A 228,709-nucleotide genomic window follows, 5' to 3' on the forward strand; every position below is an offset into this window, starting at 1 on the left:
CCGCTACCCGTGAGCCGGCCGTGCACGAACTGTCGATCGCGACCGCGATCATCGAGCGGGCCGACGAGCTGGCCCGGGCGGACGGGACGGACGCCGTCTCGAAGGTGACCGTCCGGGTCGGCGAGCTGGCGGGCGTCGTCCCCGACGCCCTCGGTTTCGCCTTCGAGGTGGCCCGTGACGGCACCGCCCTCGCGGGGGCCCACCTCGTGGTCGAGCAGATCCCCGCGCAGGCCTGGTGCGGCCCGTGCGCCGAGGAGTTCCCGGTGGGCATGCCCCCGTTCTTCTGGTGCCCGCGCTGCGACCAGCCCTCCAGCGACCTGCGCAGCGGCCGTGAGCTGGAGATCGCCGGGATCGAACCGGTACCGGCGTAGACAGGCCGGTACCGGCATGGACAGGGAAGGGCCCCGCCGATACGTCGGCGGGGCCCTTCGCCCTCCTCCGGCCGGCAGATGCGCGGCAGGTCAGCAGATGCGCGGCAGCTGCTCCCCGAGCGGCAGATCCACCACCCGTGTCCCGCCGAGCCCGGTGGCGACCACCACCATCCCGGGATGCTCGGCGACGCACTCGCCGATCAGCGTGGCCCCGGCACCCTGCGGATGGGCCCGCATCGCAGCCAGGACCTCCTCCGCCTGCGACGGGGGCACGAAGGCGACGAGCCGCCCCTCGTTGGCGACGTACAGCGGGTCGAGCCCGAGGAACCCGCAGGCGTTCGCCACCGCGTCCGGCACCGGGATGGCCCGCTCCCGCAACCGGACACCGGTCCCGGAGGCACGGGCGATCTCGTTGAGGGACGCGGCCAGGCCACCCCTGGTGGGGTCGCGCAGCACATGGATGTCCGGAGTGACGGCCAGCATGGCCGCCACCAGATCCGCCAGCGGCGCGGTGTCGCTGGCGATCTCCACCCCGAACTCCAGCCCTTCCCGCACGCTCATGATCGCCACGCCGTGCAGCCCGATCGGACCGCTGACGACGACCACGTCGCCGGGCCGTGCACGCTGGGGCCGGATGTCCACCCCGTCGGGCACGAGCCCCACCCCGGCGGTGGTGACGTACACCCCGTCGCCGTGCCCGGACTCCACCACCTTGGTGTCACCCGTGGCGATCGTGACGCCGGCGGTCTCGGCGGCCGCCCCCATCGCGCGCGCGATCCGCTCGACGACCGTCAGCTCCACGCCCTCCTCCAGGACGAAGGCCGCGGACAGGTAGGCGGGTTTCGCGCCGCTCATCGCGAGGTCGTTGACGGTGCCGTTGACCGCGAGGTCGCCGAGGCAGCCGCCGGGGAAGAACAGCGGCCGGACCACGTAGGAGTCGGTGGAGAAGGCCAGCCGCGCGCCGCCCAGTTCGAGGACGGCGGAGTCGGCGAGACCGGACAGGGTGGCGTTGCCGTAGGCAGGGGTGAAGATCTGCTCCATCAGCTCCGCCGACAGCGCGCCCCCTCCGCCGTGGCCCATGACCACCACCCCCTGGTCGCGCAGCGGTGCGGGGCAGGTCCAGTTGGCCGGGTCGACCACGTCGGCGAGTCGCTCAGGCAAGGGGAGCCACCTCCTGCGGTGCGGCGGTGCCGGCCTGCGGCGCCGCGGTGTTCATCCGGCGGTAGAGGTAGTAGGCCGCGCAGGCGCCCTCGCTGGAGACCATGGTGGCGCCGAGCGGGGTGCGCGGGGTGCAGGTGGTGCCGAACGCGGCGCACTCGGTCGGCTTGATCAGGCCCTGGAGTACTTCGCCGGCACGGCACTCGGCGGGCTCCTCGGTACGGATCCCGCTGACGTCGAAGCGCTGCTCGGCGTCGTACGCGCGGAAGGCGTCGGTCAGCCGCCAGCCGCTGGTGGGAATCCGCCCGATGCCCCGCCAGGACCGGTCGGTGACCTCGAAGACCTCCTCGATCATGCGCACCGCGGCCGGGTTGCCCTCCTCGCGCACGGCACGCGGGTAGGCGTTCTCGACCCGGTGCTCACCGCGCTCCAGCTGGCGGACCGCCCGGCGGATGCCCTCCAGGATGTCCAGCGGCTCGAAGCCGGTCACCACCATCGGCACGCGGAACCGCTCGGCCAGCTCCGGGTACTCGGCCATCCCCATCACGCTGCACACGTGCCCGGCGGCCAGGAAGCCCTGCACCCGGCACTCGGGCGCCGTCATGATCGCCTCGATGGCCGGAGGCACCCGCACATGCGACACCAGCAGGCTGAAGTTGGACAGGCCCAGCCGGCGCGCCTGGTGCACGGCCATCGCGTTGGCCGGGGCGGTGGTCTCGAAGCCGATCGCGAAGAACACCACCTCCCGGTCCGGGTTGCGGCGGGCCAGCTCCAGGGCGTCGAGCGGCGAGTACACCACCCGCACGTCGCCGCCCTCGCCCTTGACCCGGAACAGGTCGCGGTCGGTGCCCGGCACCCGGAGCATGTCGCCGAAGGAGCAGAAGATCACCCCGGGCCGTGAGGCGATCTCCAGTGCCTTGTCGATGACCTCAAGCGGCGTGACACAGACCGGACAGCCGGGACCGTGGATCAACTCCACCTGTTCGGGCAGCAGTTGGTCGATGCCGTGCCGGATGATCGAGTGGGTCTGCCCGCCGCACACCTCCATCAGGGCCCAGGGCCGGGTGGCGGTGGCGCGGATCTCGTCCAGCAGGCGTCGCGCCAGCTGGGGGTCGTTGAACTCGTCGATGTATTTCACCGGGCCTCACTCCCGCCGTCCTGGGGCTCCGTCACCGCGGCGCCGCCCGCCTCCTTGGCCGCCTGTTCCCAGGCGTCCCCGAACTCCTCCTCCAGCAGCCCCAGTTCCTCGAACAGCTTCAGGGAGGCCAGGGCCGACTCCTCGTCCAGACGCTGGAGCGCGAAACCGACGTGCACGATGACGTACTCACCCACCTTGACGTCGGACACGTACTCCAGGCACGCCTGTTTCTGCACGCCGCCGAAGTCGATCAGCCCGGTGAGCGGGTCGGCACTGTCGTCGATGGCCACGACCTTGCCGGGCACTGCCAAACACATGGGTCACTCCTCCTGTCGTAGGTGCGCCGCGACCACCAGCTGGCCTAGGGCCAGCCCGCCGTCGTTGGGCGGGACTTCGCCGTGCCGGAGCACCGCGAAGCCGTCTTCGGTCAGCAGCCGCGCGCACTCCTCCTCCAGCAGCGCGTTGGCGAACACCCCGCCGCTGAGGGCGACGCAGGTCAGGCCGGTGTCCTGACGCGCCCGCCGGCAGATCTCCGCCACGGCCCGCGCCACCGCACGGTGGAAACGGGCCGCGAGCACGGCGGCCGGGGTGCCGCGCCGCAGATCGGCGACCAGTGCACTCAGCACGGGCGCCGGGTCGAGCCCGCGGGCGAAGGTGTACGCCGACGTGTCGGCGCCCCATGCCGACGTGGCCGCCGCCTCCAGCTCCAGCGCGGCCTGCGCCTCGTACCCCGCGCGATGGCACACGCCCACGAGCGACGACACGGCGTCGAAGAGGCGGCCCATGCTGGAGGTCGCCACACAGGCCAGGCCGCCGGTCAACTGCTTTTCGAGAACGGACAGTTCGTCCGGCAGGCAGGCGGTCACACAGGGCAGGTCCGTGTCCCACGGCAGTCCCGCCGCCCACAGCCGGGCCAGGGCGAGACGGCACGGGTTGGCCACGCCCGCGTCGCCGCCGGGCAGCGGGGCGGGGGACAGGTGGGCGTAGCGCCGGAAGCCGCCGTAACCGGCGAGGAGGATCTCGCCGCCCCAGACGGTGCCGTCGGTTCCGTAGCCCGTGCCGTCGAAGGCGACGCCGATCACGGGGGTGGTGCCGTCGAGGCCGTGCTCGGCCATCGCGGAGGCGATGTGCGCGTGGTGGTGCTGGACCAGCACGGGGGCGTGCCCGGCCAGTCGGGCGGCCCACCGCGTCGAGTGGTACCCGGGGTGCCGGTCGGCGGCGACCAGCTCGGGGCTCACGCCGGTCAGCCCCCGCAGGTGCGTGTCCGCCCGGCGGGCCGCCTCCAGGGTGGCCAGGTCGCCCATGTCGCCGATGTGCGGGCCGAACCAGGCCTGATCGCCCTCGCCGAGGCACAGTGCGTTCTTCAGGTCGCCGCCCACGGCGAGGGCGGGCCGCACCGGGACCGGCAGCCGCAGCGGGCGGGGCACATACCCCCGGGACCGGCGCAGCACCTGCTCGGTGCCGTCGGGCCGCACCCGCAGCAGGGAGTCGTCGCAGGGCGAGGCGATGGGCCGGTCGTGGGCGAGCCAGGCGTCGGCCAGCCCGGCAAGCCGGGTGAGCGCCTCGTCGTCGTCCGTGACGATCGGTTCCCCGGATCGGTTGCCGCTCGTCATGACCAGCACACGCGGGCCGGGCGGGTCACCGGGCAGGCCGAACAGCAGGGTGTGCACGGGCGTGTAGGGGAGCAGCACGCCGAGGTGCGGGCTGCCGGGGCAGACGCCGGGTGCGAGGCCGTTCGCCTCCGCGCGCCGGCGCAGCAGGACGATGGGGCGCCGCGAGCTGGTGAGGGCAGCCCGTGCGGACGCGGGGAGCTCGGCGATCCGCCGTACTTCGTCGAGGTCGGCGCACATCACCGCGAACGGCTTGCCCCCGCGTGCCTTGCGGGCGCGCAGGGTGTCGACTGCGCGTGCGTCGGTGGCGTCGCAGGCCAGGTGGTAGCCGCCGAGGCCTTTGACGGCGACGATCCGTCCGGCGGCCAGCAGCGCCCGCGCCGACGCCAGGGCCTCGGCATCCCGGGCCGGCCGGACCCCGCTCCCGCACGCCCGCACCAGGCGCAGCCGAGGACCGCAGTCCGGGCAGGCCACGGGCTGGGCGTGGAAGCGGCGGTCCAGGGGGTCGCCGTACTCCCGGGCGCACTCGCCGCACATCGGGAAGGCGGTCATGGTCGTGGCCACCCGGTCGTACGGCATGCCGGTGGCGATGGTGAAGCGGGGGCCGCAGTGCGTGCAGGTGACGAACGGGTGCCGGTGCCGGCGGTCGGCCGGATCGCCCAGCTCCCGCAGGCAGTCCGGGCAGGTCGCCGTGTCGGGCGGGAGCAGGGTGCTGCCGGGGGAACGGTCGGTGGAGCGGATGCCGAAGGCGTCGTCGGCGCCGGTGGCGGGCAGGTCCTCGACCCCGACGCCGGTGACGGTGGCCAGCGGCGGAGGCTCCTTGGCCAGCCGGTCGCAGAAGTCGGCGACCCCGTCCGGCGGCCCCTCCACCTCGATGAGGACACCGCCGGCCGTGTTGCTCACGAAGCCCGCGAGCCCGAGGTCGGTGGCGAGGCGGTGCACGAAGGGGCGGAAGCCCACGCCCTGCACGGTGCCGCGCACGGTGACACGCCGGCGCACCGCCCGGGTGGCGGGCGCTGTCACGAGACGAGGCCGGCTTCGGCGCCCTCGTGCGTGTGGGTGTGCGGGCGGGGCGCCAGGGGAGGCCGGTGGACGGGGGCCCCGTCCCGGACGGCGAGGACCCGTTCCAGGAGTGCGTCGACGCCGGCGCCGGTACGGGCGCAGGACCGCACCACCTCCACCCCCGGGTTGACCCGCTGGACGTTCGCCTCGAAGGCCGACTCGTCGAACCCGGCCGGCTCGGCCAGATCCGTCTTGGTCAGCACCACCAGATGGGCGGACCCGAAGGCCGTGGGGTACTTCAGCGGCTTGTCCTCGCCCTCCGTCACCGCCATGAGCACGATCCGCAGGCTCTCGCCGAGGTCGTAGGACGCGGGGCAGACGAGGTTGCCGACGTTCTCCACGAACAGCAGCGACGTGCCCTCGGGCAGCCAGCTCTCCACGTGGCCGCGCAGCTGCCGCGCCTCCAGGTGGCACAGCCCGTCCGTCAGCAGTTGTTTCACCGGGGCTCCCGACCGGGCCAGCCGGTCGGCGTCGTTCTCGGTGGCCAGGTCGGCCGTGAGCGCGGCCACCGGCAGGCTCCGCTCCACGGCCCTGGCCAGCATCCGCCCGAGCAGTTCCGTCTTGCCGCTGCCGGGGCTGGACAGCAGGTTGACCACGCTCACCGCGCGCCGGGCCAACTCCTCACGCAGGTCCGCGGCCAGACCGTCGTTCTTCGCCAGGACGGCCTGAGTGACCTCGTCCACGGAATCGCACATGGGCGCCGCTCCTCGCGGGTCGGTAGGGAAATCGTTCCGCTACCGATCCTCCGCGCCGCCGCTCACCGTGCCCGGCAGCCCGGCCGACGACAGGGCTGCGGATTCGTCCGGGCGGCTCAACGGGGGCGTGGCCGCCGGGTCGGCGAGGAGCACCGGCACCATGGTGTGCAGCGCCGCGACGGCCCGCCCGACCGCCTCGCGCACCGTCGCGCTGATGCCCGGGGCGATGTCCTCGTCGGCGGGCGCCCGCAGCTCCGGCTCGCAGGCCAGGACCAGGACGCGGGGGAGCGGCTCGTCGCCCAGGTGGGCGGCCAGGGCGAGGACCTTCGCCGGATCCATGCCGTGTGCCTCGGGCGGGGCGCCCGCCGTGGAGCCGTCGGGCAGGTCCGGCTCGATCAGCGACAGCGCGCCCGGCTCATGCCCCCGCACGGCCGCGTCGACCAGGACGGCCGTGTCGTAGCCGTCGAGCAGCTCGTACGCCAGGTCCATGCCGCGGATGCCGAAGTCCCGCACCCGCACCTGTGGCGGCAGCGGGTGCTGGTCCAGGGCGCGGATCACCTCGGGGCCGAAGGCGTCGTCCGCGAGGAAGATGTTGCCGACCCCCGCCACGAGCAGCCGCGCGCTCATCGCGCGTCTCCGGTGGCCAGCGGCCGGGCGGAGCCGTTCGGGAGCTTGCGGACGAAGGCGGAGCGCAGCGCGTGGTAGGGCGCCTCGGGGTCGAAGAAGACGGCGCGCATACGGGCGAGTTCGGAGCGCCGGTATTCGGCGAGGGGCCGCTGGAGCTCGTCCGCGTGACGGGACGTGGCCTTGGCGGTGATCCGGCGCGGGAGATCCGGATCGGCGGCCAGGTCGGCGGCCAGGCGCTCGACCTCGGTGCCGAACTCCCGCGCAGCGACCGGCACCAGACGGTCCACCAGCCCGATCCGCTCGGCCGTCGCGGCGCTCACCGGCAGCGCCTCGGTCGTCAGCCGCTCGGCCGTCTCGGCGCCCACCCGGCGGGGCAGCGAGTACGTCCAGTACTCCGACCCGTACAGGCCCATGTTCCGGTAGTGCGGGTTGAGGACGCTGCCCGTGCGGCACCAGACCTCGTCGGCGGCCAGGGCGAGCATGACGCCGCCGGCCGCCGCGTTGCCGCCGAGGGCCGCCACCACCAGCCGGTCGGTGGTGCGCAGCACCGCCTCGACCACGTCGTCCATGGCGTTCAGGTTGGACCAGGACTCGCCCGCCGGGTCGCTCGACGCCTCGATGACGTTGAGGTGGATGCCGTTGGAGAAGAAGTCGCGGGCGCCGCCGAGCACCAGCACCGAGGTGGGGCGGGTCAGGGCGTAACGCCAGGCGGCGAGCAGCCTGCGGCAGTGGGTGGTGCTCATGGCCCCGCCGGGGAACGAGAAGCTCAGGAAGCCGATGTGACCGCGCTGCCGGTAGCGGATGTCGGTCCAGGTGGTGCGGCCCGGGGGCAGTTCGAGCGGGGCGGCGATCTCGGGCAGCCAGTACGGGCGGTCGTTCGAACCCGGCATGCCCGGGCCGCTGCCGGGCGGGGCCGGGAAACCGGAGAGCACCGAGGCGGCCGGGCGGCGGAACGGTGCAGGGTCGCCGGAGCTCTTGCGGGGGCGCAGCTCCGGGATCCACACCGCGCCGTCCCGGGTGGCCCGGCAGACCGCGCCGGCCCGGGTCGCGAGCAGTTCCCCGGGCTCCCCGCGCAGCCGGTCCTCGGGGTGCCCGCCGTGCAGGAACACCTCCCGGTCGCAGATCTCGTCCCGGACGCCCGGCTGTGAGTCGGCCCCGCGGAGCTTGCGCAGCACCGTCGCCGTGCTGTCGTTCTCCCAGTCGATCCGCCGCTGCTCCTGGCGGAAGAAGTCCCGCCACACGACGTGGATCCCGGGTTCGCTCTGCGGGCGCGGTTTGTACGACCCGTCGGCGTAGCGCCGCACGGCCAGCAGCACGGCGGCCGTGGCGGCGTCCGCCACCTCGTTGCGGTACATGTCGCTCTTGCCCGCCGGGGGCAACGGGAAGGTGCCGTCCGCCCACACGTCACCCGCGTCCATGGCCGCCTCGGCCTGGAGCACCGTCACGCCCCACTCGGACGCCTCCTCGGCGATCGCCCAGTCCAGCGACGACGGGCCCCGGTCACCGGGTGGCCCCGGGTGCACGACCAGGCAGGTGTGCTCCTGCCACACGTCCTCCGGCAGGGCCGACTTCAGCATCGGGGCGACGATCAGCTCCGGGCACACCTCGCGTACGGCGGCCCGGACGGCGTCGGGGCCGTGCGAGGCGAGCACGACGTCCACGTGGTGCCCCTCGTCCGACAGTTCGGCGAACACACGCTGGGACAGGCTGTTGAACGCAGTGGCGACGAGCAAGATGTCCATGACATCGCATGGTCGTCCGTCGAGGGAGGGCCGTGAAGGACCACGGCGGCGTTTCGCGGTCCTCAACCGCTTCCGGCCGAACGAGTACGTTCTGCGGTGATCACCCGGCGCAGCGGGACTCCGGTCCCCCTTGCCCGGGCCGCACGCCTGGCGCACGCTGTTCGTATGGGTACGCAAGACGGCCCTACGCTCATCAACTCCGTCCAGCGGGCCATGCGGCTGCTGGAGGCGGTGAGCGCGCACGGGAACGGCGCGCCGGCCAAGCAGCTGGCGCGCGAGACGGGCCTGCCCCTGGCGACCGCCTATCACCTGCTGCGGACCCTGGTGCACGACGGGTACGTGCGGAAGCTGGACGACGGCGGGTTCGTCCTCGGCGACAAACTCCAGACCCTGCAGTCCACGGGACGTGCGCAGGCGCTGCTCAGCCGCGTCCGGCCCACCCTCGCCGCGCTGCGGGACGAGCTCGCGACCGCCGCCTACCTCACCTTCTACGAGGACGGCGAGATCCGGGTCGCCGAGATCGTCGACGGCCCCGGCACCCCCCGCGTCGATCTCTGGGTGGGCTTCGAGGACGCGGGGCACGCCACCGCACTGGGCAAGGCCGTACTGCGGGAACTGGACGAGGAGGCCCGCCAGGACTACCTCTCCCGTCACGACCTCGCCGACCTCACCCCGCGGACGATCACCAGCCTGCCGGAACTGCTCCGGCGGCTGGAGACCCCGCCCCTGGCCCCGGCCGTCACGGACCTGGAGGAGTACGCCGTCGGCACGGTCTGCGTCGCCGTCCCGGTCTACAGCGGGGACACGCTCGGCTCCCTGGGTGTCTCGCTGCCGTCGAACCGGCTCTCCCGGCTGCCGGAGATCCGCGAGCGGCTGCTCCCGACCGCGAGCCGCGTGACCAGGAGCCTCTCGTTCACTATCTGAAAATCCGCTTCTTGCCGGTGACCCCGCTCACCCCGTTCTCTGGATAAAGCAGACATTTCAGGGACGTGCCCCGGCACAGGTGAGGACTGATACACCAACATGAGCCAAGCCCGAGACCATGGCGTCGACCACCGGCCGGCAGGGCCGTTCGGCAACCGAGCGGCCGGTTCCAGGGCTTCGGCCCGCAGGCGCGCCATCACGCAGCTCGCCGCCGGAACACCCCTCCTGCCCGTCCTGGTCGTCGCCCTCGTCGTGTCCGTCGACCTCGTCGGCGGAGCGGGGATGATCTGGCTGCCCCTGCTGGCGGCCGGGCCCGCCCTGGCGGCCACGACCAACGGGCCGCGCGGGGTTGTCTGCATCGGCTTCCTCGCCGCGGCGCTCGGTGTGACACTCGGGCTCCGGGACGGAGTGCCGTTCCGGGAACTGTCCGCCGTGCTGTCTGCCCTGGCCGCCGTCACCCTCGCGAGCGGCCTGGCCAGCACCCTGCGCGGGCGCCGGGAACGGGTGCTCGCCGCCGTCCGCTCGGTCGCCGAGACCGCCCAGCACGCACTGCTCAGGCCCGTGCCGTCGACCGTCGGGCCGTTCCAGGCGGCCGTCCGCTACAGCGCGGCGGCGGCCGAGGCCCGTATCGGCGGGGACCTGTATGCGCTGATACCCACCCCGCACGGGGTGCGGCTGATCGTCGGCGACGTGCGGGGCAAGGGGCTGCCCGCCGTCGGGACCGCTGCCCTGGTGCTCGGTGTCTTCCGCGAGGCCGCCCACGACGAAGCCGACCTCCTCGCCGTGGTCGACAGGATCGAGCGGAGCCTCGCCCGCAACCTCGGACACGACGACTTCGTCACCGCCGTGGTCGCCGGATACCCGCGGGCAGGGCATCTGGAGGTGGTGAACTGCGGGCACGCGCCCCCGCTGCTGGTGCGCGCCTCCGGCAGCATCACCGCGGTGGAGCCCACCCACCCGGCCCCGCCCCTCGGACTGCGCGCCCTCACCGGCCACACCCCCGGGCTCCAGGCGCTCCCCTTCGACGACGGCGACCAACTGCTGCTCTACACCGACGGGGTCACCGAAGCCCGCGACGGCGGCCGCGCCTTCTACCCCCTCACCGAGGGCCTGAAGCGCCATGTCTCCCACGAGCCGGCCCACACCGTCGGCGCGCTCCACGACGAACTGCTGGCACACGTGGGCGGGCGGCTGCACGACGACGCGGCCCTGCTCCTCATCCGCAAGCCGACCGCACGCCCCGCCGAGGCGGAGGCCCCCGGGGCGAGCGATCTCGGCCCGGCCGCTCCCGACCCGGTGCGCGAGGCGAGGTGCTGCTCATGAGAGCCGCGGCGGCCGGGCCGGGTCACGCCTCGCGCAGGTCCTTGACCCGGCGGAGTTTGCCGAGGGAGCGCTCCAGGGTCTCGGGTTCGACGATCGTCACGTCGGCGGTGATGCCGATGCCGTCCTTGACGGCCTTCGCGATCGTCCCGGCCGCGGCCTCGCGCTGCTCGGGGCCGGTGCCGGGACGGGTCTCGACACGGACGGTCATGTGGTCCAGGCGGCCGCGCCGGGTCAGCTGGATCTGGAAGTGCGGGGCGACGCCGGGCGTGCGCAGCACGATCTCCTCGATCTGGCTGGGGAAGACGTTCACGCCGCGCAGGATGATCATGTCGTCGCAGCGGCCGGTGATCTTCTGGATGCGGCGGAACGCGGGCCGGGCCGTGCCGGGCAGCACCCGGGTCAGATCACGGGTGCGGTAGCGGACGACCGGCAGGGCCTCCTTGGTCAGGGACGTGAAGACCAGCTCGCCCTCCTCGCCCTCGGGCAGCACCTCGCCCGTGATCGGGTCGACGACCTCGGGGTAGAAGTGGTCCTCCCACACGTGCAGCCCGTCCTTGGTCTCCACGCACTCCTGGGCCACACCGGGGCCGATCACCTCGGAGAGGCCGTATATGTCGACGGCGTGGATGTCCGTCCGCTCCTCGATCTCGCGGCGCATCTCCTCCGTCCACGGCTCGGCCCCGAAGACGCCCACCCGCAGACTGCTGTCGCGCGGGTCGAGGCCCTGACGCTCGAACTCGTCGAGCAGCGTGAGCATGTAGGAGGGGGTGACCATGATGATCTCGGGCCGGAAGTCCTGGATGATCTGCACCTGGCGCGCGGTCATGCCCCCGGAGGCCGGGATCACCAGACAGCCGGCGCGCTCCGCGCCGTAGTGCGCGCCGAGGCCGCCGGTGAACAGCCCGTACCCGTAGGAGATGTGCACCTTGTGCCCCGGGCGGCCGCCGGCGGCGCGGATCGAGCGGGCGACGAGGTCCGCCCACATCGACAGGTCGTTCTCCGTGTAGCCGACCACCGTGGGGCGGCCGGTGGTGCCGCTGGAGGCGTGTACGCGCCGCACCTGGTCCATGGGGACGGCGAACATCCCGAACGGGTAGGTGTCCCTCAGATCGGCCTTCGTGGTGAAGGGGAAGCGGGACAGGTCCTCCAGCGAGTGGCAGTCGTCGGGGGAGACCCCGGCCGCGTCGAACTTCTTCCGGTACGCCTCCACGTTCTCGTAGGCGTGCCGCAGGCTGCGGCACAGACGGTCGAGCTGGAGTTCCCGCAACTGCTCGCGCGTCAGGCGTTCACCGTCGTCGAGCAGGTCGTGGGGGAGGGGCTCGCCGCGTCGCTGCCCCGTCGGCTCCGGAGCCCGGGAGGCCGTCGTCTCACTGGTCATTCGCACTCCTCGGGCCTCGTGCCGGCGATGCTGCGGCTGCGGCCCCGGAACTCCGCGATCACCTCGTCGCCCCGCCGGACGCTCACGTCGTAGAGGCCGCTGCGCCCGTACCGGGTGCGCTCCTCGGCGCGCGCGACCAGCTCGTCGCCCTGGTGCGCCGGGGCCACGAAGGTGATGTCCGCGCCCGCCGCGACCGTCACCGGGCCGTGGCTGTTGCAGGCGCAGGCGAAGGCGCTGTCGGCGAGCAGGAAGACGTAGCCGCCGTGGGCGATCCCGTGCCCGTTCACCATCGCCGGAGTCACGGTCATCCGCAGCACGGCGGTCCCTTCGCCCTGCTCCAGGAGCTCGATCCCGAGCCCGCGGGAGGCCTCGTCCGCGGCGAACATCGCCTCCGCGGGTGGCGTCGCATCAGCGGTATGGGTCACTTCTCGCACCACCTCATAGCCCGACCGAACATTCGGTTAGCCTCGGTGTCGCCATGTAATCCAGCCGCCCGGACGCGTGTCAAGGGTCCAGGACTTGCCCGGGGGTCTTACCAAGGCGCTCCGGCTTGTCCTACCATGGACCGAACGAATGGTCGGTTGGGAAGTGGGACGGATGGATACGACACGCTCCAGCCCCGCGGGGACGGACGGCGCCGAGCCGGTTCTCCAGCAGCACTTCGACGCGACGATCGCGCGGGACCAGCGGATCGAGCCGCGCGACTGGATGCCGGAGGGCTACCGGAAGACACTGATCCGGCAGATCGCGCAGCACGCGCACTCGGAGATCATCGGCATGCAGCCGGAGGGCGAGTGGATCACCCGCGCGCCGTCGCTGCGCCGCAAGGCCATTCTGTTCGCGAAGGTCCAGGACGAGGCCGGGCACGGGCTGTACCTGTACTCGGCGGCGGAGACGCTGGGCGCCGACCGCGCGGATCTGACCGGGCGCCTGATCGAGGGCCGCCAGAAGTACTCGTCGATCTTCAACTACCCGACGCTGAGCTTCGCGGATGTCGGGGTGATCGGCTGGTTCGTGGACGGCGCCGCGATCTGCAACCAGGTGCCGCTGTGCCGCTCGTCCTACGGGCCCTACGCGCGCGCCATGGTGCGGATCTGCAAGGAGGAGTCGTTCCACCAGCGGCAGGGCTACGAGCTGCTGATGGCGATGATGCGGGGCACCGCCGCCCAGCGCGAGATGGTGCAGGACGCGGTGGACCGCTGGTGGTGGCCGTCGCTGATGATGTTCGGCCCGCCCGACGAGGCCTCGCCCAACTCCGCGCAGTCCATGGCCTGGAAGATCAAGCGGCACAGCAACGACGAGCTGCGTCAGCGTTTCGTCGACATGACCGTCCCGCAGGCCGACAAGCTCGGCGTGACGCTCCCGGACCCGGAGCTCCGCTGGAACGAGGAGCGGGGCCGCCACGACTTCGGCACGCCCGACTGGGACGAGCTGATGCGGGTCATCAAGGGCGACGGCCCGTGCAACGACCAGCGGATGGAACGGCGCCGCACGGCCCATGAGGAGGGCGCCTGGGTGCGCGAGGCGGCCACCGCCCACGCCGCCAAGCAGGCCGCCCGCGAGCGGAAGGGAGCGGTGGCATGACCGCCGACAAGCAGGACTGGCCGCTGTACGAGGTGTTCGTACGCGGCAAGCGCGGGCTGAACCACGTCCACGTGGGATCGCTGCACGCCGCCGACGACCGCATGGCGCTCACCCACGCCCGCGACCTGTACACCCGGCGCAACGAGGGCGTCTCGATCTGGGTCGTGCGCTCGGAGCACATCGCCGCCTCCACCCGCGACGAGAAGGACCCCTTCTTCGAGCCCAGCGCCGACAAGGTCTACCGGCACCCGACCTTCTACGACATCCCCGAAGACGTCCCGCACATCTGAAGGAGAGGGCATGAGCGACGACCACGTCTACATGACCCTCGCCGAGGGACACGAGGACGACACCCGCTGGGCCTACGGCACCGGCTTCGAGGACCCCCTGCACGGCGTCGACACCACGGTGCCCGGCGGAGTGGACGCCGGTGAACTGGCCGCCCTGTGCGTCACCCTGGCCGACGACGCCCTGGTCTCGGCGCAGCGGCTGGCCGAGTGGACCACCCGCGCCCCCGAACTGGAGGAGGAGGTGGCGCTGGCCAACATCGGGCTCGACCTGCTCGGCCAGGCCCGCCTGCTCTACTCCCGCGCGGGCCAGGTCGACGGCACCGGCCGCGACGAGGACGCCTTCGCCTACTTCCGCGACGCCGGCGACTTCCGCAACGTACGCCTGGCCGAACTCCCCAACGGCGACTTCGCGTTCTCGATGGTGCGGCTGCTGGTGTTCGCCAGCTGGCGCCTCGCGCACTTCGAGCGGCTCACCGCACACCGCGACCCGGTGCTCGCGGCGATCGCCGCCAAGGGCGTGAAGGAACTGACGTACCACCGCCAGTACGCGGCCGAGTGGGCCGTGCGTCTCGGCGACGGCACGGAGGAGTCGCACCGCCGGATGCGCAGGGCGCAGGAGCAGGTGGCGCCCTACCTGGGCGAGCTGTTCACGGCGTTCGACGTCCGGGACGAGGTCGTCGCCGTGCTGCGCCAGGTCACCGAGGCGGCCGGACTGCCCATGCCCGTCTACCGCCCGCTGCCCGGCTCGGGCCGCACCGGGGACCACACCGAGCATCTCGCCCCGCTGCTGGCCGAGTTGCAGGCAGTGGCCCGCGCGCACCCGGAGGCGACATGGTGACGACAGCCCTGGACGCGCGGCGGGCCCGGCACATCGCCGAGCAGGTGCCCGACCCCGAACTGCCCATGCTCACCCTGGCCGACCTCGGAGTGCTGCGCGAGGTGTCGCTGAGCCCGGACGGCACGGTGGTCGCGAGCCTGACCCCCACCTACTCGGGCTGCCCGGCCATGGCGGAGATGCGCGCCGGCGTGGCAGCCCGGCTGCGGGACGCCGGGTACGCGCACGTGGAGATCCGCACGGTCCTCGACCCGCCCTGGAGCAGCGACTGGATCACGGCGGCCGGCCGCCGCAAGCTCGCCGAGCACGGCATCGCCCCGCCCGGGGCCGTGCCTGCGCGAGCGGCCGGTCCGGTCCCGCTCGTGCTGTCGCCTTCCCGCCGCTCGGTGCCCTGTCCTCGCTGCGGCCATCCCGACACCGAGGAGACCTCCCGCTTCGGCGCCACGTCCTGCAAGTCCCTGTGGCGCTGCCTCGCCTGCCGCGAGCCGTTCGAGTACGTCAAGGAGATCTGATGGAGGACCTGATGGAGCCGGCCCCCGCCCCGGCGGCCCGCCCGCGTGCCCGCCGACGTCCGGTCTTCCACCCCCTGCGGGTCGCGGCCGTGCAGCCGCTGTGCGAGGACGCGGCGGCCGTGAGCTTCGACATCCCGGCCGAGCTGGCCGAGGAGTTCACCTTCGCGCCCGGCCAGTCGCTCACCCTGCGCCGCGACATCGACGGACGCGACGAGCGCCGCTCGTACTCGATCTGCGCTCCCGCCGGCACGGCGCCGCGCATCGGCGTCCGCGTGGTGCCGGGCGGCCTGTTCTCCTCCTGGCTGGTGAACGACGTACGCCCCGGGGACACCGTCGAGGTGATGGCACCCACCGGTGCCTTCACCCCCGACCTCACCTCCCACGGCCACCACGTCCTGATCGCGGCCGGCTCCGGCATCACGCCCATGGTCTCCATCGCCGAGTCCGTCCTGGCCGCCGACTCCCGTTCACAGGTCACCCTCCTCTACGGGAACCGCCGTACCGGCACGGTGATGTTCGCCGACGAACTCGCCGACCTGAAGGACCTCTACCCGACGCGGTTCCAGCTCTCCCACGTCCTCTCCCGCGAGCCCCGCGAGGCCGAGGTGCTCTCCGGCCGCCTCGACGCCGAGCGGCTCTCCGCACTCGTCGACGCGCTGGTCGACGTGGAGTCCGCCGACCACTGGTGGCTGTGCGGCCCGCACGGCATGGTCCGCGCCGCCCAGCAGGTCCTCACCGGCCTCGGCGTGCCCGCCGACCGCGTCCACCAGGAGCTCTTCTACGCCGACGACGAGCCCGTACGCGAGGTCCACCACGCCGAGACAGGCCCCTCAGGCCCGGTCAGCCAGGTCACCGTCACCCTCGACGGCCGGTCGACCACCTCCGCTCTGCCCCGGGAGCGGTCCATCCTCGAAGGCGCCCAGCAGACCCGCCCCGACCTGCCCTTCGCCTGCAAGGGCGGTGTCTGCGGCACCTGCCGCGCCCTGGTCACCGACGGCAAGGCCGACATGCGCCGCAACTTCGCCCTCGAACCGTCCGAGGTCGACGCGGGCTACGTCCTCACCTGCCAGTCGTTCCCGGTGTCCGAGGCACTGACGGTGGACTTCGACACCTGAGCCCGATCCCCCGACCGGTGCGTCGGCCTGCGGCCCCAGGCTGGGGCCGGCGCTTCGACCCAGCGGCTGGTCGCTCGTCGACAGGTGCCTGTCACTCGTTCTTGGAACGGGACGCGCAGAGCGTTACAGGGGGTGCGTTCCCCGGTCGGCGCGCAGGACCCGCAACGCCGTGAGGGCCACGTGGAGTTCGGTGCGGCGGTCGCCGGATTCGAGGTCGGTGTCGAGGAGGCGTTCGATGGTGCGCAGACGCTGGTACATGGTCTCCCTGGACAGGCCGCCGCGACGGGCAGCCGTGGTCTTGTTGCCGGCGGCGTCGAGGTAGTGCCCCAGGGTCGTCAGCAGGTCGGTGCCGTGCCGGGTGTCGTGGTCGATGAGCCGGCCCAGCCGGCGTTCCGTGTAGTCCTGGATCCGGGTGTCCTCACGCAGCGCGTACAGCAGCCGGCGCAGGTCGATGTCCGGCAGCTCGTGGAAGGAACGGTCCGCGGGCAGGGCCTGGCCGGGCGGGGTGGCCTCTATGACCCGGGCCGCCTCCCGGAAGGAGCGTGCGGTGTCGGCGAGATCCGCGACCTCCGAACCGATGCCGACGATCGCCTCCGGGGCCAGCGTCAGCGCGGTGCGGCTCAGCCGTTCGGCCACGGGCCGCCAGGGCTGGGCAGGGCGCAGGGCCAGCAGGACGCCGAGGCGGCCGGGGGAGAGTTCGCCGACCAGGGCCGGGACGCCGGCCGACCTCAGCTCCCGGTGCAGCCGGGTCTCCGGCTCGGTGCCCTCCCCGCCGGGGCCCAGGTCCACGAGGATCGCCAGGAAGACACCGGCCTCCGTGGGCAGGCCCAGCGCGGCGCAGCGGGCGCGGACGTCCTCGGCGGAGTGGTGGCGCTGCTCCGCCAGCTCCCGCAGGGCGTTGCGGTGTGCCGTGTGCTCCCACGGCGTGGAGTGGATGAGCCGGGCCACGGTCAGGGCCATCGCCGTGCGCTCCAGGACGGTGATGTGCTCCGGCCCGAAGGCCGGCCCGTCGGCGGGCAGCATGGCCAGACGCCCCCAGCGTTCACCCTGGTAGGAGACGGGCGCGGTGAGCCAGCCCTCCGGGCCGCCCACCTCGGTGTGGTCGCCGGGCGCGGCCGCCCGGGAGCGCCGCTCCCAGTCCGCGAGTGCCTCCTCCACCGTGCTCCCCGAGGGCTCGCAGATCAGCGCCTGGTGCACCAGGTTCTCCAGCACGACCGTCCGGCCGCTCATCTCCGCCGCCGCGCGCACCACGTCCTCCGGCCCCGCCCCGCGCAACGTCAGGGCCGTGAACGCCTCGTGGATCCGCTGGGTACGCCGCATCGCGTCGGCCTGGCTGCCGAGGATCAGCGCGTGCACGACCTGGGTGACCTCCAGGAAGTTGACGTCCCGGGCGAGCGTGACCAGCGGCAGACCGCGGGCCCGGCAGGCCTGCACGAGGGCGTCGGGCGGCCGGTGGTAGCGCCGTACGAGTTCGATGACCAGGGCGGCCGCCCCCACCTCGGTCAGTTCGTCGACGTACCGGCGGACACCCGCCGCGTCCTCGGGCAGCGGCATGCCCGTGGTGAGGACCAGCTCGCCGCCCTTGAGGAAGGAGGCCGGGTCCGTCAGCTCGGTGATGTGCACCCAGCGCACCGGCCGGTCCAGCTGGGCCAGTCCCGTGACGACCTGGGGCTGTCCGGCGGCCAGGACCGGCAGGGCGAGGACGTCGGCGAGGGTCGGTGCGCGACCGGTCGGCCCCGGTGCCCGGTCGGTCGTCGGGTGATGATCGTCCACGGTGCCTCCCTGCCTGCCCGGTCACTCTGACAAGCGGCACTGACCTGCGCAAGAGCTGTCAACGGGAGAGGCAAGCGGGACCCGAGGGGTTCGGCGGTTGACACAACGTCCGAACAACGGGTTCCGGCTGGACAGATCACGCGTTGTCGCGTTTCGCGGCGGCTTGGATGCTCGGAAACCGGAGCTGAGCCAACCACCAGACCTCGACGTACGGCCGGGAGACAACATGACCGCACTGTCGCCGCACCTTCGCCAGGCCACGCCCGTCGTGGCGGCCCGGGGCGAGGGCGTCCACCTCTACGGTGAGGACGGCCGTCGCTACCTCGACTTCACCGCCGGCATCGGCGTCACCAGCACCGGGCACTGCCACCCCAAGGTCGTGGCGGCGGCGCAGGAGCAGGTGGGCACGCTGATCCACGGCCAGTACACGACCGTCATGCACCAGCCGCTGCGCCGCCTCGTCGACAAGCTGGGCGAGGTGCTGCCGGCCGGCCTGGACAGCCTGTTCTTCACCAACTCCGGCAGCGAGGCCGTCGAGGCGGCGCTGCGGCTGGCCCGCCAGGCCACCGGCCGGCCCAACGTCATCGTCTGCCACGGCGGCTTCCACGGCCGTACGGTCGCCGCCGCCTCCATGACGACCTCCGGCATCCGCTTCCGGTCCGGGTTCTCGCCGCTGATGAGCGGCGTGGTCGTCACCCCGTTCCCGACGGCCTTCCGGTACGGCTGGGACGAGGAGACCGCCACCCGCTTCGCCCTGAAGGAACTCGACTACACCCTCCAGACGATCTCGTCGCCCGCCGACACGGCCGCGATCATCGTCGAGCCGGTCCTCGGCGAGGGCGGCTACGTCCCCGCGAACCGCGCCTTCATGGAAGGCCTGCGGGAGCGGGCGGACCGGCACGGCTTCCTGCTGATCCTCGACGAGGTGCAGACCGGCGTCGGCCGCACCGGGCGCTTCTGGGGCCACGACCACTTCGGCGTCACCCCCGACATCCTCGTCACCGCCAAGGGCCTGGCCAGCGGCTTCCCCCTCTCCGGGATCGCCGCCTCCGAGGAACTGATGACGAAGGCCTGGCCCGGCTCGCAGGGCGGCACGTACGGGGCCAACGCCGTCGCCTGCGCCGCCGCGTGCGCGACGCTGGACGTCGTACGCGACGAGAAGCTCGTCGAGAACGCCGAGGCGATGGGCAAGCGGCTCCGCCAGGGCCTGGAGGCCGTGGCCGACCGGACCCCGGGGATCGGCGACGTCCGCGGCCTCGGCCTCATGCTCGCCACCGAGTTCGTCACCGAGGACGGCAGCCCCGACCCGGAGACCGCCGCCCGCGTCCAGCGTGCCGCCATCGACGAGGGGCTGCTCCTGCTGCTGTGCGGCGCCTGGAACCAGGTCGTCCGCATGATCCCGGCGCTCGTGATCGACGAGACGGGCGTCGACGAGGGCCTCCAGGCCTGGGCGAACGCGGTCGAGGCCGGCACGTCGGGAGCGTCGGGCCGATGACCACCGCCACCCGCGACCTGGCGGGTCTCACGGCCCGGCTCGCCGAGCTGGCGCCCGGTCTGCGGGTGGAGACCGGCCCTGGGGCCACCGGCCCGTACGCCTACGACGCCTCCAACTACCGTGTGCCGCCGCGGGCGGTGGCCTTCCCGCGCACCGCCGACGACGTGGTCGCGGTGCTGCGGGCCTGCCGTGAGGCGGGTGTGCCGGTCACCGCCCGGGGCGGCGGCACGAGCATGGCGGGCAATGCCGTCGGGCCGGGTGTGGTCCTGGACTTCTCCCGGTACATGAACCGGATCCTGGACATCGACGCCCAGGCGCGCACGGCGCGGGTGGAGGCGGGGGTGGTGCTGGACGCGCTGCGCTCCGCGACCGCGTTGCACGGGCTGGATTTCGGCCCGGATCCGTCCTCGCACAGCCGGTGCACGCTGGGCGGGATGATCGGCAACGACGCGTGCGGGAACCGGTCGGTGCGTGACGGGCGGACCAGCGGGCATGTCGTGGCGCTGGAGATCGTGACGGCCGACGGCGTGCGGGCCGTCGCCGACCACGCCGGGCTGCACGCGCTGGACCCGGCCGACGCCGGTGCCGTCGCCCGGCTGGAAGCCGACCTCAAGCGTCTGGTCGGTGAGCACCTGGCGTTGATCCGGACCGAGTTGGGGCGCATCCCGCGTCAGGTATCGGGTTATCAGTTGCAGCATCTGTTGCCGGAGAACGGCTTCGATCTGGCCCGTGCTCTGGTGGGCACCGAAGGTACCTGTGCGGTCGTCACCGCCGCGACGGTCCGCCTGGTGGCGACCGCACAGGCATCCACCCTCCTCACGCTCGGCTACGGCGATGTGGTCGAGGCGGCCGAGGACGTGCCTCAGATCCTGCGCTTCGCGCCCAGCGCGGTGGAGGGCATGGACGAGGCGATCGTCGCGACCATGCGCGCCCGCCGCGGCCCCGACTCCGTCACCGGCCTGCCCGAGGGCCGGGCGTGGCTGTACGTCGAGCTCGAAGGCGACGACCGGGCCACCGTGAACGCCCGGGCCGAAGAGTTGCTCGATGCGCTCAAGGTCCTGGGACGGCTGACCGGTGGCCGGGTCGTGGAGAGCCCGGCCGAGCGGCGCTCGCTGTGGCGGGTGCGTGAGGACGGGGCCGGACTGGCGGCCCGGCTCGTCGACGGCGGGGAGTCCTGGCCCGGCTGGGAGGACGCGGCCGTCGCCCCGGCGGACTTGGCCGCCTACCTGCGCGGCTTCCGCAAGCTGCTCGCCGCGCACGAGCTGACCGGTGTGCTGTACGGGCACTTCGGCGCCGGATGCGTCCATGTACGGATCGACTTCGACATGGCCACGGACGCAGGCCGGACGGTCATGCGCCGGTTCCTGTCGGAGGCCGCCGCGTTGGTCGTCGAGCACGGCGGCACGCTGTCGGGTGAGCACGGTGATGGACGTGCCCGCAGCGAACTGCTGACGGTCATGTACAGCCACCGCATGATCGCCGCGTTCGCCGCCTTCAAGAAGACATTCGACCCCGAAGGGCTGCTCAACCCCGGTGTCATCATCGACCCGGCTCCGCTGGACACCGACCTCGCCCTGCGCGAACTACCGCTCGTGGAAACGACCTTCGGCTTCCCGCACGACGAGGACGGCTTCGCCGGTGCCGTGCGCCGCTGTGTCGGTGTCGGCCGCTGCCGCAGCGACTCCGGCGGTGTCATGTGTCCGAGCTATCGGGCCACGGGTGAGGAGAACGACTCCACCCGCGGCCGGGCCCGCATGCTCCAGGAGATGGTCCGCGGCGAGGCCGTCACCGACGGCTGGCGCTCCACCGAGGTCCGCGACGCGCTGGATCTGTGCCTGTCCTGCAAGGCCTGCTCCAGCGACTGCCCGGTCGGCGTCGACATGGCCACCTACAAGGCGGAGTTCCTCCACCAGCACTACAAGGGCCGCCTGCGGCCCCGCTCCCACTACTCCCTCGGCTGGCTGCCCAAGACCTCCGCCCTGGCCGGGTACGCGGCCCGCCCGATCAACCTGCTGCTGCGCGGACCGTTCGGCAAGCTCCTGGCCCGCCTGGGCGGCGTCACCACCAAGCGCAGAATCCCCGCCTTCGCCTCCCGCCGCGCCCTGCGCAAGACCCTTCGCGCCGCGAAGACCACCGAACCGGCCAAGGCCGTCCTCTTCGTCGACAGCTTCACCCGCGCCTTCCGCCCACAGGTCGCGGGAGCGGCGAGCCGCGTGCTCGCCGACGCCGGCATCCCCTGCACACCGCGGGACGGCCTGTGCTGCGGACTGACCTGGGTCAGCACCGGCCAGCTGTCCGTGGCCAGAAGAATCATGGCCCGCACGGTCGCAGCCCTGGACGACGGCGACGACCGGCCCGTCATCGTGGCCGAACCCAGCTGCGCCGCCGCCCTCAAACGCGACGTACCCGAGCTCCTCGGCACCGAGGCGGCCCGGCGCGTCGCCGACCGCGTCCACACGTTCACCGGGGCGCTGACCGACCTCGCCGACCAGGGCTGGACCCCGCCGCCGCTGCCCGGGAACGTCGTGCTCCAGACCCACTGCCACGAGTACGCCACCTTCAAGGGCCGCCGCCCCGCCGACCTCCTGCGCCGCCTCGGCGTCCGGAAGGTCGACGAGGCCGAGGGCTGCTGCGGACTCGCCGGCAACTTCGGCTTCGAAGCCCAGCACTACGACACCTCCATGGCAGTGGCCGACCTGGCCCTCGGACCCCGCCTCGACCAACTCGACGGACGACCCGTCATCGCCGACGGCTTCAGCTGCGCCACCCAGATCGACCACCTCGCCGGCGACCGGGACGTCCGCGCCCTGCACCTCGCCGAACTCCTCGACCCCGCCGCCGATCAACCAGGAGAGACGACATGACCGAGGTCCTGACTCAGCTGTTCATCGGCGGTGCCTGGGTGGACGCCGCGGACGGTGCCACCATGCCCGTCGACGACCCCGCCACCGGCGAGATCCTCTGCCACGTCGCCGACGCCGGCCCGAAGGACGCCCGGCTCGCCGAGGAGGCGGCCGTCCAGGCCCAGCAGGACTGGGCCCGCACCGCGCCCCGGGCGCGCAGCGAGATCCTGCGCCGCGCCTACGAGCTCATCCTGGAGCGCACCGACGAGCTCGCCCACCTGATGACGTCCGAGATGGGCAAGCCGCTGACCGAGGCCAGGGGAGAGGTGGCGTATGCCGCGGAGTTCTTCCGCTGGTTCTCCGAGGAGGCCGTCCGCATCGACGGCGGCTGCGGCACCCTGCCCGACGGCCGCAACCGCATGCTGCTCTCCCGCCGCCCGGTCGGCCCCTGCCTGCTGATCACGCCGTGGAACTTCCCGCTGGCCATGGGCACCCGCAAGATCGGCCCGGCGATCGCGGCGGGCTGCACGATGATCCTCAAGCCCGCCCCGCAGACCCCCCTGTCCAGCCTCGCGCTGGCCGGGATCCTCAAGGAGGCGGGCCTGCCGGACGGTGTGCTGAACGTCGTCACCACCTCCCGCGCCGGTGAGGTGTGCGAGCCGCTGCTGCGCGGCGGCCGGATCCGCAAACTGTCCTTCACCGGCTCCACCGCCGTCGGCCGGCTGCTGCTCGCGCAGTGCGCCGACACCGTCGTACGCACCTCGATGGAGCTGGGCGGGAACGCGCCCTTCATCGTCTTCGACGACGCCGACCTGGACGTGGCCGTGGACGGGGCGATGGTCGCCAAGATGAGGAACATGGGCGAGGCCTGCACGGCGGCGAACCGCTTCTTCGTGCACCGGTCGGTGGCGGACGAGTTCGGCCGGCGGCTCGCCGAGCGGATGGGCGCCCTCGTGGTGGGCCCCGGCACCCGCAGCGGCGTCGACGTCGGCCCGCTGATCGACACCACCGGACGCGCCAAGGTGGCGGAGCTGGTGGCCGACGCGGTGGAACGCGGCGCCCAGGTGCTCGTCGGCGGCCGCACGCCGGAAGGGCCCGGCAACTTCTACCCGCCGACCGTGCTGGCCGGCGTCGACCCCGGCAGCCGTCTGATGGACACGGAGATCTTCGGCCCGGTCGCCGCGATCCTCACCTTCGACGACGAGGACGAGGTCCTGCGCCGCGCCAACGACACGCCCTGGGGCCTCGTCGGCTACGTCTTCACCCGGGGACTGGACCGCGGCCTGCGCGTCAGCGAGGGCCTGGAGGTGGGCATGGTCGGCCTGAACACCGGCCTCGTCTCCAACCCGGCGGCTCCGTTCGGCGGGGTCAAGCAGTCCGGGCTCGGGCGGGAAGGCGGCCGGGTCGGGATCGACGAGTTCCTGGAGTACCAGTACGTGGCGGTGCCCGTGCGATGACGACGTCCCGGCCCCGCTGACGGGGAGTGACCGATGGGGAATGAAGACATGAATCAGTCTTCATGTGTTCCTGTATGGTGAATGGCCACGCGCCCCCGCCAGAAGGACCCCCTGATGACTTCCACGCTCACGCCTCAGCCGGTCGAACGGGCGAAGCCCGCACGCGCCGGGGCGGTGGCCCGGCGGCGTACCCGCGTCCTCGCGCTCCCCGAGGCGCGCTGGGCCGCCGCGGCCACCGCCTTCTTCCTGCTCGCGCTGCCCTTGCAGTTGACCGGCGCCCCCGCCTGGACGTGGGGAGCGCTGTACGCCCTGTCGTACGTCACGGGCGGCTGGGAGCCGGGGTGGGAGGGGCTCAAGGCGCTGAAGGACCGCACCCTCGACGTCGACCTGCTGATGGTCGTCGCCGCGCTGGGCGCGGCCGCGATCGGGCAGGTCATGGACGGCGCCCTGCTCATCGTCATCTTCGCCACCTCGGGCGCGCTGGAGGCCCTGGCCACGGCCCGCACCGCCGACTCCGTCCGGGGCCTGCTCGACCTGGCCCCCGCCACGGCCACCCGGCTGGGCCCCGACGGTGCTGAACAGGCCGTATCCGTCGAGGAGCTGACGGTCGGCGACACCGTTCTCGTACGCCCCGGGGAGCGCGTCGGCGCCGACGGCCGGGTGCTGGACGGGGCGAGCGAGGTGGACCAGGCGACCATCACCGGCGAGCCGCTGCCGGTGCCGAAGGAGCGGGGCGACGAGGTCTTCGCGGGCACCCTCAACGGCACCGGCGCACTGCGCATCCGGGTCGAGCGCGACGCGTCCGACTCGGTGATCGCCCGGATCGTCCGCATGGTGCAGGAGGCGTCCGAGACGAAGGCGCCCACGCAGCTGTTCATCGAGAAGGTCGAACAGCGCTACTCGCTGGGCATGGTGGCCGCGACCCTGGCCGTCTTCCTGGTGCCGCTCGCCTTCGGCGCGCAGCTCACCGACGCCCTGCTGCGCGCCATGACGTTCATGATCGTGGCCTCCCCGTGCGCGGTCGTGCTGGCCACCATGCCGCCCCTGCTGTCGGCCATCGCCAACGCCGGACGGCACGGCGTTCTCGTGAAGTCGGCCGTGGTGATGGAACGGCTCGGCCAGGTGGACGCGGTCGCCCTGGACAAGACCGGCACCCTCACCGAGGGCAGCCCGCGTGTCACCGACATCCTGCCGCTGCCCGGATCCGGCCTGGACGAAGGCGAGTTGCTGACGCTGGCGGCCGCCGCCGAGCGGCCCAGTGAGCACCCGCTGGCCCGGGCGGTGGTGGACGCGGCCCACGAGCGCGGCCTGGACCTGCCCGATGCGGAGGACTTCACCTCGGCGCCCGGCGTGGGAGTCACCGCCGTCATCGGCGGCCGTACGGTCGCGGTGGGCGCCCCGGCCCGGCTGCTGGACGACGCCGTCGGCACGGCCGCGGAACTGGAGGAGTCCGGCCGGACCGCCGTCCTGGTCGTCGTCGACGGCACCCCGGCCGGACTGCTCGGCATCGCCGACCGGCTGCGCCCGGACGCCGCCGCCACGGTCGCCTCCCTCGCCCGGCTCACCGGCACCGCACCGGTGCTCCTCACCGGCGACAACGCCGGCGCCGCCGCACACCTCGGCGCCGAGGCCGGCATCGACGACGTGCGCGCCGGGCTGCTCCCGCAGGACAAACTGGCCGCCGTCCAGGAGATGGAGAGCGCCGGCCGCAAGGTGCTGGTCCTCGGGGACGGCGTCAACGACGCGCCCGCCCTGGCCGCCGCGCACACCGGGATCGCCATGGGCCGGGCCGGCTCCGACCTGGCCCTGGAGACCGCGGACGCCGTCATCGTGCGCGACGAACTCGCCGCGGTCCCCGCCACCGTCGCCCTGTCCCGCCGCGCCCGCAGGCTGGTCGTGCAGAACCTCGTGATCGCCGGGGTGTTCATCGCCGGACTCGTCGTCTGGGACCTGGCCGGTGACCTGCCGCTGCCGCTGGGCGTCGCGGGCCACGAGGGCTCCACGGTCCTGGTCGGCCTGAACGGGCTGCGACTGCTGAGGGAGGGTGCCTGGCAGCGGGCCGCCGCCGAGGGGAACGGCTGAGCGACGTCCGTCAGCCGGCCGGTGGGGGGCCGCTGCTGGCCCGCACCACCAGGTCCACGGGTACGAGGGTGTCGACGCGGGGCAGCTCGCCCGGGCCGTCGATCCGGTCGAGGAGAAGCCGCAGCGAACGGGTGCCGATCTCCGCGAAGTCGGTGCGGACGGTGGTCAGCGGCGGCAGGAAGTGAGCGGCCTCGGGGATGTCGTCGTAGCCGGTGACGCTGACCTCCCCGGGGACGGACCGCCCGGACTCGTGCAGGGCGTGCAGCAAGCCGAGCGCCATCTGGTCGTTGGAGGCGAACACCGCCGTCACCTCCGGACGCCGGGCCAGCCGACGGCCCAGGTCGTAGCCGGAGTCGGCGCTCCAGTCCCCGACGAGCGGGGCCGGAACGGCGACTTCGGCGGCCCGGAGCGTCGACTCCCAGCTCGCCAGCCGGTGATCGGCGGAGGTCCAGCCGGTCGGGCCCGCGATGTGCCAGACGGTGGCGTGCCCGAGGCCTAGGAGGTGCTCGGTGGCCTTGCGGGCGCCGGTGCGCGAATCGCCGGTGACCAGGGGGGTGGCGTCGTCGAGCGCGTTCTCCAGCACCACCAGGGGAGTGCCCAGCCCGGTCGTCTCCGCCAGGGCCTTGCCCACCCACAGCTGGGGCGCGATCGCGATCACACCGTCCGCTCCCTCGGCCGACAGCCGGTCCACGGCCTCGACGACGGTGTCGTGGTCGGCCGTGTCCAGGGCGATGGAGCTGACGAGGTAACCGGCCTCCTGGGCGGCCGTGTTGATCGCCGTCAGAATCGAGGCGGGCCCGTACCGGGCGGCGTCGAAGGAGATGACCCCGAGCATCCGGGTCCTGCCACTGGCCAGGGACCGCGCACTGCGGCTGGGCCGGTAGCCGAGCGTGCGCATGGCCACCAGAACCGCCTCACGGGTCTCGGGGCGGACGGCCGGATGGTCGTTGAGCACCCGCGACACGGTCTGCTTGGAGACCCCGGCCATCCGGGCCACGTCGGCCATCACCGGCCGCGCCCCCGCGAAGTTGCGCCTGCTGCGGCCCTTGGGAGCAGGACCGTCGGGGGCCCTCGGTGTCATGGCGGCTGAATCCTCGAATGTCGGTACGGCGGCCCTGAATCCGCCCGGCAGGAGCACAGCATAGGCCGGGCGGCGGCCCGGAAGGTCCTCAGCCGGCCCGGACCGTCCAGCGGCGCGTGACCACCCACTCGGCGTCCAGCACCTGAGCCTCCCGCCAGGTGTCACCCGGCTGCCCCGGCACGTACACGGGCGCGTCCGGGGCCAGCGGGAGAATCTTCAGCCGCAGCCCGTCGGTGAGCAGCGCCCCGACCGGAAGCCGGTCCAGCCCGATGTCCCAGACCCGGCCCGAGTAGAACTGGTCGGCGACCAGCACGTCTCCCACGTAGGCCCGTGCCAGGTCCCCCGTCCAGCGCAGCCGCAGCAGCACACCCGAGGGGTCCCGCAGCAGGTCCTCCGGTACGTCGACCCGGTACTCGGCGGCCGCCGCCTCCACGTCCTTCTCGGACGGCACACTCGCCCGGCCCCGCACGCCGGTCACCGGCTCCGGAGCCGGGCCGCCCGGCCTGACGGGCGTGACGGTCGCCGCGGTGTCCGCGAGGGGCCCGGCCTCGATCGTGAAGCGCGAGAACACACCGTCCGCCGACTCCCGGACGTGGGCTCCCGCCACCACCGGGGCGGCATCCGGTGCGGGCAGCACCGCGAACGACGGCTCGGCGGCAGGACTGTGCAGCCGCACCTCGCGACGCCGCTCGTCGAAGACGACGCCGTCCCCGCACAGCACCAGCCGCTCGGCACCCCATGCCGGGCCCCGGTAGACGGTACGGGCCGTCGCCGCGTCCAGGACCAGCAGCCCCACGCGCGAACCGTCGGCCGCCTCCACCTCGACCAGGGCGTCGGTGCCGGGCCGTACCCCGCTGACCAGGAGGCGGTCGGCGAGCGGCGTGATCTCCCCGGACGGCGCGGCGACCGACGTCACCGTGTCCGCGTCCAGGGCGAGTTCGGGCGCGATGCCGTCGGTCGCGGCCAGCACCAGGACCGTGCGACCGTCCGCCTCGACGGTGCACACGGGCTGGGCCGTGGCCCACTCCAGCCGCAGCCCGGCCACGTCCAGCCGGAGCGGCCAGCAGAAGTACGCGCCGGAGGGGACCGTGACGGGAGTGCTCGGCAGCGTCAGCGGGGGCGCGAGAGGGAAGTCGATCGTGAAGGCCGTGTCCGGGTGGTCCGGCAGCGGCTCGTGCGGCTGATGGTTGGTCACGAACAGGAAGCCCGAGGCGCCGTCGGTCCGCAAGGCCCAGCGCAGCGTGTCCCGGTCGTGCTGCCCGGCCGGCGACCGCTCGGGCAGCACGGACCCCATGGGTGCGATCCGGTGCCCGAAGCCGGCCAGCAGCAGGTGCTGGAGGCGCAGTTCGTGGTACGAGGGCCGCACCTGTCCGTACTCGCCGAGCGGGGCCTGGAAGTCGTAGGTCAGGATGGGCAGGTCATTGGGGTAGCCGGTGGCGTGCGACTCCTGCAGGGAGGTCAGCTCGCCGGCCGGGTTCGTGCCCCCGTGGAACATGTAGTAGCCCTGCCACACCGACCCGCAGCCGATCTTCGTGAGCCCGAGGGCACCGACATCGGCGGCCTCCACCCGGGGCCGCCGGTGGTAGGCCACCGCCATGCCGCCGCCCAACTCGCAGGTGGCCCAGGGAAATCGGTCGGTCGGCGTGGTGGCGTCCGGCACGCCGGTGGGCCGCAGGTCGGCGCCGATGCCCTCGTCGTCGCGCTCGTGGGTGAAGAAGAAGTGCTTGCGGCAGGTGTCGGGCCAGCCGCCGTCCGCCTCCGTCCAGAACGCCTCGGAATAGCCGCCGTACAGCGGCAGCAGGTCCTCGCCCGGGAGCCGCACCCCGCCCCAGGCGGTCGACGTCCACAACGGCGCGCTCAGCCCGGCCTCCTGGGCCACGCGCTTGAGCGTGCGGAGGTGGCCGGGCCGGTCGTAGAGCTCGTTCTCGATCTGGATGGCGACGACCGGGCCGTCGTGCGCCCGGTCCAGGCCGCTGAGTTGTTCCGCGACGGCCGTGAACCAGGTGCGTACGGGTTCCAGATAGGCGGGGTCGTCGGTACGTGGTGCGCGGGTCCGGGCCAGGAGCCAGTCGGGCAGGCCACCGTTGCGCACCTCCGCGTGCGACCAGGGGCCGATGCGGGGGATGAAGTCCAGGCCGTGGCGGGCGCACAGCTCGGCGAAGCGCCTGAGGTCGCGGTCACCGTCGAAGCGGACCCGGCCCGCGGCCTCCTCGTGGTGGATCCAGATGACGTAGGAGGCGACGGCGGTCACCCCGCCCGCCTTCATCTTCAGCAGCTCCTCCTCCCACTCCCCGTTCGGGTAGCGGGAGTAGTGGAACTCGCCGGAGACCGGGAACCAGGGGCGGTCGCCCCGGGTGAGCCAGCGGCTGGTGACCTCGATCGGGTCGGGCACGCCGGGCGGGTCCGTGAAGGGCAGATGGCCGGTCAGCGGGGGAGCGGCGGGCGGCGGAACGCGCAGGAGATGCATCACCAGGTGTTCTCCGGGCCGAGGTCGGGGGTGTCGGTGAGCAGCGCGCGGGTGGCGGTGCTGCCGTGCAGCTCCAGCAGGACGAGTTCGTTGGAGCCCGGACGCAGCACCGGCGCGGGAACGTACAGCGTGCGCTGCGGGCCGCGGTTCCAGTAGCGGCCCAGGTGGAAGCCGTTGACCCAGGCCTGGCCCTTCGACCAGCCGGGCAGGGAGAGGAAGGCGTCCGCGGGGATGGTGACGTCGAAGGTGCCGCGGTGGAAGCCCGGCACGGTGATCGCCGCCTCGCCGGCCGGAGCGAACGGCACGGTGTCCAGGTCGTCCAGCGGCAGCGGGCGGCAGTCCCAGCCCGTCAGGTCCGTGCCGCTGAAGGAGACGGGCCCGAGCAGTCCCTTGGGCGCGCCGATACGGGGGCCGTAGTTGACGCCGCCCATGTTCTCCACCAGGACCTCCAGCGTCGCGCCGGGACGCGGCACGCGCACGGGCAGCGACTCGTCGTGGCGTTCGCTCTCCAGTACGCCGACGGGCGCGCCGTCGACGAAGACCTGGGCACGGTCGCCGACGCCGCGGGCGAAGTGCAGCAGGACCTCGCCGGCGGCCGGGAGGGCCGTGCGGTAGAGCGCGTAGCCGGTGCGCTGCCCGAGCTCGTCCATGGTCACGGGCACGTCGGCGTGCACGGGTGCGGCGAGCGAGCCGGCGAGCGGCAGGAGGTCTGACCGTTCGCTCAACTCCACGGACGTGAGCGGGAGTTTGGGGCTGGGCACCGGGGCGGGCTCGTCGGGCACGTCGGCATGGCGGGCGATGACCTCGCGGAACGCGTGGTACTTCGGGCCCGGGTCGCCGCACTCGGTGAGGGCGGCGTCGTAGTCGTAGGACGTGACGGTGGGCGTGTAGGCGTGTTTGTGGTTGGCGCCGTTGGCGAAGCCGAAGTTGGTTCCGCCGTGGAACATGTAGATGTTGACGGACGCCCCGGCGGACAGCAGCCGGTCCAGGTCGGCGGCGGCGTCGGCCGCGTCCCGCACATGGTGGGGGCCGCCCCAGTGGTCGAACCAGCCGATCCAGAACTCGGCGCAGAACAGCGGGCCTTCGGGCCGGTGCTCGCGCAGTCGTCCCAGCGACTGCTCGACGCGGCTGCCGAACGTGCCGGTGGTCAGGACGCCCGGCAGGCTTCCGGTGGCCAGATGCCCGGGGTCGGCCTGGTCGCAGGTGAACAGCAGCTCCTCGACGCCGCGGGAGCGGAACGCGTCGGCGAGGTGCTTCAGATAGGCGCTGTCGTCGCCGTAGGCCCCGTACTCGTTCTCCACCTGTACGGCGACGACGGGACCGCCCGCGGCCGCCATGTGCGGCCCGAGCGCGGGCAGCAGCAGGTCGAGGTAGCGGTCGACGGCCCCGGTGAAGCGGGGGTCGCTGGTGCGCAGCCGGATGTCCGGGTCGGAGGTCAGCCAGTCGGGCAGGCCGCCGCCGTCCCACTCGGCGCAGATGAACGGCCCCGGGCGCAGCAGCACCCGCAGCCCTTCGTCCTGGGCGAGCCGGAGGAACCGGGGCAGGTCGAGGAAGCCGTCGAGGACGAGGGGGCCCTCGGGGTCGGGCTGGTGGTGGTTCCACGGGATGTACGTCTCCACCGTGTTGAGGCCCATCAGCCGCGCCTTGCGCAGCCGGTCGGACCACAGACCGGGATGGACGCGGAAGTAGTGCAGCGCGCCGGAGATGATCCGGAACGGCTCGCCGTGCAGCAGGAATCCGTCGGACGTCGTCGTCAGGGCGGGCATACGGAAGCTTCCCTTCGGGAGGATGTGGGGAGCGGAGTCAGCGGGAGCGGGTGCCGCGGATCAGCCAGAGCGTGGCGGCCAGGCAGAGCGCCGAGACGCCGCACAGCAGGAGCGGTACGGCGCGGATGCCTGACCACTCGATGGCCTTGCCCAGCGCCGGTCCCGCGGCAACACCTCCGACCATCGAGGCCGCGATGACCAGGGCACCGGCCCGGCGGGCCTGCGGGGCCGCACGGTTCAGCCAGGGCAGGCCGGTGGGGAAGATCGGCGCGATGAACAGACCGACACCTGCGTACGCGTAGGGCGCGAGAGCCGGGACGGTCGCGGCCAGCAGACACACCGTCATGCCCGCGCACGAGACGGTGATGATGGCCTGGGCGGAGAAGCGCAGCGCGAGCGGGGCGACCAGGAAGCGGCCGACGGTCATCATCAGCCAGTACACGGAGGTGGCGGTGGCGGCGACCCCCGCGCCGTAACCGACGGTCTCCAGGTGCGTGGGCTCCCAGCCGCCGACACCGGCCTCGACGCCGACGTGCAGCACGTAGAGGACGACGAAGACGGCGAGCACGGAGCCGAGGCTCCGGCCGAGGACGGCTCCGCCGCCGGCCCGTTCCCCGGCCGGGACGGGCACGTGGCTCTGTACGCCCCTCAGACACAGCAGCAACGGCAGGTTGGCCAGGGCGAAGACGAGGAAGACGGCCGGGTAGTGCTCGGAGCCGACCGCGCCGATCACGGCGGGACCGAGGATGGCGCCGATGCCGAAGTGGGCGTTGAGGATGTTCAGCATCGCGGTCGAACGGTGGCCGAACCCCACGGCGAACAGCTGGTTGAGGCCGTAGTCGATGCCGCCGAAGCCGAACCCGGCGAGGAGAGCCGCCGCCAGGGCGGTGGGCCAGTCGGGCGCCAGGGCGAAGCCGGCCGCGCCGACGGCCATCAGCAGGTACGAGCTGCCGAGGATCCGCCGGTTGCCGACCCGCCCGTAGAGCCGGTCGAACAGCAGCACCCCGGCCACACCACCGACGAAGTGAGCGCTCAGCCCCAGCCCGGCGGCGGACGGCGACAGCCCGAACTCCGCTCGGAGGGCCGGGATCGCGGGCCCGTACAGGGCCTGCAACGCCCCGATGAGCACGAAGCCGGCACAGGAGGCCACGACGGCGGCCCTGCTGAAAACGGGGCGGGGCGGTGCGGGGCAGAGACGGACAACGCGCTCTTCGATCACGCGGACTCCGGGAGACGGGCCACCGTGTGGGTGGGTGGAGGGCACAGTCGCGTACGTCTGGATCAGATGGGTGATGTTACCGGTAACATGCCGCTCGTCAACCTCCCTCGGCGGCCCGGCCGTTCCCCCGCCCCCACAAGATCTCCTCCGAGCCCCCGCGAACCCCGGAGATCCACCAGGATTGCCCCGTTCCCGTTCGGGTACGCGACCAGGACCGTGCCCGGGGCGGATCTTGCCCCGGGTGGGCCGCACGACCGCCGCTACCAGGGAATGTGCCATGGAGACACCCGCAAACGACCCCACGCCCACGCCCGCACAGCGGGCTCTGGACGTCCTCGCCGAGAACACCGAGGACACGGCGGCTCTGGACGCGCTCGCCAACAGCGACGTGCTCATCCCCGTGCCCGACGACGCAGGCGACGCCGACGCCGCCAATCCCTCGGCGGTGGCGCTGCCGGTGCTGGAGCAGCCCGGCGGCGAACCGGTGGTGCCCGTGTTCACCTCGGAGGTGGAGATGGCCGGGCTGCTGCCGTTCGTCTCCCGTTACCGCCTGGTGCCCTTGGGCGCCCTCGCCGCACAGTGGCCGGCCGACGACCTGTCGCTGACCATCGACGGCAGCTCGGAGCACCGCCTGACACTGACCTCGGAGGGAGTCCGCACCCTGCTGGCCCGCTAGGGCCTGTCGTTTGGATCATGCCGGCGTCGCGGGGCCCTAGTGGGGCGACCGACCCGATCCGGGCCTGGGTGGCTCTCCGCCCAGCGTCCGGGCCAGGGCTGCCCGCTGCAGCGGCAGCACCTCGGCGTGCAGCTCACGACCCCTGGACGTCAGGGCGACCCACACGCCCCGCCGGTCCTCCGCGCACACGGACCGCGTCACCAGCCCGTCCTTCTCCAGCCGGGCGATCAGCCGCGACAGCGCGCTCTGGCTGAGATGGACCCGCCCCACGAGGTTCTGCACCCGGCACTGCTCGCCCTCCTCGGGCGCGGCGGTCGCGAGCAGGTCCAGGACCTCGAAATCGGACGCGCCGAGACCGTGCGGATGCAGGGCCCGGTCGATCTCGCACATGGTGCGCGCGTGCGCCGACAGGATGTCCCGCCACCGGTCCTCGAGCTGCCCATCCGCCGTTTTCGCCACCATATGGGAACGGTAACACCGGTGCAGGGTTCAATGACCGTGCATGCAGTACGGGCTCGCTGCCCGGCTCCGGAGCCCTACGTCGACTCCCGCTTCACCAGCTCCGTCGGCAGGATCACCGCCGCCGGATCCTCGCCCCCGATCTGCGCGAGCAGCACCCGCACCATCTCGTTGCTGATGCGGTCCCAGGGCTGCCGGATGGTCGTCAGCTCGGGGCTGGAGGCCACGGCGGCCGGTGAGTCGTCGAAGCCGCCGACCGCCACGTCCTGCGGCACCCGCCGCCCCGCCCGGTGCAGGGCCGCGAGCGCGCCCTGCGCCATGAGGTCGGAAGCCACGAACACCGCGTCGATGTCCGGGGCCTGCGCCAGCAGCCGCTCGGCGCCCGCCTCGCCGCCCGCCCGGCTGTAGTCGCCGGAGACGACCAGCCGCTCGTCGAACTCCAGGCCCGCCTCCGCGAGCACCTCCTTGTAGCCGGCGAGGCGCTCGACACCGCCGGGTGTGTCCAGCGGACCGGTCACCGTGCCCACCCTGCGCCGCCCGAGCGACAGAAGGTGGCGCACCATGTCGCGGGCCCCGTCACGGTCGTCGGCGGCCACGTAACTCACCTTGGAAGCCACCCCGATCGGCTTCCCGCACGCGACCAGTGGCACCCCCGCCTCGCGCAGCTGCTCGGCGACGGGATCACCGGAGTGGCTGGAGACCAGCAGCACCCCGTCGACGTGCCCGGCGGTGATGTACCGCGTGATGCGCCGCCGTTCGTCCTCGGTGCCCGCCAGCATCAGCAGCAGCGGGACGTCGTGCTTGGCGAGCGCCTGGGTGCAGCCGCGCAGCAGCACGTTGAAGTTGGGGTCCTCGAAGAACCGCTCCTGCGGCTCCGTGAGCAGGAAACCGATCGAGTCGGACCGCCCGGTGATCAGGGAGCGGGCGTGCCGGTTGACCACGTAACCCGTCCTGCGGATGGCCGCGTTGACCGCCTCCTGGGCGGCCGGACTGACGTAGTGTCCGCCGTTGAGGACGCGCGAGACGGTGCCGCGCGAGACCCCCGCCTCGCGCGCCACGTCGTGGATCGTGGGCGGCCTGCGCCTGCCTCCCGCAGCGTTCATGGTCATGACTTTACGGCTCCGGAGAGCAGATCCAGGCTCCAGAACCGCTGGATGACCAGGAAGAGGGCGACCAGCGGGAGCACCGCCAGGAGTGCGCCCGTGATCACCAGGGTGTACAGCGCCGGGGTGTTGGCGCCCTGCTCCAGCAACGTGAACAGGCCGAGCGTGATCGGGAACTTCTCGTCGTCGCTGAGCATGATGTACGGCAGCAGGAAGTTGTTCCAGATCGCCACGAACTGGAACAGGAACACCGTCACCATGCCTGGGATCATCATCGGCAGCGCGATGCGCGTGAAGATCCGCCACTCGCTCGCCCCGTCCATCCGTCCCGCCTCGATCACGTCGGCGGGCACCGCGGCGGCGGCGTAGATCCGCGCGAGGTAGACGCCGTACGGGAAGAGGATCTGCGGCAGCAGGACGGACAGGTACGAGTCCGTGAGATCGGCCTTCGCCAGCAGCAGGTACTGCGGGATGGCCAGGATCACCGGCGGCATCAGCACACCCGCGAGCAGTACGTTGAAGATCGTCTCGCGGCCCCGGAAGCGGTAGGTCGCGAGCGCGTAGCCGCTGATCGCCGACACGCACGTCGACAGCAGGGCGCCGAACCCGGCGTACAGGGCGGAGTTGCCCATCCACTTCCAGTAGACGCCGTCGCGGTAGGCGCTGAGGTCCCGGACGTTGTCGGCGAAACCCGTGCCGGGCAGGAACGTGAACGTGGAGAACAGCTCACGCCCGGACTTGGTCGCCGCGATGACCACCCAGGCCACCGGCAGCAGACAGTAGACCGCTCCCAGCAGCAGCGTGACCGTGGGGATCAGGGCGATCCTGCGGCGCAGCGGCGGGCGGCCCTGGGCGGTGCCGGGGGTGCTGCCGGCCATCGGCTCGGCCTGGGGGACGGCGAGGGAGCTCATCGAGCGGCCTCCTGCTTCTGACGACGGTTCGCGGCTCGCAGGAAGCCGAAGGAGAGGAGGAGGGTGGCGAAGGCGATGATCACGGCCTGTGCCGCGGCGCCGTAGATGTCACCCTCGCCGAAGGCGTCCCGGTACACCTTCATCAGCGGACTCCACGTCGTGGACACGGAGTTGGTGAGCGGCTTGAGGGTGGTCGGCTCGTTGAACACCTGGAGCGTCGCGATGATCGAGAAGAAGAAGGTCAGCACCAGCGAGGGCGCCACCATCGGGATCTTGATCCGCAGCGCGATCTGCAGCGGAGTGGCGCCGTCCAGCTTCGCCGCCTCGTACACCTCCGCCGGGATCGCCTTGAGCGAGGTGTAGATGACGATCATGTTGAAGCCGGTGCCGCCCCACACCGCGATGTTCGACAGGGCCAGGTACAGCGGCCCGCCGTCCAGCAGGTCCGGCTGCGGCATCCCCAGCCTGTCGAGTACGAAGTAGAAGGGGCTGACGTCCGGCAGGTAGAGGAAGCCCCACAGCAGGGCCGCCACCACGCCGGGGATGGCGTACGGCAGGAAGATCGCGAGCCGGGTGACGGGTGCGAGGCGCACCTTCTCCGAGTCGAGCATCAGCGCGAACAGCAGGGCCAGGCCGAGCATGACGGGCACGACGATGCACCCGTAGCCGAGGACGCGCAGGGTGCCGTGCAGCAGTTCGCTGTCGGAGAGGGCGTCGGTGTAGTTCTCCAGACCGGCCCAGACCTCCGTGCGGGCGCCGGAGCCGAGACCCAGGCCCGAGACCTTCACCTTGCGGAAGCTGAGCCAGAGCGCATAGCCGATGGGCAGCGCGAAGAACAGCGCGAACAGGAGCGTCGCGGGGAGAAGGAAAAAATAGGGGGCGCTTCGCGCTCGTCTGAGGGTGGTGGTGGGAGACGGGTGGGCGTACGGGGCGCCCTTCACCCCGTACGACCGCCGGCGTGCCGTGCTTTTCACGGAGCGACCTCGAAGCCCTGCTTCTTCATGTCGGTGACGGTGTCGGCCTGCATCTCGTCCAGCGCGGCGCCGAAGTCCGACTTGTTCTTGGCCGCGGCGCCGAAGGCGTCCTTGAAGGTGGTGTAGGCGACGTTGACGTTCGGGCCCCAGGCCGAGGGTGCGGTGGTCTCCGCGATGTCGGCGGCCTTGGTGTAGAAGTCGGCCTGGTTCGAGAAGTAGGCCGGCGGCTTGAGGAAGGCGCCACTGGTCTGGGCGTTGGTGGCGGCCGGGTAGATGCCGCTCTCCTTGGCCAGCGCGTTCAGGGCCTTGCTGTCGGTGTTCAGCCAGGCGGCGAACTTCGCGGCGGCCGCCTGGTGCTTGGAGTCGGTGGTGACGGCGGTGGAGGAGCCGCCCCAGCTGCCGGTGCGGTTCTCGCTCGCGGACCACTGGGGGAGGGGGGCCATGGCCCACTTGCCCTTGGTGTCGGGCGCGGCCGTGGTCAGTGTGCCCGGTGCCCACACGGCACTGACCCAGGCGATCTGCTGCCCGGTGTTGAGCGCCTTGTTCCAGGACGGGGTGTACATCGGCTGGTTGTCGATGGCGCCCTCCTTCACCAGGCCGCCCCAGAACTTCGCGACCTTCTGCGTCGCCGCGTCGTTGAGGGAGACCTTCCACTGGTCGCCGGAGGTCGTCCACCACTGGGCGCCGGCCTGCTGGGCGAGGCCCGCGAAGAGACCGGAGTCGTTGGCGGAGAAGGTGGTGAGGTCCTTGCCGGGAGCCGCCTTCTTCAGCTTGCGGGCGGTCTCGGCGAACTCGTCCCAGGTCGTCGGCACCGTCAGGCCGTACTCCTCGAACAGGTCCTCGCGGTAGTAGAACATCATCGGGCCGATGTCCTGCGGGACCGCGTAGACCGCGTCCGTGCCCAGCGTCGTCTGCTGCCAGACGCCGTCGGCGAAGCTGCCCTTCGCCTCTCCCACGTTCTTCGAGATGTCCGCGAGCGCGTCATTGCTGACCAGGGTGGGCAGCGCCTGGTACTCCGCCTGCACCAGGTCGGGCGCCTTGCCCGCCTTGTGCGCGGTGAGGATCTTGGTGACCAGCGTGTCACCGGACGCCTGCTTCTTCACCGTGACCGTGATCTGGTCCTTCTTGCCCGGCCCCTTGTTCCACAGGTCCACGACCTTGTCCATGCCGGGCGTCCAGGTCCAGTACGTCAGCGAGGCCGGACCCGACTCGGTCTCGCTGTCCGCGGATTCCGAGCCGCAGGCGGCAAGGGTGGTGGCGCCGAGGGCTATGGCGACGGCGGTTCTCACGAGGCGGCTGCGCTTCGCGTACGGCATGGATCTCTCCCCTGACCTGGGGCCCTCGCCTGCTGCGAGGACCTGCCATGCTTCTGTGAGCGTTCACAGTAGAGAAACATCCCGGACACTTGTCAATGGTTGTTGCTGTGCGGTTATGTGGGGCTGCGCACCGCGTCGGTGTGTGTGCACGTTCCCAATTTGTCGATCGACCGGGAGACCATCCATGCCGGAGACCACCCCCAGGGGCCTCACCAGGCTCGCCTTCGGCGGGGACTACAACCCCGAGCAGTGGCCGGAAAGCGTCTGGCAGGAGGACGTCCGGCTGATGCGGGAGGCCGGCGTCACCATGGTGAGCGTCGGGATCTTCTCCTGGGCGCTGCTGGAGCCCTCACCCGGCCGTCACGACTTCGGCTGGCTGGACCGGCTCCTGGACCTGCTGCACGAGCACGGCATCCGCGTCGACCTCGGCACCCCCACCGTCGTACCGCCCGTCTGGTTCTACCGGGCCCACCCCGAAGCGCTGCCCGTGACCGCCGAGGGCGTGCGCTACGAGTTCGGCTCCCGCGCGGCCATCTGCCACAGCAACGCCGACTACCGCGCGGCCGCCGCGTCCATCACCACCCGGCTCGCCGAGCGCTACGGCGACCACCCCGCGCTGGCGATGTGGCACGTCCACAACGAGTACGGCGTCCCCGTCTCCGCCTGTTACTGCGAGTCCTGCGCCGCCCACTTCCGCCGCTGGCTGGCGGCCACGTACGGCACGGTCGACGCGGTCAACGAGGCCTGGGGCACGGCCTTCTGGGGCCAGCGCTACGCCTGCCTCGACGACATCAACCCGCCCCGGCTCACCCCCGCGGCCGTCAACCCGAGCCAGGCGCTGGACTACAAGCGGTTCGCCGACGCCACCATGCGCGAGAACTTCCGTATGGAGCGGGACATCCTGCACCGCCTCTCGCCGGGCGTCCCGGTCACTACCAACTTCATGACGGCGCTGAGCCAGTGCGACTCCGTCGACTACTGGGCATGGGGCCGCGAGGTCGACCTCGTCACCAACGACCACTACCTGATCACCGACGGCCGCCGCACCCACGTCAACCTGGCCATGGCCGCCGACCTCACCCGGTCCGTCGCCGGCGGCGCCCCCTGGCTGCTGCTGGAGCACTCCACCTCGGGCGTCAACTGGCAGCCCCGCAACCCCGCGAAGGCCCCCGGCCAGATGGCCCGCAACTCCCTCGCCCATGTCGCGCGCGGTTCCGAGGGCGCCCTGTTCTTCCAGTGGCGCCAGTCCCGGCGCGGCGCCGAGAAGTTCCACTCGGCGATGGTCCCGCACGGCGGCACCGACACCCGTGTGTGGCGCGAGGTCGTCGAACTGGGCGCTTCCATCAAGGCGTTGAGCGAGATCCGCGGTACCCGCACCGAGGCCGACGTGGCCGTGCTGTGGGACTGGCACTCCTGGTGGGCGCAGAACCTCGACTGGCGCCCCAGCGTCGACCACGAGGCCCGCGAGCGCGCCGACGCCTTCTACGAGGCCCTCTACGACCGTCACCTCACCGTCGACTTCGCCCACCCGGAAGCCGACTTGTCGAGCTATCCCCTTGTCGTCGTGCCGGCCCTGTACCTGATGACGGAGGCGGCGGGGCGCAATCTGACGGCGTACGTCGAGAACGGCGGCACGCTGGTCGTCTCGTACTTCTCCGGCATCGTCGACGAGCACGACGCCGTCCACGAGGGCGCCTACCCGGGGGCCCTGCGGGACGTCCTCGGTCTCACCGTCGAGGAGTTCTCACCGCTGCTGCCCGGCGAACGGGTGCGTGTCACCGGCCCCGACGGAACCGAGCTGGACGCCGACGTGTGGACGGAGTTCGTGGTGCCGCGCGGCGCCGAGACCGTCCTGGCCTACGCCGACGGCCTCACGGCCGGTCTGCCCGCCGTCACCCGGCACCGCCTCGGCGAGGGCACCGCCTGGTACGTCTCCACCCGGCTCGGCGCCGACGGCCTCGACACGCTGCTCGGCCGTGCGGGCGAGGACGCGGGGCTCGCCCCGCGCGCCGATCTGCCCCGGGACGTCGAAGTGGTCCGCCGCACCGGCGCGTCGGGCACCTACCTGTTCGCCCTCAACCACACCGGCTCGGACGCCAAGGTGCCGCTGGAGGTCCCCGGCACCGAGCTGCTGACCGGAGACCGTGCCGTCGGCCGCCTGGCGGTCCCGGCCGGAGCCGTCCGGGTCGTCCGGCTCGACGGCTGAACCGACTCCCTCCGCCCGCGCGAGCCACGAGCCGCGGGCGGAGGGACCCTCACCTGCCTCCGGACGAGAGGCACTCCCCAACCCCCACGTCGAAGGGACGACGGACGATGATGTTCCATCCCAGACGCACCCTCAGGGCCCTGCTGCTCCCGCTGGCCGCAGGACTCGCCCTCACCGCCCTGCCCGCCACCTCCGCCCACGCCGCGAGCACACTGACCAACGGCGGCTTCGAAGCCGACGGCGCGGGCGCCGCGACCCCGAGCGGCTGGTCCGAGTACGGCGACACCGGCGCCTCCTTCGCCGAGTCCGGCGGCCACGGCGGCAGCCACCGCCTCAGCCACTGGTCCTCGTCGGCCTACAAGGTGGAGACCTACCAGTACCTGTCCGGACTCACCAACGGGAACTACAAGCTCACCGCCTGGGTGCGCTCCGGCGGCGGGCAGAAGTCCTCGTACCTGGCGCTGAAGAACTGCGGCGGCGCCGAGCAGCGCACCGACCTGCCGGTCTCGGCCAGTGGGTGGATCAGGATCGTCGTGCCGGTCCAGGTGACCGGCAACCAGTGCACGATCAGCGTCAACAGTGACGCGAACGCGGGCAACTGGATCAATGTCGACGACCTGACCTTCACGTCGGGAACGTCCGGTACGTCGATCAAGGGTGCCGACATCTCGTCGCTGGCCAAGAGCGAGGCCAAGGGCGGCGTCTACCGGAACAGTTCGGGCACCGCCGGCGACCCCCTGGCCGTCCTCAAGTCGAACGGCATGAACTACGCGCGCCTCAAGGTCTGGGTGAACCCGGCCGACGGCTACAACAACAAGGCCCGCGTCCTGGCCACGGCCAAGCGCGTCAAGGCGCAGGGCATGAAGCTGCTGGTCGACTTCCACTACTCGGACTTCTGGGCCGACCCGGGACGCCAGGACAAGCCCGCCGCCTGGGCCGGACACTCGTACGGTCAACTGAAGACGGACGTGTACAACCACACGTACGACGTGCTGAACGCCCTGAAGGCGCAGGGCACCGCCGCCGACATGGTCCAGGTCGGCAACGAGATCAACGGCGGCATGCTGTGGAACGAGGGATCCACGTCCAACTGGACGCAGCTGGCCGGCCTGCTCAACTCCGGCTACGACGCGGTCAAGGCGGTCAGCTCCTCGACCACCGTGGCCCTGCACCTCGCCGAGGGCGGTGACCTGGAGGGCACCCGCTGGTGGTTCGACAGCGCACGCTCGAACGGCGTGAAGTTCGACGCGATCGGCCTGTCCTTCTACGGCTACTGGCACGGCACCCTGGCCGACTTCCAGGCGACCCTCGACGACGCGGCCTCCCGCTACGGCAAGCCGGTCTTCGTCGCCGAGACCGCCTACCCGTTCCGCCTGGACAGCGAGGACGCCCACGAGAACATCATCAACACCGGCGACGAGCTGGTCTCCGGCTACCCGGCGAGCTTGGCCGGCCAGACGCGGTGGATGAACGACATGATGAGCATCGTGGAGGCCGTCCCGAACGGCCGCGGACTCGGCGCCTTCTACTGGGAGGCGACCTGGACCGCGGTCGCCGGCAACGGCTGGGACCCGATCGACGCGGCCTCCGGCAACGCCTGGGAGAACCAGGCCCTGTTCGGCTACGACGACCGGGCGCTCTCGTCGATGTCCTGGTTCCGGCACCGCTGATCCCACGGCGAGGGGGCCCCGGCTTCCCGGGGCCTCTTCTCCACGTCGCCCGCCTGTCCGAACTCCGCTCTGTGATACCGCAGTTCGGTATCGGTCAACGATGCCGAAGCCCGGGACGCCGAGGCGTCGACTGCGAGACAGTGGGAACACGCGGTGAGAGGGCGAACCGCGAGGCAGGGGCACGACATGCTGAGGACACCCACGGACGAGACCCGGCTCCGCATCCTGGCCTGGCTGCGGGACCCCGGTCCCGCGGCGGACGGTGTCACCGCGGACGCCGTCGCCGAGCGGTTCTCGATACCGCGCCCGGTCGCCGTCACCCATCTCCGGCTGCTCGAGGCCACCGGCATGCTGCGCACCAGCAGGTCCGCGGGCCGCGTGCGCTACCACCGCGACGACATGCGGATCGCCGAGGTCGCCCGGATGTTTGAGAAGGGCTGGTAGGCGACCCGGTACGGCGGTATCGCCCCCGATGGTGAAGGACACGCGCGCAATGGACCGTCCCACGGAACTCGTCCCCTGCCACTACGTCGCGGTGGGCCCCGGCCCCGAGGACGTGGTCGCCGACCCGCGCGGCCGCGTCCTCACCGGCGTCGCGGACGGCCGCATCCTGCGGCTCGACGCCCTCGCCGACCCGGTCGAGGCCCGCGTCGAGGTGATCGCCGAGACCGGCGGCAGGCCGCTCGGGCTCGAACTCCTCCCGGACGGCGACCTGTTGGTGTGCGACGCCGAACGCGGACTGCTGCGCGTCGACACCGGCGACGGCACGGTCCGGATCCTCGCCGACTCGGTGGCGGGGGAGCCGCTGCGCTTCTGCAGCAACGCCGTGTCCCTCTCCGACGGCAGCGTCTACTTCACCGTCTCCAGCCGCCGGTACCCCCTGGAGCACTGGATCGGCGACATCGTCGAACACACCGGGACCGGACGGCTGCTGCGGCTCGCCCCCGGCGGCGACACGCCCGAGGTGGTGCTGGACGGCCTGCAGTTCGCCAACGGGGTCGCCGTCGGCGCGGACGAGTCCTTCCTCGTCATCGCGGAGACCGGCGGATACCGGCTCCTGCGCCACTGGCTCACCGGGCCGAAGGCCGGACGGAGCGAGCCGTTCGCCGAGAACCTGCCGGGCATGCCCGACAACCTCTGGCGCGGCGCACCCGACGGACCGATCTGGGTCGCGCTCGCCGGACCCCGCGTCCCGGCCCTCGACCTGCTCCACCGCGGCGCGCCCGGCGTCCGCGCCGCCGCCGCGCGCATGGCCGTACGCGCCCCGTTCCGCCCCACCGGCACGGTCGCCCTCCAGGCCTTCGACGACGAGGGCCGTGTCGTCCACCACCTCGCCCGCCGCCGCTCCGGCTACCGCATGGCCACCAGCGTCTGCGAAGCGGGCGGGCGCCTGGTCCTGGGCAGCGTCTGGGAACGGGGCGTGGCGGTCTGCGAGCCACCTGCCCCGAAGTGACGTCACCGCCCGCCTCGGAGTGACCCCACCCCGCCCCGGGGTTAACCTGAACTCCGGCCGCGACCCCTCGCGGCGCGGCGGTGGGGCCCGCCGTACCCGAACCGCGGCAGCGACGCCGCCAACGGTCCCTACTTGCGACGGCACGCGCCCGTAACGCCCCGGGCTCCCGGCGAGTAGGAGACACACCCCCATGACATCCCCTGAGAGCCTCCGCGTCCCGGCCGCCACCCCCCGGCGGCCTTCCTGGCGCTCCCAGGCGCCCGTCGTCGCGGTCGTGGCCCTGGGCGGGGGAGCGGGGGCGGCCGCCCGCTACGCCGCCTCCCTCTGGTGGCCCGCGCCCGCGGGCGGCTTCCCCTGGACGACCTTCTGGGTCAACATCGCCGGCTGCGCCGTGATCGGCGTGTTCATGGTGGTCATCACCGAGATCCGGATCGCCCACCCCCTCGTCCGCCCCTTCTTCGGCACCGGCGTCCTCGGCGGGTTCACCACCTTCTCGACGTACGCCGTCGACATCCGGAATCTCATCGACGGCGGCCATGCCGGAACCGGTCTGGCCTACCTCGCCGCGACCCCGCTCGCGGCGCTCACAGCGGTGTGGCTCGCGGCCGGGGCGACCCGCCGTGTCCTGCGAGGGAGGCAACGATGACGAGGCTGACCGGCAGAGCCCTGCGCCTGACCGTCTTCATCGGCGAGAGCGACACCTGGCACCACAAGCCCCTCTACTCGGAGATCGTCCACCGGGCCCACGCGGCGGGCCTCGCGGGTGCCAGCGTCTTCCGCGGCATCGAGGGCTTCGGCGGCTCCTCCCTGATCCACACCTCGCGGCTGCTGTCCCTGAGCGAGGACCTGCCGATCGCCGTGGTGATCGTCGACACCGAGTCACGCGTCCGCGCGTTCCTGCCGCAGCTCGACGAACTGGTCACCGAGGGGCTGGTGACGCTCGACGACTGCGAGGTCATGCGGTACACGAGCCGCGAGGACGCCCCGGGCGGAACCGATGGGAAGGGTAAGAAGTCGTTGTGAACTGGCTGCTGGTCGTCGGAGGCGCGATGGTCGGCGCCCCGCTGCGCTACCTCACCGACCGGGCGGTCCAGGCGCGGCACGACTCGGTCTTCCCCTGGGGCACCTTCACGGTGAACGTCACCGGCTCCCTGATCCTCGGCCTGCTCGCCGGAGCCGCCACACACCTTCAGCTGCTGCTCGGCACCGGTCTGTGCGGGGCCCTGACGACGTACTCGACGTTCTCCTACGAGACCCTGCGCCTGGCCGAGACCGGGGCTCGCCGCCAGGCCGCCGTCAACGTGGCGGCGACCGTGGTGGCCGGTCTCGGGGCGGCGTTCGCGGGGGCGGCGCTCGCGCGCATGTGAGGCGCGTCCGCGAGGGGTGCGGGCGGGGCGTGTACGTGAGAGTCGTCCTTGCCCGCGTGAGGTAGGACTGTCCCCTCCGCGCCCCGCCTCCCACGACCAGAACTGGATCCCATGAGCGTCATCAGCGTCGGTCAGGCCGTCGTCCTCGGAGCCGTCGAGGGGGTGACCGAGTTCCTGCCCGTCTCCTCCACCGGCCATCTGAAGATCGTCGAGGGGCTCATGGGCATTCCCGTCGACGACGGCGCCGTGGTCGGGTTCTCGGCCGTCATCCAGGTCGGCGCGATCGCCGCGGTGCTCGTGTACTTCTTCAAGGACATCGTGCGGATCGTCTCGGCCTGGGGGAGGGGTCTGCGTGACCGCGAGGAGCGCTACCACCACGACTACAAGTTCGCCTGGTGGGTCATCTGCGCCACCGTCCCGATCGTCGTCGTCGGACTCGCCGCCAAGCCGCTCATCGAGGGGCCGCTCGCCTCGCTGTGGGTGGTGGCCGGCTCGCTGATCGTCGGCAGCGGGGTCATGTGGGCGGCGGACCAGATGGGCCGGCACAAGCGCGGCGAGGACGACACCTCCTTCAAGGACGCGATGCTGGTCGGCAGCTCCCAGATCCTCGCCCTGCTCTTCCCCGGCTTCTCCCGCTCCGGTGCCACCATGTCCACGGCCCTGATCCTCGACCTGGACCGCGTGGCCGCCACCCGGCTCTCCTTCTTCCTCGGCATCCCCGCCCTGACCGGCGCCGGCCTCTACGAGCTCAAGGACGCCCTGGGCACCGGGGTGGGCGTGGCGCCGCTCGCCGTCGGCACGGCCGTGTCGTTCGTCGTGGCCTACGCCTCCATCGCCTGGCTGCTGAAGTTCGTCGCCAAGCACTCCTTCAACGCCTTCGTGATCTACCGGATCGTCGTGGGAGTGCTGCTGTTCGGCCTGCTGGGAGCGGGTGTGCTCAGTAGCTGAGCGTCCACGGCGGCCCGGGGGCGGAAGCTGGAACGTGGGCTTCCCACCCCCTGAAGGTCCGCCGCGGACCCCTTGACAGGGGCCTCCCGGGCCCCGCAGGATCACTCCCGTGAACCTGTCAGACAGCCGGACAGCCGGACAGCCCGTGCGGCGCGTCAGTGCCATGGAAGCGGTACTGGCCTACCTGCGCGACGCCATCGAACGGGGCGAGTACGCCATCGGCGACAAGCTCCCCTCCGAGGCGGAGCTGTGCCGCACCCTCGAGGTCTCCCGGCCGGTGCTGCGCGAGGCGCTGCGGGCGCTGCAGACCATGGGTCTGACCGTGTCCAGGACCGGCAAGGGCACGTTCGTCGTGGCCAGCACCGTCGAGGACCCCACCTTCGGCGACTACGCCGCCAGCGACCTGCTGGAGGTGCGCCGCCACGTCGAGATCCCGGTCGCCGGGTACGCGGCCCGGCGCCGCACCCCGGAGAACCTCGACCACCTGGCCCACCTCCTGGACCGTATGGAACGGGAGACGGACACCACCGCCTGGGTCGCGATGGACACGCTGTTCCACCTCGCCGTGGCCGAGGCCGCCCAGAACCCGGTCTTCCGCCGGGTCATCGAGGAGATCCGGGACGCACTGGCCCGCCAGTCGGCCTTCCTCAACGAGCTGGGCGGCCGCCGCGAGCAGTCCAACCGCGAGCACCGGGCGATCGTCGAGGCGCTGATCGACGGTTCCGAGAACGACGCGGTGGAGGCCATGGCCCACCACCTCGACCGCGTCGAGACCACCCTCACCGACATCGTGCGTTCCCCGCGCACGGACTCGGACCTCCCCACGGAAGGCGAACCCCAGGCGTGAGCGAGCAGTCCCTGCACGACGGCGTGCAGAAACGTTCCGGCCATGTCGACGCCGGCGACGAGGGCTACAGCAAGTCCCTCAAGTCCCGGCACGTCAACATGATCGCCATCGGCGGAGCCATCGGCACCGGCCTCTTCCTCGGTGCCGGCGGCCGCCTCGCCGACGCCGGCCCCTCCCTCTTCATCGCCTACGCGGTCTGCGGCCTCTTCGCCTTCCTCGTCGTACGCGCCCTCGGCGAGCTCGTGCTGTACCGGCCCTCCTCCGGCGCCTTCGTGTCCTACGCGCGTGAGTTCATGGGGGAGAAGGGCGCCTACACCGCCGGCTGGATGTACTTCCTCAACTGGGCGACCACCGGCATCGCCGACATCACCGCCGTCGCCACCTACACCCACTACTGGGGCATGTTCTCCGACGTCCCGCAGTGGGTCATCGCGCTGATCGCGCTGGCCGTGGTGCTCACCGTGAACCTCATCTCGGTGAAGATCTTCGGCGAACTGGAGTTCTGGTTCGCGATCGTCAAGGTCGGCGCGCTGGTCGTCTTCATGTGCATCGGCATCTTCCTGCTGGTCACCCAGCACCCCGTCGACGGTCACAGCCCCGGCCCGTCCCTGATAGGCGACAGCGGCGGCGTCTTCCCGCACGGCCTGCTGCCCATGCTGCTGATCATCCAGGGCGTCGTCTTCGCCTACGCCTCCGTCGAGCTGGTCGGTGTCGCCGCCGGTGAGACCGAGAACCCCGAGAAGATCATGCCCAAGGCGATCAACTCGATCATGTGGCGGGTCGGCGTGTTCTACGTCGGCTCGGTCGTCCTGCTGTCGATGCTGCTGCCCTGGAACAAGTACACCGCCGGCGAGAGCCCCTTCGTGACGGTGCTGTCCAACATCGGCGTCCCGGCGGCGGGCGGCGTGATGAACCTCGTCGTCCTCACGGCCGCGATGTCCTCCCTCAACTCCGGCCTGTACTCCACCGGCCGCATCCTGCGCTCCATGGCCATGTCCGGATCCGCCCCGAAGTTCACCTCGGTGATGAGCCGCAGCCAGGTCCCCTACGGCGGCATCCTGCTCACCAGCGGCATCTGTGTGCTGGGCGTCGGCCTCAACTTCGTCGTGCCCGCCGAGGCGTTCGAGATCGTGCTGAACTTCGCAGCGATCGGCATCCTCGCCACCTGGGGCATGATCATGATCTGTCACCTCCTCTTCTGGCAGAAGACCCAGAAGGGCGAGCTGACCCGCCCGGGCTACCGTCTCCCGGGCTCTCCCTGGACCGAGATCGTGACGCTGGCCTTCCTCGCCTCCGTCCTGGTCCTCATGTACGCCGACGGCGGCGCGGGACGCACCACCGTGCTGTGCCTGCCGCTGATCGTCGGGGTCCTGGTCGCCGGATGGTTCGGCATCCGCGGCCGTGTCGCGCGCAAGTCCACCACCGGAGCCGACGCGTGAGGAACGCGCCGCTCCACGAGAAACAGGCAGTGATGTTCAGCAGTTCTCTCGCGGACGCACCCCTTGTCCGTGAACCCGTCCACGCCCCCGTCGCCCACCTCATCCGCGGCGGAATCGTCGAAGGCATCCACTACGGCTCCGTCGTCGTCCTCGACGCCGACGGAGAGGTCCGGCTCCAGATCGGAGACATCGAGGCCGCCTTCTATCCGCGCTCCGCGATCAAGCCCGTCCAGGCCGTGGCCATGGCCCGGGCGGGACTGCCGCTCGACGGCGAACTGCTGTCGCTGACGGCGGCCAGCCACTCCGGCGAGGAACGCCACCTCGCCGGGGCCCGGCGCATCCTCGAACTCGCCGGGCTCACCGAGGACCACCTGCGCAACGTCCCGGACCTGCCGTTCGACCCGGTCGTCCGGGACGCCTGGGTGCGCGAGGGCCGGATGCCCTCACGGCTGGCCCAGAACTGCTCCGGCAAGCACGCGGCCATGCTCTACACCTGCACCCTCAACGGCTGGCCCCTGGAGAACTACCTCGACCCCGGCCACCCGCTCCAGCAGGCCGTCGCCGAGATCGTCGAGGACCTCACCGGGCAGCGCATCGCCGGGGTCACCGTCGACGGCTGCGGCGCGCCCCTGTACTCCATCTCCCTGCACGGCCTCGCCCGGGCCACCGCCCGGATCGCCGGCGCCGCGCCGGGTACGCCCGAGGCGCGGGTGGCCGACGCCATGCGCGAGCACGCCGAGATGGCCTCCGGCTCCGGCCGGGACGTCGCCGCGCTGATGCGGGCCGTACCCGGGCTGCTCACCAAGGACGGCTTCGAGGGCGTACAGGTCGCCGCGCTGCCCGACGGGCGGGCCGTCGCCGTGAAGATCGCCGACGGTGCGAACCGGGCGCGGGTGCCGGTGGCTGCCGCCGCGTTGGCCTGGGCCGGTGTCGACCCGGAGCTGCTCACCGAGTTCCAGGGAGAGGCGCTGCTCGGAGGCGGTCGGGAGGTCGGGCGGGTGCGGCCCGTCCGCTCGCTGGAGCCGGTCGCCGGGGCGGCCCGCGCCTGACGCCGTGCCGGATCTCCCCGCCGGCGGCTGCGGGCCGCATGTGGCTGGTCGCGCAGTTCCCCGCGCCCCTTTCAGGGGCCCCACCCACCCTGTACCTCAGAGAAGAGGACCCTCACCGTCATGACCGCCGCCACCCGCTCCGAGCACGACCTGCTCGGCGACCGTGACGTTCCCGCCGATGCGTACTGGGGTGTGCACACCCTGCGGGCCACGGAGAACTTCCCCATCACGGGCATGCCCATCTCCGCCTACCCGCACCTGATCGACGCCCTCGCCGCCGTCAAGGAGGCCGCCGCCCTCGCCAACGAGGAACTCGGCCTGCTGGATCCGAAGAAGGCCGCCGCCATCGTCGAGGCCTGCCGTGAGATCCGCGACGGCAAGCTGCACGACCAGTTCGTCGTCGACGTCGTCCAGGGCGGCGCCGGCACCTCCACCAACATGAACGCCAACGAGGTCGTGGCGAACCGGGCGCTGGAACTGCTGGGCCACGCCAAGGGCGAGTACCGGTTCCTGCACCCGAACGAGGACGTCAACCTCGGCCAGTCCACCAACGACGTCTACCCGACCGCCGTCAAGATCGCGACGGTGTTCGCGGTGCGCGGGCTGCTCGACGCGATGTCCGTCCTTCAGGACACGTTCGCCCACAAGGCCGTCGAGTTCCGCGACGTGCTCAAGATGGGCCGTACGCAGTTGCAGGACGCGGTACCCATGACGCTGGGTCAGGAGTTCTCCGCGTACGCCGTCATGCTGGACGAGGACCGGTCCCGTCTCGCCGAGGCCGTCCAGCTGATCCACGAGATCAATCTCGGCGCCACCGCGATCGGCACCGGCCTCAACGCCCCCGCCGGATACGCCGAGGCGGCTCGCCGCCACCTCGCGGCCATCACCGGACTGCCCCTGGTGACGGCGGCCAACCTGGTCGAGGCGACCCAGGACTGCGGCGCCTTCGTGCAGATGTCCGGCGTGCTCAAGCGCATCGCGGTCAAGCTGTCCAAGAGCTGCAACGACCTGCGGCTGCTGTCCTCGGGCCCGCGCGCCGGGCTCGGCGAGATCAACTTGCCGCCCGTGCAGGCCGGTTCGTCCATCATGCCCGGCAAGGTCAACCCGGTGATACCCGAGGTCGTCAACCAGGTCGCCTTCGAGGTCATCGGCAACGACGTCACCATCACCATGGCAGCCGAGGCCGGACAGCTCCAGCTCAACGCGTTCGAGCCGATCATCCTGCACTCCCTGTCGGAGTCCATCACGCATCTGCAGAGCGCGTGCGTGACCCTGGCCGAGCGCTGCGTGTCCGGCATCACCGCCAACACCGAGGCGCTGCGCACGAGCGTCGAGAACTCCATCGGCCTGGTCACCGCCCTCAACCCGCACATCGGCTACACGGCCGCCACCGACATCGCCAAGGAGGCCCTCGCCACCGGCCGGGGCGTCGCCGAACTCGTCCTGGAGAAGGGCCTGCTCCCCGCCGAGACACTCGCCGGCCTGCTGCGCCCCGAGGTCCTGGCGGGCAGCGGCCGGGCCCCGGCCTGACCTGTGAGAGCGCACCGGGACCGGCAGAGGGACAATGGTGATCATGACATCGTCGACGACCTTCCAGCCGGTCCTGGAGCGCATCGCCGAGGAGGTCGAGCGGACCCCCGGCCGCGGCCGGCCCGCCGACTACATCCCGGCGCTCGCCGCCTGCGACCCGCGGCGCTTCGGCATGGCCGTCGCCGACCTCGACGGCACGGTGTACGGGGTGGGGGACTGGCGGCAGCCCTTCTCCGCGCAGTCCCTCACCAAGGTCTTCACCCTCGCCCTCGACCTGTCCCGTGAGGGCGACGCCCTGTGGGAGCACGTGGGCCGCGAGCCCTCCGGCAACCCCTTCAACTCCCTCGTCCAGCTGGAGTACGAGAACGGCATCCCGCGCAACCCGTTCATCAACGCCGGCGCCCTCGTCGTCACCGACCGGCTGCACACCCGCACCGGCGACGCCTCGGGCGAACTGCTGGCGTTCCTGCGGGCGGAGAGCGGCAACCCGGAGCTGACCTTCGACAAGGAGGTCGCCGCGTCCGAGTCCGCCCACGGCGACCGCAACGCCGCGCTCGGCCACTTCATGGCGTCGTACGGCAACATCGACAACCCCGTTCCGACGCTCCTGGAGCAGTACTTCCGCCAGTGCTCGATCGCCGCGTCCTGCGCCGACCTCGCCCTCGCCACGAGCTTCCTCGCCCGGCACGGCATCCGCGCCGACGGCACCCGCCTGCTCAGCCGCAGCCAGGCCAAGCAGATCAACGCGATCATGCTGACCTGTGGCACGTACGACGCGGCGGGCGACTTCGCGTACCGCGTGGGCCTGCCCGGCAAGAGCGGTGTGGGCGGCGGCATCATCGCGGTCGTGCCCGGCCGTTGCACCCTGTGCGTGTGGAGCCCGGGCCTGGACGAGCGGGGCAACTCGGTGGCCGGCGTGGCGGCGCTCGACCGGTTCACGACCCTGACGGGTCTGTCCGTGTTCTGACCGGCGGCGCGCCCGGGACCCTCCTCTCCAGGCCGTTGACCTTCGCGTATGCGGAGCCGGTGGGCAGGGGATCACGTCCGTTCGTCGGTGCGCTCATGGTGGTGGGACCGTCACCGTGACGGAATCCCATCGGCCGCTGATCACCGGCCGGTCACACGCAGGCCGCTCCCCGGAGAGGGAGGCGTCCCCTGGCGGTCATGCGCCGTTGACACGCTGCCCGAGTGTTGGCCATGGCTTTCCCCGTCGATCTCCGCCGCTGCCAGATACTCGGTCTGGCCGGTACCGCCTGCCTGGCGCTGGGCGGTGAGACGGCCGGCGCCCTGCCCGTGGGGGACCTGCTCCACCCGGCCTCCGCCCGCGCCGCCCTCGGCCTGGTCGGCGTGTACTTCGGCGTCGTCCTGCTGATCGCGGCCTGGGCGCTGCTGGGCCGGCTGGTCCGCGGGCCGCGACCACCCGCTCCCCGCGCCCTGCTGCTCGTCCTCGCCGCCTGGGCGGCGCCGCTGCTGCTCGCCCCGCCGCTGTTCAGCCGGGACGTCTACAGCTACCTCGCCCAGGGGGCGATGGTCGAGGCGCACATGGACGTCTACGCGCACGGGCCGTCCCGGCTCGGCGGTCCGCTCGCCGACGAGGTCGCCCCGCTCTGGCGGCACACCGGCGCCCCGTACGGCCCGGTGTTCCTCGCCGTCGCGGCGGCCCTGTCGGGTCTGACCCGCGGCGAACTGCCCGCCGGACTGTTCGGGATGCGGCTCGTCGCCCTCGCCGGAGTGGCCCTGATGGCGGCCGCGCTGCCCCGCCTCGCCCGCCACAGCGGCACCGACCCGTCCGCCGCGCTGTGGCTGGGCGCCCTCAACCCGCTCGTCCTGCTGCACCTGGTCGCGGGCGCCCACAACGACGCCGTCATGCTCGGCCTGCTCGGCGTCGGCCTGGTGGCCGCGCTCGGCCGGTGGCCCGTCCTAGGAGCCGTCCTCGTCACCCTCGCCGCCCTGGTCAAGGCGCCCGCCGTGCTCGGTCTTGCCGCCGTCGTCGTCCTCCAGGTCCGCGCGGGCCGCAGTACGGCGAAGGCCCTCGTGACGACCACCGTCGCGGCCGCGGGCACCACCGTCGCCGCGACGGCCGCGGCCGGCACCGGATACGGCTGGGTCGGCGCCCTGAACACGCCCGTCTCACCCCAGAACTGGGCCCTGACCACCCTCCTCGGCCGCGCCACCCAGGCCCTGCTGGAGCACCTGGGCAGCGATCTCGCCCCGCTGGCGATCCCCGCCTGGCACGCGCTGGGCATCGTGACCGCCGTGGTCGCGATCGTGCTGATCTGGCTGCGGCTGCGCCTGCGACCGGTGTACGCGCTCGGCCTGTCCCTGGCGGCGGTGGCCGCGCTCGGCCCGGCGATCCGCCCCTGGTACGCCCTGTGGGGCCTGTTCCTCATCGCCGCCGCCGCACCCCGTACGTCCCTGCGCCCGCGCATGGCGGCGGTGACCGGCGTTCTCGCGCTGTGCGTCCTGCCCAGCGGCGGCCCGGCGGACACGGGGCAACTCGTCCTGGCCGTCTGCGGCGGCGCCCTCGCGGTCGTCGTCCTGTGGCAGGCCCACCAGGCGGAACTCGCCCCGGCGCTGGGACGCGCCGCATGACCCCGGCCCTGCCGCGCACCGACCGCGGCCGGTTGCTGCTGGTGTTCGCCCTCGCCACGCTGGTGACGGTCTTCACCGCGACCGTGCCGCTGCTGCGCGACTGGTTCGACCTGCGCGTCTACTACGGCAGCATCGACACCTGGGTCCACCACGGCGGCCGCATCTACGACTACCGGGTGCCCGGCACGACGTACGGCTTCACCTATCCGCCGTTCGCCGCCGTCGCCATGGCGCCGATGGCCCTGCTGGGCCTGCACACCGCGATCGTCGCCGCCCTGCTGCTCAACCTGGCCGCCCTGGCCGTGGTCCTGCGCCTGCTCGCCGGGCCGGACTGGCGGCGTCACGGCTGGTTCGGCTGGGCCTTGCTCGCCTGCCTGCTCACCTTGTTCGAACCGCTTCGCGACACCTTCAGCTTCGGCCAGGTGAACCTGTTGCTGCTGGCGCTCGTCCTCACCGACGCGACGCTGCTCGCCACCGGACGCGGACGCCTGGCGGGTGTCGGTATCGGGCTGGCGGCCGCCGTCAAACTCACCCCCGCGCTGTTCATCGGACTGCTGCTGGTGGCCCGACGGTGGCGCGCGGCGGCGGTCGCGACGGCCGTCGCCCTCGGGGCCACAGCCCTGGCGGCCGGGGTGGATCCGGACGCCTCGCGCTTCTACTGGACCGAGGCGCTGTGGGACACCGACCGCGTGGGGCACCTCGACTACGTCTCGAACCAGTCGGTGCAGGGCGTCCTGGCCCGGCTCGGCGAAGAGGACCGGGCGGTGTGGGCGGTGGTGGTCCTGCTGATCCTCGGCGTGTGGGCGGTGCGGACGCGCCGGGCGGCCGTCGCGGGGGACTGGACGGCGGCGTTCGCCCTGACCGGCCTCGCCGCCTGTCTCGTCAGCCCGATCACATGGGTGCACCATCTGGTGTGGCTGCTGCCGTCCTTCGCCGTGCTGGTCCGCGCGGGGCGCCCCCGGGCCGCGGGCGCCCTGTACACGGTGCTGTGCACGAGCGTGGTGTGGCTGTGGTTCGACGACGCGTCCGGTGTCGACGGGTTCCTGGGCAGCAACACCTACGCCTGGATCACCCTGGGCCTGCTGCTGTGGCTGCCGGTGGGTCAGCTCCGTCCGGGTCTGCGGACCGGAATCCGCAGCACCAGCACCACGACCGCCGCGCCCGTGCCGGCGGCACCCGCGATCAGCCCCGCCTCCGTCCAGACGGACCCGTGCTCCTCCGGCACGGCCGCCGCGACCGCGGGCGGTGTCGTCGTCACCGGCCGCGCGGGTGTGGGCGGCGCGCCGAGCGAGCCCACCGCCTCGACCTTCCCGGCCGACCTGAAGCCCCAGTCGAGCAGCGAGCGCGCCTCCTCGTACACGGCGGACCCGCCGCCCTCCTGAGGGTTCATCACCGTCACGACCAGGGTGCGCCCGTCCCGCCGCGCCGCCGCGACGAGCGTGCTTCCGGCCTTGCTGGTGTAGCCGTTCTTGATCCCGATCAGCCCCCGGTACGGCTTCACGCCCTTGGTGCCGCTGAGCAGCCGGTTGGTGTTGAGGATCGGGTACGACCAGGTGCCGCCACCGGGGAACCTGGCCTCGACCGTGGCGCAGTACCGGGCGAAGTCGGGGTTGCGCAGCCCCACCCGGCCGAACACCGCCAGGTCGTAGGCCGACGACACCTGGCCCGGTGCGTCGTAGCCGTCGGGTGAGACCACGCGGGTGTCGAGGGCGCCGAGGGCCCGGGCCTTGGCCTGCATCCGCTGGGCCGTGACCCGCCAGCCGCCGTTGAGCTCGGCCAGGACGTGCACGGCGTCGTTGCCCGAGTTGAGGAAGACCCCGCGCCACAGGTCGGCGATCCGGTACGTACGGCCCTCGGCGACCCCGACGAGGCTGCTGCCTGCACCGATGCCGTGGAGCTCGCGCTCGCGGACCGTGTGCCGGATGCCCGCCGGCAGTCCGGGCAGCACGGTGAGGGCGAACAGGGTCTTCAGAGTGCTGGCCGGGGGCAGCTTGCGGTGCGCGTTGTGGGCGGCCAGCACCTCGCCGGTGCGGGCGTCGGCCACCACCCAGGACAGCGCGGAGACCTCCGGGACGCGAGGCACCCCGGCGCGCGGGCGGACCTGGGTGCCGGGACGGTAGAGCAGCGAGGGGTGCGGTGCCGCGGCCCCCGGCCCGCCCGGCGGAGTGGGCTCCGCCCCGCCGGGGTCGGCCGCCGCCGCGGGCGTCAGCGCCAGGAGCCCCGCACAGCAGAGCGCACCGGCCGACACGGCCACCCGGGAAGAGAATCCGTTGATCATATGATCAACGTAGGAACGGACATGCTCCGCACGGCGGCGACGGGGCCGCACTCCGCGCGCTTGCACCCGGATGGATGATCCCCTGTGCGTCAGCCCTGGGGCAGGGTCGGCTGGACGCGCCGCAGGAACGTCGCGTTGTCCGGCGTCTCGCGCATCCGCTCCAGGAGGGTCTCCAGGCCGCCCTGCCCGTCTCGGCCCTGCAGCACGCGCCGCAGACCCTGGACGGCAGCCAACTCGGCCGGGTTCAGCAGGAGTTCCTCGCGGCGGGTGCCCGACGGAGTGATGTCGACGGCCGGGAACACACGGCGGGAGGCCGGGTCCCGGCTCAGCCGGAGCTCCATGTTGCCGGTGCTCTTCAGCTCCTCGAAGTAGAAGCCGTCGGCCCGGGAACCGGTCTCCACCAGGGCGGTCGCGAGGATCGTGAGGGAACCGCCCTCCTCGGCCGAGCGGGCGGCACCGAAGAACCGCTTGGGGCCGGTCAGCGCGGACGCGTCGACGCCCCCGGTGAGGATGCGGCCACCGGAAGCGGCCGCGTTGTTGTGCGCCCGGCACAACCGGGTCAGCGAGTCGAGCAGGACCACGACGTCCTCGCCGGCCTCGACGCGCCGCTTGGCCCGCTCGAGCACGAGGTCGGCGAGCGCGATGTGCTGCTTGGCGCTGCGGTCGAAGGTCGAGGCGTACACCTCGCCTCGCACGCAGCGCTGCATGTCGGTGACCTCCTCGGGTCGCTCGTCGAGCAGCAGCATCATCAGCCGGGACTCGGGGTGGTTGCCGGTGACGGCGGCGGCGAGCTGCTGGAGGAGGACGGTCTTGCCGGTCTTGGGCGGGGCCACGATGAGCCCGCGCTGGCCCTTGCCGACCGGTGCGATCAGGTCGACGACGCGTCCGGCCAGTCCGGCGGCCGGGTGCTCGAGCCGCAGCCGCTCGTGCGGATGCAGCGGCGTCAGGTCCCGGAAGTGGCGCCGGTCGCGCGGGTGCCCGGGCGTACGGCCGTCGATCCGTACGACGTCGGAGAGGCCGTGCCGGTCGCCGCGCACGCCCTCGACGAGGTCGCCCTTGCGCAGGCCGTACCGGCGGATCAGCGCGGGGGAGACCGCGGCGTCGGCCGGCGAGGGCAGGCAGTTCTCGGCGCGCAGGTACCCCTTCCCGCTCGCGTCGATGTCGAGGACACCGGACGTGGTCCGGGCCGGGGACTGCTGCTGGACGGGTCGGTTTTCGAGTGTGGTGGTCATGGTGGTGTGTGTCCTTTCACGGACGGCAGGCATGGGACATGCGAAGGGAAGGGGAGAGAGCCGCGAAGGGAGGGCCTGTGGCACGCCTCCGGGCGGCGGGGGAACAGCACCTCGGATACGACGGAACTCGTCGTGGTGCTGGAAATGAAGGAGAGAGAGGAAACTGGCACCGGCGCCCGCAAAGAGGGGCGTGCACGAGTGCTGCTCGCACTGTACCACCGATGGCGGTGAATGGGGGACGGGCGCTACCTCAGCGAGTGGCCAGCAGCCCGTACAGCAGCGGGATCCGCGGCTCGGGCAGCCGCCACCAGCCGGACTCCGTACGGACCATCTGCGGCCAGCGCGGCCAGGGAAGTTCGTCGCCCTCCCGCAGCCGCCGCACGGCGAGTCCCGCATCCGTCAACGCGTTGACGACCTCGCCCATTCCGTGCATCCACTCGTAACTGTCCGTGGCGCCATCGACGGCAGGTCCGTCCGTGTAGGTGTGGGTCCCGTTGCGGTGCACCGGGCCGGCGCCGCCCAGGTAGTCGTGGCGCAGGAGCAGCTCGGGTCCCTCACCCGGAGCGGGCTTCGGCCCGAGCGAGTTGAGCAGGGGATGGAACTCGACGACGTACAACCGGCCGCCGGGACGCAGGAGTCGGCCGACGATCTCCGCCCACCGGTCCAGGTCGGGGAGGTAGCACAGGGCGCCCTTGCCGGTGTAGACGACGTCGAACCGCCGCCCGTCCAGGGCCTCGACGGCGTCGTACACGTTCGCCCGCACGTACGTCACGTCCGCGCCGGCCCGCGTCGCGATGTCCTGGGCAGCCGCCACGGACGCAGCCGAGAAGTCCAGGCCGACGGCCCGGGCGCCGCGCCGCGCGAAGGCGATCGTCTCCGTGCCGAGATGACACTGGAGATGCAGCACGTCACGCCCGGCCAGTTCGCCGAGGTCCTCCCACTCGAAGGGGGCGAACCAGCGCTCGGGGTCGAGGTCCTGGTCGAGACCGTAGAAGCGGCTGGCGAGATGGACGGGCGTGCGGGCGTCCCAGTTCGCCTGGTTGGCCCGCATCAGCCGGTCGTGCTCGGCGGACGTCATGAGGACATCCAACCGTGAACCGGCCGCGGGCGCCGGGAGAACGCGCGAAAGGGATCTCCGGACTCGTCGCTCAGACCGAGCGGGCCCGCGCCTCCTCGGCGATCCGCTCGAACTGCTCGCCCATGGCCGCCGCGAGAGCCTGGGAACCCGACAACGGGCGCACCATCACCGTGAATTCGTCGATGAGCCCGTCGTCGTCGACGTGGATGAAGTCGCAGCCGTTGATCTCCCGGTCACCCACGCGCGCGGTGAAGACCAGGGCGTGGTCGCGGCCGTTCACGTCGTTGATCTCGCGCACGTAGCGGAAGTCCTGGAAGACCCCGGAGACGGCGCGCAGGATCGCCGCCGTGATCGCCTTCCCGGCGTACGGCTTGAACACGACCGGGCTGGTGAAGGCGACGTCCGGCGCCAGCAGCGCCTCGGCGGCGTCGAGGTCGAGCTTCTCGACCGCCTCACGGAATGCACGCATCGAACCCGCCTTAGTCAATTTGTTGAGTAGGTGCGGAGTAGATTAGTCAACCGTTGATACGGTGTCCACATGTCTCTCAAGTACGCCGTTCTGGCGGCGCTCCTGGAGGGCGAGGCCTCGGGGTACGAGCTGTCGAAGGTGCTCGACGTGTCGCTGGCCAACTTCTGGGCCTCGACCCCGCAGCAGCTCTACCGGGAACTGGAGCGCCTCGCGCAGGACGGGCTGATCGAGGCCAGGGTGGTGCGCCAGGAACGGCGTCCCGACAAGCGCATGTTCACGTTGACCGAGGCCGGCCGCCAGGACCTGCACACCTTCGCCGCCACGCCGCCCCGGCGGCCCACCGCCATCCGCGACGAACTCCTCATCAAGATCCAGGCCATGGACGGCGCGGACCCGGACGCGACCCGTGCGCTGGTCGAGGAGCGCGAGGCGTGGGCCCGTGGCAAGCTCGCCCGCTACCGGCGCGTGCGCGAGCGACTCCTGGCCGGCCGCGGCGAGGAGGAGTACCTCCGGGAGGCCGACCGGGTCGGCCCGTACCTCACCCTGATGGGAGGCATCGCCTTCGAGGAGGAGAACGTCCGCTGGTGCGAGCGCGTACTGACCGTCCTGAAACAGCGGGCTCCCCTAGGCTGAGCCGATGTTCAGCCCCGAAGGCCCCAGTCTGCGCGAGCTCGCCGTCCAGGCGTTGTCGTCCGTCGAGCGCGGCTACGACCTCCTCGCGCCGAAGTTCGACCACACGCCGTTCCGGACACCCGACGCGGTCCTCGACGCCGTCGGCTCGGCACTGCGGCGGGTGGGACCCTTCGACGCCGGACTCGACCTGTGCTGCGGCACCGGAGCCGGTGTCCGGGTGCTGACGGGAGTGTGCCGGGAGCGGGTCACCGGCGTCGACTTCAGCGCGGGCATGCTCGACGTCGCGCGGGAGCAGCCCGGGCCGAAGGGCCCGCCGGTTTCCTGGGTCCGGGCCGACGCCCGCGCCCTGCCCTTCGCGCCCGCCTTCGACCTGGTGGTGAGCTTCGGGGCCTTCGGGCACTTCCTGCCCCGCGAACTGCCCGGGCTCTTCGCGCAGGTCCGGTCCGTGCTGCGGCCGGGCGGCTGCTTCGCGTTCCCGCTGGTCGCCCCGCCCCGCCCGGGCTCGCTCGGCTACTGGATGCTGCTCGGCTTCGACACCGTGATGCGGGTGCGCAACGCGCTCTGGCGGCCTCCGTTCGTCATGTACTACCGCACGTTCCGCCTCGGGGACGTACAGCGCGAACTCGCGGAGGCCGGCTTCCGGGTGGAGCTGCACCCGCTCCCGGAGTTCGGGCGGCGACCGGACGGCAGTCCCCGGGTGCGGCTCGTCGTGGCCCGGCTGCCGGGCTAGTGCCCCGGCAGGCAACGTTGGCTGCCGGGGGCACTGGTCAGCCGCGCAGGAAGTTCAGCAGATCGTCGTTGAACGCCTTCTCGAAGTCGCCGACCAGGCCGTGCGGGGCGCCCGGATACACCTTCAGCGTCGCGTCCTTGACGAGCTGGGCGGTCCGGTGGGCCGAGGCGGCGATCGGCACGATCTGGTCGTCGTCCCCGTGCGCGACGAGCGTCGGCACGTCGATGCGCCGCAGGTCCTCCGTGAAGTCGGTCTCCGAGAACTGTGCGACGCAGTCGTAGGCGCCCTTCAGCCCGGCCTGCATGCTCCACATCCAAAAGGCCCGCCGCATGCCCTCCGACACGGCGGCGCCGGGCCGGTTGAAGCCGTAGAAGCTCTCGCTCAGCTCCCAGTAGAACCGCGAGCGGTCCGCCGCGACGCCGGCGCGGATCCCGTCGAAGACGTCCTTGGGCGTGCCCTCCGGATTGGCCTCCGTCCGCAGCATCAGCGGCGGCACCGCACCCAGCAGCACGGCCTTCGCGACCCGTGCGGTCCCGTGCCGTCCGATGTAGCGGGCCACCTCGCCGCCGCCGGTCGAATGGCCCACCAGGACCGCGTTGTCGAGGTCCAGCGCCTCGATCAGCTCGGCCAGGTCGTCGGCGTACCGGTCCATGTGGTTGCCCTGCCACGGCTGGCCCGAGCGGCCGTGGCCGCGGCGGTCGTGTGCGATCGCCCGGAAACCGTGCTCGGCGACCAGCCGGGCCTGCCCGTCCCACGCGTCCGCGTTGAGGGGCCAGCCGTGGCTGAACACCACGGGCTGCCCTTCGCCCCAGTCCTTGTAGTAGAGCTCGGTTCCGTCGGAGGTCGTGAACGTGGTCATGGGGATCCTCTCGGGGGTTGCCTGGGGGAGCCGTGCCGTGTCTCGATGATCTCCGTCATCTCCGGGAACCCGCGCCAGCAGTCCGCCGGACGAGTGACCGACGGCCGTCGGTCCGCGCCTGCGGACGCTCCGCGGCGGCGGGCGGCACATCCCGGCTCGGCAGAGTGAACTCGTAGACTAGTGCGTCCTGTTGGGCGTCCACCACGAGATCGGTGATCTCCAGCGGGCGCGCGTACTGGTCGTGCACCCGCCGGGTGACCCGCACCGACGGCGTGCTCGCGAGAGGGGTGATGGCGTCGCGGTGGTGCAGGGTCAGACCCGCCCGGCGCATCCAGTCGTAAACCCGCCGCAACTGCGCGGCGGCGGTGCCGTCGGCGCGGTCACGGTAGCGGGCCAGCTCCTTCACCTCCGTCAGTGCCACGGCGGAGAACGAGGTCACGGCAGTCCGCAGGCCCTTGCCCTCAGCGGTCGCGTACCGGTAGCGGTGGATCAGGGTCGGGCGGCCGGGGGCCAGCCCCAGGGCCTCGGCGTGGTCGGCCGGGGGCGCCTCCCAGGTGACGGTGGCGCGGGCGACGCCGCCCGGGGTCGCGGCCCGGGCGCCGACCGGGAAGGTGAGCGATGCCGGGGTCTCGACCGGCAGGCCGGGCAGGGTGGCGTGGCTGCCCCGCCGGTCGGTGGCGACGAGACCGTCGCGGCGCAACAGCTCCAGCGCCTGCCGCACGGTCTCCCGGCTGACGCCGAAGTGCCCGGCCAACCGCCGTTCCCCCGGCAGCCGTTCACCGGGCGGGATCGTGCCGTCGCGCAGCTCGCCGAGCAACTCCGTCGCGATCCGCCGGTACAGGGGCTCGCCCTCGGCCGGCGGGTGGTCGTGCGGGGTGGTGCGGGCCATGCCGCCCCTCCTGTGGGTGACGTTCGGTAGCCGTACGGGCTCGGTGCGCCACCAGATCTAGCATTGGTCTAAACCAGTTGGGAAGGGCGGCCGGGCGGTTCGGCCGAAACCGGCCCGCCCGCGCCCGCCCTCACAGCGCGCTGTACAGGGCGTCGATCAGGGCCATCTTCCGCGGGTCGTTGGCGATGCGGGGCCCCATCCGGTTCATCACATAGCCCAGGGACACCCCCGCCTCCGGGTCGGCGAGCCCGCAGGAGCCGCCGAAGCCGTCGTGTCCGAAAGCGCGCGGGTCGGGTCCGTACGAGCCGTCGGGTCCGCTGAGCCAGAGTCCGAGCCCCACCTCCGTCTCGTGCTCGAACCCGGCGCCGAGCACCAGGTCCCGGCAGCTGCCCTGCCCCTCGCGCACCCGCTCGGCCGACTCGGGGGACAGCAGACGGTGGCCCCCGAAGGAGCCGCGGCCCGCGAAGACGCCGTACAGCGCGGCGACGGCACGTGCGGTGCCGTGCCCGTTCGCCGCGGGGATCTCGGCGGCCCGCCACCCGGGGGTGTTGGCCCCGGCGGCGGACACCGCTGGGTTGGTCAGCGCGGCGATGGCCGCGGGCGCCAACTGGGCGAAGACGGCTGCCTGTTCACTGGTAGCCGTGATCGCCGGCTGGACCAGCTCGGCCGCCCGGGCGAAGTCCTGCACCGGCAGGCCGATACGGAAGTCGATGCCGAGCGGTCCCGTCACCTCCCGCGCCAGGAAGGCCCCCGGCCGCAGCCCCGACACCCGCCGTACGACCTCGCCGACCAGATGGCCGTAGGTCAGCGCGTGATAGCCGGACCGGGTGCCCGGCTCCCACCAGGGTTCGGTCGCCGCGAGCCGTTGCGTGGTCAGCTCCCAGTCGCAGAGCTGCTCCAGCGAGTGCGGCTCACGCAGACCGGCCAGTCCGGCGCGATGGGACAGCAGGTGCCGGACGAGGACCTTCTCCTTGCCCGCGGCGGCGAACTCGGGCCAGTACAGGGCCACCGGTGCGTCCAGGTCCAGCAGACCCCGGTCGGCCAGGATGTGCGCGCACAGGGCCACCGGCCCCTTGGTCGTGGACCACACGTTGACCAGCGTGTCCCGCTCCCAGGGCCGGGAACGTGCCGCGTCCGCCCAGCCGCCCCACAGGTCCACCACGGTCCTGCCGCCGACGGTGACGGCCACCGCGGCGCCCAGTTCCCCCCGCTCCCGGAAGTTCTCCTCGAACGCCGCGCGTATCGCCGTGAATCGCGTGTCGCAGTGACCGTGCACCTGTGTCTCGTTCTCGGACATGAGCCCCTCCGCCGACCGTCCCGGGCCCGGGACACCGCGTCGCGGCCCGGGCGCGATGAACGTACCGACTGGTCGGACCGGGTGGAAGTCCGACGGAGGGGAACGGCCGGATCAGATGTACGAGCGCATCCAGCGCAGCTTGGCCGCCTGCTGGAAGGGGCCGCCGCCCTCGTGGTCGTTGAAGTCGTAGACCTCGATGGTCTTGTCCTCGTGGCTCCAGGCGTTGAAGGCCGCGAAGACGGTCGAGGGCGGGCAGGTCTGGTCCTCCAGGGCGGCCGAGAAGAGCGCGGGGGCCCGGCCGCGGGCGGCGAAGTGGACGCCGTCGAAGTAGGACACCGTGCGCAGCGCGTCCTCGGTGCGGCCGCGGTGGGTCTTGAGGAACAGGCCGATCTCCCGGTACGGGTGCCGGTCCGTGATCGTCGCCGCGCGCGGGAAGTCGCACAGGAAGGGCACGTCCGGCGCGATGCCGGCCAGGTCCGGGACCAGGCCGCCGACCGCGATCGTGATGCCGCCGCCCTGGCTGGAGCCGACGGCCACCGTGCGCGCCGGGTCGGTGAGGGGGTGCGAGCGGGCCGCCTCGACGGCACGCACCGCGTCCGTGTAGACCCGGCGGTAGTAGTAGTTCTCCGGGGCGTCGATGCCGCGGGTCATGAAACCGGGGTACGCGGGCGCACCGCCCACCGGGTCCGCCGTGCCGCCGCCCCCGCCCCAGGCGCTGCCCTGCCCGCGGGTGTCCATCACGAAGTGCGCCCGGCCCGAGGACGCCCACAGCAGGTGCTCGTGGGGGAGTCCGCGCCCGCCGCCGTAGCCGATGAACTCCACGACCAGCGGCAGCGGTCCGTCCGCCCCGGCCGGGAGCGTCAGCCAGCCCTTGACCGGGTGACCGCCGAAACCGGCGAACGTCACGTCGAGCACCTGCACGGTGGACAGGCCCGTGTCGACCGGTTCGAAGCGGGCGTCCAGGTCGTGGAGGCGCGCCTCCTGCAGGGTCTTGGACCAGAACGCGTCGAAGTCCTCGGGCTCGGTGGCCGCGCTGCGGTACTCGCGGAGTTCGTCGAGAGGAAGGTCGAACAGGGCCATGCAGGACCGCCTTGGGTGAGAAGCGACTACGGGGGCAGTGCGGATGATCACACTACGTGGGTGATCGGAGGACTGGCCAGGCCTTTGTTCTCGTCCGGCTCCGGGCCGCAGTCCGCTCGGGGCGTGTGACGCGCTGGTCACGGGCGTGAGAGCGCGATCGGGGTGCCGGCCCCGGGGAGCGTGTCACGCGCAGGTGATCGGGTCACCTGGGGTTCATCGTGGTGTGGTCCTCCCGGTGCCGCCGCCGTGTCTCACGCGCGGCGGTGCGTCCACTCCGGTTCCGCGCGGGCCCACGCCCGGTCCCACTCGGCCATCCGCCGGCGCAGCGCCACCCGGCGTACGAGGGAGTGGCCGAAGAGCACCACGAGCACCGCACCGCCCGCGGCGCAGGTACCGACCGTGAGGGTGTGCTGCCAGACCGCCGACTCGTCCACCGGCGGCGTCACACTCCGCCCCTGGTCGTCGAACCACACGTCCACGGCCTCGCCCTGCCGGGTGTCCGCGGGGACCCGTGCCGTCGCGGTGCGCGTGCCCACGCCCGGCTCCGTCCAGCGCACGGTCGCCCGGTACGCGTGCTGCCCGCCGGCCTGCACCGACGGCAGCGAGTCGCGTTTGCCGACCACCTCGGCCCGGACGCGATGCCGCTCGGCCCGCTGCTCCATCGACACCGACCGCGCCTCGCCATGGGCCCATCGGGCGGCGGCCGCCCCGGCCAGGGGAGCGCCCACGAGGACGAGGACGGCGACCACCAGCAGCGTCCACGCCTCGACGACATCCGACCGGCGCCGCAGCGGACTGCGCCGCCAACGCCAGCCGCGCACCCGGGTTCGCATGTCCACCTCCTCGCCGTCACCGCGGCCGAGGGCCGGAGCGGCCCGCGGTGCACCGCCGCTCCCTCGCATCACGCCACGCGTGCTCGCATGCGAGGCCCTCACGGACGGGTACCCCCTCCGGCACCCCTCGATCGCTCCGGAGCTGTACGCACAGCAGGAGCGGCCCGCCGAAACCTCCGGCTGGGTGCCCGGCGCGGCCGCGGCGAAACCGAGGTCAGCCGAAACGCTCGATGCGGATCCGGTCCACCGGCTGACCGGCGGTCACCAGCAGCCGGGAAGCGTGCTCGGCAAAGGAGTTGGAGCCGCACACATAGGCCTCCCACCCACCGGAAGGCTGCTCGGCGAGGAGCGGCGCCACATGTGCGGCCGCCATACGTCCGACCGCCACACCCTCCGGCGCGCTCCGGGTGAAGACGGGTGTGGTCTCCGCACCCAACTCGCGGGCGTAGATCAGCTCCTCGGGGCTGCGCGCGGACACCACCATCCGCAGCGGCACGGTCAGGTTCCGCGCCCGGTGGTGCCGGACCATCGACATCAGCGGTACGACGCCGGAGCCGGCGCCGACGAGCAGCGCGGGCCGGTCGCCCGGCCAGGCGAAGAAGCCGCTCACCGGGCCCCGCACCTCGACCCGGTCGCCGGGCCTGGCGACCGTGTGGAACCAGCCCGAGACCTCGCCGCCCTCGACGTGATCCAGGGTCAGCTCGACCTGCCCGGAGTCGTCCGGCGCGGACGCGATCGAGTAGTGCCGCTGGGCCGCGTAGCCGTCCTCGGCGGTCAGCCGCACCATCAGGTGCTGGCCGGGCAGATGCCCCGGCCAGCCGGGCACGGCGAGCCGGAAGGTGGCGACGCGCGGGGTTTCACGGCGGATCTCGGTCACCGTGGCGGTCTGCCACTCGGACGCGGCCTGCTCGCTCACGGCGATGCGGCCGGGCACGGCGAACCGCGTGGGGGGCACGAAGGTCTCAGTCACCGGAGTACCTCTGCTCCTCCCACGGGTTGCCCCGCTCGTGATAGCCGTTGCGCTCCCAGAAGCCCGGCTCGTCGTGGTCGAGGATCCGCAGTCCCGCGATCCACTTGGCGCTCTTCCAGAAGTACAGGTGCGGCACGAGCAGTCGCGCCGGGCCGCCGTGCTCGGGGGCGAGGGGCTTTCCGTCGTACTCCCAGGCGATCCAGGCGCGCCCGCCGGTCAGGTCGGCGAGCGGGAGGTTGGCGGTGTAGCCGGTGTGCGAGTAGGCGACGGCATGGGTGGCCGACTCATGGGGGCGGACCACGTCCAGGAACGCGTCCAGGGACACACCGGCGAACCGCACCCCGAACTTCGACCAGCTCGTCACGCAGTGGATGGCGCCCTCGTACGCCGACCGCGGCATCCGGTGCGCCTCCTCCCAGTCCCAGGTGCGGGGCCCGGCCACCAGCCCGTCGACGCGGAAGGTCCAGTCGGCGGGCGCCAGCTCGGGAGTGACCTCGGCGGACAGGACGGGCCAGTCGTCGCCCGCGTCGTACTGGCCGGGCGGCAGACCGGGGTCGTCGACGCGTGGGCGTCCGGTGAAGCCTCGGGTGATGTGCATGCGGGGGTGCCTCCGGGCCGGGCCGACGGTGCCCCGCCGGACCGGATGATCAGTCATTGCGCATTCAACCGTACGTGCTGTGCGGCCTGGTCCTGCCGACCGGGGCCGGGCCAGGCGTTGTAGCGCTCCAGGTACTCGGCGAACCGCGTCAGGTCCTCCGCCGGCCAGTGCGCCAGGCGCTCCCGGAAGGCCGCCCGGCGGCTCTCGGTGACCTGGGCCAGGATGCGCCGCCCGGCCTGCGTCAGATGCAGCACCTGGACGCGCTGGTCCGCCGCGTCGGGGCGGCGCTCGATGAGGCCGTTGCGCTCCAGGGCGGCCACCTGGCGGCTCACGGTGGACTTGTCCAGGGCGTAGTGGGCGGCCAGGTCGGTCGCCCGGCACCCGCCGCTCTCCTCCAGATGTCCCAGCAGCGTGTACGACACCAGCGACAGCTCGGGGTGCATCCGGCCCGCCGCGGCCCGGGCGCGGCGGGCGAAGACCGTCATCTCCCGCTGGATGGTCTCCACGGCGTCGGCGGTGTGCACGGGGCCTCCCTCACCACGGTGCTGCTCGGCTCCCTCCATGGTTGCATAGCCCAACCACTGGACCCGAGGGCGTCACGATCGCCGTACCGGGCGGCGGGCCCGTCGGGTAGGGTTGCCGTCCGGCCGGGGAGGGACCCGGTCGCCGGAAGCCGAGGAGGTGAGACCCATTACCGCTGTGTCAGTTCGGGTGCTCTCCTCTCGATGTCGCGCGGATCGCCGGTCGTAGGCGATCGCCGGAGCGCCCTTCGGTTTCCCGAAAGGCTCTGGGCTTCCATGCCGTCTGTGTCTTCCGTCCCCCCTTCCACGCCGTCGTCCCGTGACGTGGTCGTCTCCGCCCTGCGCACCGCGGGGTGCGTCTTCGCCGAGGACGAGGCCGCGCTGATCCTCGCCACCGCGCGCACCCCGGCCGAGACCGCCGCCATGGTCGAGCGCCGCGTCGCGGGCCTGCCCCTCGAACTCGTCGTCGGCTGGGCCGAGTTCCGCGGCCTGCGCATCGCCGTCGCCCCGGGCGTCTTCGTACCCCGCCGGCGCACCGAGTTCCTGGTGGAGCAGGCCCTGGAGCGGGCGCCCCGGGCCACCGTCGTGGTGGACCTGTGCTGCGGCTCGGGTGCCGTGGGAGCGGCGCTGGCGGCCGGACTCGGCCGCGTCGAACTGCACGCCGCCGACATCGACCCGGCCGCCGTGCGGTGCGCCCGCGGCAACATCGCCGCCGCCGGCGGCCGGGTCCACCAGGGTGATCTGTTCGAGGCGCTGCCCGCCGCGCTGCGCGGCCGCGTCGGCATCCTCGCGGCCAACGTGCCGTACGTGCCGAGCGACGAGATCGGCCTGCTGCCCCAGGAGGCCCGTGACCACGAGCCGCTGGTCGCCCTCGACGGCGGCACGGACGGCCTGGACGTCCTGCGCCGGGTCGCGGCCGAGGCGCCCCGCTGGCTCGCCCCCGGCGGCTGCGTCCTGGTGGAGACGAGCCGGCACCAGGCCCCGGCCGCCGTCGACGCCTTCGAACGCAGCGGCCTGGTGACACAGCTGGCCGTGTCGGAGGAGCGGTACGCCCACGTGGTGATCGGCGTCGGACCCTGAGGGCCTGTCGTTTGGATCATGCCGGCGTCGCGGGGCGTGGCACGCGCATCTGCCGCGTTGTCGTCGGTTGTCGACTCCCCCACGCTCGGCTGCGCTCGCGCGGGAGGGACCCCCATCGCGTCGCCGCCCTCCTCCGCCTTGCAGCTGCACGCACCACGCCCCGCTCGGGTCGGCCGAGAAGTGCGGTGCCTCCCAGCCGACCTGATCCGAACGACAGGCCCTGGGAGCTCCCCAGGCCCTCAGTCCGGCACCGTCGCCCGCGCGATGAGCAGCGCCACGTCGTCGAAGTTGTCCGGCTCGTGCAGCGTGCGCAGCAGCAGGTCGCAGACGTCCTCCAGCGGCCGGTCGGGTCCTTCGAGCAGCGACAGCAGCGTGTCGAGCCGTTCGTCGAGCGGGTCGCGCCGGGTCTCCACGAGGCCGTCGGTGTAGAACACCAGCCGGTCGCCGGGCTCGAGGTCGACGGTGATGGTGGAGAAGGCGACACCGCCCACGCCGAGCGGCACCCCGGTCGGCAGGTCGAGCAGCTCCGGTGGCCGGCCGGACCGGAGGCGCACCGGCGGCAGATGCCCGGCGTTGGCGATCCGGCACTGCCGCAGATGCGGGTCGTGAACGGCGTAGACACAGGTGGCGATGGCCTGTTCGAGGCCCGCGGTGATCTTGTCGAGGTGCTCCAGGAGCACGTTCGGATCGAGGTCGAGGGAGGCGAGGGTGTTGGTCGCCGTACGCAGCCGCCCCATGGCCGCCGCCGCGGGGATGCCGCTGCCCATCACATCGCCCACGACGAGCGCCGTCTTGCCGCCGTCCAGCGGGATCACGTCGAACCAGTCGCCGCCGACCTCGCTCGTGGCGCCGGCCGGCTGGTAGCGGGAGGCGACCTCCAGCCCGCCCGTCACCGGAGGGTGGCTGGGCAGCAGGCTGCGCTGGAGGGTGAGCGCGGTCTCGCGGGCGCTCTGGTACCAGCGGGCGTTGTCGATCTGCACGGCGGCCCGGGCGGCCAGCTCGCGCGCCAGTATCAGGTCGTCCTCGCCGAACGGCAGCGGATTGCGGGTGCGCTTGAGGTCCAGGGCGCCCAGCACCTCGCCGCGCGCGATCAGCGGTACCGCCAGATAGGAGTGCACCCCGGCCCGGCCCAGCAGCTCGGCCGCCTCCGGAGAGCGGGCGATGTGCGCCAGGTCCTCGTCCTTGACCTCCGGCAGCATCACCGGGCTCGCCGTGCGCACGCACTGGGTGACGAGCCGGTCGGACGCGTACCGGGCGACCTGCCCGGGAGGGTCGGCCGCCTCCAGCGCCTCGGCGGAGTCGTACCCCTGGACCGCCAGCGCGCGGATCACGGCCGGCTCGGCGGGGCCCAGGCTGGTGCGCCGGCCCTGCACCACCGCGTCCAGCAGATCGACCGCCGCGATGTCGGCGAGCTCCGGCACGGCCACGTCGGCCAGCTCACGGGCCGTGCGGTCCAGGTCCAGCGTGGTGCCGATCCGGCCCGAGGCGTCGGCGATCAGGGCCAGCCGCCGCCGTGCGGCCTCGGCCTCGATGGCCGCCCGGTACTGCTCGGTGACGTCGACGATCGAAACGGCCACGCCCAGCACGGTCCCGAAGGCGTTCTCCAGCCGGTACAGCGAGATCGACCAGGCGTGGTCCTGGTGCGGATCGGCCGGGGTACGGCCGATCGTGGACTGGTCGACGACCGGCCGGCCGGTGTCCAGGACCCGGCGCGCCGCGGCCTCCAGGGCGTCGACGTCCATCCGCGGCACCACCTCGCGGACCGTGCGGCCCAGGTGCTCCTCGGCCGGTACGCCGTTGATCTCCTCCAGTGCCTCGTTGACCGAGACGTACCGCAGGTCGGTGTCCAGCACGGCCAGCCCGATCGGGGACTGCGCGATCATCCGCGTCGACAGCGCCACGTCCCGCTCCAGCCGGTGCACCGTCGTCTGGTCGGCGCACAGCCCCAGCGCGTAGACGTCGCCCTGGTCGTCCAGCAGCCGCATGTTGCGGAACTCCACGAGCCGCGTGCTGCCGTCCTTGCGGCGGATGGGGAAGGCCCCCGCCCAGCTCTGCCCGGTGCCCATGACGTCGGCGAACAGCTTGACCACGAGGTCGACGTGCTGCTCGTGGACCATGATCCGGGCGGCGTACTCCCCGAGCGCCTCCCGCGCCTCGTACCCGAACAGTTCCTCGGCCTGCGGGCTCCACAGCACGATGCGGCCCTCCGCGTCCAGGACCACCGAGGCCACGCGCAGGACGTCGAGAAGCCCGCTGGGGCGCGCCGACCCGCGCACCGGAACGTCGCCCTCGGACTCGGGAGACCCGGCTGCACTCATCCCACGCCCCGCCTTCGCCGTCCTCGCGGCACGCCGTCGTGTGCCGACACCCCATGTTCTACCGCGCGGAGCCGTTTCCCGAAGGCCCCTTCCGTCACCTTCCACCATCGCCCAACACGGCGCGGGCCGCCCGCAGACCCGTCACCGGGAGAAGGGCACGGCCGGTAGTGCTCGCCGGAAGGTGGTGCTTTGCTGGGGTAGGGGCGGATACGGCATCCGGTGGCCTCGAGAGGAGCGATCACGATGGCGATGAACGAGGAGCGACCGCACCCCCACTCCGTCTCGGTGGAGATCAGCGGGTGCAGCAAGCAGGACGCCCGGATCGTGTTCGACGCACTGTGCGACTGCTTCGAGTCCGACCGGTGCGCCGACGACGTGCCCGAAGAACTGCACGCCACCCGCCCGACCGTATGGCTCGGCACCTACGACGTCGCCGACGAGCACGAGGGCGCCCGGCCGGTCCACCTGTCGTCCTCCGTCGACGCCGACCTGCACGGCGGCTACTGGGCGATCGAACGGCTGCGCACGACCCTGGACTCGCTGTTCGACGTGCATGAGCTGAGCACGGTCTCCGGCGACCAGGAGAAGGAACTGCACGTGCGTCTGGAGAGCCGGTGACCGCCCCTCACCCCGTCAGCAGGTCGAGGACGGCCCGCCGGTAGACGGCGTGCACCACGGGCAGGTCCGCCAGGTGCACGAGTTCGTCCACGCCGTGCAGCCCCTCGTACGGCAGGCCGAAGCCGGCCGTGGCCGGGATGCCCTCGGCCGCCAGGAGATTGCCGATGTTCGACGGGCCCGCCGTCTTGGCCCGCACCCGCAGCCCCTGCCCGGCCGCGGCGCCCAGCAGTGCGGCGGCCGGCTGCTCGTCGTGTGCCAGCCGGTAGGGCGGCCAGGACGCCACCGCCGTGACCTCGGTCGGCCGCGGGGCGGGCAGTGCCGCGTCCAGCCCGTTCACCGCCGCCCGGACCAGGTCCTCGGCGGCGCGGGCACCGAAGCCCGGCGTGGTGCGCACGTCCACGCCGATCTCGCACCGGTCCGGGACGACGGAGAAGCCCTCACCGCCGTGGCAGTACGTCACCGTCAGCTTCGGCGGCAGCGGGAACTCCCCGCTCGCCCTGGGCAGCGGGCCCGCGTCCAGCAGCCGTACGAGATGCGCCGCCCGCGACACTGCACCGACCACCGCCCGGCGCGACCCGGAGTGCCCTGACGTCCCGTGCACGGCGATCCTGGCCCGCCACAGCCCGCGGCCGCCGACCACGACCTCGTCGAGACCCGGGTAGCCGATCAGCACCCCGGCCGGGCGGACCGCGTCCGGGTCGGCGAGATACGCCCGGGCGCCCCCGAAGCCGCCCGTGTGCTCATCGGCGTCGAGCAGCACCGCGAGCCCGCCGCGCAGCTCGCCCGCCCGGCCGTGCAGCTCGGCCGCGATGTGGCAGAACAGGGCGGCGGCGAGCTTGGAGTCGGCCGCGCCCCGGCCCCGGAGCCGGCCGTCGACGACATCCCCGGCGGCGGGCGGGAAGGACCAGGCCGACTCGTCGCCGTACGGCGCGGTGTCCACGCAGGCGTCCAGCGCCCACCAGGGCCCGGGCCGGCCGCCGGCGATCTCCACCAGCAGCGCGACCGGGCGACGGGCGTCGTCGTGCAGCCGTCGGAACGGCAGCCCGCGGCCGGTGAGCCAGTCCTCCAGAACCGCCAGGACGGGCCGGTGGTCGTCGAGGCCGGCCCGGCTCGGGCAGCGGATCAGTTCGCTCGCGAGGTCCACCACGGCGGACAGCGGCCCAAGGTCCCTGGTCATGGCCCTACTGTGCCCTCCATCACCTTGTGCAACTAGTTGCATAAACCGTCGGTAGTCCTCTACAACTACAGGCACGACACCGCGCACGGAGGGCCCGATGAGCCGTTACCCGCACCTGCTGACCCCCCTCGACCTGGGCTTCACGACCCTGCCCAACCGGGTCCTCATGGGCTCCATGCACGTCGGCCTGGAGGAGGCCGAGGGCGGCTTCGCGCGCATGGCCGCCTTCTACGCGGCCCGCGCCCGCGGGGGAGTCGGCCTGATCGTCACCGGCGGCATCGCCCCCAACGACGAGGGGCGGCCCTACGAGGGCGGCGCCAAGCTCACCACCGAGGCGGAGGCCGAGCAGCACCGGGTCATCACCGACGCCGTGCACCGCGAGGGCGGTCGGATCGCGATGCAGATCCTGCACTTCGGCCGGTACGCCTACCACAAGGACCTGGTCGCGCCGAGCCCCGTCCAGGCGCCGATCAGCCCCTTCCCGCCCCGCGAGCTCAGCGAAGCCGACATCGAGCGGACCATCGAGGACTACGTCCGCGCCGCCCGCCTCGCCCGGCAGGCCGGCTACGACGGCGTCGAGATCATGGGCTCCGAGGGCTACCTCATCAACGAGTTCATCGCGCAGCAGACCAACCACCGCACCGACGGATGGGGCGGCTCGTACGAGAACCGCACGCGCTTCCCGCTGGAGATCGTGCGCCGGGTGCGCGAGGCTGTCGGCGAGGACTTCATCGTCATCTACCGGCTGTCCATGCTCGACCTCGTCCCGGGCGGCTCGACGCTCGACGAGGTCATCACCCTCGCCAAGGCCGTCGAGGCCGCCGGGGCGACGATCATCAACACCGGCATCGGCTGGCACGAGGCCCGCATCCCCACCATCGCGACCTCCGTGCCGCGCGGCGCGTACACCTGGGTGACCAAGCGGCTCATGGGCGAGGTGTCCGTCCCGCTCGTCACCACCAACCGCATCAACACCCCCGAACTCGCCGAGGAACTGCTCGCCGAGGGCGCCGCCGACATGGTGTCGATGGCCCGCCCGATGCTCGCCGACCCCGACTTCGTCACCAAGGCCGCCGCCGGCCGGTCCGAGGCGATCAACACCTGCATCGGCTGCAACCAGGCCTGCCTGGACCACACCTTCAGCGGCCTGATCACCTCTTGCCTGGTCAACCCACGCGCCTGTCACGAGACCGAGCTCGTGCTCTCCCCGACCCGGCTGCGCAAGCGCGTCGCGGTCGTCGGCGCCGGCCCGGCCGGACTCGCCTGCGCGGTCTCCGCCGCCGAACGCGGGCACGACGTGACGCTGTTCGACGCGGCGAGCGAGATCGGCGGCCAGCTCAACGTCGCCCGCAAGGTCCCCGGCAAGCAGGAGTTCGACGAGACGCTGCGCTACTTCCGCACCCAGCTCGACTGGCACGGCGTCGACATCCGGCTGAACACGCCCGTCACCGTCGCGGACGTCGACGGCTACGACGAGGTCGTCGTCGCCACCGGCGTCACCCCGCGCACCCCCGAGATCCCCGGTGTCGACCACCCGAGCGTCGTCGGCTACCTCGACGTCCTGCGCGACGGCGCCCCCGTCGGCGACCGGGTCGCGATCCTCGGCGCGGGCGGCATCGGCTTCGACGTCGCCGAGTTCCTCACCGACGGCGGCGACAAGGCCCACGAGGACCCGGAGACGTACTTCCGGCAGTGGGGCGTCGACATGGACTACCGCGGCCCCGGCGGCCTCGCCGCGCCCGAGCGGCCCGCCCCGCCGCGCACCGTCCACCTGCTCCAGCGCAAGGCGTCCAAGGTCGGCGCCGGCCTCGGCAAGACCACCGGCTGGATCCACCGCACCGAGCTCAAGCACCGCGGCGTCACCATGGTCCCGGGCGTGAGCTACGACCGCATCGACGACGCCGGACTGCACATCACCGTCGGCGAGGAGAGCACGGTCCTGGAGGTCGACACGATCGTGCTGTGCACGGGCCAGGAGCCGCGCCGCGGCCTGTACGAGGAACTGCTCGCCGCCGGGTGCAGCGCGCACCTCATCGGCGGTGCCGACGTGGCCGCCGAACTGGACGCCAAGCGCGCCATCAAGCAGGGCACCGAGCTCGCGGCCGCCCTGTAGTGCGGTGACGCGTCCCTAGGATGAGGCCATGTCACTCCCGCACGCGATCCTCACCGCCCTGCTCGAGAAGCCGTCGGCGGGCCTGGATCTCACCCGCCGGTTCGACCGGTCGATCGGCTACTTCTGGTCGGCGACGCACCAGCAGATCTATCGCGAGCTCGGGAAACTGGAGGCCGACGGCCTCATCAGGGCGCTGCCGTCCGAGCAGCCGGCCCGCGGCCAGAAGAAGAGCTACGAGGTGCTGCCCGCGGGCCGCGCCGAACTGGCCCGCTGGACCTCCGCCTCCCAGGACCCCAAGCCGCACCGCGACGCGCTGCTGCTGCGGCTCAGGGCGGCCGCCGTGGTCGGCACGGCGGGCCTGGAGGCCGATCTGCGACGCCATCTGGAGCTGCACGAACGGCAGCTGGCGGAGTACGAGGAGATCGAGAAGCGCGACTTCCCGCCCGGCCGGGACGGCACCGAGGACCGGCTGCGCCATCTCGTGCTGCAGGCCGGCATCGACCTGGAGACCTTCTGGACCCAGTGGCTCAGGCGCGCCCTGGCGGACGTCGCCGAACTCCCCGACGGCGGGCCGGCCGGGCCGGCCTGACCGGGGTGTCGAGGCGACCAGGAGAGCCCGAGGGGGACGACCGCGCGTCCGACGCGATCACGACATGACGGCGGCCCGCCCGACCGGAGCGCTTCGGGAGAGCGGGCCGCCGTCCGTACCGGGTCAGAGCCGGTACGGCCTGTTGCGCCGGCGCAGGTACCAGGCGGTCGCGAGGACGCCGGATCCGACCAGCGTGCCGCCCGCCACCAGCGTGACGGTTCCGTAGTCCGTCGAGCTGCCGCCGACCCCGCCCATCACGCCGCGGGACGGCGACACCGAGGGGGACGCGGACCGCGAGGGGGAGGCGGAGGGGGAGGGGGCCGTGGAGACCACGACGGACTGAGTGCCCGCGGTGGTGCCGTCCGAGCAGACGACGATGACCGTGTAGGTGCCCGGGGAGACGCTCGACCAGGCCGCGGACTGGTTGGTGGACGTCCCGGACAGCGTCACCTGACGGCCCTGGGCGAAGCTGCCCTGGCTGCTGGTGAGGAGCGAGGCGGTGCCCCAACTGCCGTTGATCTGGGTGCACGAGCTGGTCGTGACCGAAACCGTGGACCCCGTGGTGCTCACGGAGATACCCGGGCCCGCGGCGGCGGGCACCGCGGCCAGGGCGAGGGGCAGCGCGGCGGCGACTGCCACAGTCAGGCCGGAGCGGAGAACTGGCGATGAGTTGCGCATGTGGACTGCCCTCCGGCGGCACGGTTGGCGGTACATCCCTTGCGCCGCCGAGGGTCGGGGAACGCCCGTGCTGCCTCAGGGTCAGCCAAAGCGCCCCCGGCCCCGGCCGCACTCCGAGCGCCCCCGTGCAGGTGACGGCGTCCTCCTCCCGGCCGATGCCGCGGAGTTCGTCAGCGCCCCGTGCCCGTCGTCACCGCCCGCTCCGCAGAGAACCCTCCCCAGGTGCCGTCCGGCAGCATCGCCCGGACGCGGACCCGGTGGGTGACACCGGCTTTCCGACCCACGTAGAAGCTGTACGCGGCCCGCCCGCGCGGGGTGCGGCCTCCGAAAACGAGGGACGTGGCGGGTCGGCCGTCCAGATGGATCTGGTACTCGGTGACCTCACCGTCCACGCGGGGCGGCACCCAGCTCAGGTCGACGTGATACGCCCCGTGCTCGCGGTGGCTCGTCGCCCGGAAGCGCGTGGGGGCGGTGGCGCGGCCGTCGTCCGTGCCCGGGGTGGTGAGGCGGACGGTGGGACTGGCGGGGGAGACGTTGCCGGCCGCGTCCCGGGCCCGGACGGTGAAGGCGTAGTCCGTGCCGGGCCGCAGCCCCGTGAGCACGGTGGCCGTCTGGCCCCCGCCCACGCTGTGGATCTTAGTGCCTTGCTGGTGGATGTCGTACGACACCACGTCCCGGTCGTCCGTCGAGGCGGACCAGGACAGCTGGACCGCCCGGCTTCCGGCCGCCCGCCCGCCGGGCGCCGACGGGCGGGTCGGTGCGGAGCGGTCGTCCGCCACGGCCGCGGGGGTCTTCGCCCGGACCTGGCGGCTCGGCGGCCCGAGCCGCCCGCCGCTGTCCCGCGCCCGTACGGAGAAGGCGTACAGCGTCGCGGGCCGGAGCCTGGTGACATCCACCATGTGCTGCGAACCCGGCACCTCCTTGACCTTCGTGGTGCCGCGATACACCTCGTAGACATCGACCCGGGCGGTCGCGTTCCACATGACGTGCACGCTGGTCGCGCTGCCCGCAGCGGCGGTGACACCCGTGGGCGCGCCGGGCCCACCTCCGACGTCCCCTTCCTCCGCTCCGGCCCAGCCGCAGGAGGCGACCAGGACGAGAGTCCCGCAGAGGGCCAGGTGGCGGCGGAGGGATGGGGGAGCGAAACGGCGTGGCACGACACTGCCTCCCGGGGGTGGCACACGGGAATGGTCCGGACCAATATGACGCTGTTGGCGCGATCACATCAAGAGGGCGGTGGTCGAGCACCGGATGTCACTTCCGGAAAACGGCGTCACCCCCCGCGGCGCGTGACCACCCGGGAGAGTTACGTATGCTGAAGACTCCACGGCCGAACTCCTGGTGGACACAGTGGAGTTCGGGCCTGTCGCGCGGACCGCTGTCGTCGCAGATCCCGCGCCGGCGCGGGTGGCCGGGCTGCCTGAGTCTTACGCGGACTCAGGCCCCCGGCCCCTGTCGGAGGTTGGGGACGTGCACCGTCCGGCCCCCCAATGGTGGCCGAGTGATCGCCTCGGGGCCAGATTGGGCTGAGTGCCCGTCAGGTCCCCCACGAGAGGCTCCCGTATCGTGCGTGTCCAGTCGCTCACCCTGGCCGCGGCCAGCGCCGCCCTGCTCGTCCCGACGACACCCCCCGCCGCCCGGCTCCACCCCGCGGTGTGGCGCGAGAGCACCGTGAGCGCCGCCGACCTGCTCGCCCAGGTGCGGGACTGCACTCCCGTCTCCCGTGGCCGCTACCGCAGCGACAACGGCGCACCCGCGAACATCCCGGTCTGCGGCACCCGCGACGCCGTGTTCTGGAAGGCCGACATGGACATCGACTGCGACGGCCTCCCGGGACCCCGCTGCAACCGCGGCACCGACCCGTACTTCGCCGCGAGCACGGCCTACGTCCAGTCCGACGGCCGCCCGTTGAGCGCCGAACGCCTGCCCTTCATCGTCGTACCCGCGCCTAGCGGCCTCTGGGACTACCGGGACCACGGCATCGGCGGCGGTTCGGTGGTGGCCGTCGTGTACCGCGACCGGGTGCAGTACGCGGTCGTCGGCGACACGGGCCCGCAGGGCATCATCGGGGAGGCGTCCTACGCGACCGCCAAGGCCCTCGGTATCCGCGCCGATCCGCACGGCGGCGGTGCGCCCTCCGGCGTCACCTACATCGTCTTCAAGAACACCAAGGTGTCGCCCATCGAGGACCACGCGGCGGCCGTGGCAGAGGGGGAGCGGGTGGCGAGGCGGTTCGCCGACGGGAGCCGGGCCGACGGAAGCTGAGCGGCTGACGGCGCGTCACGGACACGGCTGCGGCCGGGCACACCGCCTTTCCGGCGTGCCCGGCCGCAGCCGTCGCTCACACCTTCCGGTAGGTGTACGCCTCCGTGGCGGCCGCCTCCACCGCTGCCAGGTCCGCCCCGGTGGACGCCGTGACGACCGCGGCCACGGCTCCCTCCACGAAGGGGGCGTCCACCAGGCGCGTCCGCTCCGGGAGTTCGTCGCCCTCCGCGAGCAGCGCCTTCACCGTGAGCACCGCGCTGCCCAGGTCGGTCAGGACGGCCACTCCCGCTCCGCGGTCGACGGACGCGGCCGCGGCGGCGATCAGTTCGGAGCTCGTACCGAGCCCGCCGCCCTCGGTACCGCCCGCCGGAGCGACGGGCACCACCGGGCCACCGCCCGCGAGCCCCTTCGCCAGCTCCGCGACCGACGCGGCCACCGCCGCGCTGTGCGACACCAGCACGATTCCCACCAGCTGCTCGTCACTCACCGGCGGCCTCCGCGAGTGCGGCGATCAGCAGCGCGGAAGACGTGGCGCCCGGGTCCTGGTGCCCGATGCTGCGCTCGCCCACATAGCTCGCCCGGCCCTTGCGGGCCTGAAGGGGCGTCGTCGCCACCGCGCCCTCCTCGGCGGCGGTCCGGGCCGCCGCGAACGAGCCACCGAGCGCGTCCACCGCGGGCACCAGTGCGTCGATCATGGTCGCGTCGCCCGGGGCGGCACCGCCGAGCGTCATGACCGCGTCCACCCCGGTCCGCAGCGCCTCGGTCAGCTGCTCCGCACTGACCTCGCCGGCGTCGCCGAGCGCTTTGCCGGTACGGCGCAGCAGCGTCCCGTACAGCGGCCCCGAGGCGCCGCCGACCGTCGAGATCAGCTGGCGTCCGGCCAGCGTCAGGACCCCACCGGGCGTGTCGGGGGCCTCCTTCTCCAGGACGGCCACGACGGCCGTGAAACCGCGGTGGAGGTTGCTGCCGTGATCGGCGTCCCCGATGGGGGAGTCGAGAGCGGTGAGCCGTTCCGCCTCGCGGTCCACGGACGCGGCGGTCGCCGTCATCCAACGGCGGAAGAAATCGGCGTCGAGCACTGGATCTCCTTGCCTGGTAGGTACGTGGTGATCCTCTACCCTCTGCGTGTCACACGCCCCAGCGCAGGCCCGGGGTCTTCACCGGCGCGTCGTACAGCCGCAGCAGCTCCTCGTCGACCTGGCACAGGGTGAGCGAGGCGCCCGCCATGTCCAGCGAGGTGACGTAGTTGCCCACGAGGACGCGGGCCACGGGGACGCCGCGCTGGGCGAGCACCCGGTGCACCTCGGCGTTGAAGCCGTACAGCTCGAGGAGGGGCGTCGCGCCCATGCCGTTGACGAGGACCAGCACCGGATTGCGCGGCTGGAGGTCCTCCACCACCGCCTCGACGGCGGCCTCGGCGATCTCGCCGGAGGTCATCATGGAACGCCGCTCCCGGCCGGGCTCGCCGTGGATGCCGATGCCCAACTCCAGCTCGCCGGGCGGCAGATCGAAGGTGGGGCTGCCCTTGGCCGGCGTGCTGCAGGCGCTCAGCGCGATCCCGAAACTCCGCGAGCTCTCGTTCACCTGGCGGGCGATGGACTCCACCCGCTCCAGAGGCATGCCCTCGGCAGCGGCGGCGCCCGCGATCTTCTCCACGAACAGGGTCGCGCCCGTACCGCGCCGCCCCGCGGTGTACAGGCTGTCGGTCACCGCCACGTCATCGTTGACCAGCACCTTCGCGACCTGGATGCCCTCGTCCTCGGCCATCTCGGCGGCCATGTCGAAGTTGAGCACGTCACCGGTGTAGTTCTTCACGATGAACAGCACGCCGGCGCCGCTGTCCACGGCGGCGGCCGCGCGCAGCATCTGGTCGGGTACGGGGGAGGTGAACACCTCTCCGGGACAGGCCGCCGACAGCATGCCGGGACCTACGAAACCGCCGTGCAACGGCTCGTGCCCGGAGCCTCCGCCCGAGACCAGCCCCACCTGCCCGGAGACGGGAGCGTCCCGCCGCACGATCACCCGGTTCTCCACGTCCACGGTCAGCTCCGGGTGGGCAGCCGCCAGGCCGCGCAGCGCATCTGCGACCACGGTCTCCGGGACGTTGATCAGCATCTTCACGGGAACCTCCAGGTGAGACTTGTCAATGTGCCTCTGGCCTTCATTTTTGCAGTTCAGAATGTGCCAGGCCAGTTCTCGACCTTGGCGGTCGGCAGCGTCGCGGTCGCGTCCTACCGGCTGACGAGCAGCGGTCCTTGAGCGGCGCCGGCGAAGCCGCCGCGCGTCAAGAGCCCGCGCGCCGAGGGCTGGAAGGATTGCGCCGAGCGCGCCCCGTCGCCCACCTGCAAGAGTTCCCGGAGGACCGGCGATGACCAGCCCCACCGCCCCGGCGGAGGCGACCGGCGGCCCGGCCCGGCCCGCCGAGCGAGCGGCCGGAACCTCATGACCCCACCGGGTCCGACAACGGCGTGGCCGGGGAAAGCGCGGGAGGCGGGCCGTCCGGCTCGTGGCCGGCGTGAGTTCGGTGCCGGCGCTGGCCGCCTGCAGCCCGGGCGGCTTCGACGACGGGGGTTCCGGGGACCGTGAGGCCAGGTACCAGCGCGTCATCGAAGACCCCCACCCGCGCCCGGCCGACGTCATCGAGGCGGCCGGCGCACCGACGGCGGTGGTGCGCGCGGACGACGGCTCGCTGCTGTTGACCTTCGACGCCGGCAACGTCGAGGACGACGAGGGGCCGGCCGCCTCCGCCTGGCGCATCGTGGACCGCCACGGCCGTACGGTCGCCGAGCACGCGGAACACGCAGCCGCGGAGGCGGTGCGCGCCGCGTTCAGGGGGGTGCCGGGGGCTTCGTGCGGGTGCCGTCCGGGGGGAGCGCGGAGGGAACGTACGCCCTCGACGTGCGTGGCGGGCGGCACACGGTCGACATCACCGAGACCCCGTTGCGCTCCCGCCCCGGCGACATCCTGCTCGCCGCACCGGAGCCGGCCCTCGTGTACCGCCCCGCCACACGCACCGTGGCTCCCCCGGCCGGAGTGCCGGACAACGCCGTCCGCCTCGCCGTCGACGAGGGGGGGGCACGGCCTGGAGCCTGGCCCAGTCGCTGACCGAGACCCCCGACCCCGGCGACGTTCACCTCGTTCACCGTCGTCGGCACGACGTTCTACGGCATCGCCGACGCGACGACGGCGACGTATGACCGGGTGGAGGGCGAGGGCCTGTGGATCTCTCGCGACGGCTGCCGCGAGTGGCGGCGCCACGGGCAACGCGGGTCTCGCAGCCGCGCCGAGGCGACCGGCCCCGGTGAGCCCTCGGCGTGACCCCCGCCGGGTCAGCCGCGGCGTACCAGCATGCTCAGCGAGTTGGCCAGCACGATGGCCCCGATGCCCGCCCACTCGGTCCGGCCCAGGTGCTGGCCGAGGCCCAGCAGGCCCACCACGGCGGCGAGAACGGGGTTGACGCTCATGAACAGCCCGAAGGCCTGGGCCGGCACGGTGCGCAGCGTGAACAGGTCCGCCAGGTACGGCACGGCGGAGGACAGGACGCCCGCGGCGACGGCACAGCCGATGGCCTCCGCGGTAGGCGGCTGACGGACGACCAGGACGACACCGACCGGCAGGAACATCAGGGCGGACAGCCCCGCCGCTGCCGCCGAGCCCTGAGCGCCCGGGATGCGGCGTCCGACGGTGCGGTTGAGCAGGATGTACGACGCCCAGCACACGGCGGCCAGCAGACCCAGCCCCATTCCCACGTAGTCGGTGGACGGTTGAGGCCGCATCAGGACGACGACCCCTGCCGCCGCCGTCACCGCACAGCACGCGTCCACGCGGCGACGCGCGGCGGCCAGGGCGATGGTGAGGGGGCCGAGGAACTCGAGCGTCACCGCAAGGCCCAGACCGATGCGGTCGATGGCGCTGTACAGGGACAGGTTCATCGTCCCGAACACGACGGCCAGCGACAGCACCGGCCACCACTGCCGCCAGGTGAAGGACCGCAGCCGGGGCCGGCTCACCGACCACAGCACGACGGCGGCGACGTACTGGCGGACCGCGACGACACCGACCGGCCCGATGACGGGGAAGGCGAGGGAGCCGAGCGCGGCGCCGGTCTGGTTGGACAGACCGCTGCCCACCATCGTGGCCACCCCGGCGAGACGGCGCCGGCTGTCCTCAACGCCCGGGAGCGTCGCCGGGGGCACGGGATCTGCGGGACGCCCGGAGGGGGCGGCGGGTACGGAAGCGGCTCGCATGCGCTGATCGTGCTTCGGGGCGGTCCTTGCGCAAAATGCGTTCGGGGACGGATCTATACGATGCAGTCATGGATGTGGAGCTCCGGCAGCTGCGCTGCCTCGTCGCGATCGTCGACGAGGGCACCTTCACCGACGCCGCCATCGCGCTCGGCGTCTCCCAGGCAGCGGTCTCCCGCACCCTCGCCTCGCTCGAACGGGCCCTGGGCGTGAGGTTGTTGCGCCGTACCTCCCGAGAGGTCACCCCGACCACGGCCGGGCTGCGGGTCGTGGCCCAGGCCCGGAGGGTGCTCGGGGAGGTGGACGATCTGGTCCGGGAGGCCACCTCGGGCCACTCCGTCCTGCGCATCGGCTACGCCTGGTCGGCTCTCGGCCGCCACACCTCCGCCTTCCAGCGCCGCTGGGCGAAGGACCGTCCGGCGACGGAACTGCACCTGGTCCGCGTCAACTCGGCCACCGCCGGTCTGGCCGAGGGCGCGTGCGACCTGGCCGTGGTGCGCAGACCCTTGGAGGACCGGCGGCTCGACTCGGCCATCGTGGGACTGGAGCGGCGTATGGTCGCCCTGGCCGCGGACGATTCCCTGGCCGGACGCCGCTCGGTACGGCTCGCCGACCTGAGCGGCCGCACCCTGCTGATCGACCGCCGGACCGGAACCACCACCCCCGACCTGTGGCCGCCCGACGCCCGCCCGGCGACCGAGGAGACGCACGACGTCGACGACTGGCTCACGGTCATCGCCACCGGCCGCTGCGTCGGCATGACCGCGGAGTCCACCGCCCACCAGTACCGGCGCCCCGGCATCGTCTACCGCCCCGTACGCGACGCCGAACCCATCGCCGTGCGCCTCGCCTGGTGGCACGACGAGCCCCATCCCGCCACCCAGCCGACGATCGAACTCCTCACCGCCCTCTACCGCAACGATTAATCGGCTTGTCGCATCAAAGCGGCCCGCTCTAGGGTGACTTCACTTCGACGAGACGCTCCCCAGAAGCACGCCGCAGAGCGGAAGCGTCCCACCTCCTGAGGTGACGAAGGGGCGGCAGCAGTCTTTGTCGACCCCTCTTACGGAGGCTTCTTCCATGAACGTCGGTATCGGTCTGCCCATCGGCGACCCCACCACCCTGCTCGACTGGGCCCGGCGCGCCGACTCCGGGCCCTTCAGCACCCTCGGCCTGCTCGACCGGCTCGTCTACGACAACCCCGAGCCCCTGGTCGCGCTCGCCGTCCTCGCGGGCGCCACCTCCCGCATCCGCGTCCAGACCGAGGTGCTGCTCGCCCCGCTGCGCGACACCGCCCTCCTCGCCAAGCAGGCCGCGACCCTGGACCGGATGACGGCCGGCCGTCTCGTCCTCGGCCTGGGCATCGGAGGCCGGGACGACGACCACCAGGTCACGGGCATCGACATGCGCACCCGAGGGCGGCGCCTCGACGAGCAGATGGCGGTCATGCGGCGCCTGTGGTCGGGCGATCCGTACGGCGACGGCGTCGGGCCGATCGGCCCCCGCCCGGCCCGGCCCGGAGGCCCCGAGGTGCTCTTCGGCGGCTTCAAGCCCGCCGCGATCGAACGCGTCGCGCGCTGGGGCGACGGGTTCCTCGCCGCCGCCCCGCTCTCCTGGGCGGGAGGCCTGTTCGACACCGCCCGCAGGTTCTGGAAGGAGTACGGCCGCGACGGCGCACCCCGCATCGTCGCGCAGGCCAACGTCGCACTCGGCCCGGACGACGTGATCCACGACGCCCGGGCCAGAATGCACGCGTACTACGCCTTCACCGGCATGCCCGACCGGATGACCGCCGGCCTGCTCACCACCCCCGCCGCGATCCGTGACACGATCACCGGCTTCACCGACCTCGGCGCCGACGAGGTGATGCTCTACTGCTACGGCCTCGACCCGACCCAGGTGGACCGTCTCGCCGACGTCGTGTGACGGCTCGTTCCGGCGGCGCGTGGCCCCCCGTCGAGGCGGCGTACTGCCGACGGCGCCGGCCCAGGCCCGCCGAGCCGGCCTCTCAGCGGGGGAGCACACCGGCCAGTGCGCTCACCCCGGCGGCACAGGCCAGGACGGCGCAGGCACCGGCCGCGTGGCGGCGGAGCAGGGCGCGCCGGAGGTCGGCGTAGCGGGTCTCGTACTCCTGCCGCAGCTCCTCGGCTCGTCGCACGGTGCCGAGCATCAGCTGCCGGGTGACATCGAGACGCCGGCGGACGTAGTGGCCGGTGAGTTCCTCGGCTTGGGCGGTGGTCAGCCACGCCATCCGCGCGCAGAGGTCCTCCGCCTCGCGCCGGGCCTGCTCGCGTTCGGCATGGGCGAGCAGGTAGCCCTCGGTCTCGTCGGCCAGGACACTGCGCGGCTCGCCGGCGGGCGCCTCGTGCCTGCCGCGTTTCACGGCCGCTCACCCTTGTGCCCGTCGGCGTCCAGCACGTCGCGCCGCCCGGTGTTCGCCGCCTCGTCCGCATGATCGTGCCGTGCATGGTGAACGCCTGGCTGTACTGCTCGCTGGAGACGATCTGCAGCCCCGGCCGCGTGAAAGGTGGTCGTCGGCCAGGAGACGACCACCTTCCCTCGGCCGCGGCGCTCCACCGCGGGTACGGGGGCAACCGGTTCGGTGTGTGTCGCCATCAGTCCCTCTATCGGCAGCAACGGTGCACGGACGGTCATCCGGCCCGCAGGAACCTATTCCGTCCGGTTCATCACCCCTGTCTGCCGTCGGGTGTCCCTGGGCCGGATGGCGGAATGATCCATTCGACCGGGCGGCGGGATCCGGCCCGAGGGGGAACACCGCGCCGGTTGTCTTTACCGGCGTAAGCGGTTTCTTCCTCTGTGTCATGTTTTGTTACGACGCGAGCGCGGCACTCGGTAACCCACGAGCGTGCCCCCTGAGAGGTGACCATCGCTGCGTGAGGTGCGCCTGACGCGCGCCGGAATCCGGCCCGGCCGCCGGGCGGAACAGAGGGTGGTCGATGACGACGATCGGCGTGGAAGAGGAGTACCTGCTGCTCGACCCGGTCACGGGCCTGCCGGTACCTCAGGCGGACAAAGTGCGCGCCGCGGCGGGCATGGGGCATCTGGTGACCGACCAGGAGGTGCAGTACGAGCTGCTCCAGGCGCAGGTCGAGGTGGCCACCCCGGTCTGCGAAACCCTGGAGGAGGTCGGAGGCCATCTGCTGCGTCTGCGGCACGCCGTCGGCGTGGCCGCCGAGGAGTACGGCTGCCGGATCGGGGTGTGCGGGACACCGCCACTGCGGCACGGCCACCCCATCGCCGTCACCGACCAGGCCCGCTACCGGGCCATGGTCACCCAGGCGCCGCAGCTGGTGGCGGAGCAGTTGGTCAACGGCACGCACGTGCACGTCGCCGTGCCGGACCGGGAGGCGGGCGTGCAGGTTCTGAACCGGATCCGCTCCCGGCTTCCGACGCTGACCGCCATGGCGGCGAATTCCCCGCTCTGGGACGGTCACGACACGGGCTTCGCGAGCTGGCGCACGGTGATCTTCAGCAGGTGGCCGGTCAGCGGCATGCCCCCGCACTTCCGGGACGCCGCGGACTACGACCGTCGCGTGGAACGGCTGCTGGATTCCGGTCTGATCTCCGACACCGGTCAGCTCTACTGGCAGGCCCGCCTGTCGGCCACGTACCCCACCATCGAAGTGCGGTGCCCGGACGTCCAACTGCGCGCTGATGAGGCGGTCATGCTCGCCGCGATCATCCGGGCCCTCGTGGAGACCGCCCTGGCGGAAGCGGCCGCCGACGCGCCCCTGCCCGACTACGCTCCGGAACTGCTCCAGGCCGCCATGTGGCACGCGGCCCGGCACGGCCTGGGCGACACCCTGATCGACGCCGACGGCACACCGCACCGCGCCGGTGACGTGCTCTACGAGTTCCTGCGGCACGTCGCCCCCGCCCTCGACGCGTCCGGCGACTCCCGGCAGGTCATGTCCCTGGTCCACCGGCTGCTGCAGGAAGGGACGGGCGCGGACCGGCAGCGCGCCGCCCTCGCCCACGGTGGTCTCCGCGCGGTCACCGAACTGGTCAGTGCCCAGAGCACGATGCCGTGACGCCGCGGCGAACGGGTCACGTTCCCGCCCGGGGGCCGGTGAGGTCTCCGGCGTGGCCGTTCGCCGGCTCGTAGGCGGTGATGACGTAACGGGCCTCGTCGTCGACGGCGTTCTCCTCCCAGTCCAGGACGATCCGCACCGGGTGCCCGTCGGCCGCGTACGCCGCCTCGGCCGTGTCCGCGTCGTCCCGTCGCGCCTGCTCCAGTTCCGCGAGGAGTTCGCCGAGCGTGGGCACGGCGTCGGGGGAGCTCTCGACCGAGCGGCGCCCCATGGCGTCGAGACCCACCGCCTTCACCACGGCGCCGTCGCGGACCGATATCCGGAAGGTGCCGAGCAGGCTCCGCTCTCCCTCGCTCGACCTGAGCGTGTAGGCGTAGGAGGCGGGCTCCGGCCAGGCGTCCCGAACGCGACCCGGTGCGGTCTGCGCCTCGGGGGACGTCGACGTCCCGGTGCCGCAGGCGGCGACCGTGCAGACGAGCCCTCCGATCAGCACGGCACCGGAGACGGCTCGGGCAGTACGGGCTACGGCGGTCATGGCGGCGATCCCTTCGACGACGGCTACCGCTATGACGCCGACCGCCCGGGGAACGTTCGGCGGGACACCGGGCCTACGACTGCCGCCGGCGCACCATCTCGTTGATCCAGACGGGCGCGAACGGCGACGTGCAGCCCGGGGACGTCGGGTAGTCCTTGAGCACCTCCAGGCGCTCACCGATGCCGATCGCCCGGGCGCGGAGCTCCGGATGCTCGATGCCGATCTGGGCCAGGCAGTGGTTCATCGCCCACTGCAGACGGGCCGGGGCGTCCTTCATCTCCGCCTCGATGACGTCGAGCAGTCCCGCGAGGTCCAGGCCCTCGGGCTTCTTCGCCACGCGTTCCGTGGTCAGCGCCCAGCCGGCACTCGCGACGACGGGATCCGGATCGGCGGTCCAGGCCAGGCGCAGCTCTTCGTGGTGCGGGTTCTTCTTCACCACGTAGTTCACGAGCCAGTCGTGGACCTTGGGGGCGCGCGCCTGGCGCAGCATGACGTCCAGTTCGTCCCGATCGAACGCCTTCGGGCGGCAGATCAGCAGCGCCAGCAGTCTCGCCGCCGTGTCGTCCGTCTCCCAGAGCCGGCGGGCGAGGTCCTGCTGCGTCTTCAGCCGCTTCGCGAGCGCGCGCAGCTTGCCGAGGTTCACCCCGTGATCGTCACCGTGCCGCTCGTTCACCGCGCGTGCCTTCGGGTCCTCGAGCGCGGCCAGCTCGGCCATCACCTCGGCGACCGTCGTCCCGGTTTGCGTCGTCTCGGCCACCTCGGCCTCCTGTCCTGCTCGTGGGGGATTCACCCTACGGCGGAGCGGGCGACCTGTCGTCGCGTGGTCAGACGGGAAGGACGAAGGGAGGGTGCGCACCATTGAGGAAGTAGTCCCCGACGTCCCGGAGCCGGTGGCCGACGGGCTCGTACAGGGTGTGGGTGCGGGCGTTGCGCCAGAACCGGTCGAAGCCCAGCCGTGCGGAGGCGGAGCGGGCGCCGATGATGTCGAGGGCGCGGGCGGTGGACTCCTGGGCGGCCTTGGACGCGGCGGCTTCGGCCATGGCCACGAGGACGGAGATCTCCGCGTACTCCTCGTAGGTGAGGTCCTCGCCGCAGGTCAGTCCGTCCTGCACGGCCTGGCGCGCCTGGCCGGCGAGGGCGGACGCCGCGCGGGTGAGCACGGTGAGCTCCCCGTACGCCGTCAGCACCTGCGGGTCCTGGGGGGAGCCGACCGGCCAGTCCGGGTGCCAGTGCGAATGGCCGGTCCTGCTGTACTCACGGGCCTCGGCGAGCACGCCCTCCGCCATGCCGAGCCGGAGCTGTACCGACAGGAGACGGCCGACCGGTGACACCAGGCCCGTCAGGGGCGACAGGACGTCCTCGTCCGCCGACAGGGAACCCAGCAGATCGCGGGCGGCGACCGGCACGGCGTCGAACTCCACGCTGCCGCCGGCCGCCAGCCGCTGGCCGAAGGGATCGGCGTCACCGTCGACGACCACGCCCGCGAGGGCGGGATCGACCACGAGCGCGAGGGGTTCGCCGGTGTCGGACCGCACCGCCCGTACGGCGAGGCGGTCGGCGACCAGAACGCCGGCGGCGTAGCTCTGCCGGCCGTTCAGCACATATCCCCGCGTGTCCTTGGTGAGCGTCAGGGCGGGTTCCTGGCGGGCCAGGCCACCGCCCCAGCACCACTGCTCCGCCGCGGAACGCCGCTCCAGCCGGGCGGCGAGGGCGGGTTCGGCGAAGAACCGCGCGCTCCAGGACGTGAAGTAGTGACAGCCGAGGAGCTGGCCTATGGCGGCGTCGGCCGCTGCTATCTCCCGGACCACCGCGTACGCCTCGGTCCAGTCCGCGCCGCCGCCCCCGAGTTCCGCGGGGACGAGGAGTGTCAGCAGCCCCGACTCGCGCAGCCGGGACACCTCGTCGAAGGGGGGCTTGCCCGCCTGGTCCCTGGCCACCGCGTCCGTGGCCAGGTCCTCCGCCGTCTCGCGGGCCACGCGCAGCCAGTGCGCACGGCCGGGCCCGGGCTGGTCGAACTCCACGGCGGGACCGGACGGCGCCGGGGCAACGCCCATCGCAGGGATCTCCTCAAGTTCGCGTGCAGAGCGGGGTGTTGAGCCTCACGGGCGTGAAAGATGTGTGGGCCATGCGCATCATCCTGCGCAGGAGCGCAAGGCCCCGTCAATACTTTCCTAGTAATTCGATAGGGAACGTAGGGAATGGCGGTACGCAGCCAGCCGGGCCCTCAGTCGCTGCACGGGTGTGGGCGGCAGCGCCCGGGCGGCGCCCCTCGCGTAGTGCCGCTCCACATAGAACTGCCCCACACCGAGCACGGTGGTGACGGCGATGTACCAGAGCGTGGCGACCAGCAGCAGCGGAATGACCTGGTACGTCTGGTTGTAGACCAACTGCACCGAGTACAGCAGGTCGTGCACGGCCAGCACGCTGACGATGCTCGTGCCCTTCAGGGTGCCGATCAGCATGTTGCCGGCGGTCGGCACGATGGAGCGCATCGCCTGCGGCACGACGATTCTGCGCAGGGCGCGCGCCCTGCCGATGCCGAGAGCCTGCGCGGCCTCCGTCTGCCCGGCGTCCACCGAGAGGATGCCGCCGCGCACCACCTCGGCGGCGTAGGCGGCCTCGTGCAGGGTCAGGCCGATGACGGCTGTCAGAGCGGGGCCGAGCAGGTTCACCGTTTTGACGGTGACGAACTGCGGGCCGAACGGGACGCCGAGGCCGAGCGTCGGGTAGAGGGCGCCGATGTTGAACCAGAGCAGCAGCTGCACCAGCAGGGGAGTGGACCGGAAGACCCACACATAGCCCCAACTCAGCGTGCTCAGAACGGGGTTGGCGGACAGCCGCATCACTGCCAGCGGGATGCCGAGCAGAAAGCCGAGCACCATCACCACGCCGGTCAGCCAGAGGGTGAGCAGCAGCCCGTCGAGCACGGCGGCACTGGTGAAGTATCCGCCGACCACGTCCCACTGGAAGGCCTGGTTGCGGACGACGGAGTCGACCAGCAGCGCGAAGAGCGACAGGGCGACGGCAGCGGCCAGCAGGCGGCCGAGGTGCCGGCGCGGCACGATCCGCGGCAGATCGTCGTCGGCCCCCGGGCCGGGGACCCGGCCGGAGGTCTTCGGATCCACCGGAGACAGGGCGGGGGCGGAGTCGGTGAGGTCGGACGGCGAGACCATCAGAAGGCTCTCCAGGGGAGGGAGGCACGGGAACGGGACCGGAGCCCGGCTTCGGCGTCATCACGCTCGCCGCGTCCCTCAACGCGGTGCGCTCGATCGTATGGGCCCGACGCACACAGGTGTCAACCACACACATCAACCGCGCTCCGGCGGATCCCAACTCCCGTCCGCCATCCGGGCCGTGGTTGACGAGACGCGAGTCGTCCTGCTCAAGTAGTCGCATGAATGCCGAGCAGCGCCTGGTCACCCGTGGCCACATCGACTTCGGTCGGGTGTGGTCCGCGGCGTGTTGCGCCTGACGCGGCAGCGGGCCGTCTGACCGGCCCTTCCCTCCCTCGGTGCCCCCGTCGCGGGCCGAGTCTCTCTTCTGACACGCGCTGCCGCCGCTCCACCCTGCCCAGGGCCCAGGCCCCGGCGCCATCACCCCGGTTCATCACCCCGTTCACCACGCCCTGACGCGCCGTCGCACCCCGACCGTGCCGAGGGCTGCCCCGCCGTGCCCCGGTGCCACCCCGGCACGGCGCCGGACGACTTGAGGAAAGGCCAGAGACCCATGCCCGTGGAGTTCCTCGGCATCGCCGCCACCCATGACGGATCCGAAACCACGCCGCGCTCCGGCGCCGCCTTCGACAAGGACTACACGCTCCGGCTCGCCCGGGCCCACGAGGAGCACGGCTGGGACCGGGTCCTGTTCGCCTACGGCTCCGGATCACCCGACCCGGCACCGGCCGCCGCGTACATCGCGAGCAGGCTGGACCGGCTCCAGATCCTCCTCGCCCACCGGCCCAACGTGTCGTACCCGACCTTCGCCGCGAAGACCTTCGCCACCCTCGACCAGATCAGCGAGGGCCGTCTGACCGTGCACTTCATCACCGGCGGCAACGACCGGGAACAGGGCCGCGAGGGCGACACCCTCACCAAGGACGAGCGCTACGCCCGCACCCGCGAGTACATCCGGATCGTCAAGAAGATCTGGACCACGCACGAGCCCTTCGACCACGAGGGCGAGCACTACCGCTTCCACGACTTCGTCAGCGACGTCTTCCCGGTCCAGCAGCCGCGCCCGAACGTGTCGTTCGGCGGCTCCTCGCCCGCCGCGTACGCCGCCGGCGGTGCCGAGGCCGACATCTACTGCCTGTGGGGAGAGCCGCTGGAGAAGACCGCCGAGCAGATCGAGAACGTGAAGGCCGCCGCGAAGGCCGCGGGCCGCACCGACGTGCCGCGCATCCAGGTGGCGTTCCGCCCGATCATCGCCCCGACCGAGGAACTGGCCTGGGAGAAGGCCCACCGCACGGTCGGCGCGATCAAGGCCCGCAGGGAGCGCGGCGAGGCGATCACCAGGCGCCACAGCAACCGGGCCCAGCCCCAGAACACCGGTTCCCAGCGGCTGATCGCCATCGCCGAGGCGGGGGAGCGCTACGACCGCGCCCTGTGGACCCCGACCGCCGCCGCGACCGGCGGCGCGGGCAACTCCAACTCCCTGGTCGGCACCCCGGAGACGGTCGCCCAAGCCCTCCTGGACTACTACGACCTCGGCGTGGACATCCTCTCCGCCCGCGGCTACGACCTGCTGGGCGACGCCATCGACTTCGGCCGGCACGTCATCCCGATCGTCCGCGAGGAGGTCGCCAAGCGCGACGCCGAGCGCGCGGCCCGCGACCCGCAGCCCCTCGCGACGGTGAACGGATGACCTCCGCACCGGAGTTGACGGTCATCCAGGTACTCGTCTCCGACCCCCGGGTCGAGCCGCTGCTGCGCGAACTCGGCGACGAGTACTCCCGACGCTACGGCAGGGACGCGCACGCCGAGATCTCCCGCTACCCCGACGAGGAGTTCACCGCACCGCACGGCGGTCTGCTCCTGCTGCTGCTGGAACGCGGCGAGCCCGTCGCCGGAGGCGCCTTCCGCCGGTACGACCCGACCACGGCCGAGCTGAAACGGATCTGGACCCACTCCGCCCACCGCCGCCGCGGCCTCGCCCGGCGGGTCGTCGCCGAGCTGGAGCGCGAGGCCGCGGGCCGGGGCTACCGGCGCGTGTACCTCACCACGGGCCCACGCCAGCCGGAAGCCCGAGGCCTGTACCTGGCCACCGGCTACACACCGCTGTTCGACACCGGAGCCGACCCGGAGACCATCGGCCCGCTGCCGTTCGAGAAACACCTCGGAGAGGCCCTCAAGCAGTGAACGCAACCCGTCTGCGCAGCGCCGCCGCCCTCGTGCTGCTGCCCGCCCTGGCCCTCACCGCCTGCGGCTCCGGTGCCACCGGCGCCACACCGGCGGGTGCCCAGGCATCCCCCGCCCCGACCGACGACCCGGTCGCCGCCGTGCGCACCGTGGACTCCGTCGCCGCCCTGCTGCCCGCCGACGTCCGTACGTCGGGCACGCTGCGGATCGGCAGCTCCGTCGGGTTCCCGCCCGGGGCCTACTACCCGAACGGGCCCGGCAAGCCGCCCGCGGGCCAGGACATCGACATCGCCGACGCCGTGGCCAAGGTCCTCGGTGTGAAGCTCGACCGGCAGGACGCCTCCTTCGAGTCGATCCTGCCCGCCCTCGGCAGCGGCAAGTACGACGTCGGCACCGGCAACTTCGGTGTCACCACCCAGCGTCTGAAGACCGTCGACTTCGTCACCTACATCAACGACGGCCAGGGCTTCGCCGTGAAGAAGGGCTCCACCACGCTCAAGGAGAAGGTCACCGACCTGACCCAGTTGTGCGGGCTGACCATCGGCACCGGCGCCGGAACCACCTTCGAGACGACCCTCACCGCGCAGAAGGGCATCTGCGCCAAGGCCGGCAAGAAGCCCTACGAGGTGAAGGTCTACTCGGAGAACGCGGCGACGCTCACCGCGCTCCAGCAGGGCCGCATCGACGTGATCATGTCGACCATCAACGGCCTGCGCCACCAGGCGGCCCAGCCCGCCGCGCAGACCAGGTTCCTCGGCGAGTACCACCGGCTCGACGTCGGCTTCGCCTTCCGCAAGGGCTCCCCGCTCACCAAGGCGTTCCGGGCCGCCGTCGACGAGCTGATCAAGGACGGCACGTACGCCCGGATCCTCGCCAAGTGGGGCACCAGCGCCTCCGCGATCGACACGTCGCGGATCAACCCGCCCGAGCACAGGTGACCCGATGAGCAGCCACACCATCGCAGAACCGGCCGCACGACCGGTCGAGGACTCCGCCGAACCGAAGGTCGTACCCACCCGCCACTACGCCCGCTGGGCCGCCGGCGCCGCCGTGGTCGTCCTGGTCGCCCAGTTCGCCCACGGCCTGGTCACCAACCCCGTCTGGGAGTGGAGCGTCTTCCGGGACTACGTCCTCTCCGAGACGATCGTCCAGGCGGTGTGGGTGACCCTCCAGCTCACCGCCTACGCCACCGTCCTCGGCTTCCTCCTGGGCACGGTGCTCGCCTTCATGCGGCTGTCACGCAGCCCGGTGCTCTCGACCGTCGCCTGGACCTACATCTGGATCTTCCGGTCCATCCCGATGATCGTCCAGCTGGTGTTCTGGTTCAACCTCAGCGCCCTGTACAAGGAGTTGGGCGTCGGCATCCCCTTCGGGCCGGTGTTCTGGTCCGTCGACAGCAACACCCTCATCGGCACCATCGGCGCCGCCGTCATCGGACTGACGCTGCACCAGGCCGCCTACGCCGCCGAGATCGTCCGCGGCGGTGTCATCGCCGTCGACCAGGGACAGCTGGAAGCGGCGGCGGCACTGGGCATCCCCCGGCTCCGGCAGATCCGCCGGATCGTCCTCCCGCAGGCCATGCGCGCCATCCTGCCCACCGCCGGAAACGAGATCATCGGCCTGCTCAAGGGCACCTCGGTGGTCTACGTGATGTCCATCGGCGAGCTGCTCTACCAGGTGCAGGTGATCTACGGCCGCAACGGCCGGGTGATCCCGCTGCTGCTCGTCGCCACCGCCTGGTACGTCGTGCTGACCTCGCTGCTGTCGGTCGCCCAGTACTACGTGGAGCGCCGCTACGCCCGCGGCGCCGACCGCACCCCGCCGCCCACCCCGCTCCAGCGCGCGCGCCGGTTCGTCACCAAGGAGAGCGTATGAGTGCCGTCATGGTCGAAGTCCGCGGCGTCCACAAGAGTTTCGGGGCGCTGGAGGTGCTGCGCGGCGTCGACCTGCAGGTCAGGGCCGGCGAGGTCACCGTCGTCCTCGGACCGTCGGGCTCCGGGAAGTCCACGCTGCTGCGCACGATCAACCACCTGGAGAAGGTCAGCCGTGGCTGGGTCAGCATCGACGGTGAACTCATCGGCTACCGCCGGTCGGGGAACAAGCTGCACGAGCTGAAGGAGAAGGAGGTTCTGAAGCAGCGCACCGACATCGGGTTCGTCTTCCAGAACTTCAACCTCTTCCCGCACCTGACCGTCCTGCAGAACCTCGTCGAGGCCCCGGTCTCCGCACTGCGCCGCCCGCGCAAGGAGGCCGAGGAGACCGCCCGCCGGCTCCTCGACCGGGTCGGCCTCGCCGACAAGGCCGACACCTATCCGCGGCAGCTGTCCGGAGGCCAGCAGCAGCGCGTCGCCATCGCCCGGGCACTCGCCCTCGAACCCAAGGTGCTGCTCTTCGACGAACCCACCTCGGCGCTCGACCCCGAACTGGTCGGCGAGGTCCTCGACGTCATCAAGGACCTGGCCCGCACCGGCACCACCATGATCGTCGTGACCCACGAGATCGGCTTCGCCCGCGAGGTCGCCGACACCGTGGTGTTCATGGACGCCGGAGTCGTCGTGGAGCAGGGCCCGCCCTCGGCCGTCCTCGACGCACCGCGGCACGAACGCACCCGTGCCTTCCTCTCCAAGGTCCTCTGACCGCCCGCCCGTCACCCCTCCAAGGAGCACCACCGTGGCCATCACCCTCGCCCCCCGCCGTACCACCGCCGCAGCTGCGCTCGGGATCGCCGCCGCTCTCGTCCTCGCCGGCTGCGCCAATCCCACCGACGGCGGCACGACCGAGGTCGCGGCCACGCCCGGCAAGAAGACGAAGATCAACATCAGCCCCGCCCAGAACCGCGTCACCACCGGCAAGGTCGACTCCATAGCCGCCGAGGTCCCCGAGAGGATCCGCAAGAGAGGCACCCTCGAGATCGTCGACTCCTCCGGGTCCGCGGCACCCCTGACCTTCCACGCCACCGACAACACCACCGTCATCGGCGTCGAGCCCGACATCGCCCACCTGGTCGCCGACGTCCTCGGCCTGAAGCCGCACCTCAACCCGGTCTCCTGGGAGAACATCTTCGTCGGCCTGGACAGCGGCAAGTACGACGTCGGCTTCAGCAACATCACCGTCACCGAGGAACGCAAGGAGAAGTACGACTTCGCCACCTACCGCGAGGACAACCTGGCCTTCGAGGCGAAGAAGGGCAGCGGCCTGACGATCGACGGCCCCGAGGACGTGGCGGGCCGGACCGTCGCCGTCGGCAGCGGCACCAACCAGGAGAAGCTGCTGGTGGAGTGGTCCGAGGAGAACGAGAAGGCCGGCCGCGAGCCGGTGGACATCAAGTACTACCAGAGCGACAGCGACACCTACCTCGCCCTCCAGTCCGGCCGGATCGACCTCTACCTCGGCCCCAACCCGACCGCCGCCTACCACGCGGCCACCACCGGCAGGACCGAGGTCGTCGGCACGTACTCCGGCGCGGGCGCCCGCCTCCAGGGCCTCATCGCGGCCACCACGAAGAAGGACAACGGCCTGGCGAAGCCGCTCGCAGCCGCGCTCGACCACGTCATCGAGAACGGGACGTACGCGAAGGTCCTGAAGCGCTGGGGCCTGTCCGGCGAGGCCGTGCGGAAGTCGGAGATCAACCCGCCCGGGCTGCCGAAGAACGGCAGCTAGCCGTCGCCCCCGAACCCCTTTTGCCGCCCGCACGCTGAGGAGCACCGATCATGTCCGGCATTCCCCTCGGAGTCCTCGACCTCGTCCCGGTCCCGTCCGGCGCCACCGCCGCCGACGCCCTGCGCAACACCCTCGACCTCGCGCGGCAGACCGAACGATTCGGCTACAGCCGTTACTGGTTCGCCGAGCACCACCTCAACCCGGGCGTCGCCGGGACGTCCCCCGCCGTCGTGCTGGCCCTGACCGCCTCCGCGACCTCCACGATCCGGATCGGCTCGGGCGCCGTACAACTCGGCCACCGCACCGCCCTGTCCACCGTCGAGGAGTTCGGCCTCATCGACGCCCTGCACTCCGGGCGTCTCGACCTGGGCCTCGGCCGCTCCGGAGGACGCCCTCCGGGGCAGGCGGCGGAGCCGCGGCCGACCACGACGCCCGTCGTCGACGGCCGCACCCCGAACGGCCTGAAGATCCCGCCCCGGTTCTCCCCCGACCACCTGCGCGCTTCACCACGGCTCCGGCTCCAGCAGCAGCTGTTGCAGCAGCCGGGCGCCCGGCACCAGGACTACGGCGAGCAGATCGGCGACATCCTCGCCCTGCTGCGCGGCGACTACCGCTCGGCGGACGGCCACGAAGCCCACGCCGTGCCCGGCGAGGGCGCCGACGTCCAGGTGTGGATCCTCGGCAGCAGCGGCGGGGAGAGCGCCGACGTCGCAGGCCGCAACGGCCTGCGCTTCACCGCCAACTACCACGTCAGCCCCGCCACCGTCCTGGAGGCGGCCGAGGGCTACCGGGCCGCGTTCCAGCCGTCCGACCACCTCGACAAGCCCTATGTCAGCGTCTCCGCCGACGTCGTCGTCGCCGAGGACGACGCGACCGCCCGCGAACTGGCCACCGGCTACGGCCCGTGGGTCCGCAGCATCCGCACCGCCGAGGGCGCGATCCCCTTCCCCACCCCCGAGCAGGCCCGCGCCCACCCCTGGACCGAGCAGGACCGGGCCCTGGTCGCCGACCGGGTCGACACCCAGTTCGTCGGCTCGCCGGGGCGTGTCGCGGACCAGCTCGAGCAACTGCAGGAGGCCACCGGCGCCGACGAGCTGATCATCACGACCATCACGCACCGCCACGCCGACCGGGTGCGCTCGTACCGGCTCCTGGCGCAGGAGTGGCAACGCCGGTGATCCAGAGGGACAGCACGCCGCACCGGGCCGTGCGGGGTCCTCCCCGCGCCCCGCCCGGTGACACGGGGCAGCACGTCCGAGCCGCGCCGACGCCGGATGCGGTCACGATCCGACCGCATCCCGTGCGACCGTGAGCGCGCAAGCCGCCCGGACACCTGGACCCACGGGTCGGCACACGACTCGAAGGCCGAGGTGCTGCGATGACCGTTCTCGACGCCCGGGCGCTCAACCGCGCCACCCTCGCCCGGCAGTTGCTCCTCGACCGCGCCGACCTGCCGGTCCTCGACGCCGTCACGCACCTGTGCGGTCTCCAGGCGCAGGAACCGCAGGAGCCGTTCGCCGGGCTCTGGTCGCGGCTGCGGGCGTTCGACCCGGCGGAGCTGTCGGACCTGCTGACCGGGCGGCGTGTCGTGCGCACCCACCTCATGCGCCGCACCGTCCACCTCGTCACCGCCGACGACGTCGTGGCCTGGCGCGCCCGCCACGACGGCATGCTGCGCCAGCGCGTCCTCGGGGTCTACCGGCGCGAACTCGACGGGGTCGATCCCGACGAACTCGCCGCGGCGGGCCGGAAGGTCATGGCCGACGGCGAACCCCGCTCCATGTCCGACGTCGCGCGAGCCGTCGCCGACCGCTGGCCCGCGGCCGGGCCACGGCCCCTGGGGGAAATGCTGGTCGCCGCCCTCCTCCCGACGGTGCAACTCCCCCCGCGCGGCATGTGGCGCACGAAAGCGGGCGTGCGCTACGCGCTGATCTCCTCCTGGCTGGGACGCGAGATCGACCCACCCGCCCCGGACGGCTCCGACCCTGTGGGCCGGCAGCTGGTACGGCGCTACCTGGCCGCCTTCGGCCCCGCCGCCTCCGCCGACCTGCGCGCCTGGTGCGGTCTCGCCGGACTGCCCGCCGCCGTCTCCGCCCTGCGCGGAGAACTGGTCGCCTTCCGAGACGAACGCGGCCGCGAGCTGCTCGACCTCCCCGACGCGCCCCGCCCCGACCCCGACACCCCGGCGCCCGTGCGGTTCCTGCCGGCGTTCGACAACGCGATCCTCGGCTACCACGACCGCGGCCGGATCATCGACGACGCGCACCGCAATCTGTCCGTCGCCGGCGAACGCGTCGTCCTGGTGGACGGCAGGGTCGCCGCGACCTGGACCGTCGAGGCGGACACCGTGCACGTCACCCCGCTGCGCCGCTTCTCCCGGGCCGACCTCACCACGGTCGCCGAGGAGGGGCGCGCGATGGCCTCCTTCCTCTCCGGCGACGAGAGCGACCGGGTACGGATCGCGGCGTCTCCCGGCTGAACCGCACCCCGGCGCCCTCGGGGCGAGCCGCCCGGCATTGATCGGCGAGCTTCGGCCGCTGTCAGGCGCACACTGGAAGGGTGCTGCCGGTGCTCACGAGGGGGTGTCGGCCCATGGAAGCGTCAGAGCGTACGACCGTGCGGTGGTGGCGGTGGCGACGCAACGCGCTCAAACGGCGCGTCGACGTCGTCGAAGCCTGGGTCGTGCTCGCCGGCTGGGTGCTCGCCCTGCTGGTCGGACTGGTCGCGGCGCTGATGGCGGCGGGCACGGTCGAGCGGGCCGTCGAACGGCAGCGGGCCGAGAGCCGCCAGGTCCCCGCGGTGCTCGTCAAGGACGCGCCCGGCCCGTCACCGGCCCGCGAGGCCAGTGACCACCGGGTGTGGGGCAAGGTGCGGTGGACCGCGCCCGACGGCTCGACCCACCGGGAGGAAGCCCGGGTACCGCCCGGAGCGCCCGCCGAGAGCACCATCTCCGTGTGGGTGAACCGGAGCGGTGACCTCACGACCCCACCGGTGTCCAGTGGCGAGGCCTGGCTGCACACCGCCATGGGCGGCGCGCTCGCAGGCGCCTTCGCGGGCTGCGCGGTGCTGGGAGCCACGTGGCTGATCCACCTGGCCCTCGACCGGCGGCGCATCGCCCAGTGGGGCGCGGAGTGGGAGCGGATCGACACGCGGAGGGGCTGGAAGACGGGCTGAACGCGACCGCGTCCTGACCGCCGTCGGGCCCGCTGACCGCCCGCTGGACCTGAGCAGCCGCCGACCGGACACCTGCGCCGGGGGACGGCCACAGCGGGGCCGGAACCGTACCCGTCCCGCGTGGCTACCGGGACGGCTGCGGGAAGACGGATGCGGACGGGGGAGGCGTGGCGGTGGGCAGCCGCGCGGTCGCGCCCTCGACCTGCCGTACCGTGCTCTCGCCGGGCCGGTGGCCCGTTCCCGCGCCGGTGGACAGCTGGGACCAGGCGCCCAGGGCCAGGGCGACGGCGGCCGCGGTGGCGACGACCCGTCCCGCGCGCCGGACCTTGGCCCGGCGGTCCAGGTCACCCCATGCCACGCGGACCCACAGGTCCTCCGGCTGCCACAGGTCACCGACGGCGTGCGGGGGTTGAAGCCGCCGTCCCGCCGCCCGCTCCTCGGCGGAGGGTTCCCTGGGAGCGGAGACGCGTATGGCGGACTCGCTGTCGGTGAGGAACCTCAGCCACACCTCGTCGGGGAACGGGGGAACGCCGGACGGTTCGTGGGGAGTTCCCCGCCCGTCCGGCTCTTCGGTGGTCACGTCCCGTCGTCCCCTCTCCGACCGTCGGTCTGATCACTGCACGGCGCAAGATCAGTATGCCGCCCGGGGCCCGCAGTCGCCCCGTCCGGGCCCGTACCGCGCGTCCGAGACCGACTTGGAACGTGCCGTACGGCGGGAGCGCCCGACCGCGCTCCCGCCTCGGGTCAGACCGCGGCCGGCAGGACGTGGTCGCCGACCTTGTCGGTGCTCAGGCACAGCGAGCAGACGACCGCGTCGTGCGTGCGGCAGGCCGCCACGTCCGGCCGCTCGAACTGCTGCCGGCACACATGGCACTCGTAGGTGACCGCACTGGGGTTGCCGTCCTCGTCGAAGAGCGGCTCGGTGATGCCGTCGTCCGTGCGGCGCAGGTAGTACCTGCCCTTGGTGACCACGGCCATCAGCGGCGTGAGGACGAAGGCGATGACGGCCGCGGCGACGGGGGAGTACGGCTGGAGCGTGTCGCCGAGGCCGTTGAAGTACATGGCGATGGACAGCCCCGAGGCGGCGACGAAGGCGACGACCCCGACCGGGTTGACGGCGTAGAGCATGCCGCGGCGGAACTCGGGGGCGTGCGGGGACAGCTTCAGCACGTACTTGTTGATGCCGATGTCGGTGGCCACGGTGACCACCCAGGCGATCGCGCAGTTCGAGTAGAAGCCCAGGATGCTGTTGAGGAAGCTGAACATGTCGGCCTCCATCAGGACGAGTGCGAAGCCCAGGTTGACCAGGACGAAGACCATCCGGCCCGGGTAGCGCTTCGTGACCCGGGTGAAGGAGTTGGTCCAGGCGAGGGAGCCGGAGTACGCGTTCGTCACGTTGATCTTGATCTGGCTGATGACGACCAGGGCCACGGCCAGGGGCAGGACGAGCCAGGACGGCATCATCGCGTCGAAGGCGTGCTTGAACTGCTGGATCGGCTCGGGTGCGGCGGTGGGGCCGACCTCGGCGATGATGTAGACCGCGAGGAACACCCCGATGGCCTGCTTCAGCGCGCCGAGCACCACCCAGCCCGGGCCGGCCATGACCACGGCGGTCCACCAACTGCGCTTGTTCGCCTCGGTCTTGGGCGGCATGAAGCGCAGGTAGTCGATCTGCTCGCCGATCTGCGCGATCAGCGACAGGCACACGCCCGCCCCGAGCAGCACGGAGGCGGTGTTGATGCCGCCGTCCCCGTCGGTGCCCGCGTAGGCGAGGAAGCGGTCGACGGTGCCCGGGTCGGTGGCGACCAGGTAGACCAGCGGGCCGACCATCAGCAGCAGCCAGATCGGGGTGGTCCACACCTGGAGCTTGCTCAGCGCCGTCATGCCGTAGATCACCAGGGGGATCACCATCAGCGTGGAGACCAAGTAGCCCAGCCAGAGCGGCAGTCCGAGGCCCAGCTTGAGGCCCTGGGCCATGATCGAGCCTTCGAGGGCGAAGAAGATGAAGGTGAAGCTGGCGAAGATGACGCTGGTGAGGACCGAGCCGAAGTAGCCGAAGCCGGAGCCGCGGGTGATCAGGTCCAGGTCGATGTTGTAGCGGGCTCCGTAGTAGGCCAGCGGGAAGCCGGTGACGAAGATGACGACGGCGGCGACGGCGATCGCGAGCAGCGCGTTGCCGGTGCCGTGGGCCAGGCCGATGCCGGCCCCGATGGAGAAGTCGGCCATGTAGGCGATGCCGCCGAGCGCGGTCGTCGCCACGACCATCGGGGTCCAGCGCCGGTAACTGCGCGGCGCGAAGCGGAGCGTGTAGTCCTCGAGGGTCTCCTTGACGGCCTGGTCCGTGCCCGGCGCTGCCTGCTGTGCGGAATCCGGCTCGGCTACGACGGCCAGTCGTGGCTCGGTGCTCATGCCGCGCCTCCTTGTAGCGGGTTGGGGGCTCACAAGGCAGGCACGGTAGGCAGCGGTCGTTACCCCTAAATACTTCCTGCGTGAAGGGAACGTTTCGGAGCCGACTCCCCGGGTGTCACACCGGTTTACGGCACCCCCAGCTCGAACAGCACGTATCCCGCATACGACCCGGAAGCCAGCGCGGCCGTGCCGAGCACCGCCACCAGGGACGGCCAGCTGAGCCGGCGCATCGCGACAGCGAGCGGGACGAACAGCGGGAAGAGCGGGAGCAGATAGCGCGAGACATTGCCGAAGTACTGCTGGGTGGTCATCACCATGAGGTAGGAGAGGACGGTGTAGACGACGAGCACGGCAGGCGGTCGCAGCCGCACCAGCAGCACGGTCAGCACCGGCACCATCAGCACCACGCAGACGCCGATGACGTCCTCGAAGGGCATCGCGAAGAGATAGTCGAAGTGACCGACCGGGATGGACGTCAGCACGTTGAACGTGTGGACTCCCCAGTCGAACTTGTGGGCCCAGGCGCCGTCCTGGAGCTTGGAGTAGCCGTTGATGTCGCCCATGCGGTAGTTGACCCAGGCGAGGTAGCCGAACAGGCCCAGCGGCGCGATCGCCACGGCGGCGAGCGGGCGGCGGACGCCCGGGCGCGGGCCGTCCGGGTGCCAGGCCTTCCGGCGTCGGCGCAGGGTCAGTACCGCGGCGACGGCGAGGGCGGCGACGAGCGCGACGGCGGTGGGCCGGCAGAGCCCGGCCGCGCAGGTCAGCAGGCCGGCCGTGAGCCAGCGGCGGGTCATGACGGCGTGACAGGCCCACGCGGCGAGGGCCGTGTAGAGGGATTCCGAGTAGCCCGACCACTCCGTGCCCGAGCCGGGCCAGACCGCCCACAGACCGGCCGCCACCAGTCCGGCCCGGGGTCCGCCCAGGCGGGTCGTCACGGCGTGGATGCCGAGCGCGGCGGCGAACGAGGCGATGACGGAGACCGTCATGCCGGCGCCGTACAGGCCGAGTCCGGTGCACTCCGAGACCAGCCGCATCAGCGTCGGGTACAGCGGGAAGAACGCCGCCGAGTTGCCCTCCAGCGTGATCAGCCCCGTCGCTCCCGGGACCGGCTGCAGGGCGGGGTCGTACCCGTGCTCGGCGATCTGCTGGTACCACCAGCCGTCCCAGCTGGCCAGGACGTCCCAGGCGTGCTCGCCGCCGCCGAAGCGCGGGTTCTTCTTCCGGAAGTCGCCCGCGGAGTCCAGCAGGTACATGAACACGGCGAACCCGGCCAGCTTCAGCACGCCGTACGTCAGCAGCACGGGCCCGTACCGCGCCGCTGCGGCGCGCAGCCGCGGACGCAACTCCCGGGAGCCACGCGGGATTTCGGGGCGGTCGAAACCGGAGGAGGGGCGACGCAGCTGGAGGGTGCTCATCGGGCGGAGGGTCCTGTCGTGCGGCGGGCCGGGAACACCCAGGCCCGGAAGAGGAGGAAGCGCAGCAGCGTCGCGGCCAGGTTGGCGCCGATCAGCGTCACCAGCTCCACCCGGGGGCCGGCCCCGGGCGCGGTGTGGTGGAGGACGGCCAGCGAACCGCTGGTCAGGGCCAGCCCGACCAGGAAGGCGGCGAGGCCCTTGAGGTGATGGCGCAGCGCGCCGCCACGGCCCCGCACCCCGAAGGTGAGCCGCCGGTTGGCCGCCGTGTTGGCGAGCGCGCTGGCGAGCAGGGCGAGCGCGTTGGCGGCCTGAGCTCCCGTCGCCGGTCTCAGCGCGGTGTACAGCAGCAGGTAGCACAGGGTGCTGGCGGCACCGACGGCGGCGAAACGCACCACCTGCCGGGCCAGACCCGCTGGGAGTTCCCCGGCGAGGTCGCCGCCGCTGCGGCGCAGCGCGGTCAGCGGCAGCCTGCCGCAGGCCAGGGCCCGGCCGAGCCTGGCCATGCCCCGCAGATCGGCCACCGCCGTGGAGAGGAGGTGGACCCGGCTGTCCGGGTCGTCCACCCAGTCCACCGGCACCTCGTGGATCCGCAGCCCCGCGCGCTCGGCGATGACCAGCAACTCGGTGTCGAAGAACCACTCGCGGTCCTCCACCAGCGGCAGCAGCCGCTCGGCGACGTCCCGCCGCACCGCCTTGAACCCGCACTGCGCGTCGGAGAAGCCCACGGAGAGCGTGCCGCGCAGCAGCCCGTTGTAGCAGCGGGAGATGATCTCCCGTTTCGGTCCGCGCACCACCCGCGAGCCACGGGCCAGCCGGGTGCCGATGGCGATGTCCGAGTGGCCCGAGATCAGCGGCGCGACCAGTGGCAGCAGCGCGGCGAGGTCGGTGGACAGGTCCACGTCCAGATACGCCAGCACCGGGGCGCGGGAGCGTGACCACGCGGTGTGCAGCGCACGGCCCCGGCCCTTCTCGGCCAGCCGGATGAAGTCCGTGCCGGGCAGTTCCGCGGCCAGCCGTGCGGCGATCCGCGGGGTCCCGTCGGTGCTGGCGTTGTCGGCGATGGTGATGCGGAAGGCGTAGGGGAAGGTCTCGCCGAGGTGCGCGTGCAGGCGCCGGACGCAGGGCTCCAGGTCGTTCTCCTCGTTGTACACGGGAACGACCACGTCGAGGACGGGGTCCGGGTGGTGCGCGGGCAGGGGCGCCCGGCGCGGCAACGCGGACGGCTCGGGTATCGGGCGGTCGATCAGGGCCGGCCGCCGTACGGTCTTCATGGCTGTCTCACGGTCTCTTTCTGGCGCGGGCATGCCCGAGCGCCGGATTCGGGCATGCCGAAGGCGCCCGGGGCGGGTGGTGCGAAGAGAGGTTCGGGGCGCGCGCCCCTGACAGGAAGGGCCGCTCAGGCGGCTACTCGGGATACACCGATGCGGAGGGTTCCTCGGAGTCCGGCGCGGACGGAGGGGCCGTCGTCGGAGTCGGGGAAGGCGGAGGCGCGGGCGGCGTCGAGCCGGTCCTGCTCTCCGAGGCCGTGGCCGTCGGCGTGGGCTCGGTCGGCTCGCTCGTCGTCCCGGACGGTGTGATGCCGCCGGTCGTGGTCGCGGGCAGGGACGTCTCGGGCTGCTGGGTCGGCGTCGGGCTCGTCGCCGACGGCTCGGTCGTCGGTGTGCTGTCCGGCGAGGCCGTCGGGCTGGTCGCCGGCTGCGGCCGGTGATCTGCGGGCTGGGACCGGGTGAGCATGCTGGGCAGCAGGGCCAGCCCGACACTGAGCCCGGCCACCGCCACGGCGGAGCCGCCCGCCTTCCACAGCAACCGCGACCGGCGGCGGGCCCGGATGCCCGCGTGCAGCCGCTGCCGGTGCGCGGGCTCGTAAGGGGTGTGCTGCCGGGTGTCGCGCATCAGCCGCGACAGGTCCCGCTCGAAGTCGTCCATCGGTTCTCCTTTCACCCCACGGGCCTGACGGCGTCGGACAGGATCTGGCGGAGCCGTGCGACTCCGCGGGACGCATGGGACCGGGCGGTGCCCACCGGGCAGCCCAGGGCCTGGGCGACCTGGGCCTCGGGCAGGTCCTCGTAGTAGCGCAGCACCACCGCGGCCCGCTGCTTCGGCGACAGCAGGGCCAGCGCCGCCTCCAGCCGCGAGCGTTCCGCGACGGTGGACGACATGTCGCCGGGGTCGGCCCGGTCGGGCAACTGCTCCACCGGGCGCTCCCCCCACCAGCGCCGCCGCGCCGAGCGTGCCGCCAGCCGCACCAGCACCGTGCGGACGTATGCCTCCGGAGCCTGCTCGGCGACCTTCGGCCAGGCGAACCACAACTTGACCAAGGCCTCCTGCACCAGATCCTCGGCACGCTGCCGGTCGCCCCCCGTGAGCAGACGCGCGACATGGAGCAGCGCCGACCAACGGGCGGCCGCGAACTCGTCGAAGCCGTCCGCCCGAACCTGCTCCATCCTCACCGTCCTGCGTCTCAGTGGCCCCCTACACCTCTCAAAAGACGCTGGCCCCCACGGCACGATGCACTCGAAACCTGTGATCCACCTCACCCCCGTAGGGCCGGCCCCGGGCATGGAAAAGGGCCCGTGCACCAGCACGGGCCCTTCTGCCAGGGATGCGCGGCTGCCCCGAGCCGCCGGCCCCGGGGGTCAGCTGCCGCCCGGGCCGCCGCTGCCGAACGAACCGCTGCCGCCCTCGTTCCAGCGCGGGCGCTCCTGCGACGCGCTCGTCCGGTCGCTGATGTTGCCGTGGCCCTTCAGCTGGTGCGGGGTCAGGCGTTCCTCGCTCCGGGGGACCTCCTCGGGCTCCCGGCGCTCACTGGTCTCGCGGACCGGGCCCCCGTCCGGCAGCCGCGGCTGCTCGTCCGGGCGCGGTGTGGGCAGCTCCCTGCGCTTGACACGAACGCCGAGGACGAAGGCCCCCAGCAGCAGGGCCACGACCACCACACCCGCCACGACCAGCCCGATGCCGACGGCGCCACTGCCCGCGGCCATCTCCATCCATGCGCTATTCATGGCACGCGGGTACCCCTGGTCCATTCCGTGAACCTGCTGGACACAGGCGACCGCCGCATCGGACGGAACCCTTGGGAACACCGGGTTTGACCGGCATCGAGCGGGGCTACCCGCGCTGTGTGACTTCGACGACATCCCAGCAGGAGCTGTTCCGGTTCCTGGAGGACCGCTTCGCCTGTGCGCAGGCGTGCACCGAGTGCGCGCGGGCCTGCGCGCTGCGCGCGAGCCTCGTGGATCCCGACGGCACCGAGAACCAGGAACTCGTACGGCGCAAGGGCATCATGTGCGCGGAGGTCTGCGACGCGACCTGCCGTGTGCTGTCCGAGCAGAACCAGGTGGACGAGTCCAGCATCCGGATCCAGGTGGAGTGGTGCCGGACCGTGTGCCTGGAGGCCGCCCACGTCTTCGACCGGCAACCGGGAGCGGAGGACTCGGCGGCGGCATGCCGTGCATGCGCACGGGCCTGCACGGACTTCCTCGCCACGCTGAACTGACAACCCCGACAGCACTGACAACCCCGACCACGCTGAACCGACAACGCCATTCCCTATTTCTGGAACACGTTCTACGGTGTGCGCCGACAGGACCGGCCTTGGGAGCCTGGAGGCGCCGTGCACCTCGAATACACGCCCGAGCAGCAGCGGCTGCGCACCGAACTGCGGTCCTACTTCGCCGAACTGGTCCCGGACCACGTGTACGCCCGGCACGGCGACCCGGCCGTCCAGAAGCGGTTCTACCGCCAGACCATCCGGCGGCTCGGCACGGACGGCTGGCTCGGTGTCGGCTGGCCGAAGGAGTACGGCGGGCGCGGCCTGACGGCCATGGAGCAGTTCATCTTCTTCGACGAGGCCGCCCAGGCCGGCGTCCCGCTGCCGCTCATGGCGCTCAACACCGTCGGGCCCACGATCATGCAGTACGGCACCGACGAGCAGAAGGCGTACTTCCTGCCGAAGATCCTCGCCGGCGAGATCGACTTCGCCATCGGCTACAGCGAGCCCGGCGCGGGCACCGACCTCGCGTCCCTGCGCACCAGGGCGGTACGGGAGGGCGACGATTACGTAGTCGACGGCCAGAAGATCTGGACGACCAACGGCGACACGGCCGACTGGGTCTGGCTGGCGGTCCGCACCGACCCGGACGCCCCGCCGCACAAGGGCATCACCATGCTCCTGGTGCCGACCTCCGCCCCCGGCTACTCCTGCACCCTGATCAACACCCTCGCCTCGCACGACACCACCGCGAGCTACTACGAGAACGTGCGCGTCCCCGTCTCCCGGCGGGTCGGCGCCGAGAACCAGGGCTGGCGGCTGATCACCAACCAGCTCAACCACGAACGCGTGACCCTGGCCGCCCACGGCACCATGGCGATCCGCGCCCTGCACGACGTGCGGCGCTGGGCGACGGAGACCAAACTCGCCGACGGCCGCCGCGTCGCGGACCTGCCCTGGGTGCGCCGCCTCCTGGCCCGCACCCACGCCCGGCTGGACGCGCTCAAACTGCTCAACTGGCAGATGGTCGGCGCGGTCCAGGACGGCACCCTCACCCCGCAGGACGCCTCCGCCGTCAAGGTCTACGGCTCAGAGGCCCGACGCGAGGCCTACGCCTGGCTCATGGAGATCGTCGCGGCCCCCGGCGCCCTGAAGGAGGGCTCGGCCGGCGCGGTCCTGCACGGCGAACTGGAACGCGGCTACCGCTCGGCGGTGATCTTCACCTTCGGCGGCGGCAACAATGAGGTCCAACGGGAGATCATCTCGTGGATCGGGCTGGGGATGCCGAGGGTGCGGCGCTGACGGGCTGTGACGAGGATTTTTAGTTGGCACAAAAGAGGGGTAGTTGGCACCAAGATCACCAGCCTGTCAGAGGTGTTGACGCATCACCTCTATGCATGTGGCTCGGGCCGCGTTCGATCGGTCCCGGGGGTACGGGATTCGGAGGTTCATGCCGCTGTCGGTGGTGATCGGTGGGTGCTGCCAGGCGAGGCTCATCTGCGCGCCGGCTTCCGCTCGCGCCGTGGCCACGAGGGTCGCGTAGGGGCCCGCGACGGTTGGGGCCTCGATCTGGAGCCACGCTTGGTGGAAGGCCATTCGCGCCAGCAGACTGCTGACCTCGTCGGTGAGCTGCTGTCGTACGGCGGACGAGGACTCGGCGCGGCGCCGTATGCGGTACGGCATTTCCAGGTACTCCTCGACCGCCGTCAGCGCCTCGGCGAAGGTCTTGGCCCGGCGTTCCCTTCGCACGGCCCGCTGGTTGAGGGCGTAGGTCAGGAAGGCGCCGAAGAGGGCGATGCAAGGGACGATCAGTGCTGCTGTCTCCGCCCAGGTCCATTCGTCGCCCGTCGCCTGTCCCGCCGCGAAGACCTCCACACATCACTCCCCGGCATGCCGTGAGGCGCATCCTCCACCAACCACCGGCCGCCGTGCTCACCGCCGGTGAGCCGCCAGTAGTGTTCGAGGAACAAGTGTGTGCGGATTATCTCGATGAGGTCCAGAAGGCCCTTGGCGCTGGTCCAGCGTCGCTCTTGAGGGTCGAGCGGGTGCCAGAGGCAGAGTGCGCCGTCGTGGGAATAGCGGTGCTTCGACGGAGCTCCCGGTTTGGCGTGCACCCGCGGGAAGTCCCGGGGATCTTGGCCGTAGGTCGCATAAGGCGGGTCCTCGTAGAAGCGCACCTTGACGCTGACCGGGGCGGGTTCACCTATGACGTCGAGTCCGGACAGTTCGTACGTCAAGGAGCCCCGATGGTACGTGTGACGGAGAGCGGAGCCGAATCGTCGGCGGGCGTCTCGTTCGAGCGGGGCCCACCAGGCAGGCTGGACCCCGTACCAGACCGGCACGGCGTCAGATTCCCCAGGCGCGGGTCGGAGTGACGAGTCCGACGGCGAGGCCCAGACCAGTGGCGGCCGTCCCGCCCGCGCCTACGGCCATGGGGAGACGAGCGGCCTCTTCCTCCGTGGGGTCCGCGTCCGGGATGAGGTCCGGGAGGACCTGATGCAGGGCGTGCTGAGCGCTGAGTGGGCGTCCGTCCCTCTCATGCTCGATCGCGAGGTCGATGTAGTCGCGGGCAGCGCACAGCCGCTTGTGTACCTCGCGGCGCGGCATGTTCAGAGGAATGGCGCCGGCCACACCGGCCGGGTCTGGCGTCGGTCCCTTGTCGATCTCGTCCGCCGCGTAGGTGAAGAAGATCTGGAGTGCGTCGATGAGTGGCATCGGCTGGTCGAGGCACCCTAGCGCAAGCGCCTTGATGTTCCAGGAGCACATGGGCTTGCTGTGCTTCGCGTTCCAGTGCTTGAGCAGCCGGACTGTACGAGCGAACGCGACCTTCGTGCCGGCAATCGCTTCGAGCACCATCCGGGTGTGGGTGACCGGGTCGGTACGGTCCCACTGGTCCGCGATTTTCGTGTTCGGGATGTACAGCCCGCAGCCGGAAGGATGCGGGATCGCGGTCATGATGTCCGCCGTGAAGTCTGGTTGTCCGTACGTCACCGGGTCGCCGAAGCGCACGAGGACGGCGCGGCGCCGGCCGGCGACCTCGATGGTGAGTTTCGGGAACTCGTCGTCGAGATCCTCGTGCACCACATGGCGCACTTTCTCCATCAGGGACAGGGCGCTCTTCTTGCCCGGGCCGTACGGCTTGGCGTCCGTCTTGCTGAGCACGACGCCCAGGTCGACGTCGGTGAGGGGCGTGTTGGCGTCGCCGTGTGCGACGCTCCCGTTGAAATACGTGGTCGAGCCGGGGAACGCCCGGCGCGCAGACGCAGCCAGGAGTCGGCGGCGGCGCCTCGCCTCGTCGACTTCCTCGGCGGTTACCTGGATCTTGCGGCGTCCTTCGTCGAGAAGTGACGCCAGGGAGTTGTTACTAGCCATCGGTACCTCCGGTATGCGGCTGGCGGAAGACGCGAGTTGCGACTCACGCCCCTGTACTTGGCGTGCTACCTCTCGCGCCGGACGCCCTTGAACGGCCGGCCGCCTGTCTTGCCGTCCGTGAACCTGCCGTTCTCGCCCCGTTTCGTCCATGTGTGTGTGCGTGGATTCCAGACCTGGCTCCGCTGGGAGACGCTGCCGCGACGGAAGCCTTTGCCGGTGTTCGTGGCCATGCCTCAACCACCCTTCGTGTCGGATCATCCGTTCGCTTGCGAGATCGGCATTGATGCCGATCTCGCAATTTGGAGGGTAAGGGGTGCGCTTCGACTTTCGCAAGCGTTTCCTGATATGCAAGGATGAGCTCGAAGGGAGGAGATCGTGAGCGAGCGGAACGCTGCAGGACGGTTTGACGCGGTCGCGTTTCACACGGCCCTGGATCGGACGCGTCAGGACCGCGGGCTTCTCTGGAAGGACGTGGCTCAGCAGGCTGGCGTGAGCGCTTCGACGTTGACGCGGTTGGCGCAGGGGCGACGACCCGATGTCGACGGGCTCGCGGCCCTCGTCACGTGGGCGAATCTTAGCGCGGATGACTTTGTCCGCCGGACCGACGAGCCGCGCAGCACAGACACTCTGACAAAGGTGGCTACGCACCTGCGGGGCGACCGAAATCTCACGCCCGAGGCCGCAGAGGCCCTCGAAGCTCTGATTACCGTTGCCTACAAGCAGTTGGTGTCTGATCGGCCGGAGTAGGGGAGCTCCCTATGGCGTTGCGTCATGGCTTCAAGGCTGAAGCCAACCGCCTGGCAGTGCAGATGCGCAGAGAGTTGGGGCTCGGTCCCGCCTCACCGCTCGCGCCTTCGCGGCTTGCCAAGCATTTGATGATCCCTGTCCGGATGTTCAGCTCGGCCATAGCGGATGACCCTCGCATTGAGCGACTTCTCACTACCGAACGGGAAGCCGTGAGTGCTCTCACCGTGCACGCTGGTTCCCGGCGACAGATCTGGGTGAACGACTCGCACGACATGGGGCGGCAGAACAGCTCGGCCAGCCATGAGGTCGCCCATGCCCTCCTGATGCACCCACCCGGCCCGGCGCTCGATGTGCGCGGCTGCAGGCACTGGGACGGGGACATCGAAGAAGAAGCGGATTGGCTGGCCGGAAGCCTATTGATCACGAATGAAGCTGCGTGGTCGATCGCCAGAAGCGCGCTCAGTCCTGAGGCAGCGATGTTCCGGTTCGGGGTCAGCAGGCGGATGCTGACGTGGCGCATGAACATGAGCGGCGCGAGCGCTCGGCGTGATCGGTCCGCGAGTTGAATTGGTGCCTGGCTGTGCCGATGAGCGCGCCAACCCGCCATGACCTGGGTTACTGAAGCGGGCATCACCGGCCATGACTCAGCCGAACTGGGACTCGCCGACCCCGCCACAGTGGGATCGTTCTCGACCGGACGATGAGGTTTCCCTGGAAACCGGGGCGGCGGGCCTTTCGGTGGCGGCCGACGGAACCGGCCCCGCATGCTCAACCCCCGCTGTGATCGCAATGCCTGCAGCTACTCGAGTTCCGCGGCGCGGAGTAACCGCTCTGAGCAGGATATTTCGCAGTGTGTATGCGGCAAGGTCGCCTTCGAGCCGCTGCCGACCGTCTGGTGATAGCTGACGAGCCAATTCGGCGGAGGGGAAGCCTGCTCCTACGGCGATGGGGACAGTGGAGCCGGCCCCGCGGTGCGTGGGCTCCTCAACCCGGTCCGCCCAGCATGATCTTCCACACCCGGGTCGCGACCTGCAGATTGAGGCGGTCCTCCACGCTCGTGAGGTCATGGCCGCTGATCTCACGGATGCGCTGGAGCCGGTAGCGCAGCGTGCTGCGGTGGATCGCCAGGGATTCGGCGGTCTCGGCGTAGTTGCCACCGCAGTCGAAGTACCGGGACAGGGTCTCCACGAGAGCCGTACGGTGCCGGCCGTCGTAGTCGACGAGGGGTCCGAGCCATTCCCGAACGAACGCCTCCAGCTCTTGGTATTCGTTTCCAGGCCCCAGGATGCGATAGAGGCCCAGATCGTCGAAGAACGTCGTGCCGTATCGCCTTCGGGACCGGCGGCGTACCTCCAGGGCGCGCAGTGCTTCCTGGTAGCGGCCGGGGATACCGTCCGGGGTGTCGCAGCGGGCGCTCACCCCGATCGTCCCGTCCGGTGTTCCGGTCTCCCGGGCGAGCGTCTCGTACAAGGCGTGGTCGTGGGGGCTGCCCTCGGCGACCAGGACCACGTGGTCGGAACGCCGAGTCACCAGCGACGGCATGCCCACGGCCGAAGCCGCCCGGCCCACGGTCCGCGCGAAAGCGTCGTCCGCGGCCTGGTTCCTCCACTGCACGACGACCACGTACTGGATGCGGTGCAGGTCGTGTCCGAACGCCTCGGACCGGGCGTAGGCGCTCGCCTCGTCCGTGCCCCCCAGGAGATCGTCGACCAGTTCGCGGCGCAGTCGCAGCTCGACCTCCGCCAGACGGCGCAGGTGCGACAGTTCCACGGCGAGTGACGTGGCGGCGTGCTCCAGCGCGAACACGGTGTAATCGTCGGCGTCGTCCTCGGGATCGACCAGGGCCAGTACTCCGAGGACCTCACCCCGGGGGCGTACCAGGGAGATCAGCCGGTCGTTGATGCGCACGGATCCGCCTCTCCGGGCGACCCCCTGGAGCATCTCCTCATGGCGTGCGGGGTCCGGTTCCGGATAGGGGTCGGGCCGGCCGGGACCGGTCCAGGACCGCAGTCGTCCGAAGCGGTCCTCCACCAGCACGGGAAATCCGGTGAGCTCATGCAGTGTGCTGGTGATGGCCTCCTCGCCGCCGCCCGAGTCCGCGACCTCGGCGAGGGCCTCGTGCACGGCCCGCTGATATCCCAGCTCGACCACGAGGGAGACCAGCCGCCGCTGGAAGGCTGCCCGTTCCCGTCGCAGTCGGTGTAGCTCCAGGGCGTCTTCCCGCTGGCGGCGGTGCGCGACGGCGACCGACAGGGCCGCGGCGGTGAGGCGTACGAGTGTGGCGAGCAGGAAGTGCTGGGCCTCGGTAGGCCGCGAGCGAGACGTCACCACAAGGTAGCCATGCAGCCCACCGGGTCCCTGCAGGGCCAAGGCCCTGCCCCTGGACCGGCCGGGAACGGTTACGGGGACGTCCCGCCCTGTCAGCTCTCGCACCGCCCGGTCCACGGCTGACGCATGACCCGGCCCGACCTGCGGGCTGGGGACCATACGGCCGTGCACCCTGAGGTAGCCGGCCTCGGCTCTGTACGGGCCGACAGCCGACACGTGGTTCATGGCCAGGCGCACGATCTCGCTTTCGTCCCGAGCGTCGAACAGAGCGCGAGAGACTGCCGGCCACTTGTGGGATGCCAGGGTGGAAAGGGGCGGGCGAGACCCGCGCCGCGAGATCGTGGGGTGCTGTCCCAGACGGCCCGGCGGAAGGCCGCCTTCCCGGTCCGGGCGGCGTCGGTACACGCTCCGGCCCCTGGAGCCGGCCATGGGATTACTCCCTTCCCTGAGCCCCCAGAGAGGTGACAGCGCCTCTTCCTGCACCTTCCCCGACCAAGGTACCCGAGATGTCCGGCGTGTCCGCTCTCGTGCTCGCGGGGGGACGGGCTCCGTTGTTCTTTGACCTGCCGGGTGCAGGCGCAGAGCTGCTCGGTTCGCGAGTCTGGGGGCGTGCCGGGGCCGCCGTGCACACGGGCAGGAAGGACTGGGCGATGAGCGAGCAGCCTCGTAGGCCCGTTGCCACGTACGAGACGTACCAGGAAGCCGAACGTGCCGTCGACCACCTCTCGGACCAGGGGTTTCCCGTACAGCGGGTGGCCATCATCGGACAGGACGTCAGGCTCGTCGAGGAGGTCGTCGGCCGTATGGACTACGGCAGGGCCGCCCTGCACGGAGCGGCGAGCGGGGCCCTTCCCGGAGCGCTGATCGGCTGGCTCTTCGGCCTGGTCGACTGGGTGGACCCGCTCGTATCCGCCCTGCTCGTCGCCCTCTACGGCCTGATTTTCGGAGCGATCGTGGGCACGCTGTTCGGCCTGCTGCTGTACGCCCTGCAGGGCGGCCGACGGGACTTCGCCTCCGTCCGCTCGATGCAGCCCAGCCGGTACGACGTCGTCGTGGACGAAGCGGTCGCCGACGAGGCGGTACGGCTGCTCGGCGGGTTGCGGACCGCCGGTGCCGGTGGACGTCCCGCCCCTACCTGAACGATCGGATCCGCAGTGCCGGCGCTTGCCGCCGCACGGGAGGAGTTCCTCATGGCCAAGGCAGTGGGCATCGACCTGGGCACCACGAACTCGGTGATCGCCGTGTGGGAGGGCGGCGAAGCTTCCGTCGTGCCCAACACCGAGGGCAACCGTACGACGCCGTCCGTGGTGGCCTTCACCGACACCGGGGAACGGCTGGTGGGCCAACTGGCCCGGCGCCAGGCGATCCTCAATCCCAAGGGCACCATCTACTCGGCCAAGCGGTTCATCGGCCGGCACTTCGACGAGATCCCGGACGAGGCCAGAGCGGTGGCGTACGACGTCGTCGAGGGCCCGGGCGGCGTCGCCCGCTTCAAGGTGCGCGACAAGCTCTACGCGCCCGAGGAGATCAGCGCCCAAGTACTGCGCAAACTCGCCGACGACGCCTCCAAGCAGCTCGGGGAACGGGTCACGGAGGCGGTCATCACCGTGCCCGCCTACTTCAACGACGCCCAGCGCACCGCCACCAAGGACGCCGGGCGGATCGCGGGACTGGAGGTGCTGCGGATCATCAACGAGCCGACCGCGGCCGCCCTCGCGTACGGCATGGACAAGAAGCAGCACGAGACGGTGCTGGTCTTCGACCTCGGCGGCGGCACGTTCGATGTGAGCATCCTCGACGTGGGCGACGGCGTGGTGGAGGTGCGTTCCACGGCGGGCGACAGCCACCTGGGCGGTGACGACTTCGACCGGCGCCTGGTGGATTACCTCGCGGACGACTTCCAGAAGGAGAACGGCATCGATCTGCGCAAGGATCCGCAGGCCCTGCAACGCCTGTTCGAAGCGGCGGAGAAGGCCAAGACCGAGCTGAGCTCGGTGACGCAGACACAGGTCAGCCTGCCGTTCATCACGGCCGATGCCTCGGGGCCCAAGCACCTCACCGACTCGGTCATGCGGTCCACGTTCGAGCAGATCACCAGCGACCTGGTAGAGCGGTGCCTGGGGCCGGTCCAACAGGCCATGGCCGACGCCAAGGTGGGCGAGAGTGACATCGACGAGGTCATCCTCGTCGGGGGTTCCACCCGTATCCCCGCCGTCCAGGCCCTCGTGCGCCGGCTGACCGGCGGCAAGGAACCCAACATGAGCGTCAACCCCGACGAGGTCGTGGCCCTGGGTGCCGCGATTCAGGCCGGGGTGCTCAAGGGCGAGGTCAAGGACGTCCTGCTGCTCGATGTCACGCCCCTGTCGCTGGGTGTCGAGACACGCGGCGGCGTGATGACGAAGATCATCGAGCGGAACACCACCATCCCCGTGCGCCGCACCGAGACCTTCTCCACCGCCGAGGACAACCAGCCCGCCGTCGACATCGTCGTCCTGCAGGGCGAGCGCGAACGGGCCGCCGACAACCGGGTGCTCGGCCGCTTCCAGCTCACCGACATACGCCCGGCGCCGCGCGGCGAAGCGCAGATCGAGGTCACCTTCGACATCGACGCCAACGGCATTCTCAACGTCAAGGCCCGAGACCGGGACACCGGCAAGGAACAGGGCATCACCATCACCGAGAGCTCCAACCTCGACCGTGGCGAAGTCGAACGCATGGTCCAGGAGGCCGAGCGCAACCAGGGCCAGGACAAGGCCCTGCGCGAGGCCGTCGACGCCCGCAACGAGCTCGACGCCGTCGCCTATCAGGTCGACAAGCGCCTCGCCGAGCTGGGCGACGCCGCACCCGCGCACGAGAAGGCACGCGCCGAGATGCTGGTGTCGGATGCCCGGGCGGCGGTCAAGGAGGAGGCAGGTGTGGAGCGGGTGCGGCCCCTGACCTCGGAACTCCAGCAGGTGCTGTCAGGGCTGTCGGCGCATCAGGGCGGCGCCACCACGGGCGGTCCCGACCGGGACACCACTGGGGACGGTGCGACCGGCGGCGGCCCGAGCGGCGGTGGCGGTGACGACGACGTCATCGATGCCGAGTTCGACAAGGACTGAGGAACCGCCATGCCGATCCACCCCAGGGAATCCGACCCGGCCGTGCCGGACCCGGCCGACCCGGCTCCGGAGGGCACCGTGCGCCCTCCCCGAGGGGATCTTCCGCCCTCGGGCCCGCAGACCGGGCCGGGGCCTGACACGGACGAAGATCCCGGCCCCGACGCGGCGGGCGGCCCCGCACCGTCCGAGGACGAGCACACGGCCGAGCTCAAGGAACTCGAGGACCGCTGGCGGCGCGCGCTCGCCGACCTCGACAACCTCCGCAAGCGCCACGCAAGGGAACTGGAACGGGAGCGGACGTCCGAGCGGTCCCGCACGGCCGCAGCCTTCCTGCCCGTCCTGGACAACCTCGAACTCGCCCTGACCCATGCCGGATCCGACCCCGGCGCGATCGTCGAGGGCGTCCGGGCCGTTCGCGACCAAGCGGTGAACGTCCTCGAACTGCTCGGCTACCCGCGGCACGCGGAGACCGGCGTCGCCTTCGACCCGGCCCGGCACGAGGTCGTCGGCGTCGTCCAGGACCCCGACGCCCCACCGGGCACGGTCGTCGAGGTGCTCCGCCCGGGCTACGGGGACGGTGAACGCCAGCTCAGGCCCGCCGCCGTGACTGTCGCGAAGCGGGAGTGACCGGTCATGGCACGGGACTTCTACGAAGCGCTGGGCGTGTCACGGACCGCGAGCCAGGACGAGATCCAGCAGGCATACCGCAAACTCGCCCGCAAGTACCACCCCGACGTCAACAAGGACCCGGGCGCGGAGGAACGCTTCAAGGACCTCAATGAGGCGTACAGCGTCCTGTCGGACCCCAAGACACGGGCCCGTTACGACCGCTTCGGCGAGGACTTCCGGAAGGTCCCCGAGGACTGGGAGGAGCGGGTCGGTGCCGGCGCGGGGCCCGGCGGCGGCTTCCGTGCTCGGAGGACCGCGGGCGCGGGCGGCCCCCATGTCCGGTACACCGGCTTCGGCGACGACTTCGCAGCGGAGGGCGTCGACATCGAGGACCTGCTCGGCTCGCTCTTCGGAGCCGGCGGCGCCCCCGGCGGTGTACCGGGAGCCGACCAGGAGGCCGAGCTGCCGCTCACCATCGAGGAGGCCTACAGGGGCGGCCGCCGCACCGTCACGCTCGCCGGCCCCACCGGGCAGCCGCGGCGGTACGAGGTCGACGTACCGCCCGGCGTCACCGACGGGCAGCGCATCCGTCTGGCAGGCGAGGGCGGCCGGGGCAGTGGTGACGCCGCCGCGGGCGACCTGTACCTGCGGGTGCGTATCCAGCCCCACCCCCGGTTCCGGCTGGACGGCCGTGACGTCCACGTACAGGTCCCCGTCACCCCCTGGGAGGCGGCCCTGGGTGCGACTGTGCCGGTGCCCACCCCCGGCGGCGGCACGGCCAAGGTCACGGTGCCCGCGGGCTCCTCCAGCGGCCGGCGACTGCGGCTGCGCGGCGAGGGCATGCCGAACCCGCGCGGCGCGAACGGCGACCTGTACGCCGAACTCCGTGTCATGGTGCCGCCCGTCCTCGGCGACCGGGAGCGCGAGCTGTTCGAGGAGCTCGCCGCCACCTCTGCGTACGACCCCAGGAGGACCTGATGAGCGACCGACCCTCATGGGCGGCGACCGGCGGTCGGACCGCCCGGGCCGACGCGGGCGGGCGTCCCGTACGGACGAGCGCCGGCTCCACGGCGGTGCGGTACGCGCTCGTCCCCGTGCCCAGGCTTTCCCTGGACACCGTGGCCCGCCGCTCGGGCCTCCACCCCGACCTGGTCCGCCGGTTCGTCGCCCTCGGCCTGGTCGACGCCGAACGCGACGCCGCGGGGCACCTCGTGTTCGACCCCGCGGCCCCGGCGATCCTCGCCCGCGTCCAGCGGCTGCGCTCCGGACTCTGCCTCAACTATGCATCCATCGGTCTGGTGCTCGACCTGCTCGACCGCATCAGCCTGCTCGAAGCCGCACTGCGCGACCGCGGCAGGAGGAGTGACTCACCCCCATGGACATGAACCGTCTCACCCAGAAGTCACAGGAAGCCCTCCAGGAGGCGCAGACCGCCGCCGTCCGCATGGGCCAGACCGAGGTCGACGGTGAGCATCTGCTGCTCGCGCTCCTCGACCAGGAGGACGGCCTGATCCCGCGGCTGCTGCAACAGGCGGGCAGGGAGCCCGAAGGGCTCCGTGCGGCTGTGCGTGAGGAGCTTTCCCGCCGGCCCAAGGTGACCGGCCCGGGCGCGGCGCCGGGCCAGGTGTTCGTCACCCAGCGCCTGTCCCGGCTGCTGGACGCGGCCGAGCGGGAGGCCAAACGCCTCAAGGACGAGTACGTGTCCGTGGAGCACCTCTTGCTGGCCCTGGCCGAGGAGGGCTCGTCCACCGCCGCCGGACGGCTGCTCAAGGAGCACGGCATCACCCGCGACTCGTTCCTGAGCGCGCTGACCCAGGTCCGTGGCAACCAGCGCGTGACCTCGGCAAACCCCGAAGTGGCCTACGAGGCGCTGGAGAAGTACGGCCGCGACCTGGTCGCCGAGGCCAGGGACGGCAAACTCGACCCGGTCATCGGCCGGGACGCCGAGATCCGCCGCGTCACTCAGATCCTCAGCCGCAAGTCCAAGAACAACCCGGTCCTCATCGGCGATCCCGGCGTCGGCAAGACCGCCATCGTCGAGGGCCTCGCCCAGCGCATCGTCCGCGGCGATGTACCCGAAGGACTGCGCGACAAGACCGTGTTCGCACTCGACATGGGCTCCCTGGTGGCCGGGGCAAAGTACCGGGGCGAGTTCGAGGAACGCCTCAAGGCCGTGCTGTCCGAGGTGAAGGCAGCCCAGGGGCACATCCTGCTCTTCGTCGACGAACTCCACACCGTCGTAGGCGCGGGCGCCGCCGAAGGAGCCATGGACGCGGGCAACATGCTCAAGCCGATGCTCGCCCGCGGCGAACTCCACATGATCGGTGCCACCACCCTCGACGAGTACCGCAAGCACATCGAAAAGGACGCCGCCCTCGAACGCCGCTTCCAGCAGGTCCTGGTCGAGGAGCCGAGCGTGGAGGACACCATCTCCATCCTGCGCGGACTGCGCGAACGCCTGGAAATCTTCCACGGCGTGAAGATCCAGGACACCGCGCTGGTATCCGCGGCCACCCTCAGCCACCGCTACATCACCGATCGGTTCCTGCCCGACAAGGCCATCGACCTCGTCGACGAAGCGTGCGCCCGGCTGCGTACCGAGATCGACTCGATGCCCGCCGAACTCGACGAGATCACCCGCCGCGTCACCCGCCTGGAGATCGAGGAGGCCGCCCTCTCCAAGGAGACCGACCCCGCGAGCAAATCCCGCCTGGAGGAGCTGCGCAAGGAACTGGCCGACCTGCGCGGCGAGGCCGACGCCAAACACGCCCAGTGGGAGGCCGAACGGCAGGCGATCCGCCGCGTGCAGGAGCTGCGCCAGGAACTGGAGCAGGTCCGCCACGAGGCGGAGGAGGCAGAACGCGCCTACGACCTCAACCGCGCCGCCGAACTCCGCTACGGCCGCCTCCAGGATCTGGAGCGCCGGCTCGCCGCAGAGGAGGAGCAACTGGCCGCGAAGCAAGGGGAGAACCGGCTGCTGCGCGAGGTCGTCACCGAGGAGGAGATCGCCGAGATCGTCGCCGCCTGGACCGGCGTTCCCGTCGCCCGCCTCCAGGAGGGCGAACGTGAGAAGCTGCTGCGCCTCGACGAGATCCTGCGCGAGCGCGTCATCGGCCAGGACGAGGCCGTTCAGCTCGTCGCCGACGCCATCATCCGCGCCCGCTCCGGCATCCGCGACCCTCGCCGCCCCATCGGCTCGTTCATCTTCCTCGGCCCCACCGGCGTCGGGAAGACCGAGCTGGCCAAGACCCTCGCCCGAGCCCTGTTCGACTCCGAGGAGAACATGGTCCGCCTCGACATGAGCGAGTACCAGGAGCGGCACACCGTCAGCCGGCTCATGGGGGCCCCGCCCGGGTACGTCGGCTACGAGGAAGGCGGACAGCTCACCGAGGCCGTACGCCGCAAGCCGTACTCGGTCGTCCTGTTCGACGAGATCGAGAAGGCGCACACCGATGTCTTCAACACCCTGCTGCAGATCCTCGACGACGGCCGCATCACCGACGCCCAGGGCCGCACCGTCGACTTCCGTAACACCGTGATCATCATGACGTCCAACATCGGCTCCGAGCACCTCCTCGACGGCGCCACCGCCGAGGGTGAGATCAAGCCGGACGCCCGCGCCCTGGTGATGGGTGAGCTGCGCGGGCACTTCCGTCCGGAGTTCCTCAACCGCGTCGACGACATCGTGCTGTTCAAGCCGCTCGGTGAGCGGCAGATCGAGCGGATCGTGGAGCTGCAGTTCGACGAGCTGCGGCAGCGGGTCGCCGAACGCCGCATCACCGTCGAACTCACCGACACGGCAAGGGAGTTGATCGCTCACCAGGGTTACGACCCGGTGTACGGGGCCCGGCCGTTGCGGCGCTACATCTCCCACGAGGTCGAGACGCTGGTCGGGCGCGCCCTGCTGCGCGGCGACGTCCAGGACGGCGCGAAGGTCCGCGTCGACGCCGAGCACGGAGAGCTGGTGGTCACTTACGACCAGCCCGAGGACGAGAAGGGAGCGAGGGCGGCATGAGCACCGTGCAGGCCACCAACATCACTTGCCCGCACTGCGGGCGCACCAACCGGGTACCCGTGGCCGCCGAGGGCCGCCCCAGGTGCGCCAACTGCAAGCAGTCTTTGCCGTGGATGGCCGACGCGGGCGACGACGACTTCAGGGAGGTCGTCGAGCAGGCCACCGTGCCCGTCGTCGTCGACCTGTGGGCCACCTGGTGCGGCCCCTGCCGCATGGTGAGCCCCGCGCTGGAGAAGGTCGCCGCCGATCTCGCGGGAAAGATCAAGCTGGTCAAGGTCGACATCGACAAGAACCCGCGCCTGGCACAGCGGTTCGAGGTCCAGGCGGTACCGACGCTGTTGGTCCTCGACAAAGGACAGACCATCGCCCGGCAGGCGGGTGCCGCACCTGCCCCCGCCCTTCAGCGGTGGGTGGAGCAGTCGATCGCGGGCCGCGAACCGGCCGGGACAGGGTGATCAGCCATGACCGTACGAACCGACCCCCACCTCGCCCTCGTCCGGCCGGTCCAGCCACTGACCCCCGAGGGGTGTCAGGAGTGTCTGCTGCTCGGCTCCCCGTGGGTTCACCTCAGGCTCTGCCTGACCTGCGGCCACGTCGGCTGCTGCGACTCCTCGCCCAACCGGCACGCGCGCCGTCACGCCGCCGCCGACGGCCATCCGATCGTGGCGTCGCTGGAGCCCGGCGAGGACTGGCGGTGGTGCTTCGCCCACGAGGCGTTCGTGTGATGGCCGGCGACGAGACGCGGCCGGGCGCAGCGCCTGTGCCGGCCGAGGCGGAGGAGAGCGTCCCCTTCGAGACCGCTGACATCTACGGCGCCTATCCCCGTCTGCCGGATGACCAGATGGCCCGTTTGGCGCAGCACGGTCGGCGGCGCGCTGTTGACGCCGGTGATGTGCTGATCCGGGAGGGGGAGCCGTGCGAGACGTTCTACGTCGTCCTCAGTGGTTCGGTCGCCATCGTCGAGGGTTACGGCACGACCGGTGAACGCCTGCTGCGTGTGCACGGCCCCGGCCGCTTCATCGGGGAACTCGGTCTCCTGAACGGGCAGGTGGCCTTCTACACCGCCGTGATCAGGGACCCCGGTGAGGTCCTCGCCCTGTCCATGGATCAGCTGCGTGACCTGGTGGCCCGGGACTCCGTCCTTGGCGATGTGGTTCTGCGCGCCTGCCTGGGCCGCCGTGCTCTGCTCGTCGGACAGGGCGCCGGTTTCCGCATCATCGGCTCGCGCTATTCGCCTGACACCCGGCGGCTGCGCGAGTTCGCCGCCCGCAACCGGCTGCCGCACCGCTGGATCGATCTGGAGACCGACGAGGAGGCCGAGGAACTGCTGCGCCGCTTCGGCGTCGGCCCGGCGGAGACACCGCTCGTCATCTGGCGGGACACCACTCTGCTGCGCAACCCCAGTAACGCGGAACTGGCCCGGCTCATGGGCCTGCCCTCGCTGCCTGCCGGAAACCATCACGGCGATCTCCTGATCATCGGCTCCGGACCCGCTGGTCTCGCCGCCGCGGTGAACGCCGCCTCGGAGGGCCTGGACACGACCGTGGTCGAGGCCATGGCCAGCGGCGGCCGGGCCGCCACGTCGTCCCGCATCGAGAATCTGCTCGGCTTCCCCTCCGGCATCTCCGGCGCCGAACTCACCGAACGCGCTGTGCTCCAGGCCGACAAGTTCGGCGCCAGGATCAGCGTCCCGGCGGAGGCGGCTCAGGTCGAACCGCGGGACGGGCACTACGCCGTCGGGTTCGCCGACGGAAGCGAGATCACCGCCCGTACCGTCGTCCTGGCCACCGGCGCCCGCTACCGCCGCCTCCACGTGCCCGGCATCGAACGCCTGGAGGGAACGAGCGTCCACTACTCGGCGACCGTCTACGAGGCCCAGCAGTGCAGCACCGACCCGGTGGCCGTCGTCGGCGGAGGCAACTCCGCGGGCCAGGCCGTGCTCTTCCTGGCCGGATACGCACCGCAGGTGAATCTGCTCGTCCGTGGGCCGAGCCTCGAGGCGCACATGTCCCGCTACCTGATCGATCAGGTCGAGCGCCACCCGCGGGTGCGCGTGCTGCTGCACACCGAGATGACCGAGGCGTTCGGCGACAAGGTGCTGGAGGAGGTCACCGTGGTCGACCACCGTACGGGCGAGCACCGTCGGCTCGCGGTGCGGGCCCTGTTCGTCTTCACCGGCGCCGACCCCCACACCGAGTGGCTGTCCGGCGCGCTCGCCCTCGACGCGCGCGGCTTCGTGCTCACCGGCGCGGAGGCGCAGGCCTGCTCCGTCCCCGGACTGTGGCAGAGCCAGGGCCGCGACTGCCTGACGTTGGAGACCAGCTTGCCTGGTGTCTTCGCCGCAGGCGACGTCCGCAGCGGCTCGGTGAAACGCGTGGCCTCCGCGGTCGGCGAAGGCGCGATGAGCATCCACTTCGTGCATCGCTACCTGGGCCACACGGCCACGCCCGGCGGCACCGACAGCTCACCGCACACCCGTCCGAAGGAGTCCGCTTGGCTCGCATGACACCGAGCGGGCGATGAGATCACGAGAAGGAGAAGGAGGCGATGGGAATGGCCACGCCCGTCCGGCGCCACCGCGGTGGCGCAGTGCAGGACAGGCCCCTTGGCTGGGCACGCAATCCGCTGACGGAGTTCGACCAACTGCTCAGCGAGATGAGCGGACTGATCGAATCCACGGTGGGAGGCGCGGCGCCCGCAGTCGCGTGGACACCCCTCGCGGATGTCACGGAGGCCGACGACGCATTCCACATCGAGATTGAACTCCCCGGCGTCAAGAGCAAGGACATCGACGTCGAAGCGAACGGCCAGGAGCTGGTGGTCACCGGAGAGATCAAGGAGAAGGAACGCAAAGGCGTCCTGCGCCGGAGCACCCGCCGCACCGGAGCCTTCGAGTACCGGCTGCGGCTGCCCGGAGAGGTCGACACCGAAAAGATCAACGCGCGGATGTCGGACGGGGTGCTCACCATCAGCGTCCCCAAGGCCGAGGTCGCAAAGCCCCGGCACGTCGAGATCAGCGAGACGAGTGAAAGCACCGGGAGCAGCGGCTGAGACGCGAACGCCGCGGTTCCGGACATCCGTCCGGCACCGCGGCCGGGCCGGCGAGGCGAGACACCGGGGTGACTCATGAATGACGTCCCGTATCACAACCCCTCACGGCGGCGGAGGCTCGGCATGTGGCTCGCCACCGGCTCCCTTTCGGCGTCGCAGACGCCAGGCGCGCAGAAGCCGAAGCGGGAGGAGACCCAGCGGGGCTCGCCGGCCCATGTCCGCCTGGTCCTCGCGGTCGAACGCCACTGCGTAACGCTCGGCGTCCTGGGCCGTCGGATATCGCTTGCTTCCCTCTGCTCCGCACCCACGCGCGCAGTGCCAGAGCATCGTGTCGCCCTGATGGCGAAAGCGAAAACGGTGTCCCAGAAGGTGGCAGCGCAGCACAGAAGACCACCCTAGGCGGATCGGCCTATTCCGGCCTGTTCTGTCCCTCCAGGCAACGGCCCACGGCCCTGAACGAGGAGGCATGGCATGACCACCACCGCCGAACTCGGTGTCGTCACCACCAAGGTCCCCGCCCGGCTTGACCGGCTGCCGTGGTCCCGATTCCACTGGCGGATCGTCATCGGTCTGGGAACCGTCTGGATTCTGGACGGACTCGAAGTGACGATCGTCGGAGCGGTTGCCGCCCGTATGACCGAGCCGGGCAGCGGCATCAACCTGACCAGCGCCGACATAGGCACTGCCGCCGCTATCTACGTGGCAGGCGCCTGTGCGGGCGCTCTCCTGTTCGGAAGGCTCACCGACCGCTACGGGCGCAAGAAGCTGTTCCTGCTCACGCTCGGCATCTACATCCTCGCCACCGTCGCGACCGCGTTCGCCCACGACGCCTGGTACCTCTACCTCGCCCGCTTCATCACCGGTATGGGCATCGGCGGAGAGTACGCCGCGATCAACTCGGCCATCGACGAGCTGATTCCGGCCCGCAACCGCGGGCAGGTGGATCTGGCCATCAACGGCAGCTACTGGGTCGGCGCGGCGCTCGGCAGCCTGGTCGCCGTGCTGCTTCTCAACGAGAGTCTGCTGGCAGCCGACCTCGGCTGGCGGCTGGCCTTCGGCCTGGGCGGCATCCTGGGCCTGGGCATCATGCTGGTACGCCGCCATGTGCCGGAGAGTCCGCGCTGGCTGTTCATCCACGGGCATCAAGCCGAGGCTGAACGCATCGTCGACCGGATCGAGGCCGAGGTGCGCCAAGAGACCGGCAGCGAGCTGCCGGAACCGGGCGAGGCGGTCACCGTACGGCAGCGCGACGTCATTCCGTTCAGGGAAATCGCCGGCGCGGCTCTGCGGCGGTACCCCCGTCGCGCCGTTCTCGGTCTGGCGCTCTTCGTCGGACAGGCGTTCCTGTACAACGCGATCGTCTTCGACCTGGGCACGATCCTGAACGGCTTCTTCGACATCGGCTCCGGCTCGATCCCCTACTTCCTGGCCCTCTTCGCCATCGCCAACTTCCTCGGGCCGCTCCTTCTCGGCCGGCTGTTCGACACCGTCGGCAGAAAACCGATGATCGCGGGCACCTACTTCGGCTCGGCAGTCGTGGCAGCCGTCCTCGCCGTCCTGCTGGTCAACGGCTCCCTGACGACGTGGCCGTTCTTCCTGCTGGTCTCGCTGACCTTCTTCGTGGCGTCCGCGGGAGCGAGCTCGGCCTACCTGACCGTGAGCGAGGTCTTCCCCATGGAGACCCGAGCCCTGTCCATCTCGCTGTTCTTCGCGATCGGCACGGCCGTGGGCGGAATCACCGGCCCGCTGCTGTTCGGCCACTTGATTCACAGTGGCGATGCGGACCTGGTGGCCATCGGCTTCCTCGTCGGAGCGGCTGCCATGGCGCTGGGCGGGCTGGCCGAGGTCTTCTTCGGTGTCCGGGCCGAACAACAGTCCTTGGAGAACATCGCCCGGCCGCTCACCGCTGAGGAAGCCGAGGCAGCCTGGCGCAACGAGCCCGCGCCACAGGACGCACGAGACCGCCGCCGGCCCGAGCACGTCCGTCAGGCCGCCGACGAGCGGGAACGGCGGATCGCCGACCGCACTGCTCGCCGCCGGGAGCGGGAGCGCGCCGGAGCCCGCCGCTACCGCCCGGGCACCGGACCGGGCAGCCGGATGTACTCGCCGGGGATGGCCGGCACCGCGGGCACGGCAAGCCGTACGTCCGCCATGGCCGAACAACGCCTCGACGACGAGATCGAACAGATCACCCACGCGCTCCGAGAAACCGGCCCGACGAGCCGCGACCAACTCGAACAGGCCGTGGGCGGCCGTTCCTGGGGCCCCGGACGCTTCCACCGTGCCCTGCGTGAGTCCGAGCGTGAGTCCAGGGCCAAGAGCCTTGCCAACGGCAGCTACGCGCCGACGGACGGACGCGGCCAGGCCGACAGTGCACGCGACCCCCATGACCAGCGGTGACCCCCATGACCAGCGGTGACCCCTATGACCAGCGGTGGCCGGCGCAGAAGGAGGCAGCGATGAAATACGACGGATTCCTCGCCCACGTCCGCGAACGAGGCGAATACAAGGACCAGAGCGAAGCCGCGGACGTCACCAAGGCCGTGCTGGAAGTGCTGGCCCAACGGATCAGCCCGGGAGAGGTCAAGGACCTCGCATCCCAGCTGCCCGGCCCGCTGGGCCAGGTTCTGGACCGTGCCACGCCGCAGCAGGCGCAGAGCTTCGGGATCGAAGAGTTCTACCGCCGGGTCGCCGAGCGCACCGATGCCCGGCCGCGTACGGCGCAGTGGGACGCCAGCGCGGTCCTGACCACCGTTGCCGACGCTGTGACTGGCGGAGAACTGAATCAGATCATCAGCCAACTCCCCTCCAGTTACGCGGTCCTGTTCGGCAAGGCCGACCTCGCGGACTGAGCCGTGAGGCGTCCAGAACGAAAGGCCCACGAAAATGGTTGATACAGGTTTCTCCTCGTTCGACACCATGGTGGACAAGGCCAATCGGCTCCTCAAAGACGTCGAGGAGGCTTTCGAGTGGCCCAAAGAACGGCGTAAGCAGTCGTACGCGGCACTGCGGGCCGTGCTGCACCCGCTGCGGGATCGCCTCCCGGTCGAGACGGCCGTACAGTTCGGCGCCCAACTGCCGACCATCGTCAGAGGCGTCTACTACGACGGCTGGAGGCCTGCCGACACGCCCGTAAAGATGAGCAACGAGGAGTTCTTCGCACGGGTCCGGAGCGAATTCCCCTACGCCGTCGAAGGCGGCGACGAGAAGCTGGTGCGCACCGTACTGAAAACTCTGGAGCGCCATGTCAGCGCCGGCGAATGGCAGCACCTCAAATCTCGGGTGCCGAACTCGTTTGCCGCGCTCCTGCCGTGACCACCGACCCAGCGTCTGCGCCCGCGGAGTACGGCGCCACGGGCTGCGTCTTGGAGCTCTTGCGGTCAGGGATCAGGGGGCTGCCACTCGAACATCAAGATCGTGGCGTCGTCACTGAGTTCGTTGTGCTGATGCGCGAGGATGGCATGGATGAGCAGGCGCAGCACTTCCGGGGCGCTCTGCCCTGCTGCGGTCGACCGGATGATGTAGTCGGTGAAGCGCTCCAGGCCGAACTCCTCGCCCGCCTCGTCGCGTGACTCCACGACGCCGTCCGAGTAGAGCAGTATTCGGTCACCGGGTTCCAGGCTGACGTCGTGCACCTGACGGGCGGTCCCGGCGAGATTGGCGGGCAGACCCAAAGGAGGCTCCGGTGGCCGCTCCAAGGCCTTGTGGAGCAGGCGGTGTCGACGGATGAGCAACGGAGGCGGGTGGCCGCAGTTGCACCACCGCAGCACACCGGTGGGCATGTGCAACTGGGCGAAGACACCCGTGCAGAACTGCTCCGGAAGCCACTTCGCCAACGCCTCGTCCATGGTGCCCACGAGTTCGTTCAGATCTGCCCCGCTGCGTCGGGCGTTACGGCAGCCTGCCATGGCTACAGACGTGGCAAGTCCGGACGCCAGATCGTGCCCCATGCCGTCAAGGATTGCGGCGTGCAGAACGTCCTCGGTGAACGCATGGTCGAAAGCATCGCCGCCCAGTTCGTACGCGGGCTCCAGAACCGCCGTCGACACGACCCGCCCGGTGCCGATCGACCGGGGAGGGAGAAATGCCCTCACCATCTCCGTGGGCAGGTGCATCGGCCTGGTACGCATGCGCTGCGCGATGGTGTCGCTGTAGGTGCGCTTGGACGTGATGATCAGTGCGAGGAGCAGCGCCACCGTTCGGCAGCGCCGTAGCTTGAGCCCGTCCAGGGTGCTCATGTTCAGCTCCACGACGCCCAGCCGCTCCGCTCCGCCGGCCAGGGGCAGCCATACCTTCAGCCCGCCGGAGGGCACTTCTTCCACTCGGAGAGAGTCGGTGCGGTAGGTCCATCCGGCCAGCGAAGTGTCGAGCTCCAGTTCCGGCTCGCCTTCAACTAGCGGCAACAGCAGTCTCTGCTGGATGTCGATCAGGTAGATAACCACCCTGCCCATACCCATGGCCTCGGCATACCGGTTCAGGGCCACGGGCAGTTCCGCAGGTGATGCCAGCTGGGCTGCTCTGACCAGTTCCTCCAGCAGCCGCTCACCGGACCCGACGGACATGTCCCAGTCCATGCCTACGATGATCCCTTCGAGGACGAGACGTCGTCACAATCTGAGCTCTCCGACGCCCGAGCTGGGGCCGATCAGGTCGCTGCGCAGCCGAGGAGGCAGAACGCGCTGACGCTGCTCGGCCGTGGCCTGCACCGCCTGTTCCGGTCGCCACTCACAGCAGGAGGTCGAAGACGGCTCGAGCCTCGTCCCAGTGCTGGGTCTGGGGGTTTTTCAGGTCGGGGTGGAGGATCTTGAAGCTCTGGGCAAGGGCCAGGCTGAGTCCGCCGATGATGTCCGGGTAGGCCGCCTCGGTCTCCTCATCGGGCGTGCGGTCCAGAGCGGGATGGGTGGCGAGCTGTTCCAGGATCGGCTTGAGTTCTATTTCGTGGTCGATCTTCCGGAAGTGGTGAATGCTCTCCTGCAGGCCTTTCGTGATCGGCAGGTCACTGGTGCGGATGATGTCGCGCCCGTTGGCCTTGGCAGTGGCCTGGGCGACGGTGAGCAGATCGTAGAGCTTGGCGTCGACGAAGTCGCTGTGGCGCTTGAGATCGTTCTTGTCGACGTTGAGTCCTGCGGCCGCGCGAAAGAACCTCTCGAATCTGGCGATGGACATCACGGTCATGACGGCAACCTCCGGCTGCGGGCGCCGGGTCGCTCCCGGCGCCTGGGGTTCTCAGCCAGCCTGGCCGACGGGGGCGCGCGAACGCATGCGCATGTCGGGCCCAATTAGCCTCCCTGTATTGCCCTGCCAGGCCCAGGCGTCCGAGAGCCCGGGTTGTCGGACGGGCGTGCGGACCCAGCGCAGGGCCGGAGCGCGCTCCGCAGAGGCCGGTGAGCAGCAAGCCAGGGCCGGTTGACTCATCCCGCCCACCAGCCGCCCGACCGGGCAGGACGTAGCGCTGTGCCTCGCAGGCGTTCTGGATTTCCCGCGTGTCGGCCTCCGGCTCCCGGGCCGGGCACAGAGAAGCGGGGTGGTCGATGGCGCGGCGTGCAGTGCGTGCCGGAGCGGGTGTCCGCGGTGGCACAAGCGATGCCGGCCCGGTGGTGGGAGCAGGCCCTGTGCCGAGAAGACGAGGAGGTCCGGCCGTACTGCCTGCCACCTGCTGGCGGAGGCCAGCGTGTCACGCGGCGTCGACGTTACCTCGGCGGCGTCTGTGGGCACTCGGGACCGCGGGACAGCCGACTAGGAGGGTCCGCTCATGCGGGTGTCGTCTCAGGGCGTTACGGTCGTGGCTCTCCTGGCGGATCCGGACGCGCCGACGGAGATCGCGCAGCGCATGGCCCGGACACTTCCTGCTCGGCTCGCCGACAAGTCGGGCCAGGGGCGTCGGTTCGACGTCGAGGTCGTCAGTGAGCCCTTCACCTCCGGGACGGAGGACCCGCCCACTTTGATGCGCCGGATCATGGACCGTGGGAGTGCGGAGAACTGGGACATCGTCGTGGCCCTCACCGACCTTCCGCTGCACTCACACGGGCGCAAGCTCGCTGTGAATCTGAACCACGAACACGGCTTGGCGCTGTTCTCTCTTCCTTCACTGGGAGGCCTGCGGCTGCAGACGAGGGCCCGGCGGGCCGTCGAAGAAGCCGTGCTCGGCTTGGCGGGTCCGCGAACTACCGAGGCTGAAGGACCTCCACGAAGTCAGCCGCTTCTGGGGCCCTTCGTCAATCGTCTCGCGCCTGTTCATCCGGGCCGAACCGATGAAAAGGAGACCGACGATCTTCGGTACGTCGTCGGCGGGCCGCGCGGTTACCTCCGGGTGCTCGCCGGTATGGTCCGCGCCAACCGGCCGTGGCGGTTGGTGCCGGGTTTGTCGAAAGCCCTGGCGGCCGCACTCGCCACGGGAGCGGTCGCCACCGTAAACTCCACCGTCTGGACCCTGGCCGCGTCCCTCAGCACGCCACGCCTCGTGATTGCCACGGTCGGATCTGTCGCGATCATGATCGGCTGGCTGATCATAGACGCGGAGCTGTGGCATCGATCAACAGAGAGCTCGCCGGAGGCGAGGCAGAGGGCGCGGCTGTACAACGCCTCGACGGTCGTGACCGTGGGTATCGGCGTGCTCGTCTGCTACGTGGGTTTGCTGGTCATCAACTGGGTGTGGGCGCTGTTCATCCTCAACGACGAAGTGTTCGCTTCCGTGACACAAAACCCACTGCACGCCGAGGAGTACTTGACGTTGTCCTGGTTCGTCGCTTCGGTCGCCACCGTGGGCGGCGCGCTGGGATCGGGCTTGGAGAGCGACGAGGCGATCCGGGCAGCCGCCTACTCCAAGCGCGAACAGGAACGTCGCCACACGCTCCAAGACGAGCACGGTGACCAGCCCTCGAAGTGAACCGACACCGGCACAACTGGCTCCCGGCCACGTGTTCGGCATCGCAGCTCACCGAGTCCCGCGTACCGGGACTCATGGTCGCCTGCGGCGGTCATCCGGACCAATCAACGCCCGCTGAATTGGGGCCGCTCCACAACAGCCGGGAGGTCGGCTCGGGGGTGCGCGTCCGCCGAGCGCGGTGCCGTCAGGAGGCTGCGGCGCGGCCGACGCGCCCCGGCAGGGCGTTCCGGCTAGGCTCACATGAGTGAGGTGGCTGCGGACCTTCGGGGAGGTCGTGCGATCCGGGCTCACGATCGAGGAGGCGCGGCTGGAGCCCCTGCTCGCGCTGCGTACGGCTGCTGGGGTGGCGATCGTCATCGGGTCGGCGCTGTGGCTGGTCTCCCCTGCGTACGCCGCGTCCGCCGCCCTCGGTGCCTACTCCGCGGGTGCGGCCACCTTCCAGCGCACTTGGCGTCCGCGCAAGGTGATCGCGCTCGGCGCGGGCGCGGGTCTGGCGCTCAGCACCTTCGTGGGCTACCTGGCGGCGGGACGACTCGTGACGCTCCTCCCGCTGCTGGCCGTATGGGCCTTTGCCGCGGGGATGGCGTGGTCCCTCGGATCGACTGCTGGGATCGTCGCAGCGACGACGGTCGGCAGCATGCTGGTGACCATCACCCTGCCCACCAGCGTCGGGCGGGCCCTGGAACACGCCGGGGTCATCGCGCTCGGAGGCGTGGCGCAGGCCGCGCTGATCTTGCTGTTCCCGATTCGCCGCTGGGGGGCGCATCGTGACGCGCTGGCCGAAGCTCTGGCCGCCGTGGCTGACTACGCCCGCCGGCTGCGGCACGACCCGACCGCGCCGTTCGACCCGGAGCCGCTGATGACGGCCCGGGACGCGGCCGCCGTGACGCCATCACAGGCCCGCACCCGGCCCCCCGTCCTCCACGGCCCGCGGGGCCTCGCCGAGCGCATCCTGCCGGTCGTCGCCGCGCTCGCCGACCCGGACGTCGGCGCCCCGGCGGAGGGATCCGGGCGGGATCGCGCACGGGAGTTGCTCGATGCGGCCGCCGACGTCCTGGACGCGGCCGCCCGTTCGATCCGCCGCGGCACTCCCGCCGAGGTGCCGCCCGCGAGCGCGGAGGTCCTGCGCGTCGACGAGGAGGGCGAGGTGTTGGAGGGGCCCGCCCGCCAGGCCGCCGAACGGCTCGTGGAACTGCTCGCCGAGGCGTTGGAGATCGCCGGGAGCGGCGGGGCGCGCGACAAGGCGCCTGCGCCGCCCGGGCCCGCGAGCGCCCAGTTCTTGGTGCGCCCGACCATGCTCCGGCTGCTCCCGGTCGTCGTCCGGGCGGTCCGCCGGGAGCTCCGCCGGGACTCGCCCGTGTTCCGGCACGCAGTCCGCCTGGCGGCAGTGGCCACGCTCGGCTATCTGATCGCTTCCCGGCTGCCACTGGAGCACGGCTACTGGGCGCCCATCGCCTCGGTGATGGTGATGCGGCCGGACTTCCACCAGACGTACGCGCGTGCGGTGGGCCGTCTCGCCGGGACCCTGGCGGGGGTCGCGCTCGCCACCGGCATGGTGCAGGCCCTGGGCCCGGACGCCCCTGTGTTCGGCGCCCTGGCGGTGGTCTCGGCGGCCCTGTCGTACACGCTGCTCCGTACCGGCTACGCCTACTCCCAGTGCTTCACTGCCGCGTACGTCGTCTTCCTGCTCGGCATGGGCGGCCAGGCATGGGAGCAGACGGTCCCGGAGCGGGTGGTGCTCACCCTGCTCGGCGGGGCCCTGGCGATGCTGGCGTACGTGGTGTTCCCCGCATGGGAGACTCCCCGGCTGCTGGGCCGACTGGCGGACTGGCTCGCCGCCGACGGCCGCTACGCGGCCGCAGTGCTCCGCAGCTACGCCGAACCGACCCGGGAGCATCGCGCCGACATGCGCAGGGCCTTGCTGGCGAGCAGGGAGGCACGCGCCGCCTGGCAGGCGGCCTACGACCAGGCAAGGCAGGAACCGGTCGGCCCCAGAGGTCTGACATCGCGCGAGGCGGAGGAGGCGCAGGAGGCGCTCCAGGGACTTGACCGGGCGGCGATGCTCATGGAGAGCCACGTCCCGCGGGCCGGCAGTCGTTTCGCCCCCGAGGCGGAGCGGTTCGCCGAGGCATTGGAGGCAGACACCGCGCGGGCGGCGGTCGATGTGCGTGAGCACAGGAATCCGGACTGGGGGCGCGTGGAGGAGGCGCTCCACGCGTGGGAGGGCGCCGCCGGGGACCGGAGCCCGGTGCTTCGGCGCGGGGCAGAGCTGCAGAAGCGGGCCCTGGAGGACCTCGCGGCAGCAGTGGGCCGCACACCCCTGGAACGGGACGTCAGCTCAGCTCGCGAGGAGCAACGGGTGCGGGCGGCCGTGGCTGGGGAAGGTGACGGATCAGGACCCGCGCACCGGGGTGGGTGACGGTTCCGGCGACCGTGAGCGCCGCGCCTCCTGGAGCGGGCCGTAGTCTCCCGGCCGTGTCGAGCGCCGCCACACGTACACCGCTGTCGCCATCACGAGAATCAGCCCCGCCAGGACGAGCAGTTCGATCCCCTCGACGTTCCACCGGAAGGACTTCTCCGCCTCGGCCGTCACGATGAGCACCTTGCGGATGCCGGCAATCAGGCCGACGACGAGGAACGGCTCCGCGTCGAGGGTCCGGTTCCTGATGGTGAGGCGGACTGTGTGGAGCAGCTCGGCCACGATGAACAGCACCAGGCTGCTGTCCAGGGCGGAGAGAACGACCGTCTCCTCGCGGTACGGCCCTTGGACCGACCGGATGACGTCATGGACGACCCCGACGGTCAGGATCCCCGCGAGCAGTACGAGGAGCGCCGCGACGACGAGGTGGATGCCGTCCTCGATGAGCTGTAGGAGGCCCTGTACCCGGCCGCCCTCGATCTTCGGGAGAATGGGTCGCACAGTCAGCATGTTAGGAGTGCCCCGGCCCGCAGGCGCTGCGTGCTGGGCGAACGGGTGGACGGGCGGATCCCTCCCTGTCGTGGCAGCCTGGGGAAGCGGCGGAGCACGACAGGCCTGCCATGCAGCAGGTACCACCAGGTAACCCGACGCGGATACAAACGGCAGGAACCTGCGGCCCGTCCTGGCGCCGACCCGGGGTCTGCCCTCCGATTCGGCCCGGGACCTCGCCCCGGCCTGCGGGAGGAACCGCGCCGCCGCACCGCCAGGCGGACACCGATGGTGCCCCCTTGCGGCGAGCGAGCAGGTCGACGTGTCCGACGTGGCCGGAACGTCGGCACCGCCTGGAGGACGGCGGCTGGGACATCGGCGTCTTCCTGACCCAGGCCGACCATGAGGGCAGAGCGCACTCCGTGGCGGGCGCACCGTGCCGGAGGACGCAGGTGCACTGGAGGTGTGTGATGAGAGCTGACCGCTCCCACGAGAGCCGTGATGGTCACGTACTGGTCCTCGATGCCGGTTCTTCGAGCCTCCACATCGCTCTGTTCGCGGCGGACGGTGAACGGGTGGCGGAGCGAGACGCCTCGGAGCCTCCGGGGCCTGCTGCGGCGGCGGAACTGCGGAACTTCCTCAGCGAGGTGCCCGCTCCTGCGGCGGTTGGTCACCGCATCGTCCACAGCGGTCCGCACCTGACTGGACATACGCTGATCGACACACCCGTACGGGCTCTGCTGGCGGACGTCGCCGATCTCGCGCCGCTGCACGTGACCCCTGCCCTGCATGTGGTCGATGCCGCACGGGAACTCCTGCCCGACGTTCCTCATGTCGCCTGCTTCGACACTGTCTTTCACAAGGATCTGCCGGTACAGGCATGCACGTACGCGGTGCCGGAGCGATGGCGAGCCGAATACGGGCTGCGCCGGTACGGCTTCCACGGGCTTTCCTACTCGTGGGCACTGCAGAGGACGGCGCAGGCGTTGGGCCGACCCGTCGACAACCTCCAGGTCGTGCTCGTGCACATGGGCGGCGGTTGCTCGGCCTGCGCCGTCCGGAACGGACACAGCGTGGACACCACCATGGGCCTCACTCCGCTGGAAGGCCTGGTGATGAGCCGGCGCAGCGGCAGCCTCGACCCCGGCGCGCTGCTGTGGCTGCAGCGGCGGCACGGTCTGAGCACGGACGAATTGGATGACACACTCCACCGGCATTCCGGTCTGCTCGGCCTCTCCGGTACCTCAGGAGACACCCGGGACCTGGTGCGCGCCCGCGCGGAGGGTGATGCCGCGGCCGCGTTGGCGCTGGCGACGTTCACACTCAGCTGCCGCAGGGGCATCGCCTCGATGGCCGCCTCGCTGGACCGGCTGGACGCGCTGGTCTTCACCGGCGAGATCGGCGAGGACCAACCCGAGGTTCGCGAGGAGATCTGCTCGGCCCTGACTGTTCTCGGTGTACGAGGCGGGCTACTCGTCCCCGAACTGGAGGATTTGATGCGTGAAGGCCTCCGCCGCATCGATCAGGCGGTGAGAAGTGTCCCAGTCCTCGTGGTCGCAACCGGCGAGACACAGCAGATCGCCGTCGAGACCCGACGGGTGCTCGGCGTTGCTGACCGGACACGGTAGCTGTCACCAGTTGGACAAGTTTGTTGTCATGTCTGGTGCGTGGCCAGTCGTGTTGTTACCAGATAACGGACGTCGCCCTCGAGGACCACCACCTGGACGAGGCTCGGAGCCAGGGCTGAAGCGTGCTCGCTGTGGGCCCCGCGAGCGTCGTCACGGACCCCCACGCCATGAGGGCGCTCGCCCCTCGCCCACACACCACGCCATGGGCGGGCGGTGAACGCGAGATGTGGGTGTCGATCCGCCCCACCACCCTCACCGGCCGCCGCATCACCACGGCCGACCGATAGGCGGCCACCGGCTCCGGAGGGCGGCCCCGCCCAACGTGCCGCCGACTCGCGAGGGGAAGCCTTATAGCTCGCCGAGCCCGAGAGTGCCGACCTTCTCGTCACTGGCAGCCAAGGCCTAAGTGGCCTGGGCAAATTCGTGTTCGGGTCGGTTGCCATGGCCACCGTGGCTCGTTCGAAGCATCCTGTCGTCATGGTACGGACGGGTGAGACGGAGAATCTGCCGGAATTCGAGGGGGAAGTCCCCTCGGTCCGCATGCCCTGCCGCGATGTGGCGGTAGCCGTCAACGTTGACGAACCGTCCGACGCGGTCCTGCGCTTCGCCTTCCACGCCGCCGAGTTGCGCCGGGCACAGCTGCGCGCGGTACACACCTGGCGGGTACCGTTCTCCCACGGCTTTGCCGACGCCGAGGCGCGTGCCCGGTGCACGGCGGAGGAGAGCGCGAGCTGGCGGAGCTCGCACCGCGGCACGAGAAGTACCCGCGCCGCCGTCGTGAAAGAAGAGCTCCACGAGGGATGGCTGGCGCCGCCCCTACATTGCCTGCTCGGACCGGGGTGACTGCCCTTCCAGCGGTAGGTCGATGCCGGCGAGCGTGAGATGGCTGTTTTCCCTTCGCTCTCCGGTTTCACCCTGGTGCCACATCGACCGCTTGTCCGCTGATACCGATGCCTCCGGCAGCAGTTCCCAGTGCAGATCTCCCGAGCTGGAGACAACGTGCCAGCCGATGAGACATGTGGCCAACCGATCGAGCACAGGGATGAGCTCCGCGGGAACGAGTCCGCACTCACGCGCGATCCGCTCCAACTCGGCACATCCTCGACCAGCGGAGGCATCTGTGTGCGCCGCAAGGCAGAGAGCGGTAAGCCGCAGAGACAGGTTGCCGGCGGCCATACATCCACCGCTCGCCATACGGAGAGCCCAGTCAGCGGCGCTCCTGCGGTCCGGACGCGCGGGACTCTGAGTAAACAACACGCCGTCTAGGAGCTGGGCGGTAACCACGCCGTCGGCTGCCCCAGTCGCAGTAAGCGTTCTGCGGAGCCAATGTGACTGCTCCAACTCACTCCACGGAAGCGGGTCACGGCCCAGACGAAGACTGCGCATCACGCCGGCCGCCAGCCGGACTTTCGCCTCTGAATCCATGCGTAGGGCGCACTGCACGGCGAGCAGCCGGGCCGCAGCACCGGTGTGGCTGGGCAGGGCAGCGGCCAGGTAGCTGAGCATCTCGCGCACCCGAATCTGGTCACCCGGACCCTTGGGCCGCCGGTTGCGACGCCGCGCGACGCTGCTTCCGGAAGACGTCATGGTCACACGCGGGACGCTTTCAGGCACCACGGCGGCCTGTTCCGTCACCGACGCGCATGCCGTACATGCATCCGCAAGCCGCCAGAGGCGGCCGCCCCGCTCGCGGGTGAGAAGTAGACGGACAGGTCCTGCACAGCCACGGTGGCGTGGGTGCCAGCGGCAGCCTCGCTCACGGCACTGGCAGATCCGCATGTATGACGGCAGAGCGTCACGCCGGGCATGTCCCACTAGATGCTCGAGCGCCGCTGAGCGCGCGGAGGCGGCCACGAGCACCATGCCCCCGTGGCCGCACTGCTGACAAACAAGCTGCGGCCCGCCTGAACCGGTCCGCAGTTCCACTGTCCAGGCACGCTGCGTCGCTGAGCGTGTTGTACGGAGTCTCATGGAACGCGCGCTCCTCCCAATCGATCCCGCGCTGTCGTCCTCTCGTGCGAGAGCGACGGCCGCACACGGTAGTGCAGACCTCTGCCCTCTCGCTCGCATTCTCACCGGCAGAAATAGGGCAGAGGTCTGCACTGACAGGGCAGTGGTCTGCCCCGTCGGATGGTCAGGTGACGATCTTCCCGCCCGATCCGGACTTCGAGGCCCTGCGCCTGGAGCTCGCGCGCCTCCGGGCGGTCCGCGGATGGAGCTATGACGAGCTTGCTGCCCGCAGCGGACTCGCCCGGCGCACGCTCATCGAGATCGAGCAGGGCCGCACGATTGGGACTCTGAAGTCCTGGCATGCCCTTGCGCATGCCTTGAACACCCCTCTCGATGAACTCTTCGCCGCCCTGTGTAATGGGCATCAGCCCCCCAAGCACGCCGACGGGTGACGGGGATTGAGAGCGGCGGTTGCCATCCGCCCAGATCGGTGACTGGCTACGAACCGGTGTTCGGGCGCTCGAAAATCAGTGTCATCAGATGCGGCAGTCCGGGGGACATGAGCGGTGTGACGCCGGCTGGTCGGCGTGTTGCCTGGCAGGTTCGCCCGCATGCGATCAACACCCCTTCCTTCACGCCATTGGGACGGCAGCCTCTTCCATGTCCGTAGGAGGCGTTCCCTGCGCCTGAGCAGCGACAGCGCAAGCCGTCTGCTGCGATGCGGTCAGGGTGACCGCTGCCGGGATTGCGGCAACCGAATCGAGTGGTACCACAGCACCAACGAACGGCCCGTCCGCCTGCATCCTCACGAGCTGCCTGCTGAGAAAGTGCCGCCATCGTGCCACTGGCACGTCAGCGGTGGCGTCGCACATCCGGCAGGGGACGGCAGCGGCTGGTTCCGCCTGCCGCACGCCATGGTGTGTCCGGCTCGCGACACCAATCCGGCCGCGCCGGAACTGACAGGGCTGCGTCGCGCTCTGGCGGTCAACACCCGTCGCCTGATCGACAGTGGCGCATTCGTTCCCCCTCCCGCCCTGCCGGACACCAAAGCGTCAGCGAGCACTACCTGCCGTCCGGCCCGTCCCGTCGTGCAGCTCCTGTATCTCCGCTACCTCGCCAATCACCCCGTGGACGAAATCCAGTGCGTTGCCCAGACCCGCCGACGTCACCGCTGCACCAGCCCACTCCTCACCCATGACACGCGGGCAGGTGTCTGGACTCTCCTGCCCTCCACCACATCGCACGGCCAACTTCCCTTGCCTGGCGAGTTCATGGCCGTCTACTCACTCACCGGTCTGTCCTACGCAGAGCAACTTCGCTGGCGGGCTCAACGCTGCCCTGAGCACGCCGCCATTCCGACGGCCGCCGATGTGGCGCTGGTCGAATGGGAGCCCTTCGACCCGCTCCTCCACCACGAGCACATCCGCACCCGGCTCCCGACGCTCGCCCGACGCCGGGCGCCTGCTGGCTATGGCAGCAAGGCACCCCGAGCTGACCGCGCACCGCACCGTGGGAGCTGATGAACTCGAGGACCTTCCCCAGCCGTCACAACAGCCCGTTTCAGCGCTCCGTCCTGCTCCGCCTCTTCCTGAGGAGCCCTTGTGCCTACCCCGACCGACGAACAAGTCCGAGCCGCCGACACCTTCCGGGCGGGACACCACCTCGTCCTGCAAGCGGGAGCCGGTACCGGGAAGACGACCACCCTCGCGATGCTCGCCTCCAGTACAAAACGCCACGGTCGCTACCTGGCCTTCAACAAAGACATCGCTCGTGACGCCGCCGCACGCTTCCCCCGCACGGTGATGTGCAAAACGGCCCATGCGACCGCGTATGCGGCTCTCGGGCACCGCTATGTGAGTCGACTCAACGGCCCACGCCAACCAGCCTGGAAAACAGGCCAGGCCCTCGGTATCACCCGGCCCGTCCGCATCGGTGATCACGAGATCAGTCACAAGACGCTCTCCCACACGGCGCTACGAACCGTGACACGCTTCTGCTACTCCGCCGATCGAGCTCTGGCTCGCCACCACGTGCCACGCCTTCGCCGACTGACGGCGAACGACGAACACGCCGAGCTAACGGACGTCGTCATGCCGTTCGCGACCAAGGCCTGGGCCGATCTACAGGATCCCGAGCAGGGCGTGGTCCGCTTCGAACACGACCACTACCTGAAGATGTGGGCCCTGACTGAGCCCAAGATGGCAGCGGACTTCCTCTTCCTTGACGAGGCCCAGGACACCAACCCGGTGCTGGAGCATGTCTTCAACGCCCAACGCGATCATGCCCAACTCGTCATGGTCGGCGATTCTGCCCAGGCCATCTACGGCTGGCGCGGCGCACGCGACGTGATGACTGACTTCGACGCCACTGCCCTCACGCTGACCTGCTCATTCCGCTTCGGCCCACGTCTCGCCGAGCATGCCAACCACTGGCTCGAACTCGCCGAGGCACCCATCCGTCTCACCGGCAGCGAATCCATCCCTACGGAGGTCGGCGACGTCACCCACCCGCACGCGGTGCTGTGCCGCACCAACATCGGCGCCATGGCCGAAGTCATGCGTCTCCTTTCCGCAGGCCGCCGAGTCGCTCTGGCCCGCGGTGGCCACACGCTTGCCGCACTTGCCCTGGCGGCTCGTGACCTCAAGGAAGGCCGCCGCACCAGCCATCCGGAGCTCGTCCTCTTCGCGTCTTGGGGAGATGTGCAGGACTACGCGGCGTACGACCCCGCCGGCGGAGACCTCCAGCCCTTTGTCGACCTCGTCAACACGCATGGTCCGGACGCCATTCTCACCGCGGTCAACGAGCTCACCGGCGAGGACCGTGCTGACGTCATTGTGTCCACCGCCCACAAGGCCAAGGGCCGAGAATGGCAGACCGTCCGCATCGGTGAGGACTTTCCACCGCCCAAGGACACTGACCAATGCGACGCCGAGGGCCGCCCAATTCCGGAGCCCATCAAGGACGCTGACGCACGCCTCGCATACGTAGCCGTGACCCGGGCACGCCGCCGCCTCGACCTAGGGGGGTTGTCTTGGGCCGAACCGCCAACAGTTTCCAGCATGATTGCAGGCTGATGATTCTGGCGGTCAGCGAACCCCGAGCCACCAGGTAGCCCCTTCTTCCTCTCGGCCCTGCACATGTTGCTCAGCAAGGACAGCGTCCGTAATGAGCTGGCTGCCGCGCGTCTGATCGCACACGAGTGCCAGACGACTTGCGAAATGCCCCAGCCGATCAGCCAGCAGTGCTTTCTCCCCCTTACGCCGGCAGGCAGCTCGCAGGACCTGGTTCAGGCTGGCGACCACGTACTTGGTGTCGCCTCCGGACGCACGCAGGTCACGGAGAACAGGACTGTGCAGGTAGTCGCCTTGAGTGACTTGAGCCCAAACCAAGACGGTCGCGGCTGCCGGGCTAGGCGAGGTCGGTGCGCCACTGAACGTTTTGAGTCCGTCGGACAGCTCGCTCCATGCTGCTTCGGACAGGCGCCAAGAGTGCAAAGCACGACGTCGCTTCGCGTAGTCGATGCGTTGTGGATCTGAGTCCAGGTCGCAGGCGATTCGTTCAACTGCTCGGTCGAATTCCGCCCGCGACTTCGTCGGATCCAGTACTCGCTTGAGGATTCTGAGGCTCTGCTGTGCTGTGGTCCAGGGAATGCCGAGAGCTTCAGCGCACTCGGACCACGTGCCACCTGCCGCCATCTCCGCAAGCTTCAGTGAGGTGGCCCGGCGCAGATGGCGGATATTCCAGTTTGTGAGGGGACCCATGAGTTCCCGGAGCGGGGTGAAGTGAAGGGCCGCTCTTGCTGTGGGCAGTAACGCTGAAACGTGCTCGATACGGAAGAGGCACTCCCGCGATGGTGTTCTGAGGCTGGAGCCACGGTGACCGCCCGCCTGGTAAAAGCCGTTGAACTTACGAGCCAGTGCACGGGCGAGAACCGGTGAGAAATCCATACGACGGAAGCCTGCGGCCTGGTTCGGCGTCAGCCGCTCGAATGCTGCGCGCGCCAGCGGGTGCACTTGGTCCCGGAACTCTGCATCGCCTTCATCCCGGTGGCTGAGAACCTGGGCGGCCGCGACGAGGAGGGCGGCACATTGAGCTGGATCGTCCGGAGCAGGCCACGGGCTGGATGACCGTTGACCCCGATCGTGCGCCTGATCCAGCTGCCGGACGATTGCCGTTGCATGGCTGTCGATCAGTGAGCAGAAGCGTGCCGAGCCGACCAGGGGAGCACCTAACGGCCAGCTGCATTTGATCAGATGAGCGACGGCGACCAGATCGAGGAAGAAGTAGCGATCATTCTTTGTGCGGTGGGAAGGCCCGGTGAACAGGTTCCGTTCGATGCGGAGCTGAAGAGCGAGAACGCGATCCAGCTCCTCGGGCGTCATCATCGGTGCCTTGATGGGTGACCGATCGAGCCGGGCTCCGCAACAGCGGTGGCTCTCGGTCGTGGCCGAGCGGGCGCTGTCCAGCGGCTGACGGCATTGTGCCGGATGGAGCCCGTTCGCGGCCCGCTGCATGAGCAGGCCGGAGCGTTCCGTTCTGGGGGGCCGGTTGGCCAGATTGCCGCACTGTGGGCAGGCACTGGACAACAGCGTCGCGTGCTTGGTACAGGCGAAGACGACGGGGAGGTGCCATCGGAGCTTCCAGGCACCACCAAGCGCATCCTGTACTGGGCTTCCGTTGCCGGCCAGGCATTGGGGGCAGAAGCGGCTGGACAGGTTGATCGCCCAGCGCCGTCGCGCGGCGGCATGGTTACGACCTTGGTCCAGACGGGTGGTGCGGAGCGGCGCGTACGTCGAGGCGAGCCCCGACCCAGCGAGGGTGAGCGCCTGTGCTTCGGCAGAGGAGAGCCGTGTGGCTTCACCGAGGGTGGCAGCGGGCTGCGGGGGCAACGTGAGTAGATAGTCGGCGGGCAGGCGACGGTGCATGGTGCTGAGCCCGCACAACTTGCCGATGCGGGCAGGCGACCGTTCCAGTCGGCAGGCGAGTCGGAGCAGGAAACCGGGCAGCGACTCTTCAGGCAACGGGGCCAGGCTGCGGGCTAGTGCCCGGCTCTCCATCCGGTTCACCCCGCCGACCCGGTGGCTACCGGACCAATGTCGTCAAACACGGTGTTGCGGCTCTTGGGCTTCTTCTTCGCCGTTGCTTCGTGCGGCGGGATAGTGGGCTGTTCGCCGGATGAGGCGTCGAGGTCGGGCATATCGCCGGGGGTGACGGTGATTTGGTCGAGAAGGCCTTTCGTCAGCCGCTCGCTGCCGTCCTCAATGGCGAGACGTAGTCCGCGCTGGATGAGCTTCTCCAGTACTCCTACGATGCCTCCGGTGCGGCGGAACAGGTACTCCGGCATGTCGCCGTCGGTGAGCATGCCTTTGGTGTCCACCAGGAGCCGCATGTGGCCCTCCAGTCCGCGCAGATGGGTAATCCAGGCCTTCATCTCCTTCGCTGTGCCGTACCGAAAAGGACCCAGATCGACCACCTGGAAGCGGCGCTCGTGCTGACTGGCGGCGTGGTCGTTAGGACTGCGGCCGCGGTCCCTCACCGGCGGATAGATCCACTCACCCGTCTTCGGATCACGACTGCCCTCACGCAACAGCCCTGAAGTGGGGATGCCGACGCCGACGAGCACGAGCGTGACGGGCATGCTCATCATCTCGCGGATCAAGTCCAGGACGTCCTGATCGGCTTCTCGATGGAGCTTGAGGCGGGTGATGTCGTCGATCACAAGCGCCTTCGTGGCGTGCTCGACGATCGCGGTTTTGACGGTGCGGATCAGATCCTCGAGCCGCATGCCCTTGTAGTCCTCGCCGTAGAAGTCGAGGATGCGCTGACAGGTGGAGATGGGCGTGGCCTTCACTGGGCAGCGTACGTAGGCGACCGGTGCGACCAGATCGCGAGTGCCGGGCATCGCATCCGGGTTCATGTAGTTGTGCAAGTGCAGCCACTCCTCCATGAAGAGCGCCATCGCCTCGCACACTGTTTCCGTCTTGCCCTGGGCGCCGTCCCCATTGACCATGATCCCGCCCCGCGTGCCGGCCTTGTGGCTGAAGGCGCCTTCCTCGACCCTGGCTCGTACCGCGTTGGCAACTCTCTCGCTCATCGGGGTGGCCTCGATTGGCAGGCTGCTATGCGTGGCGATCCGGTACAGGTTGTAGAGGCGCTGCTGGCGTCGTGACAAGCGAGCAAACTCCTCTGCTGTGAGCACGGGAGCGGGAACGAAGTCCTTGCGGGTCTCGCACCAGCGCTGCCAGCCTTCCCAGGTGGTGCGATCCAGCGGGGGTCCGGGCAGGAAGGAAGGATTGCTGCATTCGGGGCTCACTGGCTGGCCTCTTCCTCGGTCCTGGCGGCCGGCTGGTCAGGTTCGTCATCGTCGAAGTCGTCATCAGGCAGGGCCATGAAACTTGAGGCACGTAGCCGTTCGGACAGGTCCTGGGGCGGCGCCGGCTGCTCGGGCACGGCGACCTCCCGGCGGCGTCGGCGTTCGCGGGTCACCGCGTCCTCGCCCTGCTGAGCGCGCTCCCTCCAGCGCAGGGGGACGACCTTGCCGTCGCCGGAGCCGGCTCGAGCTGTCGGAACGGCGACGACGGGTGAAGGCGTCGCTTCCTGCTTGGCTTTCTTCTTGGCTGTGGCGCCTGTGGGGCGGTCGGCTGCTGCCGCGGCTGCCTGAGCCACCTCACGTGCATGCTCGGTGCGCTCTTTCTTCGACAACTGCGTCGGCCATTGGTCGACCGGGACATTTTTCCCGATCAACTCCAGTAGCACGGGGAGTAGTTCGGTATCCGCCTTGGGCGCGAGGCCCCGTCGGCGCAGCTCCCGCATGGCTTCGCGTACCCGGGCGTCGCTGAAAGCCGGCACCTTGCCCTCGTCGGGCAGCCCCGTCCAGCGCAGAGTGTGCCAGTCGTGCGTGCGGGGGTCCTGGAAGAACACGAAGCACGGATCGCGCGGGTCACGGTGGATGACGTATCTGTTCTTGTGCCGCCCACCGCGACGTGAGAGCTCGCCGCGGTAGGGATCCAGGGCGGCGCCGTCGTACCAGAGGTTTTTGATCTTCACGCCGCGCTTGCCGTGGATCACGACTTTGTGCCGCGGCAGCAACTGGTAGTACAGCTCGGCAGACGGAATCCGCAGTGCGAAGCCGCCCTGGGCCATGGCGGTGGCGAACAGGCTGTTGGGACTGTGAGCGCCGCCTGGGTCCCAGCTCGGCGCGTACGAGTCGAAGCGCCGGTTCTGCCAGACCTTCACGATCCACGTGGCGATGAGATGTTCCATCTCCGCCATCGTCAGGCAGGCGTCGGCCTCCGGGTCTACGCCGCGGTCGGCGGTGTCCACGCCCTGATAGCCGGGCAGGATGCCGAACACCAGTGACTGGATGGCGCCGAACGTCCGCTCCACGGACCACTTGTCGGTGGGCCGTAGCACGCGACTGGGCTTGATGTTCGCTTTGATGACCCGCTGCACTTCGACCAAATGATGGTTGCGGTAGACGGCGCCGTGGTCGGTGGTGACAGTCTCGGGGGCGAAGAACGGAAGCCCCGCCACCTCATGCCCGGCGAAGTCCGCGACCACAGTGCCGGGGACACCGGGGTAGGCCCACTCCATGTCCTCGCCCCAGTCCGGACGCATCGGCAGCGGCATCATCATGTCCCGTAGCACCATCGCCACGTCCATCGAGGTGTCGGAGACGAGACTGAGCCGGAACGCGACGATCGAGCGCGTGTAGACATCCAAAGCCAGCGTCAGGTACACCGACACCGGATCGCCGAACACGTTCTCCAGGACCTTGACCGGCAGCACCGTGGTGTCCAGGGCCACCACCTGTCCGGGCCGGTGCACGACGACGTGCCGGCCCGTCGCGTACCCCTTCGCCTTCGCCGCCGAGCGCGCATAACGCTGCCGAGCCCCGTTCGAGCCGAACCATTCTCTCCAGATGGTGCGCAGGGTGTCGTAGCCGGGGATCTCCACGTGCTGAACGTCAGCGGGCTTGTCATCCGCCGAGCCGAACACCTCGCGTATGTACTGGTGGATGAGGCGTTCTTTCTCCCGCATGGTCAGTTTCGAGCGGTGCTGTGCCTCGGCGTACACCGCGTACAGGGCCTCGCGCAGTTCGGGCGAGATCTGGTGGCCGGTCGCCTCCCGCAACCATCGGTCATCTGCCACGCCTACGGGCCCGTACTTGCCCCGTCCGGTATCCCAGCGCACCAGCGTCCGCAGACTCACCCGGTGCAGGCCGTTGGCCTTCGCCTGTGTGGGTGCTTCAGCAGCGGCTCGGCGTAGTTCCTGTACTTTCGAGAGCCGACGCTGGGTAAGTGTCGTGGTGTCCGGGTCGTACTGCGGGCGTGGTTCATGCGGCAGCGCGGCAAGCGGGTCGCCACTCCGGTAGCCGGTCTCGACCTCGCACAGGTGCTCCAGCCGGAGCATGACGATGGTGCGCTCCACCGGATTCAGGTCGTCCATCGACTTCGGTTGGCGACCCCGGTCAGCGGCCGGCAGATCTGTGCGGGTCCGAGTCGAAGGGCGGCAGTCCGGACGATGGATCAGTTCGCTTACTGAGGTCTTCCATGACTCACCGTCGTCACCGACGAGCGAAACCCGACCCAGGTGGGGCAGACAGGACTGGATCCGCCACGCGGCGCCGCTGACGATCAGCTCTGCGCCCGGTTCCAGGTTCCACATGGCCTCCACTGCGGTGCTCACCGCTCAAGCCTCCGGCGTTGTTGCCGCGGAGCCAGCCGGATCAGGCTTGCGTCCCCGAACGGCATGGAGAGATCCATGCCAAGATTCCGACTCCACAGCAGGTGGATCGCGTGCGCCCGGCCGACCGCCGGTAGGCAGCAGCGCTCGACCAACTCTCCGTACGGCAGAGGCCCGTGAGCTGCGGTCTCCTGCAATTGGGCTTGGATTCCAAACACATCTGGCAACGGGCGCCGCTCCGCCGACAGGGCGTCCACGTTGGTCAGCACATGCTGGCGCCACCCCACTACGACGCCATACCGCCAACCCGCTGACAAGGCGACTTCCGCCGAGGCGGCAAACTTTAGAGCGTCTTCCGCATTGACCCGGCCGGCCGGTCGTACATCGATCAGGAAGGGCCCGGAGTCAGTCACCAACAGGAAGTCCGGCGTGTGCTCGATCTTCCTCCCCTCGGCGATGAACCGCAGCCGGAACGGCTGAGACAAGGCCTCCAGGAGCCCGGCGGCGAAGTCGGCGACCAGCAGCAGACACTCTTCCTCATGGCTCTCAAAGCCATGGTGGCGGTCCGTCGCCCTCAGGTACTCGAGCCCCGGCCGGTGGAACTGGTCCGTGCGCCACATGAAGCGGCGCACAGGAACGCTCCGCCCGATGTCGACCTTGTCCAGGTCGCGCACTGGGCCAGTCACAGTGCTTCGGCCGAGCTTCCACATCGTGGTCCAGCGCACGGGCCAGTTCTCGTCGAGATCCAGCGACTGCACGTGGTCCGTGAACCCGGCATCCAGAATTGCAAGATCCTCAAGACGGCACGCGTCGGACCATGCGGCGTCGGAGGTGCGCACTGACGATCGGCAGGACCAACCGTGCTCCGGCTTTGTCGAGTTCACCTGCTGCGACTCCCCTGACCGACTTCACCGACATCGCCCCATTGGTCCGTGCGCTTAGAGCGTCATGACGGTACGACGTACCTCGCGACCTGAGGCAGCCACTCTGTTCGGGAGTCACGCGATTGAGTGAATGTCTTACCGTTTCCCTTCCGCGACGGCAGGCGAGCTGAACTGTTGGGCTCGGATGGCGCGGTACGAAGTCGCGACCTGGGCCGTCGAGGATGTGCCGCAGCACTGCGGCACATCCGGGCGAGCGCTCCGCGGAGGAAACTGCACTTGGGCGTTGCCGGAATGCCGGCGAGGTCGAGTCATCAGCAGACCTGGTGTCCAGGCCAGGACGGAGGGACTAGCAGCATGGCGCCCCAACAGCTTTCGCGTAGTCTCACGCCACTGATAGGGGAGTCGCTGCCCGGATTCCTGCTTCGCACCGCATACCGGCTTGAGCGCTCTCCCGCCCGGGTCGCTGAGCTGGTCGGCCTGGCGTCGCGACAGCGTCGGATCGCCCACGCGTATCTTCGAGCCATGCCTGAAGAGGTGATCCGGGAATTCGCCTTGACCGCGCGCCTGGCAAAGCGCGAAGCCGATGCTTTGACCTTGAGGAGATTCACTCAGACGTATCCGCCGCTCAGAAAGATCCGGACGGACAGCAGAACGATCGGCAACAGTGCCGCAGTCAATTGGGCTGTTGCTGGCTCCAATCGGTACTGCCCCGACTGCCTGCGAGGCGACGGCACAGCCGTCGAAGAAGCCTTGGGGGGAGCTTGGCAGTTGGTGTGGCATCTTCCAGTAATCTTCGCCTGTGTGCAGCATCGGCGTCTGCTGGAACACCTCTGTCCGGCCTGTTGTCAACCGCTCGAGGGTGTGGGTCGTAAGCGGAACAGCTTGATCAACAATTCTGGACTGGCCGGACTGCACCCCTTGCAGTGCCGTAACGCTCTTGCTCGTAGGAGGGATAATCCGCTCCACTGCGCCAAGCCCGCCCACAGTGTGGCGTGCGGAATGCGACTTGACCGCGTGAGCCAAGATCCTGACAGCGCTCTGCCAGACAGCGATCTGGATCATCTCCTTGCCCTGCAACTGCGCATCTTGGAGTACCTCTCGCCACAGGCCCAATCCCGGGATGGGGGCGTCCGGCCTGACGGGTACTATTTCTCGGACTTGATCGCAACTGCCCATCTGATCAAGCTGACGTGGCCTCTGGGTGCTGAATTCCTTCCATCCGCCCGCCTGCAAGGCCTCGTCCAAGCGTACGTGGAACCTTTGCTTGCGCAGATCACCGCCCGGCAACAGAACCAGCGGCAAAAGGCGGCGGATAATCGAGGAACGAAAATCGCCCCCAGTGACGCCGCCCTGTGTGGAGCTCTCCTCGCAGCAGCCGATGTGGCGCTGGGAAATCGTGAACTCCTCACGCTACGACCTCGCGTACAGCCCTTGGCTCGGGAGGCATACCGCCGGGCAAGGAGCTACGCCGGCGGTATCTGTAGAAGCACCGACATCTCACCGGCTCTGGCCCGGGCCACCACGTGGCGCATCCATAGGATGCCTGTTCGGGTCGAGTTGCGGGCCGGGCTCTCGACTCAACACTACTTCCGAGTCGAAGAAATTCCGTCATTCCTGCCTCTAGCATGGTTCGATCAGCACTTTGCCGAACTTGTCGAGCGCCTGCCGCGCTTTACCACCACGATCGAACGGCACCTCCGGCGGGCTGCATCGCTGCGGCTTGCCGAACTGAAGTCAGGCGCCACTTGGGACGACTGCGCACCAGCGCTGGGAATGCAGCCGGATCTTGCTCGAAGTACCCTCAAACACCTCGGGCGCCAACTGCAGGCGCTCTGCCTTTGGCCAGCTTTCGAAGAGGCTGTCGAACAGATCGCGAAATGTCTGGACACGACATCTCAACGTATCGACTATGCCAACAGGCGCAGATGCTTAACTTTATGGCGTCTGCCGCTGGACGACTGGCTCACCATGATTGATGGTCTCCCTGGACTGGAGAGACTAAGGGAGCAGGCGGACCCGACAATGGGCTCGGCCCTAGTCTGGGCTGAAGTAACTGAAGGAGAGCGCATGCACAGTCCGGTAGTGCTCGACCTTCGAGAATCTGGCGAGGATAGGCGGGCGCTCTGTGCACTCCTGTACCGGATGGGCAATGGGGCGAGAGGACCGATCCTGCGGTTGCGTCGACGGCTTCACTTGTATGCCGAACGCCTCGCGACTTCTTGTGACCAGAACCGTGAACCGGCGGTCTCAGTGGGTGAGGTAATCCGTGACGAAGAAGCTGTAGCCGCTGGTGTCATCCAAGAGGAGAGACCACAGATCAATCTCGATGCGACGTCACGTGTCGCAACACTGAACCGTACAGTTCGCGAGTTGAAAGACCCTGTAGGGCAGATGGCGCCGGACCGTCTGTGGGAGCTGTTCCAACGCGTAGTCCCGACGCCATCTGACCAGGCAGGCAAGGCGACATCCCGACGCATCGGCAACCGAGAGGCCCTGGCCGCGATTGTGTTCGCTTCGACCTCAGGGTGCGCGTGGCCACTACTCCCATCGGGATTCGGAATCTCGGGCCAAACCGCCCTCCAGAGGTTCATCGAGTGGTCCGAAGCCCATGTGTGGACGGAACTGTGTCAACTACTTCGTGACGGGACTGGAAGCCAGGGTGACCTGGACTGGTCGCGACACGCCATCGACGCCGTCAGCACGCGAGCAGGCAAGAGAGAGCACAAACGGCGCCGAATCGTCTAATTTCTGCAAGAATGATCCAGAAATCAGCTCGGCTGGCACCGCTGGGTGGTCGAGAGAACGGTGTCCTGGCAGGCCGAACAATTTCTCGGCTTCGTTGATATCGCCTCCGGCTACATCGGCTACCGACGATTGGTCGCCCTGTTCAGGGCACGAGCTGGTTCTGCTGCACGTTGAAACAGACACGCCCCATCGAGTTCGCCAGGTCTGTCGCGTAGGTCGAAGCACCCTCGGCCGTGCTCATCTCATCCCGAAGTAGGTGGCCGGGCCACTTGCATTGCCGATCAGGGGACCGCTCGAGCTGACGACGCCTGAATCAGCCTCTGTCTTTGAGGAATTCGGCGATCTCGCGGGCCGCGTCGCGGGCAGGCCGTCCGACGCCGATGAGGGTGGCGGAGGCGGGACCGGTCCAGTCGCCGTAACCGAGCAGGTGCAGGCGCGGTTCGTCCACAGCTCGCGTGCCCGCGGTGGCGATGTGGCCGCGAGGGCCGCGAAGGCCCAGGGGTGCCAGGTGCGAGAGAGCCGGACGGAAGCCGGTGCACCAGATGACAGCGTCCGCCGGCCTCCGCGTGCCGTCCGCCCAGGCGACTCCGTCGCGGTCGAGGCGTACGAACATAGGGCTGGCCTTGAGCAGGCCGCGGTCACGGGCTTCGCGTACGGGCGGGACGGCGACGATGTCGCCGAGGGAGGCCACGCCGCCGGTGTAGGTGCGGCCGGCGTCGAGGGCGCGGCGGCGAGCGGTGGCGGTGTCGAACAGGGCCCGGCCGTCGATGTCGTCGGCCAGGAAGCGGGGGGGCTGGGTGACCCAGGTCAGCTGGGTGTCGTGGGCGAGGTCAGCGGCGATCTGGGCACCGGAGTTGCCGCCGCCGACCACGATCACCCGTCGGCCTGTGAAGTCCTGCGGTCGCCGGTAGTCGACGGTGTGCAGGTGGCGGCCTTCGAACGCCGAGCGTCCGGGTACGGCGGGGAGGAAGGGCCGCCACCAGGTGCCGGTTGCGCTGATCACTGCTCGGGCGCGCCAGGTGCCGGAGTCTGTCTCCACGCGCAGCACCGGGCCGTCCCGGCGCACACCCTGCAGCCCCACCGGCCGCTTCACTGGTAGCTCGTAACGCTTCTCGTCATCGCGCAGGTAGGCGACCACGTGCTCGGCGTCCGGGTACTCCTCGCCCGGCTGCGGCGGCATCAGCCGCCCCGGCAGGGACGAGTAAGCGGCTGGGGAGAACAGGTGCAGCGAGTCCCAGGCATATTGCCAGGCACCGCCCAGCTCGGCCTGGGCGTCGAGCTCGTCAGCCACAGCAAGCCGCCCCGCCGTCCGTGACCACCTCGGCGACAAGCCGAGGATGCCCGATCCCGGGCGGCGTGGCGGCCGCTTCGGGTCCCATGGCACGGATGGCGGCCGAGTGCATCTCGCGGGGTGATGCCACCTGCTCGAACCGATCTGCAGCACACGCCAGTTGTCTCGACCGGAGTCGAGGCAAGCTAGGAACGCGTACCTGCAGTTGGGGGGAGTCCATTGCCAAGCAGGGCTGATCGACAGACGAGGCAGAGGCTGGCCAGGCAGCGGCCAGGGGCACGCCGGGGAACGTCGCCAACTTTGCAGCGGCCGGTTCGAGAGAGGACCAGGGCGCGTGAGGAAGCGGAACCTCGTCGCCGTTGGCTGCGACGTGATGGCGTGGACTGGAACAGGCTTGGCACCATGAGCGCCGTCATCGTGGGTGTTGGCGGATTGCTGCTCACGGGTGCTGCAACATCATTCAACGGCGTGGCGACCTACTTCCAATGGCAGGTGTCCGCCGATCAGCTCAGCCAGTCGAAGGAAGATTCCGAGCGGCGGGAACGAGCACAAGCCATGCTTGTCAGCTACTGGGTGGCCGTGCAGGGCGATAAGTGGCGAGTCCACGTCATGAACCGGTCTCCAGACCCGGTCACGAACGTAGCCGCTTGGGTCGTCGTGCCCCACGCCATCCAGGACCCCCCGACCAAGATCCAGCCACTGGCGGAGGTCAGATACACACTGGCAATTGGCGACTTAGCTCCGTGCAGTGAGGCCGTTTACGACAAGAAGCAGTTCAAACAGGTCGCCTCTGTGACTGGATCGAATGGTCGCCGATGGGAGACAGCATTCTCCTCGGAGGTAAGGCCACGCGTTCAGGCCGCGCATTTCTATGACCGTGACGGAAAGGGTTGGAATCGCCGTCATAACAAACTGAATCGCCTTGACGTCAAGACCATTCGTGACATTCCGCGATTCGATGGTTGGCAAGGTGATATTTCCGGGGGCCCTGCTGCGAAGCGCGCGGCTACCTGTGCGACCCCAGCGCAGTACTGATCTCCAGAGGTCCGTCACCAGGGGCCGTCAGGCCGCCTCCGCAGTCGCCAGGAGCTTGCCCATCGCGCCGAGGACGGACGGCTCGACCCGGTAGTACACCCACGTGCCGCGCCGCTCGGAGGTGAGCAGCCCGGCCTCCTTGAGCTTCTTCAGGTGGTGGGAGACGGTCGGCTGGGAGACGCCGACGTCGGAGATGTCACACACGCACGCCTCGCCGCCCTCGTGCGAGGCGACCGCGGAGAACAGCCGCAGCCGTACCGGGTCGCCGAGCGCCTTGAACATCCGCGCGGCCGTATCGGCCTCCTCCGCGGTGAAGGGGCGCTCGGTGAGCGGTGGGCAGCACGGAGCCACCGCTTCGTCAGCGGCAGGTTCCAGCAGCGGCAACACCCTGGCATTCGACATGCGTCTATGTTGACACATGTCGAACCAGCTCGGAGGGAGTGCGAGTGGCATCAGGAACGGGACAGGTGCGCGGCCAGGCGCCGAGCGGCACGGATGGCGTCCCGGCCCACACCTCGCAGGGAGTTGGAGGACAGGCTGCGCTGCCACTCCAGCCCTACGAAGGCCAACCCCGGATGTGCGGAGGATGCGCCGTCGCTATGGAGCGGATGGCCCGTGCCGTCGAGGGTTCCGAGGTGTGCCAGATAGGGCAGGTCGGGCCGGTAGCCGGTGGCGAGCAGGATCGTGTCCACCTCCTCGGCGCTCTCGTCGGCCCAGATCACCTTGCTGCCCTCGATGGTGGGGAACAGCTCCCGCCGGTCCGGCGCTCCAGCCTCGACCGCGGCACGGTAGCGGCCGTCGTCGATGACCAGCTGGGTCGGCGGGGTCCGCAGCAGGCGACCGAGCGGCGCGGTGTCGAGACCGGTCCGCTTCAACCAGAAGTGCAGGTCGCGGCCAAGGATGCGCTGGGGTGTGAACTTCACCGGATGGCGGCTCGCCAGCGTCACCCGTGTCACCGCGGCGAGTTCGGCGGCGATCTGCACGGCGGAGTTCCCGGCGCCCACCACGACCACCCGCTGACCGGCGAAGGGCTCGGGGCGCCGGTAGTCGGCGGAGTGCAACACCGTACCCGTGAACTGCTCCAGGCCTGGCAGCGTCGGCCGGTGCGGGCGACCGAAGGTCCCGGACGCCGCGACCACGGCTTGGGCCGCCAGACGGCCACCGCCCTCCAAGTCCACGGCGAATCCCGAGCCGTCCGTCCGTACCGCGGTGACACGGCTGCGGGTGCGGGCGTCGGCGTCCAGGCCGGCGGCGTAGGCGGTGATATAGGTGATCACCTCGTCCCGGTGCGGATAGCGGTCCGAGTCACCGTCGGGGAACGGCATCCCGGGCAGTGAGCTGTAGCGCGCGGGTGAGAAGAGCGTGAGGCTGTCGTAGTAGCGGGCCATGATCCGACGGACCTTTCGGATGCCTCCAGGACGACCGGCCGCAGGCCTTCCCGCAGCAGGGCATGCGCCGTGGCCAACCCCGACTGGCCGCCGCCGATCACCGCCACGTCTATGTGCTCCATGAACAACCCCCCACTGGTTCGGCGAATGTCTACATTGACGCTTATCGAATCAGGCGGGATGCTGGCTGCGCAAGCCATCGACAGACGTCGAAACACACAAGGACGCCGTGAACGCGCCCACCACCGACCTGCCCGTCGTCGTGATCGGGGCCGGTCCCACCGGCCTGGCCGCAGCCGCCGACCTGATCGACCACGGCATCGAGCCCCTGGGCCTGGAGGCCGGACCGGCTGCCGGGGCGGCGGTGCGCGAGTGGGCGCACGTGCGGCTGTTCTCCACCTGGGGAGAAGTCACCGACCCCGCGGCGGAGAAGCTCCTCGCCCCCACCGGCTGGACCAAGCCGGACCCCGCGACTTACCCCTCGGGCGGCGACTGGGCCGAGCAGTACCTGCAGCCGCTCGCCGACGTCCTGGGTGAGCGAGTCCGCGTGGGCGTCACCGTCACCGGCGTCTCCCGCGCCGGCCGCGACCGTATCGTCGACGCCGACCGGGAGGCCCAGCCCTTCGTCGTGCACCTCAGGAAGGCCGACGGCACTGAGGAGCACCTCTTCGCCCGAGCGGTGATCGACGCCTCCGGCACCTGGACCACACCGAGCCCGGCCGGCGGCAGCGGCCTCCCGGCCCTGGGCGAGACGACCGCGCGGCTGGGTTGCCACTCGCTGTGTCGTACCAGCGCAACGAGCGCCGCGGTGCGGGTGGTGGCGGTGGTGCGGCGGGCGAGGGCGGTGTACAGGGTGCGGCCGAGAGTTTGTCCGGCGCCGCCGATGCCGAGGACCCAGGCTGCCTGGGCGGTTGAGTAGCCGCGTTCGAGGAGCAGCGGGACGAGGGCTACGACTACGGCGTACATCGCGAACGCGGACAAGGTGAAGGCGGTGGCCAGGAGCCAGAAGGGCCGGCTTCGCGCCAGGGCCGTGGCGCTCTGAGCCGTGTGGACGGGTGCAGGCGGGGCGGCGGGCCAGGGTGCGCGCAGGGCTAGTGCGTGGGCGGGGATGGTGAGGACGGCGAGCAGGTCGGCGAGGGTGAGATAGGTGGAACGCCAGGACAGGTGGTTGGCGAGGAGGGCGGTCAGGGGCGCGAAGACGGCGGAGGCGAGCCCACCGGCGAGGGTGACGACGGTCAGGGCGCGGACGTGGTCGGGGGCCCACCAGCGGGTGAGGGCGGCGAAGGAGGGGTTGGTAGAAGGTGGAGGCCATGGCCAGTCCGGCCGGCATCCAACCGGCGAAGAACACTGGGAGGTTGGGGGCCGCTGCCACGATCAGCAGGCTCATCGTGCCGGGCACCTATCCGGTGGTCAGGACCATGCGCGGGCCGCAGCGGTCCAGGATGTGGGCGATGCGGATTCCGGCGAGCGCGGAGATGACGAGGGCGAGGGAGAAGGCCGCGGTGGTGGCGCCCGCGGGCCAGCCGGTCGCGTGCGTGATCGCGGAGTTCAGGACGGGGGAAGGCGTAGTAGACGATGCCCCAACTGGCGATCTGCGTCAGGCAGAGCGCGGGCAGGGCGGCGCGGGGCCGCGACCGGTCCCTCGATCCGGTCGCGGCCCCGAGCTGGCGTGTGCTGGGAGTGGTCACGAGCCGCAGCAGCCGCCGGCAGTGCAGATCGCTGCCCGATGCGATCTGGAGGTCCCTTTGTCGCAGACTGATACAACGGCTTGCCTGCGCGCAGAGCACTGACCGGAACTGAGCTGCCCACGATCACGTGGCTGGAGCGGTTCATTGGGGCCAGAGGACCCGGTCCTGGCCAAGCCGGATCAGGCTCGCGTCGCCGAACGGCGCGGAGAGGCCGACTGAGGTGGGGTTGCCACAGCAGGTGGACCGCATGTGCTCGCGAGATGGCCGGGACGCGGCAGTCGCCCCACCAACTCATCGGGCGTCAGACCCGGTCGACATCGATCGCCTCGCCCGTTCTGGAATCACGCGTTCGAGTGAGGTTTTCTCAGTGAAGATCATTTCAGTGGAGGTTGAGGGCAAGGGCGGCGCGGGCTATGTTGCCGATACGGCTGGGGCTGAGATGACCGGCTGTGCCTGCAGGGCGTCCTGTACGTGCTCTACAACGACATCAGCTGGCAACTGCTGCCGCTGGAGCTGGGGTTTGGCTCCGGGCAGACCTGCTGGCGCCGGCTGGGCCGGTGGCACGAGACTGGCGTCTTCGACAAGCTGTACCGTCTCCTGCTGGCCGGGCTGCACGCGGCCGACGAACTCGACTGGAGCCGGGCATGCGTGGATGCCTCCCACATCCGCGCGAAAAGAGGGGCGAGGCCACCGGCCCGCCACCGGTCGACCGCGGGAAGACGGGCGGTAAACACCACATGATCTGCGACGGGAAGGGCACCCCGTTCAAGGTCATCACCACCGCGGCCGATGTCAACGACGTGACCCAGACCCTGGCCCTGGTCGACGGCATCCCGGCTGTCGCAGGCATGCGGGGCCGCCCGCGCCGCCGTCCCGACGCCCTGCTCGGCGAAGGCACTGACAAAGATCCGTGCCGCTCACGCTCATCAATGCCGTCCAGACCAGGATCCGCCGGGAGAAGGCATCGACGCAGAACACGACGTAGACGGTGCCGACCCAGCAGGGCACGTAGGTGAAGTCCGCCACCCAGTCGGTCCGGGCCAGCCGCACGGAAGTCGCGATTGACCAGGTCGCCCGCGCGTTGGCCGTCCTTGCCAGGCAGGGTGGTCCGGATCTTGCGGCCCCGTACCGCTCCGGCCTCGCCCCGCATCAGGCGCTCGACCGTGCAGCGGGCCACACCGGTATGCCCTCGTGCCGGAGCTGGGCCAAACCTTGCGTGCCCCGTAGACAACGTAATTGGCCTGGTGACCCGCGGCATCTCGGCGGTCAGCTCAGTGTCGCGCAATGACCGGGCCACACGGCAGCGCAGGCACTCCGCGCTGGGCATGCTCAGCCCGGTGGAGTACGAACTGGGTACGCCACCGGTAGCGTGAAACCAAGTGACTCGGCTCCACCCACTCGGGGCACTCCCCGCCCTCTACCGAACCTGGAGCGGTTCACCTGGATGTCTCCGGCCAAAAATTGCGATCCGGCTGCCCGGCAGAATCCGGATCCAGCAGAATGTTCTCTCCGGGGGAAGGGGAAGGGCGTCATGACCAGGGGGAAGCCTCAACTGTTGTTCGTACATGGCATCGGCGGCCTTCGTGACACCGCTACTGACCGCCGCGAGTGGCTAGAGGCGCTGGCCGCGGGAGCGCGGGACGCCGGGATGGCTGATGCGATCTCCGGACTGATCCAGGGCTGGCTGGCGGATGTCACGTTCGCCAACTACAGCGACTTGTTCAACCGCCGGGGAGCGCAGGGCGACGCAGCTGGAGAGCTTGAGGAGGATGAGGTTCCTTTTCTCGCAGGGCTACTTGACGCGATGCTGGAGGAACTTGCCGAGCAGTTCCCGGCCGAGAGTAGCCCGCAGGATGCGCGGGTCATCTCTGACGCGCGGTACCAGCTCGATGCTGCCATCCAAGGACGCCACTCTCAGGGTGTGGGAGAGGGCTTCCGTGGGCTGGTCGGTGTTACGACGACGATGCTCCGCTTGCCGGGGGTGCGTCAGGCGGCACAGTGGATGAACGGCTGGGCGGTCCTGTCTCAGCTCGCCCAGGTGGGCCGCTATCTGGACCGTTGTGCCAAGAAGGGGGAGCTCGGCGCGGCTGTCCGTGCACGGGTCCTCGAAGGGTTGGACCCTTCGCGGCCTCTCGTAGTGGTCTCGCACAGCCTGGGCACGGTCGTTGCCTACGAGGCGCTGTATGAGTACGAGGGAGCGGTGCCTGTCTGGATCACCGTGGGTTCCCCTCTGGCTCTGGGCGCGGTGGTGCTGGACCGGCTGGTGCCGCGCCCGGCGTCCTGCCCGGCCAACGTCGCTTCTTGGCTCAACTTCTGGGATCGCGATGACGTCGTGGTGGGGCGCCCGCACCTGGCCAATTGGATCGGCCCGAGCAAGAGCGGCGTCAAGGCTGTGACGGAGCGCGTTGATTCTCGTGGGCTGTGGACGCACACCGCGACGAAGTACCTGGAGCACGGGTCTGTGGCCCGTCCGGTGATCGAAGCCCTCAGGTCGTGACCGCCGCTACGAATCCACCGCGACACGTGCTGGTGGTAGGCGCCCAGTGCGAAGGCGGTGCAAGGCTAGAAGGGCTGGAGGACGCTGCCCGTGGTCTCCACGCGGTGCTGGTGGACCCCAAACTGGGAGGCTGCGTCAACCGTGGCGACGACTCCCTACTTATCGGTACAGGCCTAGGAAAGAGCCAGGTCGAGACCGCCGTGGAGAAGGCCGCTCAACGGGCACGACGTGACGGCGGCACGCTCATACTCGCGCTGCTCGGGCACGGGGAAGGCGCTCAAGGCGCTGCGCTGCACTTCGTCACGTCGGGCAAGAGGAACGACTCGCCGCTCCTGAACGTGAGCGTCCCCTCCCTGCTGGGCGACACGCTCAACCACCACGGGCTGAATGGGCTGGTTGCCATTGTCGATACCTGCCTGTCCGGCGGCGCGATGCCGCCAACTGCGGATGTCGTCGCGGGTCGGCAACAAGGCAATGTCCGATTCTCCCTCCTCTTTGCAGCCACGGCGCACGAGCCGGCGTTCGACATGCGGCTGAGCACGGAACTCACCCGCCTCATCGAAGAAGGCCAGCCCGGCGCCGGGGACTTCCTGAAGCTTGACGGCGACTTGATAAAGCGACTGGACGAGCGGATTCCTGGTCAGCAGCCGGGGCTGAGCACCTTCGACGGAGGCTCGCGCATCGGTGATGATCTCTGGCTGGCCCACAATCACGCGGCCTCGTTCAGCGGCTCGCTCGGACCGATCGCAAAGATGGCTCTGAGAGCTGCCGTCCGTAGGGTCGACGACAACCTTCTGTTGTCCACGGAGGACGAGGTTGCTGCCTGGTTGAGAGACAACGAACAGACGGCCGTCGGCGGATCCTGGACCGCTGTGCAGCGGCTACGCGAAGTGCGAGCCGAGTTGGAGACCGGCCGCAAGACGCTGAGCGTCGTGCGCGAAGTGTTCGGCCCGGTGCTGACCGAGGAGAGCCTGCGACTGGTCGGTGTGCTGGCGGGTCTTCCGCTGGACTTTGTGCGGCATGAACCACCCCGGACCTTGCGGGACATCATCGAGCACGCCACTCATCATGGGAGCACGGCAGCGGGCCAGCACCGCGTATTGGCCCACGTAGTCGCGGCCATGGCCCACGTCACGGGACACCGAGACCAGCTGCCGGCAGACGTCGTCGCCTGGGCGCAGGACCTCGAGCTCACTGCCGTGGTCAACAGCCGCCTGCGCGAGCTGAATCATCAGCCCCCCGGTGACCAGACCCCGCGGTTGGTCCTGGTGCTTGCCGACGACGGAGGCGAGAGCGTAGTCCGCGTAGACGCATGGCTGCTCTTCGGTCGCGCGGTGCTGGACAAGCGCCGCTTCCCCTGTGAGCTGGGAGACAAAGGAGTGAAGGCAGCCATGGCCGAGGCTGTCGCGTGGGCGATGCCTTGGGCAAACATTGCGGAAAAGCCGTTGCATCGCATCGACGTGGCAGCGTCCACCCTGGTGCTGTTGGACAGTCCTCCGGAAGAACACGTCGTCCGCAAGCAGAAGCTGGCTGTCAACTACACCGTCACAACTCGTTGGTCCGGACTTCTGACGCCACCCACCGGTGCCACGGTCGACGATATGCTGCAAGTAGGCGAAAAACTGCTGGCCTCCTTGGGCGACAGCAACTGCTGCGGTCCTAAGTGGCTCCCGGTCGAACAGATGCAGAATGTCGACCGACTGCAAGAGCATTTGAGCAACCACGGCTTCGGGCAACATGTTTGGGCGCTTTCCTCACTGCCGGAATCGGACTGGGACTTCGTGGCACAGGAGCTCCTGGAACACACACCCGCGCTGGTCTGGCCGCGGCAGAACGACGTCAGCGACGAGCTGGTCATCCAAGAATCCGTGGGAAGGCACTGGCAGGCTCTGCCACAGCAGATCGCGCACGCCTACCGGAAGCATCTGAGCGGAGCCGGCCAAAGCGATGACGACCTCGGACCTCTCGCAGCCGTACGCGCCGCCTGGCATGACAAGGACTGGCATGCGTTCTGCCGCAGACGGGCGATGACGGTTGTGATGGCACCAGACGAGATGGCGTTGAAGGAGCAAGCATGACCTGGACCCCGTACTACAGGGGCACGGGAGCCCCCCCCGAAGGACGGCGCCGAGCTGCCGAAACTGCCAGCACCGCCCCCGTGGCGCGCCCCCGCCCAGCAGCAGGAGCCCGACTCACGCAAGGATCCCGCGACCACGTACCGGCCCATTCCCGGCCTCGTCGACGCGGTGAACGCCGCCCTGCACCTGCGCCGCCCCCTGCTGCTGACCGGCCGCGCGGGCTCCGGGAAGTCCACGGTCATCCGCCAGATCGCCGCCGAACTCCACCTGGGCGAGGTACTCCACTGGCACATCACCTCCCGCAGCACGCTCGCCGACGCGCTCTATCGCTACGACGCTCTCGGCCGGATTCACGCCCACAACCTGCGCACTCTCGACGGTAAGGTCCGGACCGAAGGCGACGACCACGAGGACGACATCGGCGAGTTCGTCCAACTTGGCCCTCTCGGCACCGCGCTCCTCCGCAGCGACCGTCCCCGCGCACTGCTGATCGACGAGATCGACAAGAGTGATCTCGATCTGCCCAGCGACCTTCTCGACGTCCTAGAGCGAGGCGGCTTCGAGATTCCCGAACTGGCCAGGCACCGCAATGGCAAGATCGTTGCCCGCACTGCCGACAAAGACGGCAAGGGAGTCATCGAACACGGCTGGGTCCAGTGCACCGAATTCCCGGTCATCGTGCTGACCAGCAACGGCGAACGCGACTTCCCCGCTCCCTTCCTGCGCCGTTGTATCCGCTTCGATATGCCACCGCTCTCCCGGGAGACGCTCACAGAGATCGTGGGTGCCCATCTAGGCGACATCGAGGACAACACCACTGCAGCCCTCGTACAGGACTTCCTCAAGAAGCTGAACGACGGCGAGTACGTTGCGATCGACCAACTCCTGAACGCCGTCTACCTTCTGCGCGGCGACCGAGTTCCGGACCCTGACCAACGGCGGAGCCTGACGGACATGCTGTTGCAAGGGCTTGGACGTGGCTGAGAACGCCGCAGCTCGCCTGGCACGGCTCGCTTCGGCGGAAGGCGGCGACATCGACGTCAAGGAACTCCTCGATGCGGTCATCCTTGCTTCCGCCTGGGCGCGCTCCGACCAGGATGGGGCCAGCCGAACGTACACCGATGCGGCAGGCGATGCAGAACGGCACCACAATCCGGGCCAGGCCGACAGCGCCGCTTCCGCACAACGGAACTGGGCCTCTGGAAGCGGGCGTGCGATAGGCGAGCCCCCTGATCCCGCTGCCTCAGTGTGGCTCGAGGACCAGACCGGAGCGCATGCCATCGAAGGCAAGCGGGCCAGCGTCGGCCGTTCGCCTGCCCTTCCCGACGCTCTCAACATCGGCCGTGCGCTGCGCCCCCTTCGCCGTCCCTGGCTCTCCGGCGTCCATCAGCGCCTCGACGTCGACGCCACTGTCGAGCACTACACCCGCACCGGGACACTCATCCCCCGGCTCACTCCCGCGCCGGAACCGTGGCTGGAGGTAATCGTCGTCCTGGACCGTGGTACCGCCATGGCGGTCTGGGACGAGACGGTCCGCATCCTCACCAAGACCCTGCGTGCTTTGGCCGCCTTCCGTGACGTCCGCGTCTGGCACCTCGAGCATCCACCCGGCGAGGCCCCCGTCCTGCATGACCATCAGGGCAATGTCTTCCCGCTGAACCGGGGCACCCACAGCAACCAACCGGCGCGCCGTCTGCTTCTAGTCGTCACCGACTGCGCGGCACCGGCCTGGCGGCAGGAGGCCCTGTGGCGAACTCTGCACGCCTGGGGCCGCAAGGCTCCGGTCGCTCTCATCAATCCGCTGCCCAAGCGGCTCTGGCAGCGTTCCGGTTTGGACCTCCCGCACACCACTGCGGCCGCAACCGTCCCCGCCTCCCCAGGCCGGCTTCTCTCTTACCGACGCCCACGGCTTCTCCGTGAAACCCAGGACACGAAGCCATGGCAAGCACTGCCCGTGCTGCAATTCGACCCAGCTCAGATCCTCGCCTGGGCTCGCACTCTGATGCGCACCGACCCGTCCGGCTGCGAGGCCGTCCTCGTGCCCGCAACCGGTCGGCCCCCTCTTCGTCATCGCCGTCCAGGGTCGGCCAACCCGACCGACCCTGCACCCACCGGCGACCAGCTACGTGCGAGAGCCGAGGCTTTCGCGGACGACCGTGAGTCCCCTGCCGTCCGCCTTGCCATAGCGGCCTGCCCGCTTGGTTCCTTCACCCTGCCCGTCCTCGACGTGCTGCGCGACCAGCTAGTCCCGGATGCCACGCTCGCCAACACAGCGGAGTTTCTTACCGCCGGGCTCCTCACTGCCACTCGCAACGAATCGGCCGACACGATCTACCAATTCCACCCCGCAGCAGCCACCCACCTGACTAGCCTGCTTACCCGAGACCAACTCTGGGACACCCACTTCGCCCTCAGCGACCACCTCGCTCGCCACATTCAAGCTGCCCACGGCATTCCATTTGTCCTCCACTCACCCCACGCCGGTGTAGCCCTGCCAGCCGGCATCCGGCCTATCGCGCACGCCGCAAGCACGACGGCGCGACTGCTGGGAGTCGAGGCAACGGACCTACTGCCCGAAGCCAGACACCTCCCGGTGGCTGACCGAATGGCAGAGTCGTCCAGCGAGATAGAACGCGACGCTCCCCCTGCCACTCCCAAGGAACCGGAAAGTGCCACGGAGATCTACGGCACCTTGGCGCGGCTCTTCCGTTCGCTTCTTGCCAGGATCTCGGATAGTAATGCAGCCCGTCTCAGTGGGCCGATGCGACCCCAGACGTCAGTGGCGGGGGCACCCGGGAGCGGACAGCGCGGGCAGACAGTGCAGGGGACCAGCGATGCCCTGGAGCTTGACATAACGAGCACCGAGTTGGTGATCGTGGTCGACGCCGCTTTTTCTGGTAAGTACAGCGCCGCTGATATTTACGCGATGCGCGAGCGCATGTACCGGGTGCTGGTGGATGCATTTGAACACGCCGATGTGCCGCAAGACACTGTATATATGGAAGACCATGGCGACGGCGTGCTGATAGTTGTGGCGGGCCAGGTCCCAGCCACTCAGTTGCTCGGCCCCTGGTTGGTCAACGTGTACGAGGAACTGCGTAATGAGAATCGTGTCCTGCGCACGCCGCTGAGACTGCGGATGGGTATGCACGACGGACCCGTCCGCCACGACGGCTTTGGGTTCACTCCTAGTACCGCTAACCATGCCATCCGGCTTACTGACTCCACGATCGCCCGTCAATTGCTTGATGTAGAGGAGGCCGATCTCCTGCTCGTAGCTTCTCAGTCCCTGTATGAGGGAGTGATTAGGCATGGCGGCCGCTTCATTGAGCCTGCGCGTTACTCCTCGGCCCAACTGGAGCTCAAGCAAGGCGAAGTCACTGCCTGGTTCCACTTGCCCGGTCGTTCCGCTCCGGACATCTCCTCTGCACTGACGCGGCGTAAAAGGCCAGAAGAACTCGCTTTGATTGCGCGGGACGCGACGGTGCTATTGGAGAATGTCACAGAGATGCTGGCAAAGGGCATGCGCCCGGAACCAGTGTCCGGCAAGAAGATCGCTGGACTATTGCGTGCTGTCGCCGATCAGCTTGACGCCTATGGTGGGGAAACCTCATCCCGCGATGCAGGGCATCAGCAATCTCGGTCCTATGACGAGGGCGGAGCCACCCATGACTCACTGGTCGCAAGGGTGGTGTCAGCTTGCCAAGAGCTCCTGGGTGCAACTGTTGCAGATGAGTCAGTGGATGAGGTGAACGGGGCTTGGACGCTGAGCGGCATAGAACTGCCAGCTGGTCTGACGGAGGTAACCATCGATGACATCACTCCGGACACTGACTCGCTTGTCTGGGACACCGTGGAGGAATACGAATACGGCTTGGTCCTTGGACAGGTGACGGTAGAGGCCCAGCTCGTCCTCGAAGCATTCATGCACAAGGGCGACTACTTCAACGCAGGCGATGTGGAGCTGTTGTGGGAAGTCAACGACCACGTGGTCGAGGTAAGGATTGAGCGGGACGCTCAACTAGTCTTCGACGGTCGACTGGATTCAGGAAACGTCGAGCTTGAGTTCCACGGTTTCAATGGCCCAGAGCTTCACCCGCACGCGTAGGTTCGGCTGCGCGGGACCGAATGGCTGTCCTCTTTGCGGGGGCTCAGTCGCCGAACTGCTCGGGTCTGTCATGTCGAGCGAAGGCGCTTCGGCGGTGGTGGGGGAGCCCATCAAGTCCAGTGTTCGTGGCGCTGGTCTGCGGGGTGCGGGCGGCGACTGGATTTTGGCTGCCGAACGTTTGAGGGTCTGTTGAAGAGTGGCAACCAGCGCGATCAGGAGGTCCACGGCCTCGCGGATGTAGCGGTAGACCGTGGCCACACCTATGCCGAAGGAGCCCGCCAGTCGGGTGTAGGTGTCACCGCAGCGCAGGTGGGCCAGGACGAGCAGGCCTGCCGATTCAGGGGCAGGCGCCGCCAGCGGGTGCCGACCTGTCGGCGGCGCTCGGTGAGCTGCCTGGTCAGGAAGCGCAAGTGCGAGCTGGACAGGTCGATCGCGGACGGGTAGGCAAGCACGACGATGCTCCCCGTCAAGCGAGTGATCTCGGTCGTGAACTCGCCAACCAGGAACTTCACACCTTCATGTGACCAGGGCGCAGCCCCCTCCTCACTGCAGCCGGCGCCAGGTTGCATGAGCAGGTATCGATCAATCTTCGGTGGTGCGCCACAGCCAGCGCAGAGCGTCCGGCAGCAGGACGCCGCCGTGGTTGGGGCTATGTTCGCCGTCTCCCAGGACAAGGCGAAAGTCGTAGCCCGCTTCGGCGAGAGCGGCTGCCACACGCAGGTCTTCGGCGAGCCAGTTCCCATGTGGCTCATTCCAGTGCAGGTCGCGGTGGCCGCCTTGCATGAAGATGCGCAGCGGCTTGCGCGGAACGCGGGAGATGAGGTCTGGGTAGGGATTGCCGTCCGGCATCTGCGCGAAACTGGACAGGTATCCGATGACGCGGCGGAACTTGTCCAGACGCAGCCACGCGGCGGTAAAGGCGCAGTTGCCGCCGCTGCTACCGCCGCAGACGCCCCACTGTTCGGGCGACTGGGCGATGGTATAGCGCTCCGCAACCTGCGGGATGATCTCGGTGAGGAGGAAGGTGACGTACTGGTCGTCGAAGGCGTCGTACTCGTTGTTCCGGTTCTCGGGGTTCTCCGCGTTGGGGAAGACGCCAGGATCGACGAACACGCCGATGGTGACGGGTATGTCGCCGCGGTGAATGAGGTTGTCCAGGACGATCCCGCCGCGTACCTCCCCTGCGGGGTCCAGGTACCACCATCCGTCCTGGAACACCATCAAGGATGCCCGTTCCGCTGGGTCGTACTGTGCAGGCACGTGGATCCAGAACTTCCGGAAGGTTCCCGGGTAGACCTCGCTGTCCCTCCAGTCGAACGCGACCGTCTCGCCAGCGGGCATGCCCGGCTGCCGAGCGGAATCGAGTCCGTGGACGTAGCGCACGTCCGACTGGTCGATCGGAAGTGGCCGGTAGGGCATCTCGATGGTCACGAGGAGCAACCGTAGGGCGATCACCACCCTTGACCGCAAGGGATTTTTGTTCAGACGCTCCACATTGCAGCTTCAGTGGCGAGGTTGGAAAGGGCTCATTGACCCAGCCTCGGAGTGCCTTATGTCCGCAGCTACTCCACTGACTCACCCGTCTGAGGACCCTCATCACCTCTGATCAGGCTGTACGGAACCTCCAGCGCCACTTTGGCACCGGAGCACAACACGAAGCTGCGCCATTCATGGTCGCTTTGAGAACCTTGCTGGTGGGGGAGACCGTCCGGTAGTCGCGAACACAGTGACCGCCGATGACCTGATCGCGGTGCAGACCTTGTCGGTCGGGATTCCCGCCCAGGCTACCCTGGACCTCCTTGAAGGTGACCTTGGTGTCCGACTGTCCAAGCTGCTCACAAGTGTCCGCGTCGACATCGACATGGTCGAGGCCGCTGATCTGGCAGACGGGTCGCCGGCACACACCGCCTGGCAGCTTCTTCGCGACCAGCCCGGAATCGGGTGGGTCACGGCCGGCAAGCTCCTCGCCCGAAAGCGGCCGCATTTGGTGCCTGTTTACGACCAGGTCGTCCGATGCGTCCTCGGCCGCCCCGAGTCTTTCTGGTTCGACCTGCATGCCGCGCTGCGGAGCGTCAACTGGGCCCTCCACCACGAGCTGATTGCCCTACGACAGGTCGCCGAACTGCCTCAGACCGTCAGTGTGCTGCGGATCTGTGACGTGGTGCTCTGGATGTATCACCGCACGGATCATCAGCAGAGAAGCTGCATCGGGGCCTGACCGCCGTCAGACGCGCACGGGGTCTCCGCTCACAGTAGAAAGCTGGCCTCCTGCTCCCGGCGAAACACCCCCTGACCTGTGGTGTACCAAAGTGCCAACTATCTCTCTGATTCCGTACTTCCAGTCGCAGAACCTAGTTGGCATCAGCGCAGGTCACGAACGTTCCTCAGTGTCAACTAGCGATCCTGGTCACACGGGCTGTGACGAGGCTTTTTAGTTGCACAAAAGCGGGATAGTTGGCACTGAGCGGAGTGCTTGGCCTGACGCGCGATGGGCTTGGCTTGTTGGCGTCCTAGACCCGCTGACCTGCTACGCCAAGGTGTGGAGTTCCACGACAATGGCCCTGCTCCGTCTCTTCCAGCGCAACGCCACCGCCGCGGGGCTCAGTTACGCGGACGCCGCTCAGGATGTCCTCGATCGTCTCGGCGCGCTGACGCAGGGCTCCTCGGTGCGTCAGGTCGCCGCTGGTTCGAACCGGTCGGGCAACGCCGGCTACTGATTCCCGTCGGCATTGTTAACTGGTGTCGGTGACAGACGGTGAGGGTTTCAGGCGAGTGCGATCACGGCCGCCGGTGCCGTGATCTCGAGGGTACGAGGCGTCCGATGGACGGGCCGGGGGTCGGCCACACCAGCGAGCTGGACTCCCGCAGACGGCTCGGGCCGAACCGGTCACCGACCCCAGTGCAACGGCCCCGCACCCGCTGCCAGTAGTCGCGGCGCGCGTGTCCTTGGCGGTCATGGCGTTGCGGCTGCGGCTGCTTCGTTGATGTCGGCCGGGGTCAGGACGCGGCGCCTCCCGCCGCTACGGGCCGTCTGGATCATGGCCTGGCCCAGCTGCACACTGGTGGTGACGTAGCGCGGCGCGATGCGCCGCAGCACCACCGGGTAGAGCGGACTGAGGACCCGGTACAGCAGGACGTGGACCCTGGCCTTCGCCTTGGTACCCGGCAGGGGCAGGACGAAGGCAGGGCGGAACATGTGGGCCCGCGGTGACAGCTCCAGCAGGGCGTTCTCCGTCTCGCCCTTCACACGCGCCCACATCATGCGGCTCTTGCCGGTGCTGTCGGTGCCCACGCCGGAGACGTAAGCGAAGGCGAGGCCGGGACTGACGGCCAGCAGGGCGCGGGCGGCGGCGAGCGGGAAGTCGTAGGAGACGACCCGGTAGTCGGCCTCGCTCATGCCGATGGCCGAGGTGCCCAGGCAGTAGAAGCATGCGTCGTAGCCGGTCAGCCGGTCTTGGACGGTGGTGAAGTCGGTGAAGTTCTCGTGGCGGAGCTCGTGGAGCTTGGGGTGGGTGCGGCCGGTGGGGGTGCGTCCGATGACGAGGACGTCGGTGACCTCCTCGTCGCGCAGGCAGGCTTCCAGAGCCCCCTGGCCCACAATGCCAGTCGCCCCGAAGATGATGACGCGCACAGTGTTCCTGTTCTCTCGTACGGCTTGGTCGGCCGGCTCGCGGGTGGGCGCCTCAGATGGAGAAAGTGACGTCGGTGAGCTGCTCGGACACGGCCCACAGGCGCTTCTGGGCGGCGGTGTCGTGGGACTTCTTGCTGGAGGTGACCACCTCGGGGTATCCGCGGGTTCCGGCCAAGCCGTTGGGGCCGTAGAACTGGCCGCCGGTGACGGCGGGATCGGTGGCCGCCCTCAGGATGGGCAGCGCTCCCATGGAGGCCGGCTGGGCCAGCAGAGGCTGGAGCAGGTTGGCCCCCTTGCGCACCAGGCCGCTCATGTTCTGCTGAAGTTCGGTATCCGCCGCGCCGGGATGCGCGGCGGCGGCGATGGTGGTGTGGTGCGGGGCGAGGCGGCGCTGGAGTTCGTAGGTGAACATCAGGTTGGCCAGCTTGGCCTGCCCGTAGGCGACAACCCGGTTGTAGGAGCGGTCGAACTGCAGGTCGTCGAAGTGGATGTCGGCCCGGATGCGGTGGCCGAAGCTGCTGACGGTGACCACCCGGGAGCCGGGCACGGGCAGCATCAGGTCCAGCAGCAGGCCGGTGAGCGCGAAGTGCCCGAGGTGGTTGACCCCGAACTGCATGTCGAACCCGTCCTCGGTCTTCTGCCGGGGCGTGTACATCACGCCCGCGTTGTTGATGAGCAGGTCGATCTTCGGGTGTGCGGTGTGCAGCTCATCGGCGGCCGCGCGTACCGACTTGAGGCTGGCGAGGTCCAGGCGCTGGAGGCTGAGCTTGGCGCCCGGGGCGCTCTCGCGGATGCGGGCGAGGGCTTGGCGGCCCTTGTCGGGGTTGCGCACGGCGAGGACGACGTGCGCGCCGTGCTCGGCCAGGGCCCGCGCGGTCTGCAGCCCGAGGCCGCTGTTGGCGCCTGTGACGACAGCGACCCTGCCGTCCTGGGCGGGGATGTTTTGTTCGGTCCAACGGTCGGTGGTGCTGGCCATGGTGATCAATCTCCATAACGTGAATGGGGCTTCACCATGTAGGGTGAAGCAATATTCACCTTTCGTCAAATGGTTCCGGAGGGCCCCATGACCTCACCCCGACCGCTGCGCGCCGACGCGGCCCGCAATCGCACCCGGATCATGACCGCGGCGCATGAGCAGATCACCGAGCACGGGCCCGATGTGTCGATGGAGCAGATCGCCGCTGCCGCGGGTGTCGCGGTCGGCACCCTGTACAAGCACTTCCCGAACAAGAGGGACCTGGTCACAGCCGTGGTCGCGGCCTCGTTCGAAACAGTCGCCGACGACGCCGAGGAGTGCCTGCGACGCGAGGGCCAAGGTTCCCCGGCCATGGCGGAGCTCACCGGCTTCCTCAGCCGCGTGATGGACACCGTCGCCCACAACCGCGCCGTCAAGGCAGCCGCGTACGCGCTCAGCGCCGACCACACCGCCCACCCCGCCATGCGGGAGGTGGAAACCCGCGTCACCCAGGCCCTCGACCGGCTCATCCGCACCGCACAAGCCCAGGGCGGCCTGCGCGCCGACTTCACCCTCGACGACCTGTACCTGATGCTCTCCACCCTCCCCGCCGACCAGCCGCCCACCGCCCGTGCCCGATGGCTCGCCCTCCTGCTCACCGGCCTCACCGCACGCTGACCGACCGCGCGGCAGGGGTGCACAGTCCTGTGCGCCTCCGCGGTCCGACGATGGCGACGCGCTCTGGCAAGTGCTTCGCCAGGTCCACGGCCACTCCGGCATCCCCGTCCTGTTCGGCGGACAGGTGGAGAACACACGGCTGAGCCTGTCGCAGTTCATCGGTGTGCGGACGGTGGGCCTGCGCCGCCTCAGGGTGCGCGCCGAGGGCGGGCTGGTCGGCCGGGTTCTCACCACGGGGGCGGCCGGCCAAGGTGGCCGACTACAGGTCGGCCCGCTCGATCACGCACGACTATGACCGCCCCGTGCTGACGGAGGGGATCCGCTCCGTCGTAGCCGTGCCCGTCGTGGTGTCCGGTGCGGTGCTCTACGGGGCCAGTCGACTGCGCATCAGGTCCAGCAGCAGGCCGGTGAGCGCGAAGTGCCCGAGGTGGTTGACCCCGAACTGCATGTCGAACCATAGTGAAGCATCATTCACCTTTCGTCAAATGGTCGCCTCGGCCTGGGCCCTCAAATCTGCTGGGGCCCTCCGGAAGCGCGGTGCCATGCGGATGGCGCCGTCGAGGCGGATGACCTCGCCGTTGAGCATGGGGTTGTCGACGATGTGTCGCACCAGGGCGGCGAAATCGGCCGGATCGCCGAGGCGCGCGGGGTGAGGGACCTGCCGTCCGAGGGAGTCACGAGCCTCCTGGGGCAGTCCTGACATGAGCGGGGTGTCGAACCAGGCCTGGTGCGATGGAGACCACGCGGATGAGGTGCTGGGCGAGTTCCCGGGCGGCGGGGAGGGTTAGGGCGGCCACCTCGCCCTTGGACGCGGCGTAGGCGGCCTGGCCGATCTGGCCGTCGTAGGCGGCGACCGAAGAGGTGGCGACGAGGACACCGCGTTCGCCGTCCACGGGCTCGGACTCGACGATGCGCTGGGCGGCGAGCCGGAAGACGTTGAAGGTGCCGACGAGGTTGACTCCGACCACCCGGGCGGAGGCGTCCAGGTCCAGTGGTCCGCTGCGGGAGAGCATGCGGCCCGGCGTCGCGACGCCCGCGCAGCTGACCGTGACGATGAGACCCGACCAGTTTGATGCCGATGAGCGCCATCGGCACGGTGCGCTCTCGAGGAGTGGACGCGCCGCCGGGCCATCTACCAGGTTCAGCAAGCTTGTTCGCCGTCTGCCCGCCGCCCTGCAGTCGGGCCTGCTGCTGGCCGACCGCAACCTCGCCGGCCTGCGGGCGTCGCCTCATCTCGGATCTCCTGCACCGCAACGGTCCAGCTCGCCCGGCTCACGACCGCCGACGCAGCGAGTCGGCAGGTCGGGGGGTGGCCGTCCAACTGGCGAGGAGCTTGAGTCGTTCTTCGTCGGGGGTGCCCGGCTGGGCGGTGTAGATGGTCAAAGAGTGCGCCTCGCGGGCGGAGATGGGCAGGTCCAGCGGCTGGTAGGTGAGTTCCAAGGGGCCTGCGTCAGGGTGGTGAAAGCGTTTGACGCCGCCGTGGTGGATGCGCACGTTGTGGGCGGCCCACCGGGTGCGGAATTCGGTGCTGACGGTGGACAGCTCACCGACGAGTTCACGCAGCGCCTTGTCGCCTGGGTAGCGGCCGGCTTCGGCGCGCAGCAGGGCGACGGTGGTGTTGGCGGCGCGGTCCCAGTCGTCGACGAAGTCGTGGGAGGCGTCGTCGAGGAAGTAGTAGCGGGCGAAGTTGGGGCGACTGCGCTCGCCGATGGTGTGGCTGTCGAACATCGGCGCGAACAGGGCTCGGGCGAGCGCGTTGGTGGCCACGATGTCCAGGCGGCCGTTGCTGACGAAGGCCGCGGACAGCGTCATGGAGTCGAGGAGCCACTGGACGCGGGGCGGGACGTCGACGGCTTTGCGGCGGCGCCGGGGTGCGGGGCTGGGATGGGCGGCTTTGGCGAGGTCGAACAGGTAGATGCGTTCGTCGTCGCTCAGCTGCAGGGTGCGGGCCACCGCTTCGAGGACGTCCTCGGACACGCCGCTGATGTGGCCTTTCTCCAGCCGTGTGTACCACTCGGTGCTCACCCCGGCGAGGACGGCGACCTCCTCGCGGCGCAGCCCGGGCACGCGACGCCGGCCGCTGGTGGGCAGGCCAACCTGTTCGGGGGTGAGCTGGGCGCGTCGGCGGGCGAGGAAGTCACGGATGTCGGCGCGGTTGTCGGAGCGGCTTTCCATGCTTCCCACGCTACGGCCCGCAACCGGGGCAAGGGGGGTTGAGCTTGTACCCCCCATAAACGCAGCCTCCCGCGCGGAGGGATGGAGCGGTTTCGTGGGATGCGCACCCCGATCTCGATCGCTGCGGAGATGATGCATGACCACGCGAGGAGGAGCCCTCCACGCCCCCGCCGACGGCCGCACCGGTGACCGCGAGCGTCCGCCCGCCCGGCTTCCGCTCGTCGTGTACGTACTGGCTCTGGGCACGTTCCTGATGGGCACGACCGAGTTCGTGGTGGCGGGCCTGCTGCCGGAGATAGCGGGCGATGTGCAGGTCAGTGTGGCCCGGGCCGGGCTGCTGATCACGGTTTTCGCGGTCGGGATGATTGTCGGCGCGCCGCTGATGGCGATGCTGACGCTGCGGCTGCCCCAGCGGCTGACACTGACTCTCGCGCTGGGTGTCTTCGCGGCCGGACACGTCATCGTCGCGCTCGGTTCCAGCTTCACGCTGCTGCTGGCCGCGCGGTTCTTGACCGCGCTGGCGACCGGGGCGTTCTGGGCGGTGGCCAACGTGGTGGCCGCCCGTGCGGCCGGTCCCGCCGCGAGCTCCCGTGCTCTGGGCGTCGTGGGCGCCGGGGCGATGCTCGCCAACGTCGTCGGTGTGCCGCTGGGTGCTTTCGCCGGACAGCTCATGGGCTGGCGGGGACCGTTCTGGGCCCTGGCCGTCTTCGCAGCCGGCGCCATGGCGCTCATCGCCCGCCAGGTCCCGCACGACACCGACGGCGGCCAGGCGATCTCCGTGCGCTCGGAGCTGTCCGCTCTGCGCTCGGGGCGCCTGTGGCTGGCACTGGCGGCCTGCACGACCACGACCGGCGGCGTGCTGTCGACGTACACCTACATCTCGCCGTTGCTGACCGACCGGGCCGGTCTGGCCGCCACCCTGGTGCCGCTGGTGCTGGGCGGCTTCGGCGTCGGTGCCCTGGCAGGTTTCCTGGTGGGAGGCCGCCTGGGGGACCGTCGTCCGCACACGATCACGATCGTGGCCCCCGCGGTGACCACGGCCCTGCTGCTGGCGATCTGCCTGCTGTCCACCCACGCCGTGCCCACGGTCGCGCTGATCGCCCTGCTGGGACTGTTCGGTCTGGGCGCGAACCCGGTCCTCATCGCCCTGGCGGTGCGCTTCGCAGGCCAGGCACCCACCCTGGGATCAGCCCTGACCGTGTCGGCGTTCAATCTCGGCACCGCCATCGGCTCCTGGATCGCCGGAGTGGCCCTCGAATCCCCCTTGGGTGCCGCGGGCCCCGCCGTCATCGGCACCGTCATCGCCGCATTGACCCTGGTCCCCACGATCGCCATCGCGCTCACCCAGCGCCGGCGCCCGGCGGCGTGAGCCCCACAAACCGACTAACACGAAACGGCGCCCCAGGCGCCAGCACAACAGAGCTAGGAGATCCACCATGCGTGGAGTAGTGATGTACACGGCCGGTGACGTTCGGGTGGAGGAGCGCGAGGATCCGAAGATCGTCGAGCCCACCGACGCCATCGTGAAGCTGACCGCGACCTGCATCTGCGGCTCGGACCTGTGGCCGTACCGCGGCATCGAGCCCGCCGACCACCAGGTCATGGGACACGAGTACGTGGGCGTCGTCGAGGAAGTCGGCTCCGAGGTCAAGAACGTCAAGGTCGGCGACTTCGTCGTCGGGTCGTTCGTCATCTCCGACAACACCTGCGAGATCTGTCAGGCCGGGTTCCAGTCCAAGTGCGTGCACGCCGAGTTCGTCGCGCAGACGATCGGCACCCAGGCCGAGAAGGCCCGCATTCCGCACGCCGACGGCACCCTCGTCGCCACTCCGGGGCAGCCCGATCCGGAGCTGATCCCCTCCCTGCTGGCCGCCTCGGACGTGCTCGGCACCGGCTGGTACGCCGCCGTCGCCGCGGAGGCCGGGCCCGGCAAGACCGTCGCGGTCGTCGGCGACGGCGCGGTCGGCCTGATGGCCGTCCTGGCCGCCAAGCAGCTCGGCGCGGAGCGCATCATCGCGATGTCCCGCCACCCCGAGCGGCAGAAGCTGGCCCGCTACTACGGCGCCACAGACATCGTCGAAGAACGCGGTGATGAAGGCGTCGCGAAGATCAAGGAACTCACGGGCGGCCTCGGAGCGCACTCGGTCATCGAGGCGGTCGGCACTCAGGAGTCCTTCATGCAGGCCGTCGGCGCCACCCGCGGCGGCGGGCACCTTGGCTACGTGGGTGTGAACTACGACGTGTCCATCCCCGGCATCGAGCTGTTCTTCGCCGGCATCCACACGCTCGGCGGTCCGGCCCCGGTACGCCGGTTCCTGCCCGACCTGATCCAGCTCATCTGGGACCGCAAGATCGACCCCGGCAAGGTCTTCGACCTCACCCTGCCGCTGGAGCAGGCCCCGGAGGGCTACAAGGCGATGGACGAGCGGCGCGCCACCAAGGTGATTCTCACCTTCTGACCCCGCCTCTCACACCCCTTCTCCGCCCGCTCCCCACCACCGCAGCAGACGGAGCGGCTGAGGAGCTCGACTCCCCAGCCGCTCCGTCACCGCCATTGCGCGACATACCGCGTGCGGGCGACGGCCCCCGCGTACGGCCATCCCGTCCTGTGGCGATGGCGATTCACCCAGCCGTGCTCCTGGGCACGGGTGGTCGGTCCACGATCACGTCCGGCTGCCGGGCCATCCAGGGCCGCCGCCGCTGTCCGCTCCCCGAAGGGTGCGGCGGCGGCCCGCCCCATCGCACGAAGAAGCACTCCCCGGAGGCAGTCCCATGCTCAACATCGCAGACGTACTGCACCGCTGGTGCCGCGCAGCCCGTCCCTTCGCCCTGGCGACCGTCGTCGACGTCACCGGCAGCGCGCCCCTGCCCATCGGTACGTCGGTCGCGGTCGACGCAGAGGGCAACGCGGTCGGCAGCATCTCCGGCGGCTGCGTCGAAGGCGCGGTGTACGAGCTGTGTCAACAGGTGCTCCACGACCGGGGCGCCCCACAACGCGCCTGGTTCGGCTACTCCGACGACGATGCCTTCGCCGTCGGCCTGACCTGCGGCGGCGAACTGGACGTCCTCGTCCAGCGGATCGACCCCACACAGCAGCCCCACCTGACCGCCGCCTTCGCCGAGGTCACCGAGGGCCGACCGGCCGCCGTGACACAGATCGTGGACGGCCCTGACCACCTCATCGGCGCGACTCTCAGCATCCTCGGCGACGACGACGTCGCCCACGGGACCATGGACAGCGGACCGGTATACCGGGCGGTGGCGAACCAGGCCCGTGCCCTGATGCGAATGGGGCGCACCGGACGCGTGAAGGCCGGCGGCGGGGGAGAGGACTGTCTCGAACCGCTGTCCGTGCTGGTACACGTCCACGCCGCCCGCCCGCGCATGCTGATCTTCGGAGCCGTCGACTTCGCCGCCGCCCTCAGCCAGGCCGGGGCCTTCCTCGGCTACCGCATCACCGTGTGCGACGCCCGCCCCGTCTTCGCTACCACGGCCCGCTTCCCGCACGCGGACGAGGTCGTGACCGACTGGCCTCACCGCTACCTGGAACACACCGAGGTGGACGAACGCACCGCCGTCTGCGTCCTCACTCACGACGCCAAGTTCGACATCCCCCTGCTGCGCCTGGCGCTCGGCACGTCTGCCGCCTACATCGGTGCGATGGGCTCACGGCGCACCCACCACGAGCGCCTGCACCTACTGAGGCAGGCCGGCCTCACCGAGGATCAATTGGCCCGGCTGCGGTCCCCCATCGGCCTTGACCTCGGCGCCCGCACCCCGCAGGAGACCGCCGTCTCCATCACAGCGGAGATCATCGCCCACACCAACCTGGGCACCGGGCTGCCCCTGTCGTCGACCAGCGGCCCGATCCACCGGCCGGCCGTGAGAGAACGAGCAGCCATGAAGTGAGCCGGGCATGGAGTGCTCACCGAGGCGGCGCTCCCCGCGGCGGAAGAAGTGGGTCGCACCGGACAGCTACCTCACGGGTCACGTGTATGACAACACCACCCTGAATGAGGTGACGTGTCGGCTGTCCGTGGCGCTCGACCGGCCAGCGACGGCCGCACGCCCCGGCGACTACTACTTCCTCCGCTTCGAAGCCGCCGGCATTGGGCGCGAGTGGCACCGCGACTTCACCCGCAAGGTCGGCCGCGTCGCACCCGGTACGTCAGTACGCGTGCCATCTCCGAGTGGGCGTCGGCTTGGCCGCCGAGGGTCAGGGGTTCATGGTCCCAGAGGGTAGTCGTGAGCCTGCTCAGGAGGGGGGTTGAGTTTATGCCCCCTATAGACACGACCTTCCTCATGCGCGGCTGAGCCGGTTTCCTGAAACACCGCAGCTCGATCACGTTCCGTATCCCGTACTGCACGACTTCCCGCTTGAGCTGCCGCAGAGCCCTGTGCGCGGCTGATCCGTCCGTGATGTGAAGGCGTACGAATGTCTACTGAACTCCCCCAGTCCTCTGTTCCTCCCCCCACCGGAGTCGACGAGCCGTCCTCGGCGCCCACCCGGCGTACCTTTATCGCCACCACCACCGTGGTCGGTGGTGCCGTCGTTGCGGGCGGTGTGATCGGAGGCACCCTGCTCGTCGAGGACGAAGTGGCCGCCGCCGAGGCCCCGCCCGAGAGCCGGGTCTCCCTGACGGTCAACGGCACCCGCAGGACCGTGACCGTGGACAACCGCACTTCGCTGCTGGATCTGCTGCGTGAGCACTTCGGCCTGACAGGGTCCAAGAAGGGCTGCAACGCTGGTGCTTGTGGGGCGTGCACGGTTTTGGTCGACGGGCGTCGGGTGAACTCCTGTCTGACGCTGGCGGTGCGTCTGGAGGGTGCCGAGGTCACCACGATCGAGGGCCTGGCCGCGGGCGACGAACTGCACCCGTTGCAGCAGGCGTTCATCGACGAGGACGCCTTCCAATGTGGCTACTGCACGCCCGGTCAGATCATGTCCGGGGTCGGCTGCATCCAGGAGGGGCATACCGGTTCGGCGGAGGAGATCCGGGAGTGGATGAGCGGCAACATCTGCCGCTGCGGCTGTTACGTGAAGATCGTGCGCGCGGTCGAGCAGACCGCCGGCCGGAAGTAAGGAGCCGCTGACATGCATCCCTTCTCCTTCATGAAGGCCGCAGATACCCGTGAGGCCCTCAACGCGGGCCGTCGCGGCGGTCGTTATATCGCCGGCGGCACCACCCTCGTCGACCTGATGCGCGAGACGGTCGAGCGCCCCGAGACCCTGGTCGACATCAGTGACCTGCCACTGCGCGACATCAGGGTCACCGAGCGTGGGGGCTTGCGCATCGGCGCGCTGGTGAGCATGGCCGAGACCGCCGCCCACCCCAAGGTGCGTTCCCTGTTCCCGGTCGTCTCCGAGTCGCTGGAGCTGAGCGCGTCGGCGCAGCTGCGGAACATGGCGACCATCGGCGGCAACATCATGCAGCGCACCCGGTGCACGTACTTCCGTGACGTGAGCGCCGACTGCAACAAGCGCGAGCCGGGCTCGGGCTGTGCCGCGCTGCACGGCTTCAACCGTATGCACGCGATCCTGGGCACCTCCGAGTCCTGTGTGGCCACGCACCCGTCCGATGTGGCGGTGGCGTTCGCGGCGCTGGAGGCGACCGTGCACCTGCTGGGCCCGGACGGGGAGCGCGAGGTGCCTTTCGTCGACTTCCTGCTGCGGCCCGGTAACACCCCCAACCGTGAACAAGCCCTCCGCAAGGGCGAGTTGATCACGGCGGTGGAGATCCCCGCCCTGCCGCGTCCGCTGAAGTCCGGCTATCTGAAGGTGCGTGACCGGCAGTCGTACGAGTTCGCCCTCACCTCCGCAGCCGTCGCCCTGCACATCCGCGGCGGGGTCATCCGTGAGGCGAAGGTTGCCGCCGGGGGCGTGGGCACGGTGCCGTGGAAGCTGCCTGCGGTGGAGCGGCACCTCGTCGGGGAGCGCCCCTCGGACGCCCTGTTCACGGCCGCCGCCGAGCAGGCGGTGCAGGGGGTTCGCCCGCTGGAGAACAACCGGTTCAAGGTCGCGCTGCTGAGGCGGACCGTCGAACGCCAGCTGCGCATCGTAGGAGGTACCAAATGAGCCCCCAGCCCCAGGCAGCCGTGGGTGCGCCGCTGTCCCGGGTGGACGGGCGGCTGAAGGTCACGGGCAAGGCGCGGTACGCCGCCGAGTTCGATGTCGACGGGGTGGTGCACGCCGTGATCGTCGACGCGAGCATCGGCCGTGGCCGTATCACCGGCGTCGACACCCGTGATGCCGAAGCCCATCCGGGCGTGTTGCGGGTGATCCACCACGGCAACGCGCCGAAGCTGCCGTACCGCGACAATCCGGGTTCGAACAACCTGCCCGGCCGACGGCTGCGGGTCTTCCAGGACGACAAGGTCCTCTTCCACGGTCAGCCGGTCGCTGTCGTGGTGGCCACCACGCTGGAGGCCGCGCAACACGGCGCGAGCCTGGTGAAGGTCAGCTATGACGCCGAGCAGCCCTCGACCGACCTGGCCGAGGCCAAGGCGGGCGAGCCGACCAAGTACGCGCGCGGTGACGCCGAGGCCGGCCTACGCGAGGCGGCAGTGCGGATGGACTTGACGTACCGCATGGCGCGCAACCACCACAACCCGATGGAGACGCACGCCACCATCGCCCGCTGGAACGGCAACAAGCTCACCGTGTGGGACAAGACGCAGTGGGTGGTGGGCACCCAGACGGAACTCTCTACGGTGTTCGATGTGCCGCTGGACTCCGTGCGGGTCATCAACCCCTTCGTCGGCGGCGCCTTCGGCAGCGGACTGCGCTGCTGGCCGCACACGGTCGTCGCCGCGCTGGCCGCCCGCGAGATGAAACGTCCGGTCAAGGTGGTCCTGACCCGCAAACAGATGTACTTCGGCACCGGCTTCAGGCCCTCCTACGAGTACCGGCTGAGCCTGGGCAGCGACCAGCGGGGCCGCCTGAAGGCCACGGTCCACGAGATAGACGCGGAGACCTCGTCGTACGAGACGTTCGAAGAGGCCATCATGCTCGCCGGCCAGATGTTCTACAGCACACCGAACGTCAGCCAGGCGTACCGCAAGGTGCCCCTGGATGTGAACAGCCCGATCTGGATGCGCGGTCCGGGCTTCGCGAACGCGTCCTTCGCCATCGAGTCGGCCATGGACGAACTCGCGCACCGCCTCCGCATCGACCCGATCGAGCTGCGCCTGCGCAACGAACCGGCCGAGGACGAGTCGAACAACCTGCCCTGGTCCACCCGTCGGCTGCGCGAGTGCTACACCGTCGGCGCCCGGGAGTTCGGCTGGCACCGGCACAACCCGAAGCCCCGCTCGACGCGGGACGGCGACTGGCTGATCGGTCTGGGCATGGCCGCGGCCGTGTACGACCCCAACAACATGGAGGCGCACGCCCGCGCCCGCCTGAACGCGGACGGCACCGCGGTGGTCGAGGCCGCCGCCAGTGACATGGGTCCGGGCACCTACACCTCCCAGACCCAGGTCGCTGCGGACGCGCTCGGACTCGCCATGCGCGCGGTGACCTTCAGGCTCGGCGACTCCCTGTATCCGCAGACCCCGCCGCACGGCGGCTCCATGACCATGATGTGCGTCGGCTCCGCCAACCTCGACGCCTGCAACAAGATCCGCCGACAAGCGATCGAACTGGCCGTCGAGGACGAGGAATCACCGCTGTACGGCGTCAAAGCCGAGGACATCGTGGTACGCAGCGGGCGGCTGCACGTGCGGAGCAACTCGGCGCGCGGCGAGACCTACCAGCGGCTGCTGGCCCGCAACAACCTCACCCACCTCGAAGCCGACGGCTCGTGGTCCGGACCGCAGGATCCCGAGCGGCACTCGTACTACTCCTACGGCGCGGTCTTCACCGAGGTCGGGGTGGACGCGACGCTGGGACTGGTGCGAGTGCGGCGGATGCTCGGCGTGTACGACTGCGGACGCATCGTCAGCCCCAAGCTCGCCGACAGTCAGGCGCTGGGCGGCATGGTCGGCGGCATCGGCCAGGCGCTGTTGGAGCACACGGTCACCGATCACCGCGACGGCCGGATCGTCAACGCCGACCTCGCCGGCTACCTGGTCCCGGTCAACGCCGACATCCCCGAGATCAAGGCGATCTACCTACAGGGCGAGGACATGCAGGCCGACCCGCTAGGCGTCAAGGGGCTCGGCGAGATCGTCCAGGTCGGGGTGGCATCCGCCATCGCCAACGCCGTCTTCAACGCCACCGGACGACGAATCCGCGAACTACCCATCACCGCCGAAGCGTTGCTCTGAACCGGGGCGCCCCGGGCCACTGAGGAGCGGCCCGTCGCCCGGGGCGCTCCATGCTCGTCCGGCAGTCGGTCCCCCCCCGTCCGGCTGCCGGGCTTCCTCGGGGGCTGCCGTCGCGTACCCGCCTCGTCGGGCGCGGCGGCAGCCCGCCCGTCTCTCCGATCCCCTCGACCCACACGGAGAAATACACCCATGCTGAACATCGCGGAGACGCTGAACCGTTGGTGCCGCGAAGCTCGGCCCTTCGCCCTGGCCACCGTCGTCGACGTGCGGGGCAGCGCACCCCCGCCCACGGGTACGTCGGTCGCGGTCGACGCGGAGGGCAACGCGGTCGGCAGCATCTCCGGCGGCTGCGTCGAGGGCGCCGTGTACGAGCTGTGCCGACAGGTGCTGCACGACGGGGGCGCCCCGCAGCGGGCCTGGTTCGGGTACTCCGACGACGACGCCTTCGCTGTCGGGCTGACCTGCGGCGGCGAGCTCGACGTGTTCGTCCAGCGCGTCGACTGGTCCGACGGACCCCACCTCGCGGCGGCTCTGGGCGAGGTCGTGAAGGGCCGGCCAGCGGCCGTGGCTCAGGTCGTCGACGGCCCGGAGGACGTCCTCGGCTCCACCTTGAGCGTCCTCGCCGACGGCAGCATGACCTACGGCACCCTGGGCGACGGATCGGCGGACCGGCCGGTGGCGGAGGAGGCCCGGGCCCTGCTGCGGGCAGGCCGCACCGCCCGCGTCACGGTCGGCGGCAGCGGGGACGGATGCCCCGAACCGCTGACCGTCCTCGTCCACGTCCAGGCGTCGCGCCCGCGCATGCTGGTCTTCGGCCCGGGCGACTTCGCCATCGCGCTCAGCGCCGCCGGCCCGCGGCTTCCACGGCCGCCGGCGTCCACAGTTCAGCCGCAGCACACGCCGAGAAGGCCTGAGCCATCGCCCGTCAGGACCGCGCCCATCAGAGTACCGATCAAAACGGACGCTCGGGCACGCGGGTGAGATGACGGCCGACCACCGGCGCCTCCCCCCACCGCGTCCACCGGGCCGGGCCCTAGACATGGCAAGGAACCGTCCCGACCGCCTCGGTGGCCGACCCGAAACCGCAAAGGAGCAACCCCGTGCGCGCTGCAGTACTGCACGCCCCCGGCGACGTACGTGTGGAAGAGATCACCGCCCCGACCGATGCCGTCATCCGGCTCTCAGCTTCCTGCGTCGGCGGCTCGAACCTCTGGCCCTACCGCGGCGTCGAGGCCATCGACGGCCCCACCCCATGGGACACCGTACGTCGGTGTCGCCGAGGGGGTCGGCCGTGAATCCGCACGGCGTCAGCCGCCGCAAACTGCTGGGACTGATCACCGCCGGCTCCGCTGCCGCAGCGGGGCTCCTGGCCGTGAACTGGCAGAACGCGTCCGGCCCCGGCTGGCCGGGCATCTCCCCGGTCAACGCCGGGGCCACCCCACCGAGGCGGGGCAACAAGACCCTGGTCGTCTTCTACTCCAAGACCGGCAGGAACTTCCCCGACCTCAACCTCGAAGTCGGCAACACCGCCCAGGTCGCCGGATTCATCCACGACCGGGTCGGCGGGGACAGATACGAGGTCGTCCCGGCCGAGCCGTACCCGGCCGACTACGACGAGACCGACAGGATGGCGCAACGGGAGGCGAGTGAGCGCCTCTACCGTCCCATCAAACCCGCAACACCCGAAACCGACCAATACGGCACAGTCTTCCTCGGGTTCCCGATCTGGTGGGGCGAACAGCCGATGGCGATGCAGACCTTCATGCGGGATCACAATCTGAACGGCGCCAGGATCGTGCCCTTCGTCACCCACGAAGGCTCGCAGTTCGGCAACTCACTCGAATTCCTCAAGCGCTACTACCCCCAGGCAGACGTCCTGGACGGCTACGCCCGGCAGGGCCAGCAGGTCTACCGCGATCCTGACGGCACCCGGACCCAGGTCAACTCCTGGCTGGAAGGACTGGGGTTCTGATGGCCAGGACGCTACTGCTGTGGGGCCTTGCCGCGGTGTTCCCGCTGCCCCTCGTGCTCACGCTGAACGCCCAGCTCACGGACGTGACGAGCATGCGGCTCTACATATCCCTGGGGCTGGTCGCGTACTGCTGGTGGCTGCTGGCGATCCTGCTCAGTGTGCGCCCGTCCTGGCTGGACCGGGCCGTAGGGCTGCGGCACATCTACGCGCTGCACGGTGTGCTCGGCATCCTCGCCCTCATCCCGGCATATCTGCACCGCGAAAACACCTTCGCTCCGAGCACCTGGGCCAGGGACCTCGGTGACTGGGCGTTCTGGGTGGCGTTCACGGTGCTGTGCTATTCGCTCCTGTTCATGAGCGGATGGCTGACCGACAGGTCGCCTCTCCTGCTGAAGGTGAAGAGCCGGCTCGAACTCGTCTTCCGGCACCAGCTCTCGGTCTGGATACATCGGCTCAACCTGGCCGCCGTCCTCCTGATCTGGCTGCACGTCCACCTGATCGACCGGGTGGCCCAGCACTTCGCGTTCATGGTCCTCTTCGACCTTCACACGGTGGTGGTGCTCGGTATCTACGTCTGGAAGAAGTGGATCGCACCGGACAGCTACCTCACGGGAAGAGTGCAGGACAACGTCGCACTGAACCGGGCGACCCGCAGGCTGTCGGTCACACTCGACCGTACGTCGACGACGTCACGGCCCGGCGACTTCTACTTCCTCCGGTTCGAGGACCAGGGCATCGGCCGGGAATGGCATCCCTTCTCCGCGACCGACGACCGTCACGACACCCTGACGTTCACGATCCGGCAGACCGGCGACTACACCCGCAAGGTCGGCGGCATCGCGCCCGGAACACCAGTACGCCTGGAAGGGCCTTTCGGGCAGTTCGACCAGACTGTCCGGGAACACCCTGTCGGTGCACCGCTCGTGCTCGTGGGCATGGGCGCAGGTGTCGCACCGCTGCTAAGTCTGATCTCAGCTCATGGAGGGGATCGGCGCATCCACCTGCTGTGGTCGGTCCGCCGTCCCGAGGACGCCTACTACGACACCCTTCTGAAGGAGTACGAAAACCTCAGCGGCGGTCGTCTCACCGTAACTGTCCGGACCGGGCGGTTCACCCGAGACGATCTGGCCCATGCCCTATCCGAGGAGGAGGTCGCGCGTGGGGCGTTCTTCGTCGTCGGGCCCAACCCAGCCGTGCTGGCCACCCAACGCACGCTGCGCCGCATCGGGGTATCAAGCGGCCGCACCCACCACGAGCGACTCACGATGTAGTTCCGGCTCATGCCAACTCAGCGGTGGCCATGGATAGTTCGCTGACGTGACGCGCAAGGATCAAGATCTTGGCCGTGGTCACGCACCCAACGATCGGCGCAGCCACCGCCGCCGTGCCGGTTCATGCTGTCGGCGGTGAATGCCGCCGCGGGGATGCTCTGCTCGAGGAGGCGCGAGACCAGGCGTCCGACTTCTGCGGGGTGCGGGCCATCAGGCGGCATAGAAGTCGCGGACGCGGATCAAAGCGAAGTCGGCCGCCCAGGAAACTACGGGGGCTTACTGGTGTGCCGGCGCATCCTGGGCCCCCGTGGCCTCGCCGCCGCCAGCAGAACCGCGGTGCGGAACGAGGGCGCCGGGGCGCCCGCTGGCCGATGTGCTGCGTTGAGGGACAAGTGCGGAGCCGCGTCCCATCCCAGGCGAAACACCGAGCTTGCCCCCCCGGACGGAGGCCCAGTTGACGCCGATGATCCGGTCCCCGTCCTCGTCGCTGGTCTCCAGCACGTCGGCGGCGAGGCCGATGCCCGCGACGTTGGCGAGCACTATCGGAGGGCCGACCGCCAGCGCGATCTGCCGGACCACGTCGCCCAGAGAGCGGGCGTCCCTCAGATCGGCGCGGAAGACGGTGGCCTCGGCTCCGGTGTCGGACGGCCGTGTGGCGGTGTCGGCCAGGCCGGGCTCGTCGACGTCGATGAGGACCAGAGGCCGCTGTGGGCGTCGGCGGCACCGCAGTGCGGCCGCTCTAGCCGGGATGTGGCTCGCGTTCAGCCCGTCGTGGCGGAGTTTTTGCCAGGGTAGGGGCCGCCGACGCCTACGAGCCGTCAGGCTGAGGATCCGCTGTCGATGACCAGGTCGGCGCCTACTACCGCGCCGGCCGCAGGCGAGGCGAGGTAGAGCACCGCGGCCGCCACTTCTTCGGCCTCCGCGACCCGGCCGAGCGGGTTGTCTGTCTTCACTCGCTCGGCACGGTCGGCCTCGGTCTCGCCGGGCAGCAGCGACATGGGAGCGGCGGAGGCGCCGGGGCTGACCGCGTTGATGCGGATGCCCTGGTGGATGTGGTCGAGAGCGGCGGCGCGGGTCAGCGCGGAGACCGCTGCCTTGGAGGTGATGTACGCGGCGCCGTTCGGGATCCGCAGGTGGGCACCCAGGATCGAGGAGATGTTGACGATGGCGCCGCCGCCATTGCCCTTCATGTGCGCGATCTCGTGCTTCATGGCCAGCCACACGCCGGTGACATTCGTCCGCAGCACCGCCTCCCAGTCCTCCTCGCTCACCTCGCCGACGGGTACGGTGCCGCGGAGTATCCCGGCGTTGTTGACCGCGATGTCCAGTCCACCAAAGCGGGTGACGCTCTCGCGTACCAGGTTCTGGAGCTGGCCGGAGTCGGTGACATCGGCGGTGACGGCGGCGGCCGTTCCGTGAGCGGCCTCGATGAGGCCGACCGTCTCGTCCAGGGACGCTGCGGTGCGTCCCGCGGCGACCACGGATGCGCCCTCGGCGGCGAAGGCGAGCGCGATCGAGCGGCCGAGGCCGGAGCCTGCGCCGGTGACGAGGACGGTCTTGCCGGTGAAGCGGTTCATTTCGGTGACTCCCTTGGGTGATGGACTACTTGGTGCGGTGTTTCAGGAGAGGGGGTGACGGCGAGGGCGGTCAGGGGCGAGGCGTCGCTGCCGAGCGTGAGCAGAACGGCGAAGAGGACGGTCGGGCCGAATTCCATAGCGGTGTTCAGCACGCCACCCGCGAGCCCGGCCTGCTGCTGCGGTACGCCAAGAGCCGGCGCACTGGCGAAGACCGCGGCGGACAATCCCGGCTGTCACGAGGACGATCCGTACTTTGTGCGGCAGAACCGGGCGGCGATGGAGGTGAATCCGGGGGTCGCGAGCGAGGCCAGGACTGACGCCGAGTTGGCGGAGCCGTGGCGGGCGGTGCCGGAGTTACGCCGTCTCGAACGGCCGATGCCGCGCTTGTCCGTCCGCGGCACGATCTCCCGCATGCGGTTCCTTGTCTGCTGTCTGGCGGGTCGACCGCTGCACCGTCATCCGCGTCGTCGCAAGGATCCGACTGATCGACCGACAGCGGCGCTCGCCGCCTTGCGGCTCTTTGCTACGTGGCGGCGGCTTTGCGGTCATGTGGCGTGGTCGCAGTCAGGACTTGGTGACGACCACTTCATAGGTGGGTGAGGCAGGCGGGTCCTGCGGCGTGGGGCGGGTGTCGAAGTGCGCGTTCACCGCGGCGAGCAGGTGGCCGAAGCGCGCTGCCGTGGCCGGGACGCCGTAGGCCGGGCTGGTGATCTCCTTCTCGAGGGTGCCGCTGCTCAGGTCTCCACTGAGCCTGAAGCGGGCGATCTTGTTGTCGAAGCCCTGCACCACCCACAGCTGTCGGCCGTGGAGCACGAGGCCGTCGGCGTTGGGTGCCTTGATGCCCTTGATGAGCTCGGAGGCCCCGGCGTCCGGGTTGATGGTGTAGATCCGCTGGTTCGCGAAGTGACCGACGACCAGCCTCTTGCCGTCGGGCGTGGCCTGGATTCCGTTGAGGTTGATGTCTCCGCTCAGCTCGGCGGCCGGGCCGGTGACGTCGAGGGTGCGGACCTGTCCTGGTGTGCCTTGCTTGCCGGTGGGCACGAAGTGGAGCTTTGCCTGGGCGGAGTCGGTGAACCAGGCGCCGTCCGCGGTGAGAGCCACGTCGTTGATGAGGCTGGTGGTTCCGGGGGCGGCGAGTTGGAGGGTGGCGACCTCCGCACCGGTGGAGGTGCTGTACACGTTCGCCTGGCCGCTCGGTCCGCCCGCGACGAAGAGCAGGCCGTGGCGCGTGTCGGCCTTCATGCCCACCGCTTCGCGGCCCTCGGGGGCGTCGATGAACAGTTCCGCGGTGCCGCGGCGGATGTCGCCGCGGTAGATGTCCCCGCCGTAGAGGTCGCCGGCGTAGAAGGTCGTGCCCTTGCCCTTCGCGATGCCCTCGGCGGATGTGGCGCCGGGCAGCGTGATGACCTTCTCCTTCACGGCCGAGTGGTGGGCGGTGGGGGTGGTGGTGACAGCGGGGGCCGCCGTGGCGGAGCCGACGAGCAGTCCCGCCGCGAGAAGCGGCAGGGACACGCCCTTCAGGACACGGGCGGACGAACGCTTCCGGAGAATCGTGCGCATGGCATCTTCCTGTTGTGTGAGTTCGGGTAGGTCTTGGCCGCACCGATCAGGTGGGGCGCGGATGCGCCCGGGGCGGCATCCGGTCTGGGCGCCGGCACCGTGGCGAACGTGTGGCGAGGGCCCGTGGTGGGCGAGGCCCGCCGCAGTGAGCGTCAGAGCACAGTTGCGGAGGCGAGCGCGGGGCCGATCGCGCCTCCGAGGAGGTAGAGCAGGGTGAACAGCCCGATCGCTGTCGGCTTGTGCCGCTCGGGCACGGCGGCTGTGGCCACGATGACCTGAGTGGCGTTGGCCGAGGTCGCGGCGAACAGCGCCAGGAAGATCCCGGCCAGCAGGAGAAGTGGCGCACTCGCGAAGACCGCGGCGAGCACGGCAATGGTCCCGGCTGCCACGAGCACGATCCGCACGTTCGTACGGGAGAACCGGGCGGCGATGGAGGTGAACCCGAGGGTCGCGAGCGAGGCCAGGACCATCGCGACGAGCTGCCCGGTGGCGGCGGCGTCCTTCGTCCAGTGGGCGCGGGCGATGAGTAGCTGCGGGATGACGAACAGCAGGGTGAAGTACCCCGCGGAGAGAGCGAGCGTCAGGCCAGTGGCGGTCTGGAACCTGACGGACCGGATCGTGGTCACCGGCACATAGCCGTCGGGGCGGCGGCGCGTATAGGTGATGAGCCAGATGATCGAGATGGCCGTCGCTGCCAGGGCCGGCAGCGGGTTCGAGGCGACCATCACGACGCTTACAGAGAGCACGCACTGTGCGGACTTGGCGGCGCAGTAGGCGCCGGCCTCCGGGAAGCTGACCCATGACAGGCCGGACAGGATGTTCAGGATCGCGCCACCGCCGCCCGCCGCGATCTGGGGTGCGAAGGCCCGGACCACCGAGAGGGATCCCGCGACCACTTCCACCCGGGCCGGTCGATGGGCAGGGGCCCCGTATCCGTTTCCGAGGGGCCGCTTCCACCGTGGGGGCTCATCCGACAGGCCGGTCGTGGTACCGGCCTGTCGGGCGCTTTCGGTCAGGCGAGGTTCTTGGAGAAGAACTCGTCGAACCTGTCGAAGGGGATGAGGTCTTTGCGGTCGTACAGGTCGACGTGGTCCGCGCCTGGGACGATTACGAGGTCGATGTTGCCGGGTGCCTTGGCCTGGATGTCCTCGGAATAGTAACGGGAGTGCGCGTCGGCGCCGGCCACCAGGAGGGCCTTGCGGGGTGCCAGCATGTCGATGTTCGTCGCCAGCTGGAAGGCGAAGAACGACATCGGCGTGGTGCCGGTGAATGCGGTGGTGGAGTTGATCGAGCGCGGGTGGTAGCCGCGCTCGGTGCGGTAGTAGTCGAAGAAGATCGCCGTGATCGGGTCGGCGTCTGCCGGGAGGGTCTCGGGAAGGACGCGGTTTGTGGGGGCGACGTTGCCGTTGTCGTCGAAGGGGACCTCGTGGGAGAGTCGCTCGTAGGTGCCGTTCTCGGCGTCGATCCAGCGCTGCCGACTGAGGTGGTCCACGACCTTCTGGCGCTGCTCACGTGTGTAGTAGTCCTTGTGGCCGCGGGACATGCTGCGCGACATGTCGTACATCGAGGCCGTGGCGACCGCCTTGATACGGCTGTCTGCAGCCGCCGCGGTGAGCGCCATGCCGCTCAAGCCGCAGACGGCCTGCGCGCCGATCCGCTTGCGGTCGACGATCTTCTGCAGGCCGAGGAAGTCGACGGCGGCGCTGTAGTCCTCGGTGTAGATGTCTGGCGAGGCCACGTCGCGCACCGTGCCGCCGCTCTCCCCGGAGAAGGAGGGGTCGAAGGCAAGGGCGACGTAGCCGCGACGGGCGAACTCGTTGGCGTAGAGCCCCGAGGACTGCTCCTTGACCGCGCCGATCGGGCCGCTGACCACCAGGGCGGGCAGCTTGCCCCGGGCGTTCTTCGGCACGTAGAGGTCCGCGGCGACCTCGATGCCGTAGCGGTTCTTGAACCGCACCGAGGTCCGCTTGACGTTCTTGTCCAGCGCGAAGGTGTAGCCGCCCTTGTCCGTGGCCTTGCCCTGTCCTGTAGCGCCCGCGGCGCTGCTCGTCTCCGCACCGAAGGAGGGCACAGCCGCGACGGAGGCGGCGGCGGTGGCGGCGCCGGTGGCGGCGATCAGTCCGAGCGCTTTGCGACGTTCCATGGAGGCGACCTCATACTCGATCGGTGGAGGGAAGGGCGCGACGGTTGGTGATCTCGTGACCGAGGCGCGATTTCAGGAAACCGCTTCTGCGCCAGGCGTGGCAGGTCGCATTTATAGGGGGTACAAGCTCGACCCCCCACCCCGCGGGGTGTGTGTCGTAGCGTGGAAGGCGCAGCACACCGCGCCTCGGCCAGGCGGCCGCCATGTCCGAGGGCGGCCCAATTGGTGCAGGCGCCTCGGGCGGACGGCGTCCTTACTGGAGGAGTACCGAACCGGGCGCGGACGAGCGCTGAGCGACAACGAACCGCGACCGCTTCCACGAGGCCCAGTGGCGACGATGCATCGCCGCAAAATCTTGCCACGGCCTGGCCTGCGCCATCTGCCACGGTGGCCGGGACGATATCCGCCGGCGTACCGCGAGGTCTGGGAGGACCGGTTCGCCGCCCTCGGTCTGGTCCTCAACACCGGCCCTTATGGAACAACTCCCGCTACCTGGGCGCCGCCGTCACCCAGCTCCGCTCGGAGGCCCAAACCACATCAGGGCCGGGGACGTCGTCCTCCCTGCTCAACGACCGGCACATCAGCTCTCGGGCAGCTGCCTGCTCAACATCAAAGAGAGGGAATGCGCACGCTACTGGCCAGCGCGGTTGGTGGGTGTGCTGGGGGACTCCACGGGGGTGGCTGCCCAGCTGGCGAGGAGCTTGAGCCGGTCTTCGTGTCGGGTCGATCGGAGTGCCCATTCCGGACGTGGAGATGAAGCTCATCCGTGACGACTGGTCCGAGGTCACAGGCGGCCACGGCGAGATCGGGGAGATCGCGATCAAGGGGTCGCGGCGGTCGTGTCCAGCGCGGTGCCAATGTCGTCGAGGATGAGCACCGTCGCGTTTTTCGCGGCGGCCACCGGCGACGCCATGAGCACGAGCCACAACACCGGCACCAGTGGCCGGGAGAGCTCCCGCGCGGGGCTCTGGCTGGACGTGTGTGAATGTGCGGGTGAGTTGTCCGTCATGGTCTCCGCGCCTTCGGGGTGCGGGCGGAAGCTTGTCCGGTCGCCGGCCGCTGGCGCCCCGCCCTTGAAAGGGCGGCAGGGCCAGGACCGCATTCTCGGTGCTGACCCTGCGCATCGGGTGTTACCAGGGCAGGATCTGTTCGTCCTGGTAGAAGGCGCCGGTGCCCGTCTCGGCAGGGAGGTTGACGACGTGCTTGATGCTGGCCGCGCCGTCCGCGAGGGGGCGGCCGCCCTCGCCACCGAGATCGCTCGCCGTCCAGCCCGGGCTCGCGGCGTGAACGGTGATCCCGTCCTCGGCGAGCTCCGCGGCCAGCGAACGGGTCAGCGCGTTGAGAGCCGCCTTGGACGCACCGTAGGCAGGAGTGGCCGCCCCCATGCGCGCCAGCGACGCCGCCTCGCTGGACACGTTGACGATGCGGGCGCCCTGCGCCTTGCGCAGCACCGGCAGCATGGCCTGGGTGACACGCCACGTGCTGAACAGGTTGATCTCCAGCGCTTCCTGCACCACGCCCAGGTCGGCGGTGGACGCCTGCTGGGCGTAGTCGAAGATGCCGCCGACGTTGTTGACCAGCACGTCGAGACGACCGTGCTCGGCCTCGACCTTCTGCGCCGCGGCCTTGACGCTCGCCGGGTCCGAGGCGTCAAGCTGGACCGGGTGGGTGTCGCCGCCGACTTCTGCGGCTGCCTGAACTGCTGCATCGCCGTTGCGGGCACTGAGCAGCACGGTGTCGCCGTCTGCGGCGAACTGGGCGGCGAGCTCGCGGCCGATGCCGCGGTTCGCGCCGGTGATGAGGATGACGCGTGACATACCTGTGTCTCTTTCCTACGGGGGGCGATGGGTGGGGGCCAGCCGTTACGGCCGCTGATGCGGCGCCCACTTCGGACGCGCCCTCGGTCACCACCTTGACCCCGTGAGTTCACGATGTCAAACAATCAGGGTCCAAATCTGCTAGAGTTCAACATTATGGAATCTCGGGAATCATCAGGCCGCGTTCTCCAGTCCGTACAGCGGGCCTTCGACCTGCTGGAACGCATCGCGACGCACCCCGAAGGCGCGCGATTGAGTGAACTCGCCGACGGCGCCGGCCTGAACCGCAGCACCGCCCACAATCTGCTCGCCTCCCTCGAAGGGCTCGGCTACATCACCCAGGACAAGAAGGGCGCCGCCTACCGGCTGACCGGCAAGCTCAACCGCCTGCTGCGCCTGGACGCCGAGGCGGAGCACGCGCTGCGCGCCCGCATCAGGCCCGTGCTCAAGAACGTGAGCCAAGCATCGGGTGAGTCCACCTTCCTCGCGTTCGCCACCGGCACCGACTACCTGTGCGTGGACGCCGTGCAATCGGACCAGCCCCTGCACCTCGCCGTCAGGCCCGGCGAGCGAAAGCCGCTGATCGGCGAGGCGCTCGGCCACGCCCTGCTCGCAGCCGACGCAGACCTCGCCCACCTGGTCCGCGCCGATGACCCGGACCGGTGGGAACGCCACGCGCAGGAGATCGCCGACGCCAAGCACCACGGCTTCGCCCTCGACCTGGACAGCCAGCAGGCAGGTATCTCGTGTGTCGCGGTCGCGGTCACCCCACGCGCCGCGATCGCCGTCGCCGGGCCCACCACCCGCCTCCCAGAATCACGCCTCATCACGATCGGCCAGAAGATCCGCGAGGCACTGGACAAAGTGCGACCGGCCAACCAGGAATGGCTGTGACCCTGAACCACTCGAAAGCGGAAAGCCAGCGCATGTGAGAGCGCGCCAACTTCGGCGCCCTTGCCCACCGGAGCAACGGATCGGCGGGCTCTCCCGTCGCTCGCGGTCAGGCTGGAGGCACCACGGGCAGGACGATGCGGGACGGCCGGGCGGGATCGTGGAAGACCTGCTGCCGGGCCACTCGGGCCGTGGTCGCGTTCTCCTCGGGTTCGCCGGTGTTGAGGTTGCGGTCCCAGCGGGGGAAGTTGCTGGAGGTGACCTGGACCCGTATCCGGTGACCCGCCCGGAAGACGATGCTGGTCGACCACAGGTCCACGACGTGTTCGGCCGCCTCGCCCGGTGTCGCCGCGCGCACCCGCACGATGCCGTCGGCCACATTGCGGGAGACACTGTTCTCGTCCACGTCGCACAGGCGGGCCACCCAGTCGGTCGAGGGTCCGTCCGTGGCGGTGAAGAGCACAGCCCGGACGCGGCCGGTCACCTCGACGTCCTCGGTGATCGGTTCGGTGGTGAAGACCAGGACGTCCTCACGTCCCTCCACGGCCGTCTGCTCGAGTGGCCCGGGACGGAACTCGTCGGACATCAGGAGCGCGCCGCCGGTCGTGGGCACCGGGTCCATGGGGTCGTAGGTGAACTCCTCGGCCCGCTCGGCCGTGGACGGCGACTCCAGCGTCAGGCGTCCGTCGGCACGCAGGTGGAAGTCCGTGTCCACCGCCCGTGAGAGGGGCCATTCCGTCTCCTCGCGCCACTGGTTGATGCCCATGACGAACAGCAGCACCGTGCCCGTGTCCGGCTCCAGGGCCTCACCCTCGCCGAGCGTGCGCTGGAACCAGTCGAACTGCATGTCGTGCACGCGTCCCCGCAGGCCCATGAAGTCGGAGTGCGCGCCGAACCCGAAGTTGACGTCACCGACCACGTGCTGCCAGTTGGTGTGGGTCCACGGGCCCATGACGAGCGTGGCGGACCGGCCGGCGCGGCGCATGGCGGTGAAGTTGTCGAGCGTGCCCTGGCTGAAGATGTCGTACCAGCCACCGACCTGGAAGGTGGGCAGGTCGACCTCGTCGTGCCGGCCCGCGACAGTGCAGGACCGCGCCCAGTCGGGCTCCCGCCGGGACCGCTCGTAGCCCAGCTCGGGCAGATCGTGCCGGGCGAACGCGGGAAACCGCCCGGCGGGCAGCTCTCCGTAGCCGCCGCTCGCCAGGCCGTCCAGATCCTGCACGAGCCCGGTGATGCTGCTCACGAGACCTTCGCTGTCAGTGCGGTGACGGCGCATCAGCGTGTCGGCGCCCTGAAGGAGAGACCAGGGCACGCTGATGCCGAGTTCGATCGCGCCACCGCGCGTCCACAGGCCGTCGTCCGGATCGGACCACGTGATCAACGGTGCGATCGCCTTCAGCTCCGGCGGCTTCGACAGCGCCGCCATCCACTGGGTGTTGCCGAAATAGCTGATGCCGATCATGCCGACGGCGCCGTTCGAGCCGGGCAGGGCAGCGGCCCACCGCACGGTGTCGTAACCGTCGCTCTCCTCGTACGTCCACGGCTCCCATTCCCCCTCGGAGGCGAACCGGCCCCGGGTGTCCTGGATGACCACCAGGAAGCCGCGCCTGGCCGCGGCCAGAGGATCGAGTACAACGCCCATCATGGGCGTCTGCTTGCCGTACGGCAGCCGGCTCAGCAGCACCGGCCACGGCCCCGTACCTCCGGGCCGGTAGACATCCGCGCGCAGCACCGTGCCGTCACGCATCTCCGCCGGGACATCGAACTCGATCCGTATCTCCGCCACGCGCTGCTCCTTCGCATGCCACGACGCTGTCAGGCACATGGTCGAACCTGGTCCCCGTCCCGCACTACCCCCGAACGGGGGTGGCTACGGCGCTCCCCGGGACAGTCACTCCACCGCGTTCAGCAGGTCGGCCAGCAGGTCGGGCCGTTCCAAGGCGATGAAGTGGCCTGCTCCCGGCACCTGCGTGAAATCGGCGGCCGGCAGCAGCTCCTTGTCGGCTTGCCGGTCCGATGGCCGCGACCAGTCCTTCTCCCCGTAGACGAGGTGGACGGGTGCCTTGACCTCGGGGTAGCGCGAGCGGGCGGCGATGAGACTGGGCAGGCTCTGGTACACGGCCCGGGCGACGCTCGGGTAGCCGGGGCGGCTGCCCACCTGGAGGAGTTCGTCGACGTAGTCCGCCCGCAGCGCGGTCTTGTCGACCAGCCCGCCCTGAAGGATCCTGCGGAGGGCGGCCTTGGGTTCCACCCCGGCGATCACCGGACCCACCCCCGGAGTGAGGACACCGCCGACCACCAAACGGGCGAGAAGACCGGACCGGGCGATCCCACCGGGGAAGTCGTACGTGTTCACCGCGACGATGCGCCGTACCCGCTCCGGCAGATCGGCCGCGGTGGTCAGGGCGAGCACCGCCCCCATGGACTCCCCGACCAGTGTCACGTCGTGGAGGTCGAGTTCGGTCAGGAGCCGCTTGACGCCCGCGCGCATGGCCGGCTCGTCGTACGAGGCCCCGGGCACGATCTCGGAGTAGCCCATCCCCGGCAGGTCGAGGGCGTACACGGTGTACTGGTCCGCGATCAGCGGGATGAGGGAGCGGAAGTGCTCGGCCTGGGTGCGCACGGTGTGCAGCAGGACCACGGGAGCGCCGGTGCCCGCTCTGAGGTAGCGCAGGGTCCCCTCGTCGCTGCGGTGTCCTGCGCGCGGGGCGATGGTGTGGCTGGTGGTTCCCGGGATGCGAATCGTGGGACGTGGCTCTGGGCTGGGCATCTCGCTGGTTCCCTTTGAGTGAACTGCTGCGGACGGGTGGTGCGGACAGGGCCCGCCCGAAGGGGGGTGACCACGGACCAGCCACTGGATTCATTGAGAAACCGACCGGTTTCCATCACCGTAAACCGATCGGTTTCCGAGCGCAAGGCTGAGGTTGCCATCAGCGGCAACAGGGTCAGCGCACAGGAGAGACGCGAGAGTGTCATCCGCACGGCGGTCGCCGATTCCGAACTCAAGGGCTGCTACGGCACGTCTAGGGAGGGCGCGGTGACGGCGCCTCCTCGAAAGGGGGGCGTCAGTGCATGCCTGCCGCATCGAGCAGGGTGGTCACGGTGGGCGTGACGAGCCCTGTCAGATCGTCGGCTCCGATCCCCGCGCGGGCGCCGGCCCCGTCGAAGACCAGGCTGAGCTGCCGGGCCAGCAGGTCGGGATGGCTTGCCCCGCCTCGTTCGGCCTCGGCACGGAAGAAGGCGGTCAGATTCTCTTTGACCCGGTGGGCCACCTGGCTCGCAGGGTGGCTCTGGTCTTTGAGCTCGATCTGAGCAGCCAGGTACCGACAGCCTTGGAAGTCAGGCGCACTCGCCTGCTCCTCCAGCTGGTCGAAGACGTGCAGGATCCGCTCGCGGGGTGAACGGCCGTCGTCCGCCGCCGGCAGGAGCCCGGCCGCGAAGGCAGAGGCGCGTTCCCCCAGGCTCGCCGCCAGCAGTTCGTCCTTGCTCTCGAACAGCTGGTACAGGGAACGCTTCGACACCGCCGCCGCCTTGCACAGCGCCTCGACGCCGATGCCGACACCGTCTCGGTAGGTGAGTGTGGCCGCCGCCTCCAGCAGCCGCTCTCTGGTGCTGGGTTTCACATCGGTGGTCATACCGCGAGGTTAACTCGATGTGGATAAATTGAAAACCGATCGGTTTACAGCGCTGCACCGGGGCGGTCTCGCGCCGCCCACGGGCCGAGCGGGCATGTGAGTCCGGTTCCGCTACGCCGGCACGGCGGCCTTCTCGGCTTCGTCCGGGCGGGGACGCGGCAGTCCGGCTACGGACGCGAATCCGGGCCGGAGGTCCTGCAGGCGTACACGAGGACCAAGTCGGTCGTTATTTGACGACCCGGTCGCTGCCTGAGCGGCGTCACTTTGCAGGAGGGTGAGCCCGCAGCTATCCTCATATTCAACAATGCGACTAGGTGCCTAGTTGTTTAGCGATGGCCGTGTGCCACTTCCATCAGCAGCGTTGACGAGAGGCGGTCGGCCCCGTGTCGAGCAGTGGGTATCTGCGCTATGTCGCCCTGGGCGACAGTCATACCGAGGGGCTCGGGGACGGCGACGACGTCCGTGGTCTTCGGGGCTGGGCGGACCGGCTCGCCGAGCAGGTCGCCCGCCACAGCCCCGGCCTGCTCTACGCCAACCTCGCGGTGCGCGGCCGTAAGGCCGGTCAGGTGCGCGCCGAGCAACTGGCTCCGGCTCTCGCGATGCGGCCTGATCTCGCCACCGTGGTGGCTGGGGTCAACGATGCGTTGCGCCCCAGCTGCGACCTCGACGAGGTGGCCGGCCATGTCGAGGCGATGTTCGCCGCCCTCACCGCGCAGGGCGCCACCGTCGCGACCCTCATGTTTCCCGATGTCGGGCGTATCACGCCGTTGGCCCGCCCGATCGGTCACCGTGTTCTCGCACTCAACGCGCGCATCCGGGAGGCCGCCGACCGCCACGGCGTGGTGGTGGCGGAGACGGCCGCGCACGCGGCGGCGACCGATCCGCGGTTGTGGGGTGCTGACCGGCTGCACGCCGGCCCGCTGGGACACGCGCGCATCGCGGCTGCCGTGGCCCAGGCGCTCGGTCTGCCGGGCAGCGACGACAAGTGGACCCTTCCCCTTCCGGCCGAGGGGACAGACATCTCTGTCTGGAGGGCCGTGGGTGCCGAAGTGCGCTGGGCCGGCACCTTCCTCGGCCCTTGGGTCGGCCGCCGCCTGCGTGGCCGCTCCTCCGGCGACGGCCGCCAGGCCAAGCGGCCGGCGCTGCTTCCGGTGGCCGCGTCCGCCGGGGACACCTCCCCATCGGTGTGATGCTCTGGCTTGCGACGACGCCGGCGGCTCCTCGTGCTGAACTGCTCTTCACCGGACGGGAGCTGGAAATGAGTGACATCCATCCCTCCGCGTAGGGCAAGCTGTTCGGCGCGCCCGTCGCCCCGCGACACTTTCACCGTCGCCGCACTCACCAGCTCCGAGGCGGCGCGCAACGCCGTCCGCCCGACACTCACCGTGCTGGCCAGTCGGCCTATGCGCAGGTAGGCAGGGAGCTGACGCTCAGGCAGAGCTGGCCGTTGCCGTGCTCATGCCGCTGACCGACCCGACCGTGGCACAGGTCGGGAGCGGGCATCCGCTGCGGGCTGCTCACGACCGTCCAGGTACTAACTTTGTTGACTGGCTATGTGGGTGGGGCCGCCGCAGTCAGCCGTCGGCCCGGAGCGCGGCCGTGCGCTGTTCGAGCCTGCGTAGCGCCATGTCCCCCCACTGGAGGTTCTCCCGCTCGAACGACATCCCGCGCAGCAGCGTGAGATACGGGCCGATGCGCTCGGCCTCGGCGAAGTACGCCTCCTCGGAGCGCCCGTCGAGCAGACGCCGCCGGAGCCGCTCGTAGCGGGCCAGCTTGGCGGTGGCCCACTCCATGCGCTCGGTGATGGCGGTCCGGACCGCTTCGATGTCGCCGTCGTCCAGGCACTGCACCTTGACAAGCAACTCGTCCCGGATCACCGCCGGTTTACCCAAGGGCTCGGCGGTGTAGGCGTGGACGGCCTTCCGCCCGGCCTCCGTCAAGGAGAACAGTCGCTTGTTGGGGCGGCGCTCCTGCTCGACGACGCGGGCCGTGACGAGTCCTGCGGCCTCCATGCGATCCAGCTCCCGGTAGAGCTGCTGAGGCGTCGACATCCAGAAGTTGGCGACCGTCGCGTCGAACGCCTTCGCGAGGTCGTACCCGGACGCCTCGCCCTCCAGCAGCGCGGCCATCACCGCGTTCCGCAAAGCCATGGATGCACGCTAGCAGACTAATCAACAACGTGACTAATGGTCACGCCTTCCCTGTAGACAAGCCCTAACGGGCCCTCTACTCTCCACCACACCTATTCACATTTCTGAGTATCAGAGGTGGGCTCATGCATCCCTTCCGCAAGGCCGTCGAGAGCCGCGACCTGGACGCCGTGGCCGCTCTGCTGGCCGACGACGTCGTCTTCACCAGCCCCGTCACCTTCAAGCCGTACCCGGGCAAGGCGATCACCGCAGCGATCCTGCGCGGGGTGCTCCGGGTCTTCGAGGACTTCACCTACATCCGTGAGATCGCCAATTCCGACGGCCGCGATCACGCCTTCGTCTTCACCGCCACTGTCGCCGGCAAGCAGCTCCAGGGATGCGACTTCCTGCACTTCGACGACGACGGGAAGATCGACGAGTTCACGGTGATGGTGCGCCCGCTCTCCGCCGCCCAGGCGCTCGGCGAGGCCATGGGCGCCCAGTTCGAGCAGATCGCCCGAGAGGCCGCCGAACAGTAACCACGACGACGGACTTCGACGGACTGCGCACCCTCTTGCGGAGCGCCACAACGTCCCCGGCTGAGAGGCCAACGACATGCCGTGCGTGAAGTGACGGCACTCGGATCGGGTCGGGCCCCGGGGTCGGCGGTGCCGAGTTCCTGTGGTGGGACTGAAGAACCAGCGGTCGGCCACGTCCTGTGCCTCCCGGCCGAACGTCCGTGCCTTGGCCGCCAGACTGAACGCCTCACGGACCTCTGGTTCCCCTTCCGACCCGCCAGGCGCGAGCGGGAGAGTGACGACCGCGACCGGTTTGCGGCCCGGACCACGCCGCCGGAGTCTGGAAGTGTCCCGCAGACGAGGCATGGCCTGGCTGATTCCTCATCGATCGAGAGGAGGCAGGCCGCTATGACCAGCATCGCCCACCGCATGGCCGCCCTGTTCCGGATCAAGGCGAACAAGGCCCTCGACAAGGCCGAAGACCCGCGCGAGGTACTGGACTACTCCTATACCCAGCAGCAGGAATTGCTGCAGAAGGTACGGCGTGGTGTGGCGGACGTGGCCACCAGCCGCAAGCGCATCGATCTGCAGATCAACCAGTTGCGCCAGTCCGGCGGCAAGCTGGAGGGGCAGGCCCAGCAGGCGCTCGCCGCCGGGCGCGAGGATCTCGCCCGCGAAGCTCTGAGCAGGCGCACCGCGGTGGCCTCCCAGCTCACGGACCTGCAGACCCAGCAGGCAACGCTGCAGGCCGAGGAGGAGAAACTCACCCTGGCTTCACAGCGCCTTCAGGCGAAGGTGGAGACCTTCCGCACCAGCAAGGAGACCATCAAGGCCCGCTACACCGCGGCCGAGGCCCAGACTCGCATCACCGAGGCCGTCACCGGCATCGGCGAGGAGATGGGCGATGTCGGCCTGGCCATGCAGCGCGCCGAGGACAAGACCGAGCAACTACAGGCTCGCGCCGGTGCGTTGGATGAACTGCTCGCCTCCGGCGCCCTGGAGGACGCCATGCTCCCTGCCGGCCGCGACGACATCCAGGCCGAACTCGAACGGGTCACCGCGGGCCAGGACGTGGACAAGGAGCTGGCCCGGATGAAAGCCCAGCTCCCCGCGTCCGCCACCCCGTCGGCCCTGGAAGGCAAGAGCGCCGAGCAGGGCCCGCCGGACCAGGAGGGGACATCATGATCATGCGGATTCTCGGCGAAGGCCAGTACGAGATCACGGAAGATCACCTCGGCCGGCTCAACGAGCTGGATGCCGCTCTGCAGTCCGCGGCCGACGCCGACGACGACATGCTGTTCGCCACCGCCCTGTCGGCGCTGCTGGACGCGGTACGCAGCTATGGCGCGCCCCTGCCGGCCGAGACGATCACGCCGTCCGACCTGGTCCTGCCCGACGAGGGCACCAGCCTCACACGGGTGCGGGAGCTGCTCTCCGACGAGGGCCTCATCCCGGGGTGACGACGCTGCGCGGCCGATTCGAGCCCGACCGGCAGCTCACCGCCCGGTGCCGGTCACGATGTTCCTCCGCGGGCTGCCGTACGTCGCGTCCATCGCCGCGTCGATCGTGCTGCTCGACTCCGTCGTCCTGGTCGTCGAAATGTCGTTGCGCAGGGCAATGCCGTGCCAGTGGACCGAGGTGGTGGTCTTGCCCGGCAGCTGGTTCGCGAGTTCGGCGATCAGGGTGTCCCCGGCGGACAGTCGGATCTCCTTGGCATCCGTCGAGTGGCCACCGTGGACGGAACCGAGGGAGGCTGGAGGGAGACGGCGGTCCACAGGCCCCGGCGGCGGTATCCGGTCGCGCGCGAAGGCCGCGACCGAACGGGGTGTGCAGCGGATGGGAGAAGACCCATGAAGGTCGGAGTGCTGACCGGCGGAGGTGACTGTCCAGGTCTCAACGCCGTGATCCGCAGCGTCGTCCGCAAAGGCGTCCAGGATTACGCGCTCGACTTCGTCGGTGTGCGGGACGGTTGGCTCGGTCTGCTCCGGAACGACGTCGTCCCACTGGACATCTCCAGCGTGCGGGGAATTCTCCCCCGCGGCGGCACCATCCTGGGGTCCTCCCGTACGAACCCGTTCAAGCACGACGACGGGCTGCGACGGGTACGGGACACGCTCGCCGCGCATGATGTGGACGCGCTCGTCGTGATCGGCGGAGAGGACACGCTGGGGGTGGCCACAGAGCTCAGCCGCGAGGGAATCAACCTCGTCGGTGTGCCGAAGACCATCGACAACGACGTCTCGGGCACCGACTACACCTTCGGCTTCGACACCGCCGTCGGTATCGCGACGGAGGCCATCGACCGCCTCCACACCACCGCCGAGTCACATATGCGCGCCCTCGTGGTGGAGGTGATGGGACGGCATTCCGGGTGGATCGCCCTGCACGCCGGCATCGCGGGCGGCGCCAACGTGATCCTCATCCCGGAGCGGCCGTTCGACATCGAGCAGGTCTGTGAGCAGGTGATGCGCCGGTTCGAGATCAATTACGCGCCGATCGTCGTCGTGGCCGAAGGGGCCGTCCCCAAGGAGGGACAGATGGTTCTCAAGGACCGGTCGCTGGACGAGTTCGGCCATGTGCGGTTGTCCGGCATCGGCGAATGGCTGGCCCGGGAGATCACGGCACGCACCGAGAAGGATGCCCGCACAACGGTCCTGGGGCACATCCAGCGCGGGGGCACCCCCAGTGCCTTCGACCGGTGGCTCGCCACCCGTTTCGGGCTGCACGCCATCGATGCGGTCAAGGAGAGGGACTTCGGCCGCATGGTCGCCCTGCGGGGCACGCGGATCATCCGCTTGCCCCTCGCGGAGGCCACAGCGGAGAACAAGGTGGTGGAGCCGTCGCTGTACGACGAGTTCGAGGCGTTCTTCGGCTGAGCCGTCACCCGTCGTGCGGTACGACCGCGACCGGGCAGCGAGTGTGGTGCAGCACGGCGTGCGTGACCGGTCCGAGACGGCCTTCGGGCGCCAGGCGCTCGGTCCGAGCAAAGCCCGGCAGCCAGGGCGTGCGGTAGGGCCGACCGCCCCTGCCGACCGGGGCCGGACGGACCTGCGCGGTAGGCGTCCCGGCCGGATCGTCCCGCAAGGCCCCGACCCGCCGGTGGACGGGGCCGACCGGCCCAAGCGCGCCGCACCGATCCGCGCCAAGCTGGAACTGCGGCGCGAACCGGGCACATCGCCCGTGCCAGGAAGGTGGTCAACCATGAAGGCCTACGTCTTCCACGGCCCTGGACAGTCCGCCTGGGAGGACGTCCCGGACCCCGGCATCAAGGAGGCGACCGACGCCATCGTGCGCGTCGACGCCGTCACCATCTGCGGAACGGACCTGCACATCCTCAAAGGCGACGTACCCGAGGTACGCCCTGGCACGGTGCTGGGGCACGAGGCGGTCGGCGAGATCGTCGACGTCGGAGGCGACGTACGCACGGTGCGGCCGGGCGACCGCGTGCTGGTCTCCTGCATCACCGCCTGCGGCCGCTGCCGCTACTGCCGGGAGAGCACCTACGGCCAGTGCCGGGGCGGCGGAGGCTGGATCCTGGGCCACCTGATCGACGGTACCCAGGCCGAGTACGTCCGCGTGCCGTACGCGGACCTCTCGGTGCACCGGCTGCCCAGCGCCCTGGACAGCAAGGACGCCGTGCTGCTGGCCGACATCTTCCCGACCTCCTACGAGGTCGGCGTGCTCAACGGGCACGTACGGCCCGGAGACACCGTCGCCGTCGTCGGCGCGGGCCCCATCGGGCTCGCGGCCGTCGCCACGGCCCGGCTGTTCGCTCCGGAGCGCATCGTCGCGGTGGACCTTGCCGCCCCGCGGCTGGAGGCGGCCAGGAGACTCGGCGCCGACGCGGTGGCCGACGCCCGGGAGGCCCCCGAACAGCTGATCGCGGACCTCACCGACGGACTGGGCGCGGACGTGGTCGTCGAGGCGGTCGGCGTCCCGGAGACCTTCGAACTCTGCACGCGCATGGTGCGGCCCGGCGGGCACGTCGCCAACGTCGGCGTGCACGGCAGACCCGCGACCCTCCATCTGGAAGACCTGTGGATCAAGAACGTCACCATCACCACGGGGCTGGTGGACACGTACTCCACCCCCACCCTGCTCCGGATGGCGGCCGCAGGCCGCCTGCCCACCGGGCAACTGGTCACGCACACCTTCCCGCTGACCCACATGGAGGAGGCGTACGACGTCTTCGCCCGGGCCGCCGACACCGGTGCGCTCAAGGTCGTACTGGGCGAGGAGCCGCACGAGGAAGTCGTCCCCTACCGGGCGGCCTGACGAAGGAGAGAGGTGACGGGTCATGACCGAACGGGCCTCGTCCCATGCCGTGGAAGGACGCCCGCTGGGCGACCTCGGGCGGCGGATCACCCAGCGGCGTACCGAACTCGGCCTGAGCCGGCAGGAGACGGCCACACGGGCGGGCATGGCGCCGGCCTACCTCCAGTACCTGGAGGAGCGGCCGACCGCCGACCCGGGCGCCGGCACCCTCCTCCGGCTGGCAGGAGCACTGAAGACGACCGTGTGGCACCTGACCGGTGGGGACACCCGGCTGCCGCCCGGGCTCGGCCGGGCCGCGCGCACCCCCCGGTTCACGGAACTGACCGAGACGGAGTGCCGCTCCCTGCTCTCCACGCACGGGGTGGGACGTCTCGCCGTGCCCACGGACTCCGGGCCGGTCGTCGTACCGGTCAACTACAGCGTCGTCGACGGCGGGATCGTCTTCCGCACCGAGCCCGGCACGGCCCCGGCGCAGGCGGACGGGCAACGGGTCGCCTTCGAGACCGACCGCATCGACGAGGCGTTCAGCGAGGGCTGGAGCGTGCTGGTGCGGGGCCCCGCGAAGACGGTCACCGATCCGGACGAGGTCGCCCGTCTCGAGGAGCAGGCCTTCAGCACACCCTGGGCAGGAGGCAGACGCGAACTCTGGCTGCGTATCGAGCCCGTCTCCGTCACCGGGCGCCGGATCACGGTCGTCTGAACGCGCAAGGACGTCACGCATCGTTTCCGAGTTCCGAGGCCCGTGCCGCGCTGCGGGGAGGCGCCCCGCGGCCGGTGCGGCGCACACTGGAAGCACGCCCGTGAGGGGTGAAGCGCGATGACTCGGACACGTCGTGGGAATGTCGCCGGAGTGCGACTGTGGCGGTGGCGGAACAATCCTCTGCGCCGCCGCAGTGACCGCCTGGAGGCCTGGACCGTGCTCCTCGCCTGGGTCCTCGCCGCGCTGGGCGGGGTGATCGCGGGCCTGGTCGCGGCCGGAGGGGTGGACCGTTCTCTCGCCGAACAGCGAGCGGAGTCGCAGGCCGTGCGGGCCGTGCTGACGGAGCGGGCGCCGAAGGCCCCGCAGGTGACGACGGACGGCTCCGGCGGCGACACGGTGTTGGCCACGGTGCGCTGGACCGCACCGGACGGCTCACCGCACACCGGACGGACCGAGGTCGAGCCCGCCGCCGCGGCCGGAACCCGGGTGACGGTCTGGACCGACCGCTCCGGTGAGCTGGTCGACACGCCCCTCACCCCCACGGAGTCGATGTTCCAGGCGGCCGGTACGGGTGTCCTGGCCGGTGCCGGCACCGCGGCGACGGTATGGGTGTGCGGACGGCTCGTGCGCCTGCGACTGGACCGGCAGCGGCTCGCCGCTTGGGACGCTGAGTGGGCGCGGGTCGGGCCGCAGTGGAGGAAGCGGATGACCGGCTGACCAGGAGCCGGCCGGTCCCGCGGTTGCCGTACGGCCTGGCGCGGCTCACTCCGGGCGGCTGCTCCCGGCCTTGCGCGGGTTGTCCTGCGTGGTCGTACGCCTCCCGCCGCCGGGCGGCGGGACGTCGCTCACAGCCGGCTCCCGCTGCCGTACGGGGCGTACAGGTCGAGCAACCGGACACGCGACGCGTGCAGCCGGTGGGCGACCACCCGGCCGACCCAGTCGGCGATCGCACGGCCGAACTCGGCGTCCCGGAGGCACATCGCCTGCACCGCTTCCGCGTCGAACTCGTAGGCGCGCACCGGGCTCACCGCCTCCGCGCCCAGATGCCACACGTACGGCGGGAAGTGCCACGACCAGCCGGCGAGCTCGCCGTGGCCCAGGGACTCGACGACAGCGGCCCGTCGGCCCGGGACACGGAGGTCGAGCGCGACAGTCCCGGTCCGCACGATCCAGAACCGGTCGGCGCGCCGCCCTTCCTCGAACATGCGGGTGCCCACGTCGAAGGACACCTCGCGAGCCACGCGCATCAGCCGCTGGGCTTCTCGGTGGTGCCGGAGTCCTCGGGCCGCTGACTTCAGCCTGTGCCCGGCCCCTGCGGCGCACTACGGGCCGAACGGCCCCTGCAAGGGACCGACCGCCCCTCGCGTCCGGCTGCGGCGGGTGCGACGGTGAGAGTGGATCTGCACCATGCCGGGCACGAGGCGGTGGGCACGATGACGATGGAACTTCCCCTGGTCGTGGGTGTCGACGGATCGGACGGCAGTCTGCCGGCGGTCGACTGGGCGGTGGACGAGGCAGCCCGGCACGGACTTCCCCTGCGGCTGGTCCACGGATCCCTCTGGGAGCGGTACGAGGGCCTCACCCCGTCGGTCGGCCCGGACCGCCCCGCCGGGCAGGTGTCGGCCGACCACATCGTCGCCTCCGCTGCGGAGCGCGCCGGGCGGCGCAACCCCGACGTGAAGGTCTCCACCGAGGTCCTCCCCGCCGACGCGACGGACGCCCTGCTGCACGAGGGCGACAACGCCACCGCCCTGGTCACCGGCTCGCGGGGCCGCGGCGACCTGAAGGGACTGCTGCTCGGCTCCGTCGGGCTGGCCGTCGCGGCGCGTGCTCACTGCCCGGTCGTCGTGGTACGCGGCGACCAGGCCGGCCTGGCCGGTACCCACCGGCGGATCCTGCTCGGCGCCGGAGACCCGGCGACCGGCGAAGAAGCGGCACGCTTCGCGTTCCGCGAGGCCGAGGCCCGTGGATGTGTCCTGGACGTGGTCCGGGCCTGGCGCCGCCCCGCGCACGGATCTGCCGAAGCACCTGACCGGGACCACCAGGAGCGGGCCCGCACCGAGCTCGACGAACTGCTCCGCGACGCCGTGGCCGATCACCCCGGCGTCCGAGTGCACCGCGCCACGGTCGAGGGCCCGGCCCGCAAGGTGCTGGTGCACCGCTCGGCCGCGGCCGATCTGGTCATCGTGGGAACCCGGCGCCGGCAGGGCCACCTCGGGCTCCAGCTCGGCATCGTGGCCCACACGCTGCTGCACCACGCCGAATGCCCGGTGGCCGTCGTGCCGCGGCGCGTCCACGCGGAGACGATCCCGTGACGGCCCGGACCTGGGAGCACGAGGGATACCGCCCCGCCGAGGAACGGCTGCGGGAGTCGCTGTGCACGCTGGGCAACGGCTACTTCGCCACCCGCGGGGCGCTGCCCGAGTGCACGGCGGACGACGTGCACTACCCGGGCACCTACGCGGCGGGCTGCTACAACCGGCTCACCTCCGAGGTCGCGGGCCGCCGTGTCGAGAACGAGGACCTGGTCAATCTCCCCAACTGGCTTCCGTTGCGCTTCCGCCTGGCAGGCGGGCCGTGGCTCACCCCTGACACGGCGACCGTCCTCGACCACCGGGAGACCCTCCACCTCGACTCGGGCCTGCTGGAGCGCCGCACCCGGTACGGCCTCGGCGGGGGTCGGCCGCTGTCCCTGCGCCAGCAGCGGCTGGTGCACATGGGAGATCCGCACCTCGGGGCGCTGCGCACGGAATTCACCGCCGAGGACCTCACCGGCGAGCTGGAGGTGGAGGCCGCGCTCGACGGGGCGGTCGTCAATGCCGGGGTGCCCCGTTACCGTGACCTGGACGGTCGCCACCTGACCCATGTGCACACCGGCACCACCGTCCCCGGCACGGTCTGGCTGCGCTGCCGCACCCGCACCTCGGACATCCGGATCGGCATGGCCGCCCGGCTGACGGCCCAGGGCCCGATCACGGACGCGCACGAACCCTCACACGCCGTTCAGCGCGCCATTTTGCCCCTCGCCCCGGGCCGTGCCGCCGTCGTCGACAAGACCGTCGCCCTGCACACCTCACACGACCCGGCGATCAGTGATCCGCTGCAGGCGGCCGTGGACCGGGTGGGCGCGGCACCGGGCTTCGACGACCTGCTGGCATCGCACCGGACCGCCTGGGACCAACTGTGGCGCAGGACCGAACTCGACGCCCCGGGAGAAGCCGGAGCCATCCTGCGCCTGCACCTCTTCCACGTCCTGCAGACCCTCTCCCCGCACACCGCCGACCTGGACGTGGGCGTACCGGCCCGCGGGCTTCACGGCGAGGCCTACCGCGGGCATGTCTTCTGGGACGAGCTGTTCGTCCTGCCGTATCTGAACCTGCACCTCCCCGAGGTGTCCCGCGCCCTGCTCCACTACCGCCACCGGCGCCTGGACCGGGCCCGGGCCGCGGCACGGGCCGTCGGCCGGCGCGGCGCGATGTACCCGTGGCAGAGCGGGAGCGACGGACGCGAGGAGACCCAGCGGCTGCACCTCAACCCCCGTTCGGGCCGCTGGCTGCCGGACCATACGCACCTCCAGCACCACGTCGGTTCGGCGATCGCGTACAACGTGTGGCAGTACTGCGAGGCCAGCGGCGACGCGGAGTTCCTGCACACCAAGGGCGCCGAGATGCTGGTGCAGATCGCGCGCTTCTGGGCCGACTCGGCCACGTGGGACGAGAACCTGGGGCGGCACCGCATCCGGGGTGTGGTCGGACCCGACGAGTACCACGAGGCCTACCCGGGTGCCGAGTGGCCGGGCCTGGACGACAACGCGTACACCAACGTCACGGCGGCCTGGGTCCTCGCCCGCGCACTGGAGGTGCTGCGCGTCCTGCCCGAGCCCCGCTGCCGCGAACTCCTCGAACGCATCGCCCTGGACGATGGTGAACCCGACCGCTGGAAGGAGGTCTCCCGCACGCTCCACGTTCCCTTCCACGACGGGATCATCAGCCAGTTCGAGGGCTACGGCGATCTCGCCGAACTCGACTGGGACGACTATCGCGATCGTTACGGCGACATCAGGCGCCTGGACCGGATCCTGGAGGCCGAGGGCGACAGCGTCAACCGCTACAAGGCGTCCAAGCAGGCCGACGTGCTGATGCTCGGCTACCTCTTCTCACCCTCCGAACTCCAGCGCCTCTTCCGCCGGTTGGGCCACCGGCTGGAAGAGGAGACCTGGCAGCGCACCGTCGACCACTACCTGGCCCGCACCAGCCACGGCTCCACCCTCAGCGGTCTGGTCCACGGCTGGGTCCTGGCCCGATGCCGACGGGCCGAGGCCTGGCGGTACTGCCAGGAGGCCCTGCGGGGCGACATCGCAGACCTCCAGGGCGGTACCACCGGCGAGGGCATTCACCTCGGCGCCATGGCCGGCACCCTCGACCTGGTCCAACGGGGACTGCCCGGTCTGGAGACCCGCGCCGGTGCACTGTGGCTGGACCCCGTGCCGCTGCCGGAACTGTCCTCGTACGGCTTCTCCCTCCGCTACCAGGGCCACTGGGGCATACGACTGCGGCTGACGAGCGGACACGTGGAGATCGCCGTACCGCCGTCCGGCCTCCCGCCGATCGAGATCGAGCTGCCCGACCGTGCGATCGGCGTGCAGCCGGGGGAGACGTGCCGGCTGGCCCTCATGGACGGGTGAAGGGGCCAGGAGCCCTCAAGGGCGCCCCAGGCACCCCTCGGGCAGGGCGGCTCCGGTGCCGCACAGATGCTCGATGGCCGCGGCGAAGGAACGGCAGTCGAAGAGAGCCGAGTGTTCCTGCCCGGCCGCGGGCCTGGGGAGGCCGAGCACCTGCCACAGGCGACCGACGTTGACCGTCGCCGTCTCCGGCGCGAGGGAGTTCAGCCACGGGCGGATGTTGAGGAAATGGGCGGGGAGGAAGCCGTTCTCGACCTGCTCCCCACGGGCGCGCGCCCAGCCCAGGTTCTCCCCGAGAACCACCATGTCGTTCCCGTAGGAAAGCACGGACTGCCCCCGGCAGAAACCGAGGAAGTCGCCCAGCGCCTCGGCCGGCTCGACCCCCTCGCGGTCCACCCGTTCCTGGTCGATGCCGGTGAGCCCGGTGAAGTACGCGGACAGCCGCGGATTGGTCACGGGCCGCACCACTGCCTCGAACTCCTCGGCGACGGAGAAGTCCTCGCACAGCCGCAGCGCCCCGATCTGCACGATCTCGCGAAGCTGCCCCGGTGCCCCCCAGTCCTGCTCGAGCGCCCCCTGCCATGACGTGAACTCGAGATCGAACACGACGAACGTACGCAAGGCGTCTCCCTGTGGCACCGGTTGCGGCCAGGCTACTCCGCGTGACGATCGGTGTGCCCGTCAGGCGCCGGGAGCAGCTTCTCCTCGCGCGTCCAGAACCAGCACCGCGACGTGCAGGGACGTGCGCTGCAGCCCTGATTCCAGGTCGCAGCCGAGGAGTCGTTCGATGGTGTGGAGGCGCTGGTAGTACGCCTGCCGGGACATGCCCGCCAGCTTCGCCGCGACCGACTTGTTCCCGGCGGCCGTCAGATAGGCGCGCAGCGCGGGCAGCAGGTCGCCGCCGTTGCGGTCGTCGTGCTCGATGAGACGGGTCAATTGCCGTTCCGCATACCGCTGGAGGCGGGTGTCCTTCCGCAGGACGCCCAGGAGTTCCGGCAGCCCGACATCGGCGGGCACGTAGAACCACCGCTCCGGGGACGCCGGTGTCACGGCCTCGGCCGTCTGCTCGGCCTCCTGCCACGACCGGGCGATCCCGGAGAGGTCGGTCACCCCCGGGCCGACGGCGACGACGGCTTCCGCTCCCAGTTCCTCGCGGGCCAGACGGCCGATGCGCTCGGCGACCGGCTGCCAGGCGCTGGCCTGCGCCAGTGCGAGGAGTACACCGATCCGGCCCGGGGCCGTCTCGCCGACCAGAGCGCGGATGCCGGTCTGCGCCAGCGCCTTCGCGACCCGTTCGTCGAGGTGCTCCCCGGTGCCGGTGTACGCGTGGCGGATGACCACGGCGAAGAGGCGGTGCCCGAAGGCCGGCAGCCCGAGGGCCTCGGCGCGGGCGCGGGCGTCCGCGGGGGAGCGGAACCGACGTTCGTACAGGTCCCGCAGCACGGAGCGGTGCGCCCGGCGCTCCCACCAGGCCGGTCCGGCCAGACGCGCCATGGTCAGTGCGACCGCCGCGCGCTCCAGGACCAGGACGTGTTCCGGGTCGGGCTCCGCGTTCAGCCGGCCCTCCAGCAGGACCAGCCGACCCCACGACCCGTTGTGGTCCTGCACGGGCGCGATCAGCCACCCCTCCGGACCGCTCGGCGTGATCTTCTCCAGAGTCGGCGCGGCCCGGGAACGCCGGGACCAGGCCGACACCACCGGCTCGTACGGCCGGCCGAGCAGGTCGCACATCAGGACCCGGTGGGTGAGGTCCTCCAGCACCACGGGGGCTCCGGTGAGCTCCGCAGTGGTGTGCACCAGTTCCTCGGGACCCGCCCCCCGCAGCGTCAGAGCGGTGAAGATGTCCTGGATGTCCCTCCCGCGCCGCAGCAGCGCCCCCTGGGCGTCGAGGATGAGCGCGTGCACCGTCTGTGTGACGTCGATGAACCGGACACCGCGGGCCAGCTCGACCAACGGCACCTCACGGGCACGGCAGGCGGCCACCAGCTCGTCGGGCACCTTCCGGTAGCGGTGACCGAGCTCCACCACCAGGCCGGCCGCGCCGACATCGGCGAGCTGGTCGACGTACCCCCGCAGCTCGGAGGCGTCCTGCGGATACGGCATGCCGGTCGTCAGTACCAGCTCGCCGCCCTCCAGGAAGTCGGCGGGGTTGAGCAGCTCGGTGACATGTACCCAGCGCACCGCACGGTTCAGCTGTGACTCTCCGGCCAGAACGCGCGGCATCCCTTCGGTGAGCACAGGCAGGCGCAAAACCTCCGCGATGGTGAGGAAGTGCCCGCTTACCAGGCGTCTGGGCGGCATAGAGGGTGCTTTCTTCCGAGGGATGCGGGGCCACCATCGCACCGGCCCATCGCGGTGACAAGAGGGGCCATAGCACTTTCCACAGGCTGGACACTCGCCGTGACAGACCGTCTCAAGAAGGCCGTGAGGTGGAACAGAGTGTGGGTTGACCTGCGTGTTCGCCCGGGTCGAAAGTGAACGCCATCCCCAGCAGGACACGGACCGCAAGAGTCCGCACGGTGTCCGCCCGGTGCTGGGGGGCACCACTGCCACCCATGCCACCCCCGGCGAAAGGAGACCTCATGCGCCGCATCCCGAAGCGCGTCGCCGTCATCGGCACCGGCAGCATGGGCAGCCAGGCCATGTGGCGACTGGCCGCCCGCGGAGCCGAGGTCATCGGCTACGACCGGTACGCGCCGGGTCACGACCGCGGCGCGGCAGGGGGCGAGACCCGCATCTTCCGCGCCGTGCACCTCGGTGAGCCCGGGTACATTCCGCTGCTGCGGCTCGCCGACCGGATGTGGGACGGGCTCCAGCGCGAAACCGGCTTCCCGCTGCGCCGTCGCAGCGGCTGCCTGGTGATGGGCGAGACCGAGTCCGCGTCCATGCGCCTCCTCCGCTCCGCCAGCACCACCCACCGGCTGGACCACGAAGTACTGGACCGGGAGGAACTCGCCCGTCGCTACCCGCAGCACCGCCTCCCGGACGGGCACACGGCCGTACTCGACCGAATGGGCTCCATCATCAGGCCCGAGGCGTCGATCCAGGCCGCCGCCACCCGCGCCGAGCAACTGGGAGCCCGGCTGCACCGCTACACACCGGTGCGCGAGATCGCCCCGGCGGCAGGCGGCGGGGTGCACATCGTCACCGACCACGGCACGGACCACGTGGACACCGCGGTGGTGACCGTCGGCCCGTGGATCAACACCCTGCTCCCGGACCTTCCGCGGACGGTCGACATCCGCCGGCTGATCAGCTCCTGGCACGTCCCCACCCGCCACGACTGGTTCGCGGGCGGAGCACCCGCCTTCGTCCGCAGCACCCCCCACGACTGCTACGGACTCCCGTCACCCGACGGCATCTCCGTCAAACTGGGCCTCTCCTACGCCCGCTACCTGCCCGTACCCGACCCCGAGCGGCTCGATCGCACGGTCCGCCCGGAGGAACTCGCCACCTTCCGCGAGCTCATCGCGGAGCTGATGCCCGACCTGAACCCCGACCCCATCAGGCTGTCGGTCTACATGGAGGGCTACACCGCCACCGGCAACCCGCTCGTCGGTCATCTCCCCGGCGAGGACGACATCGTCGTCATGGCCGGCTTCTCCGGCAGCGGCTTCAAACTCTCGCCCGCCATGGGCGAGATCGCCGCCGACCTGGCGCTCGACGGCACGACGGACCACCCCGTCGGCTTCCTCGCACCGGCTGGCGCCGGCGCCGTCTGAAACACGGACCGAACCGGATTCCGTTCCCCCGAACCCCTTCTTCGAGAACACACGTGGAGCCCTTCATGAGCGACCCCTCGTTCCGGCCGAAGTACGTCTCGTTCGATTGCTACGGCACGCTGATCGAATACCCGATCACCCCCATCACCCGTGAACTGGTGGGCGATCAGATCCCCGCCGAGCAGTGGGACCAGTTCGTCCGGGAATTCCGCGGCTACCGCTACGACCAGGTCCGCGGCGAGTACTACGCCTACGAGCAGGTGCTGCAGGACTCCTTCGAGCGGGTCTGCCGCAAGTGGGGCCTGAAGGCGGACCCGGAAGCGGGCAAGCGGTTCGCCGACGGCGTGCGCAGCTGGGGCCCGCACGCGGACGTGCCGGAGCCGCTGAAGAAGATGGGCGAGAACTACAAGCTGGTGATCCTGTCCAACGCGGACGACTCCTTCCTCGCGGAGAGCGTGCCCCGGCTCGGGGCGGACTTCCACGCGGTCTACACCGCGGAGCAGGCCGGCTACTACAAGCCCCGGTACGCCGCCTTCGAGTACATGCTCGACCAACTCGACGCGTCCCCCGAGGACTTCGTGCACGTCTCCTCGCACACCCGCTACGACCTGATGCCGATGCACGACATGGGCTTCCGCAACCTGATCCTCCTGGACCGCGGCTACGACCCCGTGACCCACGGCTACGACTACGTGCCGGTGAAGTCCCTGGACGACCTCAACCGCATGCTCGGCATCTGAACTCCCCACCCCTTCCGTACGGGACCCGTACGTCCCCGCATCACGGCTCCCCGTACCCCCAGCGAAATCCAGGAGGCTCTGTCATGGAAGACAACCGGATAGGACGCAGAACCGTACTCCGCACCGCGGGTGCGCTGGCCGCTGCCACCGCAGTGACCGGATGCGGCACTCTCATGGGCTCCGGCGGAAGCCGCAGCTCATCGGGCGGCGGCGGCGAGAAGAAGATCGTCGTCAGCAACAGCGGTGGCGCCTACAACGACGCTCTCACCAAGGCGGTCTACGAGCCGTTCGCCAAGGAGACCGGCATCACGGTCACCACGGTCAACTACCAGTCCGCACAGGTCATCGCCCAGGTCAGGCAGGGCCGGCCGCAGGTCGACCTGATGGACAACACCCTGCTGATCTTCCAGAAGATGGCCCGCCTGGACTGTCTGGAGCCGGTGGACCACGACCGGCTGAAGAGCGTCAAGGGTGCCGGAATCGCGGAGCACAACCTGCCGGAGCACGCGGTCGGCAAGAACGTCTGGGCGAGCCTGATGGCCTACCGCACGGACAGTCTGAAGCGCGCGCCGAAGGGCTGGGCCGACTTCTGGAACACCCACTCCTTCGCCGGTCAGCGCTCCCTGCAGAGCGCTGAAGCGGACTACCCGGAGCTGGAGTTCGCGCTGCTGGCCGACGGGGTGCCGCTGGACAAGCTGTACCCGCTCGACCTGGACCGGGCGTTCGCCTCGATGTCGCGGATCCGCGGCGAGGTGAAGAAGTTCTGGAACACCGGCGCCCTTCCGGCGGTGCTGCTGGGCCGCAAGGAGGTCGTCATGACCAGCCTGTGGAGCGGCCGCGCGGACGAGCTGATCAAGCAGGGCCAGCCGGTCGCCTACCAGTGGAACGGCGCCCGCAGGCTCACCAACGGCTGGGGCATCCCGAAGGGCGCGGGCAACACGGACGCGGCCTACAAGCTGATCGACTTCTCCCTGCGTCCCGAGGTGCAGGCGGCGTTCGCCAAGCTCTTCCCGCAGGGCCCGGTCGTCCCCGCGGCCACCAAACTGCTCTCGGACGACGTCCTGGCCACGCTGCCGACCTCGCCGCAGAACCTGAAGACCGGGTTCGACACCGATGTGGCCTGGTGGGACAAGAACCTGGAAGCGGTCAGCGAGCGCTGGCGGGAGTGGGCCGATGCCTGAGCGGACCCAACTTCTCGCCTCGGCCCTGGCTCCCGGGTCCCACTCGCTGACCGGTAAGTCGTTGTCCGTGACGGGGCTGCGGAAGTCCTACAGCGGGACGACGGTGGTCGACGGTGTGGACATGGAGATCGCGGCGGGCGAGTTCGTCACCTTCCTCGGCTCCTCCGGTTCCGGGAAGACCACCACGCTGATGATGCTCGCCGGGTTCACCGAACCCGACTCCGGCAGCATCGCCGTCGACGGCCGCGACATCACCAGACTCAACCCCGGAAAGCGCGACTTCGGTTTCGTCTTCCAGCAGTACCTGCTCTTCCCGCACATGACGGTCGCGGAGAACGTCGCCTTCCCCCTCCAACTGCGCGGAGTACCCAAGGCGGAGATCCGCCGCCGCGTGGGCGAGACCCTGGAGGCGGCGGGCCTGTCGAAGTTCGCCGGCCGCAAGCCCCGCGAACTCTCCGGCGGGCAGCAGCAGCGCGTGGCCCTGTGCCGGGTGCTGGTCTACCGCCCGCCGATCGTGCTGATGGACGAACCGCTGGGCGCGCTGGACAAGAAGCTGCGCGACCAGATGCAGACCGAGATCAAGTCCATCCAGCGTGAACTCGGCCTGACCGTCGTCTACGTCACGCACGACCAGGAGGAGGCCCTGGTCCTGTCGGACCGGATCGCCATCATGAAGGACGGCTGCATCGAGCAGTTCGACACCCCCCGCGGCCTGTTCGAGCGCCCCCGCACCCCGTTCGTGGCCGACTTCCTCGGCGCCGCCAACTTCCTCACCGGCAAGGTCGAGGACGGTGGGGGAGACGACTGCACCCGGGTGCGCCTCGACACCGGCGGCGTGCTCACCGCCCGCGCCCACCCCTGCGTGCCCGGACAGAGCGTGCGCGCCGCGGTGCGGCCGGGCAGGCTCCGCCTGGTCGGCGCCGAGGAGAGCTGCTGTACCGGCACGGTCGAGACGGCCGTCTACGTCGGCTCGCTGACCCGGATCACGGTCCGTCCGGACGGTGCCGCTCCGGGGACGCCGCCGCTGCGGATCGAGACCGCCGGCGTCCCGCCGCGCACGGGCGAGCGGGTCTGTCTCACCGCCGACCGGGACGATGTCAGCGTCTTCGACGCCACGGACGGGGGGTGAGCCGTGGCCGGCACCGTTGTCGCACCCACCAAGGTGCGTGTGAAGACGTCCGCGAAGCGCGGACACCGCTCCCGCATCGCCCTGGTCAACGCCGTCCCCGTCACGGTGTTCCTGCTGGTGTTGTTCGTCTACCCGATCATCGGGGTGCTCTCGCTCAGCCTGGAGGGCGACGGCGGCGGCTTCACCCTCCACTGGTACACCGACGCCCTCAGCGGCGTGAACCTCTCGGTACTGATCTCCACCCTGCGGATCTCCGCCGAGACCGCGCTGCTGAGTCTGCTGGTGGGTTTCGTCCTGGCACACGCCATCGCCCGGATGCGGCCCGTCTTCGCCGCCCTGGCCATGCTGATCGTCGTCGTACCGCACTTCATCAGCGCCCTGGTCCGCACCTACGGCTGGATCATCATGCTCGGTGAACACGGCATCATCAACTCGCTGCTGACCTCCGTACACGCCCCCGGCGCACCGTATTCGCTGCTGTACAACGAGACCGGCGTGGTCATCGGCACCACCTCCGTCATGCTCCCTTACACCGTCCTGGTCCTCCAGGGCGTGATGCGGGGCGTCGACGGCCGGCTCCTGGCCGCGGCGGCAGGCTTCGGCGCGACACGGTTGACGATCTTCCGCCGTATCTACCTGCCGCTCGTGGCGCCCGGAATCGGCACGGCAGGACTGCTCAGCTTCATCCTCTGCCTGGGCTACTACATCACCCCCGCCCTGATGGGCGGCGACAAGCAGACCGTCGTCGCGGCGCTCATCGACCAGCAGGTGATGAAGCAGGACCAGTGGAACTCCGCCGCCGCCTTCGGCGTCATCCTGCTCCTGCTCACCTTCGCCGGCCTCGGCGTGCTCGGCCTGGCCAAGCTCCGCCGCACCAAGGCGCACGCACGAAGGAGCAGCTCATGATGGAACTGCCCCCCACCCGGGCCGGACACATCGGCCGCGGCCTGAGCGCCACCGCCATCCTGCTCTTCCTGGCGCTGCCGATCGTCATCATCCTGGTCACGTCCTTCGGCGCGGACGGCATCGGCACCTTCCCGCCCGAGCAGTACAGCACCCGCTGGTACGAGCAGATGGCCGCACCCGGCGGCAACTGGGCCACCTCCATCGCCCTGTCCAGCCTGGTCGCCGCCCTGACGACGGTGTTCTCCCTGATCCTGGGCGTCACCGCCGCCACCGCCCTGGCCCGCGGCCGTCTCCCCCTGCACGCGGCGGTCTACGGACTGGTCCTGGCCCCCATGCTCATCCCCCAGGTGGTCATCGCCCTCGGCCTGTTCCTCTTCTTCGAACCGGCCGGCATGCTCGGCAGCCCCCTCGCCATCGCCCTCGGGCACACGGTGCTCTCCGCACCGATCGCGATCCTCATCCTGATCTCCACCCTGCGCGGTATCGACGAACGGCTCGAGGACGCCGCGGCCAGCATGGGCGCCGGCCGGATGACCATCGCCCGGCGCATCACCTTCCCCCTGGCCACCCCCGGCCTGATCGCGGCAGCGGTGTTCTCGTTCATCACCAGTTTCGACGAGTTCTTCATCGCCCAGTTCCTGTCCACCCCCGACACCCGCACCCTGCCGGTCCTGGTCTTCAACGCCCTGCAGTTCGACGTCGACCCGACCGTCACCGCGGTCAGCGCCGTGCTCATCGCCCTGGCCGTCCTGGCCCTCGCCCTGGTCGCCCTCGTCCGCAAACTCGGCGGCCACCGGGGCGGCCAGAACGTCCTCCCCGTCGAACCCCTCACCTGAGCCGGCCTCTGGTGGCGCCCGGCCGCGCCCTCCCCGAACACTTTCCCCGCAGGAGACCCGCAATGAAGACGATCCCGTACTGGGTGGAAACCGCCGGGGCCTTCCCCGACCGGTCCGGCAAGCCACTGACCGAGGACACCGACCTGGTGGTCATCGGCGCCGGCCTGACCGGTCTGTCCACCGCCCTCCACTCCGCCCGCAAGGGCGCCCGTGTCACCCTGGTCGAGAAGAGCCAGATCGGCTCCGGCGCCTCCGCGCGCAACGGCGGTATGGCGAACCTGGGCTTCACGATCGGCGTACGCCAGGCCATCCGCCGGTACGGACTCGAACGGGCCCGCGAGATCTACAACTCCTACGGCGAGGCGGTGGACACCGTCGAGCGGCTCGTGAACGAGGAGTCCATCGACTGCCAGTTCCGTCGGGTCGGACGCCTGGGCGTCGCGTCCCGCCCCGCGCACTTCGAGAGCAAGAAGGCCCAACAGCGCGACCTGGCCACGTACTTCGGGCACGAGACCACACTGATCGGCAAGTCCGAGCTGCGTTCCGAGATCGGATCCGACGCCTACCACGGCGGCCTGCTCGACCCGTTCAGCGCAGCACTGCACGTCGGCCGCTTCGTGCGCGGCATGGCCGAGGCGTGCGAGCGCACCGGTGTCGAGATCCACGAGCGCAACGCGGCCATCGGCGTACGGCGTACCGCCGCCGGCCGGTTCGAGGTCAGCACCGAGCGCGGCGTGATCCGCGCCGGGCAGGTCCTGATGGCCACCGACGCCTACACCGACAAGAACTTCCCGTGGCTGCGCCGCCAGCAGGTCTGCCTGGGCAGCTTCATCATCGTGACCGAGCCGCTCGGCGAGGACCTCGCCCGGGACATCATCCCGAAGGCCCGCCTCATCGTCGACTCCAACCAGGTCTGCCACTACTTCCGGCTCACCCCGGACAACCGGCTGTTGTTCGGCGGCCGCGCCCGCTTCGCACCGTCCGACCCCACCTCGGACAAGAAGAGCGGACAGGTCCTGTTCCGTGAGATGTGCGAGATCTTCCCCCAGCTCGCCCGGACGAAGGTCGAGTACGTGTGGGGCGGCTCCGTCGGCTTCGCGATGGACCGCATCGTGCACGCCGGGCAGACCGAGGACGGCGTGTACTACTCCATGGGATACGCGGGCCACGGCGTGCAGATGGCCACGCACATGGGGCAGGTCATGGCCGAGGTGATGGACGGCCACCCCGAGGTGAGCCCGGTCCGCGACCTCGCCCCGCCCCGCATCCCGCTCTACAACGGCACCGCCTGGTTCCTGCCCTTCGCGGGCGCCTACTACAAGACGCTGGACCGCATCCGCTGACCGGTCGGCAGTACCTCTACGCATACAAGGAGAAACCCACGATGACTGTCGTCCGTGATGTTCCCAAGCAGCTGTTCATCGGCGGTGGCTGGCAGGACGCCGAGTCCGGCCGGACCCTGTCCGTCGACAACCCGGCCACCGGCGAGGAGCTGTGCCGGGTCGCCGACGCCTCCCCGGCCGACGGCCGGCGTGCCGTCGAGGCGGCGGTCGCCGCGCAGGCGGCCTGGGCCGCCACCGCGCCCCGGGTGCGCAGCGAGATCCTGCGCCGCGCCTACGACATCATCATCGCGCGCACCGAGGACCTCGCGCTGCTGATGACCCTGGAGATGGGCAAGCCCCTGGCCGAGGCGCGGGCCGAAGTCGCCTACGCGGCGGAGTTCTTCCGCTGGTTCTCCGAGGAAGCGGTGCGTATCGAGGGCGGTATGACCACCGCCCCGGACGGCAGGAACCGCCTGCTGGTCACCCGCCAGCCGGTCGGCCCCTGCCTGCTGATCACTCCCTGGAACTTCCCGCTGGCGATGGGCACCCGCAAGATCGGTCCCGCCCTCGCCGCCGGCTGCACCATCGTCCTCAAACCGGCCCCCCAGACCCCCCTGGCCAGCCTCGCCCTGGCGGAGATCCTCAGCGAAGCGGGTCTGCCGGCCGGTGTGCTCAACATCGTCACCACCACCGACGCCCCCGGCGTCGTCGAGCCGTTGCTGCGGGGCGGGCAGATCCGCAAACTCTCCTTCACCGGCTCCACCCAGGTGGGCCGCATCCTGCTGGCCCAGTGCGCCGACACCGTCATCCGCACCTCCATGGAGCTGGGCGGCAACGCCCCCCTCATCGTCTTCGACGACGCCGACCTCGACGTGGCCATCGAAGGCACCATGGTCGCCAAGATGCGCAACATGGGCGAGTCCTGCTGCGCCGCCAACCGCATCTTCGTCCACACCTCCGTCGTCGAGGAGTTCACCACCCGCCTCGCCGCCCGCATGGCAGCGCTGAAGGTCGGGCCCGGCACCGAACCCGGCACCGACGTGGGCCCGCTCATCGACGTCGCCAGCCGCAGCAAGGCCCACGACCTGGTGCAGGACGCCGTCAAGCGCGGCGCCACCGTCCTGACCGGCGGTGAACTGCCCGAGGGGCCGGGCTGCTTCTACCCGCCGACCGTCCTCACCGGCATCGCCCCCGAGTCGGCGATCATCGACACGGAGATCTTCGGCCCGGTCGCCGCGATCCGCACCTTCGACACCGAGGACGAGGCCGTCACCGCCGCCAACGACACCGAATTCGGCCTGGCCGCCTACCTGTTCACCCGGAACCTCGACCGCGCCCTGCGCGTCGCCGAACGCCTCGAAAGCGGCATGATCGGCCTCAACACCGGACTGGTCTCCAACCCCGCCGCACCCTTCGGCGGCGTCAAGCAGTCCGGACTGGGCCGCGAAGGCGGACGCGTCGGCATCGACGAGTTCCTGGAGTACAAGTACATAGCCGTCCCCGTCGGAGCCTGACATGCCCGAGCGACTCGTCGTTCTCTACCGCGGCAACCGGCCACCCGCCACTGCACTCATCGAACGCCTCGCGGACACCGTCTACGCCACCGAGGAGGAACTGCCCTACCTCCTCCCCGGTGCCGACGCCCTCCTGGCCTGGGTGACCATCACCCCGGCCATCCGCGAGGCCTGGCCCGACAACCCGGAGAAGGCACCCCGCTGGGTTCACGCGTCCTCCGCGGGCGTGGACTCCTTCCTCTTCCCCGCCCTCGTCGACGACCCCGGCGTCACGCTCACCAACGCCCGCGGCGTCTACGACCAGCCCGCCGCCGAGTACGTCCTCGGCCTGATTCTCGCCCTCGCCAAGGACTTCCCCGGCACCTGGGAGCACCAGCGGCGCCGCGAGTGGCGCCCGCGCCCCAGCGACGGCATCACCGGACGCACCGTCCTGGTCTGGGGGACGGGGCCGATCGGCCGGGCCATCGCCCGGATGCTGCGCGCTGTCGGGATGCGGGTCTGCGGCGCGGGCCGCAAGGCCCGCACGGACGACCCCGATTTCGGCACCGTCCACCGTGCGACCACACTGCCCTCCGCCCTGGGGGAGGCGGACTACGTCGTCCTGGCCGCACCCCTCACCCAGGGCACCCGGGGCATGGTCGACGCCCCCGTGCTCGCCGCCATGAAACCGGGTGCGCGACTGATCAACGTAGGCCGGGGCGGACTCGTCGACGAGGAGGCGCTGGTCGACCATCTCGCCGCCGGACGGCTCGCCGGAGCGGCCCTGGACGTGTTCGCCCAGGAACCCCTGCCCGCCGAATCACCCCTGTGGGACATGCCCGGCGTGATGATCTCCCCCCACACGGCGGGCGAGACCACCGGCGAGCGGGAGGCGCTCGTCGAGGTGTTCCTCGACAACCTCACCCGGCACATCGAGGGCCGGCCGCTGCGCAACGTGGTGGACAAGCGGCGCGGATACGTGATCGACAAGGCGTACCCCGCCTGAAAGGCGGGGAGCAGGCGCCCCGGCCGGCCGCCTCCACCGGCCGGGGCGCGTGCTACTCGCCCTTCCTGCGCGCCAGTACGCTGCCCGTCACCGCCAGCACGGACAGCACCACCAGCGCCGCGGCCGGGCCGAGGACGGTCCAGGGGGCCAGTTCGACGTACGGCTGGTTCTCCGAGAGGAGGCGGCCCCACTCCGGGGCAGGCGGCTGTTCGCCCAGGCCCAGGAAGCCGAGCGAGGCCAGGACCAGGACCGTCGTGGGCAGCCGGAGCAGGGCGTTGCGCAGCAGGGCCGGGACCACCGAGGGCAGCAGGTGGCGGCGCAGCAGGTGCAGCCGCCCCGCGCCGAGCGCGACGGACGCGGCGATGTGCCCGCTCGCGCGTTCCTGTTCCAGCAGCGCGGAGGTCTGGGCGGCGTACGGGCTCCAGCCGACCACGCAGACCGCGCAGGCCGCGCCCCACACCGACGGTCCGGTCACGCCCGCGATCAGCAGGCCCGCGAGGACGGCGGGCAGCGTCGACACGACCTCCGTCGGGCCCGCGCTCGCCCTCGGTGCCATGCCCAGCAGCAGTCCGGTGACGGCGCTGACCGCCGTCACCACGAGGGCGACCGCGGCCGTGCGCAGCGCCCCGTGGCCCAGCCGGGCCAGGAGGTCGCGGCCCAGGGCGTCCGTGCCCAGGGGGTGTTCGAGAGAGGGGGACAGCAGCCGTGCCGCCGTGTCGACCTGGAGCGGGTCGCGCAGGAGCCCCGCTGTCACGAGGGCGAGCAGGAGCAGGGCACCGGCCGCGGTGACCCAGCGCAGGGAGCGCGGCACCGTCAGCGGAGGCGGGTACAGGGCAGGCAGGGCGCCGTCGCGCAGGGGCCGGCCGAGGAGGGCGTGACGCAGGGCGCGGATCAGCACGCCCGCGGCGACGCCCAGCAGGACCAGGGCCAGGGTCGCCGTCTGCAGCACCGGGAGGTCCTGCGCGACGGCGGCTTCCAGCGCGAGCCGGCCGAGCCCGGGGATGTTGAAGATCTTCTCCACGGCGACCGCACCGCCGACCAGGGCCACGACGGTCGGCAGCAGTTGCGGCAGTATGCCGGGCAGGGTGCGGCGCAGCCCGTCGCGGGCGATGTGACCGGGCGGGAGCCCGGTGGCGTAGGCCGTGCGCGCCCAGGGTTCGTGGAAGGCGGCGGGCAGTGCCTGGTCGAGCATGCCGCCGAGCATCGCGCCCGAGGGGATGCCGAGCGCGAGTGAGGGCAGCACCATCGACTGCGGGCCCTCCCACCCGCTGGACGGGAACCACCCCCACCACACCCCGCACACGGTGGCCAGCACCGAGGCGAGCAGGAACTTCGGCAGCGACGCCAGGACGGCGGCCGTGGTGCCCGTCCGGTCCTGCCGCAGCCGGCGCCGGGAACCGAGGAAGACCGTACGGGCACACACCAGTCCGGCGACCAGCACGGGGACCGCGAACGCGCCCAGCATCAGCGTCAGGGAGACCGACAGGGCGGTCCCCGCCTGCGGCATGACCGGTGCGCCGGAGACCCACGAGACGCCCGCGTCCCCGCGTGGCAGGCCGCCCAGCCAGTGCGCGAGGTGGACCAGGGGGCCCTCGTCCAGGCCCAGCTGCTCCCGCACAGCGTCCAGTTCCGACGGTGTCGGGTTCTGGTCGGCGGAGCGGGCGCGCAGCACCGTGCGGGCCGGGTCCGTGCCGGACAGCCAGGGCAGCAGGGCCACCGCCCCGAGCAGCGCGGCTCCGGCGAGCACACGACCGGCCGCCGCCGGCCAGAGGGACGGGCGGGCGGCGGCGGGGGCGTGCGCGAGGCTCATGCGCGTTACTTCAGGCGCGTGTCGACGTCGATGAGGGACCGTTCGCGCGGGTCGAGGATCACGCCCCCGACATCGGCCGCGATGCCCTGCACGGCCTGCTCGTGGACCAGCGGCACCACCGCGTCGGTGCGCAGGATCTCCGCCTCCGCCCGCATGATCTTCTCCCGGCGGCTCTCGGTGTCCCGCTCCGCGGCGGCGGCCCGGATGGCCTTGTCGACCGCGGCGTTCTTCAGGCCGGCGATGTTGTAGACGCCCTCGCTGGTGAAGTCGCTGGCCAGGTAGTCGACCGCGTCACCGGTGTCGAGGAGCGTCACCCGGGAGAAGACGAGGGCGTCGTACTTCCCGGCGAGGAGGTCGCCCTCCATCTGCGTGTACTCGCGCACGTCCTGCTTCACCGTGAACCCGGCCTTCTCCAGCTGCTGCTGGAGCACCGCCGCGGCCTCGGGCAGCTCGGCCCGGTTGGTGTAGGTGGCCAGCCGCAGCGTCCTTCCCTTGGTGCCGGTCTTGACCTCGGCGGCGGTCGCGGCCTCGGTACGGTCCGTCACCTCGGTGCGCTTGTCGGCCGCCCAGGGGACGGCGGGCCCGAACAGGCCCTGCGCGGGGTCGGCGTAGCCGCCGAAGACGGAGTCGACCAGCGCGGAGCCGTCGACGGCCTTGCGGGCGGCGGCGCGCAGCCCGGCGTCGGTGAACAGGCCGCTGCCGGTGTTGAGGATCAGGCTGTCGGTGCGCACCGAGGGCACCTCGTGCCGGGTCTGCTTGTCGAGCAGCTTCGCCTGGGCGGTCGGGATCCACTCGGCGATGTCGGCCTCGCCGCCGCGCAGCGCGTTGGCGCGGGCCGTGCCGTCGGCGATCCAGCTGACGTCGATGCCGGGCGCCTTCGCCTTGCCGCCCCAGTAGCCGTCGAAGCGGTCGAGCGTCGCCTTGGCCTTGCCGCTGAGCCGGGTGATCTCGAACGGGCCGGTGCCGGTGCCGACCGGGCTGACGGCGCCGTCCTTCGCGTACGCCTTCGACGACAGGATCGCCAGTGCCGGACTGGCCAGACGCAGCGGCAGCACCGGGTCGGGCGACTTGGTGGTGAGGGTGACGGTGTCGGCGTCCTCGGCCTTGGCGGTCAGGGACACGTCGCTCAGGACGCGGGGCTTGGGCTTGGCCGCGCTCGCGTGGTCGAGCGCGTCGACGACGGCCCGGGCGGTGAGCTCGGTGCCGTCCTGGAACTCGGCCTTGCGCAGCTCGAAGGTCCACTTGGTGTCGCCGTCCTGCTTCCAGGACTTCGCCAGAGCGGGCTTGGCCGTGCCGTTCTTGTCGAGGGCGGTGAGGCCCTCGGCGACGGACAGCTTGCTCAGCACGGTGGCGTCGTTGCTGTACGGGGACAGCGCCTGCACGGGGGGCACGGCCAGCGCGACCCTCAGCCGCCCGCCGGATCCCGCGCCGGCGTCGCTGTCGCCGGACGCGAAGCAGCCGGCCAGCAGAGGAGTGAGAGTGAGTGCCGCTATGAGGCCGCGGTAGGTGGTGCGCATGTCGGATCCTGTCGTGCGGGAGGTCGGGCGGGCCGCTCCGGCCCGGTCCAGGGCTTGATCGGCGACGTCAGCATATAAGGGGAGCCTTACCAAACTCTCAGCCGGGTAGGTGAAATCTCAACGATTGGGCGGTCTCGGGTCGAACGAGAGCCTCTCGACCTGCTGTTCGAGTTGTGCCATCGTGTGCGCCGATCGGAGGTGAGGCGCATGACCGGCGCGGACCCGGGGCTGTTCGGTCCGGAATCGGTGACCTGGCAGCTCCACGGCGACCCCGTGATGTGGATCGCCGGTGTCCGGGCGCTCTACCTCCAGGCCCTGCACCCCCGTGCGGTACGCGGGGTCATGCAGAACTCCGACTTCCGGCGTGACGCCTGGGGCCGGCTGATGCGCACGGCCGACTTCGTCGGAACGACGACGTACGGCACCACGGGGGCCGCCGAGCGCGCCGGTGCCCGGGTCCGGAAGATCCACCGCATGCTGACCGCGACCGACCCGGACACCGGTGAGCGCTACGGCGTCGACGAACCCGCGCTGCTGATGTGGGTGCACTGCGCCGAGATCGACTCCTATCTGCAGGTCGCCCGAAGATCCGGGTTCCGGCTCACCGACGCCGAGGCCGACCGTTACGTCGCCGAACACCGGCAGAGCGCACGCCTGGTGGGCCTCGACCCCGACGCCGTACCGGGCAACCGGGCCGAGATGGCCGAGTACTTCGAGAAGGTGCACCCGGACCTCGCCGCCGGACCCGAGGCACGCGAGGTGGACGACTTCCTGCTCCGCCCGCCGACGCACCCGCTCCTCGTACCAGCGCGCGAGGTGCTGTGGCGGCGCGTGGCACACCTGGCGTACGCCTCCCTGCCGCCGTACGCCCACGAGTTGTACGGCAGACCGGCCCCCGCACCCGCCGCCGTCACCCGCCAACTGCGCCTCGCAGGCCTCCTGCTGCGCCGCATTCCCGCACGTGTGCGGTGGCAACTCCCGCCCAAACACATTCTGCGGGCCATGGCGAGGCTCGGCCCCGACGCGCGCCCGGCACCGTACAAACTCGGACGATAGGCCGCCATACTGGGTGGGCCAGGGGGCGGGCGGACAGCTACCGGGGGGAGCGTCGCGCGACATGGGGGACAGCAGGCTGATCCACGGCCGATACCGGCTGCTCGATCTGATCGGGCGCGGCGGCATGGGCGAGGTGTGGCGGGCACGGGACGAGTCCCTGGGCCGGCACGTCGCCGTCAAGTGCCTCAAACCGCTGGGCCCGAACCACGACCACGCCTTCACCCGCGTGCTGCGGGAGCGGTTCCGCCGCGAGGCCCGGGTGGCCGCCGCGCTGCAGCACCGGGGCATCACCGTGGTGCACGACTTCGGCGAGTCCGACGGCGTCCTCTACCTCGTCATGGAGCTGCTGGACGGCCGCAACCTCAGCCAGCTCCTGGAGGACAACAAGCAGCATCCGCTGCCGGTCTCGGACGTCGTGGAGATCGCCGAGCAGGTCGCCGCCGCCCTCGCCTACTGCCACGAACAGGGCATCGTCCACCGGGACCTGAAGCCCGCGAACATCGTGCGGCTGGGCGACGGCACGGTGAAGATCTGCGACTTCGGCATAGCCCGTCTCGGGCACGACATCGGCTTCACCTCCAGACTGACCGGCACCGGCATCGCCATGGGCACCCCGCACTACATGTCACCGGAGCAGATCAGCGGCACCGAGGTCGACCAGCGCAGCGACCTCTACTCGTTCGGGTGCGTGCTGTACGAGATCGCCACCGGCGTGCCGCCCTTCGACCTCGACGACGCGTGGGCGATCCTCGTCGGCCACCGCGACACCCCGCCCCGGCCGCCGCGCGAGCACCGCGCCGAACTGCCCGAGTACCTGGAGCAGGTCGTCCTCGACCTGCTCGCCAAGGAACCCGGGCAACGGCCCGACGACGCCCGCGAGCTGGCCCGCCGGATCAGCGCGCACCGGGCGGCGCCGGCGTACGTGACCGCCGTCGCGGCGGCCCGCCCGGCTCCCGGCGTGCCGGCGGCCGCGGGCCGGCTGCCGTCCTGGACCCGCGGCATGACCACCGGCCACAAGGCGACCGGCACGGGGCTGCGCACCATGCCTCCGGACCCGGCGGCGGGACTGTCCGGCGAGTGGATCGCCCGGCCCGCCACCGGTCCCGTCGTCGAGGAACCGGCAGCCGCGGCGCGGCCCGCCCCGCCCACGGAGGTGCTGACCGCCCTGGCCGGCCGGCACAACGCGGGCCTGAGCCTCGGTCGGCTCGGCCGCTGGACGGAAGCGGGCGAGGTGCACCGGGCGGTCGCCGCCGAACGCGAGCACCTCCTCGGCCCCGACCACCCCGACACCCTCGCCAGCCGCTACGAGGTCGCCTTCACACTCAGCCGCACCGGCCGCGCCGCGGACGCCCTGCGCGAGTACAAGCACGTCACCGAGGCCAGGATCCGCATGCTCGGCGCCGATCACCCCGACACCCTGGCCGCCCGCCAGGAGATGGCCTACGTGCTCGGCCAGCTGGGCCGCCCCTTCGACGCCCACCGCGTCTACACGTCGGTGCTCACCGCCCGGGAGCACATCATGGGCCCCGACCACCCCGACACCCTGCGCTGCCGCCACAACCTCGCCTTCAACCTCAGCCGCCTCGGCCGTCTGGAGGACTCGTACCGCATGGCCCGCGAGGTGGCCGCCGCCCGCGCCCGTGTGCTCGGCCCGGACCACCCCGACACGCTCGTCACCCGCTACGAGGTCGCCTACGCGCTCGGTCAGTTGGGCCGCTGGTCAGAGGCCCTGGAGACCTACCGCGAGGTGGTCGCCGCCCGCGGCCGCGCCCTCGGCCCCGACCACCCCGACACCCTTGCCGCACGGCACGAGGTCGGCATCAGCCTGGGCCGCCTCGGCCGCAGCGCGGAGGCCCTGGACCTCTACCGCGGCCTGGCCGAGGACCGCACCCGCAGCCAGGGCCCCACCCACCCCGAGACCCTGCGCGCCCGCCACGGCCGATGCGTCAACCTCGGACGGCTCGGCCGCTGGGAGGAGGCCCTCGCCGAGTCCCGCGACGTGGCCGCCCTCCGCGAGCAGGTCCTCGGCCCCGACCACCCGGACACCCTGGTCAGCCGCCGCGAGGTCGCCGTCGGCCTCGGCTGGCTGGGCCGCTGGGCCGACGCGCTCACCGAGTACCGGCGGGTGGCCGCGGCCCGCGAACGCGTCCTCGGCGCCGACCACCCCGACACCCTCGCCAGCCGCAACGACGAGGCCCACTGTCTGGAACAGCTCGGCCGCAGCGCCGAGGCCGTGGCCCTGTACCGAAGGGTGGCGGCCCTGCGGGAGCAGCGGGCATCAGTCGGGCGCTGACCCGTCCAGGCCCGGCGCTGAGCGGCCCGGCCCGCGCCCGGCGCCGTATGGCCGACCCGGATCACCCCGTGTTACCAAGAACCATGACCGCACCCGAGGGACCCCGCGCACACCGGACGTACGACGCCGTCATCGTCGGCGGCGGCCACAACGGCCTGGTCGCCGCCGCGTATCTGGCCCGGGCCGGCCGCTCCGTGCTGGTCCTGGAGCGGCTGGACCACACGGGCGGCGCGGCGGTGTCCACCCGGCCCTTCGCCGGGGTCGACGCCCGGCTGTCCCGCTACTCGTACCTGGTCAGCCTGCTGCCGAAGAAGATCGTCCGGGACCTCGGCCTGGACTTCCGGGTCCGCACCCGTACCGTCTCCTCCTACACGCCCGCCGAGCGCGACGGCCGGCCCACCGGACTCCTCGTCGGCGGCGGCGAACGGCGCACCCGGGAGGCGTTCACCCGGCTCACCGGCTCCGACCGCGAGTACCGGGCCTGGCAGGACTTCTACGGCATGACCGGCCGCGTCGCCCAGCGGATCTTCCCGACGCTCACGGAGCCGCTGCCCACGCGCGAGGAACTGCGCCGCCGCCTCGACGACGAGGAGGCCTGGCGGGTGCTGTTCGAGGAGCCGATCGGTGTCGCCGTGGAGGAGCACTTCGACGACGACCTGGTGCGCGGCGTCGTCCTCACCGACGCCCTCATCGGCACCTTCGCCGACGCCCACGACCCCTCCCTGAAGCAGAACCGCTGCTTCCTCTACCACGTGATCGGCGGCGGCACCGGTGACTGGGACGTGCCCGTCGGCGGCATGGGAGCCCTCACCGACGCCCTCGCCGACACGGCACGCGCGGCGGGCGCGGTCCTCGCCACCGGCCACGAGGCGCTGCGCATCGCCACGGACGGCCGAACCGCCGAGGTCACGTATCGCACGGCCGACGGCGAAGGCACCGTCGCCGCCCGGCACGTCCTGGTGAACGCCTCACCGCAGGCCCTGGCGGACCTGACCGGCGACACGCCCCCGGCCCCCGCCGAGGGCGCCCAGTTGAAGGTCAACATGCTGCTCAAGCGGCTGCCGCGGCTGCGCGACACCTCCGTCGACCCGCGCGAGGCCTTCGCCGGCACCTTCCACATCGCCGAGGGCTACGAGCAACTGGCCACCGCCCACGCCCAGGCCGCCGCCGGCGACCTGCCGGCCGCCCCGCCCTCCGAGATCTACTGCCACTCCCTCACCGACCCGACCATCCTCGGGTCCGGCCTGGCCGAGCAGGGCTACCAGACGCTCACCCTCTTCGGCCTGCACACCCCGGCCCGCCTGTTCGAGCGGGACAACGACGCCGTACGCGAGGACCTGCTGAAGTCGACCCTCGCCCAGCTCGACGCCCAGCTGGCCGAACCCCTCGCCGACTGCCTGGCCACCGACGCGGACGGACGCCCCTGCATCGAGGCCCGGACCCCGCTCGACCTGGAGCGGGACCTCGGTCTGCCCGGCGGCAACATCTTCCACCGCGAGCTGAGCTGGCCCTACGCCCAGGACGGCACCGGCCGCTGGGGCGTGGAGACCGGGCACCCGAACGTCCTGCTGTGCGGGGCGGGCGCGGTGCGCGGAGGCGGGGTCAGCGGGGTGCCGGGGCACAACGCGGCGATGGCGGTGCTGGAGAACACCCCGGAGTGACCCCTCAGTCGGCCGATCGGGTCCACCCCACCGTCCGCAGGCGCGCCGCGTCCGCCGGGCGCGTCTCGTCGAACAGGACGTTCCCGGCAGCTTCCACCCGCAGTCCGTCGACGTAACAGCCGCGCCCGACGTACAGCCGGTCCGTCGCGTACCGCCAGCGCAGGGTGAGCTCCCGTGCGGCGGGGACGTCCGCGGTGAGCCCGTGCCAGACCCGCCCGGACCAGCCGGTGACCGAGCCCGACGGGTGCTGCTCGGGGGCCTGACCGCGGCGGGACGTCGTGAAGGGCAGCGGCTGCCAGGTCGTGCCGCCGTCGGTCGTCGCCTCCAGGGCCAGGAGGTCGGCCTTGGGCTCGGTGTCCCACCACAGTGCGCAGCGCAGCCGTGCCCGCCCGGCGGACGTGTCGAGCGCGGGGAGCGTGAGGGTCGCCGTCGTGGAGACCGCCATCCCGGAGAACCAGGCCGTGCGTCCCCGCGCCGGCCGGACCGGCACGGCCCGTGCCATGGTGTTGGCCGCGGCGACCCTGGGGGCCGACCCGGAACGCCAGGTCCGCACCGGATGCACCGAGTTGCCGAGGACGACGAGGAAGGAGTCGGTCGTCGGGTCGAGCACCAGTGAGGTGCCCGTGAAGCCGGTGTGCCCGGCACTGCGCGGCGTGGCCATCGCCCCCATGTACCAGTGCTGGTAGAGCTCGAATCCGAGGCCGTGCTCGTCCCCGGGGAAGGCGGTGTTGAAGTCGGTGAACATCAGGTCCACCGACTCCGGTTCCAGGATCCGGGCCCGCCCGTAGACACCGCCGTTGAGCAGCGTACGGCCGAGGACCGCGAGGTCCCACGCGTCGGAGAACACGCCCGCGTGGCCCGCTACGCCGCCCAGGCTGAAGGCGTTCTCGTCGTGCACCTCGCCCCACACCAGGCCACGGTCCAGACCGGACCACGGTGCCCGCGCGTCCTCCGTGGCCGCGATCTTCGGACGCCAGGACGCGGGCGGGTTGTAGCGGGTGCGGCGCAGGCCGAGCGGTGCGGTGATCTCGTCACGGAGCAGGACGTCCAGAGTGCGGCCCGTGATCCGTTCCAGCACGAGCTGGAGCGAGATAAGGTTCAGGTCCGAGTACTGGTATGCCGTGCCGGGCGCGCTGACCGGCGCCTCGTTCCAGATGAGCTGGAGTTTCTCCTCGTGGGTGGGCGCGCTGTACAGCGGGATCCAGGCACGGAACCCCGTGGTGTGGGTGAGGAGCTGACGGATCGTGATGTCCTGCTTGCCCGCGCGCCCGAAGTCCGGCAGGTACGAGGCGACCTTCGACTCCAGCTCCAGCGCGCCCCGCTCCATCTGCTGCACGGCGAGGATCGAGGTGAACAGCTTCGACACCGACGCCAGGTCGAAGACGGTGTCCTCGGCCATCGGGATCTGCTCGCCGGGTGGGAACTCGACACCGGTGTCGGTCTTCTCGTCGTAGGCCCGGTAGCGCACCGCCATGCCGATGGGGCGGTGCAGCGCGACCGTGCCGCCGCGTCCGGCGAGCAGGACGGCGCCCGCGTACCAGGGGTGTGCGGGGGAGGGGCCGAGGAACGCCTCCGCGTCGGTGACGAGTCGGCGCAGGTGGAAGGAGAGCAGCCCGGCGCGTGCGGCGGAGCCGTGCCGCAGGGTGGGGCGGCGGCCGGTCGTCGTCGGGGAGGCCCCGGCGGGGCCGGCGGGCAACGGGGCGAGGGCGAACGCACCGCCCAGGGCCATACCCGCTCTGCCTAATTGACGCCGGGTCAGTTCACCGCTCGCCGGACTGTCGGTCACCGCACACATCCCTTCGTCTCAACCGTCTCGCACGTCCCGTGAAGTATGTCCGCCGTACGTCTCCGCACATAGACCGCACGCATGAACCAACCACGGCCTGAATCTGACGGAGCATCAGAAAACCCCTTCCGTCCTCCGGAGGACTCCGGCATCCTGCGCCCATGCAGACGGAGCTGAGCCAGAAACTGGGAATCGAGCACGCCGTCTTCGGCTTCACGCCGTTCCCCGCCGTCGCCGCGGCCATCAGCCGGGCCGGTGGCTTCGGCGTCCTCGGCGCGGTCCGCTACACCGCCCCCGACGAGCTCAAACGCGACCTGGACTGGATCGAGGCACACGTCGACGGCAGGCCGTACGGGCTGGACGTCGTGATGCCGGCGAAGAAGGTCGAAGGCGTCACCGAGGCGGACGTCGAGGCGATGATCCCCGAAGGGCACCGGCAGTTCGTCCGGGACACCCTGGCCAAGCACGGCGTGCCCGAGCTCGCCGAGGGCGAGGCGTCCGGCTGGCGGATCACCGGCTGGATGGAGCAGGTCGCCCGCAGCCAGCTCGACGTCGCCTTCGACTACCCGATCCGGCTCCTCGCCAACGCCCTCGGCTCCCCACCCGCCGATGTCATCGCCCGTGCCCATGACCAGGACATCCTCGTCGCCGCA

203 protein-coding genes and 10 pseudogenes (2 of these 213 running past the window's edge) are annotated in these 228,709 nt (G+C 70.6%); 119 read left to right on the forward strand and 94 right to left on the reverse strand.

Translation table 11 applies throughout. From position 1 onward, the window contains the following. Positions 1–13 carry the 3' end of a hypothetical protein gene (locus AB0G20_RS09605; RefSeq protein WP_361298433.1) on the forward strand. Its footprint begins 179 nt before the window's first position, so only the last 13 of its 192 coding nucleotides appear in the window; its start codon lies beyond the left edge, outside the window; it ends in the stop codon at positions 11–13. A gap of 7 nt (positions 14–20) precedes the next feature. After that, positions 21–371 (forward strand): hydrogenase maturation nickel metallochaperone HypA, encoded by a 351-nt coding sequence (hypA, locus tag AB0G20_RS09610; protein ID WP_031111009.1) that lies wholly within the window; start codon positions 21–23, stop codon positions 369–371. 90 nt (positions 372–461) lie between these two features. Here the strand turns inward: hypA and hypE are convergent, their stop codons facing one another. The 7 genes from hypE to AB0G20_RS09645 are packed head-to-tail and all read right to left on the reverse strand — an operon-like array spanning position 462 to position 8,403. Then, positions 462–1,532 (reverse strand): hydrogenase expression/formation protein HypE, encoded by a 1,071-nt coding sequence (gene hypE / locus AB0G20_RS09615; protein ID WP_361298436.1) that lies wholly within the window; start codon positions 1,530–1,532, stop codon positions 462–464. Further along, positions 1,525–2,667 carry a hydrogenase formation protein HypD gene (hypD, locus tag AB0G20_RS09620; protein WP_361298439.1) on the reverse strand — a complete coding sequence of 381 codons (1,143 nt, stop codon included), beginning with the start codon at positions 2,665–2,667 and terminating at the stop codon, positions 1,525–1,527. Before hypD ends, hypE begins: the two co-directional genes overlap by 8 nt. After that, on the reverse strand, positions 2,664–2,984 hold the full coding sequence (locus tag AB0G20_RS09625; RefSeq protein ID WP_361298442.1) for a HypC/HybG/HupF family hydrogenase formation chaperone: 321 nt from the start codon (positions 2,982–2,984) through the stop codon (positions 2,664–2,666). The genes hypD and AB0G20_RS09625 overlap by 4 nt, the downstream gene beginning before the upstream one ends. Before the next feature lie 3 nt (positions 2,985–2,987). After that, a complete protein-coding gene (hypF, locus tag AB0G20_RS09630) occupies positions 2,988–5,300 on the reverse strand; it encodes a carbamoyltransferase HypF (RefSeq protein WP_361298445.1) in 2,313 nt (770 codons plus the stop codon). After that, positions 5,297–6,034, reverse strand: a complete 738-nt coding sequence (gene hypB, locus AB0G20_RS09635; RefSeq protein ID WP_361298448.1) for a hydrogenase nickel incorporation protein HypB — start codon at positions 6,032–6,034, stop codon at positions 5,297–5,299. The genes hypF and hypB overlap by 4 nt, the downstream gene beginning before the upstream one ends. A gap of 39 nt (positions 6,035–6,073) precedes the next feature. Further along, positions 6,074–6,661: a hydrogenase maturation protease gene (locus AB0G20_RS09640; protein WP_361298451.1), complete on the reverse strand. Its 588-nt coding sequence runs from the start codon at positions 6,659–6,661 to the stop codon at positions 6,074–6,076. Beyond that, positions 6,658–8,403, reverse strand: a complete 1,746-nt coding sequence (locus AB0G20_RS09645) for an enoyl-CoA hydratase-related protein (RefSeq protein WP_361298454.1) — start codon at positions 8,401–8,403, stop codon at positions 6,658–6,660. Before AB0G20_RS09645 ends, AB0G20_RS09640 begins: the two co-directional genes overlap by 4 nt. 165 nt (positions 8,404–8,568) lie before the next feature. Between AB0G20_RS09645 and AB0G20_RS09650 the strand changes: the two genes are divergently transcribed. Then, positions 8,569–9,327, forward strand: coding sequence for an IclR family transcriptional regulator (locus tag AB0G20_RS09650; RefSeq protein ID WP_361298457.1), 759 nt, complete (start codon positions 8,569–8,571; stop codon positions 9,325–9,327). A 99-nt stretch (positions 9,328–9,426) separates the two neighbouring features. Beyond that, positions 9,427–10,650, forward strand: coding sequence for a PP2C family protein-serine/threonine phosphatase (locus AB0G20_RS09655; RefSeq protein ID WP_361298460.1), 1,224 nt, complete (start codon positions 9,427–9,429; stop codon positions 10,648–10,650). Positions 10,651–10,672: 22 nt separating this feature from the next. On the opposite strand, the gene paaK is transcribed toward AB0G20_RS09655, so the two are convergent. Further along, positions 10,673–12,028: a phenylacetate--CoA ligase PaaK gene (paaK, locus tag AB0G20_RS09660; protein ID WP_361298463.1), complete on the reverse strand. Its 1,356-nt coding sequence runs from the start codon at positions 12,026–12,028 to the stop codon at positions 10,673–10,675. Continuing rightward, entirely contained in the window at positions 12,025–12,414 is a 390-nt protein-coding gene (gene paaI / locus AB0G20_RS09665) for a hydroxyphenylacetyl-CoA thioesterase PaaI (protein ID WP_361299365.1), read from the reverse strand. The genes paaK and paaI overlap by 4 nt, the downstream gene beginning before the upstream one ends. Before the next feature lie 211 nt (positions 12,415–12,625). On the opposite strand from paaI, the gene paaA reads away from it, so the two are divergent. The 5 genes from paaA to paaE are packed head-to-tail and all read left to right on the forward strand — an operon-like array spanning position 12,626 to position 16,364. Then, entirely contained in the window at positions 12,626–13,612 is a 987-nt protein-coding gene (gene paaA, locus AB0G20_RS09670) for a 1,2-phenylacetyl-CoA epoxidase subunit PaaA (protein WP_361298466.1), read from the forward strand. Continuing rightward, positions 13,609–13,902 (forward strand): 1,2-phenylacetyl-CoA epoxidase subunit PaaB, encoded by a 294-nt coding sequence (gene paaB / locus AB0G20_RS09675; protein WP_030844556.1) that lies wholly within the window; start codon positions 13,609–13,611, stop codon positions 13,900–13,902. The genes paaA and paaB overlap by 4 nt, the downstream gene beginning before the upstream one ends. Positions 13,903–13,912: 10 nt before the next feature. After that, positions 13,913–14,740 (forward strand): 1,2-phenylacetyl-CoA epoxidase subunit PaaC, encoded by an 828-nt coding sequence (gene paaC, locus AB0G20_RS09680; protein WP_361298470.1) that lies wholly within the window; start codon positions 13,913–13,915, stop codon positions 14,738–14,740. After that, positions 14,734–15,249 carry a 1,2-phenylacetyl-CoA epoxidase subunit PaaD gene (gene paaD / locus AB0G20_RS09685; RefSeq protein WP_361298473.1) on the forward strand — a complete coding sequence of 172 codons (516 nt, stop codon included), beginning with the start codon at positions 14,734–14,736 and terminating at the stop codon, positions 15,247–15,249. The genes paaC and paaD overlap by 7 nt, the downstream gene beginning before the upstream one ends. A gap of 11 nt (positions 15,250–15,260) precedes the next feature. Next, positions 15,261–16,364, forward strand: coding sequence for a 1,2-phenylacetyl-CoA epoxidase subunit PaaE (gene paaE, locus AB0G20_RS09690; protein ID WP_361299368.1), 1,104 nt, complete (start codon positions 15,261–15,263; stop codon positions 16,362–16,364). 123 nt (positions 16,365–16,487) lie between these two features. Here paaE and AB0G20_RS09695 read toward each other — a convergent pair whose 3' ends face one another. Beyond that, positions 16,488–18,137 (reverse strand): PucR family transcriptional regulator ligand-binding domain-containing protein, encoded by a 1,650-nt coding sequence (locus AB0G20_RS09695; protein ID WP_361298476.1) that lies wholly within the window; start codon positions 18,135–18,137, stop codon positions 16,488–16,490. A 226-nt stretch (positions 18,138–18,363) separates the two neighbouring features. On the opposite strand from AB0G20_RS09695, the gene AB0G20_RS09700 reads away from it, so the two are divergent. From AB0G20_RS09700 to AB0G20_RS09715, 4 genes are all read left to right on the forward strand, one after another. Further along, positions 18,364–19,632, forward strand: coding sequence for an aminotransferase class III-fold pyridoxal phosphate-dependent enzyme (locus AB0G20_RS09700; RefSeq protein ID WP_361298479.1), 1,269 nt, complete (start codon positions 18,364–18,366; stop codon positions 19,630–19,632). Next, a complete protein-coding gene (locus AB0G20_RS09705) occupies positions 19,629–22,496 on the forward strand; it encodes an FAD-binding and (Fe-S)-binding domain-containing protein (protein WP_361298482.1) in 2,868 nt (955 codons plus the stop codon). Before AB0G20_RS09700 ends, AB0G20_RS09705 begins: the two co-directional genes overlap by 4 nt. Continuing rightward, on the forward strand, positions 22,493–23,932 hold the full coding sequence (locus AB0G20_RS09710; RefSeq protein ID WP_361298485.1) for an NAD-dependent succinate-semialdehyde dehydrogenase: 1,440 nt from the start codon (positions 22,493–22,495) through the stop codon (positions 23,930–23,932). Before AB0G20_RS09705 ends, AB0G20_RS09710 begins: the two co-directional genes overlap by 4 nt. Positions 23,933–24,046: 114 nt before the next feature. Beyond that, a complete protein-coding gene (locus tag AB0G20_RS09715; RefSeq protein ID WP_361298488.1) occupies positions 24,047–26,014 on the forward strand; it encodes a heavy metal translocating P-type ATPase in 1,968 nt (655 codons plus the stop codon). A gap of 10 nt (positions 26,015–26,024) precedes the next feature. Here the strand turns inward: AB0G20_RS09715 and AB0G20_RS09720 are convergent, their stop codons facing one another. From AB0G20_RS09720 to AB0G20_RS09735, 4 genes are all read right to left on the reverse strand, one after another. Then, complete coding sequence (locus AB0G20_RS09720; protein ID WP_361298491.1) at positions 26,025–27,095, reverse strand: LacI family DNA-binding transcriptional regulator; 1,071 nt, start codon at positions 27,093–27,095, stop codon at positions 26,025–26,027. Between the two features lie 88 nt (positions 27,096–27,183). Beyond that, complete coding sequence (locus AB0G20_RS09725) at positions 27,184–29,562, reverse strand: beta-galactosidase (protein ID WP_361298494.1); 2,379 nt, start codon at positions 29,560–29,562, stop codon at positions 27,184–27,186. After that, on the reverse strand, positions 29,562–31,328 hold the full coding sequence (locus AB0G20_RS09730) for a beta-galactosidase family protein (RefSeq protein WP_361298497.1): 1,767 nt from the start codon (positions 31,326–31,328) through the stop codon (positions 29,562–29,564). The genes AB0G20_RS09725 and AB0G20_RS09730 overlap by 1 nt, the downstream gene beginning before the upstream one ends. A 37-nt stretch (positions 31,329–31,365) precedes the next feature. Then, on the reverse strand, positions 31,366–32,478 hold the full coding sequence (locus AB0G20_RS09735) for an MFS transporter (protein WP_361298500.1): 1,113 nt from the start codon (positions 32,476–32,478) through the stop codon (positions 31,366–31,368). A gap of 346 nt (positions 32,479–32,824) precedes the next feature. Between AB0G20_RS09735 and AB0G20_RS09740 the strand changes: the two genes are divergently transcribed. Beyond that, the gene (locus AB0G20_RS09740) at positions 32,825–33,223 is read left to right on the forward strand and encodes an SseB family protein (RefSeq protein WP_361298503.1); all 399 of its coding nucleotides are present in this window, start codon (positions 32,825–32,827) and stop codon (positions 33,221–33,223) included. Positions 33,224–33,259: 36 nt separating this feature from the next. Here the strand turns inward: AB0G20_RS09740 and AB0G20_RS09745 are convergent, their stop codons facing one another. The 5 genes from AB0G20_RS09745 to AB0G20_RS09765 all read right to left on the reverse strand — a co-directional run bounded on the left by AB0G20_RS09745 (position 33,260) and on the right by AB0G20_RS09765 (position 37,986). Then, positions 33,260–33,685 carry a MarR family transcriptional regulator gene (locus tag AB0G20_RS09745; RefSeq protein ID WP_361298506.1) on the reverse strand — a complete coding sequence of 142 codons (426 nt, stop codon included), beginning with the start codon at positions 33,683–33,685 and terminating at the stop codon, positions 33,260–33,262. 74 nt (positions 33,686–33,759) lie between these two features. After that, positions 33,760–34,791, reverse strand: a complete 1,032-nt coding sequence (locus AB0G20_RS09750) for a LacI family DNA-binding transcriptional regulator (RefSeq protein ID WP_361298509.1) — start codon at positions 34,789–34,791, stop codon at positions 33,760–33,762. Continuing rightward, the gene (locus AB0G20_RS09755) at positions 34,788–35,696 is read right to left on the reverse strand and encodes a carbohydrate ABC transporter permease (RefSeq protein ID WP_361298512.1); all 909 of its coding nucleotides are present in this window, start codon (positions 35,694–35,696) and stop codon (positions 34,788–34,790) included. The genes AB0G20_RS09750 and AB0G20_RS09755 overlap by 4 nt, the downstream gene beginning before the upstream one ends. Then, positions 35,693–36,670: a sugar ABC transporter permease gene (locus AB0G20_RS09760; RefSeq protein WP_361298515.1), complete on the reverse strand. Its 978-nt coding sequence runs from the start codon at positions 36,668–36,670 to the stop codon at positions 35,693–35,695. The genes AB0G20_RS09755 and AB0G20_RS09760 overlap by 4 nt, the downstream gene beginning before the upstream one ends. Continuing rightward, complete coding sequence (locus tag AB0G20_RS09765; RefSeq protein ID WP_361298518.1) at positions 36,667–37,986, reverse strand: extracellular solute-binding protein; 1,320 nt, start codon at positions 37,984–37,986, stop codon at positions 36,667–36,669. Before AB0G20_RS09765 ends, AB0G20_RS09760 begins: the two co-directional genes overlap by 4 nt. A gap of 184 nt (positions 37,987–38,170) precedes the next feature. Between AB0G20_RS09765 and AB0G20_RS09770 the strand changes: the two genes are divergently transcribed. From AB0G20_RS09770 to AB0G20_RS09840, 15 genes are all read left to right on the forward strand, one after another. Then, on the forward strand, positions 38,171–40,192 hold the full coding sequence (locus AB0G20_RS09770) for a beta-galactosidase (protein ID WP_361298521.1): 2,022 nt from the start codon (positions 38,171–38,173) through the stop codon (positions 40,190–40,192). Between the two features lie 110 nt (positions 40,193–40,302). Next, positions 40,303–41,862: an arabinogalactan endo-1,4-beta-galactosidase gene (locus tag AB0G20_RS09775; protein ID WP_361299371.1), complete on the forward strand. Its 1,560-nt coding sequence runs from the start codon at positions 40,303–40,305 to the stop codon at positions 41,860–41,862. Between the two features lie 186 nt (positions 41,863–42,048). Continuing rightward, positions 42,049–42,306, forward strand: coding sequence for a winged helix-turn-helix domain-containing protein (locus AB0G20_RS09780; protein ID WP_361298524.1), 258 nt, complete (start codon positions 42,049–42,051; stop codon positions 42,304–42,306). A 49-nt stretch (positions 42,307–42,355) separates the two neighbouring features. Then, complete coding sequence (locus AB0G20_RS09785; RefSeq protein ID WP_361298527.1) at positions 42,356–43,315, forward strand: SMP-30/gluconolactonase/LRE family protein; 960 nt, start codon at positions 42,356–42,358, stop codon at positions 43,313–43,315. Between the two features lie 190 nt (positions 43,316–43,505). Next, entirely contained in the window at positions 43,506–43,961 is a 456-nt protein-coding gene (gene crcB, locus AB0G20_RS09790) for a fluoride efflux transporter CrcB (RefSeq protein WP_361298530.1), read from the forward strand. Continuing rightward, the gene (locus AB0G20_RS09795) at positions 43,958–44,338 is read left to right on the forward strand and encodes a DUF190 domain-containing protein (protein WP_361298533.1); all 381 of its coding nucleotides are present in this window, start codon (positions 43,958–43,960) and stop codon (positions 44,336–44,338) included. Before crcB (AB0G20_RS09790) ends, AB0G20_RS09795 begins: the two co-directional genes overlap by 4 nt. Beyond that, complete coding sequence (crcB, locus tag AB0G20_RS09800) at positions 44,335–44,682, forward strand: fluoride efflux transporter CrcB (RefSeq protein WP_361298536.1); 348 nt, start codon at positions 44,335–44,337, stop codon at positions 44,680–44,682. Before AB0G20_RS09795 ends, crcB (AB0G20_RS09800) begins: the two co-directional genes overlap by 4 nt. 111 nt (positions 44,683–44,793) lie before the next feature. Then, positions 44,794–45,630 carry an undecaprenyl-diphosphate phosphatase gene (locus AB0G20_RS09805; RefSeq protein ID WP_361298539.1) on the forward strand — a complete coding sequence of 279 codons (837 nt, stop codon included), beginning with the start codon at positions 44,794–44,796 and terminating at the stop codon, positions 45,628–45,630. Positions 45,631–45,739: 109 nt separating this feature from the next. Next, positions 45,740–46,477 (forward strand): FadR/GntR family transcriptional regulator, encoded by a 738-nt coding sequence (locus AB0G20_RS09810; protein ID WP_361298542.1) that lies wholly within the window; start codon positions 45,740–45,742, stop codon positions 46,475–46,477. Beyond that, positions 46,474–47,916, forward strand: coding sequence for an amino acid permease (locus AB0G20_RS09815; RefSeq protein WP_361298545.1), 1,443 nt, complete (start codon positions 46,474–46,476; stop codon positions 47,914–47,916). The genes AB0G20_RS09810 and AB0G20_RS09815 overlap by 4 nt, the downstream gene beginning before the upstream one ends. Before the next feature lie 32 nt (positions 47,917–47,948). Next, positions 47,949–48,965: an asparaginase gene (locus AB0G20_RS09820; protein WP_361298548.1), complete on the forward strand. Its 1,017-nt coding sequence runs from the start codon at positions 47,949–47,951 to the stop codon at positions 48,963–48,965. 120 nt (positions 48,966–49,085) lie between these two features. Then, positions 49,086–50,495: an aspartate ammonia-lyase gene (aspA, locus tag AB0G20_RS09825; protein ID WP_361298551.1), complete on the forward strand. Its 1,410-nt coding sequence runs from the start codon at positions 49,086–49,088 to the stop codon at positions 50,493–50,495. 34 nt (positions 50,496–50,529) lie between these two features. Beyond that, on the forward strand, positions 50,530–51,462 hold the full coding sequence (locus AB0G20_RS09830) for a glutaminase (RefSeq protein ID WP_361298554.1): 933 nt from the start codon (positions 50,530–50,532) through the stop codon (positions 51,460–51,462). Positions 51,463–51,692: 230 nt separating this feature from the next. Then, positions 51,693–53,087 (forward strand): polyprenol phosphomannose-dependent alpha 1,6 mannosyltransferase MptB, encoded by a 1,395-nt coding sequence (mptB, locus tag AB0G20_RS09835; RefSeq protein ID WP_361298557.1) that lies wholly within the window; start codon positions 51,693–51,695, stop codon positions 53,085–53,087. Next, positions 53,084–54,469 (forward strand): glycosyltransferase 87 family protein, encoded by a 1,386-nt coding sequence (locus AB0G20_RS09840; RefSeq protein WP_361298560.1) that lies wholly within the window; start codon positions 53,084–53,086, stop codon positions 54,467–54,469. Before mptB ends, AB0G20_RS09840 begins: the two co-directional genes overlap by 4 nt. Positions 54,470–54,480: 11 nt before the next feature. Here the strand turns inward: AB0G20_RS09840 and AB0G20_RS09845 are convergent. The 4 genes and pseudogenes from AB0G20_RS09845 to AB0G20_RS09860 all read right to left on the reverse strand — a co-directional run. Next, positions 54,481–55,365: pseudogene (locus tag AB0G20_RS09845) on the reverse strand (serine hydrolase); the annotation flags it as partial. A gap of 89 nt (positions 55,366–55,454) precedes the next feature. Continuing rightward, the gene (gene rho / locus AB0G20_RS09850; protein WP_361298563.1) at positions 55,455–56,597 is read right to left on the reverse strand and encodes a transcription termination factor Rho; all 1,143 of its coding nucleotides are present in this window, start codon (positions 56,595–56,597) and stop codon (positions 55,455–55,457) included. A gap of 250 nt (positions 56,598–56,847) precedes the next feature. After that, positions 56,848–57,675 (reverse strand): class I SAM-dependent methyltransferase, encoded by an 828-nt coding sequence (locus AB0G20_RS09855; RefSeq protein ID WP_361298566.1) that lies wholly within the window; start codon positions 57,673–57,675, stop codon positions 56,848–56,850. Between the two features lie 70 nt (positions 57,676–57,745). Next, positions 57,746–58,144: a nuclear transport factor 2 family protein gene (locus tag AB0G20_RS09860; protein ID WP_361298569.1), complete on the reverse strand. Its 399-nt coding sequence runs from the start codon at positions 58,142–58,144 to the stop codon at positions 57,746–57,748. 69 nt (positions 58,145–58,213) lie between these two features. Between AB0G20_RS09860 and AB0G20_RS09865 the strand changes: the two genes are divergently transcribed. Then, a complete protein-coding gene (locus AB0G20_RS09865; protein ID WP_361298572.1) occupies positions 58,214–58,777 on the forward strand; it encodes a PadR family transcriptional regulator in 564 nt (187 codons plus the stop codon). Between the two features lie 4 nt (positions 58,778–58,781). Continuing rightward, complete coding sequence (locus tag AB0G20_RS09870) at positions 58,782–59,507, forward strand: class I SAM-dependent methyltransferase (protein ID WP_361298575.1); 726 nt, start codon at positions 58,782–58,784, stop codon at positions 59,505–59,507. 37 nt (positions 59,508–59,544) lie between these two features. Here AB0G20_RS09870 and AB0G20_RS09875 read toward each other — a convergent pair whose 3' ends face one another. From AB0G20_RS09875 to AB0G20_RS09910, 8 genes are all read right to left on the reverse strand, one after another. Then, a complete protein-coding gene (locus AB0G20_RS09875) occupies positions 59,545–60,366 on the reverse strand; it encodes an alpha/beta hydrolase (RefSeq protein ID WP_361298578.1) in 822 nt (273 codons plus the stop codon). 55 nt (positions 60,367–60,421) lie between these two features. Next, the gene (locus AB0G20_RS09880) at positions 60,422–61,255 is read right to left on the reverse strand and encodes a GntR family transcriptional regulator (protein ID WP_361298581.1); all 834 of its coding nucleotides are present in this window, start codon (positions 61,253–61,255) and stop codon (positions 60,422–60,424) included. A 130-nt stretch (positions 61,256–61,385) separates the two neighbouring features. Then, complete coding sequence (locus tag AB0G20_RS09885) at positions 61,386–62,552, reverse strand: serine hydrolase domain-containing protein (RefSeq protein WP_361298584.1); 1,167 nt, start codon at positions 62,550–62,552, stop codon at positions 61,386–61,388. Between the two features lie 111 nt (positions 62,553–62,663). Next, positions 62,664–63,632: an acetylxylan esterase gene (locus AB0G20_RS09890; protein ID WP_361298587.1), complete on the reverse strand. Its 969-nt coding sequence runs from the start codon at positions 63,630–63,632 to the stop codon at positions 62,664–62,666. Positions 63,633–63,883: 251 nt separating this feature from the next. Beyond that, positions 63,884–64,465 (reverse strand): hypothetical protein, encoded by a 582-nt coding sequence (locus AB0G20_RS09895; RefSeq protein ID WP_361298590.1) that lies wholly within the window; start codon positions 64,463–64,465, stop codon positions 63,884–63,886. Positions 64,466–64,679: 214 nt separating this feature from the next. After that, positions 64,680–65,435 (reverse strand): ferredoxin reductase, encoded by a 756-nt coding sequence (locus AB0G20_RS09900; protein ID WP_361298593.1) that lies wholly within the window; start codon positions 65,433–65,435, stop codon positions 64,680–64,682. Beyond that, the gene (locus AB0G20_RS09905) at positions 65,428–66,033 is read right to left on the reverse strand and encodes a sulfite oxidase-like oxidoreductase (protein WP_361298596.1); all 606 of its coding nucleotides are present in this window, start codon (positions 66,031–66,033) and stop codon (positions 65,428–65,430) included. Before AB0G20_RS09905 ends, AB0G20_RS09900 begins: the two co-directional genes overlap by 8 nt. Before the next feature lie 53 nt (positions 66,034–66,086). Further along, the gene (locus AB0G20_RS09910; protein WP_361298599.1) at positions 66,087–66,557 is read right to left on the reverse strand and encodes a MarR family winged helix-turn-helix transcriptional regulator; all 471 of its coding nucleotides are present in this window, start codon (positions 66,555–66,557) and stop codon (positions 66,087–66,089) included. A gap of 273 nt (positions 66,558–66,830) precedes the next feature. On the opposite strand from AB0G20_RS09910, the gene AB0G20_RS09915 reads away from it, so the two are divergent. Continuing rightward, on the forward strand, positions 66,831–67,634 hold the full coding sequence (locus AB0G20_RS09915) for a putative protein N(5)-glutamine methyltransferase (RefSeq protein ID WP_361298602.1): 804 nt from the start codon (positions 66,831–66,833) through the stop codon (positions 67,632–67,634). A 239-nt stretch (positions 67,635–67,873) separates the two neighbouring features. Here the strand turns inward: AB0G20_RS09915 and AB0G20_RS09920 are convergent, their stop codons facing one another. Then, entirely contained in the window at positions 67,874–69,952 is a 2,079-nt protein-coding gene (locus tag AB0G20_RS09920; RefSeq protein ID WP_361298605.1) for a SpoIIE family protein phosphatase, read from the reverse strand. Between the two features lie 249 nt (positions 69,953–70,201). On the opposite strand from AB0G20_RS09920, the gene AB0G20_RS09925 reads away from it, so the two are divergent. Beyond that, complete coding sequence (locus tag AB0G20_RS09925; protein ID WP_361299374.1) at positions 70,202–70,570, forward strand: hypothetical protein; 369 nt, start codon at positions 70,202–70,204, stop codon at positions 70,568–70,570. 7 nt (positions 70,571–70,577) lie between these two features. On the opposite strand, the gene AB0G20_RS09930 is transcribed toward AB0G20_RS09925, so the two are convergent. Next, the gene (locus AB0G20_RS09930) at positions 70,578–71,747 is read right to left on the reverse strand and encodes a M20/M25/M40 family metallo-hydrolase (RefSeq protein WP_361298608.1); all 1,170 of its coding nucleotides are present in this window, start codon (positions 71,745–71,747) and stop codon (positions 70,578–70,580) included. 97 nt (positions 71,748–71,844) lie between these two features. On the opposite strand from AB0G20_RS09930, the gene AB0G20_RS09935 reads away from it, so the two are divergent. Then, on the forward strand, positions 71,845–73,860 hold the full coding sequence (locus AB0G20_RS09935; RefSeq protein ID WP_361298611.1) for an NADPH-dependent 2,4-dienoyl-CoA reductase: 2,016 nt from the start codon (positions 71,845–71,847) through the stop codon (positions 73,858–73,860). Positions 73,861–73,888: 28 nt separating this feature from the next. Beyond that, positions 73,889–74,449 carry a PadR family transcriptional regulator gene (locus AB0G20_RS09940; RefSeq protein ID WP_361298614.1) on the forward strand — a complete coding sequence of 187 codons (561 nt, stop codon included), beginning with the start codon at positions 73,889–73,891 and terminating at the stop codon, positions 74,447–74,449. A 123-nt stretch (positions 74,450–74,572) separates the two neighbouring features. On the opposite strand, the gene AB0G20_RS09945 is transcribed toward AB0G20_RS09940, so the two are convergent. After that, positions 74,573–75,127 carry a hypothetical protein gene (locus AB0G20_RS09945; protein ID WP_361298617.1) on the reverse strand — a complete coding sequence of 185 codons (555 nt, stop codon included), beginning with the start codon at positions 75,125–75,127 and terminating at the stop codon, positions 74,573–74,575. A gap of 170 nt (positions 75,128–75,297) precedes the next feature. Next, positions 75,298–76,284, reverse strand: coding sequence for a fibronectin type III domain-containing protein (locus AB0G20_RS09950; protein ID WP_361298620.1), 987 nt, complete (start codon positions 76,282–76,284; stop codon positions 75,298–75,300). Positions 76,285–76,693: 409 nt separating this feature from the next. Between AB0G20_RS09950 and AB0G20_RS09955 the strand changes: the two genes are divergently transcribed. Beyond that, positions 76,694–77,392 (forward strand): glycoside hydrolase family 75 protein, encoded by a 699-nt coding sequence (locus AB0G20_RS09955; protein WP_361298623.1) that lies wholly within the window; start codon positions 76,694–76,696, stop codon positions 77,390–77,392. Positions 77,393–77,468: 76 nt separating this feature from the next. On the opposite strand, the gene AB0G20_RS09960 is transcribed toward AB0G20_RS09955, so the two are convergent. Genes AB0G20_RS09960 through dhaK form a run of 3 tightly spaced genes read right to left on the reverse strand, consistent with a single transcriptional unit; the run spans position 77,469 to position 79,513 of the window. Continuing rightward, complete coding sequence (locus tag AB0G20_RS09960; protein WP_361298626.1) at positions 77,469–77,879, reverse strand: PTS fructose transporter subunit IIA; 411 nt, start codon at positions 77,877–77,879, stop codon at positions 77,469–77,471. Continuing rightward, positions 77,872–78,471: a dihydroxyacetone kinase subunit DhaL gene (gene dhaL / locus AB0G20_RS09965; protein WP_361298629.1), complete on the reverse strand. Its 600-nt coding sequence runs from the start codon at positions 78,469–78,471 to the stop codon at positions 77,872–77,874. The genes AB0G20_RS09960 and dhaL overlap by 8 nt, the downstream gene beginning before the upstream one ends. 49 nt (positions 78,472–78,520) lie before the next feature. Beyond that, on the reverse strand, positions 78,521–79,513 hold the full coding sequence (gene dhaK / locus AB0G20_RS09970) for a dihydroxyacetone kinase subunit DhaK (protein WP_361298632.1): 993 nt from the start codon (positions 79,511–79,513) through the stop codon (positions 78,521–78,523). Between the two features lie 729 nt (positions 79,514–80,242). Between dhaK and AB0G20_RS09975 the strand changes: the two genes are divergently transcribed. Next, positions 80,243–80,497, forward strand: a complete 255-nt coding sequence (locus AB0G20_RS09975; RefSeq protein ID WP_361298635.1) for a hypothetical protein — start codon at positions 80,243–80,245, stop codon at positions 80,495–80,497. A gap of 224 nt (positions 80,498–80,721) precedes the next feature. Here the strand turns inward: AB0G20_RS09975 and AB0G20_RS09980 are convergent, their stop codons facing one another. After that, a complete protein-coding gene (locus tag AB0G20_RS09980; protein WP_361298638.1) occupies positions 80,722–81,639 on the reverse strand; it encodes an EamA family transporter in 918 nt (305 codons plus the stop codon). Between the two features lie 68 nt (positions 81,640–81,707). On the opposite strand from AB0G20_RS09980, the gene AB0G20_RS09985 reads away from it, so the two are divergent. Continuing rightward, on the forward strand, positions 81,708–82,562 hold the full coding sequence (locus AB0G20_RS09985) for a LysR family transcriptional regulator (RefSeq protein ID WP_361298641.1): 855 nt from the start codon (positions 81,708–81,710) through the stop codon (positions 82,560–82,562). A 154-nt stretch (positions 82,563–82,716) separates the two neighbouring features. Beyond that, positions 82,717–83,562, forward strand: a complete 846-nt coding sequence (locus AB0G20_RS09990) for an LLM class flavin-dependent oxidoreductase (protein ID WP_361298644.1) — start codon at positions 82,717–82,719, stop codon at positions 83,560–83,562. Positions 83,563–83,644: 82 nt separating this feature from the next. On the opposite strand, the gene AB0G20_RS09995 is transcribed toward AB0G20_RS09990, so the two are convergent. Next, the gene (locus AB0G20_RS09995; RefSeq protein WP_361298647.1) at positions 83,645–84,019 is read right to left on the reverse strand and encodes a hypothetical protein; all 375 of its coding nucleotides are present in this window, start codon (positions 84,017–84,019) and stop codon (positions 83,645–83,647) included. A gap of 574 nt (positions 84,020–84,593) precedes the next feature. Between AB0G20_RS09995 and AB0G20_RS10000 the strand changes: the two genes are divergently transcribed. After that, positions 84,594–85,688 (forward strand): glutamate--cysteine ligase, encoded by a 1,095-nt coding sequence (locus tag AB0G20_RS10000; RefSeq protein ID WP_361298650.1) that lies wholly within the window; start codon positions 84,594–84,596, stop codon positions 85,686–85,688. A 16-nt stretch (positions 85,689–85,704) separates the two neighbouring features. On the opposite strand, the gene AB0G20_RS10005 is transcribed toward AB0G20_RS10000, so the two are convergent. The 4 genes from AB0G20_RS10005 to AB0G20_RS10020 form a co-directional block, all read right to left on the reverse strand. Then, positions 85,705–86,223, reverse strand: a complete 519-nt coding sequence (locus tag AB0G20_RS10005) for a DUF6174 domain-containing protein (RefSeq protein ID WP_361298653.1) — start codon at positions 86,221–86,223, stop codon at positions 85,705–85,707. A 73-nt stretch (positions 86,224–86,296) separates the two neighbouring features. Then, positions 86,297–86,938, reverse strand: a complete 642-nt coding sequence (locus AB0G20_RS10010) for a DNA alkylation repair protein (RefSeq protein ID WP_361299377.1) — start codon at positions 86,936–86,938, stop codon at positions 86,297–86,299. Between the two features lie 109 nt (positions 86,939–87,047). Further along, complete coding sequence (locus tag AB0G20_RS10015; RefSeq protein WP_361298656.1) at positions 87,048–88,277, reverse strand: acyl-CoA dehydrogenase family protein; 1,230 nt, start codon at positions 88,275–88,277, stop codon at positions 87,048–87,050. A gap of 117 nt (positions 88,278–88,394) precedes the next feature. After that, entirely contained in the window at positions 88,395–89,396 is a 1,002-nt protein-coding gene (locus AB0G20_RS10020; protein ID WP_361298659.1) for an amino acid ABC transporter permease, read from the reverse strand. Between the two features lie 553 nt (positions 89,397–89,949). Here AB0G20_RS10020 and AB0G20_RS10025 point away from each other — a divergent pair. The 9 genes from AB0G20_RS10025 to AB0G20_RS10065 all read left to right on the forward strand — a co-directional run bounded on the left by AB0G20_RS10025 (position 89,950) and on the right by AB0G20_RS10065 (position 98,414). Continuing rightward, positions 89,950–91,086 carry an LLM class flavin-dependent oxidoreductase gene (locus AB0G20_RS10025; RefSeq protein WP_361298662.1) on the forward strand — a complete coding sequence of 379 codons (1,137 nt, stop codon included), beginning with the start codon at positions 89,950–89,952 and terminating at the stop codon, positions 91,084–91,086. Continuing rightward, on the forward strand, positions 91,083–91,580 hold the full coding sequence (locus AB0G20_RS10030) for a GNAT family N-acetyltransferase (protein WP_361298665.1): 498 nt from the start codon (positions 91,083–91,085) through the stop codon (positions 91,578–91,580). The genes AB0G20_RS10025 and AB0G20_RS10030 overlap by 4 nt, the downstream gene beginning before the upstream one ends. Then, a complete protein-coding gene (locus tag AB0G20_RS10035) occupies positions 91,577–92,518 on the forward strand; it encodes an ABC transporter substrate-binding protein (protein ID WP_361298668.1) in 942 nt (313 codons plus the stop codon). Before AB0G20_RS10030 ends, AB0G20_RS10035 begins: the two co-directional genes overlap by 4 nt. Positions 92,519–92,522: 4 nt before the next feature. Beyond that, positions 92,523–93,455: an amino acid ABC transporter permease gene (locus AB0G20_RS10040; protein ID WP_361298671.1), complete on the forward strand. Its 933-nt coding sequence runs from the start codon at positions 92,523–92,525 to the stop codon at positions 93,453–93,455. Next, positions 93,452–94,216: an amino acid ABC transporter ATP-binding protein gene (locus AB0G20_RS10045; RefSeq protein ID WP_361298674.1), complete on the forward strand. Its 765-nt coding sequence runs from the start codon at positions 93,452–93,454 to the stop codon at positions 94,214–94,216. Before AB0G20_RS10040 ends, AB0G20_RS10045 begins: the two co-directional genes overlap by 4 nt. A 40-nt stretch (positions 94,217–94,256) precedes the next feature. Beyond that, positions 94,257–95,240 (forward strand): ABC transporter substrate-binding protein, encoded by a 984-nt coding sequence (locus AB0G20_RS10050; protein ID WP_361299380.1) that lies wholly within the window; start codon positions 94,257–94,259, stop codon positions 95,238–95,240. A gap of 50 nt (positions 95,241–95,290) precedes the next feature. Then, entirely contained in the window at positions 95,291–96,418 is a 1,128-nt protein-coding gene (locus tag AB0G20_RS10055; RefSeq protein ID WP_361298677.1) for an LLM class flavin-dependent oxidoreductase, read from the forward strand. Between the two features lie 200 nt (positions 96,419–96,618). Further along, positions 96,619–97,719, forward strand: coding sequence for a winged helix DNA-binding domain-containing protein (locus tag AB0G20_RS10060; RefSeq protein ID WP_361298680.1), 1,101 nt, complete (start codon positions 96,619–96,621; stop codon positions 97,717–97,719). A gap of 113 nt (positions 97,720–97,832) precedes the next feature. Beyond that, on the forward strand, positions 97,833–98,414 hold the full coding sequence (locus tag AB0G20_RS10065; protein ID WP_361298683.1) for a hypothetical protein: 582 nt from the start codon (positions 97,833–97,835) through the stop codon (positions 98,412–98,414). Between the two features lie 124 nt (positions 98,415–98,538). On the opposite strand, the gene AB0G20_RS10070 is transcribed toward AB0G20_RS10065, so the two are convergent. The 7 genes from AB0G20_RS10070 to AB0G20_RS10100 all read right to left on the reverse strand — a co-directional run bounded on the left by AB0G20_RS10070 (position 98,539) and on the right by AB0G20_RS10100 (position 105,240). Then, positions 98,539–98,994 carry a hypothetical protein gene (locus AB0G20_RS10070; RefSeq protein WP_361298686.1) on the reverse strand — a complete coding sequence of 152 codons (456 nt, stop codon included), beginning with the start codon at positions 98,992–98,994 and terminating at the stop codon, positions 98,539–98,541. Between the two features lie 164 nt (positions 98,995–99,158). After that, positions 99,159–100,823, reverse strand: coding sequence for an allantoin permease (locus tag AB0G20_RS10075; protein WP_361298688.1), 1,665 nt, complete (start codon positions 100,821–100,823; stop codon positions 99,159–99,161). 125 nt (positions 100,824–100,948) lie between these two features. After that, a complete protein-coding gene (locus AB0G20_RS10080) occupies positions 100,949–102,238 on the reverse strand; it encodes a hypothetical protein (protein ID WP_361298691.1) in 1,290 nt (429 codons plus the stop codon). Next, complete coding sequence (locus tag AB0G20_RS10085; RefSeq protein ID WP_361298693.1) at positions 102,235–103,509, reverse strand: glycosyltransferase; 1,275 nt, start codon at positions 103,507–103,509, stop codon at positions 102,235–102,237. Before AB0G20_RS10085 ends, AB0G20_RS10080 begins: the two co-directional genes overlap by 4 nt. A gap of 133 nt (positions 103,510–103,642) precedes the next feature. Then, the gene (locus AB0G20_RS10090) at positions 103,643–104,164 is read right to left on the reverse strand and encodes a cellulase (RefSeq protein ID WP_361298696.1); all 522 of its coding nucleotides are present in this window, start codon (positions 104,162–104,164) and stop codon (positions 103,643–103,645) included. Positions 104,165–104,175: 11 nt separating this feature from the next. Then, entirely contained in the window at positions 104,176–104,682 is a 507-nt protein-coding gene (locus AB0G20_RS10095; RefSeq protein ID WP_361298699.1) for a SigE family RNA polymerase sigma factor, read from the reverse strand. A gap of 192 nt (positions 104,683–104,874) precedes the next feature. Next, a complete protein-coding gene (locus AB0G20_RS10100) occupies positions 104,875–105,240 on the reverse strand; it encodes a DUF6479 family protein (RefSeq protein ID WP_361298702.1) in 366 nt (121 codons plus the stop codon). Positions 105,241–105,359: 119 nt separating this feature from the next. Between AB0G20_RS10100 and AB0G20_RS10105 the strand changes: the two genes are divergently transcribed. Together AB0G20_RS10105 and AB0G20_RS10110 are read left to right on the forward strand one after the other, a co-directional pair. Continuing rightward, positions 105,360–105,734, forward strand: a complete 375-nt coding sequence (locus tag AB0G20_RS10105; protein WP_246111694.1) for a ferredoxin — start codon at positions 105,360–105,362, stop codon at positions 105,732–105,734. A gap of 117 nt (positions 105,735–105,851) precedes the next feature. Further along, a complete protein-coding gene (locus tag AB0G20_RS10110) occupies positions 105,852–107,030 on the forward strand; it encodes an acyl-CoA dehydrogenase family protein (RefSeq protein ID WP_361298705.1) in 1,179 nt (392 codons plus the stop codon). Positions 107,031–107,096: 66 nt separating this feature from the next. Here AB0G20_RS10110 and AB0G20_RS10115 read toward each other — a convergent pair whose 3' ends face one another. Continuing rightward, entirely contained in the window at positions 107,097–107,603 is a 507-nt protein-coding gene (locus AB0G20_RS10115) for a hypothetical protein (protein ID WP_361298708.1), read from the reverse strand. A 471-nt stretch (positions 107,604–108,074) separates the two neighbouring features. After that, a complete protein-coding gene (locus AB0G20_RS10120) occupies positions 108,075–109,100 on the reverse strand; it encodes a hypothetical protein (RefSeq protein WP_361298711.1) in 1,026 nt (341 codons plus the stop codon). A 375-nt stretch (positions 109,101–109,475) separates the two neighbouring features. Here AB0G20_RS10120 and AB0G20_RS10125 point away from each other — a divergent pair, with 375 nt between their 5' ends. After that, the gene (locus AB0G20_RS10125; protein ID WP_361298714.1) at positions 109,476–109,847 is read left to right on the forward strand and encodes a helix-turn-helix domain-containing protein; all 372 of its coding nucleotides are present in this window, start codon (positions 109,476–109,478) and stop codon (positions 109,845–109,847) included. An 11-nt stretch (positions 109,848–109,858) separates the two neighbouring features. Then, a complete protein-coding gene (locus AB0G20_RS10130) occupies positions 109,859–110,413 on the forward strand; it encodes an ImmA/IrrE family metallo-endopeptidase (RefSeq protein WP_361298717.1) in 555 nt (184 codons plus the stop codon). A gap of 418 nt (positions 110,414–110,831) precedes the next feature. Here the strand turns inward: AB0G20_RS10130 and AB0G20_RS10135 are convergent, their stop codons facing one another. Next, positions 110,832–112,604, reverse strand: a complete 1,773-nt coding sequence (locus AB0G20_RS10135; protein WP_361298720.1) for a helix-turn-helix domain-containing protein — start codon at positions 112,602–112,604, stop codon at positions 110,832–110,834. A 221-nt stretch (positions 112,605–112,825) separates the two neighbouring features. On the opposite strand from AB0G20_RS10135, the gene AB0G20_RS10140 reads away from it, so the two are divergent. The 13 genes from AB0G20_RS10140 to AB0G20_RS10200 all read left to right on the forward strand — a co-directional run bounded on the left by AB0G20_RS10140 (position 112,826) and on the right by AB0G20_RS10200 (position 126,266). Next, on the forward strand, positions 112,826–113,314 hold the full coding sequence (locus AB0G20_RS10140; RefSeq protein WP_361298723.1) for a general stress protein: 489 nt from the start codon (positions 112,826–112,828) through the stop codon (positions 113,312–113,314). A gap of 51 nt (positions 113,315–113,365) precedes the next feature. Continuing rightward, positions 113,366–115,276, forward strand: a complete 1,911-nt coding sequence (gene dnaK / locus AB0G20_RS10145) for a molecular chaperone DnaK (RefSeq protein ID WP_361298726.1) — start codon at positions 113,366–113,368, stop codon at positions 115,274–115,276. Between the two features lie 9 nt (positions 115,277–115,285). Beyond that, positions 115,286–115,903 (forward strand): nucleotide exchange factor GrpE, encoded by a 618-nt coding sequence (grpE, locus tag AB0G20_RS10150; RefSeq protein ID WP_361298729.1) that lies wholly within the window; start codon positions 115,286–115,288, stop codon positions 115,901–115,903. A 6-nt stretch (positions 115,904–115,909) separates the two neighbouring features. Then, entirely contained in the window at positions 115,910–116,863 is a 954-nt protein-coding gene (locus AB0G20_RS10155; protein WP_361298732.1) for a J domain-containing protein, read from the forward strand. After that, positions 116,863–117,270 (forward strand): chaperone modulator CbpM, encoded by a 408-nt coding sequence (locus AB0G20_RS10160; RefSeq protein ID WP_189591915.1) that lies wholly within the window; start codon positions 116,863–116,865, stop codon positions 117,268–117,270. Before AB0G20_RS10155 ends, AB0G20_RS10160 begins: the two co-directional genes overlap by 1 nt. Continuing rightward, positions 117,261–119,900 (forward strand): ATP-dependent chaperone ClpB, encoded by a 2,640-nt coding sequence (gene clpB, locus AB0G20_RS10165; protein ID WP_361298736.1) that lies wholly within the window; start codon positions 117,261–117,263, stop codon positions 119,898–119,900. Before AB0G20_RS10160 ends, clpB begins: the two co-directional genes overlap by 10 nt. Then, on the forward strand, positions 119,897–120,355 hold the full coding sequence (trxA, locus tag AB0G20_RS10170) for a thioredoxin (RefSeq protein WP_361298739.1): 459 nt from the start codon (positions 119,897–119,899) through the stop codon (positions 120,353–120,355). Before clpB ends, trxA begins: the two co-directional genes overlap by 4 nt. 6 nt (positions 120,356–120,361) lie before the next feature. Then, positions 120,362–120,625, forward strand: coding sequence for a UBP-type zinc finger domain-containing protein (locus AB0G20_RS10175; RefSeq protein ID WP_359636245.1), 264 nt, complete (start codon positions 120,362–120,364; stop codon positions 120,623–120,625). Continuing rightward, a complete protein-coding gene (locus tag AB0G20_RS10180; RefSeq protein ID WP_359636246.1) occupies positions 120,625–122,406 on the forward strand; it encodes an FAD-dependent oxidoreductase in 1,782 nt (593 codons plus the stop codon). Before AB0G20_RS10175 ends, AB0G20_RS10180 begins: the two co-directional genes overlap by 1 nt. A gap of 47 nt (positions 122,407–122,453) precedes the next feature. After that, positions 122,454–122,951: an Hsp20/alpha crystallin family protein gene (locus tag AB0G20_RS10185; RefSeq protein WP_359757719.1), complete on the forward strand. Its 498-nt coding sequence runs from the start codon at positions 122,454–122,456 to the stop codon at positions 122,949–122,951. Between the two features lie 471 nt (positions 122,952–123,422). Continuing rightward, complete coding sequence (locus tag AB0G20_RS10190) at positions 123,423–125,351, forward strand: MFS transporter (protein ID WP_361298744.1); 1,929 nt, start codon at positions 123,423–123,425, stop codon at positions 125,349–125,351. A gap of 59 nt (positions 125,352–125,410) precedes the next feature. Continuing rightward, the gene (locus tag AB0G20_RS10195) at positions 125,411–125,803 is read left to right on the forward strand and encodes a DUF2267 domain-containing protein (RefSeq protein ID WP_356917600.1); all 393 of its coding nucleotides are present in this window, start codon (positions 125,411–125,413) and stop codon (positions 125,801–125,803) included. Between the two features lie 34 nt (positions 125,804–125,837). Then, positions 125,838–126,266 (forward strand): DUF2267 domain-containing protein, encoded by a 429-nt coding sequence (locus AB0G20_RS10200; RefSeq protein WP_356917601.1) that lies wholly within the window; start codon positions 125,838–125,840, stop codon positions 126,264–126,266. Between the two features lie 65 nt (positions 126,267–126,331). Here the strand turns inward: AB0G20_RS10200 and AB0G20_RS10205 are convergent, their stop codons facing one another. Both AB0G20_RS10205 and AB0G20_RS10210 read right to left on the reverse strand, forming a co-directional pair. Next, the gene (locus AB0G20_RS10205; protein ID WP_361298747.1) at positions 126,332–127,525 is read right to left on the reverse strand and encodes a PP2C family protein-serine/threonine phosphatase; all 1,194 of its coding nucleotides are present in this window, start codon (positions 127,523–127,525) and stop codon (positions 126,332–126,334) included. Between the two features lie 151 nt (positions 127,526–127,676). Further along, positions 127,677–128,126, reverse strand: a complete 450-nt coding sequence (locus AB0G20_RS10210; protein WP_359757715.1) for a DUF1931 family protein — start codon at positions 128,124–128,126, stop codon at positions 127,677–127,679. A gap of 607 nt (positions 128,127–128,733) precedes the next feature. On the opposite strand from AB0G20_RS10210, the gene AB0G20_RS10215 reads away from it, so the two are divergent. Together AB0G20_RS10215 and AB0G20_RS10220 are read left to right on the forward strand one after the other, a co-directional pair. Further along, positions 128,734–129,837: a hypothetical protein gene (locus AB0G20_RS10215; RefSeq protein ID WP_361298750.1), complete on the forward strand. Its 1,104-nt coding sequence runs from the start codon at positions 128,734–128,736 to the stop codon at positions 129,835–129,837. Positions 129,838–130,081: 244 nt separating this feature from the next. Then, positions 130,082–132,256, forward strand: coding sequence for an FUSC family protein (locus AB0G20_RS10220; RefSeq protein ID WP_361298753.1), 2,175 nt, complete (start codon positions 130,082–130,084; stop codon positions 132,254–132,256). On the opposite strand, the gene AB0G20_RS10225 is transcribed toward AB0G20_RS10220, so the two are convergent. After that, positions 132,230–132,766 carry a phosphate-starvation-inducible PsiE family protein gene (locus tag AB0G20_RS10225; protein WP_359636259.1) on the reverse strand — a complete coding sequence of 179 codons (537 nt, stop codon included), beginning with the start codon at positions 132,764–132,766 and terminating at the stop codon, positions 132,230–132,232. The two genes, AB0G20_RS10220 and AB0G20_RS10225, sit on opposite strands and share 27 nt — an antisense overlap. Before the next feature lie 449 nt (positions 132,767–133,215). On the opposite strand from AB0G20_RS10225, the gene AB0G20_RS10230 reads away from it, so the two are divergent. From AB0G20_RS10230 to AB0G20_RS10250, 5 genes and pseudogenes are all read left to right on the forward strand, one after another. Then, entirely contained in the window at positions 133,216–134,373 is a 1,158-nt protein-coding gene (locus tag AB0G20_RS10230) for an acetate/propionate family kinase (protein WP_361298757.1), read from the forward strand. A gap of 369 nt (positions 134,374–134,742) precedes the next feature. Next, positions 134,743–135,216: pseudogene (locus tag AB0G20_RS10235) on the forward strand (universal stress protein); the annotation flags it as partial. Positions 135,217–136,511: 1,295 nt separating this feature from the next. Continuing rightward, positions 136,512–136,775 carry a helix-turn-helix transcriptional regulator gene (locus tag AB0G20_RS10240; RefSeq protein WP_361298760.1) on the forward strand — a complete coding sequence of 88 codons (264 nt, stop codon included), beginning with the start codon at positions 136,512–136,514 and terminating at the stop codon, positions 136,773–136,775. A gap of 159 nt (positions 136,776–136,934) precedes the next feature. Next, positions 136,935–137,843 carry a DUF6083 domain-containing protein gene (locus tag AB0G20_RS10245; protein ID WP_361298763.1) on the forward strand — a complete coding sequence of 303 codons (909 nt, stop codon included), beginning with the start codon at positions 136,935–136,937 and terminating at the stop codon, positions 137,841–137,843. An 81-nt stretch (positions 137,844–137,924) separates the two neighbouring features. Next, complete coding sequence (locus AB0G20_RS10250) at positions 137,925–139,397, forward strand: UvrD-helicase domain-containing protein (RefSeq protein ID WP_361298766.1); 1,473 nt, start codon at positions 137,925–137,927, stop codon at positions 139,395–139,397. A gap of 12 nt (positions 139,398–139,409) precedes the next feature. Here AB0G20_RS10250 and AB0G20_RS10255 read toward each other — a convergent pair whose 3' ends face one another. From AB0G20_RS10255 to AB0G20_RS10270, 4 genes are read right to left on the reverse strand one after another with little or no spacing between them, the layout of a single operon-like run. After that, positions 139,410–141,344, reverse strand: coding sequence for a TniQ family protein (locus AB0G20_RS10255; protein ID WP_361298769.1), 1,935 nt, complete (start codon positions 141,342–141,344; stop codon positions 139,410–139,412). A gap of 41 nt (positions 141,345–141,385) precedes the next feature. Further along, positions 141,386–142,636 carry an AAA family ATPase gene (locus AB0G20_RS10260; protein WP_361298772.1) on the reverse strand — a complete coding sequence of 417 codons (1,251 nt, stop codon included), beginning with the start codon at positions 142,634–142,636 and terminating at the stop codon, positions 141,386–141,388. Beyond that, on the reverse strand, positions 142,633–145,011 hold the full coding sequence (locus AB0G20_RS10265) for a transposase (RefSeq protein WP_361298775.1): 2,379 nt from the start codon (positions 145,009–145,011) through the stop codon (positions 142,633–142,635). The genes AB0G20_RS10260 and AB0G20_RS10265 overlap by 4 nt, the downstream gene beginning before the upstream one ends. Beyond that, complete coding sequence (locus tag AB0G20_RS10270; RefSeq protein ID WP_361298778.1) at positions 145,008–145,847, reverse strand: TnsA-like heteromeric transposase endonuclease subunit; 840 nt, start codon at positions 145,845–145,847, stop codon at positions 145,008–145,010. Before AB0G20_RS10270 ends, AB0G20_RS10265 begins: the two co-directional genes overlap by 4 nt. Positions 145,848–146,246: 399 nt before the next feature. On the opposite strand from AB0G20_RS10270, the gene AB0G20_RS10275 reads away from it, so the two are divergent. Further along, positions 146,247–148,637, forward strand: coding sequence for a TniQ family protein (locus AB0G20_RS10275; RefSeq protein WP_361298781.1), 2,391 nt, complete (start codon positions 146,247–146,249; stop codon positions 148,635–148,637). Positions 148,638–148,950: 313 nt separating this feature from the next. Here AB0G20_RS10275 and AB0G20_RS10280 read toward each other — a convergent pair whose 3' ends face one another. After that, complete coding sequence (locus AB0G20_RS10280; protein ID WP_361298784.1) at positions 148,951–149,928, reverse strand: ArsO family NAD(P)H-dependent flavin-containing monooxygenase; 978 nt, start codon at positions 149,926–149,928, stop codon at positions 148,951–148,953. Between the two features lie 402 nt (positions 149,929–150,330). Between AB0G20_RS10280 and AB0G20_RS10285 the strand changes: the two genes are divergently transcribed. Continuing rightward, the gene (locus AB0G20_RS10285) at positions 150,331–150,963 is read left to right on the forward strand and encodes a hypothetical protein (RefSeq protein ID WP_361298787.1); all 633 of its coding nucleotides are present in this window, start codon (positions 150,331–150,333) and stop codon (positions 150,961–150,963) included. Positions 150,964–150,990: 27 nt separating this feature from the next. Here AB0G20_RS10285 and AB0G20_RS10290 read toward each other — a convergent pair whose 3' ends face one another. The 3 genes from AB0G20_RS10290 to AB0G20_RS10300 are packed head-to-tail and all read right to left on the reverse strand — an operon-like array spanning position 150,991 to position 152,551. After that, positions 150,991–151,365 carry a metalloregulator ArsR/SmtB family transcription factor gene (locus tag AB0G20_RS10290; RefSeq protein WP_361298790.1) on the reverse strand — a complete coding sequence of 125 codons (375 nt, stop codon included), beginning with the start codon at positions 151,363–151,365 and terminating at the stop codon, positions 150,991–150,993. A 50-nt stretch (positions 151,366–151,415) separates the two neighbouring features. After that, positions 151,416–152,351 carry an NAD(P)-binding domain-containing protein gene (locus tag AB0G20_RS10295; protein ID WP_361298793.1) on the reverse strand — a complete coding sequence of 312 codons (936 nt, stop codon included), beginning with the start codon at positions 152,349–152,351 and terminating at the stop codon, positions 151,416–151,418. Next, the gene (locus AB0G20_RS10300; RefSeq protein ID WP_361299383.1) at positions 152,237–152,551 is read right to left on the reverse strand and encodes an FAD-dependent oxidoreductase; all 315 of its coding nucleotides are present in this window, start codon (positions 152,549–152,551) and stop codon (positions 152,237–152,239) included. The genes AB0G20_RS10295 and AB0G20_RS10300 overlap by 115 nt, the downstream gene beginning before the upstream one ends. A 29-nt stretch (positions 152,552–152,580) precedes the next feature. On the opposite strand from AB0G20_RS10300, the pseudogene AB0G20_RS10305 reads away from it, so the two are divergent. Continuing rightward, positions 152,581–153,102: pseudogene (locus tag AB0G20_RS10305) on the forward strand (NAD(P)-binding domain-containing protein); the annotation flags it as partial. A 56-nt stretch (positions 153,103–153,158) separates the two neighbouring features. Here the strand turns inward: AB0G20_RS10305 and AB0G20_RS10310 are convergent. Beyond that, a pseudogene (locus AB0G20_RS10310) lies at positions 153,159–154,039 on the reverse strand (MFS transporter); the annotation flags it as partial. Between the two features lie 438 nt (positions 154,040–154,477). Here AB0G20_RS10310 and AB0G20_RS10315 point away from each other — a divergent pair. Further along, positions 154,478–154,914, forward strand: a pseudogene (locus tag AB0G20_RS10315) (transposase); the annotation flags it as partial. Here the strand turns inward: AB0G20_RS10315 and AB0G20_RS10320 are convergent. Next, on the reverse strand, positions 154,832–155,089 hold the full coding sequence (locus AB0G20_RS10320; RefSeq protein ID WP_361298796.1) for a DDE-type integrase/transposase/recombinase: 258 nt from the start codon (positions 155,087–155,089) through the stop codon (positions 154,832–154,834). The pseudogene AB0G20_RS10315 and the gene AB0G20_RS10320 sit on opposite strands and share 83 nt — an antisense overlap. Positions 155,090–155,570: 481 nt before the next feature. Between AB0G20_RS10320 and AB0G20_RS10325 the strand changes: the two genes are divergently transcribed. From AB0G20_RS10325 to AB0G20_RS10340, 4 genes are all read left to right on the forward strand, one after another. Continuing rightward, entirely contained in the window at positions 155,571–156,536 is a 966-nt protein-coding gene (locus tag AB0G20_RS10325; protein WP_361298799.1) for a hypothetical protein, read from the forward strand. 26 nt (positions 156,537–156,562) lie between these two features. Next, the gene (locus AB0G20_RS10330; RefSeq protein ID WP_361298802.1) at positions 156,563–158,614 is read left to right on the forward strand and encodes a hypothetical protein; all 2,052 of its coding nucleotides are present in this window, start codon (positions 156,563–156,565) and stop codon (positions 158,612–158,614) included. Positions 158,615–158,782: 168 nt separating this feature from the next. Next, positions 158,783–159,598 carry an AAA family ATPase gene (locus AB0G20_RS10335; protein ID WP_361298805.1) on the forward strand — a complete coding sequence of 272 codons (816 nt, stop codon included), beginning with the start codon at positions 158,783–158,785 and terminating at the stop codon, positions 159,596–159,598. Next, positions 159,591–162,722 (forward strand): SAV_2336 N-terminal domain-related protein, encoded by a 3,132-nt coding sequence (locus AB0G20_RS10340; RefSeq protein WP_361298808.1) that lies wholly within the window; start codon positions 159,591–159,593, stop codon positions 162,720–162,722. Before AB0G20_RS10335 ends, AB0G20_RS10340 begins: the two co-directional genes overlap by 8 nt. Positions 162,723–162,888: 166 nt before the next feature. Here AB0G20_RS10340 and AB0G20_RS10345 read toward each other — a convergent pair. Together AB0G20_RS10345 and AB0G20_RS10350 are read right to left on the reverse strand one after the other, a co-directional pair. Further along, positions 162,889–163,174, reverse strand: a pseudogene (locus tag AB0G20_RS10345) (transposase family protein); the annotation flags it as partial. Positions 163,175–163,304: 130 nt separating this feature from the next. Then, on the reverse strand, positions 163,305–164,153 hold the full coding sequence (locus AB0G20_RS10350) for an alpha/beta hydrolase-fold protein (RefSeq protein WP_361298811.1): 849 nt from the start codon (positions 164,151–164,153) through the stop codon (positions 163,305–163,307). A gap of 295 nt (positions 164,154–164,448) precedes the next feature. Between AB0G20_RS10350 and AB0G20_RS10355 the strand changes: the two genes are divergently transcribed. Further along, positions 164,449–164,940 carry a DUF6308 family protein gene (locus AB0G20_RS10355; protein WP_361298814.1) on the forward strand — a complete coding sequence of 164 codons (492 nt, stop codon included), beginning with the start codon at positions 164,449–164,451 and terminating at the stop codon, positions 164,938–164,940. A gap of 337 nt (positions 164,941–165,277) precedes the next feature. Beyond that, positions 165,278–165,439, forward strand: coding sequence for a hypothetical protein (locus AB0G20_RS10360; RefSeq protein ID WP_361298817.1), 162 nt, complete (start codon positions 165,278–165,280; stop codon positions 165,437–165,439). 236 nt (positions 165,440–165,675) lie between these two features. Here the strand turns inward: AB0G20_RS10360 and AB0G20_RS10365 are convergent, their stop codons facing one another. Further along, positions 165,676–166,353 (reverse strand): epimerase, encoded by a 678-nt coding sequence (locus AB0G20_RS10365; protein ID WP_361298820.1) that lies wholly within the window; start codon positions 166,351–166,353, stop codon positions 165,676–165,678. Positions 166,354–166,405: 52 nt separating this feature from the next. Further along, positions 166,406–167,329, reverse strand: a complete 924-nt coding sequence (locus tag AB0G20_RS10370; RefSeq protein WP_361298823.1) for an SDR family NAD(P)-dependent oxidoreductase — start codon at positions 167,327–167,329, stop codon at positions 166,406–166,408. An 87-nt stretch (positions 167,330–167,416) separates the two neighbouring features. Here AB0G20_RS10370 and AB0G20_RS10375 point away from each other — a divergent pair, with 87 nt between their 5' ends. Together AB0G20_RS10375 and AB0G20_RS10380 are read left to right on the forward strand one after the other, a co-directional pair. Further along, positions 167,417–167,986 (forward strand): helix-turn-helix domain-containing protein, encoded by a 570-nt coding sequence (locus AB0G20_RS10375; protein WP_361298826.1) that lies wholly within the window; start codon positions 167,417–167,419, stop codon positions 167,984–167,986. 70 nt (positions 167,987–168,056) lie between these two features. After that, on the forward strand, positions 168,057–168,281 hold the full coding sequence (locus tag AB0G20_RS10380; protein ID WP_361298829.1) for a hypothetical protein: 225 nt from the start codon (positions 168,057–168,059) through the stop codon (positions 168,279–168,281). 186 nt (positions 168,282–168,467) lie between these two features. On the opposite strand, the gene AB0G20_RS10385 is transcribed toward AB0G20_RS10380, so the two are convergent. The 3 genes from AB0G20_RS10385 to AB0G20_RS10395 form a co-directional block, all read right to left on the reverse strand. Beyond that, complete coding sequence (locus AB0G20_RS10385; RefSeq protein WP_361298832.1) at positions 168,468–168,689, reverse strand: hypothetical protein; 222 nt, start codon at positions 168,687–168,689, stop codon at positions 168,468–168,470. After that, positions 168,661–169,191, reverse strand: coding sequence for an SDR family NAD(P)-dependent oxidoreductase (locus tag AB0G20_RS10390; protein ID WP_361298835.1), 531 nt, complete (start codon positions 169,189–169,191; stop codon positions 168,661–168,663). Before AB0G20_RS10390 ends, AB0G20_RS10385 begins: the two co-directional genes overlap by 29 nt. Before the next feature lie 67 nt (positions 169,192–169,258). After that, positions 169,259–170,161, reverse strand: a complete 903-nt coding sequence (locus AB0G20_RS10395) for a helix-turn-helix transcriptional regulator (RefSeq protein WP_361298838.1) — start codon at positions 170,159–170,161, stop codon at positions 169,259–169,261. A gap of 136 nt (positions 170,162–170,297) precedes the next feature. Between AB0G20_RS10395 and AB0G20_RS10400 the strand changes: the two genes are divergently transcribed. The 10 genes and pseudogenes from AB0G20_RS10400 to AB0G20_RS10445 all read left to right on the forward strand — a co-directional run bounded on the left by AB0G20_RS10400 (position 170,298) and on the right by AB0G20_RS10445 (position 181,672). Continuing rightward, positions 170,298–171,530 (forward strand): MFS transporter, encoded by a 1,233-nt coding sequence (locus AB0G20_RS10400; protein WP_361298841.1) that lies wholly within the window; start codon positions 170,298–170,300, stop codon positions 171,528–171,530. 67 nt (positions 171,531–171,597) lie between these two features. Continuing rightward, the gene (locus AB0G20_RS10405) at positions 171,598–172,620 is read left to right on the forward strand and encodes a zinc-dependent alcohol dehydrogenase family protein (RefSeq protein WP_361298844.1); all 1,023 of its coding nucleotides are present in this window, start codon (positions 171,598–171,600) and stop codon (positions 172,618–172,620) included. A 313-nt stretch (positions 172,621–172,933) separates the two neighbouring features. Then, positions 172,934–174,070 (forward strand): XdhC/CoxI family protein, encoded by a 1,137-nt coding sequence (locus tag AB0G20_RS10410; protein WP_361298847.1) that lies wholly within the window; start codon positions 172,934–172,936, stop codon positions 174,068–174,070. Between the two features lie 526 nt (positions 174,071–174,596). After that, positions 174,597–175,244 carry a (2Fe-2S)-binding protein gene (locus AB0G20_RS10415; protein ID WP_361298850.1) on the forward strand — a complete coding sequence of 216 codons (648 nt, stop codon included), beginning with the start codon at positions 174,597–174,599 and terminating at the stop codon, positions 175,242–175,244. A 12-nt stretch (positions 175,245–175,256) separates the two neighbouring features. Continuing rightward, a complete protein-coding gene (locus tag AB0G20_RS10420; protein ID WP_361298853.1) occupies positions 175,257–176,237 on the forward strand; it encodes a xanthine dehydrogenase family protein subunit M in 981 nt (326 codons plus the stop codon). Then, on the forward strand, positions 176,234–178,429 hold the full coding sequence (locus tag AB0G20_RS10425) for a xanthine dehydrogenase family protein molybdopterin-binding subunit (protein WP_361298856.1): 2,196 nt from the start codon (positions 176,234–176,236) through the stop codon (positions 178,427–178,429). Before AB0G20_RS10420 ends, AB0G20_RS10425 begins: the two co-directional genes overlap by 4 nt. Before the next feature lie 189 nt (positions 178,430–178,618). Continuing rightward, a pseudogene (locus AB0G20_RS10430) lies at positions 178,619–179,281 on the forward strand (XdhC family protein); the annotation flags it as partial. Positions 179,282–179,529: 248 nt separating this feature from the next. Beyond that, a pseudogene (locus AB0G20_RS10435) lies at positions 179,530–179,725 on the forward strand (IMP dehydrogenase); the annotation flags it as partial. Then, complete coding sequence (locus AB0G20_RS10440) at positions 179,682–180,401, forward strand: flavodoxin (RefSeq protein WP_361298859.1); 720 nt, start codon at positions 179,682–179,684, stop codon at positions 180,399–180,401. The pseudogene AB0G20_RS10435 and the gene AB0G20_RS10440, both read left to right, overlap by 44 nt. Continuing rightward, positions 180,401–181,672 (forward strand): ferric reductase, encoded by a 1,272-nt coding sequence (locus AB0G20_RS10445; RefSeq protein WP_361298862.1) that lies wholly within the window; start codon positions 180,401–180,403, stop codon positions 181,670–181,672. Before AB0G20_RS10440 ends, AB0G20_RS10445 begins: the two co-directional genes overlap by 1 nt. Before the next feature lie 276 nt (positions 181,673–181,948). Here AB0G20_RS10445 and AB0G20_RS10450 read toward each other — a convergent pair whose 3' ends face one another. The 9 genes and pseudogenes from AB0G20_RS10450 to AB0G20_RS10490 all read right to left on the reverse strand — a co-directional run bounded on the left by AB0G20_RS10450 (position 181,949) and on the right by AB0G20_RS10490 (position 188,769). Then, the gene (locus tag AB0G20_RS10450) at positions 181,949–182,503 is read right to left on the reverse strand and encodes an SDR family NAD(P)-dependent oxidoreductase (RefSeq protein WP_361299386.1); all 555 of its coding nucleotides are present in this window, start codon (positions 182,501–182,503) and stop codon (positions 181,949–181,951) included. Beyond that, a complete protein-coding gene (locus tag AB0G20_RS10455) occupies positions 182,491–183,249 on the reverse strand; it encodes an SDR family oxidoreductase (RefSeq protein ID WP_361298865.1) in 759 nt (252 codons plus the stop codon). The genes AB0G20_RS10450 and AB0G20_RS10455 overlap by 13 nt, the downstream gene beginning before the upstream one ends. After that, positions 183,246–183,437: pseudogene (locus AB0G20_RS10460) on the reverse strand (hypothetical protein); the annotation flags it as partial. The gene AB0G20_RS10455 and the pseudogene AB0G20_RS10460, both read right to left, overlap by 4 nt. Positions 183,438–183,482: 45 nt before the next feature. Further along, positions 183,483–183,662, reverse strand: a complete 180-nt coding sequence (locus AB0G20_RS10465; RefSeq protein ID WP_361298868.1) for a hypothetical protein — start codon at positions 183,660–183,662, stop codon at positions 183,483–183,485. A gap of 151 nt (positions 183,663–183,813) precedes the next feature. Next, positions 183,814–184,809: an SMP-30/gluconolactonase/LRE family protein gene (locus tag AB0G20_RS10470; RefSeq protein WP_361298871.1), complete on the reverse strand. Its 996-nt coding sequence runs from the start codon at positions 184,807–184,809 to the stop codon at positions 183,814–183,816. 152 nt (positions 184,810–184,961) lie between these two features. After that, positions 184,962–185,705: a hypothetical protein gene (locus AB0G20_RS10475; protein ID WP_361298874.1), complete on the reverse strand. Its 744-nt coding sequence runs from the start codon at positions 185,703–185,705 to the stop codon at positions 184,962–184,964. Positions 185,706–185,821: 116 nt separating this feature from the next. Further along, a complete protein-coding gene (locus AB0G20_RS10480; protein ID WP_361298877.1) occupies positions 185,822–186,952 on the reverse strand; it encodes an alpha/beta hydrolase in 1,131 nt (376 codons plus the stop codon). Positions 186,953–187,772: 820 nt separating this feature from the next. Further along, a complete protein-coding gene (locus tag AB0G20_RS10485; RefSeq protein ID WP_361298880.1) occupies positions 187,773–187,961 on the reverse strand; it encodes a hypothetical protein in 189 nt (62 codons plus the stop codon). A 121-nt stretch (positions 187,962–188,082) separates the two neighbouring features. Beyond that, positions 188,083–188,769, reverse strand: a complete 687-nt coding sequence (locus AB0G20_RS10490; protein WP_361298883.1) for an SDR family NAD(P)-dependent oxidoreductase — start codon at positions 188,767–188,769, stop codon at positions 188,083–188,085. A 156-nt stretch (positions 188,770–188,925) separates the two neighbouring features. Here AB0G20_RS10490 and AB0G20_RS10495 point away from each other — a divergent pair, with 156 nt between their 5' ends. Continuing rightward, positions 188,926–189,663 carry an IclR family transcriptional regulator gene (locus AB0G20_RS10495; RefSeq protein ID WP_361298886.1) on the forward strand — a complete coding sequence of 246 codons (738 nt, stop codon included), beginning with the start codon at positions 188,926–188,928 and terminating at the stop codon, positions 189,661–189,663. 106 nt (positions 189,664–189,769) lie between these two features. Here AB0G20_RS10495 and AB0G20_RS10500 read toward each other — a convergent pair whose 3' ends face one another. From AB0G20_RS10500 to AB0G20_RS10510, 3 genes are all read right to left on the reverse strand, one after another. Beyond that, entirely contained in the window at positions 189,770–191,446 is a 1,677-nt protein-coding gene (locus AB0G20_RS10500) for a CocE/NonD family hydrolase (protein WP_361298889.1), read from the reverse strand. Positions 191,447–191,551: 105 nt separating this feature from the next. Then, positions 191,552–192,430: an alpha/beta hydrolase gene (locus AB0G20_RS10505; protein WP_361298892.1), complete on the reverse strand. Its 879-nt coding sequence runs from the start codon at positions 192,428–192,430 to the stop codon at positions 191,552–191,554. Between the two features lie 295 nt (positions 192,431–192,725). Beyond that, positions 192,726–193,295 carry a TetR/AcrR family transcriptional regulator gene (locus AB0G20_RS10510; RefSeq protein WP_361298895.1) on the reverse strand — a complete coding sequence of 190 codons (570 nt, stop codon included), beginning with the start codon at positions 193,293–193,295 and terminating at the stop codon, positions 192,726–192,728. A gap of 383 nt (positions 193,296–193,678) precedes the next feature. Between AB0G20_RS10510 and AB0G20_RS10515 the strand changes: the two genes are divergently transcribed. Then, a complete protein-coding gene (locus AB0G20_RS10515) occupies positions 193,679–194,485 on the forward strand; it encodes an SGNH/GDSL hydrolase family protein (protein ID WP_361298898.1) in 807 nt (268 codons plus the stop codon). A gap of 384 nt (positions 194,486–194,869) precedes the next feature. Here AB0G20_RS10515 and AB0G20_RS10520 read toward each other — a convergent pair whose 3' ends face one another. Continuing rightward, complete coding sequence (locus tag AB0G20_RS10520) at positions 194,870–195,445, reverse strand: PadR family transcriptional regulator (protein ID WP_361298901.1); 576 nt, start codon at positions 195,443–195,445, stop codon at positions 194,870–194,872. A 125-nt stretch (positions 195,446–195,570) separates the two neighbouring features. Between AB0G20_RS10520 and AB0G20_RS10525 the strand changes: the two genes are divergently transcribed. The 3 genes from AB0G20_RS10525 (at position 195,571) to AB0G20_RS10535 (ending at position 197,402) form a co-directional block, all read left to right on the forward strand. Then, positions 195,571–195,963, forward strand: a complete 393-nt coding sequence (locus AB0G20_RS10525; RefSeq protein WP_361298904.1) for a nuclear transport factor 2 family protein — start codon at positions 195,571–195,573, stop codon at positions 195,961–195,963. 387 nt (positions 195,964–196,350) lie between these two features. Beyond that, a complete protein-coding gene (locus AB0G20_RS10530; RefSeq protein ID WP_361298907.1) occupies positions 196,351–197,127 on the forward strand; it encodes a PspA/IM30 family protein in 777 nt (258 codons plus the stop codon). Continuing rightward, complete coding sequence (locus AB0G20_RS10535; RefSeq protein ID WP_361298910.1) at positions 197,124–197,402, forward strand: hypothetical protein; 279 nt, start codon at positions 197,124–197,126, stop codon at positions 197,400–197,402. Before AB0G20_RS10530 ends, AB0G20_RS10535 begins: the two co-directional genes overlap by 4 nt. 138 nt (positions 197,403–197,540) lie before the next feature. Here the strand turns inward: AB0G20_RS10535 and AB0G20_RS10540 are convergent. Beyond that, a pseudogene (locus tag AB0G20_RS10540) lies at positions 197,541–197,654 on the reverse strand (multicopper oxidase domain-containing protein); the annotation flags it as partial. 138 nt (positions 197,655–197,792) lie between these two features. Between AB0G20_RS10540 and AB0G20_RS10545 the strand changes: the two are divergent. From AB0G20_RS10545 to AB0G20_RS10560, 4 genes are all read left to right on the forward strand, one after another. Then, a complete protein-coding gene (locus AB0G20_RS10545) occupies positions 197,793–198,818 on the forward strand; it encodes a 6-phosphofructokinase (RefSeq protein WP_361298913.1) in 1,026 nt (341 codons plus the stop codon). A 325-nt stretch (positions 198,819–199,143) separates the two neighbouring features. Beyond that, a complete protein-coding gene (locus AB0G20_RS10550) occupies positions 199,144–200,217 on the forward strand; it encodes a zinc-dependent alcohol dehydrogenase family protein (protein WP_361298916.1) in 1,074 nt (357 codons plus the stop codon). Positions 200,218–200,239: 22 nt separating this feature from the next. Next, positions 200,240–200,917 (forward strand): pyridoxamine 5'-phosphate oxidase family protein, encoded by a 678-nt coding sequence (locus AB0G20_RS10555; RefSeq protein ID WP_361298919.1) that lies wholly within the window; start codon positions 200,240–200,242, stop codon positions 200,915–200,917. Between the two features lie 150 nt (positions 200,918–201,067). Beyond that, entirely contained in the window at positions 201,068–201,634 is a 567-nt protein-coding gene (locus AB0G20_RS10560; RefSeq protein WP_361298922.1) for a hypothetical protein, read from the forward strand. A gap of 128 nt (positions 201,635–201,762) precedes the next feature. On the opposite strand, the gene AB0G20_RS10565 is transcribed toward AB0G20_RS10560, so the two are convergent. Beyond that, entirely contained in the window at positions 201,763–202,164 is a 402-nt protein-coding gene (locus tag AB0G20_RS10565) for a cyclic nucleotide-binding domain-containing protein (RefSeq protein WP_361298925.1), read from the reverse strand. Between the two features lie 192 nt (positions 202,165–202,356). On the opposite strand from AB0G20_RS10565, the gene AB0G20_RS10570 reads away from it, so the two are divergent. Together AB0G20_RS10570 and AB0G20_RS10575 are read left to right on the forward strand one after the other, a co-directional pair. Next, positions 202,357–203,232: a universal stress protein gene (locus AB0G20_RS10570; protein WP_361299389.1), complete on the forward strand. Its 876-nt coding sequence runs from the start codon at positions 202,357–202,359 to the stop codon at positions 203,230–203,232. Beyond that, positions 203,229–205,601, forward strand: coding sequence for a glycosyl hydrolase family 65 protein (locus AB0G20_RS10575; protein ID WP_361298928.1), 2,373 nt, complete (start codon positions 203,229–203,231; stop codon positions 205,599–205,601). Before AB0G20_RS10570 ends, AB0G20_RS10575 begins: the two co-directional genes overlap by 4 nt. Before the next feature lie 15 nt (positions 205,602–205,616). Here AB0G20_RS10575 and AB0G20_RS10580 read toward each other — a convergent pair whose 3' ends face one another. Together AB0G20_RS10580 and AB0G20_RS10585 are read right to left on the reverse strand one after the other, a co-directional pair. Continuing rightward, a complete protein-coding gene (locus tag AB0G20_RS10580) occupies positions 205,617–206,219 on the reverse strand; it encodes an exonuclease domain-containing protein (protein WP_361298931.1) in 603 nt (200 codons plus the stop codon). A 60-nt stretch (positions 206,220–206,279) separates the two neighbouring features. Then, positions 206,280–207,899, reverse strand: a complete 1,620-nt coding sequence (locus AB0G20_RS10585; protein ID WP_361298934.1) for a PucR family transcriptional regulator ligand-binding domain-containing protein — start codon at positions 207,897–207,899, stop codon at positions 206,280–206,282. A gap of 281 nt (positions 207,900–208,180) precedes the next feature. On the opposite strand from AB0G20_RS10585, the gene solA reads away from it, so the two are divergent. The 9 genes from solA (at position 208,181) to AB0G20_RS10630 (ending at position 217,933) form a co-directional block, all read left to right on the forward strand. Beyond that, complete coding sequence (gene solA / locus AB0G20_RS10590; RefSeq protein ID WP_361298937.1) at positions 208,181–209,320, forward strand: N-methyl-L-tryptophan oxidase; 1,140 nt, start codon at positions 208,181–208,183, stop codon at positions 209,318–209,320. A gap of 65 nt (positions 209,321–209,385) precedes the next feature. Then, positions 209,386–210,060, forward strand: coding sequence for a haloacid dehalogenase type II (locus tag AB0G20_RS10595; protein WP_361298940.1), 675 nt, complete (start codon positions 209,386–209,388; stop codon positions 210,058–210,060). Positions 210,061–210,143: 83 nt separating this feature from the next. Continuing rightward, the gene (locus AB0G20_RS10600; RefSeq protein ID WP_361298943.1) at positions 210,144–211,241 is read left to right on the forward strand and encodes an ABC transporter substrate-binding protein; all 1,098 of its coding nucleotides are present in this window, start codon (positions 210,144–210,146) and stop codon (positions 211,239–211,241) included. Beyond that, positions 211,234–212,370: an ABC transporter ATP-binding protein gene (locus tag AB0G20_RS10605; RefSeq protein WP_361298946.1), complete on the forward strand. Its 1,137-nt coding sequence runs from the start codon at positions 211,234–211,236 to the stop codon at positions 212,368–212,370. The genes AB0G20_RS10600 and AB0G20_RS10605 overlap by 8 nt, the downstream gene beginning before the upstream one ends. 3 nt (positions 212,371–212,373) lie before the next feature. After that, positions 212,374–213,276, forward strand: a complete 903-nt coding sequence (locus AB0G20_RS10610; protein WP_361298948.1) for an ABC transporter permease — start codon at positions 212,374–212,376, stop codon at positions 213,274–213,276. Further along, positions 213,273–214,112 carry an ABC transporter permease gene (locus tag AB0G20_RS10615; RefSeq protein WP_361298951.1) on the forward strand — a complete coding sequence of 280 codons (840 nt, stop codon included), beginning with the start codon at positions 213,273–213,275 and terminating at the stop codon, positions 214,110–214,112. The genes AB0G20_RS10610 and AB0G20_RS10615 overlap by 4 nt, the downstream gene beginning before the upstream one ends. Positions 214,113–214,174: 62 nt before the next feature. Further along, a complete protein-coding gene (locus AB0G20_RS10620) occupies positions 214,175–215,455 on the forward strand; it encodes an FAD-binding oxidoreductase (RefSeq protein ID WP_361298954.1) in 1,281 nt (426 codons plus the stop codon). A gap of 41 nt (positions 215,456–215,496) precedes the next feature. Continuing rightward, positions 215,497–216,948, forward strand: a complete 1,452-nt coding sequence (locus AB0G20_RS10625) for an NAD-dependent succinate-semialdehyde dehydrogenase (RefSeq protein WP_361298957.1) — start codon at positions 215,497–215,499, stop codon at positions 216,946–216,948. 1 nt (position 216,949) lies between these two features. Beyond that, positions 216,950–217,933 carry a D-2-hydroxyacid dehydrogenase gene (locus AB0G20_RS10630; protein WP_361298960.1) on the forward strand — a complete coding sequence of 328 codons (984 nt, stop codon included), beginning with the start codon at positions 216,950–216,952 and terminating at the stop codon, positions 217,931–217,933. Between the two features lie 52 nt (positions 217,934–217,985). Here AB0G20_RS10630 and AB0G20_RS10635 read toward each other — a convergent pair whose 3' ends face one another. Together AB0G20_RS10635 and AB0G20_RS10640 are read right to left on the reverse strand one after the other, a co-directional pair. Beyond that, positions 217,986–219,743 carry an ABC transporter permease subunit gene (locus AB0G20_RS10635; RefSeq protein ID WP_361298963.1) on the reverse strand — a complete coding sequence of 586 codons (1,758 nt, stop codon included), beginning with the start codon at positions 219,741–219,743 and terminating at the stop codon, positions 217,986–217,988. 5 nt (positions 219,744–219,748) lie between these two features. Further along, entirely contained in the window at positions 219,749–221,260 is a 1,512-nt protein-coding gene (locus tag AB0G20_RS10640; protein ID WP_361298965.1) for an ABC transporter substrate-binding protein, read from the reverse strand. Positions 221,261–221,467: 207 nt separating this feature from the next. Here AB0G20_RS10640 and AB0G20_RS10645 point away from each other — a divergent pair, with 207 nt between their 5' ends. The 3 genes from AB0G20_RS10645 to AB0G20_RS10655 all read left to right on the forward strand — a co-directional run bounded on the left by AB0G20_RS10645 (position 221,468) and on the right by AB0G20_RS10655 (position 226,270). Continuing rightward, positions 221,468–222,316 carry an oxygenase MpaB family protein gene (locus AB0G20_RS10645; protein WP_361298967.1) on the forward strand — a complete coding sequence of 283 codons (849 nt, stop codon included), beginning with the start codon at positions 221,468–221,470 and terminating at the stop codon, positions 222,314–222,316. A 61-nt stretch (positions 222,317–222,377) separates the two neighbouring features. Next, positions 222,378–224,609: a serine/threonine-protein kinase gene (locus tag AB0G20_RS10650; protein ID WP_361298969.1), complete on the forward strand. Its 2,232-nt coding sequence runs from the start codon at positions 222,378–222,380 to the stop codon at positions 224,607–224,609. 83 nt (positions 224,610–224,692) lie between these two features. Then, positions 224,693–226,270 (forward strand): NAD(P)/FAD-dependent oxidoreductase, encoded by a 1,578-nt coding sequence (locus AB0G20_RS10655; RefSeq protein ID WP_361298972.1) that lies wholly within the window; start codon positions 224,693–224,695, stop codon positions 226,268–226,270. A 4-nt stretch (positions 226,271–226,274) separates the two neighbouring features. Here AB0G20_RS10655 and AB0G20_RS10660 read toward each other — a convergent pair whose 3' ends face one another. Continuing rightward, positions 226,275–228,065, reverse strand: a complete 1,791-nt coding sequence (locus AB0G20_RS10660; RefSeq protein ID WP_361298975.1) for a serine hydrolase — start codon at positions 228,063–228,065, stop codon at positions 226,275–226,277. A gap of 152 nt (positions 228,066–228,217) precedes the next feature. On the opposite strand from AB0G20_RS10660, the gene AB0G20_RS10665 reads away from it, so the two are divergent. Beyond that, positions 228,218–228,709, forward strand: the beginning of a protein-coding gene (locus tag AB0G20_RS10665; RefSeq protein ID WP_361298978.1) for a nitronate monooxygenase family protein. The gene runs 618 nt beyond the window's last position; the window shows 492 of its 1,110 coding nt (coding positions 1–492); it begins with the start codon at positions 228,218–228,220; its stop codon lies beyond the right edge, outside the window.

This window comes from Streptomyces sp. NPDC024017, assembly GCF_040638895.1.
Lineage (GTDB): Bacteria > Actinomycetota > Actinomycetes > Streptomycetales > Streptomycetaceae > Streptomyces.

Bases quoted from the DNA above. Each gene is read 5' to 3' on its own strand.
- AB0G20_RS10470 (WP_361298871.1), bottom strand. From the start codon at position 184,809: ATGCGCACGATTCTCCGGAAGCGTTCGTCCGCCCGTGTCCTGAAGGGC.
- AB0G20_RS09720 (WP_361298491.1), bottom strand. From the start codon at position 27,095: ATGACACCGAGGGCCCCCGACGGTCCTGCTCCCAAGGGCCGCAGCAGG.
- crcB (WP_361298530.1), top strand. From the start codon at position 43,506: ATGACATCCCCTGAGAGCCTCCGCGTCCCGGCCGCCACCCCCCGGCGG.
- hypB (WP_361298448.1), bottom strand. From the start codon at position 6,034: ATGTGCGATTCCGTGGACGAGGTCACTCAGGCCGTCCTGGCGAAGAAC.
- AB0G20_RS10660 (WP_361298975.1), bottom strand. From the start codon at position 228,065: ATGTGTGCGGTGACCGACAGTCCGGCGAGCGGTGAACTGACCCGGCGT.
- paaA (WP_361298466.1), top strand. From the start codon at position 12,626: ATGGATACGACACGCTCCAGCCCCGCGGGGACGGACGGCGCCGAGCCG.
- AB0G20_RS10400 (WP_361298841.1), top strand. From the start codon at position 170,298: ATGACCACGCGAGGAGGAGCCCTCCACGCCCCCGCCGACGGCCGCACC.
- AB0G20_RS09785 (WP_361298527.1), top strand. From the start codon at position 42,356: ATGGACCGTCCCACGGAACTCGTCCCCTGCCACTACGTCGCGGTGGGC.
- AB0G20_RS09990 (WP_361298644.1), top strand. From the start codon at position 82,717: ATGAACGTCGGTATCGGTCTGCCCATCGGCGACCCCACCACCCTGCTC.
- AB0G20_RS10585 (WP_361298934.1), bottom strand. From the start codon at position 207,899: ATGCCGCCCAGACGCCTGGTAAGCGGGCACTTCCTCACCATCGCGGAG.
- dnaK (WP_361298726.1), top strand. From the start codon at position 113,366: ATGGCCAAGGCAGTGGGCATCGACCTGGGCACCACGAACTCGGTGATC.
- AB0G20_RS10465 (WP_361298868.1), bottom strand. From the start codon at position 183,662: ATGCGGGAGATCGTGCCGCGGACGGACAAGCGCGGCATCGGCCGTTCG.
- AB0G20_RS10075 (WP_361298688.1), bottom strand. From the start codon at position 100,823: ATGAGCACCGAGCCACGACTGGCCGTCGTAGCCGAGCCGGATTCCGCA.
- AB0G20_RS09870 (WP_361298575.1), top strand. From the start codon at position 58,782: ATGTTCAGCCCCGAAGGCCCCAGTCTGCGCGAGCTCGCCGTCCAGGCG.
- aspA (WP_361298551.1), top strand. From the start codon at position 49,086: ATGACCGCCGCCACCCGCTCCGAGCACGACCTGCTCGGCGACCGTGAC.
- AB0G20_RS09730 (WP_361298497.1), bottom strand. From the start codon at position 31,328: ATGCCCGCCCTGACGACGACGTCCGACGGATTCCTGCTGCACGGCGAG.
- AB0G20_RS10555 (WP_361298919.1), top strand. From the start codon at position 200,240: ATGACCGAACGGGCCTCGTCCCATGCCGTGGAAGGACGCCCGCTGGGC.
- AB0G20_RS10570 (WP_361299389.1), top strand. From the start codon at position 202,357: ATGGAACTTCCCCTGGTCGTGGGTGTCGACGGATCGGACGGCAGTCTG.
- AB0G20_RS09725 (WP_361298494.1), bottom strand. From the start codon at position 29,562: ATGCATCTCCTGCGCGTTCCGCCGCCCGCCGCTCCCCCGCTGACCGGC.
- AB0G20_RS10410 (WP_361298847.1), top strand. From the start codon at position 172,934: ATGCTCAACATCGCAGACGTACTGCACCGCTGGTGCCGCGCAGCCCGT.
- AB0G20_RS09890 (WP_361298587.1), bottom strand. From the start codon at position 63,632: ATGGCCCTGTTCGACCTTCCTCTCGACGAACTCCGCGAGTACCGCAGC.
- AB0G20_RS10405 (WP_361298844.1), top strand. From the start codon at position 171,598: ATGCGTGGAGTAGTGATGTACACGGCCGGTGACGTTCGGGTGGAGGAG.
- AB0G20_RS09795 (WP_361298533.1), top strand. From the start codon at position 43,958: ATGACGAGGCTGACCGGCAGAGCCCTGCGCCTGACCGTCTTCATCGGC.
- AB0G20_RS10285 (WP_361298787.1), top strand. From the start codon at position 150,331: ATGAGCGCCGTCATCGTGGGTGTTGGCGGATTGCTGCTCACGGGTGCT.
- AB0G20_RS10090 (WP_361298696.1), bottom strand. From the start codon at position 104,164: ATGGACGACTTCGAGCGGGACCTGTCGCGGCTGATGCGCGACACCCGG.
- AB0G20_RS10245 (WP_361298763.1), top strand. From the start codon at position 136,935: ATGCGATCAACACCCCTTCCTTCACGCCATTGGGACGGCAGCCTCTTC.
- paaB (WP_030844556.1), top strand. From the start codon at position 13,609: ATGACCGCCGACAAGCAGGACTGGCCGCTGTACGAGGTGTTCGTACGC.
- AB0G20_RS09755 (WP_361298512.1), bottom strand. From the start codon at position 35,696: ATGAGCTCCCTCGCCGTCCCCCAGGCCGAGCCGATGGCCGGCAGCACC.
- AB0G20_RS10395 (WP_361298838.1), bottom strand. From the start codon at position 170,161: ATGGAAAGCCGCTCCGACAACCGCGCCGACATCCGTGACTTCCTCGCC.
- mptB (WP_361298557.1), top strand. From the start codon at position 51,693: ATGGCTTTCCCCGTCGATCTCCGCCGCTGCCAGATACTCGGTCTGGCC.
- AB0G20_RS10160 (WP_189591915.1), top strand. From the start codon at position 116,863: ATGAGCGACCGACCCTCATGGGCGGCGACCGGCGGTCGGACCGCCCGG.
- AB0G20_RS09640 (WP_361298451.1), bottom strand. From the start codon at position 6,661: ATGAGCGCGCGGCTGCTCGTGGCGGGGGTCGGCAACATCTTCCTCGCG.
- AB0G20_RS10420 (WP_361298853.1), top strand. From the start codon at position 175,257: ATGCATCCCTTCTCCTTCATGAAGGCCGCAGATACCCGTGAGGCCCTC.
- AB0G20_RS09855 (WP_361298566.1), bottom strand. From the start codon at position 57,675: ATGACGTCCGCCGAGCACGACCGGCTGATGCGGGCCAACCAGGCGAAC.
- AB0G20_RS10080 (WP_361298691.1), bottom strand. From the start codon at position 102,238: ATGAGCACCCTCCAGCTGCGTCGCCCCTCCTCCGGTTTCGACCGCCCC.
- AB0G20_RS09865 (WP_361298572.1), top strand. From the start codon at position 58,214: ATGTCTCTCAAGTACGCCGTTCTGGCGGCGCTCCTGGAGGGCGAGGCC.
- AB0G20_RS10505 (WP_361298892.1), bottom strand. From the start codon at position 192,430: ATGCCCAGCCCAGAGCCACGTCCCACGATTCGCATCCCGGGAACCACC.
- AB0G20_RS10415 (WP_361298850.1), top strand. From the start codon at position 174,597: ATGTCTACTGAACTCCCCCAGTCCTCTGTTCCTCCCCCCACCGGAGTC.
- AB0G20_RS10005 (WP_361298653.1), bottom strand. From the start codon at position 86,223: ATGACCGCCGTAGCCCGTACTGCCCGAGCCGTCTCCGGTGCCGTGCTG.
- AB0G20_RS10325 (WP_361298799.1), top strand. From the start codon at position 155,571: ATGACCAGGGGGAAGCCTCAACTGTTGTTCGTACATGGCATCGGCGGC.
- AB0G20_RS09780 (WP_361298524.1), top strand. From the start codon at position 42,049: ATGCTGAGGACACCCACGGACGAGACCCGGCTCCGCATCCTGGCCTGG.
- AB0G20_RS09750 (WP_361298509.1), bottom strand. From the start codon at position 34,791: ATGACCATGAACGCTGCGGGAGGCAGGCGCAGGCCGCCCACGATCCAC.
- AB0G20_RS09980 (WP_361298638.1), bottom strand. From the start codon at position 81,639: ATGCGAGCCGCTTCCGTACCCGCCGCCCCCTCCGGGCGTCCCGCAGAT.
- AB0G20_RS10495 (WP_361298886.1), top strand. From the start codon at position 188,926: ATGGAATCTCGGGAATCATCAGGCCGCGTTCTCCAGTCCGTACAGCGG.
- AB0G20_RS10135 (WP_361298720.1), bottom strand. From the start codon at position 112,604: ATGGCCGGCTCCAGGGGCCGGAGCGTGTACCGACGCCGCCCGGACCGG.
- AB0G20_RS09945 (WP_361298617.1), bottom strand. From the start codon at position 75,127: ATGCGCAACTCATCGCCAGTTCTCCGCTCCGGCCTGACTGTGGCAGTC.
- AB0G20_RS10370 (WP_361298823.1), bottom strand. From the start codon at position 167,329: ATGGCCAGCACCACCGACCGTTGGACCGAACAAAACATCCCCGCCCAG.
- AB0G20_RS09745 (WP_361298506.1), bottom strand. From the start codon at position 33,685: ATGGTGGCGAAAACGGCGGATGGGCAGCTCGAGGACCGGTGGCGGGAC.
- AB0G20_RS10445 (WP_361298862.1), top strand. From the start codon at position 180,401: ATGGCCAGGACGCTACTGCTGTGGGGCCTTGCCGCGGTGTTCCCGCTG.
- AB0G20_RS10375 (WP_361298826.1), top strand. From the start codon at position 167,417: ATGACCTCACCCCGACCGCTGCGCGCCGACGCGGCCCGCAATCGCACC.
- AB0G20_RS10200 (WP_356917601.1), top strand. From the start codon at position 125,838: ATGGTTGATACAGGTTTCTCCTCGTTCGACACCATGGTGGACAAGGCC.
- trxA (WP_361298739.1), top strand. From the start codon at position 119,897: ATGAGCACCGTGCAGGCCACCAACATCACTTGCCCGCACTGCGGGCGC.
- AB0G20_RS10565 (WP_361298925.1), bottom strand. From the start codon at position 202,164: ATGCGCGTGGCTCGCGAGGTGTCCTTCGACGTGGGCACCCGCATGTTC.
- AB0G20_RS10190 (WP_361298744.1), top strand. From the start codon at position 123,423: ATGACCACCACCGCCGAACTCGGTGTCGTCACCACCAAGGTCCCCGCC.
- AB0G20_RS10440 (WP_361298859.1), top strand. From the start codon at position 179,682: ATGGGACACCGTACGTCGGTGTCGCCGAGGGGGTCGGCCGTGAATCCG.
- AB0G20_RS10480 (WP_361298877.1), bottom strand. From the start codon at position 186,952: ATGGAACGTCGCAAAGCGCTCGGACTGATCGCCGCCACCGGCGCCGCC.
- AB0G20_RS10530 (WP_361298907.1), top strand. From the start codon at position 196,351: ATGACCAGCATCGCCCACCGCATGGCCGCCCTGTTCCGGATCAAGGCG.
- AB0G20_RS09645 (WP_361298454.1), bottom strand. From the start codon at position 8,403: ATGGACATCTTGCTCGTCGCCACTGCGTTCAACAGCCTGTCCCAGCGT.
- AB0G20_RS10045 (WP_361298674.1), top strand. From the start codon at position 93,452: ATGAGTGCCGTCATGGTCGAAGTCCGCGGCGTCCACAAGAGTTTCGGG.
- AB0G20_RS10195 (WP_356917600.1), top strand. From the start codon at position 125,411: ATGAAATACGACGGATTCCTCGCCCACGTCCGCGAACGAGGCGAATAC.
- AB0G20_RS09700 (WP_361298479.1), top strand. From the start codon at position 18,364: ATGACCGCACTGTCGCCGCACCTTCGCCAGGCCACGCCCGTCGTGGCG.
- grpE (WP_361298729.1), top strand. From the start codon at position 115,286: ATGCCGATCCACCCCAGGGAATCCGACCCGGCCGTGCCGGACCCGGCC.
- AB0G20_RS10635 (WP_361298963.1), bottom strand. From the start codon at position 219,743: ATGAGCCTCGCGCACGCCCCCGCCGCCGCCCGCCCGTCCCTCTGGCCG.
- AB0G20_RS10535 (WP_361298910.1), top strand. From the start codon at position 197,124: ATGATCATGCGGATTCTCGGCGAAGGCCAGTACGAGATCACGGAAGAT.
- AB0G20_RS10085 (WP_361298693.1), bottom strand. From the start codon at position 103,509: ATGAAGACCGTACGGCGGCCGGCCCTGATCGACCGCCCGATACCCGAG.
- AB0G20_RS09935 (WP_361298611.1), top strand. From the start codon at position 71,845: ATGAGCCGTTACCCGCACCTGCTGACCCCCCTCGACCTGGGCTTCACG.
- AB0G20_RS10645 (WP_361298967.1), top strand. From the start codon at position 221,468: ATGACCGGCGCGGACCCGGGGCTGTTCGGTCCGGAATCGGTGACCTGG.
- AB0G20_RS10620 (WP_361298954.1), top strand. From the start codon at position 214,175: ATGAAGACGATCCCGTACTGGGTGGAAACCGCCGGGGCCTTCCCCGAC.
- AB0G20_RS10055 (WP_361298677.1), top strand. From the start codon at position 95,291: ATGTCCGGCATTCCCCTCGGAGTCCTCGACCTCGTCCCGGTCCCGTCC.
- AB0G20_RS10100 (WP_361298702.1), bottom strand. From the start codon at position 105,240: ATGAATAGCGCATGGATGGAGATGGCCGCGGGCAGTGGCGCCGTCGGC.
- AB0G20_RS10605 (WP_361298946.1), top strand. From the start codon at position 211,234: ATGCCTGAGCGGACCCAACTTCTCGCCTCGGCCCTGGCTCCCGGGTCC.
- AB0G20_RS10455 (WP_361298865.1), bottom strand. From the start codon at position 183,249: ATGAACCGCTTCACCGGCAAGACCGTCCTCGTCACCGGCGCAGGCTCC.
- AB0G20_RS09775 (WP_361299371.1), top strand. From the start codon at position 40,303: ATGTTCCATCCCAGACGCACCCTCAGGGCCCTGCTGCTCCCGCTGGCC.
- AB0G20_RS10155 (WP_361298732.1), top strand. From the start codon at position 115,910: ATGGCACGGGACTTCTACGAAGCGCTGGGCGTGTCACGGACCGCGAGC.
- AB0G20_RS10000 (WP_361298650.1), top strand. From the start codon at position 84,594: ATGACGACGATCGGCGTGGAAGAGGAGTACCTGCTGCTCGACCCGGTC.
- paaI (WP_361299365.1), bottom strand. From the start codon at position 12,414: ATGTTCGCCGCGGACGAGGCCTCCCGCGGGCTCGGGATCGAGCTCCTG.
- AB0G20_RS10630 (WP_361298960.1), top strand. From the start codon at position 216,950: ATGCCCGAGCGACTCGTCGTTCTCTACCGCGGCAACCGGCCACCCGCC.
- AB0G20_RS10225 (WP_359636259.1), bottom strand. From the start codon at position 132,766: ATGCTGACTGTGCGACCCATTCTCCCGAAGATCGAGGGCGGCCGGGTA.
- AB0G20_RS10205 (WP_361298747.1), bottom strand. From the start codon at position 127,525: ATGGACTGGGACATGTCCGTCGGGTCCGGTGAGCGGCTGCTGGAGGAA.
- rho (WP_361298563.1), bottom strand. From the start codon at position 56,597: ATGACCACCACACTCGAAAACCGACCCGTCCAGCAGCAGTCCCCGGCC.
- AB0G20_RS09650 (WP_361298457.1), top strand. From the start codon at position 8,569: ATGGGTACGCAAGACGGCCCTACGCTCATCAACTCCGTCCAGCGGGCC.
- AB0G20_RS10290 (WP_361298790.1), bottom strand. From the start codon at position 151,365: ATGTCGAATGCCAGGGTGTTGCCGCTGCTGGAACCTGCCGCTGACGAA.
- AB0G20_RS09940 (WP_361298614.1), top strand. From the start codon at position 73,889: ATGTCACTCCCGCACGCGATCCTCACCGCCCTGCTCGAGAAGCCGTCG.
- AB0G20_RS09765 (WP_361298518.1), bottom strand. From the start codon at position 37,986: ATGCCGTACGCGAAGCGCAGCCGCCTCGTGAGAACCGCCGTCGCCATA.
- AB0G20_RS10485 (WP_361298880.1), bottom strand. From the start codon at position 187,961: ATGACGGACAACTCACCCGCACATTCACACACGTCCAGCCAGAGCCCC.
- AB0G20_RS09915 (WP_361298602.1), top strand. From the start codon at position 66,831: ATGCCGTCTGTGTCTTCCGTCCCCCCTTCCACGCCGTCGTCCCGTGAC.
- AB0G20_RS09625 (WP_361298442.1), bottom strand. From the start codon at position 2,984: ATGTGTTTGGCAGTGCCCGGCAAGGTCGTGGCCATCGACGACAGTGCC.
- AB0G20_RS09880 (WP_361298581.1), bottom strand. From the start codon at position 61,255: ATGGCCCGCACCACCCCGCACGACCACCCGCCGGCCGAGGGCGAGCCC.
- AB0G20_RS10545 (WP_361298913.1), top strand. From the start codon at position 197,793: ATGAAGGTCGGAGTGCTGACCGGCGGAGGTGACTGTCCAGGTCTCAAC.
- paaK (WP_361298463.1), bottom strand. From the start codon at position 12,028: ATGACCAGTGAGACGACGGCCTCCCGGGCTCCGGAGCCGACGGGGCAG.
- AB0G20_RS10010 (WP_361299377.1), bottom strand. From the start codon at position 86,938: ATGGCCGAGCTGGCCGCGCTCGAGGACCCGAAGGCACGCGCGGTGAAC.
- AB0G20_RS10625 (WP_361298957.1), top strand. From the start codon at position 215,497: ATGACTGTCGTCCGTGATGTTCCCAAGCAGCTGTTCATCGGCGGTGGC.
- AB0G20_RS10595 (WP_361298940.1), top strand. From the start codon at position 209,386: ATGAGCGACCCCTCGTTCCGGCCGAAGTACGTCTCGTTCGATTGCTAC.
- AB0G20_RS10295 (WP_361298793.1), bottom strand. From the start codon at position 152,351: ATGGCCCGCTACTACGACAGCCTCACGCTCTTCTCACCCGCGCGCTAC.
- AB0G20_RS10525 (WP_361298904.1), top strand. From the start codon at position 195,571: ATGCATCCCTTCCGCAAGGCCGTCGAGAGCCGCGACCTGGACGCCGTG.
- AB0G20_RS10615 (WP_361298951.1), top strand. From the start codon at position 213,273: ATGATGGAACTGCCCCCCACCCGGGCCGGACACATCGGCCGCGGCCTG.
- AB0G20_RS09805 (WP_361298539.1), top strand. From the start codon at position 44,794: ATGAGCGTCATCAGCGTCGGTCAGGCCGTCGTCCTCGGAGCCGTCGAG.
- AB0G20_RS09925 (WP_361299374.1), top strand. From the start codon at position 70,202: ATGAACGAGGAGCGACCGCACCCCCACTCCGTCTCGGTGGAGATCAGC.
- AB0G20_RS10140 (WP_361298723.1), top strand. From the start codon at position 112,826: ATGAGCGAGCAGCCTCGTAGGCCCGTTGCCACGTACGAGACGTACCAG.
- AB0G20_RS09840 (WP_361298560.1), top strand. From the start codon at position 53,084: ATGACCCCGGCCCTGCCGCGCACCGACCGCGGCCGGTTGCTGCTGGTG.
- AB0G20_RS09705 (WP_361298482.1), top strand. From the start codon at position 19,629: ATGACCACCGCCACCCGCGACCTGGCGGGTCTCACGGCCCGGCTCGCC.
- AB0G20_RS10360 (WP_361298817.1), top strand. From the start codon at position 165,278: ATGGCCCTGCTCCGTCTCTTCCAGCGCAACGCCACCGCCGCGGGGCTC.
- AB0G20_RS09715 (WP_361298488.1), top strand. From the start codon at position 24,047: ATGACTTCCACGCTCACGCCTCAGCCGGTCGAACGGGCGAAGCCCGCA.
- AB0G20_RS10300 (WP_361299383.1), bottom strand. From the start codon at position 152,551: ATGGCTTGCGCAGCCAGCATCCCGCCTGATTCGATAAGCGTCAATGTA.
- AB0G20_RS10020 (WP_361298659.1), bottom strand. From the start codon at position 89,396: ATGGTCTCGCCGTCCGACCTCACCGACTCCGCCCCCGCCCTGTCTCCG.
- paaC (WP_361298470.1), top strand. From the start codon at position 13,913: ATGAGCGACGACCACGTCTACATGACCCTCGCCGAGGGACACGAGGAC.
- AB0G20_RS10550 (WP_361298916.1), top strand. From the start codon at position 199,144: ATGAAGGCCTACGTCTTCCACGGCCCTGGACAGTCCGCCTGGGAGGAC.
- AB0G20_RS09885 (WP_361298584.1), bottom strand. From the start codon at position 62,552: ATGTCCGAGAACGAGACACAGGTGCACGGTCACTGCGACACGCGATTC.
- AB0G20_RS09820 (WP_361298548.1), top strand. From the start codon at position 47,949: ATGTTCAGCAGTTCTCTCGCGGACGCACCCCTTGTCCGTGAACCCGTC.
- AB0G20_RS10385 (WP_361298832.1), bottom strand. From the start codon at position 168,689: ATGTCAGGACTGCCCCAGGAGGCTCGTGACTCCCTCGGACGGCAGGTC.
- AB0G20_RS10180 (WP_359636246.1), top strand. From the start codon at position 120,625: ATGGCCGGCGACGAGACGCGGCCGGGCGCAGCGCCTGTGCCGGCCGAG.
- AB0G20_RS09895 (WP_361298590.1), bottom strand. From the start codon at position 64,465: ATGCGAACCCGGGTGCGCGGCTGGCGTTGGCGGCGCAGTCCGCTGCGG.
- AB0G20_RS09710 (WP_361298485.1), top strand. From the start codon at position 22,493: ATGACCGAGGTCCTGACTCAGCTGTTCATCGGCGGTGCCTGGGTGGAC.
- AB0G20_RS10210 (WP_359757715.1), bottom strand. From the start codon at position 128,126: ATGACCGTGATGTCCATCGCCAGATTCGAGAGGTTCTTTCGCGCGGCC.
- AB0G20_RS09930 (WP_361298608.1), bottom strand. From the start codon at position 71,747: ATGACCAGGGACCTTGGGCCGCTGTCCGCCGTGGTGGACCTCGCGAGC.
- AB0G20_RS10275 (WP_361298781.1), top strand. From the start codon at position 146,247: ATGGCGCCCCAACAGCTTTCGCGTAGTCTCACGCCACTGATAGGGGAG.
- paaE (WP_361299368.1), top strand. From the start codon at position 15,261: ATGGAGCCGGCCCCCGCCCCGGCGGCCCGCCCGCGTGCCCGCCGACGT.
- AB0G20_RS09920 (WP_361298605.1), bottom strand. From the start codon at position 69,952: ATGAGTGCAGCCGGGTCTCCCGAGTCCGAGGGCGACGTTCCGGTGCGC.
- AB0G20_RS09875 (WP_361298578.1), bottom strand. From the start codon at position 60,366: ATGACCACGTTCACGACCTCCGACGGAACCGAGCTCTACTACAAGGAC.
- AB0G20_RS10040 (WP_361298671.1), top strand. From the start codon at position 92,523: ATGAGCAGCCACACCATCGCAGAACCGGCCGCACGACCGGTCGAGGAC.
- AB0G20_RS09770 (WP_361298521.1), top strand. From the start codon at position 38,171: ATGCCGGAGACCACCCCCAGGGGCCTCACCAGGCTCGCCTTCGGCGGG.
- AB0G20_RS10510 (WP_361298895.1), bottom strand. From the start codon at position 193,295: ATGACCACCGATGTGAAACCCAGCACCAGAGAGCGGCTGCTGGAGGCG.
- AB0G20_RS09860 (WP_361298569.1), bottom strand. From the start codon at position 58,144: ATGCGTGCATTCCGTGAGGCGGTCGAGAAGCTCGACCTCGACGCCGCC.
- clpB (WP_361298736.1), top strand. From the start codon at position 117,261: ATGGACATGAACCGTCTCACCCAGAAGTCACAGGAAGCCCTCCAGGAG.
- AB0G20_RS10030 (WP_361298665.1), top strand. From the start codon at position 91,083: ATGACCTCCGCACCGGAGTTGACGGTCATCCAGGTACTCGTCTCCGAC.
- AB0G20_RS10490 (WP_361298883.1), bottom strand. From the start codon at position 188,769: ATGTCACGCGTCATCCTCATCACCGGCGCGAACCGCGGCATCGGCCGC.
- AB0G20_RS10065 (WP_361298683.1), top strand. From the start codon at position 97,833: ATGGAAGCGTCAGAGCGTACGACCGTGCGGTGGTGGCGGTGGCGACGC.
- AB0G20_RS10650 (WP_361298969.1), top strand. From the start codon at position 222,378: ATGGGGGACAGCAGGCTGATCCACGGCCGATACCGGCTGCTCGATCTG.
- AB0G20_RS10425 (WP_361298856.1), top strand. From the start codon at position 176,234: ATGAGCCCCCAGCCCCAGGCAGCCGTGGGTGCGCCGCTGTCCCGGGTG.
- AB0G20_RS09740 (WP_361298503.1), top strand. From the start codon at position 32,825: ATGGAGACACCCGCAAACGACCCCACGCCCACGCCCGCACAGCGGGCT.
- AB0G20_RS10655 (WP_361298972.1), top strand. From the start codon at position 224,693: ATGACCGCACCCGAGGGACCCCGCGCACACCGGACGTACGACGCCGTC.
- AB0G20_RS09830 (WP_361298554.1), top strand. From the start codon at position 50,530: ATGGTGATCATGACATCGTCGACGACCTTCCAGCCGGTCCTGGAGCGC.
- AB0G20_RS10230 (WP_361298757.1), top strand. From the start codon at position 133,216: ATGAGAGCTGACCGCTCCCACGAGAGCCGTGATGGTCACGTACTGGTC.
- AB0G20_RS09655 (WP_361298460.1), top strand. From the start codon at position 9,427: ATGAGCCAAGCCCGAGACCATGGCGTCGACCACCGGCCGGCAGGGCCG.
- solA (WP_361298937.1), top strand. From the start codon at position 208,181: ATGCGCCGCATCCCGAAGCGCGTCGCCGTCATCGGCACCGGCAGCATG.
- AB0G20_RS10120 (WP_361298711.1), bottom strand. From the start codon at position 109,100: ATGGCTAGTAACAACTCCCTGGCGTCACTTCTCGACGAAGGACGCCGC.
- AB0G20_RS10185 (WP_359757719.1), top strand. From the start codon at position 122,454: ATGGCCACGCCCGTCCGGCGCCACCGCGGTGGCGCAGTGCAGGACAGG.
- paaD (WP_361298473.1), top strand. From the start codon at position 14,734: ATGGTGACGACAGCCCTGGACGCGCGGCGGGCCCGGCACATCGCCGAG.
- AB0G20_RS10600 (WP_361298943.1), top strand. From the start codon at position 210,144: ATGGAAGACAACCGGATAGGACGCAGAACCGTACTCCGCACCGCGGGT.
- AB0G20_RS09985 (WP_361298641.1), top strand. From the start codon at position 81,708: ATGGATGTGGAGCTCCGGCAGCTGCGCTGCCTCGTCGCGATCGTCGAC.
- AB0G20_RS10095 (WP_361298699.1), bottom strand. From the start codon at position 104,682: ATGGAGCAGGTTCGGGCGGACGGCTTCGACGAGTTCGCGGCCGCCCGT.
- AB0G20_RS10025 (WP_361298662.1), top strand. From the start codon at position 89,950: ATGCCCGTGGAGTTCCTCGGCATCGCCGCCACCCATGACGGATCCGAA.
- AB0G20_RS09905 (WP_361298596.1), bottom strand. From the start codon at position 66,033: ATGCACATCACCCGAGGCTTCACCGGACGCCCACGCGTCGACGACCCC.
- AB0G20_RS10015 (WP_361298656.1), bottom strand. From the start codon at position 88,277: ATGGGCGTTGCCCCGGCGCCGTCCGGTCCCGCCGTGGAGTTCGACCAG.
- AB0G20_RS10060 (WP_361298680.1), top strand. From the start codon at position 96,619: ATGACCGTTCTCGACGCCCGGGCGCTCAACCGCGCCACCCTCGCCCGG.
- AB0G20_RS10130 (WP_361298717.1), top strand. From the start codon at position 109,859: ATGGCGTTGCGTCATGGCTTCAAGGCTGAAGCCAACCGCCTGGCAGTG.
- AB0G20_RS10520 (WP_361298901.1), bottom strand. From the start codon at position 195,445: ATGGCTTTGCGGAACGCGGTGATGGCCGCGCTGCTGGAGGGCGAGGCG.
- AB0G20_RS10640 (WP_361298965.1), bottom strand. From the start codon at position 221,260: ATGCGCACCACCTACCGCGGCCTCATAGCGGCACTCACTCTCACTCCT.
- AB0G20_RS10175 (WP_359636245.1), top strand. From the start codon at position 120,362: ATGACCGTACGAACCGACCCCCACCTCGCCCTCGTCCGGCCGGTCCAG.